Origin of the sequence: Metapseudomonas boanensis, assembly GCF_042232855.1 — a bacterium.
GTDB lineage: Bacteria > Pseudomonadota > Gammaproteobacteria > Pseudomonadales > Pseudomonadaceae > Metapseudomonas > Metapseudomonas boanensis.
The window spans coordinates 1828372-2055573 of sequence record NZ_CP113889.1; the positions used below are offsets into that span (position 1 = coordinate 1828372).

The window sequence follows — 227202 nt, forward strand, 5'->3', positions numbered from 1 at the left end:
AACCGCTAAGACCGGATTGTCATAATTCCTTAACGGTTATTCGTCCCTGTTATAACTGCACTTTGCCATCTAGATCAGGCGCTTGCCAGCCGTGGGCTTTAGGACAGGGCCTGCGGCGATTCAGACAATTTTCAGCTCGCGTTGCGCGCCCGAAGTCCCTGTCTATACTCCGACTCGAAAGGCAGTACCTGATGGAACCCGACTGTGCACCTGCGTGCCGAGGCCGGCGGTCCGAGTTGGTATATGGACAGCCGTCCCCAAGCCGTTGGCCCAGCCGGCGGGATAACAAGAACGAGAAGGGGAACCCGCAATGATGCGACATCCACGAGTCTGGATGGGACTCCTGCTGTGGTCGATTCTCAGCCAGGCTGAGGCTGCCTGGACCGTCAATATGACGCCCGGGGCCACCGAGGTCAGCCGTACCGTTTTCGATTTGCACATGACCATCTTCTGGATCTGCGTCGTCATTGGCGTCGTGGTCTTCGGTGCCATGTTCTGGTCGATGATCATCCACCGCCGCTCCACCGGCCAACAGCCCGCGCACTTCCATGAGAGCACGACGGTCGAGATTCTCTGGACCGTCGTGCCCTTCATCATCCTGGTGCTGATGGCCGTACCGGCGACCAAGACCCTGATCGACATATACGACTCCGCCGAGTCGGAGCTGGACGTCCAGGTGACCGGTTACCAATGGAAGTGGCACTACAAGTACCTGGGCCAGGATGTGGAGTTCTTCAGCAACCTGGCCACGCCCAGCGAGCAGATCCACAACCACGCCGAGAAGGACGAGCACTACCTGCTGGAGGTCGACCAACCGTTGGTGGTGCCGGTCGGAACCAAGGTGCGCTTCCTGATCACCGCCGCTGACGTCATCCACTCCTGGTGGGTACCGGCGCTGGCGGTGAAGAAGGACGCCATTCCCGGCTTCGTCAACGAGTCCTGGACGCGCATCGAGAAGCCCGGCATCTATCGCGGGCAGTGCACCGAGCTGTGCGGCAAGGACCATGGGTTCATGCCGATCGTGGTCGAGGCCAAGTCCAAGGAAGACTTCACCAAGTGGATGGCCGCGCGCAAGGAAGAGACCGCCAAGCTCAAAGAGCTGACCGACAAGGAGTGGACGCTGCAGGAGCTGGTGGAGCGTGGCGACAAGGTCTACCACACCACCTGCGCAGCCTGTCACCAGCCTGAAGGCCAGGGCATGCCGCCGATGTTCCCGGCGCTCAAGGGCTCGAAGATCGCCACCGGACCCAAGGCCGACCACCTCAACATCGTCTTCCACGGCAAGCCGGGCACTTCCATGGCCGCTTTCGGCAAACAGCTCTCGGAAGTGGACATCGCGGCCGTCATCACCTACGAGCGCAACGCCTGGGGTAACAACACCGGCGATATGGTGACGCCCAAGGAAGTACTGGCCCTGAAACAGGCCGAAAGCCAATGAAAAAGACACCGGCCTATATGGAGACTGACATGAGTGCAGTGATCGACCACGATCATGCCGGGCATGATCACCACCACGGTCCGGCCAAGGGCCTGATGCGCTGGGTGCTGACTACCAACCACAAGGACATCGGAACGCTCTATCTCTGGTTCAGCTTCGCCATGTTCCTGCTGGGCGGGTCCATGGCGATGGTGATCCGCGCCGAGCTGTTCCAGCCCGGCCTGCAGATCGTGCAGCCGGAGCTCTTCAACCAGATGACTACCATGCACGGCCTGATCATGGTCTTCGGTGCGGTCATGCCGGCTTTCGTCGGCCTGGCCAACTGGATGATCCCGCTGATGATCGGCGCACCGGACATGGCCTTGCCGAGGATGAACAACTTCAGCTTCTGGCTGCTGCCGGCGGCCTTCGGCCTGCTGGTGAGCACCTTGTTCAGCGCCAGCGGCGCGCCCAACTTCGGCTGGACCTTCTACGCACCGCTGTCCACCACCTACGCGCCGGAGAGCGTCACCTTTTTCATCTTCGCGGTCCACCTGATGGGCATCAGTTCGATCATGGGAGCGATCAACGTGATCGCCACCATTCTCAACCTGCGTGCCCCCGGCATGACGTTGATGAAGATGCCGCTGTTCGTCTGGACCTGGCTGATCACCGCGTTCCTGCTGATCGCGGTGATGCCGGTACTGGCTGGCTGCGTAACCATGATGCTGATGGACATCCACTTCGGTACCAGCTTCTTCAGCGCGGCTGGCGGTGGCGACCCGGTCCTGTTCCAGCACGTGTTCTGGTTCTTCGGCCACCCCGAGGTTTACATCATGATCCTGCCCGCCTTCGGCGCGGTCAGTGCAATCATTCCTGCCTTCGCGCGTAAGCCGCTGTTCGGCTACACCTCGATGGTCTACGCCACCGCGTCGATCGCCTTCCTCTCGTTCATCGTCTGGGCGCACCACATGTTCACCGTCGGTATCCCGCTGACCGGCGAACTGTTCTTCATGTATGCCACCATGCTGATCGCCGTGCCCACCGGGGTGAAGGTGTTCAACTGGGTGAGCACCATGTGGGAAGGCTCGATGACCTTCGAGACGCCGATGCTGTTCGCCGTGGCCTTCGTCATCCTGTTCACCATTGGCGGCTTCTCCGGATTGATGTTGGCCATCGCCCCGGCGGACTTCCAGTATCACGACACGTACTTCGTGGTGGCGCACTTCCACTATGTGCTAGTGCCGGGGGCGATTTTCGGGATCTTCGCCTCGGCCTACTACTGGCTGCCGAAGTGGACCGGCCACATGTACGACGAGACCCTCGGCAAGCTGCACTTCTGGATGAGCTTCATCGGCATGAACATGGCGTTCTTCCCCATGCACTTCGTGGGGTTGGCGGGCATGCCGCGGCGGATTCCGGACTACAACCTGCAGTTCGCCGACTTCAACATGATCTCGTCGATCGGCGCCTTCACCTTCGGCGCCACCCAGTTCCTCTTCTTGTTCATTGTCATCAAATGCATTCGCGGCGGCGCCAAGGCCCCGGCCAAGCCTTGGGACGGGGCCGAGGGGCTGGAGTGGACGGTGCCTTCTCCGGCGCCCTACCACACCTTCGCCACCCCGCCGGAAGTGAAGTGAGATGAGCCAGGAACTGGGCAACCGTCGCCTCATCGTTCGCCTGCTGGTGCTGGTGGTGGCGATGTTCGGCTTCGGTTTTGCCCTGGTGCCGATCTACGACGTGATGTGCCAGGCATTCGGCATCAATGGCAAGACCACGGCCTCGGCCTACGAAGGTGCACAGACTCGGGACGAGCAGCGCCAGGTGCGCGTGCAGTTCCTCGCCACCAACGCGGCGGGGATGTCCTGGGAGTTTCGTCCCAAGGCCGATGACCTGGTGGTGCACCCGGGGGCGAGCAACGAGATGCTGTTCGTTGCCTTCAACCCGACCGACAAACCGATGACTGCCCAGGCCATCCCCAGCGTGGCACCGTCCAAGGCGGCGGCTTTTTTCCACAAGACCGAATGCTTCTGCTTCACCCAGCAGGTCCTGCAGCCCGGTGAGCGCATCGAGATGCCGGTACGCTTCATCGTCGACCGCGACCTACCGGCCGATGTGCATCACCTGACACTCGCTTACACGCTGTTCGATATCACCGCCCGCAAGCCTCCAGTCGCCAGGAACGACGGCTGACGGGCCGATAAGGAGAACAACAACAATGGCAAGTCACGAGCACTATTACGTACCGGCCCAGAGCAAATGGCCGATCATCGCCTCCCTCGGCCTGCTGATCACGGTCTATGGGGTCGGCACCTGGTTCAACGACATGAAGGCCGGTCGCGCCGACTCCAACGGGCCGATCATCTTCTTCGTCGGCGGACTGTTCCTCGCCTATATGCTGTTCGGCTGGTTCGGCACCGTGATTCGCGAAAGCCGCTCGGGCCTCTACAGCGCCCAGATGGACCGCTCCTTTCGCTGGGGCATGAGCTGGTTCATCTTCTCCGAGGTGATGTTCTTCGCCGCCTTCTTCGGCGCCCTGTTCTATGTCCGCAACTTTGCCGGTCCCTGGCTGGGTGGCGAGGGCGACAAGGGCATCGCCAACATGCTCTGGCCAGCCTTCGAGTTCGCCTGGCCGGCGCTGAGCAACCCGGATGCCAAGCTGTTCCCGCCGCCAAAGGAAGTGATTGACCCCTGGCACCTGCCGCTGATCAACACCATTCTCCTGGTGAGTTCAAGCTTCACCGTTACCTTCGCCCACCACGCGCTGAAGAAGAACAAGCGTGGCCCGCTCAAGGCCTGGCTGGCGCTGACCATCCTGCTCGGCGTGACCTTCATTGGCTTCCAGGCGGAAGAATACATCCATGCCTATCAGGAGCTGGGCCTGACCCTGGGCTCGGGCATCTACGGTGCCACCTTCTTCATGCTTACCGGTTTCCACGGCGCCCATGTGACCCTGGGCGCCATCATCCTGACGGTGATGTTGGTGCGCATCCTGCGCGGGCATTTCGATGGTGATCACCACTTTGGCTTCGAGGCGGCGGCCTGGTATTGGCACTTCGTCGACGTAGTGTGGATCGGGCTGTTTACCTTCGTGTACGTGCTCTGAGCTCGGAACGCCCAGAGCAGCCGGCTGGAAGCGGGGGCTTGCAGCCGGGGTTCACCAGGTAACGTGGGAGGCCAGCTGGCCCGTATGGAGACCCCAGGCGATGAGCGCCACGGTCAGCGCGGTCAGGGTCACCCGAACAGTGAGCGCATTGACCACGCGGGAGCCGCGGCCCTCGTCCTTGACCAGAAAGAACAGGCCGCTGAACAGGCTGACCACTGTGGTCAGAAGCAACAGGACGATCGCAGCTTTGAGCATGCGTGACTCCGGGGGAAGGGGGATGTTGTGCAGTATAGCCAGCCCTGTTCTGCGTCGCGGACGGCAGCGATGAGTGCCTTTCGCCCAGGCCTGGTGCCGACCCTCGTGGTGTTGGCGCTCCTGCCTGTGCTGGTGGGGCTGGGCTTCTGGCAGCTGGCGCGCGGCGAGGAGAAACGCCAGCTGCTCGCTGCCGCCGAAGCGAAGCAGCTGGCAGTGCCGGTCAGCGTCGAAACCCTGCGTGAGCATCCCGATCCTGCTTTCCTGCGCGTGCAGCTCCGCGGCTATTTCGATGCCCGGCACAGTGTCCTGCTCGATAGCCGTATCCGCGACGGCAAGGCTGGTGTCGAGCTGCTGCAACCTTTCCTGGACGGTGCCAGCGGTCTCTGGCTGCTGGTCAATCGTGGCTGGCTGCCCTGGCCAGATCGGCGCGAGGCGCCTGCCTTCACCACTCCCGACGGCGAGCAGGTCCTGAGTGCCTGGACCTACGTACCGCCCGGCACCGGCTTCGAACTCAAACACACGGCGGACAACGCTTGGCCGCAGCTGGTCAATCAGGTCGACGCCGCGGCGCTCTGGCAACGCCTGGGCCGAGAAGGCCTGTCCCTGGAACTGCGTCTGGAGAGCGGCCCCACCGCCTACCGGGTCGACTGGCCGGTGGTGGTCATGGGACCGGATAAGCACATCGGTTACGCCGTGCAGTGGTTCGCCCTGGCGATCGCCCTGCTCGGCCTTTTCATTTTTCTGGGATTGCGCAAAGCACGGGAGAACAACAATGACTCAGAGCCTCGTCATGCCTGATGCCGCACCGCCGCGCCGACGTGGGCGCCTGCAGTTGCTGCTGATCCTGATGGTGGTCATCGGCCCGATGCTCCTCGCCTCGGCCATGTACCACTGGAGCTTCTGGGTGCCTGAGGGCCGCAGCTACCACGGCGCCTTGTTGGGTAACGGCCAGGGCCTGGCCGACCTGGGCGTGCAGGGCACGCAGCAGGAAGCAATCTGGCAATTGCTGGTCACCGTACCGGCTGAGTGCGGCGAGGAATGCCAGCAGATGGTTTATGTGGCCAGGCAGATCCATATCGGCCTCAACCGCGAAGCCGGACGTGCCAGCCATGCACTTGCCGCCAGTGCCTTGCCCGAGGGCTACGCGGCCAGGCTCGAGCGGGAATACCCTCAATTGCGTCGCTACGGCCTGGACCTCGATGCCTACGGCAAAGCCACCCAGGGCCTGGATGGCGTCCAGCTGTGGATCGTCGACCCGCACGGCAACCTGGTGCTGCGTTACGACGCCACCGCCAACGGCAAGCAGATCCTCAACGACCTGCGCCACCTGCTGAAGCTTTCCAACATAGGTTGAACGACCCCTTTCCTCGGAAAGGTGAGGAGCGGCTGCTGTGGACAAATACAAGAACCGGCCCGGATTCCACCTCGCCCTGATCGCCACCCTGCTGGCGTTGGTCGTCGTGCTGCTGGGCGCCTACACCCGCCTGACCCACGCCGGCCTCGGTTGCCCCGACTGGCCGGGCTGCTATGGTTTCATCGGCGTGCCGCAAAGCGAAGCGCAACTGGCCCACGCCGAGGCCACTTTCCCCCATGCCCCGGTCGAGGCGGAGAAAGGTTGGAACGAAATGGTCCATCGCTATTTCGCCGGCACCCTGGGCCTGCTGATCCTCGGCCTGGCTGTACATGCATTGCGCCAGCACAGACGTGATGGCCAGCCGCTGAAACTGCCGTTGCTGCTGCTCGGCGTGGTGATCGCCCAGGCTGCCTTTGGCATGTGGACGGTGACGCTCAAGCTCTGGCCGCAGGTGGTCACCGCTCATCTGCTCGGCGGCTTCACCACCCTGGCGTTGCTGCTGCTGCTCAGCCTGCGCCTGTCCAATGCCTTCCCGGCCCGGCAGTTGCCCGCACGCGTGCGAGGCTGGGCGGCCGTTGCCCTGGTGCTGGTGATCGCACAGATCGCCCTGGGCGGCTGGGTCAGCTCCAACTACGCGGCCGTGGCCTGCGTCGACCTGCCCACCTGCCACGGCCAATGGTGGCCGGCGATGGATTTCGCCAACGGCTTCCACCTCACCCAGCACATCGGGCCCAATTACCTGGGCGGCCAGCTGGACAGCGATGCGCGCACCGCCATCCACATGACTCATCGCCTCGGCGCCCTGGTGGTGACTCTCGCCCTGCTGGGCTTGGCCTGGCAGCTCTACCGCGCGGGCCTGAACAGGCTGGCGGGATTGCTGCTGGCCACCCTGCTGCTGCAGGTCAGCCTGGGCGTCAGCAATGTGCTCTTCCACCTGCCGCTGCCGGTCGCTGTCGCACATAACGGTGGCGGTGCCCTGTTGCTGCTGGTGCTGGTTTCAGTGAACTACCGGGTACGCAGCCCCGTTCCTTTTGTAGGAGCGAGCTCTACTCGCGAAAGAGGGAACACCGAGGGTTCGCGAGCAGAGCTCGCTCCTGCGGCGTTGACCTCACACGGCAAGTAATCGGATCGCTAAGGAGAAGACGCCATGGCCACTCTGCTCAGCCAAGGTCAAAGCCAGGCCCACGCCAGCTGGCGCGACTACCTGGAGCTGACCAAGCCCAAGGTGGTGGTGCTGATGTTAATCACCTCGCTGGTCGGCATGTTCCTCGCCACCCGCGCTGGTGTGCCCTGGACGGTGCTGTTGTTCGGCAACCTCGGCATCGGCCTGTGCGCCGGTGCGGCGGCGGCGGTCAACCATGTGGTGGACCGACGCATCGACTCGATCATGGCGCGCACGCTCAAGCGCCCGGTGGTGAACGGGCGCGTTTCACCGGCAGCAGCCCTGGCCTTCGCCTTCGTTCTCGCGGTGGCCGGGCAGGCCCTGCTGCTGACCTTCACCAACGAACTGACCGCCTGGCTTACCCTGGCGTCCTTGGTGGGCTACGCGGTGCTATACACCGGCTTTCTCAAGCGCGCCACGCCTCAGAACATCGTCATTGGCGGCCTCGCCGGCGCCGCGCCGCCGCTGCTTGGCTGGGTCGCGGTCACGGGCCATCTCTCGGCCGAGCCGCTGCTGCTGGTGCTGATCATCTTCGCGTGGACCCCGCCGCACTTCTGGGCACTGGCCATCCACCGCAAGGAGGAATATGCCAAGGCCGACATTCCCATGCTGCCGGTGACCCATGGCGAGCACTACACCAAGGTGCATATCCTGCTCTACACCCTGGTGATGTTCGCAGTCAGCCTGCTGCCCTACGCTATTCACATGAGCGGCCTGCTCTATCTGCTGTGCGCCGTCGGGCTGGGCGCGCGTTTCCTGCACTGGGCCTGGGTGCTGTACCGTGACGCCAAACCGCACGCGGCGATCAAGACCTTCAAGTACTCTATCGCCTACCTCTTCCTGCTGTTCATCGCCTTGCTGGTGGACCACTACCTGTTGTTGACCTTATGACCCGTATCCAGAAAACAGTCTTCGTCCTCGTTGCCCTCGTTGCCGTGGTACTCGGCCTTACCGTGCACAAGGTGCTGAACAACCAACGCCAGACCGACCCGACCAAGCTGCTCGATGCCGGTATCGTGCTGCTGCCGCAGAGCCGCAGCCTGCCGGCGCTGAGCATGACCGACCAGAACGGCGCTACGGTGGCGGTGGACCAGTTCAAGGACAAGTGGAGCCTGGTGTTCTTCGGCTACACCTTCTGCCCGGACATCTGCCCCACTACCCTGGCGCAAATGCGTGAGCTGAAGGGGCTGCTGCCACCGGAGGCGCGGAACAACGTGCGCTTCATCTTCGTCAGCGTCGACCCGCACCGCGATACGCCGCAGCAGATCAAGCAGTACCTGGGCTACTTCGATCCGGAGTTCGTCGGCATCACCGCCGATGTGTCGACCCTGCAGAAGTTTGCCAACGCCGTGAGCATTCCCTTCATTCCCGCCGATACCAGCAAGGAAAACTACACCGTGGACCACAGCGGCAACCTGGTGGTCCTCGGCCCGGACGGCACCCAGCGCGGCTTCATCCGCTCGCCGCTGAACAATCAGAAGCTCAAGGAGCAGCTGCCGGGATTGGTGGCGCCGAAGGGCTAAGCGGTTATTCGACTCCCTGCAATATCCCACTGCCCTCACCCCAACCCCGCCCTGCGCCCCGGCCAGAACGCTTCGCGTTCTGGCGCTCACAGGCACCGGAAGCTGTGCTTCCAAAGGCGTGCCTGGTTCGCCCCAAAGGGAGAGGGGGCGGGGGTGAGGGAAGTTTGACCGTGCAGGGACTCCCAATCACCCACAAAAAAAGCCCGCTCAATGAGCGGGCTTTTTCATTCAGCACGAAGCGGTCAGAACGCCGGAACGACGGCGCCCTTGTACTTCTCCTCGATGAATTTCTTCACCTCGGGGCTGTGCAGGGCCTTGGCCAGTTTCTGCATGTCGGCGCTGGCCTTGTTGTCCTCGCGGGCCACCAGGATGTTCACATAGGGCGAGTCGCTGCCTTCGATGGCCAGGGCGTCCTTGGTGGGGTTCAGCTTGGCTTCCAGGGCGTAGTTGGTGTTGATCAGCGCCAGGTCTACCTGGTTCAGCACGCGCGGCAGGGTCGCGGCTTCCAGTTCACGGATCTTGATGCCTTTCGGATTCTCAGCGATGTCCTTCGGCGTGGCGGTGATGCTGGTGTTGTCCTTCAGCTTGATCACACCGGCCTTGTCCAGCAGCAGCAGGGCGCGGCCGCCGTTGGTGGCGTCGTTGGGGATGACCACCTGGGCGCCCTCGGGCAGGTCGGCCAGGTTCTTGATCTTGCTGGAGTAGGCACCGAAGGGCTCGATGTGTACGCCGGTCACGGTTTCCAGCTTGACCTTGGTCTGGCGAGCCTTGTTGAACTCGTCGAGATAGGGCTGGTGCTGGAAGAAGTTGGCGTCGAGGCGGCCTTCGGCGACCTGGACGTTTGGCTGCACGTAGTCGGTGAAGACCTTCACTTGCAGGTCAACGCCTTCTTTGGCCAGCTGCGGCTTGATGAACTCAAGGATCTCCGCGTGCGGTACCGGCGTAGCGGCGACTTTCAGGGTGTCGGCCTGGGCGGAGAGGGCGGTCAGAGCGGCGAAGGCCACCAGCAGTTTTTTCATGTTCGGCTCCTGTGGGAAGTCATTCAGCGGCGCAGTTGGCGCCGGCTTGCGGTCATTTACGAGAGAAGTGCACCACCAGCTTGTCGCCGACGGTTTGCAGAATCTGTACGAGCACCAGCAGCAGGATCACGGTGACCACCATCACGTCAGTCTGGAAGCGCTGGTAGCCGAAGCGGATCGCCAGGTCGCCTAGGCCGCCTGCACCTACCACGCCGGCCATCGCGGTGTAGGACACCAAGGTGATGGCAGTGACGGTGATGGCGGCGAAGATGCCCGGCCGCGCTTCCGGCAGCAGCGCGTTGACGATGATCTGCCGGGTGGTGGCGCCCATCGCCTGGGTGGCTTCAAGGATGCCGCGGTCGACCTCGCGCAGGGCGGTTTCCACCAGGCGCGCGAAGAACGGCGTGGCCCCCACTACAAGCGGCGGGATGGCGCCGGCGACACCCAGCGAGGTCCCGGTGACGAGTACGGTGAACGGGATCATCACGATCAGCAGGATGATGAAGGGCAGCGAGCGCAGCACGTTGACCATCAGCGACAGCAGGCCGTAAATGGCCTTCTGCTCGAACAGCTGGCGCGGTCCGGTGAGGAACAGCAGCACGCCCAGCGGCAGGCCCAGGATGATGGTGAACAGCAGCGAGCCACCCAGCATCAGCAGCGTGTCGAGGGTGGCGAGCCAGATTTCGTACCAGTCGATATTGGCGAGCAGGGCGTCCATCAGCGGAGGACCTCCAAGTGTACGTCCGCCTCGCGGAAGCAGATCAGTGCGGCGTCAATGTCGCCGCCGGTCAGGGCCAGGGTCAGCTGGCCGTAGGGGGTATCCTTGATGCGGTCGATGCGCCCAGCCAGGATGCTGTAGTCCACGCCGGTCTGGCGCGCCACTGTGCCCAGTAGCGGTGCATAGGTGGCTTCGCCGCGGAAGGTCAGGCGCAGTATGCGACCGGTCACGTGGGCGAAGTCGTCATGCTGTTCGCCTTCGTCGACCTGTTCATCCTCCAGCACGAAGCGCTGGGTGGTCGGATGCTGCGGGTGCAGGAACACATCGGCCACCGGCCCCTGCTCGACGATGACGCCACCATCCATAACGGCGACGCGGTCGCAGACGCGGCGGATCACGTCCATCTCGTGGGTAATGAGCACGATGGTCAGGTTCAGCTCGCGGTTGATCTCGGCCAGCAGCTGCAGGACTTGCGCGGTGGTCTGCGGATCGAGGGCGCTGGTGGCCTCGTCGCAGAGCAGGATCTTCGGCTGGGTGGCCAGGGCGCGGGCGATTCCGACGCGCTGCTTCTGGCCGCCGGAGAGTTGCGCCGGGTACTTCCTGGCGTGGTCACTGAGGCCGACGCGGGCCAGCAGTTCAGCGACACGGCGGTCAATCTCACTGCGCGACAGTTCGCCGGCCAGCTTCAGCGGCAGGGCGACGTTGTCGGCGACGGTCTTGGACGACAGCAAGTTGAAGTGCTGGAAGATCATCCCGACGCGCTGGCGGAAGCGGCGCAGGCCTTCGCTGTCAAGGGCGGTGACGTCCTCGCCTTCGATGACGATGCGCCCGCCAGTGGGCTCCTCGAGGCGGTTGATCAGTCGCAGCAGGGTGCTCTTGCCGGCTCCCGAGTGGCCGATCAGGCCAAAGACTTCGCCGCTCTGGATGGCGAGGTCAGTCGGCTGCAAGGCCGGGATCTCCCGGCCCGCGACGCGGTACGCCTTGTGGACGTTATGGAATTCGATCACTGCAGAAACCTTGTGGGTTCGTCGTTCAGCCGGATCGGCTAAAAACCGGCAATTTTACCTGCTGCCGCATAGGCGCAGAAAATCTTTCTGGACCTATGGCTATAGCGTAATGGAATAAGCGACAGATGGACTCTGACCAGTCTAGCTCCCGCCGGGAATGGGCCTCAGGACTGTGGGGCTGGTTCCGGGAGAGGTGTTTCGTTGTCGGTCTGGCGGGCCTTATCGATAGCGCTCCCCAAGCCTCGGGTCAGGGCTGGTGCCTTGGGCATCAGACTGCGGGCATGGCTGAGGGCTGTGGCAGCGCCGTTCAGGTCGCCCTGCTGGAGGGCGACCTGGCTGCGCTTCAGCCAGGCGTCGGCCAACTGGCGCTGGTACTGTCCGAAGCGGGCATCGGCAGTGGCGCGACCTTCCAAGGCCTTGAGCTGGTTTTCGGCGTCAGCCAGTTGGCCGGCGGCGAGGGTCTGGTCGAGCTGCTGGAAGCTGCTGCGCAGTTCGTCCGCTGGCGAGGCGGTTTCCTGTTGTGCTGTCTGGCAGGCGGCCAGCAACAGGGAAAACGCGACAACGGGCAGGCAACGAGTGGCGAACAACTTCATTCCGACAGGCCTCTGATTGCTCAAAAAACGCGCGATTGTACATGGCTGAACCGGTCAGGACAAAAAGTAGGGGCATTCCGGCCGTTGGATTGGCGATTCTGTCATCTTGTTCCGAAGTGATCGTTGGCACTTCCAGGCTGTTTCCTGCCAAGTGCTTGGCTAGAGTGGTATGCGGTGGACGCGCCCTGGAAGGCGCCTGACAACAAGAAGAAAAGGCAGGTGGAGCCATGTATCCAGACATTCAGGATTTCGACTACGTCATCGTCGGCGCAGGGCCTGCCGGCTGCCTGCTGGCCAATCGGCTCTCGGCCAACCCGCGACTGCGCGTCCTGCTCCTGGAGGCCGGCGGGCAGGACAGCTATCCCTGGATCCACATCCCCGTCGGCTACCTATATTGCATCGGCAACCCGCGCACCGACTGGTGCTTTCGTACCGAAGCGGAGCCAGGCCTGCACGGGCGCAGCCTGAGCTACCCCCGAGGCAAGGTCCTGGGTGGCAGCTCCTCGATCAACGGGATGATCTACATGCGCGGTCAGGCGGCCGACTATGACCGCTGGGCCGAGCTGGGCAATCCGGGCTGGAGCTGGAAAGAGGTGCTGCCGCTGTTCCTGCGCAGCGAAAACCACTTTGCCGGTGAGTCCAGCTTCCATGGCGGCCGAGGCGAATGGCGGGTGGAGCGACAGCGCCTGTCCTGGGAAATCCTCGATGCTTTCCGGGCGGCGGCCGGCGAATGCGGCATTGCCCCGCTGGAGGATTTCAACACCGGTGACAACCAGGGCTGCGGCTACTTCCAGGTCAACCAGCGTTCCGGAGTTCGTTGGAACGCTTCCAAGGCATTTCTCCGGCCAGCCTTGCAGCGGCCCAATCTGGCGGTACGCACCGGCGTGGAGGTGCACCGGCTGCTGTTGGAGAACGGTCGTGCGGTTGGCCTGACGGGGCGCTGGGAGGGCTTGCAGCACGAATTTCGTGTGCGGCGTGAGGTCATCCTCTGCGCTGGCGCGGTGGGTTCGCCGATGCTGCTGCAGCGCTCAGGGATAGGCCCGCGCGCATTGCTCGAGCGCCTTGGGATTGGTGTTCGCCATGAACTGCCCGGCGTAGGCGGCAACCTGCAGGACCACCTGCAGCTACGCCTGGTCTACAAGGTCAGCGGCGTGAAGACCTTGAACCAGCTGGCAGGCAGCCTCTGGGGCCGCCTGGGCATGGGCCTGCGCTATCTCGTCAATCGCAGCGGCCCGCTGGCGATGGCACCAAGTCAACTGGGCGCTTTCGTCTGTTCGGGGCCCGAGCAGGCGCGGGCGAATCTGGAATACCACGTGCAGCCGCTGTCGCTGGAGCGTTTCGGCGAGCCCCTGCATTCGTTCCCGGCGTTCACCGCGTCCGTGTGCAACTTGCGGCCGCTGAGCCGTGGGCGGGTTGAGATCCGTTCCGTCGACACGGCCGCTCCGCCGCGGATCCAGCCCAACTACTTGAGCCATGTCGAAGACCTGAGGGTGGCCGCCGACGCTATCCGCCTGACCCGACGCATCGCCGCCGCGCCGGCCCTGGCGCGGTATCGACCTGCGGAGCATTTGCCCGGTCCGGCGCTGCAGTCTGAAGACGAATTGCAGGAGGCTGCCGGAAGGATCGGCACCACCATCTTCCATCCAGTCGGCACCTGCCGCATGGGCCAGGGCGCGGCGGCGGTGGTGGATGCCGAGTTGCGTGTGCACGGGGTTCCGGGGCTGCGGATCGCCGATGCCTCGGTCATGCCGGAGATCGTTTCCGGCAATACCTGCTCGCCGACGCTGATGATTGCGGAGAAGGCCGCCGACCTGATCCTCGACGGCCTGGGGCGTCCTGTGTGACAGCCGCGCCATTCAGGCGCGGCGTGGCAGGGCGAAGCTGAAGAGGAACAATGTGGCCGCAGAGACCACGATCGAGGGGCCGGCCGGGGTGTCCTTGAACCAGGACAGCGAGAGTCCGGCGCAGACCGCCAACAGCCCCAACACGCTGGCGCCCAGAGCCATCTGCTCCGGACTTCGGGCGTGGCGCTGGGCTGCTGCCGCCGGGATGATCAGCAGGGAGGTGATCAGCAGTACGCCGACGATCTTCATCGCCACGGCGATCACCACCGCAATCAGCAGCATCAGGCCGAGGCGGATGGCGGCAACCGGCAGACCTTCGACGCGCGCCAGCTCCTCGTGCACGGTGATCGCCAGCAAGGGGCGCCACATCAGTATCAGCGCCACCAGCACCAGCGCGCTGCCGCCGAGGATCCAGGCCAGGTCCATGTCGCTGACGGCGAGCAAGTCGCCGAACAGGTAGCCCATCAGGTCGATGCGCACCTCGCTCATGAAACTCAGCACGACCAGCCCAAGAGACAGCGTGCTGTGGGCGAGGATGCCGAGCAGTGTGTCCGAGGCCAGCGGCTGGCGCTGTTGCAAGGTCACCAGCAGCACCGCGAGCAGCACGCAGCCGACGGTTACCGCCAGGGTCGGGCTGACGTCCAGCATCAGCCCGAGGGCGACGCCGAGCAGCGCCGCGTGGGACAGGGTGTCGCCGAAATAGGCCATGCGCCGCCAGACCACGAAGGAGCCGAGCGGGCCAGCGACCAGGGCGAGGGCGAGGCCGGCGAGCAGAGCGTTGAGCAGGAAATCAGCCATGGTTGCAGTCGGGGCCGTGCTTGTGGACGGGAGTGAAACGGGTGCCGCTGGGGAAGGGGCCTTGTGAATCCTTCACCACCTCGCCATGCAGGTCGTGGGCATGATCATGATGGTGGTGGTAGACAGCCAGGCTCTTGGCGTCCTGGCCGAACAGCTCGACGAAGGCAGGATCACCGCTGACTTGCTCCGGGTGCCCGGAGCAGCAGACATGCCGGTTCAGGCAGACGACCTGGTCGGTAGTACTCATCACCAGGTGCAGGTCGTGGGACACCATCAGCACGCCGCAGCCGTGCCGGTCGCGCAGGCGGGTGATCAGCCGGTAGAGCTCGGCCTGCCCGGCGACGTCGACGCCTTGCACCGGCTCATCCAGAACGAGCAACTCGGGCTCGCGCAGCAGGGCGCGGGCGAGCAGCACGCGCTGCAACTCACCGCCGGAGATGGTCTGCAGTGGGCTGTCGATCACATGTGTTGCGCCCACCTCATCGAGGGCGGAAAGCGCTGTCGTGCGGTCCACACCAGGCACCAGTCGCAGGAAACGCACCACGGTCAGCGGCAAGGTTGCATCCACCTGGAGCTTCTGCGGCATGTAGCCTATGCACAGGCGCGGCTTGCGCCATACAGTGCCCCGGTGTGGCTTGAGCAGGCCGAGCACGGTGCGCACGAGTGTGGTCTTGCCCGCACCATTGGGGCCGATCAGTGTGACGATTTCGCCGGGCTTGACCGTCAGCCGGACGTCCTGCAGCACCGGCTGGCCGGCGAAGTTAACGCCTACGCCTTCAAGGCGGATCAGGGCATCGCTCATGCGGCCACCTGGCAGCTGGCGCACAGGCCGACGATCTCCACGGTTTGCCCTTCGACGCTGAAGCCGACGGCCTTGGCGCTTTCGACAATGGCCTGGCTGATGGACGGCTGCTCCAGTTCGATGGCGGTCTGGCAATTGCGGCAGATGAGGAACTGGCCCTGGTGCACGACGCCCGGATGGTTGCAGCCGACGAAGGCATTGAGCGATGCGATGCGATGGACCAGTCCGTTCTCCAGCAGGAAGTCGAGGGCGCGATAGACGGTCGGCGGTGCCGCGCGGCGGCCGTCTTCTTCAGTGAGGACGCCGAGGATGTCGTAGGCACCCAGAGGCTTATGGCTCTGCCAGACCAGCTCCAGCACGCGCTTGCGCAGGACCGTCAGGCGCAGCCCATGGCGGCTGCACAAGGCATCGGCTTCGGCCAGGGCATTGGCCACGCAATGGGAGTGGTCGTGAGGTCGGCAGGCCAGGGGGGGCTTGGCGGAAAGCGGCTTGAGCATGGCAGCGGCGACGTCCGATTAAAGAGACGTTATTCTATAACTCTTTTCTCGCAGAGTCTTCGCCGTGTTCCGTCTACTCGCCACCCTCCTCCTGGGCGCCTGTGCGCTATCGGCGCAGGCCGATGTCCGCCTGCTGACCAGCATCAAGCCGCTGCAACTGATCGCCGCCGCCGTGCAGGACGGTCATGGTCAGCCGGATGTCCTGCTACCCCCCGGCGCTTCGCCGCACCAGTACGCGCTGCGGCCGTCCGACGTGCGGCGGGTGCGCGAAGCAGACCTCTTCTACTGGATCGGCCCCGACCTGGAGGGTTTTCTGCCTCGGGTGCTGGAAGGACGCGACAAGCCGAACCTGGCCCTCCAGGACCTTCCTGGCCTGCAGCTGCGCCACTTCCAGGCCGCACACGACGAGCATGAAGAAGACCACGGCGTCGATGAGCACGACCACGCACACCGCCCTGGCTCGCTGGACGCCCACCTTTGGCTGCTGCCGGCCAACGCGCGGGTGATCGCCAAGCGCATGGTGGCTGACCTTGTAGCGGCCGATCCGGCCAATGCTGCGCGTTACCAGGCCAACCTTAGGGCTTTCGAAGGGCGCCTTGACCAGCTCGACACGCGCATCAAGACGCGCCTGGCGGGCGTGGGCAGCAAGCCTTTCTTCGTCTTCCATGAGGCCTTCGACTATTTCGAGGCAGCCTATGGTTTGCGCCATGCAGGCGTGTTCAGTGCCGGCAGCGAAGTGCAGCCCGGCGCGCGCCATGTGGCGGCGATGCGGGAGCGCTTGCAGAAGGCCGGGCCGAGTTGCGTGTTCAGTGAGCCACCGCTGCGTCCGCGCCTTGCCGAGACCCTGAGCGCCGGCCTGCCGGTGCGCATGGCCGAGCTTGATGCACTTGGCGTTGACCAGACTGTCGATGCCGATGGCTACGAGAAACTGATCGAAAAGCTGGCCAACGACCTGGCCGGATGCCTGGAAACTCTCTGACCCCGGGGTTGCGTTGCTGCCCATTCGCGAACGAATCCGCTCCTTCAGGGTTGAGCAGGCGCCGACGCGCGGGGCGGGGGGCCGGGGGAAAGAGGCGCCTGCTAAGGTGAAAGAGGGAGCGAGAGCCGTGTTGATGTGAATCAGCGGCCGGCCTCCAAGGTCAGACTAGTCTGGACTCTTCATCGACGGAGGGTGGAGGATGGCCAAGACAGGCGTTTCGGCACAGGTCCAGGGCCATCACGGGATTGCCCTGCAGGCGGCGTCCGAAGATATCTGGGACAGCAAGTACCGCCTCAAGCTCAAGGACGGGACGCCTGTTGACCTTACCCCCGACGGGACCTGGCAGCGCATTGCGCGCGCACTGGCCGATGTCGAGTCCGACGCCTCCACCCGCGAGCATTGGTACGAACGCTTCCTCTGGGCATTGCGCAATGGTGCCATCCCCGCCGGCAGGATCCTCTCCAACGCTGGTGCCCAGGATCTCAAGCCGGCCACCTCCACCATCAATTGCACCGTGTCCGGCACCATCCTGGACTCCATGGACGACATTCTCGGCAAACTCCACGAGGCGGGACTGACGCTCAAGGCCGGCTGCGGCATTGGTTATGAGTTCAGTACCCTGCGCCCTCGCGGCGCCTTCGTATCCGGGGCGGGTGCGCAAACCAGCGGGCCGCTGTCGTTCATGGATGTCTACGACAAGATGTGCTTCACCGTCAGCTCCGCCGGCGGGCGGCGTGGCGCGCAGATGGGCACCTTCGACGTCTGCCATCCAGACGTGCGCGAGTTCATCCGCGCCAAGCGCGAAGACGGCCGGCTGCGTCAGTTCAACCTGAGCCTGCTGGTCAGTGACGCCTTCATGCACGCGGTGGAGAACGATACCGAGTGGCCGCTGCTGTTCCCGGCGCACGCCAAGGAGCTCGACGAACTCGACTTCCATGATCCGACCCAGGTGCTTTGGCGCGATTGGCCGATCCACGAGGCTTACACCGTGCGCGAGGACGGCCTGGTGGCCTGCAGAGTCTACGGCTGGGTCAAGGCTCGGCACCTGTGGGACATGATCATGGTCTCCACCTACGATTTCGCCGAGCCGGGCTTCATTCTCATCGACCGGGTCAACGAGCTGAACAACAACTGGTGGTGCGAGACCATCCGTGCGACCAACCCTTGCGGCGAACAGCCTTTGCCGCCTTATGGCTCCTGCCTGCTCGGTTCGATCAACCTGACCGCCTTCGTCGAGTCTCCGTTCAGCGCCGACGCGCACTTCGACTGGGAGCGCTTCCGCGCCGTGGTGCGGGTGTTCACCCGCATGCTCGACAATGTGGTGGAGATCAATGGCCTGCCGTTGCCGCGCCAGCGTGACGAGATTCTCGGCAAGCGCCGGCATGGCATGGGCTTCCTTGGCTTGGGTTCGGCTCTGGCCCTGCTCGGGATGCGTTACGGCAGCTCGGAGGCTTGCGTATTCACCGAAGAGGTGGCACGGGAAATGGCTCTGGCAGGTTGGCAGATGGCGCTGGAGTTGGCCCGAGAGAAAGGCCCCGCGCCGCTCCTGACCCAGGACTTCGAGGTGACGGCTGCCATGCTGCGCAAGCGCCCGGAGATGGTCGACGACGGTTACAAGGTGGGCGACCGTGTACCTGGACGCATTCTCCACGCTCGCTATTCGCGTTACATGCAGCGCATCGCCGAGCATGCGCCGGAACTGGTGGCCGAGCTGGCCGAGGTGGGGGCGCGCTTCACCCACCACAGCTCCATCGCGCCGACCGGCACCATCAGCCTGAGTCTGGCCAACAACGCCTCCAATGGCATCGAGCCTAGCTACGCCCATCAGTATTCGCGCAACCTGATCCGCCCTGGCCGCAAAACCAAGGAGAAGATCGAGGTGTGCAGCTACGAGCTGCTGGCCTATCGTGCGCTGGTCAACAGCCAGGCACGGCCTGAGGCCGATCACCCCGCGCAGCGCCTACCGGACTTCTTTGTCAGCGCCGACGACATCGCCCCCGCCGAGCATGTGGACATGCAGGCGGCCGCGCAGAAGTGGATCGACTCGTCGATTTCCAAGACGGCCAACGTGCCCACCGACTTCCCCTTCGAGGCCTTCAAGGACATCTACCTCTACGCCTGGCGCCAGGGCCTCAAGGGCTGCACGACTTTCCGCTTCAATCCGGCAGCTTTCCAGGGCGTGCTGGTCAAGGACGCGGACCTGGAAAAGACCGTCTACCGCTTCGAGCTGGAGGACGGCAGCGTGGTCGAGCTGCGCGGTAATGAGGAAGTGGAGTACGACGGCGAAGTGCACACCGCCGCCAACCTGTTCGATGCCTTGAAGGAAGGCTATTACGGCAAATACTGAGCCGTGGGAGACGCTCATGAGCGTGAAGATCGAGAAGAAGATCAAGGGCTTCAGCCTAGTCGACCTGGACCAGGAAAAGGCTCGCAAGGCCGCCGAGGAAGCTGCGTCCGTTGTGCAGATGGACGAAACGCTGCAGCGACCGGAAACCCTGGTGGGCGCGACCTACAAGATCAAGTCGCCGCTGTTCGAGCATGCGCTGTACGTGACCATCAACGACATCGTGCTCAATGCCGGCACCGCCTTCGAGCAGCGCCGGCCCTTCGAGATATTCATCAACTCCAAGGGCATGGAGCACTTCCAGTGGATCGTCGCGCTCACGCGCATCATGTCGGCGGTATTTCGCAAGGGCGGTGACTGCACTTTCCTCGTGGAGGAACTGAAGGCCGTGTTCGATCCGCGCGGCGGCTACCTCAAGCGCGGCGGCGTCTACATGCCTTCACTGGTGGCCGAAATCGGCGCTGTACTGGAGCGTCACCTGGTAGCGATTGGCCTGATGGAAGGCCAGCAGCTCGACGAGGAACACAAACTCTACCTGGCGGAAAAGCGCGCTGCCTACGAGGCCAGCCTGGGAACCTCCAAGGCAGAGCCCGGCGAAGGGTTCCCCGCTGGCGCGCAACTCTGCGGCAAGTGCAGCACCCAGGCCGTCGTACAGATGGACGGCTGCGCCACCTGCCTCAACTGCGGTCACTCGAAGTGTGGGTGAGCCCGGACGATGTTGGGGGCGAATTGATTGGCTCTGTCTGCGTTAAGTGTTGCAAGTGGCTGCATTCCTTGTAGGAGCGAGCTTGCTCGCGAAAGGGGCCGCTTCGCGATTAAGGACTCGGCGTGCCCCCGCACCTACGAGGTTCTCAGCCCGGCCGTTGATTGCTAGCAACAGCTAACGCAGACAGAGCGAATTCATTCACCAAGCAGGCTGAAAGCCTGCCCCAGATACTGAGAGGGGCGGCTTCGCAGCCCATTCGCGAATGAGTTCGCTCCTGCAGGAACGTAGTGGTCGGGCCTAGAGGGCAAATGGTAGCGCCACAGCCACCTGTTGCCGCTGCGCCAGCCTGATCTCGAACACTCCCGGGTCGTGGATCAGCACGTCCTGCCCGGCAAAGGTATTGGCGGCGATCAGGCGCGATAGCCAGAAACGCACGCAGGCGATGCGCAATGCCGTCGGCCATAGCTCGGCCTCGGCGGCGGTGAAGGGGCGCAACGCTGCATAGGCGCCTAGCAGGGCGCGGGCGAGGTGCACGTCCAGGCGGCCTTCCTCATCCGAGCACCAATCGTTCAGGCAGATGGCCAAGTCATAGAGCATGGGGCCCGAGCAGGCGTTGTAGAAGTCGATCACGCCGGCCAGATGGGTGCCGTCGAACAGCACGTTGTCGCGGAACAGGTCCGCGTGCAGGTTGGCGCGCGGTAAGGCGAGGAAGCGCGCCTTGGTCTCGGCGATCTCCTTCAGTGCATTGCGCATCAACGGCAGCGCCTGTTCATCCAGTTGCAGCGCCAGCGAAGGGCCTTCGGTAAGCATCCAGTCCAGTCCACGGTCGCTTTTGCGCTCCAGTACATGATCGCGAGTCGCCAAGTGCAGGTGCGCCAGCAGCGAGCCGACTTCGGCGCAGTGGTGCGCATTGGGCTCGCGCACGTGCTTACCCGGTAGGCGCGGCTGCAGCAGCGCCGGCTTTTCGGCCAGCTCGCGCAGGGCCTCGCCGCTTTCCGTGCGCAGGGCATAGGGCACCGGCAGGCCGGCCTCGTGGAGCACGTCGAGCAGCTCGATGAAGTAAGGCAGGTCATGGCTAGGGCCGCGCTCCACCAGGGTCAACACGTATTCACCCTGCTCGAGGCTGACGAAGAAGTTGCTGTTCTCGGAGCCTTCGGCAATGCCTTGGAAATCCTTCAGCCGTCCCAGCCCGTAAGGGGCGAGGAAGGCTTCCAGTTCCGGGCGTTCGAGTGGAGTGAATACGGACATAGGACTACCTTGCTACGGTGATTCGGTTTGCACTACCAGCTGAAGATTTCCCAGGCTGGGATCAGCATGTCGGGGTTATCGGAGCGGATGTAGTTACTGTCGCCATCGGCCCGCACCAGGAAATACGGCTTGCCGTTTTTCGGGGTGACCTTGATAGCGTAGAGGAACCCGTTGACGCGGTATTCCTGGATGGTCTTGTCGCCTTCCTGGCGGATGGTGATGTCCGGCTCTGCAGATGGCTCGTCGGCGGCGAACGTGGCGACCGGGGCGAATGCCAGCAAGCTGGCCAGCAACAGGCGGTTCAGTGCGCGCATGGTAACCTTGTCCCTTCTCGTCAATGATCGGTCCATTCTACTTCGGGTCCGGTGAATAAAGGTTGATTTCACGCATGAGCCAAGCCCCTCTCGTCCTGGTGGACGGATCTTCCTACCTGTATCGTGCCTTCCATGCCCTGCCGCCGCTGACCACTTCAGCCGGCCTGCCCACGGGCGCGGTGAAGGGTGTGCTGAACATGCTCAAGAGCTTGCGCCGGCAGTACCCGGACAGTCCCTTCGCGGTGGTCTTCGATGCCAAGGGCGGTACCTTCCGCGACGAGATTTTCGCCGAGTACAAGGCCAACCGGCCATCGATGCCGGACGAGTTGCGGGTCCAGGTCGAACCATTGCACGCCAGCGTGCGGGCCTTGGGCTTGCCGTTGCTTTGCGTGGAGGGGGTGGAGGCCGACGACGTGATCGGCACCCTGGCCCGGCAAAGCGCTGCGGTCGGTCGTCCGGTGGTGATTTCCACCGGCGACAAGGATATGGCGCAGCTGGTCGACGGGCACATTACGCTGGTCAATACCATGACTGGTAGCACGCTAGACGTGGATGGCGTGAAGGAGAAATTCGGTGTCGGTCCTGAACTCATCATCGACTACCTGGCGCTGATGGGGGACAAGGTCGACAACATCCCCGGGGTTCCCGGTGTGGGCGAGAAGACCGCCCTCGGGTTGTTGGTGGGCATCGGTGGCGGCCTGGATATGCTCTACGCCAGCCTGGACAAAGTGCCGGAGTTGCCGATCCGTGGCGCCAAAAGCCTGCCGGCCAAGCTCGAAGAGCACCGGGATATGGCCTACCTCTCCTACAAACTGGCCACCATCAAGTGCGATGTGCCGCTGAACGTGGAAATCGATGCCCTGCATCCGGGCGAACCGGACCGCGAGGCCCTGGCCGAGCTGTATCGCACCCTGGAATTCAAGAGCTGGCTCGACGACCTGCAGCGCCAGGCCAAGTCCGCTGGCGAGGAGCTTGCTGCCCCGGAGCAGTCGGCGGCGACAACGGAGGCCCGTTATGAAACCGTCCTGGATCAGGCCCGGTTCGACGCCTGGCTGAAGAAGCTCAACGATGCGCCGCTGTTTGCCTTCGACACCGAAACTACCAGTCTCGACGCGCAGCAGGCGCAGGTGGTCGGAGTGTCGTTCGCCGTGCAGGCCTTCGATGCCGCCTACGTGCCGCTGGCCCACAGCTATATGGGCGTACCCGTCCAGCTGGATCGCGATGCCGTCCTGACGGCCCTCAAGCCACTGCTGGAAGATCCGAACAAAGCCAAGGTTGGCCAGCACGCCAAGTACGACATGAATGTCCTGGCCAATGCTTCCACCCCCATCGCCGTGCAGGGTATCGCCTTCGACACCATGCTCGAATCCTATGTACTGGACTCCACTGCCACCCGCCACGACATGGATAGCCTGGCCCTCAAGTACCTCGGCCATAGCACCATCCGATTCGAGGACATCGCCGGCAAGGGCGCCAAGCAGCTGACCTTCGACCAGATCGCCTTGGAACAGGCTGGCCCCTATGCCGCCGAAGACGCCGACGTGACCCTGCGCCTGCACCAGGCGTTGTGGCAGAAGCTGGAGGCCATCCCCTCCCTGGCCAAGGTCCTGCGCGAGATCGAGATGCCGCTGGTGCCGGTGCTCGCCCGCATCGAGCGCAATGGCGCCTATGTCGATGCCAGGCTGCTGGGTCAGCAGAGCCTCGAGCTGGGCGAGAAGATGGTCGCCCTGGAGCGCCAGGCCTTTGAGCAGGCCGGCCAGGAATTCAACCTCGGCTCGCCCAAGCAGCTCGGCGCCATCCTCTACGAGAAGCTCGGCCTGCCAGTGCTGGCCAAGACTGCCACCGGACAGCCATCCACGGCGGAAAACGTTCTTGCCGACCTCGCCGAACAGGATTACGAGCTGCCCAAGGTAATCATGCAGTACCGCTCCCTGAGCAAGCTCAAGAGCACCTATACCGACCGCCTGCCGGAACAGATCAACCCGCGCACCGGGCGCATCCACACCTCCTACCACCAGGCAGTGGCGGCCACCGGGCGCCTGTCGTCATCCGACCCGAACCTGCAGAACATCCCGATTCGCACTGCCGAGGGCCGGCGCATTCGCCAGGCCTTCATCGCGCCCAAGGGCTACAAATTGCTGGCGGCGGACTACTCGCAGATCGAGCTACGCATCATGGCTCACCTGGCCAAGGACGAAGGCCTGCTGGATGCCTTCCGCCATGACCGCGACGTGCACCGCGCCACCGCGGCTGAAGTCTTCGGCGTGCCGCTTGAAGACGTGAGCAGCGACCAGCGTCGCAGCGCCAAGGCGATCAACTTTGGTCTCATCTATGGCATGAGTGCGTTCGGCCTGGCCAAGCAGATCGACGTCGAACGCAAGGAAGCCCAGGCATACATCGACCGCTACTTCACCCGTTACCCCGGCGTGCTCGCCTATATGGAGCGCACGCGCGAACAGGCGGCGCAGCAAGGCTTCGTGGAAACCCTGTTCGGCCGTCGCCTGTATCTGCCAGAGATCCATTCCAAGAACCAGGCCATGCGCAGAGCCGCTGAGCGCACCGCGATCAACGCGCCGATGCAGGGCACGGCCGCAGACATCATGAAACGCGCCATGGTTGCCGTGGACAATTGGCTGCAGGAAAGCAGGCTGGATGCCAAGGTCATCCTCCAGGTGCACGACGAACTGGTTCTGGAAGTCCGTGAGGACCTGGTGGAGCAAGTGCGCGAGCAGATCCGGCCGCTGATGGGGGGCGCCGCTGAGCTCGAAGTACCGCTGGTGGTGGAAGTGGGGGTTGGCGACAACTGGGACGAGGCGCACTAAGCGCCCGCCTCGCCTCGCTTAGGTTATTTGGGCATAGATAACCAGCGACCGATAACGAAGTCGTTTTAGATAAAGGCTGAACTTTTGCGGTGGGATGGCGTCACAAAAACTGAACGGCACATGAAGCCTTCAAAGCTCCTTTTGCTGTGTTTAGTGTTGGCAGATATCTGAACCCCGCCCTAGCGGTTCAGACTTAGACCCCGAACTTCCCCCTCCCCATACGAAGTCCGGGGTTTTTTTTGCCTGGGATTCAGGCGTTGTCGTCTTCGCCCGAGGCTTCGTCTTCCAGCTGCAGCCAGCGCGCCAATACAGCTTGTGCTTCTTCGATGCCCTGCCGCTTGGGTGCCGAGAACAACTGGATTGTCACGCCCTCGCCCCAACCCTTGCGGATATCCTGGCGCACCTTGAGCAATGCATTCTTCGCCGCGCCAAAGGCCAGCTTGTCGGCCTTGGTCAGCAGGATGTGCAGCGGCATGTGGCTTGCGCTCGACCAGTCAAGCATCAGGCGGTCGAAGTCGGTGAGCGGATGGCGGATGTCCATCATCAGCACTAGGCCGGCCAGGCTTTCACGGCTGCTCAGGTAGGCCTCCAGGTGATGCTGCCAGTGCTGCTTCAGCGGAATGGGCACCTTGGCGTAGCCATAGCCGGGCAGATCCACCAGGCGTCGATGCTCATCGAGGGAGAAGAAGTTGAGCAGCTGCGTCCGCCCCGGTGTCTTCGAGGTCCGGGCCAGGCTGGCGTGGGTGAGGGTATTCAGCGCGCTCGACTTGCCAGCGTTGGAACGCCCGGCAAAGGCCACTTCCAGGCCCTCGTCGGGCGGGCACTGGTCGACCTTGGCGGCACTGATGAGGAAGCGGGCCTGTTGGCACAGGCCAATGATCGGATTCTTGAATGACATGCGGTGTCCAAGGGTGCGACGCGGTGTCGCAGGAGGCGGTTTCATTTCCGTTTAGGCGACGTGAGTATATAATGCCGCAGATTTAGTGTGCGCTTTATCCCCCAGGGTCTAGTGTCCACGGGACCGACTGGTGCACGAAAGAATGCCCGGCGAACCCCTCTAATGAGGTCAGATCATGAAGAAAATGCTGCTCGTCGCAAGCCTTGCGGCGCTGTCTTTCGGCGCGCAAGCAGCTCAGGATCCGGAAGCGGTGTTCAACCGCGCCTGTGGTGCCTGTCACAGTGGTCAGCTGCCTATGGCGCCGAAAAAGGGCGACAAGGCTGCGTGGGAACCTCGCCTGGCCAAGGGGATGGATACTCTGGTGCAGAGCGTCACCAACGGTTTCAACGCCATGCCACCGAAAGGCCTGTGCATGGACTGCAGTGCCGAGGACTATAAAGCGGTCATCCAGTGGATGAGCCAATAAACTGCCCCGGCGCATAACTCCTTTACCCTTTAGCCGTAGTTGGATTAGCTGATGAACAAAGTAATCGTGAGTCTGCTGTTGACCCTGGGCATCACCGGTCTGGCCCACGCCGCTGGCGACGCCAAGGCCGGCCAGGCGAAAGCCGCAGTGTGCGGTGCCTGCCATGGCCCCGATGGCAACAGCGTTGCCCCGAACTTCCCGAAACTGGCTGGCCAGGGCGAGCGTTACCTGCTCAAGCAACTCAATGACATCAAGGCCGGTAACCGCCAGGTGCTGGAAATGACTGGTCTGCTGAACAACATGAGCGACCAGGACCTGGCCGACATCGCCGCCTACTTCTCTAGCCAGAAGGGCAGCGTCGGCGCCGCCGATCCGAAGCTGGTCGCACGCGGCGAAGCCTTGTTCCGCGGCGGCAAGCTCGACCAGGGCATGCCTGCCTGCACCGGTTGCCACTCGCCTGATGGCTCCGGCAACGCCGCTGCCGGCTTCCCGCACCTGGGTGGCCAGCATGCCCAGTACGTGGCCAAGCAGCTGACCGATTTCCGCGAAGGCAACCGCACCAACGATGGCGATGCCCAGATGATGCGCGCCGTTGCTGCCAAGCTGAGCAACAAGGACATCGAAGCCGTTTCCAGTTACATCCAGGGCCTCCACTGAGGCATGTTGTCTGGAACTTGAACAAGGGTGGCCTAGGCCACCCTTTTTCGTTCTCAGGCTCGCTACAATGGCTGGAACCAGCCGCAACGCCACCGGTCAAATCTCGGCCTTCGCGGCGCCCTCTAAATCTCAAGGAGTGAAGCATGCGTAACCTGATCCTTTCCGCCGTCTTTGCCGGCGCCAGCCTGCTGGGCCTGGGCGCCCAGGCCGAGGACATCGAGGCCGGCAAGCAGTATGTCGAGCTGAGCAGCCCCGTCCCCGTGGCCGTGCCTGGCAAGATCGAGGTGGTGGAACTGTTTTGGTACGGTTGCCCGCACTGCTACCAGTTCGAGCCGACCCTCAATCCCTGGACCGAGAAGCTGCCGGAGGATGTCAATTTCGTGCGTATTCCCGCCATGTTCGGCGGCCTGTGGAACGTCCATGGCCAGCTGTTCATCGCCCTGGAAAGCATGAAGGTCGAGCAGCAGGTGCACAAAGCCGTGTTCGAGGCCATCCACAAGGACGGCAAGAAGCTGGCGACCCCCGAAGAAATGGCCGAGTTCCTCGCCACCCAGGGCGTGGACAAGGACGCCTTCCTCAAGGCCTACAACTCCTTTGGCGTGAAGAGCCAGATGGAAAAAGCCAAGAAACTGGCCATGGCCTACCAGATCACTGGCGTACCGACTCTGGTGGTGAACGGCAAGTACCGCTTCGACATCAGTTCCTCGGGTGGCCCGGAGCAGACCCTCAAGGTCGCCGAGCACCTGATCGATAAGGAGCGCGCCGCCAAGTAAGCGGTGCATTCTTCGATGCTGCGTCGCTGGGTGGGTGAGCGGACCGCAAGCCTGTGCGATGCACGGGTCAACCCCCATTGCGATAAGGGCAGGCTGCCGGCCGACGGTCGCCTGCGCCTGCTGAGCTTCAACATCCAGGTCGGCATCAACACCGAGCGCTATCACCATTACCTGACTCGTGGCTGGCAGCACCTGCTGCCGCACACCGGTCGCGCCACCAACCTGCAACGCATTGGCGACCTGCTCCGCGACTATGACCTGGTCGCCTTGCAGGAGGTCGATGGCGGTAGTCTCCGGACTGGCTATGTCAACCAGGTCGAGCGCCTTGCCCAGTTGGGTGACTTCCCCTACTGGTACCAGCAACTCAACCGCAACCTCGGTCGCCTAGCCCAGCACAGCAATGGTGTGCTCAGCCGGCTGCAGCCCAGCCTTATCGAAGATCACCCCCTTCCCGGCCCACCGGGACGCGGGGCGATCCTGATGCGTTTCGGCGAGGGACGTAACACCCTCGTCGTGGTGATGATGCACCTTTCCCTGGGCGCCCGGACCCGCACCCGGCAGCTGGCCTATATTCGCGAGCGCGTCGCCGGCTTCCGCCATCTGGTGCTGATGGGCGACATGAATACCCATGCCAATGACCTGCTCGAGCACTCGCCTCTGCGCGACCTCGGACTGCTGGCGCCTCAGGTCGAAGCAACCTTCCCTAGCTGGCGGCCGCAGCGCTGCCTCGACCACATCCTGCTCAGCTCCAGTCTCACCCTGGAGCGGGTGTCGGTACTCAGCGAGTCGATCTCCGACCACCTGCCGGTGGCAGTGGATATCCGCCTTCCTGACGAACTGTGTGCGGACCTGCCGCTCGCGCTGACCTGACCCTTCGCGGATTCCCCTGCATGAGCGATGACGCCCAACGCTGGAAAGCCAAGTACCTGCAAAGCCTCGAGCAGCAGGAGAAGCTGGAGAAGCGCTGGGAGTCCCGCCTCGACCTGTTACGTCGTGGCCTGGTGCGCAGTTCGCTGGCTGCCGAGGGCAGCGACAAGGCGGTGGACCAGTGCATGCGGGAACTGCGCGAGATCGTCCGCGGTGACCAGATGGATGCCGGGCTTGCCGCCTTGATCCCGCGTCTGGAGAGGGCCGTGCTGGATTCCGAGCACCACCGCCAGCGTGGCATTGAGCAGAACGTTGCTGCCCTGGGTAGCCTGGCGAACCGGTTGCTCGAGCTGGACCTGCCTCGCGAGGTGCGCAAGGACCTCAAGCAATTCGCCAAACGCATCGATGAGCGCGCCCGCCATCCGCGGGAAATGCCCGCCCTGCTGGCGGAGCTCAACCTGCTCCAGGGCCAGGCTCTGCTGGCCTCGCAGGCGGATCCAGCGCTGGCTCGGCCAGGGCTGCTGCAGCGCCTGTTCGGCGGCCGTGACGATGCGCCAGCCTGCGAAGAGGCGCCGGAAAATGCCCGGAAGGAACCGGTGCCTCCAGCAGCTTCTGAGCCTGCCATCGATGGGGTTATCCAGCCGTACCGTGGCGAGGCTCCCGTTGCACTCGGCGTAACTGCCGCGCCCAGGCCTGCGGGGACCCTCACTGCAGGCCTCGACAGCCTGCCTTTGCCCGCCACGCTCTTGACCGGCGAAGGCGACTCCGCCTACGCCTTGCCCAGCTTGCCGGAGCCCGGCTACAGCGCCGTGGCGCCGCATGTCGCCGACAGCCTTCGCTCGCTGCTGGACGAGCTGGAATTGCCCGAATACCACCAGCCCCAGGCCGAAGCCTTGCGTCAGCGTCTGCAGGGCGGGCTCAACTGGTACGAGCTGGTCCCGGTACTCGACGACCTCGGCGTGCTGGTGCTGGCGGTGACGGACAATGGCCAGCGCGAATTCGCCGGCTACCTCAAACAGCTCAACCAACGCCTGGCGCAGTTTCTCGACAACCTGAGTGTTGCCCAGGGTGGGCATGCCGAGTCGGAGCGCAGTGCGCGTGCACTGGATGACCAGCTGCGCGAGCAGGTCAGCGGGTTGCAGGCCAGCGTGCAGGGTGCTACTGACCTGGAACACCTGAAACAGAGCCTGGAGCAGCGCCTCGACGGCCTGCTCGACACCCTGGATCATCATCAGCAGCAACGTGCCGCGCATGAGCAGGCATTGGGCGAACGCCTGCAGGCCTTGATGGCGCGCGTGAGCAGCATGGAGGCCGAGGCCCAGGGCTTTCGCGACAACCTCGAAGCACAGCGCCAGAGGGCGTTGCGCGACCCGCTCACCGGGCTGCCAAACCGCGCAGCCTGGAACGAGCGCCTTGACCTGGAGGTGGCTCGCCAGCAGCGTTACGGCGGCGATCTGTTGCTGGCAGTGATCGACATCGACCACTTCAAGCGGATCAATGACAGCTTCGGCCATCTGGCCGGTGACAAGGTTCTCAAACTCATCGCCGCAGAGCTTGCCAGGCGCCTGCGCAAGACCGACTTCATCGCCCGCTTCGGCGGTGAAGAGTTCGTCCTTCTCCTGCCGGGCACACCGCTGGAGGGCGGCCAGCAACTGTTGGAAAACCTGCGAATAGCAGTAGAAGCTTGTCCGTTCCACTTCAAGGGCGAGCGGGTTGCGATCACCTTCTCCGCTGGATTGACCGCCCAGATTGCCGGCGAACGCAGCGATGAGACTTTCCAGCGCGCCGACCGAGCCCTCTACCGCGCCAAGCAACGCGGCCGGAATCGGGTCGAAATCAATGAGCCGAATTCAATGGTGCCAGCGCCCGACGCCTCCGGAGCGCTGCTGGCGGAGTGACCAGCTCAGGCGGCGCTGGGCAACCAGGGCTTCCAGTGTTCCGGGATGGTCTCGAGCCTCGGGTAGTCCAGCGCCGCCAACTGCACGGCGCTGAGGAGAAATGGCGTATGCCGGTGCCGCACGGGCAGCGATCTCAACTCCGGTAGCCAGAGGCTGACGTAGCTGGCCTCAGGGTCATAGCGGTGCGCCTGGCGCAGGGCGTTGAACGCCCTGCTGTGGCGAGGATCGCTTGCCGCGCCGGCGAGGTAGGCCCAGTTGCCCCAGTTGCTCGCCGGGTCGTAGTCCAGCAGGTGTTCCTCGAACCAGGCGGCGCCTGAGCACCATTGCTGTTGCAGGTCATTGACCAGGTAACTGGCCACCACCTGTCGTCCGCGGTTGGACATCCAGCCAGTCATCGCCAGCTCGCGCATATTCGCATCCACCAGCGGCATACCGGTGCGCCCCTGGCACCAGCGCAGGAAACGCTCATCGAGGTTTCGCGGAGCCCTGGCGGTGGCCTTCAGGCCGTCGACCCGGAACATGGCTCCACCGTGGCGCAGCAGGGTCCAGCGGAAGAACTCGCGCCAGAGCAGCTCGGTCCATAACCGCTGGGTCGACTCGTTGCGTCCATGCTGCGCTTCATGGCGATGCAGTTCGGCGGCGACGCGGCGGGGCGACAGGCTGCCATTGGCCAGCCATGGCGAGAGCTTCGAGGAATACTCGCTGCCAATCATCTCGTTGCGAGTGTCCTGGTGTTGGCGCACGCCCTGGGATTCCCACAGGTAATCGCGTAGCCGGGCCAGGGCAGCGGGCTCGCCGCCGGCAAAGGGGAACGCGGTGGCTGGAACCGACAGCGGATCGCCCAGGCCCAGGTGGGAAAGCGTCGGCAGTGGCTCCAGTAGCGGCAAAGCTTCCGTCGGTAACGAGGGCAGCAGATTCGGGACGAGGCGTGGCTGGAACACATTGGGACGTGCTTCGATCATGGCGCGGAATTGACTGAAGACCGAAGGCAGCTCCTCGATCAGGCACGGCAGTTGGTCTTCACTGAGCAAGGCATTGCCCGGCAGTTCGCGCAGCGGACACCTGCCCAGAGCCCTGCGCACTCGCTGCAGCTCCGTACGCTCGAAGGGGGCGACTTCCTCCAGCGTCAGCACTTCATCCAGCTTCAGTTGCGTCACCAGCGCCGGAATTACCGTGTCAGATTGTCCTTGCAGCACCAAAAGGCGTGAGCCGTGCTGGCGAAGGCCGGCGTCGAGCGCTGTGAGGCTTTCCAGCAGGAAGCGTGCGCGGTGCACACCCAAGCGCCGAGGTCCCAGCGGCGAGGGCAGCAACAGCGCAGGGTCGAAAACGAACAATGGAAGAACCCGCTCAGCCAAGAGTGCCGCCTGTAGCGCCGGGTGGTCATCGAGTCGCAGGTCTTGTTTCAACCAGAGCAGCGCACGGCTCATCATGGCTTCCTCGGGATGCGAATCCCTCCTCTCAACATTAATCTTCGCCGCTGAAAACAGCCGACCGTTCATCCTCGTCGTCTGCCCCCGTGTCCGGTCGGTACGCTGGCCCTGTGAGATCAGCTGCGTATAATCCGCGCCCTTTTTCGGCTGGGTCTTGGCAGTACGGCTGCCGTTGGGCGTGTGCACCAAGGCTGTCGAGACACGGCGTAACGGTCCGACGTGTTTACGCAAAGACGCAGCTGCTGCAGGCCATTAAACTTTGCCCATTGGTTGAGGAGCGCCCTCCATGGAAATCCTAGGCATCGCCGTCCTGATCTTTCTGGTCACCGACCCATTCGGCAATATCGCCATCTTCATCGCTGCCCTGAAGACGGTCGCGCCCGAGCGGCGCTTGCGCGTGGCCCTGCGCGAGCTGCTCTTCGCGCTGGGTTTGCTACTGGTGTTTCTGACCTTCGGCGACAAGATACTTAGCGGCCTTGGCCTGTCCCGCGAGGCCATTGCGATCGCCGGCGGCATCATCCTGTTCATCATTGCGCTACGCCTGATCTTCCCGAAGCCGGAGGGCGTGCTGGGCGACCTGCCTGGCGGCGAACCGATGCTGGTGCCCCTGGCGACGCCAGCCGTGGCCGGACCTTCGGCGCTGGCGGTGCTGATGACCCTGCGCAACACCCATCAGGGCGAGCTCTGGGAGCTTTATGCCGCTGTCGTCCTGGCCTGGAGTGCCACCGCGATGATCCTGCTCCAGGCGGCGTTCCTGCAACGTTTCCTCGGCGAGCGTGGCCTGATGGCGGTGGAACGCCTGACCGGTATGTTGCTGATCATGCTCAGCGTCGACATGCTGCTCGATAACCTGCAAAGCGTCCTTCATCTGAACCCATGAGAATCCTCTTCCTGAGCCTTGCGCTCGCTCTGCTCGGCGGCTGTGCCGGCGGACTGCGCATCGATACCAGTCACACCTCGGTCAGCCAGAGCAGCCGGGTGCAGTACGTCGTGCTGCATTACACCTCGGCTGACTTGCCCACCTCCTTGCGTGTGCTGACCCGCGATGGCGTGAGCAGCCACTACCTGATCGGCGACCACCCCGCGACCATCTACCGGCTGGTGGATGAAAGTCGTCGGGCCTGGCATGCCGGCGAGAGCGACTGGCAGGGTCGCACCTGGCTGAACGCCAGCACCCTGGGCATCGAGCTGGTCAACGATGGCTATGTGGAAACGCCGAACGGTCGGGTCTACCGGCCCTACAGTGATGAGCAGATCGATGCGCTGATCCTGCTGCTCAAGGACATCGTCGCGCGCCACAGCCTGCCCCTGGGCAGCATCATTGGCCACAGCGACATCGCGCCCCAGCGCAAAGTCGATCCGGGACCGCTGTTTCCGTGGAAACGCCTGGCCGATGCCGGTCTGGTGGCCTGGCCGGAAGCCGGCGCGGTTGCCCGCGCGCAGGCACGCTTCGCCTACAGCCTGCCGACGGTGGCGTGGTTCCAGCAGCAACTGGCACGACTGGGTTACACGACGCCGCAGACCGGAGTGCTGGATGAGGCGACGCGCAATGTCATCAGCGCATTCCAGATGAAATACCGGCAACGCCTCTATGACGGCCAGCCCGACGCGGAGACCGCCGCCCTGCTGCTGGTCCTCAACGGGATGCCGCGCTGAAGGACGGGGTACCCACCTTCCCGTTACAGGGCCCGTGTTTCTGTGGGGGCGAATGAATTCGTCCCTACAAGAGACGCACGGCTCGCGCGCGGACCGCAGCACGGGCATCTGCTGATGTAGGAACGGCAGAGCTGCCCCACTTCACACCGGCAATGCCAGGTAGAACCGCGCCCCCTGCCCCGGCCGTGAATACAGCCCGATACGGCCGCCGTGGAGTTGCACGATCTCCCTGCACAGCGCCAGGCCCAAGCCCGCACCGCCTTTGCGTGTCCCCACCTGGATGAAGGGCTCGAAGATGCGCTCCTGCTGACTGTAGGGCACGCCTTCGCCTTCGTCAGTGACGCTGAGAATGACCTGCTCACCATGCCGCCTGGCCTGCAAGCGGATCTGCCCGCCGTCCGGGCTGTGGCGAATGGCGTTGCCCATCAGGTTGTCCAGCACCTGTTCCATGCGCAGGGGATCGAGCTTGACCCGGGGAAGCGGTGGGTGCAGTTCCAATTCGATGCTGATCGAGTGCTCGCTGGCCTGGGCGCTGAAACGCTGGCGCAGGGCGCCGAGCAGCTCTTCGAGGTCACAGGGCTCGCGCTCCAGGGTCTGGGTGCCGCTCTGGTAGCGGGAGAAGTCCAGCAGGTCGTTGATCAGCCGCACCAGCCGCTGCATTTCTTCATCGAAGGTGCAGGCCAGCTCAGCTTCGCGGGTCCCGGGGAGGAAATGCATGCGTTCATGCAGCAGGCCGAATGCCATCTGCATACCGGTGACGGGGGTGCGCAACTCGTGGGAGGCGCGAAGAACGAACTCGTTGCGCACGCGCTCGAAGGCGCGGTCCTCGGTGACATCACGCAGCACCATCACCCCGGCGACGATCCGCTCGTCCTCCAGCGTCACCGGAGCCAGGCGCCAGCTCAGCAGGCGCAGTTCGCCGCTGGCCTGGACGCTCAGGTCGGGTGGCACTTCGTCCAGGGATTCGCCGCGCAGCACACGCTGGGCCGGCTCGTCCAGTTCGGGTAGCCCCAGCGCCCGTCCCAGGGGCTGGCCCCGTTGCTTTTCGCCGCATCCCAGTTGGCGTTGCGCGACGGGGTTGGCGTGCTCGATGCACCCTTGACGGTCCAGGATCAGTAATCCGTCGTCGATGCTGTCGAGGACGGCCTTGAGACGTTGTTGCCCGGCCATCAACTTTTCGATGTTGGTTGCCTTGAGCACGCGCAGGGCTTCGGCCATGAGGCCGAAACGGCGACTCAGGGCGGCGATTTCGTTGACCGGGGAGAGTGGCAGAGTGACCTGGAAGTCGCCCTGGCCAATCTGGTCGGCGGCCTTGGCCAGGGCATCCATCGGCTCGCCGAACCGTCGGGCAATGCCGTGGGCAGTCACGTAGCCGATCAGCAACACCGAAACACCGAGCAGGCCCAGCAGGCCGGCAATCAGCAACGCGCGTTCCCGGGCAGCGCCTTCCGCCTGGTGAACTTTGCCCAGGGCCTGGGTCTGTAGCGCCATCATGTGCTGGCGCACCTGGTTGAAGGCCTGGCTGAAGTCGTTGTCGTCCAGCAGTGTCCAGCGCATGCTCGCCGGCTGCGCCACCACCTCGAGGAAGTCCCGGTAGGCCGCGGCGATGCGTTCGAAGCCCGCGCGCGCCTGCGCATCCTGGGCGGAGCGCGAACCTTCTTCGAGGGCGGTGAGGAACTGTTGCTGCGATTGCTCCAGGGCTGGCAGATCAATCGGCTCGCCCATCAGGTTGACCATCTGATCGCCCAGGTGTTGGTACAGGCGCTGGCTGATGTTCAGGGTCGTGAAGTTATCGTTGATCAGCTGTTCCTGGGAGCGGGACATCTGCATCACACCGATCAGGCCGAGCAACAGACCGAGCAAGGCGACCGTGATCAGCGCCGAAATGCTCAGGAACAGTTGCGTCCGCAGCTTCATGGTCAGGCTCACAAGCCATAGAGCTTGCGCTTGCGGTAGAGGGTCGAGGAGTCGATGCCAAGCGTGCGGGCCGCCTGGTCCAGGGTCTCACTGACGGCCAGCACGCCGGCGATGTGCGCGCGTTCCAGCTCTTCGAGGCTCATCGGATCGCCGACCCGAGGTGCATTGGCCGCCGGCGATTCGCCGAGTCCAAGGTGGCTCACATCCACCAGTTCCTGATCGCAGATGATGCTGGCGCGCTCGATCACGTTGCGCAGCTCGCGCACGTTGCCTGGCCAGCGGTAGCCCTTCAGGGCTTCCAGCGCTTCCTGGCTGAAGCCTCGGGCCGGCCGCCCATAGTCGGTCACAAAGCGTGCGAGGAAGCGTTCGGCCAGCCCAAGGATGTCGTCATGACGTTCGCGCAGCGGTGGCAGGTTGAGGGTGATGACGTTCAGGCGATAGAGCAGGTCTTCGCGAAAGCGCCCCTCGCGCACCATCTCCTCCAGCACCAGGTTGGTGGCGGCCAGGATGCGCACGTCCGCGCGGCGCGTCACCGGGTCGCCGACCCGCTCGTATTCCTTGTCCTGGATGAAGCGCAGTAGCTTGGGTTGCAGGGTCAGCGGAAAGTCGCCGATCTCATCGAGGAACAGCGTGCCGCCGTCGGCCTGGCTGACCCGGCCCAGGGTGCTTTCATTGGCCCCGGTGAAGGCCCCGCGGTTGTGGCCGAACAGCTCGCTTTCCATCAAGTCGGCGGACAGCGACGGGCAACTGATGGTCACGCAGGCCTTCTTCGCCCGCTTGCTCCAGCCGTGGATGGCACGAGCCAGCTCGCCCTTGCCCGTCCCGGACTCGCCGAGGATCAGGATGTTGGCGTCGGTGGCCGCGACCTGGCGTGCGGTTTCCAGCACCGCCATCATTGCCGGGCTCTGGGAGTCGAGGTTGTCGCCGGCGCGCTGGCGCTCGCCTTCGAGCACTTCCAGGCGCGCGGTCAGCTGACCGACCTCCAATTGCTTGGCCGCTGCCATGCGCAACTGATCAGGGCTGCAGGGTTTGACCAGGTAATCGGCAGCACCTGCCTGGATGGCGTCTACGGCGGTATCGACCGCCGAGTGGGCAGTCACTATCACGACGCGCATCCAGGGAGCGTTGGCCCGCATATAGGCCAGCAAGTCGAGGCCATTCTCGTCGCCCAGGCGCAAGTCGAGGAAGCACAGGTCGAAGACCTGACGCGCCAGCGTCGCTTCTGCCTGGCCGCTGCTATTGGCGGTGGCGACACTGTAGCCCGTGTCCTCGAGGCAGTAGCGGAAGGTCCGCAAGATGGCCGCTTCGTCATCCACCAGAAGGATGCGACCTTGGTTCTCGGTAACTGGTCCCATGCATTGCTCCACTTGTCCGAGTCATAAGGTTTAGTCCGAGAAATATCGTGCAAGTTGCACTTCACTTTCAGACAAGCCTTGCAGCTTGCAATTGAACGGATTGTCGTTGGTTGACATAAGTGCATGATTTAAAAGATGAAATTAATTTGTTTCAGGCTGGCACAAGCCTTGCGAAAGTCTTGTTACCCAGCCTGGTGGAGCGGTCTTTCAACCTCTTGGGATCGTTTTCCAGACACGCCGGGTTAAGCCGCCAACAGGGAGGTTGCGGCTGTTTTGAGCGGGCCTTGAGCCCATTGACGACCACCCGAACGTGGAAGGAGAAGGCCCCATGTTGAGCTGGGCTCTGACATTTCTGGTAATTGCCATCATTGCCGCCGCCCTGGGGTTTGGAGGCATTGCCGGTACTGCTGCAGGAATTGCGAAGATTCTCTTCGTGCTCTTTCTGGTGCTGTTTGTGGTGTCTCTCATCATGGGGCGCCGACGAGGCTGATGGAGGAAATCGCAAGATTCGATGGATCGAGGGGTGGACCATGGGGCCGGGTTGCTCCGCGTTTTATGGGCGGCGCGACCTAGGGGTAGAGGGGTTACCTCCGCACGGCGGGCTGGGTCGGAAAAGGCCGAAACCGGGTACTGGTCCGAGACCAGCGCCCGGACGGCACATGTGTCACCTACTGCAGACGGCTTGCCAGCTTGGCGATGTGCTCGCCCTGGAGTCGGGCCAGGGCCAGTTGCTTATCGGCCACGGTAGTTGCGCCATAGGGCGAGCTGTCCCGCAATATCGCCGTTCTCCCCTTACCCACACCCACAAGCTAGCGACCACAAGCGGCCGGAATTAGCCAGGCTAGTGGCCTGTTTGGTTAATGCACTATCTATCGCGGTCTTTGCAGGCTGGTTGCACTTCCTTCACCCGAACGCGGCCCGTCCCCGCCCCTTTCTCTCCGGGAGAGGGGCGACCAGCGCTTGCTCGCTCGGATTTACGTCAACGAACTTAGCAACCAGGACACTAGCTGGCGCCCGTGAACTTTTCCTCCGCAAGCCTTCGTCCGCCATTGCGAATGAATTCGCCCCTCCATTTCCGTCCCGCTATCATCCACGTCACTGATTGGGGGAACTGCAAATGTTGAACGGCCTGTGGCTGGGCTTTTTCGTGGTAGCGGCGGTGGCCGCGTTCGGGCGCTGGATCGGTGGTGACCCGGGGGTTTGGGCGGCGATGGTGGAAAGCCTGTTCGCCATGGCCAAGCTGTCTGTCGAAGTGATGATCCTGTTGTTCGGCACCCTGACACTGTGGATGGGCTTTCTGCGGATCGCCGAGAAAGCCGGCCTGGTGGAGTGGCTGGGGCGCATCCTGGCGCCCTTGTTCCACCGACTTATGCCCGAGGTCCCGCCGGGGCATCCAGCGCTCGGCCTGATCACCCTCAACTTCGCCGCCAACGGCTTGGGCCTGGACAACGCTGCGACGCCGATCGGCCTCAGGGCCATGCGCGCCCTGCAGGAGCTGAACCCCAGCAGCACCACGGCGAGCAACGCGCAGATCCTGTTCCTGGTGCTCAATGCCTCGTCGCTGACCCTGCTGCCAGTGTCGATCTTCATGTACCGCGCGCAACAGGGCGCAGACGATCCGACCCTGGTGTTCCTGCCCATTCTCCTCGCAACCAGCTGCTCCACCCTGGTTGGCCTGCTGTCGGTGGCACTGGTGCAGCGCCTGCGCCTCTGGGATCCGGTGGTGCTCGCTTACCTGGTCCCCGGCGCGCTGTTGCTGGGCGGCTTCATGGCGCTGCTTGCCGGGCTCTCCGCTACGGCGCTGGCGGCGCTGTCTTCTCTGCTCGGCAACCTCACGCTGTTCAGCCTGATCCTGGTGTTCCTGCTGCTCGGTGCCCTGAAGCGAGTGCCAGTGTACGAATGCTTCGTCGAAGGGGCGAAAGAGGGCTTCGACGTGGCCAAGACGCTGTTGCCGTACCTGGTGGCCATGCTCTGCGCCGTAGGCGTGCTGCGGGCCTCCGGCGCGCTGGACTTTGGCCTCGACGGCATTCGCGCGATGGTCGAGTGGTTCGGCTGGGACACCCGCTTCGTCGATGCCTTGCCCACAGCGCTGGTGAAACCGTTCTCCGGCAGTGCGGCCCGCGCCATGCTGATCGAGACCATGCAGACCCAGGGTGTCGACAGCTTCCCCGCGCTGCTGGCGGCAACGGTGCAAGGCAGTACTGAGACCACCTTCTACGTGCTGGCCGTGTACTTCGGTTCAGTGGGCATCCAGCGTGCGCGGCATGCCGTGGGTTGTGCGCTGACCGCGGACCTGGCCGGGGTCCTGGCCTCCATCGGCGTCTGCTACTGGTTCTTCGGCTAAGGCCGGCGGTTCATTCGCCAAGTAGCCCCAGGCAAGGGGCGGCCTCCTTAACGCGGCTTGGGCGGCAGCTCCGACGGTGTTACGCGAAAGCGCAGGGTGCCGATCATCTGCCCGGCTTCGGTAATCACCTGCACCTGCCAGCGGCCCTCTGGATCCGACGGGAAGTTCTGCTTGTGGGTCCAGGCGCGGTAACCGGCTTCACGACCGCCGTTGATGTCGAGGGCAATGCGGTCCACGACTTGTCCGCGGAAGCGCCAGACGTGATAGATCCGCTCGTTCAGCCCACGCGGTGCGTTGATCGCGGTGTAGGCGTAAAGCCCCTTGCTGCGCAGCTCGCTGGAGGTGACTTCCTTCACCCCTTCGCCCGGCGTGCGGCGGTGGTTGTCCAGTTCGGGCGTCACGGCCACTTCGGTTAGCCATAGTGTTGCTGGCGGCACCCAGGTGCGGGTCATCCAGCCGACCCCGCCCATCGCCAGGGTCAGGCCGACCATGGCCAGGCCTCGCCACCAGCGCTGGACACGGATAGCACCGAACAGGCTGGCGAACGACAGCGCCACGGCACTGCCCAGGGCCCAGCGATAGCTTTGTGCGGTGGTCAGTTGAAGGATCAGCGGCAGCGCGGCCAGCAATACCGCAAACAGCGTCAGCGTGTGATAGGCGAGAAACAGCCATCGCCGTGGCGCGAGGAACTTGTTGTACACCGGATCGGTGATGGAGCAGAGCGCTGCTACGGCCAGCAGCCCGGTAAACAGCGCTTGGCTGCTGTTCCAACTGGTCGTTATGAGGAAGAACGGCAGCACGAAGAACAGGCTTTCCTGGTGGATCAACTGGGTCAGGAAGCGCATCAGCGGCGGCGGCATCTCGATGCCGAACAGCCGCTCGATGCTGCGCCGGAACAAGTGCTCCAACACCAGCCAGACCCAGCTCACCAACATCAGGATGGCGATCACCTTGGCCACCCGCGCCCCGCGATCCACCAGCAGGAAGCTCGCCACGCCCGAGCAGAAGCCATAGAGCGCGATCAGCCGGGGATGGCGCTGAATCAATGCGAGCAGCTTGAGTACGTGGGGCTTGTAGGTCGACAGCGGCATCAGTCGAGGGCAGGCGGTGATTGCTAAGTGGCGCAGGATACTGCCGCCCGGCGCTACTGAGAAGTCGCATGGCCTGCGCCCTGATGGGCGCAGCTGCTCGTGGATGTCGAGGACTGGTCAACCCGGTCCGCGCCTGCTGCTCCAGAATTGCTGGGCTAGCAAGCGCAGACCGCCGGCGAGATCGGCGACTTCTTGCGCGCTCTGCTGGCTCTTGATGCTGCTCAGGGTATTGCTGTCGGCGGCCATGCGGATGTTCGTCAGGCTGCGCTGAATTTCCTCGCTCGCAGCACTTTGCTGCTCGACTGCGCTGGCAATCTGCAGGCTCATGCCGCTGATGGCGTTGATCTGAAGATTCACCGATTCCAGCGAGCTGCTGGCACGTTGGGCCTGCTGCAGGCTATCGGTGGCCCGTTCGCTGCTGTGCTGCATGGCGGTCACTGCCTGTTCGGCGCCCTGCTGCAGGCTGTCGATGATGCGGTGGATCTGCGCGGTGGAGCTTTGCGTGCGCGACGCCAGGGCACGCACTTCATCGGCGACCACGGCGAAGCCTCGGCCTGCCTCCCCGGCCCGCGCCGCCTCGATAGCCGCGTTGAGGGCCAGCAGGTTGGTCTGTTCGGCAACGCCCTGGATCACTTCCAGCACTTGACTGATCGCATCGCTGTGCTTGCGCACGTCCTGCACCACTCCTGTCGCCAAGCGCACCTCTTCCTCCAGTTCGGTAATGCGCAGGCGGGTTGCTTCCACCTCCTGGCGGCCGAGATTGGCGGCCGCATCGGTCTGGTCCGCGGCCGTGGCGCTTTGCTGGGCGTTGCGCGCCACTTCCTGGACACTGCAGGCCATCTGTTCGACCGCACTGGCGACCTGGTCGGTCTCCTGCTGCTGCTGGCGCGTTGCATCGCTGGTGCTGGTCACGGATGTGGCCAGGTGCTCGGCGTGCTCGGCCAATTGCCGAGATGATTCGGCGATACGCCCAACCACCGCGCCCGCCTCCATTTCCAGCATGCGCAGGGCGAAGGCCAGCTCGCCGAACTCGTCATTGCGGCCGCAGTAGAGATGCTGGCTGAGCGGGTTGCTGGCAATGCTTCGGGCCTTGCCCAGCAGGGCCTGGAGCGGTCGTAGCTGCCAGTGCAGCCAGGCGCCGCAGAGCCCCAGGCTGGCCAGGATGGTTGGAATACTGGCAAACGGCAGAAGGTCCTCGAACTGGCTGGCCAGGCCAATGCCGCTGGCAATGGCCAGGCCACAGCCGGCGAGCAGGCGCCCGTGCAGCCCCAGGCGGGGGCGGCGCAATGCGCGTGGCTGGCGCCCGGCCCGCAGCTCGGCGTAGAGGCGTTCGGCGGCATCGGCCTGCCCTGCCTCGGGGCAGGTGCGTACCGACTGGTACTCCACGACTTGTCCGTCGCGCAGTACGGGTGTGACGTAGGCACTGACCCAGTAATGGTCGCCATTCTTGCAGCGGTTCTTCACCAGGCCCATCCAGCTGCGCCCGGATTTCAGGGTGGCCCACAGGTGGGCGAAAGCGGCGACGGGCATGTCCGGATGCCGCACGATGTTGTGGCTGCGGCCGAACAACTCCTCGCGATTGAAACCGCTGATGCTCAGGAAGTCCGGGTTCACGTGGGTGATCATGCCTTTCAGATCGGTCGTGGAGAGTATGTTGGCACTGGCGTCGAACTTGACCGCCCGGCCGGTCACCGGCAGGTTGAGCTTCATCGACTGGCTCCTTGGTTGAGTGCATCGTGCAGGTTGAACGGCCCGGTCTCTCCGAGCAGACAGCCATACCCCTCCAAATAGCCCTCGCCGTTGAACAGGCGCTCCAATACCTGCGGGGGTTGTGGCCGGCTGAACCAGAAGCCCTGGGCGTAGTAACAGTCCTCGTTGAGCAGGAAGTCCATGTGTTCGGGCTGCTCCACCCCTTCGGCCACTACTTCCAGGCCCAGGCTCCGGCCCAGCCCGATGATGGCGCGACAGATGGCGCGCAGCTCCGGGTCGTGCGGGGCACCGCCGATGAAGCTGCGGTCGACCTTGAGCAGGTGTAGCGGAAAACGCTTGAGGTAGCCGAGCGAGGAGTAGCCGGTACCGAAGTCGTCCAGCGCCAGGCGCACGCCGAGACTGGACAGCTCACGCAGACAGGCCAGGGTGTCGGCGCCGTCCTGCATCAACAGGCTTTCGGTGATTTCCAGCACCAGGCTGCTGGCGTCCAGGCCGGTTTCCCGCAGGATTTCGGAGAGCTGGCTGGCGAACCCCGGCTGCAGCAGCTGGCGGCTGGACAGGTTGACCGAGCAGCTCAGCGACGATTGTCCCGCCAGTTGCCAGTAGCGCGTCTGACGACAGGCCTCGCGTAGCACCCATTCCCCCACCGGGATGATTTCGCCGGACTCTTCCAGCGCCGGGATGAACTGCAGCGGCGATACCGGTTGGCCATCCTGGCGCCAGCGCAGCAGGGCTTCCACCGCGGTGACCACGGGCCGCTCGCCGTCAATCCGGCAGATGGGCTGGTAGTGCAGTTCGAACTCTTCGCGGGCCAGCGCCTGGGCCAGTGCGTTGTGCAGGTCCAGACGCTGCCGAGCTGTCTCCTGCAGCTCGACGCTGTAGCGGGCGAATTGCGCCTTACCGGCTTCCTTGGCGCGATACAGGGCTAAATCGGCGGCCTGCAGGGCATCCACGGCCTGGTCTGCGCCAAGCAGCCCGGCGATGCCGATGCTGGCGCTGACGGATAGCGTGCGGTCCTCCAGGGGAAGCGGCTTGTGCAGGCTTTCGAGCATACGGCGCGCAACCTGCTCGGCGTCCTCCAGACAGGCCAGGTCGTCGAGCAGCACGACGAATTCATCGCCACCGAAACGCGCCAGATGGTCGCCTGGACGCAGGCAGCGCGACAGCCGCTGGGCCACCTCCACCAGCACCCGGTCCCCGGTGGCATGGCCGAGGCTGTCGTTGATCAGCTTGAAGCGGTCCAGGTCGATGAACAGCAGGGCTGCCTCCCGCGCACCAGGCTTTTGCCGGCGCTGCAGGGCCAGCTGCATCAGCTCATCGAGCCGCAGGCGGTTGGCCAGGCCGGTCAGCGGGTCGTGGCGTGCGGCATGCTTGAGTTGCTGTTCGGTGGCCTTGCGCTGGCTGATGTCGGTTTGCGAACCGGCCATGCGGCCGCCCTCGGCGACGCCGCGTGCCAGCACCCAGAGATAGCCACCGTCACGTTGGCGAATACGGTACTCATGGTGCAGCGAGGGCGTGTCGCCGCGCAGATGCGCATCCACGGCCTGGCGCAGGCTGGGCAGGTCGTCCGGGTGGACCCGACCGAACCAGCTGGCACTGCCTTCGCCGAGGCTGTCACGGGTCAGTCCGAGCATGCTCGCCCAGCGCTCGGAGAGGTAAAGCCGGTCGTGCTCCAGGTCCCAGTCCCACAGGCCATCGTTGGCCCCACGCAAGGCTCGGGCGAAGCGTGCTTCGCTGTCCTCCAGGGCCTGCCGCTGGGCGGCGCTGTAAGTGTCGATGGCCAGCGCCATGTCGAAGAACACTGCCTTCAACAGGCTCGCATAGGTGGCACTGGCTTCGTGCTCGCCCAGCAAATCGGTGAGCATGTGGTCCAGGTAAAGGCGGTAGGCACCCAGGTACCATTTGAGTTCGACGCCTACGTGCTGGTGCACCAACCCCACGCGCAGCCGATGCAACACGTAGCTGTGGTCGTAGGGGCCGCGCCAGAGCTGCTGGTAATAGCCCAGCTGGCTGTGCTTGAGCCGCGCCAGGGTGGCCGGTTCATCGAGGATTCCGGCGATCGGCTCGTATTGACCAAGGTGTTTGTACAGGCGCTCGACGAAGGCCTGGTGGCAATTGTCCAGGCCCGCCGCGTGTTGGCCCAGGCGCGCGGCATCCGCGTCCTGCCAGTCGAGGTACTGGAAGCGCTGGAGGACCTCCGCGTGCGTCAGGCCGATTCGTCCGAGCATTGCTTGTAATTGTTGTTCTAAGCCCATGCATCCTCCTCGGGAGGTTTTCCCGGGAATAAAAAAAGCGCCGTGATCGGAAGCCTCGGAAGAAGCTCACGATCACGGCGCTCTGTCTTGCAGGCCCCTGTGTCCTGCCCGGCAAAGCCGGCTTCCGCTTTCGCGGAACCTTGCCCGGGCAGTTTTTACATCAGTTGGAGGGGTCCGACAACTCCTTCAGAGCCTGCTGCAGGCGCTTGCGTAATCGCCCCAGCTCTCGGGACTTGAAGGCGTGACGGGTGCTTTCCAGGGTCTCGATGGTCTCGCCCAGCAGCGCCTGAATGCGCCCGGCATGGTTGAGAGGTGCATCCTTGAGCCATCGGCAGAGGGGCATCTGTAGGCAGTCGCTACTGCGGGTGAGGAGGGTACAGGTCAACTCGCTGCGTTCGACCAGGGAGCCGGCTTGGATAGCGAGCGTCTGGTCGTCGCTGGCCAGCACGAGAAGGGGCACGCGATGTTTCATTTTTTTAGTGCGCTGGGTGATGGCAAAGGGCTACGACTTTAGGTGGCTGCTCGGTCATGAATATTGATCCAGGTCAAATTTCTGCGCTTGCCTACGGACAGTCGATCTGGACTGGGATGTCCATTCTAGAGAGGCTCTGTCGAAGAACATCGCATTGCTGCCCCTTGGCGTTTCTGGCCCCCTGGGGCGCGACAGTGACTCGGGCGAAGGTAAAACCGCCCGTTACCAGTACTGCGCCCCCTCTGCGGCTGTTTCTGGAGAGTCCGGCGTATCCTGCGCCACCCTGCCGGGGAGCCGGTCAGCGATGTGAGCTGATCTCCGGCTCGAAGTACCGGCGCGCGACCGATTCTTCTCGCTCCTCTTCGGCGGCATCTGGCGCGTCGGGGTTATCCAGCACCGCATAGGCGATTGCACAAAACAGCGAGTTGAGGCGTTTCATATCGCCCATCAGCCCCAGGTGCAGGGCGCTGGTCTCGATGCTCTGCACCACCTGTTGGTGCAGTCGCGCAACATGAGCATGGGCGTAACGCCGCTCGAGCATGCGGAAGCGGCGCTTGGCCCGGCGCAGACGCTTGGCGTTCTCCTGATCGCCATTGAGGAACACCGACAAGCTCAGGTGCAGGTTATCCACAAGCTGGTCGTAAAGGCTGATGATTTCCGCCAGGCCCTCGGCGGAAAAGGCCAGGCGCTGGCCGTCCTTCTTGCTGCGCACATCGTCGAGCATGCGCTCGATGATGTCGCCGGCCTGCTCGAGGTTGATGGTCAACTCGATGATTTCCGCCCAGCGCCGACTGTCGCGCTCGCCCAGATCCTCCCGGGGCATGCGTGCCAGGTACAGCTTGATCGCGGTGTAGAGGGCGTCGATGTCGTCGTCGAGCCGGTGGATATCCTTGCCCAACAACGGGTCGCCGCCGCGCAGCAGGTGTAGGAGGTTGTTCAGCATCTGCTCGACGATGTCGCCCATGCGCAGGGTTTCACGCACTGCGTTGGCCAGTGCCAGGCTGGGGGTGTCGAGGGCTGTGGCGTCGAGGTGCCGGGGTTTGGCCACATCGTCCGGCTGCGGACGATCCGGCAGCAGCCAATTGCAGAAGCGCGCCATTGGCACGATCAACAGGAGGCAGAGACCACAGCGCACGCTGTTGTAGAGCACGTGGAAGGCGATCACCAGCTCGGCGTTGGAGATTGGCCAGCTATCCATCCAGTTCGCCAGTGGGCCCACCAGCGGCAGCACCAGCACGCAGCCGGCCAGTTTGAAGAGCAGGCTGCCCAGGGCCACGCGCCGGCCGGCGGGGTTCTGCAGGCTACTGCTGAGCAGGGCAAGCACACCGCTGCCAAGGTTGGCGCCAATCACCAGGCACAGCGCCACCTTCAGCGAAATGACGTTGGACGCGGCCAGCGTCGCGGTGAGCAGGACGGCGGCGAGGCTTGAGTAGGACACCATGGCGAACAGTGCGCCGGTCAGCGCATCCAGCAATACATCGCCGGTGAGCGAGGAGAACAGCACCTTCACGCCCTTGGCCGTGGTAATGGGCTCGGCTGCGGCGACGATCAGCTGCAGGGCGAGGATGATCAGCCCGAGTCCGATGCCGACCCGGCCGAGCTGGCCCAGGCGCGTCTGCTTGCGTGAGAGGAACAGGATGACGCCGAAGAAGATCAGCAGCGGCGACAGCCAGGACAGGTCCAGGGTCAGCACCCGTGCCATCAGCGCCGTGCCGACATCGGCGCCAAGCATGATGGCCAGGGCCGGGGCCAGCAGCATCAGGCCCTGGGCGACGAAGGAGCTGACCAGCAGTGCGGTGGCATTGCTGCTCTGGACCAGCGCGGTGACGCCGATGCCGGCGGCGAAGGCCAGTGGTCGACGGCGCACGCTGATACTGAGCAGACGTCGCAGGTTGGCGCCGTAGACACGGAGGATGCCGCTACGCACGATGTGCGTGCCCCAGATGAGCAGGGCGACGGCGGAAAGCAAATTGAGCAGCGTCAGCATGGTGGCCCTCCTGGCGAACTCGAGAGCCGCTGTATCCACCCGCGGAGTGCAGCGGCGGCAGTCAGGCGAGTAGTAGCGCGTTTGTCTTTAATCGACCTTCAGGGGGCCCGAGGATTTCCACGGGTCCCTGACTTTTACGGCACCTGCTGACAAGTAAAGCGCGCAATGGAGGATTCTGCTCGTTATTCATCAAGGAGTTGGCGAAATAAGTTGAGGTGGTTTCCGCGAGTTCACCGCAAGGTGTGCTCGCGGGAGCGAATTCACTCGCGAAATGGCACGAGCCGTGGCAGGCCGCTAGTCCGCTTCGCGAATGAGTCCGCTCCTACAAAGCCTCCCCGCCTGACCGCCGTCGTGTCCAGAATGGCTCATGGGCGAAGCGCCGTTCCGCCTCGTAGTAACCGCGCTTCAGGGTGAGGTATTCGTCGATGTGTCGTCCTATGTCGTCGCCATAGGCTTGGCGTTGGAGCGCCTCCCCTGAGCCATCGGCGAAGTGCGCAGCGGCCAGGCGGGCGGCCTGGATGCCAGTGCTCAGGGCGTAGCCAATGCCCATGGACGACAACGGGTCGAAGGCCGCTGCCGCATCTCCTGCCGCTGCCCAGCCCGGGCCGCAGCACGGCACCAGCGATTGCGAGTGGGCCGGCCAGATCCGCAGTGGTTCTTCCGCTTCGCGCCCGCCGATGCGCGCTCGTGTCTGCGGTGCACGGTCCAGCGCGGCCTGCCAGAAAGCGAAGCGGCTGGCGTGGCTTTCCTGCAGCAGGTCGGAGTCGGTCATCAGCACCGACACCACCCTTCCGTCCGGTACCGGCGCGCTGTACCACCAGCCCTGGGGAACTGATTCGACCAGCGAGCAGGCCTCCACCGGCACCGTCGACGCCGCGTGATAGGTGGCGACGCCCACCAGTCGGTCATGCCGCAGCTTCTTCGCGCCGACCGCCCGTGCCAGCCAGGCGCTGCGTCCGGTCGCGTCGATCAGGTAGCCGCAGCGCAGCGGCACTTCGCCGTCCTCCAGGCTGGCCATGAGGCGCCAGCCCTCCTGCTCGCGGCAGATGTCCCGGAGTCGTGCCTTCAGCAGCAACTGGGCGCCGAAGGATCGGGCTGCGTTGGCCAGTCCGGCGTCGAAGCGACGTCGGTCCAGGTGCCAGCCATAGCCGCGACCGGTGAAGAGAAAATCGCGTGCGCGCACCTGGCCGTCGCCCCAGGCCGCGGTGAAGGCATAGGACGGGCTGAAACCGGCATCGCGGAAGGCCTCCCCCACGCCGAGGTAGTCCAGCAAGGGCAGTACGCCGGGAGACAGTGTTTCGCCAACCTTGCTGTGCTCATAGCCCGATTGTTCGACCAGCATCACCGAGAGGCCGGTGTAGCGGCGCAGGGTGAGGGCGACCGCGCATGCGGCCGGCCCTCCCCCTGCAATCACTACGTCTACGGCTCCCGGGCGCTCAGCGTACAAGGTGCCCCCGCAGCGGGACGGCCCGGCGGGTATCGATCTGCGGTCGTTGCGGGTCGGGTGCCAGGTACCAGGTATTGAAGAAGTTGGCGTCCGCACCGGTCACCGCGTTTCCGGCACTTGCGACTGCCACGCTGGCGGCGACGAAGCGCTCATTGTTGCGTTCAGTCTCCACGAAGTAGGGGAACAGGTCGCGGTAGGGGCCGGTCGCCTGGTTGGTGATGAAGCCCAGGTAATGCCACGCTTGGATCATCTCCGAGAAGCTGTTGATCCCACGGCTGTAGATCGACTGCAGGGCCGAGGGAATGCCGGACTGGTTCTGCGACTGTTCGGTGAGGTCGCCAGGCAATACGTTCCACGGGCTTTGCGGCGGCCACCAGTAGGCATAGTAAGTCGGCGCCTTGGGCACGCCGTCCTGCTTGTTCACTTCCGGGTCAGTGAAGTTGACGTACTGCACCGTGCACTGGAAGAAGTCCGCCTGCCAGGGAATGGCCATACGCTTGGTCAGGTCACCTGGTTCGCAGCCCTGGAAGGTTGGGTTCGGTGCGGTTTCATTCTCCTGCGGGTCCAGGCCGTAGTGGAAGTAGTAAGCCTCGTCATGTCGGTGGCGGATGCGGAAAGGCGATTCGTAGAGCTCGGGGCTATAGAGACTCCAGGTCACCTCTATGCCCGGGCAGAGTGGGCCGCCGACGCAGTTACCGACGCTGGCGCGGTCCAGTGCGGTGACGCTCGGCAGCGGTGCCGGCGGGTCCAGAGTGAACTTGCCGGCGGCCCATTGGCCCAGCAGGAAGTATTGGGTCCGGGTAAGCGTGAGGAACTTCGCCAGCACCGCGTTGCTGACCGAGTTGGAGCCCGAGTTCAGCGGCATGAGGGGGATGCCCGAGTCGCTGTCGAAGAGCTGGCCCTGCTGGCCGTCGGTGAAGCCGTTCTCACCCGGGTCGCGGAACAGGCGGAAGTAGGCCTGGCGGTACTCGGCGGCTTGAGGGCTGGCGTCGGTGGCGTCGAAGGGCGGCGGCGAGAAGCTGTTGAGTGCCGGCACCGAGGCCACCCAGCGGTAACCCCCGGGGCGTTTGAGGATGGGCTCGATGTCACGGCGGTAGTTGGCCACGTAGTCGGGGTTGTAGCGGCCGTTCTGATAGAGGGTCGGCAGTAGGCCGAGATCGCGCACCGAGACGTCGAAGATCAGGTCGTCGAGGGTGACGATGTTCTCCAGTTCCGGAGCGAACTTGGGTGAGCCGACGATGCACCAGGCGGTGAGGTTGAGCACCTGGCCATTCTTGAACGTCAGGGTGCAGCTGACCGGGCCGTCGGAGATGTCGTCATGCCAGCCATCGGCGCCGGCGAAGCTGGTGATCGGCTGGTTGCCGCCGGCATGGCCATAGCCGCCGAGCACCAGCAGGCGGCCCTGCTGGTCAGTGCGCATTTCGCCCAGGGTGTTCACCGGCAGGCCTTGCGACGGCGCTGGCGGAAAGGAGCCGTAGCGGTAGTCCGGCGGGATGCTGTCCCTGGAGAAGTCGCTGCTGCCGCCTCGTCCTTCAAGGGTGCGCGGGCCCGGGTCGATGATCAGCTGCTGACGCTGCTGCTCGTTGGTCACGCTCGCATTGCGCAGCGGCACGCCGACTTTCTCGTAACTATTGTCCGGGCCCAGCAGCAGGTTGCCCTGCAGCTCCTGGAAGTTGTACCAGGCGGCCTTCTTGTTCGCGAGGTGCACCGTCCATTGCAGGCTGGCCACCTGCGGGTCGTCGAGGGTGACTTCGCGAGTCGAGCCGTCGGCGGCCACCGCGAACACGCAGAAGCGTGCGGCCTGGCGCTTGATGCGGCCCTCGGGGTCCTTGTACTGGTCGACATAGATGGGCTGGCCATGGTCGAACAGTTGCTGACCCTGGGCATCGCAGGCAATCGGTCGGCCGCCGATGGTCTCCGGCGCCAGGTAGAAGGCGTCGGGGCTGTTGCCGACCCTGGCGATGCCGATGCTCGGGCCTATGACGAATTGGTCCATCTCCTTTCCTCCTCTGTATCGCGGTCTTCCATTTCCGCAACGGGCCGGGCCCGCCGCGGGGCTCGTACGACTAGTCGAAATAGCCGGAGGTGCCGGCGAAGAACTGGCTGGCGGGCATGGCGGGGCGCTGCTCCGGCGCCACGGTCTCGATCAGCAGCCCCTGTGGGCCGGGCGGCCCGCAGAGGACCACCGCGCCATCGGCCGTGAGGAGCAGACGGCCGGGTGTGCCGCGGTAGTCCCGAAGTGCTGGCGCAGCTTTGAGCAGCTCGATGCGCTGGCCGCGGAAATGGCTGAAGGCTCCGGGATAGGGCGGCGACTGGGCGCGGATCAGGTTGTGGATGTCCCGCGCTGGCCGGGACCAGTCGATGCGCATATCGCGTTCGTCGCGCTTGTGGAAGAAGGTCGCCTGGCGGCTGTCCTGAGGAGTGAAACTCGCGGTCCCACGCTCAAGCGCATCCACCGCGGCCAGCGCCAGGCTGGCAAACAGTGGCAGGGTGCGGTGAAAGATATCGGTGGCGGTGTCCTGAGGGTGGATGGGGACGATCTCCTGCAGGAGGATATCGCCTAGGTCCAGCTCGTCCTCGACCCGGTGCACGGTGACCCCGGTCAGGGTTTCGCCGTTGGCAATGGCCCAGTTGATTGGGGCGAAGCCACCATAACGCGGCAACAGCGCATCGTGCAGGTTGATGCCACCGTGGCGGGCTAGTGCGCAGATTTGCGGCGACAGCCAGGTTCGCCAGTTGGAAAGCACAAGCAGCTCGGCGTCCTGCACCTTCAGCTGCTCGGCAAGTTCCGGGGCGTTGGCATAGCGGCATTCGACTACGGGAATGCCCGCGGCAGTGGCCAGGTCGGTGACCGAATCTGACCAGAGGTTGTCCGCGGGGTTGTGGCTAGGCGGGTGGGTCACCACCAGAGGCACGTCATGGCCGCTGGCGAGCAGGGCTCTGAGGGTTTCGGTCCCCCAACGCTGAAAACCGAAGAATACGATGCGCATCCATTCGCCCATCCATGGCTCTTCCCTGGTGAATTGGACACTAGACTCGCGAAGGCAGAAGTCAAATGACGTTCATCGGCAAGGTGCCTGGCCGGCCAGCACCGCCTCTGAATGCCCGCGCTGGCGTAGAAGCCAGGCATCGCCGGCCTCCAGCGCCACCTCCGCCGGTGCAGGGTGGAGGCCGAAGCTCAGCAGGCTGTGGTGATAGGCGTAGGCGCCGCAATTGGGCAGTGCCAACAGGTCGCCCGGCTCGGGCATGGGCAGTGCTAGGTCCTCCACCAGCACGTCCTGCGGTGTTGGCAGGCAACCGGCGACGCACACCTGGTGTTCGCGTCGGCCTGTAGCGCCAACCAGCCGTAACAGCCGGTTGGCCTTGCCGTTGTAACCCCGGAGCAGGTTGTGAATGCCGCCGTCGACGATCACCCAGGTTCGCCCACGGGATTCGCGCACATCCAGCACGCGGGTGAGGTAGCAGCCGCTTTCGGCCACCAGGTAACGGCCGACTTCCAGCACCAGCCGCAGTGTCATTCCGGCGCTGGCCTGCAGCTGGTGCAGACCTTCGGTGAAGCGCTTCAGGTCCAGGGCGGGCTCGTCTTGCGCATAAGGCACTCCAAGACCACCGCCGATATCCAGGCTGTCCAGGTCCCGGTGGCCGGCGCGGCGCAATGTTTCCAGGCGTCCCAGCAGCCAGGTGGCCGGGCGCAGCAGTTGGGTCGGGTCCAGCACATTGCTGGCGACGTAGCATTGCAGGCCACGCAAGCGCAGTCCGGGCATGGCTTGCAGGCTGGGCAACGCCTCGGCCAAGTGCGCGTCGTCAATGCCGAACTTACTGCTCGCCTGTGCTACCTGGAAACCGTCGCGCGCTGCCTCCTCCAGCAGGGCGGCTGGCGGATGCACCCGCAGCAGCACGTCCTGGCAATAGCCCAGGTGCAGCGCGATGGCATCGAGCCGACGCGCCTCGATCAGGGACTCCAGCACGATCAGGCCCGGGCGGTGTGCGCAGAGGCGTTCGAGCAGTGCCGGGTGCTTGGCGGGGCCGGTGAACAGCAACTGGTCTGGCGTGAAGCCGGCCGCCAGGGCCGTCACCAGTTCGCCCTCGGAGCTGATGTCGGCGCCCAGGCCCGCTTCCCGCAGGAGTCGGCAGATGCCCAGCGAGGGGTTGGCCTTGAAGGCGTAATGCAGCGTCGCACCAGGCGGCAGCGCGCTGAGCAGGTTGGTGGCCTGGTGGCGGATGCGCGCCAGATCGTAGGTGAACAACGGGGTGCCGAAGCGTTCGGCGACCGCTGTCAGGGTGGCGTCGGTGGGATGGTCTAGCATGAGGTTCGTCCATGAGTTTTCACTGTTTTTAGCAGAAGGCAGTCCGGTATCCAGGGAAGGAGCAACCCATGAAAATCGTTCTGGCGTATTCCGGCGGTCTCGACACTTCGGTGGCCCTGCGCTGGCTGAAGGAAAACCATGACGCGGAGGTGATCGCCTTCTGCGCCAATCTCGGCCAGGCCGAGGACTTCCAGGCGATCCGCGAAAAGGCGCTGGCCAGTGGTGCCTGCAAGGTGATCATCGAGGATCTGCGCGAGGAATACCTGCGCGACTACGTCTTCCCGGCATTGCGTGCCGGCGCGTTGTACGAGCGGCGCTACACCATGGCCGCCCCCCTGGGACGCCCATTGATCGCCCGGCACCTGGTGCGCATTGCCCATGCCGAAGGCGCCGAAGCGGTGGCGCACGGCTCCACGGGCAAGGGCAACGACCAGGTGCGTTTCTATGCCGGAGTGGTCGCCCATGATCCGGCCCTGCGGGTGCTGGCGCCCTGTGCTGAATGGGAGCTGAAATCCCGCGACGAGGAGCTGGCTTATGCACAGCGCTTTGGCATCCCGGTAAGCGCCACCGCCGACAGCCCGTTCAGCATGGATGGCAGCCTCTGGGGTACCAGCACGGAATGTGGCGTAATCGACGACTTTCGCGCCAGGCTGCCGCGAACTGCCTACCAGTTGACCACTGACCCGCAAGAGGCGCCCGACGCCCCGGCACATGTCGCGATCGGTTTCGAGCGCGGTGTGCCGGTGAGTCTGGACAGCCAGCGCCTGGCGCCCATGGAACTGGTCCGGCGTCTCACCGAACTGGGCGGCCAGCATGGTGTCGGCCGCGTCGACATGGTGGAAAACAGCCTGATGGGCATCAAGAACCGTGCCCTCTACGAAAGCCCCGCCGGGGCCATCCTGCACTTCGCCCATCGCGAACTGGAGGATCTCACCATCGACTGCGACACCCTGCACTGCAAGGCCGAGCTGGCGCTGAAATACTCCGAACTGGTCTACCGCGGGCAATGGTGGTCGCCGCTACGCAAGGCCCTCGACGCTTTCGTGGAAGCCAGCCAGGCGCATGTCAACGGCAGCATCGCACTGCGCCTGTACAAGGGCGGGATCGTGGTCGAGGGACGCGAGACCGCTGACGCGCTGTTCGACTATGGCCTGACGGCCCATGACGGCGCCGACCGATTCGACCATCCGGCGGGTATCGGCTTCGCGTATGTCTGGTCCCTGCCCCAGCGGATTCGCGCCAAGCTCCGTGGGCCGGCCTCGGAGCTCTGAAGCGGCTGATCCGCAGCGTCGGGGGCGACCGCTGGGCGGGTCGGCTGCTAACCTGTGACGACCTTCCGGATGCGATGTCCCCGATGCTCAATCTCTACCACGCCAACGACCTGGAAAGCCTCGGCGAGCTAGCCTGCATGCTACTCGCGCAACCCCTGAAAGACCCCCTGGCACCCGCCCAGGTAGTGGTGCCGAGCCAGGGCATGGGGCGCTGGCTGACACTGCAGCTGGCACGCAAGCAGGGCATCGCCATGCATCTGGACATCCAGTTGCCGGCACGCTTCGTATGGGACGTCACTCGGCGGGTGCTGGGCGAGCTGCCGCCGCAGTCGGCCTTCAACCCGGTCACTCTCGGCTGGCGCCTATACGACTGGCTGTGCGAGCCGGAGAACCTTGCGCGCGCGCCGCGCCTGGCGCAATACCTCGACGGTGGCGACGAGCGCCGACGCCTGACCCTGGCCGCGCGCATCGCTGACGTTTTCGACCAATACCTGCTCTACCGCGATGACTGGCTGGATGCCTGGGAGCGCGGTGAAAGCTGCGGCCTCGGCCCGGACGAAGAATGGCAGGCGCTGCTCTGGCGCGAACTAACCGCCGAGGGCCACCCGCACCGCGCACGCCTGCTTGGCGATCTCCTGGCCCGGCTGCACAGCGGCGAACCCATTGCTGGCCTGCCCGAACGCCTAGTGGTGTTCGGCATCAGCAGCCTGCCGCCGCACCACATGCGTGTGCTGGATGGCCTGGCACAGCATTGCGAGGTCATCCTCTTTGCCCTCAACCCCTGCCGTGAGGCCTGGGGCGATATCCGCGACATTCGCGAACTGGCGAAGCTGCCTGAACCGGGAATCGATGACTGGTACCTGGACGTCGGTCACCCGCTGCTGGCCAGCCTTGGCAAGCAGGGGCGCGACTTCTTCGATGCGTTGTTCACCTTGGGCGGCCAGGAGGTCGGCGTCTACGCCGAGGACGAAGACCTCCAGGACAGCAGCCTGTTGAGCGCCGTGCAGAACGACATCCTGCGTCTGCGCACCCGCCGCTCCGAGGAACGCCTCGCCCTGCGCGAGGATGATCGCTCGCTGGAGGTGCACCTCTGCCACTCGCCGCTGCGCGAGGTGGAGGTGCTGCACGACCAACTGCTCGCCCGATTCAAGGCCGACCCCAGCCTCAGCCCCGACCAGGTGGTGGTGCTGACGCCGGATATCGAACGCTATGCGCCGTACATCGAAGCCGTATTCGCCCCGCGCGAGGGCGTGCCGCGCATCCCCTTCAGTCTCGCCGACCGCAGCCTGCGCGCCGAGCTGCCGCTGGTGGAAGCCTTCCTCGCCTTGCTGGAGCTGCCGCAGAGCCGCTTTGCCGCTGAGGAACTGCTGGCCTGGCTGGAGCAGCCGGCCCTGGCGGCTCGGGCGGGCATTGAGTCGGAAGACCTGCCGTTGCTGCGCGACTGGCTGCGCGACGCCGGTGTGCGCTGGGGCCGAGATGGCGGCCACCGCGCCCGCCTGGGATTGCCGGAGGAAGGTGCCTTCAGCTGGCGCCAAGGCCTCGATCGCCTGCTGCTTGGCTTCGCTGCGCCACCGCAGCTGGCCGGCGAGGCGCCGCCCCTGCTTGGGGATAACTGGCCGCTGGACGCGTTGGAAGGCGCGCGGGCGCAACTGCTCGGGCGCCTGGCCGGGTTCGTGCAGCGCCTCGGAAGCCTGGCCGACGACATGGCGCGGCCACGGCCGCTAGTGGAATGGGCCGACACCCTGCAGGGGCTGCTCGACCAGCTGTTCGACGAGCGCGAGGCCGGCGATACCCTGCTGCTGCTGTCCCAGGCCTGCGGCGCCCTGCGTGAGCAGGCCGAAGCCGCCGGCATCGAGCGCCCGCTGGAGCTGGCGCTGGTGCGCCAGCATCTGGTGGCGGCGCTGGATTCGGGCAGCGGTGCCTCGGGTTTCCTCACCGGCGCGGTGACCTTCTGCACCATGGTGCCGATGCGCAGCCTGCCGTTCCGTCACGTCTGCCTGCTGGGCCTGGACGATGGCGCCTTCCCCCGCCGTACACCGGCCGCCGGATTCGACTTGATCGCCCGCAAGCCACGTCGGGGCGACCGCGCCCGGCGCCTCGACGACCGCTATCTGTTGCTGGAAACCCTGCAGTCGGCGCGCGATGGCCTCTACCTCAGCTTCGTCGGCCGTGACCCGCGCGATAACGCCCACCTGCCGCCCTCAGTGCTGGTCAGCGAACTGCTGGAAACCATTGACCTCACAGCGACCGCCGGCGAGGGCAAAGCCAGCGAGCGCATTCTGCTGGCGCACCCGCTGCAACCCTTCGCCTCGGGCAACTTCACCGGCGCCGCTCACGCCGGGTTCGCCGCCCCCTGGTTCCGCGCCGCCCAGCGCCTGGCCGAGCCGCCACAAGCGGCCGCCGCGCCGTTCGCCCTGCCACTGCCGGAGCCGGATGCTGACTGGCTGACCCTGGAACCTTCGCAACTCATCCAGTGCTTCCGCCATCCGGCGCGCTTCCTGCTGGAACAACGGTTGGGCCTGCGTCTGGCCGAAGCTGAGGAAGCCTTGGCCAGCGACGAGCCCTTCGCCCTTGAAGGCCCGGCCTGGCGCGGCCTGCGCCAGTTGGCGCTGGATGCTGTCGAGCGTGGCTGGTCGGAGGACGACGAGCGACGCATCGCCCGTGCCGCCGGGTGGTTGCCCACTGGCGAGCTGGGCTATGCGCTCTGGGGGCAGTTGCGTGGACCGGTGCGCGCCTTTGCACCGCGCCTGTTCGAGGCACGGCCCGAGGAAGTCCCGCAGCCGCTGCTGGTGGATATCGAACTGGCCGGTGTGCGCATCCATGGCTGGCTGGATGGTGTCACGTCGCAGGGGTTGTTCGGCTGGCGCCTGAATCGCCTGGGCGAATGGGAGCTGGCGCCCTTCTGGCTGCGCCACCTGTTGCTCAACCTCGCTGCCGCGCCAGGCATTGCCCGCGAAAGCCGCCTGCTCTCGCCCGCCGGTGACTGGCAGGCCGGCCCGCTGGCCAACGCCAGGGAGCTGCTGGAGCCCTGGCTGCATACCTACCGCGAAGCCCTGTGCAGTCCCCTGCCCTTGCTCACCAAGGCGAGTCACGGGTTTGCCCACGGCCTGCGCAAACCCGGCCGCAAGGAACCCCTCGACGCCGCCCGCAGCAAGGCGCGAATGGCTTGGGAGGGCATCGATTTCGGACCAATAGGCGAATCGCAGGACCCTTGGTACGCCCTCGCCTTCCGCGACCGCGAGCCGCTGGGCGAACGCTTCGAAACGCTGGCGGAAACCCTGCTGGGGCCAGCGCTGGATGTCTTGACGGGAGGTGAAGATGAGGATTGATCCGATGCTCTGCCTGCCTTCGGCCGCCCTCTTTCGGGGGGAGAGGGAGCTTGCTTCCTGCCGAGCTGAATCAGGCGCTCTTCCTGTGGGGGCGAATTCATTCACGAAGCAGGCCGCAGGCCTGCGCTGCCGCTTGCTGACCGAGGGCCGCCCATGAGCCTCGACCTTCTCAACGACCCCTTCACCGGCCGCAGCCTGATCGAGGCCAGCGCCGGCACCGGCAAGACCTGGACCCTGACCGCGCTCTACGCGCGCCTGTTGCTCGAGCGCCAACTGGGTGTCGGGCAGATCCTCGTCGTCACCTACACCACTGCCGCCACCGCCGAGCTGCGTGAGCGCATCCGCGCGCGCCTGGCCGCACTGCTCGCTGTCTACGAAGGTGCACCGGCGCCGGACCCGGTGCTGGCCGGGCTGCATGCGCAGTACCCGGGTGAGGAACACCACCGCCGCCTGCTGCTGGCGGTGCATGGCTTCGACGAAGCGGCCATCTTCACCATCCACGGCTTCTGCCAGCGCGCCCTGCAGGACGCCGCGTTCGAGGCCGGTGGTGATTTCGACAGCGAATTGGCCACCGATGACCGCGAGGTGCTCGACGCCCTGCTCGCCGACCTCTGGCGTCGCGAGCTGTCCGAGGCCGAGCCGGCCTGGGCGCGTTTTCTCGCGCAGAAACGCATCACTCCGGTATGGCTGCGCCAGCGCCTGCGCGCGCATCTGGGCAAGCCGTACCTGCGCATCGAGCCGAGCGAGCTGGAGGCTGGCGACCTCTCCTCCGCCAGCGAGGCCTGGAGCCATGCCCAGGGCATCTGGCAGCGCCAGGGCGCGCAGTGGCTGGAGACGCTGACCCGGTTCGATGGCCTGAACAAACGCAGTTACGACGCCGCCAAGTTCGCCCTCTGGCAGGCGGAGTTGGACGCCTATTTCGCCGACCCGGCCGCCCTCTTCGCGGCGCCCACCGGTCTGGAGAAGCTCGCCAGGGAGGCATTGATCAAGGCCACCAAGAAGGGCTTCGACGCGCCACTGGATGCGGTGTCCGATGCCCTGCAAGGCGTGCTGGATGCCTTGGCCGAGGCCGAACCCGCCGGTGCGGCGCGATTGATCGCCCTGCAGGTGCGCCTGCTGGAAACCCTCAACCGTGAGCTGCCGGCGCGCAAGGCGGCGCAACGCCTGTTGGCTTTCGATGACCTGCTCAACCGTCTCGAGGACGCCTTGCATGGCCCCGTCGGCGAGGCCCTGGGCCAGGCCTTGCGTGAGCGCTACCCGGTGGCGCTGATCGACGAGTTCCAGGACACCGACCCGGTGCAGTATGCAATCTTCCGCCGGGTGTATGAGCACGAAGGTGACCTGTGCTTCGTCGGCGATCCCAAGCAGGCCATCTACGCCTTCAGGGGCGCGGACCTCGCCACCTACCTGAGGGCCCGTGAGGAGGCCGCCCGGCAGTACAGCCTGGATACCAATCACCGCTCCACCCCGGAGCTGATCGCCGCACTCAACCAGGTGTTTGCCCGGCCCCTGCCCTTTGCCGAACCCGGCCTCGACTACCCGCCCGTGGGCGCCAGCAACAAGTCGCGTGCGCATCTGGTGTTGCCCGAGGCCGACGCACCGCTGGAGCTGGTCTGGCTGGGTGACGAGCCCATCGGCAAGGGTGAGGCCGGCAGCGCCGTGGCTGTCGATACCGCCAGGCGCATCGCCGGGTTGCTGGCGGCCAGCACTCGCGGTGAGGCCTATTTCGAGGATAACGGACAGCGGATTCCGCTCAAGGGCGGTGATATCGCCGTGCTGGTGTCCAGTCACCGCCAGGCCGGCGATGTCGCCGCCGAACTGGCCGCTCGCGGTGTGCCCAGCGTGCGCCGTGGCCGCGACAGCGTCTGGCACAGCGAGGAAGCCGAAGAACTGGCCGCGGTGCTGGCCGCCTATGCCGAGCCGGGTCGCGAAGGCGTGTTGCGCTACGCCCTGGCCACCCGCCTGCTGGGCCGCGACGCACTGCAACTTGCGCGCTGCCAGGATGACGAGCACGCCTGGGACGAGGAGCGCGAGAATGCCGAACGCTACCACCAGCTCTGGCAGCAGCAGGGCTTCATGCGCGCCTTCCGCGCCTGGCTCGACGAACAGGGTGTGGCCGAACGCCTGATCGCCCTGCCCGACGGCGAACGTCGCTTGACCAACCTCCTCCACCTGGCCGAGCTGCTGCAGACCGAAAGCCTTCAGCGCCCCGGCCTGGAGCCGCTGCTGGCGTGGTTCAACGCCCAGCGCGGCGCCGAAAGCCATGGCGACGATGCCCTGCTGCGCCTGGAAAGCGATGCCGAGCGCGTGCAGATCGTTACCGTGCACACCAGCAAGGGCCTGGAATACCCGCTGGTGTTCTGCCCCTACTTGTGGGACGGCGCCCTGCTACGTCGCGATGAAGACATTACCTGCCACGCCGCCGACGGCACCCCGCTGCTGGACCTCGGCAGTGATGACTTCGACGCTCATCGCGCTGTGGCCCGTCGTGAGCGTTTCGCCGAGCGCCTGCGCCTGGCCTACGTCGCCCTCACCCGCGCCCGCGACCGGCTCTGGCTGCACTGGGGGCCGGTGGCGCTGCCCAAGGCGAAGAAGGACGGCGAGTTGCCGGAAGACGGCCTGCACAGCTGCGCCCTCGCCTGGTTGCTGCATGGCCGCTCGCTGGACCAGGAGGATGTGCTGGGCGCTCTGGCCAGCCACCTGGCGGCCCTCGATGGCGCCGGCTTGCGTCGGGAACTGGAAGCCCTGGCTGGTGCCAGCGCTGGTCAGATCGCCCTGGTTTATCCACAAGTGGATGAGGCCAACGCCCAGGGCGAATCCCGCGCCGAGGCGCCTGCCATCCTGGCTACCCTGTCGCGCACGCTCAGCAGTACCTGGCGTGTCGGCAGCTTCTCCGGCTTGGCGGCCGGCATGCACATGGAGGCGCCGGATCGCGACACCCTGGCCATGCCTTCCACCCAGGACCCGGGCACGGGCTTCTTCGCCTTCCCGCGTGGCGCCCGCGCCGGTACCTGCCTGCACGCCATCCTCGAAGACTGGATGCGTGACGAGGGCGAGTTGCCGGCGCTGGTGCAGAAGCACCTGCAAGGCCACGGTCTGCCGGACAGCTGGACGGAAATCGCCAGTGCCCACCTGCAGCAGGTGCTGGACACCGACCTCGACGGCCAGGGTATGACCCTGGCTGGCCTCGCCTCGGCGCGGCGTCTACCGGAACTCGGCTTCACCTTTCCGGTGGCCGAGCTGGACGTCGCACGCCTGCGCGCCCTCCTCGCCAACCCGGCCTTCGGACTGCCGGAACCGATGCGCCAGGCCGCCGAACGCCTGGAGTTCGACACCCTGAAGGGCTTCATGAAAGGTTTCATCGACCTGACCTTCGAGCACGCCGGGCGCTGGTACATCGCCGACTACAAGTCCAACTGGCTCGGCCCGGACGCCGGCTGGTACGACGGCGAACGCCTGGAGCAGGCCATCGCCGTCGAGCATTATCACCTGCAGTACCTCATCTACCTGGTGGCGCTGCGGCGCTTCCTGCGTCAGCGCCTGGATGGTTTTTCCAGTGACCGGCTCGGCGGTGCCTTTTACCTGTTCCTGCGCGGCATGCCGGACGCCGGGGTGTACTTCCACCGTCCTGCCGACAGCTTGCTCGACGCACTGGACCACCTGTTCGAGGAGGGCCGCGGATGAACCTGGCCGACTGGACCCTGGGCCCGCTGGAGCGGTATTTCACCGAGAGCTTGCAGCGCCTCGATCCTCAGGCGGATGCGTCGGTGCTGGCCGCTGCCGCGCTGTGCTGTCAGGCATTGGGGGCCGGCGATGTCTGTCTGCCGCTGGCGCGGGTGGCCGGCCAGCGCTTGTTCGCCGACGCCGGACCGGGCCTTCTGGCGCCATCGCTGGAGGCCTGGCTGGCGTCTTTGCGGGGCTCACGGCTGGTGGCCAGCCCAGGTGGCTATGCGCCGCTGACCCTGGATGGCGCCCGCCTCTACCTCAGCCGCTACCACGCGTACGAGGCGCAGCTGGCGGCCAACCTGCTGCAGCGCGCAGCGGCGCGGCCAGAAGTGGATGAAGTACAGCTCAGTGAGTCGCTGGCGCGCCTCTTCGCCCGTAACACCCAACAGCCGGATTGGCAACGCCTGGCGGCTGCGCAAGCGGTTCGGCGCAACCTGGCGGTGATTTCCGGCGGCCCCGGGACCGGCAAGACCACCACCGTGGTGCGCCTGCTCGCCGCCCTGCTGGAACAGCCTGGAGGTCAGCGGTTGGCTATCGGCCTGGCCGCGCCCACCGGCAAGGCGGCCGCGCGCATGGCCGAGGCTATCCGCAACGCCAAGGCCGAGCTGCCGGTGGGCGATTCGATCAAGGCGGCACTCCCCGAAGAGGCGCGCACCCTGCACCGCCTGCTCGGCAGCCGCGGCGACAGCCCGCGGGTGCGCCACCATGCCGATAACCCGCTGCCACTGGACGTGCTGGTGGTGGACGAGGCGTCCATGGTCGACCTTGCGCTGATGGCCAAGCTGCTCGACGCCCTGCCACCCAATGCACGGTTGATCCTGCTCGGTGACAAGGACCAGCTCGCTGCCGTGGAAGCGGGTGCGGTATTCGCCGAACTCTGCGAGGGGCGTGGCTTCGATGCCAAGGCGGCGGACGACCTGCAACGCCTGACCGGCCAGCCCGTGCCTGTGGATGACCCGCGCTCGCGGTTGGGCGACGCGGTGGTGCTGCTCACCCACAGCCACCGCTTCGCCGGCGACAGCGGGATCGGCGAGCTGGCGCGGCGGATCAACGGCGGTAATGCGCGCGGTACTCTCGATCTGCTGCGCGGCGCGCGCCCGGATCTGGCCTGGAATGCCGCGCCCAGCCCGGCGGCCCTGCTGGATCGGCTGGAAAGTGGCTATGCGCCCTACTTCGCTGTCGTGCGCAGTGGCGATCCGCAGACCGCCTTCACCGCTTTCAACGGCTTCCGCGCCCTCACTGCCCAGCGTGAAGGCCCGTGGGGCGTCGGCGGTATCAACGAGGCGCTGGAGGCCCGTATCCGCCGACGCCTGGGGGTTCCCAGCCGCGAGCGCTGGTACGTCGGGCGCGCGGTAATGGTGCGGCAGAACGACTATGCCCTGGGTCTGTTCAACGGTGACATCGGCCTGTGCCTTTCCACGCCCAACGGCCTGCGGGTGTTCTTCGAGGGTGACGAAGGCTATCGTCCCTTCGCCCCGGCGCGCCTGCCGAGCCACGACAGTGCCTTTGCCATGACGGTGCACAAGAGCCAGGGTTCGGAGTTCACTGAGGTGCTCCTGGCACTGCCGGAGCAGCCCAGCCCGCTATTGACCCGCGCGCTGTTCTATACCGGCATCACCCGCGCCAAGCAGAAGGTGGAAATCTGGGGATTGCCAGTGCGGCTCGCCGAGGCGGTCTCGACCAAGGCCGAGCGTGCGGCGGGGTTGGCTGAGCGGCTGGGGGTAGCGGCACTGGAACCCTCTCCTCCGTCTGCGCCAGCGCAAGAACAGGATCAGCTGAGCCTGTTCTAGGAGTGGAGCACAGGCCCTGTTGGGGCAAAGCATCAACCAATGAAGAACGGGGCCATCAGGCCCCGTTTTTCACTGCGTCGGCTTACTCGCCAGGAATGTCCTTGCGCAGTTTCACCGGCTCCACTTCCTTGCGCCCGCGAGCGATGCGCATGCGGATGTTGAGCGCTTCCACGGCCAGGGAGAAGGCCATGGCGAAGTAGACATAGCCCTTCGGCACATGCACTTCGAAGGATTCGGCGATCAGCACGGTACCGACTACGACCAGGAAGGACAGCGCCAGCATCTTCAGGCTCGGGTGCTTGTCGATGAACGAGCTGATGGTTCCGGCGGCCAGCATCATCACCAGCACGGCGACGATGATCGCGGCGACCATGACCGGCACGTTGGAGACCATGCCGACGGCGGTGATCACCGAGTCCAGCGAGAACACGATGTCGATGATGGCGATCTGGATGATGGTGCCGATGAAGCCGCCGGCCATGCTCTTGGGCTCGCCTTCGGTTTCGTCTTCGCCTTCCAGGCTGTGATACATCTCGGTGCTGCTCTTCCACAAGAGGAACAGGCCACCGAAGAACAGGATCAGGTCACGCCCCGAGATGCCCTGGCCGAATACCTCGAACAGGTCGGTGGTGAGCCGCATGATCCAGGTGATCGACAGCAGCAGCAAGATGCGGGTGACCATCGCCAGCGCCAGGCCGAAGAGTCGCGTGCGCGCCTGCAGGTGCGGCGGCATGCGTCCTACCAGGATGGCGATCATGATGATGTTGTCGATGCCGAGGACGATTTCCAGGGCCGTCAGAGTGAAGAAGGCGACCCAGATTTCCGGGCTGGTCAGCCATTCCATGATGCGTGATTCCTCGTGAGGTTCTAAGACTAGGGATGGGCACGAACGAGCCGGAAAGAGCTTACGCAGTTTCCGGCAGGTTCGGGGGTGTCATTCAGCGGCTGTCAGTGCGATCCGAACAGTGGAAAGACACCCAGCAACAAGGCGGCGAGGAGGATACACAGACAAATCATCACCGCCCACTTCAATGTGAAGCGCTGGTGGTCACCGAACTCCACCTTGGCCAGGCCCACCAGCAGGTAGGTCGAGGGTACCAGCGGGCTCAGCAGATGCACCGGCTGGCCTACGATAGACGCTCGCGCCATCTCCACCGGACTGATGCCGTAATGGCTCGCGGCCTCGGCCAGAACCGGTAACACGCCGTAATAAAAAGCGTCGTTGGACATGAAGAAGGTGAACGGCATGCTCACCAGCGCGGTAATCACCGCCATGTGTGGGCCGAGGGATGGCGGGATGACCGCCAGCAGGCTCTTGGACATGGCTTCCACCATGCCGGTGCCGGAGAGGATGCCGGTGAAAATGCCAGCGGCGAAGATCAGTCCCACCACCGCCAGGACGTTCCCGGCATGGGCTGCGACGCGCTCCTTCTGCTGTTGCAGGCAGGGGTAGTTGATGATCATTGCGACGCTGAAGGCGATCATGAACAGCACCGGCAGCGGCAGCAGTCCGGCGATCAGCGCCGCCATCAGGCAGGCGGTCAGGCCGCCGTTGACCCACAGCAGCTTCGGCCGACGTGCTTCCGGGTATTGCGACACGCTGATCTCGTCGTGGTTGATCTGCTCGTCCGGCAGGTGCAGCACGCCGAGCCGCGCACGCTCCCGCTTGCCGTAGACCCAGGCGAGACCGAACAGGGCGAGCGCGCCTGCAATCATGGCCGGGATCATCGGTACGAAGATGTCCGACGGATCCACGTGCAGGGCGCTGGCGGCGCGAGCCGTAGGGCCGCCCCAGGGGGTCATGTTCATGATGCCGCCGGCGAGGATGATCAGGCCGGCCATGATCAGCGGGCTCATCCCCAGGCGGCTGTACAGCGGCAGCAGGGCGGCGACGCAGATCATGTAGGTGGTGGCGCCGTCGCCGTCGAGGGAGACGATCAGCGCCAGCGCGGCGGTGCCCATCGAGACCTTCAGCGGGTCGCCCTTGACCAGTTTGAGGATCTTGCGCACGGCCGGGTCGAACAGGCCGGAGTCGATCATCAGGGCGAAGTAGAGGATGGCGAACATCAGCATGACGCCGGTGGGGGCGAGCTTGCCGATGCCTTCGAGCATCATCGGGCCGATGCCGGCGGCGAAGCCTCCGATCAGGGCGAAAACGATGGGCACGATGATCAGGGCGATCAGGGCGGACAGGCGTTTGGTCATGATCAGGTACATGAAGCAGATGACCATGGCGAAGCCGAGCAGAGTGAGCATGGCGGTTCTCCGGACGTGATTCGGGCGGGCGGAAGCGGATCAGCGCGAGGCCGAAGGCGTGCGGAGAACGGGCGGCGGGGTGCCGGGATGGCAGCAGGAACGGAACATGTCGATCACCAATCTTGTTGTTGTCGGAGTTACCGGTCGTTTGCCGGCAGTGGGGTGGATGCTAAGGCGTCAACCTTTCAGCGAGCTTTCGGCGGTGATCGGTGCCGAAAGCGTGGGGATTAAGCGACGAACTGCGGCCGGGCCGCCATGACGGTTCAGCTGGACACAACGCGCATGACCAGCAGCAGGCTGGCGGCGGCGAGCAAGGTCTGCAGGGTAATGATCCCGGCCATCAGGTGGCTGTCGCCGCCGAGTTGGCGGGTCAGCACATAGGCCGTGGGGGCGGTGGGCAGGGCGAAGAACAGTACCAGGATGTTGCTTTCCATGGCCGGTAGGCCGAGCACCTGGGTCACCGCGAAGGCCAGGGCCGGCATGGCAAGCAGGCGCAGGGCGCAATTCCAGGCCAGGGCCGGTACTTCGCCGGCCAGCTCCTGCGGGCGCAGTGCCGCGCCGACGCAGAGCAGGCCAAGCGGCAGGCTGGCCACCGCCAGCAGGTTGAGCAGGCGGTCGGTGCCGCCGGGCAGGCCGAAGCCGGCCAGGTTGACCAGGGCGCCGGCCAGGCAGGCAAGGATCAGAGGATTCTTTGCCACGGGCAGGAGCAGGCCGTGCAGGCTCACACCGCGTTCGGCGGTCAGTGCCCAGACCGACATCAGGTTCACCGTCGGCACCATCAGCGCCAGCATCAATGCGGCTATGGCCAGGCCCTCCTTGCCGTAAAGGCTGCCAATGGCGGCCAGACCCAGGTAGGTGTTGAAGCGCAAGATGCCCTGGGTGACCGCGCCGAAGCGCGCGGCTGGCCAGCCCAGCAGCCGGCGAGTCAGGAGCAGGGCGCTCCAGCCGATGCCGAGTCCAAGGAACACCGCTAGCGCCAGACGGGGCAACGCTGGGTTGTCCAATGGGGCCGTGGCCAGGCTGCTGAAGAGCAGGGCGGGGAACAGGATGAAGTAGTTGAGTCGCTCGGCTGCCGGCCAGAATGCCTCGCCGGGGAAGTCCCAGCGGCGCAGCAGGAAGCCGCCGACGATCAGCGCGAAGAGGGGCCAGAGGGCGTAGAGCAGGGTGGTCATGGTGACATCCGGTCAGGCATGCGCCGCACATCTTCGGCGGCTCGACGGACATTCGCAACCGGCCTGCTAGGGTAACAGTCAGTCTCGATACCGGAGGACACCATGGCCGAACTGCATTCCGGCGGCTGCCATTGCGGGCAGCTGCGCTACGCCGTCGACGCACCACTGAGCGACGTCGCCCACTGCCATTGCTCGATCTGCCGGCGCACCACAGGCGGCATCGTCACCACCTGGGTCACGGTACCGTTGGCGAGCTTCCGCTGGACTGCCGGTATGCCCGCCGAATATGCGTCCTCGGCGAGCTGCGTGCGCTACTTCTGCGCCCACTGCGGCTGCCACCTGGCGCTGTTCACCCAGCTCAGTCCAGACACCATGGACCTGACGATTGCCACCCTGGACCAGCCCGAGGCCGCTCCGGCGAACCGGCATATCTGGGTGAAGAACCGGCTGCCCTGGCTGAGCCTGGATCCGCAGCTGCCGGAGGACGAGGAGGAGAACCTCTGAGCTGGGCTTGGTGGGTATCGCGGATTCGTGGCTAAGAGGCTTCCTGCAGGTTGGGCATCGCTTCGCTCAGCGGCGCGATACCCATCAGCGGTATATCAAGGCAGGGCCAACCCGCCGGCGTCCTTGTGCAGTTGGCGCAGATGCGCGCCGATCTGCTTGAGGTTGGCTTCCGTGGCGTTGAGCTCGGCCATGCGCTGGGGCTCCAGCAGGCTGCGGACCTCGCGGTCGAGGTCGTCGCTGAGGGTGCGCATGGTTTGCTGGCGGCTGCTGCTCTCGGTTTCCAGACGTTGCCATTCGGCGCGTTGCGGCAGGCCGTAGCCGCCGTCCAGCATCTCAGCCGGCCGGCTCAGGTAACCGCTGTTGGCGAGCATTTTCTCGAGGGTACCGCCCGCCTTGGCGAAACGCGTCTGGCCAGCCTGTTCCCTTGAGCTCAGGTAGTTGCGCTTGAGTTCATCCTGGGCCAGTAGCAATTGCCGGCGCTGGGCGGCCTGTTCCAGCAGCAGCAGGGCGGCGCTCGCGCGCAGGTCGGCTTTAGCGAACCAGGGACGGCGTTGCTCGGCAGTCATCTCCAGCCAGTCTTCCACTTTTTCCTGAGGTACCCGCATACGCTCTCGAATGACAGTGAACATGGCTTGGTAGCGGTCTCGGAAGGAGTCGAAGCGGTAGCCCAGGCGCAAGGCCTCCTTTGGGTCCTGCAGTGGCGTTCGGTCGGCGATGCCACGAGCTTCCAGCACCTTCAACAGTCCATTGGGCATGATGCTGTCCAAGTCGCGCAGGGCTGGGTGGCCGGTGCCGCTGCGTAGCAGCTTGAGGGTCTCCACCGCACAGTTGTTGGACAGGAACCAGTAGTCGCCATCGTAGCTCCAGTGCATCTCGGTGGCATGCTCGACCAGAGTTTCGAGTTGGTCGCGTCTGAGCTTGAGCGGCACCGAGGCGAGGCCGCGCAGTTCCACCTTGGTGTATTCCTCGATCACCTGGTGCAGGGGCAGCACGAACAGCCGCGAGGGATAGGCGCCGGTGAGACCGTCCCAGCTGGACAGCTGCACGTCGCCGACAAAGGCGCGGTAGGAAAGCACCAGGTGCTGGTCCAGGTCGAGACGGCAGTCCGGCCCGCGCGGGCGGCCCGGGGCGCAGATCACCAGGCGCAGCATGCTGTGGCCCCAGCGGCTGACCCAGTTCTCGTTGGCTTCGGCGAACAGGTAATCCACCTCGTACACGCGCTCGGGGTCGAGGCGGCCAAGGGGCTGCTTGCCGAAGTCGCGGCCGGCATTGAGGTAGGCATAGCCGTCGGCGCACTCGGCTAGATTCCCCGGCGCCCAGGCGAAATGCGCCTGGTAGTAGCGGTGCAGTGCCGGGCGACGGCAGGCGTAGGCCGGGTCGAGGAGAAAGTACTCCATGTTCACCGCGACGAACTCGCGCGAGTTGCTCAGCTCGTAGATATCCGGGCTGCGCGCCACCTGGTGGTTTTGCAGCTCGCGCTGACCACGCCGGCCGACCTGCTGCTGCCAGCCGGCAAGGTCGAGCAGACGTGGGTCATCGCTGAAGGTGAAGCGGCGTTTGGTCTGTCCGCGGCAGTCCCCCGGCAGGCCTACCTGTCCGGTGCTGCCGGCTTGCAGGCGGCAGCGAAACAATTGCGTTTGGTCGGCAGCGGTCCAGAGTCGTGCGCGGTCATAGAGGTGGGTCAACTCATGGAGGACGGTAGCCAGCACTTCACGGCGAACGGTGCCGTGGGGCCGCCCGGTCTGCTCAAGGGCGGCGCTGCCATCGACCAGGCCGGGTAGCAGCCTGGCATTGAGCTGCAAAGTGTATGGGCTGGTGGCGCGACCGTAACCGTTCTCCGGCAGCTCGTCGCTCCAACTCACCGTGACCTCGCGGTCCAGGCGCTGGATGAATCTGGGGGGTAGGGCGGCGCGGGCCTCGATCAGCAACTGCTCGCTGGCCTGGCGCTGGGGCGGGGTGAGGTCCTCGCCATCGAGTACCAGACGCAATTCGGCCTGGGCCGTCGCTGCGGCCAGCAGGCCCGCCAGGCCAATCAGACGTAGCAGCGTGTTCAACTTCGGGCTCCGGGTCACAGGGCCAGGATGGCTTCCGCCAGGACCTGGTCGCTGGCGTCGCGGGCCTCTGGCAGGCGCGCACGCAGGGTGCTGAAGGCAGCCTCCAGTTGGGCACCACGAATGTCGCCAGCGCTGGCGACGAAGCTGGCAGCGTCGTCACGAGCTGCGAGAACCAGTTTCATGTCACGGACCGAGGTAGTGGTGTCGGAGGTGAAGTCGAGGGAACGGTCCAGCGCACGGACGATGATGTTGCTGGTGGCGACCAGGGTCTGGGCCTGGGCGGTACTGGCCAGCAGGGACAGGGCGGTGGCTGCGACGAACAACGAGCGACGCATGGCGGGTCTCCGTGTGAAGTTTTCAGGGTATTGGACGGTAGAACCCACCGGCAGTTCTCCACCGAGGGTTCAGGGCGCGCAAGGGTAGCGGATGGACCGGACAGGGCCAAGCACAGAGAAGCGGTCGGGCCACGGCTATTGCGAGGCCCGGAGGGTATTTCAGAGGGTCAGGATCGCCTGGGCCAGTTGCAGGTCGCTGGCTGCCAGTTGTGGTTGCAGCGTACGGATGTGCTTGAGCGCGGCTTCCAGGTGGGCGCCGCGGATCTCGCCGGCGCTGGCGACGAAGCTGGCGGCGTCGTCGCGGGCGGCGAGGACGATCTTGTCGTCGTCAAAGGATGAGCTGATGTCGGAGGTCGCCTCCGACGTGGCGGCGAAGGCACCGACCACGGCGTCGGTAGTGACCACGAAGCTGGTTGCCGAGGCGCTGGTGGCGAGTGCGAGCAATGCTGCAGCGCTGAGCAGGCGGAGAGAGGTCATGGTGTGCTCCTTTACTGACCAAGGCGGCGGCGCAGGCGTGCCTCCGCATGGTCTGAAAGACTAGTCAATTCGCGTGCTCGGGACCAGTGCTGGCTTAGCGCCAGAAGGGTTTTTCAAGCTCCATGCAGCGCTCGGCCGGGGTGATGCCAACGTCCGCAAGGGCGCGCCTGTCCAGTTGGGCAAGCTGCTGACGGGTGCGGACATTGCGCAGCCACAGGCTGATGGTGGCGAGAACGCGCAGAGGCCAGGCGCTGTGCTGGCGGTTCTGCTGTGGCAAGACGGTGGCAGTAAGTGTGCGTTCCATGGCGCAGTCCTTCCCGCACAGCTGCGGGGTTTGGTTATGGAGGACCATAATCGCGCCTTCGATCAGGACAGGTCAGTCACAGCAGCGAATAATTGTTCTGTATCAGATCTTGATTAACTAGAACTGTATTGGTCTGATTAGGCGCGGCTGTGTCGGGGGTATTCATGGGGAGGGTGGTCGGGTGCTGCTCCGATTCAGCCTGCATGGATGATTTCCAGGCCGGCATTGATGTTGGGCTTCGCTGCGTTCACCGAACTTCCCGTACGGTCCGCTGGTTCGATCTGCGCAGTTTTCTGGAGCCCAGAAACGACGAAACCCGTCGCTGATGGCGACGGGTTCTGTCGGGGTGTTGCGTTGGGCCTTCGGGCCCGGCCAGCGTCTTAGCGCCAGAAGGGCTTGTTCAGCTCGGCTTCGCGCTGGGCTTCGCTGATGCCGGCGTCGGCCAGCAGGCGGGTGTCCAGCATGGCCAGTTGGTGACGGCTGGCAATGCGACGTTGCCACAGCAGCAGGGTCGAGATGACGCGCAACGGCCAAGCGGTTTGCGAGGTGTGTTCAGCGCTTTCGAAAATCAGGTCGGAACTGAGGGTACGTTCCATGGCAGCAGTCCTTCCCGCTTGTGACGGGGGTTAGGTTTCGTTTCAACTGGTGCCTATGATCTACCCGGAACAGCCGCGACTGTAGTCACAGTTGTCCTAAATTGTGTTGGTCTTACTTAGGGGGCTTATCAACTGTTTTGCTGGAAAATTGCACAGCTGTATGGGTGTCCCGTTGAATAACTCGTTATTGAACGGGATGCCACAGTTTTTCCTGCTGATCTGTCGGATCGCAGGACTTTTGAGCAGTACAGTTCTTGATTTTCAGAAACTGTTTTTTGGCTTCGTTGGCAGAATCGATGGTTACAAGCCTATAACTGTTTCGGTCGGAACGGTTCAGTTGGTGAGCATTTGCCCGGTTTCTTCCAGATTGATATGCCAGGTCAGGGCCTCGCGCAGCAGGTGCGGGGTATGGCCGCCCTTGGCGCAGGCTGCGCTGAAGTAGTTCTGTAGCGGTTGGCGATAGTCCGGGTGCACACAGTTGTCGATGATCACGCGGGCGCGCTCGCGTGGGGCCAGGCCGCGAAGGTCGGCAAGGCCCTGTTCGGTGACGAGGATGTCGACGTCATGCTCGGTATGGTCCACGTGGCTGACCATGGGCACCACGCTGGAGATGGCGCCACCCTTGGCAACGGACTTGGTGACGAAGATCGCCAGGTGTGCGTTGCGGGCGAAGTCACCGGAGCCGCCAATGCCGTTCATCATCTTCGTGCCACCCACATGCGTAGAGTTGACGTTGCCGTACAGGTCGAACTCCAGGGCAGTGTTGATGCCGATGATCCCGAGGCGACGCACCACTTCCGGGTGGTTGGAGATTTCCTGTGGGCGAAGTACCAGCTTGTCCTTGTAGCGTTCGAGGTTGTCGAACACATCGGCGTTGCGACGGCTGGAGAGGGTGATGGAGCTACCCGAGGCGAAGCGCAGCTTGCCGGCATCGATCAGGTCGAAGGTGGAGTCCTGCAGCACCTCGGAGTACATGGTGAGATCTTCGAAGGGGGAGTCGATCAGCCCGCACATCACGGCGTTGGCGATGCTGCCGATACCCGCCTGCAGCGGCGCCAGGTTATTGCTCATGCGCCCAGCGGCCACTTCGCACTTGAAGAAGTCGATCAGGTGGTCGGCAATGGCCTGCGTGTCATCGTCTGGCGGCAGCACGGTGGACAATGAGTCCGGCTGGTTGGTGATAACGATGCCGACGATCTTCGCCGGGTCGATCGGAATGGCAGTGCTGCCGATGCGATCATCCACCTTGACTAGCGGGATCGGTGTGCGGGTCGGCCGGTAGGTCGGGATGTAGATGTCGTGCAGGCCTTCCAGGTTGGGCTTGTGCGCGAGGTTGATCTCGACAATCACGCGTTTGGCGAAGATCGCAAAACTGGCGGAGTTGCCCACTGAAGTAGTGGGCACGATGTGGCCCTGCTCGGTGATGGCCACGGCCTCAATCACCGCGATGTCCGGCAGCTTGAGCTGGTGGTTGCGCAGCAGTTCGACGGTTTCCGAGAGGTGCTGGTCAATGAACATCACCTCGCCTGCGTTGATTGCCTTGCGCAGGGTGCTGTCCACCTGGAAGGGCATGCGCCGTGCCAGTACGCCTGCTTCGGTGAGCTGCTTGTCGAGGTCGTTACCGAGGCTGGCGCCGGTCATCAAGCTGATCTGCAGCGGATGGGCCTTGGCGCGTTCGGCCAGGGCATGCGGCACGGCCTTGGCCTCGCCGGCGCGGGTGAAGCCGCTCATGCCGACGGTCATGCCGTCTTCGATCAGGGCAGCGGCGTCGGCCGCACTCATCACTTTGCCCAGCAGGGAGGGCAGGCGCACTCGATCACGGTACATGGGGGAAAACCTCGGACAACGGGACGAGGTGCGAAGTCTAGGGGGTAGGACGGCGGCCGACTTCTATACCAAGGTCGAAGAAATGGCTCTATTCAGGGCCTTCTGTCGGTTGTAGGGGCTCTCAGTCCGGCCATTGATTGCTAGTAACAGCTAACGCAGACATAGCCAATGAATTCACACCCACAGGAAAACCGGGTCGGCGAAATGGAAAACCCCGGCACAAGGCCGGGGTTTCGAGTGGAGCAGGGCAGGGGATCAGTCCACTGCCTTGACCATGTCCTCGATGACCTTCTTCGCGTCGCCGAACACCATCATGGTCTTGTCCATATAGAACAGTTCGTTATCCAGGCCGGCATATCCGCTGGCCATGGAGCGCTTGTTGACGATGATGGTCTTGGCCTTGAAGGCCTCAAGGATCGGCATGCCGGCGATGGGCGACTTGGGATCGTTCTTCGCCGCCGGGTTGACCACGTCGTTGGCGCCGAGTACCAGGACCACGTCGGCCTGGCCGAACTCGGAGTTGATGTCCTCCATCTCGAACACCTGCTCGTAAGGCACTTCGGCCTCGGCCAGCAGGACGTTCATGTGGCCCGGCATACGACCCGCCACCGGGTGGATCGCATATTTCACATTGACGCCACGATGGGTCAGCTTCTCGGACAGCTCCATCAGCGCGTGCTGGGCACGGGCCACTGCCAGGCCGTAGCCGGGAACGATGATCACGCTGTCGGCGTTGGTCAGCAGGAAGGCGGCGTCGTCGCTGGAACCAGACTTCACCGGACGCTGCTCCGTGCTCCCTGCAGCGGCTCCCGCATCGGCTTCGGCGCCGAAGCCACCGAGGATGACGTTGAAGAAGGAGCGGTTCATCGCCTTGCACATGATGTAGGAGAGGATCGCACCCGAGGAGCCGACCAGTGAGCCGGCGATGATCAGCATCGAGTTGTTCAGCGAGAAGCCGATACCAGCCGCCGCCCATCCCGAGTAGCTGTTCAGCATGGACACCACCACCGGCATGTCGGCACCGCCGATCGGGATGATGATCAGCACGCCAATGACGAAGGCCAGAGCTACCAGCAGGGCGAAGGCGCCGATATTGCCGGTGAGAGTGAAGTACAGGCCCAGGCCGACGATGCCCAGGCCAACCAGCAGGTTCAGCTTGTGCTGGCCGGCGAATTGCACCGGGGCACCCTGGAACAGGCGGAACTTGTACTTGCCGGACAGCTTGCCGAAGGCAATCACCGAGCCGGAGAAGGTGATGGCACCGATGGCCGCGCCAAGGAACAGTTCCAGGCGGTTACCGGCCGGGATGGCGTCGCCCAGGGCGGCGACGATGCCCAGGGATTGCGGCTCGACCACGGCGGCAATGGCAATGAATACCGCAGCCAGACCGATCATGCTGTGCATGAAGGCGACCAGCTCCGGCATCTTGGTCATTTCGACGCGCTTGGCCATGATCGAACCAGCCGTGCCGCCGACCAGCAGGCCGACGATCACGTAGCCGATGCCCTGGGTCGCCAGCTCGGCGCCCAGCTTATAGATGAGGCCAACGGTGGTGAGCACGGCGATGGCCATGCCGATCATGCCGAACAGGTTGCCGCGACGCGACGAGGTCGGGTGCGACAGGCCCTTCAGTGCCTGAATGAAGCACACCGAGGCGACGAGGTAGAGAACAGTGATCAGGTTCATGCTCATGGTCAGTGTTTCTCCGCAGCCGCTTTCGGCGCTTTCTTCTTGAACATTTCCAGCATGCGTCGGGTGACCAGGAAGCCACCGAAGACGTTGACCGCGGCCAGGGCCACGGCCAGGGTGCCCATGGTTTTGCCCAGCGGGGTCACGGTGAGGGCGGCGGCCAGCATGGCGCCGACGATCACGATGGCCGAGATGGCGTTGGTCACGGCCATCAGCGGAGTGTGCAGGGCGGGAGTTACGTTCCACACTACGTGGTAGCCGACGTAGATGGCCAGCACGAAGATGATCACGTTGTAGATGCCGTCAGAAATCAGATCCATGTCCGCTTCCCCTTAGCCGTTGGTACGAACGACTTGTCCGTCGCGGCACATCAGGCACGCGGCGACGATGTCGTCTTCGAGGTTGAGGTGGAACTGGCCGTCCTTGTCGATGACCAGCTTGAGGAAGTCCAGCAGGTTGCGCGCGTACAGGGCGGAAGCGTCTGCCGGCACCATAGCGGCCAGGTTGCTGTGGCCGACGATGGTCACGCCATGCTTGACCACCACCTGCTCGGCTTCGGTCAGCGGGCAGTTACCACCTTGCGCTGCCGCCAGGTCGATGACCACCGAGCCCGGCTTCATTTCTGTGACGGTGGCTTCGTGCAGCAGGGTCGGCGCCTTGCGGCCCGGAATCAGCGCGGTGGTGATGACGATATCGGCCTGCTTGGCCCGTTCGTGCACGGCCTTGGCCTGACGCTCCATCCAGGATGCCGGCATGGGGCGAGCATAGCCGCCAACGCCCTGGGCGCATTCGCGCTCTTCGTCGGTCTCGAAGGGCACGTCGACGAATTTGGCGCCGAGGGATTCGATCTGTTCCTTCACCGCCGGGCGCACATCGGAGGCCTCGATCACCGCACCCAGGCGCTTGGCCGTGGCGATGGCCTGCAGGCCGGCGACGCCAGCGCCGAGGATCAGCACGCGGGCAGCCTTGACGGTGCCGGCGGCGGTCATCAGCATCGGCATGAAGCGCGGATAGTGGTTAGCCGCGAGCATCACTGCCTTGTAGCCGGCGATGTTGGCCTGCGAGGACAGCACGTCGAGGCTCTGCGCACGGGAGGTGCGCGGTGCCGCTTCGAGGGCGAAGGCGGTGATGCCGCGTGCGTTCATGCGCGCAATGGTTTCGTTGCTGAAGGGGTTGAGCATGCCGACCAGCACGGCGCCAGCGCGCATGTGCTCCAGTTCGGCATCGGTCGGGGCAACTACTTTCAGCACGAGGTCGGCACCGAAGGCGGCGGCATCATTGCCGATGGTGGCGCCAACGGCGACATAGGCGCTGTCCGGGATGCAGGCGCTGACGCCTGCTCCGCTCTGGACCGTCACCTGATGGCCTTGGCCGACCAGCTTCTTGATGGTCTCGGGCGTCGCGGCAACCCGCGTCTCCCCAGCGTGGGTTTCGAGAGGAACACCGATGTGCACTTCAAATCTCCTGCGTGATCGATCTGGTGAACCAGCACACTACGGATGGTGCACTGGCAAGGGCGGATCAGCACTACCGCAAGGCCGCGAGCCTTGAGGCGCGGCATTTTGCAGGTGAACCGCGGGTGCTTCAAGAAGTTCTGAAGCCAAACGCGGTGTTAACTACAAGTCACGTTTAGACCGACTGTATCGAGCTTCCGGGCAAAGGCCCGTCCGCTCTGGTGTACACGCCTGTTTGCAGATCCAGCCCGAGGAGAATCTCATCCCCATCGTGAATAGGCCGCCATCAAAGCGGCCCCATGCGAGCTTGTAGCCCTGAGCATCCTGCCGCTAATGGCTCTGGCACTGTTAATCAGACTTTTTAATAGTTGCCATAAGGAGGCGGATTTCGGGCTTCTGTAGCTAAAAAAAATGCCTGACTACAGGGTCAAGAATTACTTGGAAGCCATTTCCGAAGCGAGTGGGGTGTTGGGTGAGCTTTTTTGTGGGGAGCGAGTTCATTCGCCAGGCAGGCCTGTGGACGGCCCTTCAGCTTACCAATGACCGCTTTGCGGTCATTGGTGAACCAGTTGTCACCCCTATCCGGTGGACTCAAATGCGCGCCCGGATTGGGTCAGGCTAGCAAGCCCAGACTCTTGGCGCGCATCACTGCCTGGGTGCGTCGTTTCACGCCGAGTTTACTGTTGATCTTCTTGGTGTGGGTTTTCACCGTATTCACCGAGATGAACAGGCAGGTGCCGATTTCCTGGTTGGAGAAGCCCTCGGCGAGTAGTTGCAGGACCGCGCGCTCGCGCTGGCTGAGCAGGCCGTCCGGATCGGTATTGCCAGGAGTCGGGATATCGCTGCCGACCGCGCAGTCCCGCAGCAAGCCCTGCATGCCCAGGCATTCCGCCTGTTCGCGGGCCTGACGTTCGAGATTGCCGGCATTGGCGCGTAGCAGGCTGCGTCCCGCCTCTGCCAAAGTCAGCTGCACCTCGCAGGCCAGGGGTATGAAGTGCAGGGCCTTGCAGCGTTCCAGCAAAGCCTGCAGTTCCGTCTCGGCCTGTTCCGCCTTGCCGGCCGCCAGATGCAGGCGAGCCAGCAGCAGCTGGTTGCGCAAAGGTAGGCTTGGATAGTCGAGCGGAGCCATCCAGGGTCGCTCGCCGATGAAGTAGCGCTGGATGCGCAATGCCACCGGCTCGATGCGTTCCCAGCGGCCCTGGCGCGCCAGGACTCGCATGCTCTGCAGGTTCAGCACACCGCTGTAGGAGTATCGCCAGACCTGGCGGCAGTGCATTTGCCGCTCCGCCTCGCGCAGGTGCTGGAAAGCCTGGTCGAACTCGCCTCGGCGAGCGTGCAGTTCGGCCAGGCCAAGATAGCCATGCAAGGCGAAAGGGTCAGCGCACCCCAGGGCCTGCTCCAGGCCCTGCAGCAGAATCTGCTCGGCCTCTGGCAGCTCGCCGCGGATTAAGTGCAGCTCGGCCCGCACGAGCTTGAGGCGCCCTAGCAGCAGGGCGTCGATGGCTTTGCGTTGGTTGATCAGGGCGAAGCTCTGTTCGATCAGCGCCTCGGTGCGATTGAATTCGCCGCGCAATAGCAGCAGGCGAATACGGTCGAGGTTGATCAGCACTTCGAACAGCAGACTGCCCTGGCGCCTGGCAATCTCCAGCGCCTTGTGCAGGTAGGCGGGTGCCTGGTCCGGCACGCCGCTGGCCATGGCGATGCGGGCCAGGACGGAGTAGCAGAGCAGGATCGGCATCCAGTCGCGCTCGGGCAAGTGCTCCAGCGCCTGGCGGCAATGCTGGGCTGCCATTTCAGGCCACTGGCCGCGCAGGGCAGTGAGCACGCCATGCAGGGCCTGCCAGTTGGCCAGCAGCCTGCGGTTACGCTCAGGGTCGAACTGGGGCAGGAAGTGCCCCAGCTTCTCGATGCAGGCTTCGGCCTCGTCCAGGCGCCACGCCAGCAACAGGGCCCAGGCATTGAGCGTGAGCAGGCGCGGGGTGCTCTCCAGAAGGACGCTGGGCAGTCGCGCACGCCAGGCCAGCAGATGGGCCAGGTGCTGCTCACCGGTCAGCCATTCCTGGCCAAGCCGCTCCAAGTAGTTGGCGGCGGCTTCCAACTGGCCGGCGCAGAGCGCTTGTTCGATTGCGTCCTCGACCTGGCCGGCGGCGATGAACATGCGGCAGGCGCGCAGGTGCAGCTGATTGGCGGCGGCTTCGCTGATGCGGCTGCGCAGGGCGCGTGCCACGGCGGGTAGTACGCGATACCAGGTGCCGTGTTCATCCAACGGCATGCAGAACGATTGCTGCGCCAGCAAACGTTCGAACAGGGCTGCGCCGTCGCCATCCTCCCAGAGGTGCTGGCAGAGTGCGGCTGAGACCTTCGGCAGGTGCGCAAGCGCGATCAGGCATTGGGCCTCGTCCGGCGCCAGGCGGCTGAGCAGTTCGTGGTCGAGGTATTCCTTCAGCCAGCAATGCGGGCTTGCCGAGCTGCCCGCCGGGAGCATGGCTGAGAGCTGGAGGCGCACGCCGGCGCACCAGCCTTCTGTCTCCTGCCAGAGCTCGTCACGCACAGCGGGGCTGCTGGACGGCGCCAGCAGTTCCATGAGTTGTTCGTGCTGTTCGCGGTCCAGGGCCAGGCCCGTGGTGTCGAGTTCGAGGAGTTCGCCGGCCAGCAGCAGGCGAGGGAGGTTCCAGGCTGGGCGCTGGCGGGCGCTGACCAGTAGCCGGAACTTGGGCTGTGCCCTCGCCAGCAGGTGGTCGATGCAGTCATCCAGGTCGGCCGGTGGCTGGCGCGGATAGTCGTCCAGGATCAGCCAGACCCGCTCGCCGCGTTGCCCCAGCAGCTCTTGCAAGGCTTGGGCGGGTGGTACCTGGGGAATGGATTCCTGCAGTTCAGCGGCCAGTTGCGCAAGGAGTTGTTCGGGAGAGAGGGGCAGCCCGGCGAGATTCAGCCAGACGATCCGTCCAGGCTCGGGTTGAGCGCGGAGGAATTCATTGAGCAGCACGCTTTTGCCAAACCCTGCGGGCGCGCAGAGCAGGCGTAGGCGGGCGTCCTGGGCTTGCAGGCACTGCACCAGTCGAGGGCGTGGAACGTGCGCCGGGGGCAGGCGTGGCAGGTTGGCCGCGGCGCTGCATGGGCCGAAGTTGCGGTCTGGCATGGCGGTTCTCACGACGTTGTTGTTATGGCTGAACCGAGCCAGGGCAGACTAGAACGGCGTATGGCCGTAAAGAAGCAGCATGGATATGACTGATGCCGCGTTATAAGGCAGCAGCGCGGACAAGGACGACGCCCCGTGTGCGGGGCGTCGTAGAGAGGGCTTAGCGGATGCCGGCGTTGCGCAGGGCGGCCGGGGTGTAGTCGGCGCCGTTGGCGGCGAAGCCGAACTCGATGCCGTGCTTCTCTTCGTTCTTCATCCCGAGGGCGATGTAGCGGCCGGCGATGAGGTCGTAAAGCGATTCGAGCGCATAGGAGCTGACCTGCCGCTGGAAGTGGTAGCTCGCATGGCCCTCGCCGACGCGCCACAGCTGGCCGCGGCCGTCGTAGTGGTCGGCGTAGGCGATCTGCCAGCTGTCTTCGTCAATGAAGTAGTGACGCTTGGCATAGATGTGCCGTTCGCCCGTCTTGAGGGTGGCGACCACTTCCCAGACGCGGTGCAGCTCGTAACGGGTCAGGTCCTGGTTGATGTGGCCCGGCTGGATGATGTCCTTGTACTTGAGCGCGGGCGATTCCAGCTTGTAGCTGTTGTAGGGGATATACATCTCCTTCTTGCCCACCAGCTTCCAGTCGTAGCGGTCGGGAGCGCCGGAGAACATGTCGAAGTTGTCGGAGGTGCGCATGCCGTCGGCGGCGGTGCCGGGGCCGTCATACGCCACTTGCGGAGCACGGCGCACACGGCGTTGGCCGGCGTTGTAGAGCCAGGCCAGGCGCGGCTCTTTCACCTGGTCGATGGTCTCATGGACCAGCAGCACGTTGCCGGCCAGACGCGAGGGGGCCAGTACGCGCTGCTTGAAGTAGAGCAGGACATTGCTGGCCTTGTCCTGATCCAGCGCCTGCATCTCGGAGGGGAAGGCGACTTCGTCCTGGAACTGTACCGGCGTGAAGGAGCCATTGGTTTGCGGAGTCGCTTGTACCACCAGGCGTCGTGCGTTGCCGCCCCGGTAGCGGGTGATGTGGTTCCAGAGCACCTGCACGCCATCCTTGGGAATCGGGAAAGCGTAGTAATGGCTCTCAGCAAAGTTGGACAGGCCATTGCCACCGTCCACCGCCTGGGTGTTCACCGCGCTCTGCTTGGCGGCGTCATAGATGGCTTGCGGCGCAGCCGTGGTGCGGTGGCTCGGATAGACCGGGATCTTGTAGGTACCGGCATAGCGCTTGAACATCGCCAGCTGGCCGGGGGACAACTTGTCCTTGTACTGCTCGACGTTGGCGGCGGTGATGGTGAACAGCGGCTGCTCGTTGGCGAACGGGTCGCCGATGAAGCCACGGGTGTCCACGGTGGCGGCATTGGTCGGCAGGCCGCCGGTCCAGGCCGGGATGCTGCCATCGGCGTTACCGGCCTTCTCGGCGCCCAGTGGCGTGAGGCTGGCGCCCAGTTCAGCCGCTTCCTCCTGGGATACGGCAGCCATGACGTTGGCGGCCAGCAGGCTCAGGGCCAGCACGCTGCTTTGCAGGAATCTTGTGCTTGTCATTGTGTGAGTCCTTGCGATCAGGTCAGAAGTTGAGGCCGAAACTGAGGGCGACGAAGTCGCGGTCAGTGGTGGGGTTGTAGTGGCCGCCGAAGAAGTCGGTGTAGCTGACGTTGGCGGTGTAGGTGTTCTGGTATTCGGCGTTCAGGCCGAGGCTGATGGCCTTGGAGCCCTCGTTGAAGTTCGGGCCGTAGCCGTCTACGTCGTGGGACCAGGCGATGCTCGGGGTAAGGTTGATGCCGGCGAAGACGTTGCTGTAGTCCAGGCTGGCGCGAGCGCGGTAGCCCCAGGAGCCGCTGGTGTAGAAGCCTTTGTCGTTGCACTCGCGCTGGGCTGGGCTGGCAGCGGTCAGTGCCAGGCAGACGGCCTGGGAGGACAATTGGCCGGGGCCGTAGATCGGGTCGCGGCCGAAACGCAGCTCGCCGATATCGTCATCGATGCCGCCGATGTGGTTGTAACCCACCTCGGCCACCAGGGTGAGGCGGCTGGCGCCCATGACCTGGTCAACGAACTGGGTTGCAGTGACCTGGGCTTGGGTGACGGGCTTGCGTTCGTAACCGTGCAGGTCGGCACCGGCCACGTTACGCGCGTGTCCGCTTTCGAACACTGGCGAGTTCGGTACGCCAAGGGCGGCGAAGGATAGGTCGGTGCTGTTGATCTGCAGTGGCATGTTCGGCCGGTAGCTGATCTCACCCGCCACTGAGGTGCCCTCGACGTTGGTCTGGAAGCTCAAGCCATAGAGACGGATGTCTTCCGGGTATTCGATGAAATAGCGCGCGCCGGGAGCGCCGGGGATGATCAGTGCGCTCGGTCGGGTGGTACGGATGGTGCTGAACACCGGGCCGCGGCTGTGGTAGTTCATCGCATAGGCGCCGAACTCGGTGTCGTTCAGCTCCGGGATGAACCAGCGCAGGGCCACGCCGAACTGGCCACTGTCACGGGCATCGCGGTCCCCCGCGCGTGGAATATAGAGCGTGCCGCCGGTGTTGGTGGAAACCCCCGGTGGCAGGTCCGGACCTGCAACGATCAGGCGATCCGTGCAACCATCGGCGACCACGTCGGAGGTGGAGAAGAAGGTGCCGCAGTTGTCGACGACGGTCTGGTCCCACTCCAGTTGGTAGAAAGCCTCGGCGGAGAGACTGTCGGTCAGGCTCTGCGACAGGTAGAGCATGTTGACCGGAATCAGACCTTCCTTGATCTCGGCGCCGGGGCGGCGGAAGGCGGCGACGTCGATCGGGTTGATCGAGTTGATGCTATTGCCGATGAAGGTGCTCTCGCCCCAGCTGACCACCTGCTTGCCGACGCGGAAGCTGCCCGGCAGGTCGGCTAGCTGATAGTTGTGATAGAAGAACGCGTCGAGGAGTTCGGCGCCGGAAGCCTGGGCGCCTGGCTTGCGGTCATGGTCGTCGATGTCATAGAAGAGGCGGCTTTCGTCCTTCAGCTCGAAGTCGTACCAGTACTTGCCTCGCAGGAACACGCCCGAATCGCCGTACTTCAGTTCCAGGTCGTGGATGCCTTTGAAGATCTTGGAGAAAGTTTCGCCTTTCTTGAAGTTCAGCCGGCCGTCGTCCGAGGTGCGCGACAGGGCTTCGCCGCCACTGGCGGTGGAGATGAATTCCGGGTCTGCCGAGCGGACAGCCCAGCTGGCGCCAACCGACAGCGAGGAGTCGAATTGCGCCTCGATTTCGCCGATGTTGAAGCTGATGGCTGAGGCCTGGGCGCTGCAGCCCAGGGCAATGGCGGCGGCCAGCGAGTGCGGCCGGAAGATTCCGCGCATTGTTCTTGTTGTCATGCGGCTCTCCAGAGAGGATTAAGGAGGCCTCATGCTAATCAGCCAAAAGTCTGCCCATAACTGCCTGAATGGGCGATTTCACCTATCACCCAAAGGGGTGAGAAAGCCAGCTTCCAAGGCTTTGGTCGAGCGCTGATTCGCTTTCGGTCGTCTGTCGGCGGTGGGCGCTGATACCTCGGGTTACAGGACGTGCTCCGCTTGCGCGACTGACTTTAATGCCGCGCCCGGCCCGGGGCGGTGACGTGCTCGACGCCACGCGCTCTCTCGACCAGGAGTGGCCGTCGCCAGTGATGCAGGTCTCTTGTGTGAGGCCTCAACGCATCGCGCAGCCCGAGCGCGACTGCAGCCCCTTTGCCCGGCCCGACGACCTGATGGAAAACATCAGGGTGCATTACGGTAACGTCGACCACGAACTGGGTGCTTATCCGCGCCTGGCTTTACCGGACGGCGGACTATCACGGCAATCACCGCGAGATGAATTGCACTACCCGGTGCGGTGAACATTCCTCGCGTTAGTCGAGGCCAGCTTCCTCCCGGTAGCGGCGAGCCGCCTCCACCAACCAGTCACGGAACGCGCCGAGCGCGGCTGACTCCAGCTTGCGTTCGGGAATGATCAGGTAATAGGCCTTGTCGCTACGGAAGCTGTGTTCGTGGGCCGTCACCAGCAGGCCATCGGCCAGTTCGCGCTGGATGAGGAAGGGCGGGATCAGTGCTACACCCATTTCGTGCATGGCCGCCTGCGCCAACATCGAGAAGAGCTCGTAGCGCGGGCCGCTGAGGTCGCGTGCGACGCTCAAGCCCAATGAGCTGAACCACTGACGCCAGGCATAGGGACGGGTGGTCTGCTGCAACAAGGGGAGGGTGGCGATGGCTTCGGCATCCAGCTGGCTGCGCCCTCCCAGCAAGGCGGGGCTGCAGACCGGCACGGAGTTCTCGTGCATGAGGAAATAGGAGCGGGTGCCAGACCATTCGGCATCACCGAAGTAGAGCGCTGCGTCGAAATCGGTGTCGGCGAAAAGAAAGGGACGGGTGCGGTTGGTCAGGTTCACCGTGACTTCCGGGTGCTGGCGCTGGAACTCCTTCAGTCGTGGCAGGAGCCATCGCGTGCCAAAGGTGGGAACCACCGCCAGCTCGATGGCCATCGCCCCTTGCTGGCCCATCACCGCCAGGGTATCGCGCTCTACCGCATCGAGCTGGATGGCGATCCGCCGTGAATAGGCCAGTCCGGCCTCGGTCAGTTTCACGCCGCGTCGGGAACGACGGAACAGCTCCTGGCCCAGGAAATCCTCGAGCCCGGCAATCTGTCGGCAGATGGCGCTCTGGGTCAGGGCCAGTTCTTCGGCCGCCTTGGTGAAACTCTGATGGCGCGCGGCGGACTCGAAAGCGATGAGTGCGGCGGTGCTGGGGATCTTTCGGCGCATGCTGTACCTCGGTCTCACAATTGAAAGGCATAGATTGGGCATATATGGCCTTTCGGAATGAGAAATTAGCACAACAGCTTGCAAAATCCTCGTTTGCCCGTTTCGTCCTACGCTGTCTAGGATGACTTCCACACAAGAAGGCGCGGACCGCGCGACGGCTCCGGCTCCCGAATCCTGTTCACCGAGGACACTCCCCATGGCTTCCAAAGCAAGCTTCAACTGGATCGATCCGCTGCTGCTGGACCAGCAGCTCACCGAAGAAGAGCGCATGGTGCGCGATAGCGCCCAGCAGTTCGCCCAGGACAAGCTGGCCCCGCGCGTACTGGAAGCCTTTCGCCACGAACAGACCGACCCGGCGATCTTCCGCGAGATGGGCGAAGTCGGCCTGCTCGGCGCCACGATCCCGGCCGAGTATGGCGGCAGTGGCCTCAACTATGTCTGCTACGGCCTGATCGCTCGCGAAGTCGAGCGTGTCGATTCTGGCTACCGTTCAATGATGAGCGTGCAGTCCTCCCTGGTCATGGTGCCCATCCACGAATTCGGCAACGAAGCCACCAAGCAGAAGTACCTACCCAAGCTGGCCAGCGGCGAGTGGATCGGCTGCTTCGGCCTGACCGAACCGAACCACGGTTCCGACCCAGGCTCGATGATCACCCGTGCGCGCAAGGTCGATGGTGGCTATCGCCTGACCGGCAGCAAGATGTGGATCACCAACAGCCCGATCGCCGACGTATTCGTGGTTTGGGCCAAGGACGATGCTGGTGAAATCCGCGGCTTCGTCCTGGAGAAGGGCTGGCAGGGCCTCAGCGCTCCGGTCATTCACGGTAAGGTAGGCCTGCGCGCCTCCATTACCGGCGAGATCGTGATGGACAACGTGTTCGTGCCGGAAGAGAACGCCTTCCCGGACGTACGTGGCCTGCGTGGCCCATTCACCTGCCTGAACTCTGCCCGCTACGGCATTTCGTGGGGTGCCCTGGGTGCCGCCGAAGCGTGCTGGCACACCGCGCGCCAGTACGTACTGGATCGCAACCAGTTCGGCCGTCCGTTGGCTGCCAACCAGCTGATCCAGAAAAAGCTGGCCGACATGCAGACCGAAATCACCCTGGCGCTGCAAGGCTGCCTGCGCCTCGGCCGGATGAAGGACGAAGGCACGGCGGCGGTGGAGATCACCTCCATCATGAAGCGCAATTCTTGCGGCAAGGCCCTGGATATCGCCCGCATGGCCCGCGACATGCTGGGTGGTAATGGCATCTCCGACGAGTTCGGCGTTGCCCGCCACCTGGTCAACCTGGAGGTGGTCAACACCTACGAGGGGACCCACGACGTGCACGCACTGATCCTCGGTCGTGCCCAGACCGGTATCCAGGCATTCTTCTGATCCGCGTCGCGCCTCTCTCTCTTCTTATATGGAAGAGAGAGAGGCAACGGTCTTCCCCCTGACTTCAGGTGATCCCATGGCTGGCGCTCTCTCCCATATCCGTGTTCTCGACCTCTCCCGCGTGCTAGCTGGCCCCTGGGCCGGACAGATAATGGCGGACCTGGGGGCCGAAGTGATCAAGGTCGAACGTCCGGGGGCCGGCGACGACACCCGCGCCTGGGGCCCCCCCTACCTCAAGGGAGCCGACGGCCGGGATACCAGCGAAGCGGCTTATTTCCTCTCCGCGAACCGCAACAAGCATTCGGTGACCATCGACTTTACCCGCCCTGAGGGCCAGCAGCTGGTCCGCGAGCTGGCGCAGAAGTCCGATATCGTCATCGAAAACTTCAAGGTGGGCGGCCTGGCGTCGTATGGGCTGGATTACCCGTCGCTAAAGGCGATCAATCCCCGCCTCATCTATTGCTCGATCACTGGCTTCGGGCAGTTCGGCCCCTATGCCAAGCGTGCCGGCTATGACTTCATGATCCAGGGGCTGGGTGGGCTGATGAGCATTACCGGCCGTACCGATCAGGAAGAGGGCTCTGGCCCGGTGAAGGTGGGCGTCGCCCTGACCGACATCCTGACTGGCCTTTATTCCTCGGTGGCGATCCTCGCCGCGCTGGCATCCCGCGAGATCACCGGGCAGGGCCAGCACATCGACATGGCGTTGCTGGATGTACAGGTCGCCTGCCTGGCTAACCAGGCCATGAACTACCTGACCACGGGCGTACCGCCCAAACGACTGGGTAATGCACACCCGAACATTGTGCCTTACCAGGATTTCCCTACAGCGGACGGCGACTTCATCCTCACCGTCGGCAATGACAACCAGTTTCGCAAGTTCTGCGAGGTCGCCGGCCATCGGGAGTGGGCCGACGACTCGCGTTTTTCTACCAACAAGGCGCGAGTGGCGAACCGGGCCGAGCTGATTCCGCTGATTCGCCAGGCCACGGTGTTCAAGACTACGGCCGAATGGGTATCAGCCCTCGAAGAGGTGGGGGTGCCCTGCGGCCCGATCAATGATCTGGCTGCGGTATTTGCCGACCCCCAAGTAAAGGCGCGCGGATTGCGCGTGGAACTTGCTCACCCGCTGGCTGGAATCGTCCCGCAAGTCGCCAGCCCTCTGCGCCTATCCGAGACTCCCGTCGAATACCGCATGCCCCCGCCATTGCTGGGTGAGCATACCGAGCAGGTTCTGGCACGGCTGCTTGGGCTCACGACAGAGCGCATTGCGGAGCTGCATAAAGAAGAGGTCATCTGAGACTCTCAAGTCGCTCGCCAAAGAAATTCCATTTGTTTTCACAGCAGGGGGTTTACAGCCCGCCTGGCTCATGTAGAATGCGCGCCTCGCTGAAGAGGACCTGGTCCTCCAAAGCGGCAAGTTGTTGAAATGAAAAGAGATTTTCGAAAAACAGCTTGACGGCAAGATGGGGTGATGTAGAATGCGCCCCTCGCTGAAGCGATCGAGTCGCCGAAGCAGCAAGTGGTTGAGTAGAAACGAAAAATTTCGAAAAACAGCTTGACAGAAAGAAAGGCTGCTGTAGAATGCGCGGCCTCGGTTGAGACGAAAGACTTGATCGAAACGCTCTTTAACAACTGAATCAAGCAATTCGTGTGGGTGCTTGTGGAGTAAGACTGATAGTCAACTGATTATCAGCAACACAAGTAACTCTTCGTGAATTCAAAGAGTTTATTTGCGATTGCTGAGCCAAGTTTAGGGTTTTCTCAAAACCCAAGCAGTATTGAACTGAAGAGTTTGATCATGGCTCAGATTGAACGCTGGCGGCAGGCCTAACACATGCAAGTCGAGCGGCAGCGGGTCCTTCGGGATGCCGGCGAGCGGCGGACGGGTGAGTAATGCCTAGGAATCTGCCTGGTAGTGGGGGATAACTCGGGGAAACTCGAGCTAATACCGCATACGTCCTACGGGAGAAAGCGGGGGATCTTCGGACCTCGCGCTATCAGATGAGCCTAGGTCGGATTAGCTAGTTGGTGGGGTAATGGCTCACCAAGGCGACGATCCGTAACTGGTCTGAGAGGATGATCAGTCACACTGGAACTGAGACACGGTCCAGACTCCTACGGGAGGCAGCAGTGGGGAATATTGGACAATGGGCGAAAGCCTGATCCAGCCATGCCGCGTGTGTGAAGAAGGTCTTCGGATTGTAAAGCACTTTAAGTTGGGAGGAAGGGCAGTAAGTTAATACCTTGCTGTTTTGACGTTACCGACAGAATAAGCACCGGCTAACTTCGTGCCAGCAGCCGCGGTAATACGAAGGGTGCAAGCGTTAATCGGAATTACTGGGCGTAAAGCGCGCGTAGGTGGTTCAGCAAGTTGGAGGTGAAATCCCCGGGCTCAACCTGGGAACTGCCTCCAAAACTACTGAGCTAGAGTACGGTAGAGGGTGGTGGAATTTCCTGTGTAGCGGTGAAATGCGTAGATATAGGAAGGAACACCAGTGGCGAAGGCGACCACCTGGACTGATACTGACACTGAGGTGCGAAAGCGTGGGGAGCAAACAGGATTAGATACCCTGGTAGTCCACGCCGTAAACGATGTCGACTAGCCGTTGGGATCCTTGAGATCTTAGTGGCGCAGCTAACGCGATAAGTCGACCGCCTGGGGAGTACGGCCGCAAGGTTAAAACTCAAATGAATTGACGGGGGCCCGCACAAGCGGTGGAGCATGTGGTTTAATTCGAAGCAACGCGAAGAACCTTACCTGGCCTTGACATGCTGAGAACTTTCCAGAGATGGATTGGTGCCTTCGGGAACTCAGACACAGGTGCTGCATGGCTGTCGTCAGCTCGTGTCGTGAGATGTTGGGTTAAGTCCCGTAACGAGCGCAACCCTTGTCCTTAGTTACCAGCACGTGATGGTGGGCACTCTAAGGAGACTGCCGGTGACAAACCGGAGGAAGGTGGGGATGACGTCAAGTCATCATGGCCCTTACGGCCAGGGCTACACACGTGCTACAATGGTCGGTACAAAGGGTTGCCAAGCCGCGAGGTGGAGCTAATCCCATAAAACCGATCGTAGTCCGGATCGCAGTCTGCAACTCGACTGCGTGAAGTCGGAATCGCTAGTAATCGTGAATCAGAATGTCACGGTGAATACGTTCCCGGGCCTTGTACACACCGCCCGTCACACCATGGGAGTGGGTTGCTCCAGAAGTAGCTAGTCTAACCGCAAGGGGGACGGTTACCACGGAGTGATTCATGACTGGGGTGAAGTCGTAACAAGGTAGCCGTAGGGGAACCTGCGGCTGGATCACCTCCTTAATCGAAGACTTCAGCTTCTTCATAAGTTCCCACACGAATTGCTTGATTCAATTGCGAAAAGCGATTGGGTAATTAAGACCCGAGAGTAAGACGATTGGGTCTGTAGCTCAGTTGGTTAGAGCGCACCCCTGATAAGGGTGAGGTCGGCAGTTCGAATCTGCCCAGACCCACCAATTGTCACGGGACGTGGCCGGTCATGCAGATGGGGCCATAGCTCAGCTGGGAGAGCGCCTGCTTTGCACGCAGGAGGTCAGGAGTTCGATCCTCCTTGGCTCCACCATTACTCGACAATCGCTGAAAGCTCAGAAATGAGTGCCTCGCGAAGGGCATTGATTTCTGGTCTTTGCGCCAGAACTGTTCTTTAAAAATTTGGGTATGTGATAGAAGTAGACTGATTAATCTCTTTCACTGGTGATTAGTCAAGTCAAGGTAAAATTTGCGAGTTCAAGCGCGAATTTTCGGCGAATGTCGTCTTCACGTTCGAGGCTTATAACCAGATTGCTTGGGGTTATATGGTCAAGTGAAGAAGCGCATACGGTGGATGCCTTGGCAGTCAGAGGCGATGAAAGACGTGGTAGCCTGCGAAAAGCTTCGGGGAGTCGGCAAACAGACTGTGATCCGGAGATATCTGAATGGGGGAACCCACCTAGGATAACCTAGGTATCTTGTACTGAATCCATAGGTGCAAGAGGCGAACCAGGGGAACTGAAACATCTAAGTACCCTGAGGAAAAGAAATCAACCGAGATTCCCTTAGTAGTGGCGAGCGAACGGGGATTAGCCCTTAAGCTTCTTGGATTTTAGCGGAACGCTCTGGAAAGTGCGGCCATAGTGGGTGATAGCCCCGTACGCGAAAGGGTCCAGGAAGTGAAATCGAGTAGGACGGAGCACGAGAAACTTTGTCTGAATATGGGGGGACCATCCTCCAAGGCTAAATACTACTGACTGACCGATAGTGAACCAGTACCGTGAGGGAAAGGCGAAAAGAACCCCGGAGAGGGGAGTGAAATAGAACCTGAAACCGTATGCGTACAAGCAGTGGGAGCCTACTTGTTAGGTGACTGCGTACCTTTTGTATAATGGGTCAGCGACTTATTTTCAGTGGCGAGCTTAACCGAATAGGGGAGGCGTAGCGAAAGCGAGTCTTAATAGGGCGTTTAGTCGCTGGGAATAGACCCGAAACCGGGCGATCTATCCATGGGCAGGTTGAAGGTTAGGTAACACTGACTGGAGGACCGAACCGACTACCGTTGAAAAGTTAGCGGATGACCTGTGGATCGGAGTGAAAGGCTAATCAAGCTCGGAGATAGCTGGTTCTCCTCGAAAGCTATTTAGGTAGCGCCTCACGTATCACTCCAGGGGGTAGAGCACTGTTTCGGCTAGGGGGTCATCCCGACTTACCAAACCGATGCAAACTCCGAATACCTGGAAGTGTCAGCGTGGGAGACACACGGCGGGTGCTAACGTCCGTCGTGAAAAGGGAAACAACCCAGACCGTCAGCTAAGGTCCCAAAGTTATGGTTAAGTGGGAAACGATGTGGGAAGGCTTAGACAGCTAGGAGGTTGGCTTAGAAGCAGCCACCCTTTAAAGAAAGCGTAATAGCTCACTAGTCGAGTCGGCCTGCGCGGAAGATGTAACGGGGCTCAAACCATACACCGAAGCTACGGGTTCGTCGTAAGACGAGCGGTAGAGGAGCGTTCTGTAAGCCTGTGAAGGTGAGTTGAGAAGCTTGCTGGAGGTATCAGAAGTGCGAATGCTGACATGAGTAACGACAATGGGTGTGAAAAACACCCACGCCGAAAGACCAAGGGTTCCTGCGCAACGTTAATCGACGCAGGGTGAGTCGGTCCCTAAGGCGAGGCAGAAATGCGTAGTCGATGGGAAACGGGTTAATATTCCCGTACTTCTAGTTACTGCGATGGAGGGACGGAGAAGGCTAGGCCAGCTTGGCGTTGGTTGTCCAAGTTTAAGGTGGTAGGCCGAACACTTAGGCAAATCCGGGTGTTCAAGGCCGAGAGCTGATGACGAGTGTTCTTTTAGGACACGAAGTGGTTGATGCCATGCTTCCAGGAAAAGCTTCTAAGCTTCAGGTAACTAGGAACCGTACCCCAAACCGACACAGGTGGTTGGGTAGAGAATACCAAGGCGCTTGAGAGAACTCGGGTGAAGGAACTAGGCAAAATGGCACCGTAACTTCGGGAGAAGGTGCGCCGGTGAGGGTGAAGCATTTACTGCGTAAGCCCATGCCGGTCGAAGATACCAGGCCGCTGCGACTGTTTATTAAAAACACAGCACTCTGCAAACACGAAAGTGGACGTATAGGGTGTGACGCCTGCCCGGTGCCGGAAGGTTAATTGATGGGGTTAGCGCAAGCGAAGCTCTTGATCGAAGCCCCGGTAAACGGCGGCCGTAACTATAACGGTCCTAAGGTAGCGAAATTCCTTGTCGGGTAAGTTCCGACCTGCACGAATGGCGTAACGATGGCGGCGCTGTCTCCACCCGAGACTCAGTGAAATTGAAATCGCTGTGAAGATGCAGTGTATCCGCGGCTAGACGGAAAGACCCCGTGAACCTTTACTGTAGCTTTGCACTGGACTTTGAGCCTGCTTGTGTAGGATAGGTGGGAGGCTTTGAAGCGAGGACGCCAGTTCTCGTGGAGCCATCCTTGAAATACCACCCTGGCATGCTTGAGGTTCTAACTCTGGTCCGTCATCCGGATCGAGGACAGTGTATGGTGGGCAGTTTGACTGGGGCGGTCTCCTCCTAAAGAGTAACGGAGGAGTACGAAGGTGCGCTCAGACCGGTCGGAAATCGGTCGTAGAGTATAAAGGCAAAAGCGCGCTTGACTGCGAGACAGACACGTCGAGCAGGTACGAAAGTAGGTCTTAGTGATCCGGTGGTTCTGTATGGAAGGGCCATCGCTCAACGGATAAAAGGTACTCCGGGGATAACAGGCTGATACCGCCCAAGAGTTCATATCGACGGCGGTGTTTGGCACCTCGATGTCGGCTCATCACATCCTGGGGCTGAAGCCGGTCCCAAGGGTATGGCTGTTCGCCATTTAAAGTGGTACGCGAGCTGGGTTTAGAACGTCGTGAGACAGTTCGGTCCCTATCTGCCGTGGACGTTTGAGATTTGAGAGGGGCTGCTCCTAGTACGAGAGGACCGGAGTGGACGAACCTCTGGTGTTCCGGTTGTCACGCCAGTGGCATTGCCGGGTAGCTATGTTCGGAAGAGATAACCGCTGAAAGCATCTAAGCGGGAAACTTGCCTCAAGATGAGATCTCACTGGGATCTTGAATCCCCTGAAGGGCCGTCGAAGACTACGACGTTGATAGGTGGGGTGTGTAAGCGCTGTGAGGCGTTGAGCTAACCCATACTAATTGCCCGTGAGGCTTGACCATATAACACCCAAACAATCTGCGGATTGTGGGTGCGGATGGTGAAGTCGACAGACCGAAAATTGGCCTGAACTTGCAAACCAGACTGTCACATACCTGATTCGGGGTCGCGCCAGCGGCGAGACCCCAACCGAATTGCTTGACGATCATAGAGCGTTGGAACCACCTGATCCCATCCCGAACTCAGTAGTGAAACGACGCATCGCCGATGGTAGTGTGGAGCTTCTCCATGTGAGAGTAGGTCATCGTCAAGCTCCTATCCCAAACCCCCGATACGCCCAGGCGTGTCGGGGGTTTGTCTTTGGGCGCGGGAAAACATCTGCGCCACGCGAGAGCTCTGGCCCCTAGTCAGAAGGAGTACCTGACAATCCACACGTGCCGCTATTCTGCTGGCTGGTTCACGACTCGTGCGATGAGATGGCTGACCTGCAGGCTTGAAAGTCAGTCTGGATGCCTTCCATCCTCGGCACACCAATCGGTAATCAGCCGACGATACAACCTTACGGCTTCCTCGATGCGGGGAACTTCGCAGTACTCATCTGCCTGGTGGGCCATCTCAGGGGTGCCCGGCCCGAGGATGACCATAGGCACGCCCGGATGGGCATGCTGCAATGCGCAGGCGTCGGTGAAGTAACTAGCGCCTCTGGGCTCAGGGCGTATTCCGGTTTCTTCCTCAACAATGCGGTACACCGTCGCTATCCAAGGAGCGTCGATGTTGGTGAATACACCTGGAAGGTCGAGTACCGGAGTTGCCTCGGCGATGTTGGGGCTCAGCTCGGCAACCAGCGCTGCAGCGGTGGCGGGGTGGGACATGCCCGGCAGGGTGCGGATATCGACGCACAGCTCTGCGTGGTCCGGTACCACGTTGATGCTGCTGCCTGCGTGGAGGGTACCCGCGCTGATGGTGGCGGCGCCCAGAATAGAGTGGCGTGGCGCCGGCACTTGATAGCCTTGGATCTTCTGCAGTGCGTGCCCAGCCTTGTAAAGCGCGTTGTCGCCCTTCTCTGGCATCGAGCCATGGGCACTTTTGCCGTAGGCGGTGAGCTTGAGCCAAAGCGCGCCTTTGTGGCCGATCAAGGGATAGTTGGCGGTCATCTCGCCTATGATAATCGCACCGGCATTGTGTTGATCGATGCCATCACGCACCAGGGCCGTAGCGCCCTGGCAGCCAGTTTCTTCGCTGGCCGTGAGGACCAGCACAACACCACTGCTGTTTACGATTGACTCTCGCTCTTCCAGTGCAGCGGTAATGAAGGCCGCGACACCGGCCTTCATGTCGCTGCTGCCCCGTCCGTACAACTTGCCGTCCCGGATCTCTCCGGCGAACGGATCGATCGACCAGGTTGCCTTGCCAAGAGGCACCGTATCCAGGTGGCCGGTGAAACAGAGCGGGCGACCGCGACCGTTGCCCAGATACGCTACCAGGCTCGCTCGATCTGGTTCCAGCTCATGCAGAGTGACGCTGAATCCCTCCCTCTCCAATAGCTCAGCCAGAAACTCGGCACAGCGCCCCTCATTTCCGGGTGGGTTCGTGGTGTCGAACCTGACCAGATCCCGGGTCAGGTCGATTGCGTGTTCGAGTAGGCTCATGATGATCTCCCGTCAATACGTCGGTGGCGTTTCAGGGCTGCAACTGTGTATGACAAGGTCGACGGCCACAGCGTCCACCTGAAGCGGAACGCCGCGCGGCAGTCCATTCACACGGACCAACGTGAAAGGTGGCAGCGACTCTCCACAGAGTCGCCTCAGCGCAGCAGCGAACAGTGACATGGCATGCTCGGGAACGTCGTTCGCCTCGTCATCGGCGATAAACACGTGCAGGTGGGCGAGGGCGGTCGGGCTGCTACCAACGGCTTCAAGCTTGAGCGCGAGCTGGTTCACCACGTCTTCACATGCCGGCTCGAGTGCCTTGTACCTGGCGCTCAAACTGGCAATCTGGATACGCGATCCGGTGCGCAGTACCTGATGTTCCGTTGCCCAATTGCAGTTGCTGGCCCGCGTCTGTAACGCCTTGCTGGCAAGGCCAACCTGGGCGGTTGCGTCGATCTCCAGCAATAGCCCTTCGTACAGCAAGCTGATGCCGAAGGCGGTGACTGGTGGCAGTGTCTCGCCGCAGATGTCGCGGATCACCTTCATGATCTCCTGCAGACGTTGCTCGGCAGCGTGCGCATCGCCGTCATGCAGGTAGCAGACCTTGAGCTGAGTCAGGTCGGCAAATCCTGCCCCGGCGTCCAGCAGCACGTGGCGGATGTGCTCCAGCACATTATGTGTCTGCCCAGGCAGATCGCCGATGCTGACCGCTTTCCCGGCCATGTCGGCCGAAACCTGTCCACCGACCCAGACCTGGCTGCCGATCTTCCAGCCCTGTGACAGCGGCACCGGAATGCTCCAGTCCCAGCTCCGGCTCGGCATGATCCGCTGTCGCTGCGCGGCTGGAGCGGCGAACGCCTCGGCTTCCAATTGTATCAGCGCCCCAGAGCGCCCCATTCCCCGCACGCGCACGGCTGTGGCGGCAGGCCCTGGGTTGGGGAGGTACTGTAGGCGGACCCGGGTCATTCTCTCCCAGTAGAGCGTGGCCTCGCTCTCGTCGCCCTCGAACACATAATAGGTATTGAGCCGAACCAGGTCGGACATTTCCAGGCCGGCACTTTTCAGTGCTACCTGGAGATTGCGGAATACCGCGTGAGTCTGGGCCTCGATGTCCCCGGCCCCCCGCAGGGTGCCCTCCGGGTTGATAGGCAGGACGCCGCCGATGAACAGCTGCTCGCCAAAGCGGCGAGATTGGAAAGGGTAAGGCGAAACCAGCGGGGCGCAGTCCGACATGTTTAGACTCCAGGGCGTGACGGGGTGGTCGAGAGGTCGACCATTGATTCGTCCCGACTCTAGAGAGCCTGACACGTTGGAAGAATATCCGGATCAAGAAGTTAACTTCGGTGCTAGGCGAATCAAGGGCCGCACCAGGCCTGTCACCCGTTGGCTGGGCCTACGAAGCTGCGTCCGGTCTGGGCACGGAGCTGCTGAGCAACTGCTTATGGAATGCAGTGACCGCGCGCGGAGTGCTGGCCCCGTGACGCATGATGATGTCGAAATCGAGGAAGGTGGCGTACACCTCTGGACGAAGCCTGCGCAGCTCACCCTTGTCTACCCAGGGCTGGGCATAGTGCAGGGGTAGAAATCCGATGTACTGGCCGGACAGGATCATCATGGCCCGCGCCTCCACATTATCCACGCTGCCTGCGGCTTGTTCGGCCCCCAGTTGGTCAAGATCGAAGCACCCCAGGAAGGCGCGCGCAGCGACCCTCGACTGGCTCAGCCGGGGCAAGGTGATCTCGGTATCATCTTGTGCGTACAGCGGGTCGGTACGGGAGCAGAAGAGGCCGTGGGTTTCGCGATAGAGCGGCGTGTAATCAAGCCCTGGCAGCCTGGCTGGAAAGGGTCCAACTGCAAGGTGCAGGCGGCCATCCATGACCCGTTGCTCCAGTGCGTTGGGGGTATCGATGTGGACCTGCAGGTGAACCTGCGGTGCAATTTCACCAAAGCGTCGAATGGCGAGGGTGAGGGGGCTGCCCGGATCGGTCAGGGTCGCGTCGATTACACCAAGGCGCAGTGTTCCGCGCAGTTGGCGGCGCAAGGTCTCAGCCTCCATGCGGAAGGTTTCGACAGCCGACAACATGCGTTGCGCGGCTTCATACAGGACCTCTCCCTCTTCGGTCAGTCGGAAGCCGGAGCGGCCACGCTCGCACAACCTGACGCCCAGCCGGGTTTCCAGCTGACTCATCTGCTCGCTGATAGCCGAAGCACTGATGTTCAGAACAGACTGGGCCGCCGAGAATCCGCCACATTGCACAATCGTCTCGAAGATCCGCAGCGACTTCAGATCTGCGTCCTGTATCTGCATCATCGTGGCTCCTTGCACTAGCTTGTTTTGGGGCTGTATGAGAACGCGTCGTGTGAAGTCTGGGCAAGGTGCGTGTCAGCGACGAGAGCTATCATTCGAAACCAGTCGAGTAACGTAGGCGACGCAATTGCCGCATCGGCGTGGTTGTGCAGAGCGGTGCGTGAGTGGATAGGGCCCGGGTTACTGCGGCCCGGAAATACTATCCGGTGTAGCTAGAGAGCTCACCTGGCCTGACCGGCATCTCTCCTGCGCCTCATCTCTGCTCAGCGGCGTTGGCAAACGGGAAAATCGATCAGATCAGAGCGCCGGTTGCCTTAATCCATCAACGACGCCTCTCGGAACCTGAATCTCATCCGGCCGGCGTCGGGTCGTTCGATCAAGTAACTGGAGCGTGAGCTGGCCATTTGGGGCGTAGGAAACCAAGGCCGGCTCGGGGACGAAGGAGGAGAGAGCCAGAAACAAGAAAGCCCGCACAGGGCGGGCTTTTCTGGGCGTTTCGTAGACTGCTGGAGACAGGCAGAAACTGCTATTTGGCGCATCCGGCGGGATTCGAACCCACGACCCCTGCCTTCGGAGGGCAGTACTCTATCCAGCTGAGCTACGGATGCTTGTGCGGGCGCAATCATACTCATCTCGAGGCCTGGCGTCCACGTTGGCGCGTTTGTTCGTAATGTTGAACGAACGTGCGTCGTTCGGTCATCTTTGATCAGGATTTCGACAAAGGGCATCCACTTTTTGTTGATTTTATCGAACGGGCTATTGCCCTTCACTTCCTCGCACCCTAGGATTCGTTTGAGATTTCAAACGCCCTTTTGGCCCCCCACATGAGCCGGGCCGCTTCAATCGACTCCGTCCTGGCCGATCGTGGATTGGCTGGAGAACAACCACCTACCCCCGACGCACGTTGCGACGGTGTGAAGGAGACAGAGATGCAACTGAAAGATGCCACGCTGTTCCGCCAGCAAGCCTATATCGATGGCGCTTGGGTGGATGCCGACAACGGACAGACCATCAAGGTCAACAACCCGGCTACCGGCGAGATCATCGGCACTGTACCGAAGATGGGCACCGCTGAGACCCGCCGCGCCATCGAGGCTGCCGATCGGGCTCTGCCGGCTTGGCGTGCGCTGACTGCCAAGGAGCGCGCCAACAAGCTGCGCCGCTGGTTCGAATTGCTGATGGAAAACCAGGACGACCTCGGCCGCCTGATGACCATCGAGCAGGGCAAGCCGCTGGCCGAAGCCAAGGGCGAGATTGCCTATGCTGCGTCTTTCATCGAGTGGTTCGCCGAAGAAGCCAAGCGCGTCTATGGTGACGTGATTCCTGGCCACCAGCCGGACAAGCGCCTGATCGTGATCAAACAGCCGATCGGCGTCACTGCGGCGATCACCCCGTGGAACTTCCCAGCGGCGATGATCACTCGCAAAGCCGGCCCCGCCTTGGCCGCTGGCTGCACGATGGTGATCAAGCCTGCGTCCCAGACCCCGTATTCCGCACTGGCCCTGGTCGACCTGGCCGAACGTGCCGGCATTCCGAAAGGCGTGCTGAGCGTGGTCACCGGTAGCGCCGGCGAAGTGGGCGGCGAGCTGACCAGCAACCCGATCGTGCGCAAGCTGTCCTTCACCGGCTCCACCGAGATCGGTCGCCAGCTGATGGCCGAATGCGCCAAGGACATCAAGAAGGTGTCCCTGGAACTGGGCGGTAACGCTCCGTTCATCGTCTTCGATGACGCCGATCTGGATGCCGCCGTTGAAGGTGCGCTGATCTCCAAGTACCGCAACAATGGCCAGACCTGCGTCTGCGCCAACCGCCTGTACGTGCAGGACGGTATCTACGACGCCTTCGCCGAGAAGCTGAAGGCCGCCGTGGCCAAGCTGAATATCGGTAACGGCCTGGAGGCTGGCGTCACCACCGGTCCGCTGATCGACGAGAAGGCCGTGGCCAAGGTCCAGGAGCACATCCAGGACGCGGTCAGCAAAGGCGCCAAGGTTGTCGCCGGCGGTAATCCGCATAGCCTGGGCGGCACTTTCTTCGAGCCGACCATCCTGATCGACGTGCCGAACAACGCTGCCGTGGCCAAGGAAGAAACCTTCGGCCCGCTGGCCCCGCTGTTCCGCTTCAAGGACGAGGCTGATGTGATCGCCATGGCCAACGACACCGAGTTCGGCCTGGCTTCCTACTTCTACGCCCGTGACCTGGGCCGCGTGTTCCGCGTGGCCGAGGCCCTGGAGTACGGCATGGTGGGCATCAACACCGGCCTGATCTCCAACGAAGTTGCGCCTTTCGGCGGCGTGAAGGCTTCTGGCCTTGGCCGCGAAGGCTCCAAATACGGCATCGAGGATTACCTGGAGATCAAGTATCTCTGCCTCGGCGGTATCTGATCCAAAGACGGGGCAAGGCGCGAAAGAGCGCGCGGCGCCCCAGTTACACCACAAAACCAAACGGGCCTCCGGCAAGCCTGCGCAGTCGATCATCGAATGCTGCGCTGGCCCCTACCGGGGGCATTCATCCTTGAGACTGCGCCGCCCGATGAGCGGCCGTGAGGAACTTATGAGCAAAACCAACGAATCCCTGCTGAAACGCCGTGCTGCCGCTGTTGCCCGTGGCGTTGGCCAGATCCACCCGGTTGTTGCCGAGCGCGCCGAAAACGCCACCGTATGGGACGTAGAAGGTCGCGAGTACATCGACTTCGCCGGTGGCATCGCCGTACTGAACACCGGCCATCTGCACCCGAAAGTGGTCGCCGCTGTTCAAGAGCAGCTGACCAAGCTGTCCCACACCTGCTTCCAGGTGCTGGCCTATGAGCCCTACATCGAGCTGTGCGAAGAAATCGCCAAACGCGTTCCGGGCGACTTCGCCAAGAAGACCCTGCTGGTGACTTCCGGCTCCGAAGCTGTCGAAAACGCTGTGAAGATCGCTCGTGCCGCCACCGGTCGTGCTGGCGTGATCGCCTTCACCGGCGCCTACCACGGCCGCACCATGATGACCCTGTCGCTGACCGGCAAGGTGGTTCCGTACTCCGCTGGCATGGGCCTGATGCCCGCTGGCGTGTACCGCGCTCAAGCACCGTGCGAGCTGCACGGCGTGAGCGAAGACGAGTCCATCGCCAGCATCGAGCGCATCTTCAAGAACGACGCTCAGCCCCAGGACATCGCCGCGATCATCATCGAGCCGGTTCAGGGCGAGGGTGGTTTCTACGTCAACTCCAAGCCGTTCATGCAGCGTCTGCGCGCCCTGTGCGACCAGCACGGCATCCTGCTGATCGCTGACGAAGTGCAGACTGGCGCTGGCCGTACCGGCACCTTCTTCGCCACCGAGCAACTGGGCATCGTTCCGGACCTGACCACCTTCGCTAAGTCCGTTGGCGGTGGTTTCCCGATCTCCGGCGTATGCGGCAAGGCCGAAATCATGGACGCCATTGCTCCCGGCGGCCTGGGCGGCACCTATGCCGGTAGCCCGATCGCCTGCGCCGCGGCCCTGGCCGTGCTGAAAGTGTTCGATGAAGAGAAGCTGCTGGAGCGTAGCCAGGCTGTAGGCGAGCGCCTGAAGGCCGGTCTGCGTGACATCCAGGCCAAGCACAAGGTCATCGGTGACGTTCGTGGCCTGGGTTCGATGGTTGCCATTGAGCTGTTCGAAGGCGGCGATGAGAGCAAGCCGGCTGCCGAACTGACTGGCAAGATCGTTGCCAAGGCGCGCGAGAAGGGCCTGATCCTGCTCTCCTGCGGCACCTACTACAACGTCATCCGCTTCCTGATGCCGATCACCATCCCGGACGCTCAGCTGGACAAAGGCCTGGCCATTGTTGCCGAGTGCTTCGACGAACTCGCCTGAGTCTCGCCCGTGATGTAAAAAAGAAACCCGCTTCGGCGGGTTTCTTTTTGCCCAGAGTTCCGCCGACACGGGCGAGTCCCTCTTCTACTGGTGCCGTGGCTCCAGGTTGTGCCTGGCTATGTTGCGCTTGATTCCGTAAACCCAGCCGACCAGGCTCAGCCTTCAATTCTATTTTGTTTGACTTGGGGCAAGGTCGCTCAGCAAGGCTTCACGAGAACCGCTCATCGCTCTGTTCAGTGAGTAAGGCGGCAGTTTAGACTCCGCGGCTGCCAGCACTTCCCGTCCGCACGATCTTTCCGCCAGTCGAGGTACCCATGCCTGCCCCCTCCAAGGTTCCGGAGATCTTGATCGCAGAGGCCGATCCATGGACAGCAGAGCTGATCGCCCAACTGGTGTTGGACCTGCATGCGAATGCCCGAGTGGTGTTGGTCAGCGATGGGCACGAAGCGCTCGGCCGCTGCAAGCGCCGCCTGCCGGAACTGGTCATCGCCGATGGTGAGTTGCCCGGTATCAATGGCGTCGAGTTGCTGCGCCAGTTGCGTCGCCACCCGCGCACCCCGGCGCTGCCCTTCGTGCTGATCAGTGCCCGGGTCGACGCCAATAGCGTGCGCGCCGTACGCCCGCTGGCCCCATCCGCCTATCTGGGCAAGCCGTTCAATGCCGCCAAGCTGCGCAAGCGTCTGTCTGCCTTGCTGCCGGCCCAGGATACGGGCGCAGGTAGCCCAGCCCCCGCGCTGCTGGTGGACAATCTCAATGAATACCTCGACGGCGTGCGTGAAGAAGGCTTCGGCGCACCGTTGCTGGGTGATGTGCGGGATGCCGTCAGCCAGTGCCTTCACGCCGACCAGATCGACTTGGGCGATCTTGAAGAAACCTTCTCCCGTGACCCGCAGATCACCGCGCGGCTGATCGCCGCTTCCAACAGCGCCGCCCAGCATCTGGGCGTACCCTGCCAGACGCTTCTCCAGGCGATTCAGCGTCTGGGCATCACCCACGCGTTGAACCTGGTGCTGGGGATGGCGCTGGAGCGCAATGCACGACTTCATGACCCGCGCTTGGCTGAGTTGGCCAATAGCACTTGGCGGTCAGCCCAGCGCAGTGCGGAGTTGGCTTACTGGCTTGCCAGCGAGTTGGATCTGGATGCCGAGCTCTGTTACACCGCAGGTCTGCTGCACAACATGGGCGAGCTGGCCTTGCTGCGTAGTCTGCAGGACTGGCAGGACCGCGGGGGCAGCCTGGGCGACCAGGCGCTGCAGGCTACCCTCACGCAACGCGCCGCCAGCTTCGGCTCAGCGCTGCGCATCCGCTGGCGTCTACCCTTTGGCCTGCGTGAGCTGGTGGCGGCCTACCACGTCCTGGGTGGCGGCGTATTTTCCCGCGAGGCGCTGGTGCTCAACCTCTGTGCTGCACTGCTGGAGCTGCCCGCCGGGCAGTCACCACTGAGCCTGATGGATGAACGCGTCACACGACTCTTGCGCATCGATCCAGAGGTACTGGAGCGACTGCCTGCCCGCTTGTTGGCCGGCTGATCAGCTGCCTGCAAGCGCCTCGACGACGAAGTCCAGGCGGTCCTGGCCGAAGAACATCTCATCACCGACGAAGCAGGTCGGCGCACCGAATACTCCACGCTTCACTGCTTCTTCGGTGGCAGCCTTGAGCGCGTCTTTCACCTCTTGATTCCCTACCAGGGCAAGCATCGTTTGCGGGTCGAAGCCCGCCGCGTCCAGCGTTTGCGCCAGGACAGCCGGGTCGCCGAGATTGCGCTTGTCCTGCCAGAGCGCCTTGAACATGGCGTCCAGATAGGCCTCGAAGCGCTCCGGCTGGCACAGTTGGACGCCGATGGCGCCGCGCATCAGTGTCAGGGTGTTGATCGGAAAGTACGGATTGAATACCAGAGGCACGTCATAGCGTGTAGCAAAGCGCTGCAGGTCGATCATCGAATAGCGCCCTTTGGCCGGGACGGCGATGGGCGAGGCGTTGCCGGTGGCCTGGAACACGCCGCCGAGCAGCATCGGGCGATAGCGCAGGGTTGCGTTGCTCCGGGCGCAGATCGCCGGGAGTTGGGTCCAGGCGAGGTAACTGGCTGGGCTGCCCAGGTCGAAGAAGAATTCGACGGTCTTGTTCATGGGGGGGTCTCGTTGTTGTTGGCGAAGGTTCACCAGCGTTCCATCCAGGGTCGCAGATCCAGCTCGAAGGTCCAGGCATCTCGCGGCTGACTGTGCAGGTACCAGTAGCTGTCGGCGATGTGTTCCGGGTTGAGTATGCCGTCCTGGTCCTTCAGTGCATAACGCTCGGGGAAGGACTCGCGAATGAACTCGGTGTCGATGGCGCCGTCCACCACCACATGGGCCACGTGGATATTCCGCGGCCCCAGCTCGCGAGCCATGCTCTGCGCCAGCGCGCGGATGCCGTGCTTGGCCCCGGCGAAGGCGGCGAACCCGGCGGCGCCGCGCAAGCCGGCAGTGGCGCCGGTGAAGAGAATGGTGCCGCGCTCGCGGGTCACCATGCGCTTGGCCACCGCCTGGCTGGTGAGGAAGCCGGCGAAGCAGGCCATTTCCCAGATCTTGAAGTACTTGCGTGCCGTTTCGTCGAGGATGCTGCACGGCACGTTGGCGCCGATGTTGAAGACAAAGGCCTCGATCGGGCCGATGTCGCGCTCGATGGTTTCCACCAGCGCCGCCACCTCTTCTTCCTTGCGCGCATCGGAGGCAAAGCCATGGGCCTCGCCACCTTCGGCGCGGATGCTCTCCACCAGCGGTTGCAGCTTGTCGGCATGGCGCCGGGTCACGCAGGCAACGTAGCCCTCGCGGGCAAACCGCCGGGCGATGGCACCGCCAGTGGCATCGCCAGCGCCTACAACCAGTACGACTTTCTTGTTGTTCGTATCGTGTGCCATGGTGTTCATCCTTTACTAAACGATCGTTAGTTGAACGGACGTTATGCTACGCTCGCCGAGGCGTCAAGCCGGTCAAAGCGGAGGTCGTTGTGCGCTACTCATCCACCCACAAGGAAGAAACCCGGCAGAAGCTGCTGGCAAGCAGCGGCGCCATCGCCAAGCGCGGTGGGTTCTCAACCACCGGCGTCGACGGCCTGATGAAAGCCATCGGCCTCACCGGTGGCGCCTTCTACAGCCATTTCCCCTCGAAGAACGACCTGTTCACCGCCATCGTCCAGCGCGAGCTGTCGCAGAGCCTGATCGGCAACGTTTCGCGTGAGCAGGGTTTCACGCGCGACAAGCTCGAGCGCTGTCTGGAGCGTTACCTGAGCATGGCTCATCTGCAGCATCCCGACAGTGGCTGCGCCATTCCGGCCCTGGGCGCGGAGATCGCTCGCGCCGACCTCGCCGTACGCGAAGAGGCCGAGCACTGGATGCGTCAGCTACAGCAGGCTTGGGCGGAGATCCTCAAAAGCGAGGAACTGGCCTGGGCGTTGATCGCCCAATGTGTCGGCGCGCTGGTGGTGGCACGCATGCTGGCTCGGGAAGGGACGCAGGAGCAGGTGCTGAGCGCCAGCCGCCACTTCCTCAACGAAGCACTGGACGGGCGGCTAGAGCAGTGACCGCTCCGCACAGACGCTGAGGATTTGCTCGCGCAGCCAGGCATTCGCCGGGTCCTGGTCGAAGGATTGGGCCCAGAGCAGTTCCAGGGAGAAGCTCGGCAGGCCATCCAGGGGGCTGCTGACTTCGGTTCGGGCATCGCCGAGCAGCGCATGTACCCGTGCCGGCAGTACCAGCAGAAGATCACTGTCTCGCACCAGTTGCAGCGCAGCCAGGTAGTTGTTGGTGCGGGCGGCAATCTGCCGGGCACGGCCTTGTTGCTGCAACCAGCCGTCGATCATGTTGCGGTCGGAGTCCCAGGGCGTCGGGAATACCTGGCGACGCGTACAGAAGCTGTCGAGGTCCTCCACCGGCGCAGTGCCGGCTGCCCTCACGCAGAGCAGATCGTCCTTAAGCAAGGCCAGGCTGACCAGGCCAGGATGGACGCGGTGCTGGTGCGGGCCAAAGCCGAGGGCAAGGTCCAGCTCACCGTTCTGCAAGGCATCGGCGGGAATCTCCTTGCCCAGGCGCTGCACGGTGAGGCTCACCGGGTAACCCGCCGCGCCGATTCGACGCAACAGCAGCGGCAGGATCAGCAGCTCGAAATACTCCGGGGCGCAGAGCCTGAAGGTGTGCGGAGCCTGTTTGGGGTCGAAACTGCTGGCCTCGCTGTAGCAGGTGTTGATCAGGTCCACCATCGACTTGGCGTGGGGGTGCATGGCCAGCGCCTTTCGCGTCGGTCGCATGCCGCTACGGGTGGCGATGAACAGCTCGTCGGCAAAGCATGAACGCAGCTTTTTCAGGCTGTAGCTGATGCTCGAGGCACTGAGATTGAGGGCCTCGGCCACCTCGCCCAGATGCTGGCGCTCACAGATTGCGAGGAAGACCAGGAGGTCCTGGATGTCGATTTTGCGCAGTCCATTGGCGAGCAGCATGGCGTCGTTCCGGGAAGATGAGGGCACCATCAGAACCCGAGGCTCCGCTGATCGCAAGGCAGATCGCGTGTGCCTGCCAATGACCTGATCAAACCTTGGCCACACGGGCCGGACTCAACCGCACCAGCCAGGCCATGCCGAACAGGATCAGCAGCGCACCAGCCCAGGCCAGCGGCGCTGGTGCACGGTCCAGCCAGGCGCTTTGCAGCAGCAGGGCGAATAGGCCGCTCAGGTAGCTGTAGGCAATCACCGTGGCCGGCGGCAGCGAGTGGATGGCGCGGTGCAATAGCCAGAAGGTCGCCAGGGTAGCGCTCAGGGCCAGGTAGAGCAGCCAGGCGAAGTCGCTGGTGGATACTCCCCGCAGCCCCTCCCAACGCTGTCCGAGGGTGCTGGCCAGCGCCAGCAGCAGCCCACCGGCCAGCAAGTTACCGCAGGCCAGCGAGGCCGCACTGCGCTGTTCGCCCAGCCAGGGCTTGAGGCGTTGGCTGAGCGGTGCGTAGAGCGCCATGGCCAGGCAACCGAGGCCATACAGGCCATAGGCGTAGGCATCGAAATGGGCGCGGTCGAGTCCGAGCAGGGCCAGCGCGCCGAGCGCGGCAACCAGGGTTGGCCAAAGGCGCTGAAGTACGGGCCTGCGCAGCATCAGGCGCTCGCCGGCCAGGGTCAGCAGCGGCACGCTGACATAGAGCAGCGCGGTATCCAGGGCCGTGGTGTGTTTGAGGGCCTCGAACAGGCTGCCGAAGTACAGCGCCAGGAGGAGGCCGAGAACAGCATGGGCTGTCAGCGCCCGCCCATTCGGTAGGCTGGGTCGTCGCAGCAGAAAGGGCAGGAACATGGCGGCCGAAAGCAGCAGGCGCAGGGCTGTCAGTGGTAGCGCATCCAGCGCCGGGTTGACCTCGGCGGCGGCGAAGAACGACAGCGCCACCAGCAGAGCCCAGAGCAGCATCGAGGCGTGGGCGTTCAGCATGTTGGGTCTCCGGCGAATGGTAGGGGGGCCATTGCGCCAGAGAGGCCAAGAGCGGGCAACTCAAAAACCGGAAGGGTGATGCAGGAAATTGGTGTCGCGCGAGCGCATTTGGGATGCCGTCGGACTAGAGTTATGCCCAGACCCTGACCGAGGTGAACCCCATGGCCCATGAAGCATCGGCGCGCCTCGCCCTGGCGAGCGCTTGCAGCTTGCTCGCCGCCTTCACCCCGGTTCAGGCCGACGAGCGATTCGCCGCCGCCCGAGCCACCTTGCTGGAGGACAGCCACTTCCTCCGTGATGCCACCTTCGAGCGAGTGCAGCAGGTGCGTTTCTCGTTCCGTGAACCGCCATTGGAGGAGGGGCAGACACCTGCCTGGGGCCGGGCCTTCGGCAGCCACGGTTCAGTGGATAGCGACCACCAGGCCGCGCGCCGTGAGCGGGACATCGGTGGCCTGTTCGCCGGCAGCGAGCGCAAGATCGGCAGTTGGCTGCTGGGGGCGGTGGCCGGGTACTCGGCGACCTCGGTCGAAGTCGAGAGTCGCGACCTGGATATCCACAGTCTTCACTTGGGCGGCTATGCCGGCACCAAGATCTACAACCAGATCGGGGTGAAGCTGGGAGCAGCCTGGAGCGGCGCTGATGCGGACGGGCAGGGTGGCGATTCCGACAGCGGGCAAGTGTTCGGCGAGCTGAGCTATTCGCTCGATTTCCGCGATTTCAGTCTGGAGGGGTTCAGCGAACTGGCGTACGTGCGACTGGATACCGATTCCCACAGGGCCGTGGACAGCCAACGCGATGAGATTGGCTACAGCACCTTTGGCCTGCGCGGGACGACTCGCATCAGCCTCGCCTCGGGCAAGCGCCTGACCGCACGCCTCAGCTCGGGTTGGCGGCATGCCTACAGCGACAGCCGACTCACCGATGAAAGCGGCGCCGAGGTCGCGCTTACCGAAGACAGCATCCGCCTCGACCTGGGGCTGGACTATGAACTCACCGAGCAGGCTTACGCTGGCCTGTTCTACAACGGTGCCTATGCCGAGGACGCGTCGGACAATGGATTGAGCGTCCGGCTCAGTTTGAGGTTGTAGGGTAAGCCGATTCCGACCTTAGATTGCCTGCATATCGAAATCGGCCTTGCCGACGCCGCAGTCCGGGCAGATCCAGTCCGGCGGGATATCCTCCCAGCGCGTGCCTGCGGGGATGCCCTCTTCAGGCCAGCCCTTGGTTTCGTCGTAGATCAGACCGCAGACCACACAGGTCCAGGTTTTCATATCGCTACCTCGCTTGCCGCTCATTCTCGGATAAGGCGCGCGTCCATAGACGCGCAGGAGCTCGGGTGCGGCCCCACGCATTGATTGGCCGTTAGCAGGCTGTTGAAAAACCACCTGCGTTGCCAATAGGGCATTGAAAGTGGGCTCAGAATACTCATGTACAGTTTGTAAACTCCGCTTCTTCGGCCGTTTGCCTCGCTTACTTTTTCATCAATCTGCTAGACGGCCTGTACCTTTGCCGCCGTCGTCCGCTCCTGCGCGTGCCAGCGGTTGGCGCGGGCGAAGGTGCCGAAATCGTTGAAGCGCACTCCCATCTCGCGCATCACCTTGTGCGCCACTGGCGCGGTCATCTGGCGGATGTAGAAGGGCTCCTTCACCACGAAATGGTGAATGGCGTGGGTGCTGCCGAAGTTGAAGCAGAACGCCTGCAGCGGCCACATCCACCAGGGGTTGAGGACCTGGGTCTGCTGGATCACGTTGCCCGGCTCGACGTCGCCGTAATAGTGCATGTTGGAGCTGACGAAGTGCAGGCAGAAGGTGCGCAGCACGTTGGGGCCGACCAGCACCACCACGGCGATGTCGACGATCTCCATAGCCTCCAGCGTGGCGCCCGACCAGTTGATCGGTGCACCCAGGGCACTGGCCAGTGCGTCCGCGGCATGGAAACCGAGGAAGACGTACCAGGTGCTCCAGTTGAGCAGGGCCAGGGGCGCGTAGACCTTGAGCGTACGCAGCAGGATACTTTTCTTGTGGACCCAGCTCTGGGCTCGCAGCATGCGGATCAGCGACGACATCACGTTGTCGCCTACCATCAGCAAGCGCGCGATGCCCCAGGGTTCGCCGTTGGTGATGGCGCGCTCTTCCATGTCGGTCTCGGTGCCCGACACTTTGTGGTGGTTGAGGTGCAGGTGACGGCGGATCCAGGGGTTGATGGTGCTTGGCCGAGCCAGCCAGACCATCGTCATCATCAGGTTGTGCGCGATTCGCTGCTTGCGGAAGTACATGCTGTGGATAAGGTCATGCTCCAGCTCGTGGGTCAGCGAGGCGAAGAAGGCATTGAGCAGCAGGCACGCCCACCAGGCAATAACACCTTCCAGGTAGAGCAGGGCCGAGCCGCACATGCCGGCCAGGGCGACGGTGAGGATACCGGCGCCGAGCAGGTCCTGATGCTTGAGGATCGGGTAACGCTTGCGCAGTTCGACGCCGTGGGCCATCACCACTTCACGAATATGCGCGGATCGCTGTTGGTCATTGACGAGCTGGGGGCTTGCGGTCGGGCGGGACATGCTTCCATCCTCTTGTTGGCGATGGGCCTACTCTGCCGTCGCAAGCCCGGGCCGCGCCCGACCGAGCACGCCAACCTGTTGACCGGAAACGCCAACCTGCATGAGTGCCGAACCTACCACCCTCGCCAGTTGGACCCGCGCGCTGCGCAAGCAGCTGGATGCGCTCGGCCTCGACAGCGCGGCCCTCTGCCGTCAAGCGCACCTCGACCCGGCGCTGATGGACGACCCCAACGCGCGCTATCCGCTGTCGGCCACCACCCGTCTTTGGGAGCTGGCCGTGGCGGCCAGCGCTGACCCGGCGCTGGGTCTGAAGGTTTCCTCCTACGTCAGCCCCACAACCTTCCATGCTCTGGGTTATGCGCTGGTCGCCAGTTCGAGCCTGCGCGAGGTGTTCGAGCGCATCGTTCGCTATCACCAAGTGGTCAGCGACGCGCTGGAGTTGGAGCTCTGCCGGCAAGACGACTGCTATGCGTTCCGTCTGTGGGTTCCCGACGACGGACCGGAGCCGGCGCCTGAGGCGCTGGATGCGTTCGCCGCCATCTACGTGCGCACCTGCCGCAATCGGCTGGGGCGTGACTATGCGCCGCTGGCCGTCTACTTGCGCAGGCCGTGTCCGGCCGATCCACAACCCTGGCACCAAGTGTTTCGCGCGCCACTGCATTTCGGCGCCGAGGAAAACCGCCTGGAATTCGCCATTGCTGACTTCGAGCAAGCCCTGGACGACGCCAATCCCGAGCTGGCCGAACACAACGAAGCGGTGCTCAAGCGCACCCTCGAGCAATTGCAGCAACCCACCTGGTCGCGCCGGGTGCGTGCCTGCCTTGAAGCGCAGCTGCCCAATGGCGAGCCTTCCGCCGAGCGCATCGCGCAGTCCCTCCACCTCAGTCTGCGCAGCCTGCAACGGCACCTGGCGGACGAAGGCTGCAGCTATGAACAACTGCTCGGTGATACGCGCCAGAATCTCGCGCTGGTGCACATGCGTGATCCGCGCTGTTCCATCAGCGAGATCGCCTACCTGCTCGGCTTTGCCGATACCAGCAGCTTCAGCCGCGCGTTCAAGCGCTGGACCGGGCAGAGCCCGAGCCAGTATCGCGGAAGTCTGCCCCGTTGAACCTGGGTGGGTTCAAGCCCACGCCAGGGGCCTGATCTTTGTGGGGGCTTAGCCAGGGTGGGGCAGGCGGCGCTCTACTGAGCGAAGCGATAGCCTCGGGCGAGATTGATGGGTATCGCTGCGCCGACCCATTCTACGAATCTACGGTCTCTGGGCCGCGTGGCGCAGGCGTTCGAGGTCGAGGATTTCGATTTCTCCGTAGGTCAGGCGCAGCACGCCCTGGGCCTCCAGTTCCTTGAGGATCTGGTTGGTCGTCTGCCGCGACACCGCCAGCATCAGCGCCAGCTGCTCCTGAGCGAGCTGGATCACTCGCCGTCGCTCGGCCGTTTCGCCGTAACCTTCGGCGATCATCAACAGACGCCGTGCCAAGCGCTGCGAGGCCGGTAGCAGGCTCATCTCCTCCAGGGCGATGAAGGCCAGACGCAGCTTCTGGCTCATCAGCAGGGCGAAATCTCGCCAGTACCTGGGCTCGCGCTGCAGCAATGCCAGCAGTGCTGCCTGGGGTACGTTGAGCAGCGTCGTCGCCGTCTCGGCAAAGGCGTCGTGGGTGCGCGGGAGTCCGTCGAAGAGGGAGATCTCACCGAACCAGGACGGTGTCTCCATCATCATCAACAGCGCTTCCTTGCCGCTTTCGCTGGTGCCGCCGACGCGGACCGTGCCATCCAGCACGGCGTACAGGCCGCAAGGCGGGTCGCCCCGGCGAAAGAGCCGCTGGCCCGGCGCCAGTCGGCGCAACTGTGCCAGGGCGAGCAATTCGTCCTGCAGGTTGCAGGGCAGGTGGCTGAACCAGTGGCCCGCGAGCAGTTGGGCGCGATAGGGTTGGAGATCGGTCGAGGACATGGGCTTTGTCGGCTACCTGACAGAAGTGGTCCGGGGGCTGAGGCCATTATCGACGCCACAGCGTGCCACCGGAGGACTACAACAATGAAAACGCTCATCGACCATCTTGGCCAATATGCCGAATATCACCGCGACCGTCGCAACATCGCCAGCCATTTCATTGGCATCCCGCTCATCGTGGTCGCTGTGGCGGTGTTGCTGTCGCGCCCGGGTTTCGAGGTGCTCGGCCTATGGCTGTCGCCCGCTGCATTCGTGGCTCTGGCATCGGCACTGTTCTACCTACGACTGGATCGGCGTTTCGGCCTGGTCATGGCTGCGTTGCTCGGGCTTAGTCTGTGGGCGGGCGCGGCGCTGGCAGTTCAAGGCACCGGCACCTGGCTCGGCGCCGGCCTGGGAATGTTCGTGGTGGGCTGGGTGATCCAGTTCGTCGGCCATTACTACGAAGGGCGCAAGCCGGCATTCGTCGATGACCTGATGGGGCTGGTCGTCGGGCCGCTGTTCGTGGTGGCGGAACTGGCGTTCATGCTGGGTCTGCGCAAAGAGGTGGAGCGTGCGGTGGAAGAGCGGGCGGGGCCGACCTGCATTCGGACGAACAAGGCTGCGTTTTGACTGCCGACATCCCACACCCCCGGCCCCTCTCCAGGGGGAGGGGAGTTGGTCCGTGCCGAGGTTGATGGCTGTACTCAGCCGCATTCCGACTCACCAGCCACTTGTGAGGTGTCAGGCGCGAGTCACCTCTCTCCTCTTCAGGGAGAGGAGCTGGGCGAGAGGGCGCCCAACGCCAACAACTGGCCACTCATCGATCGTGCATGGCGGTCCACCATGATCGGTGCATAGGGTCGGCCCGACGTGCTGACCAGGGCATTGCTCTGGCTGTTGAGGTCGCGCAGCGCCGCCCTCAGGAAACCCCAGCGTGTCTTCAGCTTGGCGACCGCCGGGTCGACCTTGCCGTCGAGCGGCTGCAGTTGGGCATCGATGGCCGGCAGCAGCGTCCGCTCATCCTGACCGATGTAGGTGTCGGAGTTCTCGCGGGCGATCTCGAAAGTGCCGATATAGGCTCGGCTGAGGTACTGTACGGCGAGGTACTCGACCTTGGCGGGCAGCTCGGCCCGCGCCGCGTCGCTGGACTGGGTGCGCGCGGCGATGAGGAAGTCACGCAGCGCCTTGCTCAGTTCCTGGGGGTAACGCCAGGGCACGTCCTCTTCCTTGTGGCCGAAGGAAACACCTCGCTGCAACTGGGTAACGAGTAGCTCGTGCGATTGGCGTAACCGGTCGCTGGGTTCGGCGATGCGCCGGTAGGCAGCAGCCAGCGACTTGAGATCCGCCTCCAGGCGGGCCGAATGACCCTGTTGAAATCCTTCGCCACGAAACAGCAGCAGGCTGCTGGTGGCACGGCAGGCGTGTATCTGCACCAGCTCCAGCGGCCCGATCGCCTCGGCCAGGGCCGGAGCGAAGCTGCCGCAAAGCCAGAGGGCGAAGCCGAACAGCAATCGGCCTACAGACATACGAATCATCTCGGGTGCTCCTGTTGTTTTTGTTGTGAGCAATTGCTGAGGTGCAGTCGGGCGCCATGGGTGGGCCCCCGACAAGCGTAAAGCGCCGGAGCCTGGAGACCATTACCCGAAAGAGTGATTTGTGCGTACGTCGAGGTTTAGGCACTCCACGGACCTCGTCAGAACCCCACCGTTGGCTGCTGCCACGCCTTGGGCTTGAAGTACAGCGTCTCGCCGCGCACCAGGCCGGTCAGGCTGTCGTGGTCTTTCACCACCTCGGCCTCGATCAGTTCGTCCTGGCCCTGTACCTTCAGCGTCACCCGGGTGATGGCGCCCAGTGGGCGGATGTCGCGCACTTCCGCTTCGCGGTGGTCTTCCACTTCCTGGCGCGACAGCGAGACCTCGTGCGGACGGAACAGCATGTGCTGGTCGTCGCCCAGATGCAGGCGGTTGGAGTCGCCGAGGAAGTGGTAGACGAAGTCGCTCGCCGGCTTTTCGTACACCTCGCCCGGCGCGCCGATCTGCTCGATCACGCCTTTGTTCATCACCACGATGCGATCGGCCACCTCCATGGCTTCTTCCTGGTCGTGCGTGACGAACACCGAGGTCAGGTTGATCTCTTCGTGTAGGCGCGCCAGCCAGCGGCGCAGCTCCTTGCGCACCTTGGCGTCGAGGGCGCCGAAGGGCTCGTCGAGCAGCAGAATCTTCGGCTCCACCGCCAAGGCGCGGGCCAGGGCGATGCGCTGGCGCTGGCCGCCGGAGAGTTGCTCCGGGTAGCGGTCGGCGAGCCAGTCGAGCTGCACCATGCTCAGCAGTTCGTGGACTTTCTCGGCGATCTGCTTCTCGCTCGGACGCTCGCGCTTGGGTTTCATGCGCAGGCCGAAGGCGACGTTGTCGAACACCGTCATGTGGCGGAACAGCGCGTAGTGCTGGAACACGAAGCCGACGTTGCGATCGCGCACATCGTGCTGCGAAACGTCCTCGCCGTGGAACACGATGCTGCCCACGTCCGGGGTTTCCAGGCCGGCGATGATCCGCAACAGGGTGGTCTTGCCGCAGCCCGACGGGCCGAGCAGCGCCACCAGTTCGCCGCTGTGGATATCCAGGTTGATCTCGTTCAGTGCCTTGAAAGCATTGAAGTTCTTGCTGACGTTACGGATTTCGATCGACATGAATTATTCCTCCGCGTCGCTGTGACGTAGGCGGGAAAGACGGGCTTCGCTCCACTGCTTGAGCAGCAGGATGAACAGCGCCAGCACCAGCAGCAGGCTGGCAACGCTGAAGGCGGCGACGTGGTTGTACTCGTTGTAGAGAATCTCGACGTGCAGTGGCAGGGTGTTGGTGACGCCACGGATATGGCCTGAAACCACCGACACCGCACCGAACTCGCCCATGGCTCGCGCGGTGCAGAGCACCACGCCGTAGATCAGGCCCCATTTGATGTTCGGCAGGGTCACGTGCCAGAACATCTGCCAGCCGCTGGCACCCAGCAGCCTCGCGGCTTCTTCTTCCTGGGTGCCCTGTTCTTGCATCAGCGGAATCAGTTCGCGGGCGACGAAGGGGAAGGTGACGAACAGGGTGGCCAGGACGATGCCAGGCACGGCGAAGACGATCTGGATGTCGCGGTCCTGCAGCCAGGAGCCAAAATAGCCCTGGGCGCCAAACAGCAGCACGTAGATCAGACCGGCGATCACCGGGGACACCGAGAAGGGCAGGTCGATCAGCGTGACCAGCAGGCTCTTGCCGCGGAACTCGTACTTGCTCACGCACCAGGCGGCGGCCACGCCGAATACCACGTTGAGCGGTACCGAGATGAACACGGCGAGCAACGTCAGCTCCAACGCGGCGAGGGCATCTGGCTCGAAGATGGCGGTGATGAAGGTGCCCAGGCCTTGCTTGAGCGCTTCGCTCAGCACCACGAACAGCGGCAGCAGGAGAAACAGGGCGAAGGCCAGCCAGGCGCCGGCGATCAGAATACGGCGACCCCAGGCGTTGCCTCGGCGGGCAGCGTTGGCGGAGGACGCAGTGGTCAGCGTTGCAGAACTCATGGCGCGCTCCTCAGGGGGTCTCGATGCGGCGTTGCAGCAGATTGATCAAGAGCAGCAGGACGAAGGAGACCACCAGCATCAGCACGCCGATTGCGGTGGCGCCGGTGTAGTCGTACTGGTCGAGCTTGACCATGATCAGCAGCGGCAGGATTTCGGTCTTCATCGGCATGTTGCCGGCAATGAAAATCACCGAGCCGTACTCGCCAACGCCGCGGGCGAAGGCCAGCGCGAAACCGGTCAGCCAGGCTGGCAGCAGGGCTGGCAGCAGCACGTGGCGAAACACCTGGAGTGGCTTGGCGCCGAGGCAGGCAGCGGCTTCTTCCACTTCACGCGGGATGTCGGCCAGCACCGGCTGCACCGTGCGCACCACAAAAGGCAGGGTGACGAAGGTCAGTGCCAAGGTGATACCGAGCGGGGTGTAGGCGATCTTGATACCGATGTCGGTGGCGAACTGACCTACCAGGCCGGCCGGTGCGTAGAGCGCGGTCAGGGCGATCCCCGCCACCGCAGTGGGCAGGGCGAAAGGCAGGTCGACCATGGCGTCGATGACCTTGCGACCGAAGAAGTCATAGCGCACCAGGACCCAGGCCAGCAGGGTGCCGATGATGCCGTTGAGCACGGCGGCGGCCAGGGCAGTGCCGAAACTGAGCTTGAGGGCAGCGATCACGCGGGGCGCGCTGATGATGGTCCAGAACTGTTCCCAGGTCAGCTCGGTGGTCTTGAGAAACAAGGCCCCCAGGGGAATCAGGACCAGCAGGCTGAGGTACACCAGGGTGTACCCCAGGGTCAGCCCGAAGCCGGGTATGACCGGTGAGATGCGTCGTGACATGTTCTGTCCTTACTCTGCGTTGGAACGCTTGGTTGCTCTGGAGCCAGCCCCGTCGAGCCGCTTCCAGCAAACAGGCCCGATCCGTGGATCAGGCCTGGTTTTGCTCCTTCCGTGGAGCACCTCGATGGGTATCGCTCCGCTCCACCCATCCTACGAGGAAGCCGTAGTTACGTAGGATGGGTGGAGCTTGCGATACCCATCAAAAGCCCGCCGGCATGGGGCGCTTATTGCGCCTGGTAGATCTGGTCGAAGATCCCGCCGTCGTTGAAGAATTTGGGTTGGGCGTCCTTCCAGCCGTTGAAGTCCTTGTCCACGGTCACCAGGTCGAGTTTCGGAAACTGCTTGGCGTATTCGGCCGCGACTTTTTCGTTACGTGGGCGGTAGAAGTTCTTCGCCGCAATGCGCTGGCCTTCCTCGCTGTACAGGTACTGCAGGTAGGCTTCGGCGACCTTTCGGGTGCCCTTCTTGTCGACGTTCTTGTCCACCACCGATACCGGCGGCTCGGCGAGGATCGACAAGCTTGGCGCGACGATCTCGAAGTTCTCGCCGCCCTGTTCCTTCAGGGCCAGGAAGGCTTCGTTCTCCCAGGCCAGCAGCACGTCGCCGATCTGGTTGTTGACGAAGGTGATGGTCGAACCGCGGGCGCCGGTGTCGAGAACCGGCACATGCTGGTACAGCGCCTTCACGTATTCCTGGGCCTTGGCTTCGCTACCGTACTCTTTCTTCGCCCAGGCCCAGGCGGCCAGGAAATTCCAGCGGGCGCCGCCGGAGGTCTTCGGGTTCGGGGTTATGACCTCTACGCCTGCTTTGGTCAGGTCGCCCCAGTCCTTGATGCCCTTAGGGTTGCCCTTGCGGACCAGGAATACGATGGTCGAGGTGTAGGGTGTACTGTTCTGCGGCAGGCGAGCCTGCCAGTTTTCCGGGATCAGCTTGCCGAGTTTCTGCAGTTCGTCGATGTCGCCGGCCAGCGCCAGGGTCACCACGTCGGCCTTCAGACCATCGATCACGGCGCGGGCCTGTTTGCCGGAGCCGCCGTGGGATTGCTGGACTTTCACGTCTTCGCCACCCTGGGCTTTCCAGTGCTTGGCGAAGGCAGCGTTGTATTCCTGGTAAAGCTCACGGGTCGGGTCGTAGGACACGTTGAGCAGTTCGGTGGCGGCGGCGGCCGGGCCGGCGATCAGGGCGCTGGCGAGGGCGGCGAGGGCGAAGCGGCGAATCGACATTATCTAGCTCCTGGAATCTGGACTTGTTCAGTGCTGGCTGGGGCTGGTTGTTCTTCGCAGGCGTGGTTGGCGCGAACTGCTTGTCGATACGCCCTCCGGTGGTCCGGTCGGGTCGTCGGGGATTCAGGTATTGCGGGTTGCGGGAGGCTGCAGGCGGAACTTCTCTTTGCGTTCGATCTGCACCACCTGGCCGTTGTGCACGGTGATTTCAACCGAGCCGAAACGCAGGCCATTCAGGGCACTCTGGATTTCTCGCAGGATGCTGGCTTCGTCCTGGCCTTCCAGGCTACGGAGGGTTGCGCTCATGGTCGTGCTCCTTGAGTGGGGCCCGCGGCTTAGGGCGTGGGACGTTCCGCGTGGCGTGAGCGCATCTTAAGCAGGTAACTTATATTCTTAAAAATACTATTTAAGAATTTTAATATAACCAAATTAACTCGTCGTTCAGGATCAGGCTTTGCGCCAGTTCCACTCGATGTCCTCGGGTGGCAGGGGGCGGCTGAACAGGTAACCCTGGCCGTAGTCACAGCCGATCTGCTGCAGGAAGTCCAGCTGCTGCGGGGTCTCGATGCCTTCGGCCAGCACCACGAGGCCGAGGTTGTGGCCCAGCGCATTGACCGCCCGGGCGATGGCTGCGTCGTCCTTGTCGGCAGGCAAGCCGCGAACGAAACTCTGGTCGATCTTCAGCTTCTGCACGGGCAGACGCTTGAGGCGCTGCAGCGACGAATAGCCCGTGCCGAAGTCGTCGATGGCCAGGCGAACGCCCAGTTCACGCAGGCGCTCGAGCAGTTCGCGGGCGCTATCCGGGTCGGCCATCACGGCGCTTTCGGTAATTTCCAGTTCCAGATGCGCTGGCGCTAGGCCGGTATCGGCCAGCACGCGGGCGATCTCCTGACTCAGACCTGCCCGGCTGAACAGTCGGCACGACAGGTTGACTGCGACGAACGTCAGCTCGCGGCCCTGCCCAAGCCAAGTCTGCATCTGCCGGCAGGTCTGTTCCAGCACCCAGAGATCGATGCTGGCGATGAGTCCGGTTTCCTCTGCAATCGGCAGGAACTCGCCGGGCGGAACCAGTCCGCGCTCCGGGTGCTGCCAGCGCACCAGGGCCTCCAAGCCGATCAGGCGGTTGTCGGTCAGGCGCTGGATCGGCTGGTAGTGCACGCGCAGCTCGCCCTGTTCCAGGGCATGTCGCAGTGCGGCGACCATCTCCACGCGCTGGCGCGCCTGGTTGGTCAGCTCCAGGCTATAGAAGGCGAAGGTCTCGCGGCCGTTGCTCTTGGCCTTGAACAGCGCCGAGTCGGCGTTGCGCATGATCTGCTCGACGTTCTCGGCGTCAGTCGGGAACAGGCTGATGCCCAAGCTGGCGCTGATGAACAACTCGTGGTCTTCGATCCGGAAAGGCTGTCGCAGGGCGAAAAGGACGCGCTGGGCAAAGTCGGCGGCCTGGTCCGCGCTGGGGCAGTCTTCCCAGATCACGCCGAACTCGTCGCCGCCCAGTCGAGCCAGCGTCATGCCACCTTCCAGCAGCCCCTGCAGGCGCAGGCCGGCCTCCTTGAGCAGCTGGTCGCCGCGAGAATGGCCAAAGCTTTCGTTGACGTGCTTGAAGTGGTCCAGGTCCATGAGCAGCACGGCGCCGGGCCGATCTTCCCGAGTCGACCGTTCCAGCGCATGCTCGACGCGCTCGGTAAAGAGCAGGCGGTTCGGCAGGTTCGTCAGGGGGTCATGGTGGGCCAGGAAGTCGAGTTCGTGCTGCGAGCGCTTGATCGCACTGATGTCGGAGAAGACGGCAACATAGTGTGTCAGCTCACCATCTTCATCGAAGATGGAACGGATGTTCTGCCAAAGCGGGTAAACCTCGCCGTTCTTGCGACGATTCCAGACCTCGCCACTCCACTCATTACGGTGGTGCAGTGCACTCCACATCGCCTGGTAGAAATCCAGCCCATGGCGTCCGGAGCTGAACATGCGCGGATTGCGCCCCATGACCTCTGCCTCGGTATAGCCGGTAATACGGGCAAAAGCGCGATTGACGTGGACGATCTCGCTCTGGGCGTTGGTGACCAGCACCCCCTCCAGGGTGCTGTCGAACACGGCAGCGGCCTGGCGCAGGCTGCTTTCCTGGGTGCGGCGGGTCTGCAGGTATTCGCGCAGGCGGCGCAAGTGCAGGCACAGCAGCAGGTAGAGCATCAGGCTGGTGACGAGGACGAAGCCCAGTCCCTTGAACGTCTGTAGCTCGGCGAGCTCGCGCGCGCCAATGTTGAGCGCCATGAGGGCATGGTCGCTGAACAGCACCCAGAGGCTGGCAATCATGAAATAGGGCAGCACCAGTTTCAGGGCGCTGAACTTGGAACGCATGGAGGTGCCTTCCTGGCTCGGGTGATGGGGCGGGGCGCGCATTATAGAGCAACTGCTGGCTATTTGATTTCTATCTAAAAGACAGGATGGTTTTCTTGTGGGCCTTGGTGATAATGCAAACAGGTTTGTCCGACAAACTGTGTTTTCCTACTACCGAGGCAATACCATCCATGTGGTACAACGGTTTTCTCGACCTGTCGCCATGGCAACTGGTGGCGGTCACTCTCGTGCTGACCCATATCACCATCGTCAGCGTTACCGTCTATCTGCACCGCTATTCCGCGCACCGTTCTCTGGAGCTGCATCCGGCGCTCAAGCATTTCTTCCGCTTCTGGCTGTGGATGACCACCTCCATGAATACCCGCGAGTGGACCGCCATCCACCGCAAGCACCACGCCAAGTGCGAAACCGCCGACGACCCGCACAGCCCGGTCGTCAAGGGGGTGTGGACCGTCCTGCGCAAGGGAGCCGAGCTCTATCAGATCGAGGCGAAGAACGAAGAAACCTTGCGCATCTATGGCAAGAACTGCCCGGATGACTGGATGGAGCGCAATGTCTACGCGCGCTTCCCCATCGCTGGCGTGACCCTTCTGGCGCTCATCGATCTCGCCCTGTTCGGCGCGCTCGGTCTGACCGTCTGGGCCGTGCAGATGGTCTGGATTCCGCTCTGGGCCGCCGGTGTCGTCAATGGCCTGGGCCATGCCATCGGCTACCGCAACTTCGAATGCCGCGACGCGGCCACCAACCTGGTGCCCTGGGGCATCCTCATCGGTGGTGAAGAACTGCACAACAACCACCATACCTACCCGAACTCCGCCAAGCTGTCCGTCAAGAAGTGGGAGTTCGACATGGGCTGGGCCTGGATCAAACTGTTCAGCCTGTTCGGCCTGGCCAAGGTGCAGCGTGTGGCGCCCATCGCCCACCGCGTGGAAGGAAAGGGCAACCTGGACATGGACACCGCCATGGCCATTCTCAACAATCGCTTCCAGATCATGGCGCAGTATCGCAAGCTGGTGATCGGTCCGCTGGTGAAACAGGAACTGGCCAAGGCTGACGCGTCGGTTCGCCACTCGTTCCGCCGCGCCAAGCGCCTGCTCTCCCGCGAGACCAGCCTGCTGGACGAACGCCATCAGGCGCGCATCGCCGCCATGCTGGAGCAGAGCCAGTCCCTGAAAGTGATCTACGAGAAGCGCCTGGCGCTGCAGCAGATCTGGGTGAAGACCAGCGCCAACGGCCACGACATGCTCGCTGCCATCAAGGACTGGGTGCAGGAGGCCGAGGCCAGCGGCATCCAGTCGCTGCGCGATTTCGCCGAGCAGCTCAAGACTTACTCGCTGCGCCCGGCTACCGCCTGATAACGCAGTAACCGTGAAAAAGGCCGGCAGATTTGCCGGCCTTTTTTATTTGCGCGCGGGGTCTTCTGCTCCTTGTGGGGGCGATTTCAATCGCTAAGGGCAGCGCAGCTGCCCCGGACATTGCAGGCCGAACCTGCGGCCCGGTCAGCGAATGAATTCGCCCCCACAAGAAGGCTCCCGCACTGGCTTCAGAACACCTCGATCGGGTAGTCGACGATCAGGCGCAGTTCGTCCACGTCGTTGTCCACGGCGTTATAGCCGTTACTACCGCGGTGGTTGGCCCAGCGGGCGCGCACGGCGAGGTCCTTGGCCGAGCCGTCCTGCACCACGTACTTGATGTCGAAGTCGCGCTCGTAGTGGCGCGCATCCTTGCCGTCGACGCTGTACCAACTGCTGTAGCCGGGGCTGTTCGGGTCGACTTTGGTCAGGTCCAGCTCGCCACGCGAGTAAGCGACCATGGCACTCAAACCGGGGACGCCAAGGCCGGCAAAGTCGTAGGCGTACTGCAGCTTCCAGGATTCCTCGTTGGGACCGTTGAAGTCGGAGTACTGCTGCGAGTTGTCCAGGTAGATGCTGTCGCCCTGGTTGATGTAGTCGAAGGGGGTGTTGCCGTTGACCTTCTGGTACACCGCCGTGACCTTGTGGTGGCCGACGCCGACTGCGAAGTGCGCGCTGTAGGTGTTGTTGGCGATGTCGCCAAGCAGCGCATCGCCGGTGTCCTGGGTTCTGTAGTAATGGATGCCCGGGTTGAGGCTGACCAGGTCGTTGAGCTGCCAAGTGTAGTCCAGGTCGGCGTAGTACTGGTTCCACACGTCCTGCAGTTCGGAAGCGTAGAGACTGCTGGTGAAGCCTTCGGGGCCCGTCCAGGTGCCGCCCAGCCAGCTGATGTGGTGGCTCTTGCGGTCGTCTGGGAAGCTGCCGTAGGAGCTGTCGATGCGACGATGCCCGCTCTGGTTGTAGAGCTTGGTGAAACTTACCTGGCCACCTTCCAGGCGCAGGTCTTTCACGCTCTGGTTGACCAGGCTCACGCCACGGAAGGTCTGCGGCAGCATGCGCGTGGTGCCGCCTGCGATCACCGGATTGTTGATGAACTGGTCGCCGAGCTTCAGCTCGCTGTCGAAGCCTCGCAGCTTGAGCGCTGCGCCGGCGCTGGAGAACTCGTCCGGTGCCTTGCCGTACTTGAGTCCGGGCTTGGTCGGCGAGGTGCTTGGCAGAATCGAGGAACCGCCCGTGCCGCCGCCGCCATCCAGCTTCAGGCCGAGCATGCCGTAGGCGTCGATGCCCACGCCGATCGGGCCCTGGGTGTAGCCGGAACTGAGCAGGCCGATGAAGCCCTGACCCCACTCCTGGCTGTTCTGGGTCTGACTGTCGCGACGGTCACGGTTGAAGTAGTAGTTACGGGTCTGGACCGTCAGGTGCGAACCCTCGATGAACCCTTCCTGGTTGGTGGCTTCATCGGCGTGCGCTTGGGTGGCGAGTAGCGCCAGGGCGAGGGGGGTGAGCAGATGCTTGGCGTTCACGGTGTGTGCTCCTTGTGGTTATGGCAGCTCAAAGCAATGCGGCACGCCTCTTTGTTGGATTGAGGCATGGCCAAAGAACGCCTGGCGTAGTCCGCGGACAGCAAAAAAAGGCCGCTCGAGAGGAGCGGCCTGAACAGGACGTCGATTAAGGAGCTGTCACGCATCAACGTCAGGAGGTGGAGAAACGGGGGTGGAACTCAGCTGTCCTGGGCGTTGCCAGCCTGAGACTGTTGTTCGGCAGCGTTCTGCTTGGCGACGGCTTCCTGGTGGGCAGCGTCGGCGGCGCGCTGCTCCAGCGCTGCATTGCGTGCAACAAAGGCGGAAGATTCTTCAGCAAGGCTCAGTTGCGAGAAAAACAGCGAAAAAGCAGCGAAAACGGCAGTAAAAATAAGGTTGCGTTGCATATCTTGACCCTCTCAGATGGTTTCTTGCGAAACATGGCGCCATCTTAGGGAGGGCAAGAAAGGGGAAAAATAGCGGATTCAGTGAATGACTGTTTCGCGCGATGCAACAGTTATCAGCAAGTGGCCCAATGGGTCGAGTCGTCCAGGATCGCCTCGTCCAGTGCCAGCAGCGGCGGCAGTTCCGCTTTCAGGAAATCGACCCAGGTCCTGATCTTGGCATCGAGGAAACGCCGCGACGGGTAGATCGCGTAGATATTGCGGGCGCGCAAGCGATACTCCGGCAGGACCCGTAGCAGGCTACCTTCACGCAGAAACGGGCAGGCGACGAAAGAGGGCAGCAGGCAGAAGCCCATTCCCGCCTGTGCGGCCTTGGCCAAGGACTCGGCGACGTTAACCTGGAGGCTCTCGGCTGGCAGCACGTCGAACTCACCGTCATCTCCATTGAGCACCCAGTTGTCGTGATAGAGCGGGTCCAGCAGGCGCAGGTAACGGTGCTGCTGCAGGTCCGCCGGGTCCTGAGGGACGCCGTGCTTGGCCAGGTAGCTGGGGGCTGCGCAGATCACGCTGTACATCGGGCCGAGCACCTGGGCCACCATCTGCGAGTCGGGCAGTTCGCGTGCGAAGGTGATGATCACATCCTGGCCGTCCTCCAGCAGGTCCGGCGTGCGCTGCGACAGGGTCAGTTCGATCACCACTTCGGGGTACAGCTCGCTATATCGCGCGACCAGGGTCGTCAGATGCTGCAGACCCAGCCCGGTCATGGTGTGTACGCGCAGTCTGCCGCTGGGCTTGAGGTGTGCTCCGCGCGCTTCGGCGGAGGCCTCCTCCACCTCGGCGAGGATCTGCCGGCAGCGTTGCAGGTAGCGCTCGCCAACCTCCGTCAACGCCAGGCGGCGGGTGGTGCGGTTCAGCAGGCGTGCTTCGAGCTGCTGCTCCAGATCGGACACCAGCCTGGACACCTGCGCAGTGGAGAGGTCCAGGGCCAGGGCCGCGGCGGTAAAGCTGCCGGTATCGATGACCCGGACGAACACCCGCATGCTGTGCAGTGTGTCCATTGTTACTCCTTGTGTAAGGCTGCTTCTCTAGATCGCCGGATTATCCACGATTCGCCGCTCAATATACTGCCGACCCATGAGCGGCTCGGGTCGAGGCCTGGCCGTTCCCTCCGTTTCTGCCCCCGCCTTCTGTTCGCGTTGTCTTGAGGTATGCATGACCCCGGATCAACGATTTGCCCGTCGGGTCCAAGTCGCCATCGCCCTGTTCGCCCTGCTGTTCGTCTACTTCCTTGCAGCCGACCTATGGATGCCCATCACGCCCCAGGCCCAGCTTACCCGCCCGGTGCTGCGCATTGCCCCACGTGTGAGCGGCCAGGTCCAGGACGTCGCCGTCGCCAACAACCGCCATGTGCAGGCTGGTGACCTGCTGTTTCGCCTGGACCCGGAACCCTTCCGCCTGGCCGTGCGAGCCGCGGAACTGGCGCTGGAGCAGGCCGCGCAGGACAACCGCCAGCTCGACGCGGCCGTGGCCGCCGCGCGCGCCGATCAAGCTGCCGCCCGGGCCAGCGCCAGCGAGCTGCAGCGCGAAACCGCGCGTCTGGGCCGCCTGGTGCAGAGCCAGCATGTCTCGCGGCAGCTCTTCGAGCAGACCGAGGCCCAGCGTCAGGCGGCCCAGGCCAAACTTGCCGCAGCGACCGCGCGCATCCGCGAACTGGCGGCCCAGCGCGGCGCCGAAGGTCACGACAACCTGCGTCTGCGCCAGGCCCGCAATGCCCTGGAACAGGCCCGATTGCAACTGCAATACAGCGAAGTCCGTGCCGAGCGCGCCGGCACCCTGAGCAACCTGCAACTGTCACCCGGGGCCTTCGTCAGTGCCGGCACGCCGGTGGCCGCACTGGTGGCTGACGAGGCGGACATCAGCGCCGACTTCCGCGAGAAGGCCCTGCGCTATGTGCGCCTGGACGACACTGCGTCCGTGGTCTTCGACGCCCTGCCCGGGCACATCTTCGACGCCCGCGTAAGTGCCATCGACGCCGGGGTGAAAGAGGGGCAGCTCGACGCCAATGGCGACCTTGCCGCCCCGGCCATCTCTGACCGCTGGGTGCGCGATGCCCAGCGCCAGCGCCTGCACGTGGAGCTCAGCGAGGCATTGCCATTCCCGCTGCCCAGCGGTGCCAAGGCCACGGTGCAGCTGTTTCCGCGCGACTCCGGCCTGGCGGACGCCTTCGGCCGCCTGCAGATCGCGCTAATCAGCCTGCTGCATTACATCTACTAAGGGCTGGGTGTACTGATGAGTCGCAAGGCGCTGACCGAAAACGACCTGCGCCAGTGTCTGCGCCTGGCCGGTGGCGGTACGCTGGGCCTGTTCCTGTGCAAGCTTATGGGCTGGGACAACGGCTCGTTCTTTTGCGTCTACCCGATGTTGCTGCTGGGGCTGACGCCGAGCATCAACGCCCACGTGGTGCGCCAGTTTCTGCTGCAGGCGGTGGTGGTCAGCCTCGAAGTGCTGATGATCTACGGGCTGTTCGGCGATCGCCCGCAGTTGATGGTTCCGCTGGCCTTTCTCGCCTTCTTCTGGCGATTTCGCCTGATGGCGCAGGGCTCGCTGTTCATGTTCGGCGCCCTGGGCAGTGTGTTCCTCTCCATGCAGCTGCACTTCGCCAGCTACCCGGACACCCACCTCTACGACCTGGTCACCAGCAACCTGGTGGCAGCGCTGCTGACGGTGTTGATCGCCTGGCTGATGTTCTACCTGTTTCCCGATGCAGACCCGCGCACGCCGCGCCAGCCAGCCACCAAGGACCTGCCCAGCCAGCGCCATGAAGCGGTGCTGGGCGCGACCATCGCGACACTTTCGTTCATCCTGTTCCAGAGCTTCGACCTGCGTGACTCGCTGTCGGCACAGGTGGCATCGATCCTCGTGCTGTTCCCAATGCACTGGAATGGCATCCGCTTCGCCGGTCGCATCCGCGCCCTCGGCACCCTGCTTGGGTGCCTGATAGGGTTGGGGCTCCAGTTGCTGCTCTACAGCCACTACGATGTGCTGCCGCTGGTCACGCTGTTGTACTGGACCGCTGCCATCTGCTGCGCCCGGCTGCATGTGCTCGAAGGCAACCAGGGCATCGGCTTCGGCGCTTTGACCACCCTGGCTATTGTCTTTGGCCAGTACCTCACGCCGCAGCACGACGTCGTGTATTCCATCGCCTATCGCTTCAGTTCCGTGTGTGCGGCGGTGTTCCTGACGCTGCTCGCCGTGTTCGTCCTGCACGGTTTGCTAAACCGCTTCGCCGCCACCCGTCATGCCAGCCACGCCTGACCGTCGGCCCGGTTTGCGGGCTGCACTTCTGCCTGCCTAATCTGTCGAAGCCTGGTCCCACTGAGGTACTGGCTTAATGGATCGCCCGGTCGAAGACTCCGCTGAACTGGAAAGACTGACGCTGGCCCTGCTGCATTGTCGTGGCGAGGTCGAGCGGCTGAGTGAGCGCGAGCGCATTTTCAGCAGCCTGCTGGGCGGCGTGAATGCTGTGCTTTGGGCCTTCGACTGGGATGCGCAGCGGGTGATCTACGTCAGCCCCGCCTACGAGCGCCTGTTCGGTCGCTCCGCCGCGTTGTTGCTGGCCGATTACGGCGAATGGCGCAACTGCATCTACCCGGACGATCTCGACTACGCCGCGCGAAGCTTCGCCGAGGTGCTGGAGAAAGGTGCCATTGAAGCGCGCGAGTACCGCATCATCCGCGCTGACGGCCAGCTGCGCTGGATCAGCGACAAGTGTTTCATCAGCCAGCAGGGCGGCGCGGGGCAGCCGACCATCGTGGTCGGGATTGCTGAAGACATCACCGAGAAGAAGCAGCTGGAAGGTGAGCTGCACTGTCTGGCCACCACTGACGTCCTGACCCAGAGCAGCAACCGCCGGCACTTCTTCGAATGCGCACAGAGTGCATTCGAGCATGCCGTGCAGTTCGGCAGCCCGCTGGCCTTCATCCTGCTCGACGTCGATGACTTCAAGCGAATCAACGACACCCACGGCCATCAGGTCGGCGACCAGGTGCTGCAGCGCATCGCCCAGTGCGGCGCCAACGCCCTGCGCCGTGGCGACCTGTTCGGCCGCATCGGCGGCGAGGAGTTCGCCGCCCTGCTGCCAGGCTGCCCGCCGGACCTGGCCAGGCAGATCGCCGAGCGCCTGCAGCGCGAGGTGCAGCGCCTGAGCTTCCAGGCAGGGGGCAAGCAGTTCAGCGTGACCGTCAGTCAGGGACTGGCCAACCTGCGCGACGATGGCAACCTGGACAGCCTCTATGCGCGGGCCGATGCGGCGATGTATCAGGCCAAGCGGGGCGGGAAGGATCAGATCATCCTGGCCGACTGAAAACCCGACGGCACCTGGTGGCGGGTGTCCAGTCCCACACGTTGCTTTGGTAGGTTGGTCCGAGCTGTGCGAGGCCCAACGCGCAAGCCCTGCCCGGCTCAACGCCGGCTGATGGACCGGTGAAGCGTGGTCCACCCTACGATGCCCTGTGTTATCCGCTGGATTGTTAACTTCTCCGTAACGATCCGTCCCCGACCTTGATTGATGCCCCATCGGCCTCGCTCCTAAGGTAGCTCCCACGACAGCGGAACCCGTGGAGCCACCATGACAACAATATCCTCCCCCCCGCCCCAGTGGTCGCGTCGGCGTGCTGAGAAGCAGCGCCGCCTCGATCGGGTACGTAGCCTTGCCGATGGCGTGGTGCTGCCCAGCGAGCGGATCGTCGCCGCCCTCGAAGCCTTGATCGCCCCCGGCGATCGCGTAGTGCTCGAAGGCAACAACCAGAAGCAGGCGGACTTCCTTTCCCGCTCCCTGGCCAAGGCCGACTCCGGGCGGCTGCACGACCTGCACATGATCATGCCCAGCGTCAGCCGTGCCGAGCACCTGGACCTGTTCGAGCGCGGCATCGCCCGCAAGCTCGACTTCTCCTTCGCCGGCCCGCAGAGCCTGCGCATCGGCCAACTGCTGGAGGACGGCCTGCTGGAAGTGGGCGCCATCCACACCTATATCGAACTCTATTCGCGCCTGCTGGTGGACCTGATCCCCAACGTCGCGCTGGTGGCCGGCTTCATGGCCGACCGCGAGGGCAACATCTACACCGGCCCGAGCACCGAAGACACCCCGGCCCTGGTGGAGCCCACCGCCTTCAGCGACGGCATCGTTATCGTCCAGGTCAACGAGCTGGTGGATGACGTACGTGACCTGCCGCGCGTGGATATCCCGGCCTCCTGGGTCGACTTCGTGGTGGTCGCCGACAAGCCTTTCTACATCGAGCCGCTGTTCACTCGCGACCCACGCCACATCAAGCCGGTGCACGTGCTGATGGCGATGATGGCGATCCGTGGCATCTACGAAAAACACCAGGTGCAGTCGCTGAACCACGGCATCGGCTTCAACACTGCCGCCATCGAGCTGATCCTGCCCACCTACGGCGAATCCCTGGGGCTCAAGGGCAAGATCTGCCGTAACTGGACCCTCAACCCGCACCCGACGCTGATCCCCGCCATCGAGACCGGCTGGGTGGAAAGCGTGCACTGCTTCGGCACCGAGCTGGGTATGGAGGGATACATCGCCCAGCGCCCGGACGTGTTCTTCACCGGACGCGACGGCTCGCTGCGTTCCAACCGCATGATGTGCCAACTGGCCGGGCAGTACGCGGTGGACCTGTTCATCGGCGCCACCCTGCAGGTGGATGGCGACGGCCACTCCTCCACCGTTACCCGTGGCCGCCTCGCTGGTTTCGGCGGTGCTCCGAACATGGGGCACGACCCGCGCGGCCGCCGCCACGCGACACCGGCCTGGCTTGCCATGTGTCAACAAAAGGGGGGCGAGCCGGTGACCATGCTCGAGCGCGGCAAAAAGCTGGTGGTGCAGATGGTGGAGACCTTCCAGGAGGGCGGCAAACCCACCTTCGTCGAGACACTCGATGCCGTCGACGTGGCGAAGAAGGCCGGCATGCCGCTGGCGCCGGTGATGATCTACGGCGACGACGTCACCCACCTGCTCACCGAGGAGGGCATTGCCTACCTCTACAAGGCCCGCAGCCTCGAAGAGCGCCGATTGATGATCGCCGCCGTCGCCGGGGTTACCACCATCGGGCTGCGCCACGACCCGAAAGACACCCTGCGCATGCGCCGCGAAGGGCTGATCGCATTGCCGGAAGACCTCGGCATCCGTCGTACCCAAGCCTCGCGGGAGCTGCTGGCGGCGAAAAGCATCGCCGAACTGGTGGAGTGGTCCGGCGGCCTTTACAACCCCCCGGCCAAGTTCAGGAGCTGGTGATGAGTGCACTGATCGCACGCAATCCCGATTTGCCGCTGGTGGAGCGGCTAGCAGATCTGGCCGTGGATGCCCTGATCGATGAAGCCGACCTTTCGCCCAAGCCGGCGCTGGTGGATCGCCGTGGCAGCGGTGCCCACAGCGACTTGCACCTGGGGCTGATGCACGCTTCGGCGCTGGCGCTCTGGCCGTGCTTCAAGGCCATGGCCGAAGCCGCCCAAGCCCATGGCGAAATCGGCCAGCCACTGCGCGAAGCCCTCGGTCGCATCGGCCGTGAAGGCGAAGCAGCGATGCTGGCGACTACCTGCGGGGTGAATACCCATCGCGGCGCTATCTGGGCACTGGGGTTGCTGGTGGCCGCTGCCGCGCTCGCACCGGACGACGACTCGGCCCCTGCCTTGGCCCTGCGTGCCGCGCGCATCGCCCTGTTCGACGACCGCGCCGCACCGCAAACCGACAGCCATGGCGCCCGGGTAGCCCGCCGCTTTGGCGTCCGAGGTGCCCGCGAGGAGGCGCAGCTGGGCTTCCCCGCGGTCCTTCAGCATGGGCTGCCGCAGCTGCAGCGCAGCCGTTCCGAGGGTGCGGGGGAGCAGAACGCTCGTCTCGACGCGCTGCTGGCAATCATGGCCACGCTTGCCGACACCTGCGTGCTCTGGCGCGCTGGCCTCGAAGGGCTCGCCGCCATGCAGCAGGGCGCCCGTGCCGTACTCGCCGCTGGCGGCAGTGCCAGCCTCGCCGGTCGCCGCCAACTGCGCGCGCTGGACGCACATTTGCTGCAACTCAACGCTTCGCCGGGCGGTGCTGCTGACCTGCTGGCCGCCTGCCTGTTCATCGATTCGCTTGGGAGCCTGTGACCATGGAAACCCTGACCTTCCAATTTCCCGCCGGTCAGCCGGCCCGTGGCCGCGCCCTGGTGGGCTGCGTCGGCTCCGGCGACCTCGAGGTGCTGCTGGAGCCCGGCCAGGCCGGTACGCTCGCGATCCAGGTGGTGACTTCGGTGAACGGCAGCGGCCCACGCTGGCAGCAGCTGTTCCAGCGCCTGTTCGACGGCCAGGCGCTACCGGCCCTGAACATCGATATCCACGACTTCGGCGCAACTCCCGGCGTGGTGCGCCTACGCCTGGAACAAGGGCTGGAGACCCTTTCTCTTCAAGGGGAGCGCGCCCATGACTGACATTGCACGTCTGCTCGAAGCTCGTAGCTTCGTCGAACTCAACGCCCGCCAGCGCGCCTGCGAATTGCTGGATGACGACACTTTCCGTGAACTGCTCGGTCCCTTCGATCGGGTCATGTCACCCTGGCTGGCGCAGCAGGGCATCGTGCCCCAGTCGGATGATGGCGTGGTGGTCGCCAAGGGGCATATCTCCGGTCAGCCAGTGGTGGTTGCCGCCATCGAAGGCGCCTTCCAGGGCGGCAGCATGGGCGAAGTGGGCGGCGCGAAGATCGCTGGGGCCCTGGAGCTGGCGGTGGAGGACAACCGCAGGGGCATCCCCACCTGCGCCGTGCTGCTGCTGGAGACCGGCGGCGTACGCCTGCAAGAGGCCAACCTGGGCCTGGCGGCCATCGCAGAGATCCAGGCGGCCATTGTCGAGTTGCGGCAGTTCCAGCCCGTGGTCGGCCTGATTGCCGGGTCGGTGGGCTGCTTCGGCGGCATGTCCATAGCTGCTGGCCTGTGCAGCCACCTGCTGGTGACCCGCGAGGCACGCCTGGGTCTCAACGGCCCGCAGGTGATCGAGCAGGAAGCCGGCATCGAGGAATACGACTCCCGCGATCGCCCCTTCATCTGGAGCCTGACCGGTGGCGAGCAACGCCACGCCTGCAACCTGGCGGATGCCTTCGTAGCCGACGATGTCGCGAGCATCCGTGACGCCGTCCGTGGCCTGTTGGCTGCAGGCAACCGCGACTTACCGCGCAGCCGCCGGCATGCCTGGTTTCTCGAGCGCCTGGCGCACCTCGGTACCGACTGTGAACAACTGGACGCTGCCGCCGTGCGCGCCCTCTACCAAGGAGAACGCCCATGAGCCGTGGACTGAATTGGCTGCGCGGCCTGGCTGGCGGCAACGAGCAGGCGGGTTTCCCCGCTTCGGTCAAAGTGATCGATGGCGAGTTGGGATGCCGCGCCGCACGCTTCATCGCCGTGGTCCCGGATGCCACGAACCCCTTCCCTCGAGCCCGTAATGGCGAGGTCGGCCTGCTCGAAGGTTGGGCTTTGGCCCAGGCTGTGGATGACGCCATCGAAGCCGACCGCGACGGCGACAAGCGCGTACTGGTCGCAGTGGTCGACGTGCCTAGCCAGGCTTACGGTCGTCGAGAGGAGGCCTTGGGGATTCACCAGGCCCTGGCCGGTGCGGTGGACGCGTACGCCCGTGCCCGCCTCGCCGGACATGCGGTGATCGGCCTGCTGGTGGGCAAGGCCATGTCCGGTGCCTTCCTCGCCCACGGCTACCAGGCCCAGCGCCTGATCGCCCTGGACGACGGCGGGGTGATGGTTCACGCCATGGGCAAGGACGCTGCCGCACGCATCACCCTGCGCAGCGTCGAAGACCTGGAGGTGCTGGCCGCCAAGGTGCCGCCCATGGCCTATGACCTGGAGAACTTCGCCTCCCTCGGGTTGCTTTGGGAGCGGGTGAAGGTAGACGCCGTGGAGCAGCCAGACGATGCGGACGTGGCAAGGGTGCGTGAGTGCCTGATGCGGGCGGTGGTGGACATCGGTTCGAGCACCGGTCTGGCTGGACGACTTGGTGCCCAGAACCGGGCGGCATCGTCGAAGGTCCGGGAGATGTTGCGGGCGCAGTGGTCGTCCTTGTTGGGCTGAGCTACGCGACGCCCAACGCCCCCCGAAGCACCGGAGCACCAAGGAGCAGCGAATGAACAAGACTCCAAAACCCCACGACCTGCTGTGGGGCTTCGCCCCAGACCAGTTGCCGGCCGACGCTCCGGCCTGGGCGCGCCTAGCGATGGCCAGTGGTCACCCGGTGGTGGTACGTCGTGCTCACTGCATTCCCGGTCAGGTAGCGGTAGGCATCCGTGGGACCACCCGCGACCAGCGCTATGGCACTTGCATGCCGCTCGCTGCCATCCAGCGCCGGATCACCCCTGAACAACTGACGACGCCGCCCGCGACCGGCACTTGGCCGGCCCTGTGCGCCCTCGCCGAGATCAAGCCCCTGCTGGACGCAACCGGCCAACCCTGGGGCCCCACTGGCGGCGTCGGCTTCCAGCTGGCCACCGGCATAGCCGTGCTGCACGCCGCCAGCGACCTCGACCTGCTGCTGCGCGCGCCCAACCCCTTCAGCCGCCAGCAGGCCCGTGAGCTGTTGGCGGCACTGGCCGCTGCTTCCTGCCGCGTCGACCTGCAACTGGAAACCCCGGCCGGTGCGGTGGCGCTGCGCGAGTGGGCCGGCCCCTCGGCCCGTGTGCTGCTGAAATGCGCTGAAGGCGCGCGCCTGGTGCTGGACCCCTGGCAAGCGCTGGAGCGGGCCGCGTGAGCAGCTTGTTTGCCTTCCCCGGCCAGGGTGCGCAGCAGGCGGGCATGCTCCACCAGCTGCCACCCGGAACCTCCGCCTGCCTGGAGGAAGCCAGCGATGTGCTGGGCGAGAACGTGCTGGCGCTGGACTCCGCCGAGGCGTTGCAGTCCACCCGCGCCGTGCAACTCTGCCTGCTGGTCGCGGGCGTGGCCTGTGCGCGGCTGCTGCTGCAACGTTGCCCGGCACCCGACTATGTGGCCGGGCTGTCCATCGGCGCCTACGCCGCCGCCGTGGTCTCAGGCTCCCTGGGCTTCGCCGATGCGGTGCGCCTTGTGGCCCTGCGTGGAGAGCTGATGCAGCGGGCTTACCCCGAGGGTTATGGCATGACCGCGATCACGGGCCTGGACCTGGGGACGGTGGAACACCTGATTGCGGAAGCTGAAGGCCCGGTGTTTCTCGCCAACATCAACGCCGACACCCAGCTGGTGATTGCCGGTAGCGACGCGGCCATGGCCAAGGTCGCTGCTCGTGCGCGGGCTATTGGTGCTGGTGCAGTGAAGCGTCTGGCCGTCAGCGTGCCGTCCCACTGCGCCTTGCTGGAGGTGCCGGCCTGCGAGCTTGCCGAAGCCTTTGCCAGTGTCGAGCTGTGTGCGCCCCAGCTGCGTTACCTCAGCGGCAGCAGTGCGCGGCCCATCGTGGACCCGCAGCGCCTGCGCGACGATCTCGCTTTCAACATGTGTCGCGTCATCGACTGGCATGGCACCTTGCGCACTGCCTATGAGCGCGGTGTCCGGTTGCATATCGAACTACCGCCCGGCGCCGTACTCAGCGGCCTGGCGCGGCGGGTGTTCGAACAAGGTACGGTGATTGCCTTCCAGGGCGCCCGTCTGGATACGCTGGACGCCGTGCTGCGTCAGGAGGTAAGCCGGACCCGCTGACCGCCGTGCACTTCGAAGGACAAGAACAAGCAACTTCGACCCCAATGCGAGGACAACAACAATGATTATCTACGGTGTGGCTTTTCTGGCCCTTTGCACCCTGGCAGGCCTGTTCATCGGCGAACTGCTGGGCAAACTCCTGGGCGTACCAGCCAACGTCGGTGGCGTCGGTATCGCCATGCTGCTGCTGATATTCGTCGGCAGCTACTTGCACAAGCGCGGCCTGATGGGCGCCAAGTCCGAACAGGGCGTGGAGTTCTGGAGCGCCATCTACATCCCCATCGTCGTCGCCATGGCGGCGCAGCAGAACGTGCTCGGTGCACTGTCCGGCGGGCCCATGGCAATCCTTGCCGGCATCGCCGCCGTGGTGCTGGGCTTTGCCATGGTCCCGGTGCTCGACCGCCTCGGGCAAAAGAAGCCTTCGGCGGCCACCGCTGAATCCCTGAATCCGGCTCAACGGTGACCGCCATGTACGAATCGATGATGAAAGTGATCAGTGGCTACGGCTTGATCAGCGGCTTCGCCGTGATTGGCGTGACCATGTGGTTGTCTTACTGGCTCTCCGACAAGCTCACTCGCGGTCGCCTGCACGGCTCGGCCATCGCCATTTTTCTCGGTCTGGTGCTGTCCTATGTCGGCGGGGTAATGACAGGCGGGCAGAAGGGCCTGGTGGACATCCCGCTGCTGTCCGGCATTGGCCTGCTCGGCGGCGCGATGCTGCGTGACTTCGCCATCGTCGCCACGGCCTTCGGGGTGAATATCGAAGAGCTCAAGCGCGCTGGTGTGTCGGGGGTGATCTCACTGTTCGTCGGCATTGGCACCTCGTTCATCGCCGGTGTCGGGGTGGCCATGGCCTTCGGTTATACCGATGCGGTGAGCCTCACGACCATCGGTGCCGGCGCAGTGACCTACATCGTCGGCCCGGTTACAGGCGCGGCGATTGGCGCCAGTTCCGAGGTGATGGCACTGTCCATCGCCGCCGGCCTGGTGAAGGCCATCCTGGTGATGGTGGTGACGCCCTTCGTGGCCCCGCTGGTGGGCCTGAACAACCCGCGCACGGCGGTGATCTTCGGTGGCCTGATGGGAACCTCCAGCGGCGTGGCGGGTGGCCTGGCGGCTACTGATCCTGCGCTGGTGCCGTACGGCTGTCTCACCGCGGCGTTCTACACCGCCCTGGGCTGCCTGCTCGGGCCATCCCTGCTGTTCTTCGCCATGCGCGGCCTGGTCGGCTGAAGCAGCCGCGCAATCCCTTCCTATCCTGTCCTAAGAAGCGCCCCGATATCCGGGGCGCACCGTTGACTGTTCGAGGTCAGCGCGTGTCTGCATCCTTCCTGTGGCGGCCACTGGGTTGGCTGTTACTGTGTATCTGCTGCTTGCCCGGTATCGCCTCGGCTGCCGAGTTCGACGGTGCCCGCCTGGGGCTGCTGTGGACGTTGCCGTTCGTCGGTATCCTGCTGACTATCGCGTTGCTGCCGCTGGTGTCGATCAGCGCCTGGCACCGTCATTACGGCAAGCTCACGCTGGGCTGGACCTTGCTGTTCCTGCTGCCATTCACCTGGCAGTTCGGCGCCGAGGCGACCCTCGACCTGGGTGTGCATGTGCTGTTGGCGGAATACCTGCCCTTCATCATCCTGCTGTTCGCGCTCTACACCATTTCCGGCGGAATCCTGCTGTGGGGCAACCTGCATGGCTCACCGCTCCTTAACACCGGATTGCTGGCCATCGGCACGCTGCTGGCATCGCTGATGGGCACCACGGGCTCAGCCATGCTGCTGATCCGCCCGCTGCTGCGCGCTAACGACAACCGACGGCACAACGCCCATGTGGTGATTTTCTTCATCCTCCTGGTGGCCAATGTCGGAGGTGGCCTGACGCCGTTGGGCGATCCGCCTTTGTTCCTCGGTTTTCTCAAGGGCGTGGACTTCTTCTGGACACTGCGGCACATGGCCTTGCCGGTAGGGCTGATGTCCTCGCTGCTACTGGCGTTGTTCTACGTCGTGGACCGGGCGCTCTATCGACGCGAGGGCGAGCTCATCGCCCGTGACCCCACACCCGATATGCCATTGCGGCTGTACGGCAAGCTCAACTTCCTGTTGCTGGGCGGGGTGCTGCTGGCGGTACTGATGTCAGGGCTGTGGAAACCTGGAATCGGCTTCGAGTTGCTTGGCTACCGCGTCGAGTTGCAGAACCTGCTGCGAGACGTGGCACTGATCGGCCTGGCTTTGCTGTCGTTGCGGCTGACGCCCAAGCCGGTACGCGCGGGCAATGACTTCGACTGGGAGCCGATGCTCGAAGTGGCGCGGCTGTTCGCTGGCATCTTCCTCTGCATCGCCCCAGCCATCGCCATCCTGCGCGCTGGCAGCGAAGGGCGCCTGGCCTGGTTGCTGGCCAGCGTCTCCGATGCCCAAGGTGTGCCGGTGGACAGCCTCTACCTGTGGATGACCGGGGCGCTGTCGAGCTTCCTCGACAATGCGCCGACCTATCTGGTGTTCTTCAACCTTGCGGCCGGGGACGCCCAGATATTGATGCACGAGATGCCGAGCACTCTCCTGGCGATTTCCGTGGGCTCGGTGTTCATGGGCTCGCTCACCTATGTCGGCAATGCGCCGAACTTCATGGTCAAGTCCATCGCCGAGCAGCGTGGGGTGCGAATGCCGAGCTTCTTCGGCTACATGCTCTGGTCATGCGGGGTGATGTTGCCGGCGATGGCGTTGCTGGACTGGCTGCTGTTCTAGAGGCGCACAGCGACCCGGTCGGAGTCTCGCACTGGACCTGGCGTTCCGGTTGGCGCATGAGTTGGCTCTATCGGCGTTCAGTGTTGCAAGTGGCGGCATTCCTTGTAGGAACGAGCTTGCTCGCGAAAGGGGCCAAGAACCCGGCCTCCCCCCGCTCCTATAAGGCTCTCAGCCCGCCCATTGATTGCTGGTAACAGCTAACGCAGACATAGCCAATGAATTCGCCCCTTGAAGGTTCCTGCGCTCAACCTGCGTTGCGCAGGCTATACATCCGGCACTCGGCGAGCAGCGCCAACAGGTTGGGGTCGCGTTCTTTGGCTTTAAGGAACACGACGCCGATGTGCTGCTGCAGGCGGTAGCGGGCTTGCAGGCGAATCAGCTTTACGCGGTTCTCGTACACCGCGGCGATGCGCCCCGGTAGCAGGGCATAGCCGACGCCGGAGCTGACCATGCTGAGCAGGGTGAAGATGTCGTTAACCTGCATCGCCACCTTCGGCTCGAAACCCGCTTGCTCGAACACTCGCGCGCCGTCGCGGTGAGTGGCGAAGCCCTGGGTGAGGGTGATGAACGTGGAGTCGGCGAGATCCGCCAGGTCCACCTCGTTCTGGTTGGCGAAGGGCGAATCGGTGGGCACGGCGAGGAAGATATCGTCGGAGAACAGCGGCAACTGCTCGCAGTCCGGGTCGCTGACGCTGTCGTCCAGCGACACCAGGATGGCGTCCAGTTCCATGTTCTTCAGGCGGTAGAGCAGGTCGACGTTGGAGCCCAGGGTCAGGTCGATGTTCAGCTCGCTGCGCCTCAGCTTCAGGCCCATCACCAACTGCGGCACGGTTTTCACCGTCAGCGAATAGAGCGCGCCGAGCTTGAAGCGCTCGGCGGAGAAGCCGGCCGCTTCGCGCGTCACCCGGACCATCTCGACGGCGTCCTGGATCAGCTTCTGGGCCTTTTCTTCCAGCACATAGGCGCTTTCCAGCGGCGTCAGGTTGCGCCCTTCGTGCTTGAACAGCGGGCAGCGCAGCGCGCTTTCCAGCGAGTGGATGGCGCGGTGCACGCTGACATTGCTGGTATTCAGGTCCGCCGCTGCGCGGGAGAGATTCCCACTGCGCATGAAGGCGAGGAAGGTCTCCAGCTTCTTCAGGGTCAGTTCTTCATCAATCTGCATGGCCCGGCTCTGGCACGTCCGTAGGATGGGTCGAGTGCAGCGATGCCCGCCGCTCGTGGTTAATGGCTATCGCGATGCTCGAGCCATCCTACAGGGCTGCCTGGCTTATCCGAATGGGACCTTTTACGAATAAACAAAAATGGAATAAATAAATAATTTCTTATTCCTTAACAGGCATATACGGGCCGCCTAGACTGCCACCCATTGAACATTCAGCCAGGAGGGCTTGCCATGCGCAGCCAAGCCATTCGCTACCTGATCCTGCCGGGATGGCAGGGGTCGCCAGATGACCACTGGCAGAGTCACTGGCAACGCAGTTTGCCGAATGCCAGCCGGGTCGAGCAGGCCGATTGGGACAATCCGAACCGCACCGCCTGGGTCGCGGCGCTGGAGCGCGCCATCGACGCCGAGCGTACGCCGGTTATCCTGGTCGCCCATAGTCTGGGCTGCGTGACCGTGGCCCATTGGGCGACGCAGTCCGACCCGGATGTGCTGCGCCGTGTGCGTGGTGCGCTGCTGGTGGCGCCCGCGGATGTCGAGCGCCCTGGCTGCCCCGAACCGCTCACTGGCTTCGCGCCAATCCCGCGTGAGCCGCTGCCGTTCCCCAGCCTGCTGGTGGGCTCGGACAACGATCACGCCGCCTCGCCAGTGCGCGTCATGGACATGGCACGTGATTGGAGTGCCGAAGCGGCCATCCTTACCGGCGCCGGACACATCAACGTGAAGTCCGGGCACCACCGCTGGGAACAGGGCTTCGCCTACCTCTATCGCTTGCAGGCGCGCATCGAGCAGCAGGCCCGTCGTCGCGCCTGATCCATCCCATTCGCCAGATCGCCCGGGCCGGTTATCCACAACGCGGCCCCGGCGGGAGATTTGCCTTGAGCCAGGAAAGCACACGTCAGCCGTTGCTGACCTTCGCCGACGCCGACCGCAGCCCGCTGAGCATTCGTGCGCGGGCCCTGGTCTTCGTCGATCCGCGTTCGCGCCGCTTGCGCGAGGAAATCGAGCAGCTTGCACCCCGCTCCCTGCCGGTGCTGGTGGAGGGTGAAACCGGCACCGGCAAGGAACTGCTGGCACGGCAGATTCACCGCGGCAGCGATCGGTCCGGATTGTTCGTGGCGGTGAGCTGCAGCGCGATCAGCAAGAACTTTGCCGAAGCCGAGTTGTTCGGGCATGCGGCCGGCGCCTATAGCGGCTCTGTCAGCAGCCGCGCCGGTTGGTTCGGCTCCGCTAATGGCGGAACCCTGTACCTGGACGAAATCGGTGACCTGCCGCTGCCCTTGCAGGTCAACCTGCTGGCCGCGCTGGAGAATCGCGAGGTGACGCGCGTCGGTGCCCAGCAGCCAACGCCGGTCGACGTGCGTCTGGTGGCCGCCACCAGTATCGATCTGGCCCAGGCCGTGGAGGCCGGTAAGTTCAATGCGCGGTTGTTCCAGTACCTGGATGAGGGACGCGTCGAGTTGCCACCACTGCGTGACCGCCCAGCCGACATCCTGCCGCTGGCCGAGTACTTCCTCGGTATCTACGCGCAGCGGCTGGACCTGCCATTGCCGCTGATCAGCCCTGATGCGCAAGCGGTGCTGGAGGCCTACGCCTGGCCAGGCAATACCCGCGAGCTGGAGAACAGCATCCACTTCGCCTTGCTGGTCAGCCAGGGCGACGAGGTGCTGCCGCAGCACCTCAACCTGCCGCCCGCGCCGGGCTACGCACAACTTGCCCAGCAGCTGCGCCGCCTGTCCGCCGATGATGCCGGACGCGAGCAATTGCACGCGCTTTTCACCGAGCTGCTGGCGGACGACCCGCTGTAGGCGCGAGCTTGCTCGCGAATGGTCGGCAATTTCGCGAGCAAGCTCGCGCCTACAAAGATAGTTGCGCTGGGCCTAGTGCAGCTGCCCAGTCGCCTTCAGGTGGTCCTTCACGGAACGCAGGCGTGGCAGTGGCAGGCACACCAGGATGGTCAGCGCCAGCACGCCAACGCCCATCAGCGGTAGGTTGTGAAGGCCCAGGCCGGTGCTCAGCCAGAGGCCGCCGACGAAGGCGCCGCTGGCGTTGCCCAGGTTGAACGCCGCGTGGCTGAGGGTGGCGGCGAGGCTGGCCGATTCGCCGGCCTGCTCCACCAGCAGCAGTTGCAGTGGCGAGGAGATGGCGAAGCTGGCCACGCCCCAGACGAACAGGCAGGCCAGGGCCAGCACCGGCAATTGGGAGAAGGCGAACATCCCCAGCAGGCACAAGGCGCTGGTGCCGAAAGCCAGCGGCAGGGCATGGCGGAAGCCCCGGTCAGCCAAGCGTCCGCCCAGCAGGTTGCCGATGGTGAGGCCGATGCCGAATAGCAGCAGCGCACCGTTGCTGTGCTCGGGTGTGAAGCCCGAGACATCGCGCAGCAGCGGGCTGATGTAGGTGAACACGCCGAACAGCGCCACCGACGACAGACTGCAGACGAACAGCGCATGTAGCACCGGGCGGCGGAGGATGCCGTCCCAGGCGCCGCTGGCGCTGCGCAGTGGCGTCGCTGCAGCAGGCAACCAGAGGAACTGGGCGACCAATGTCAGGAAGCCCAGGCCGGCCACCACCATGAAGGTCACACGCCAGCTGGTGGCCTGGCCTAGCCAGGCGCCCGCCGGTACGCCGAGGACGTTGGCGATGGTCAGGCCGCTCAGCACCAGTGCCATGGCCGAAGCGCGGCGATGCGGCGGCGCCAGTTCGGCAGCGAGCAGGGTCGCGCAGCCGAAGAAGCCGGCATGGCTGAAGGCGGTGAGCGTGCGCATGGCCAGCAGCCAGTTGTAGTCCGGCGCCAGGGCGCAGCCGAGGTTGCCCAGGGCGTAGGCGCCCATCAGCCAGAGGAGCGCCTTGCGCCGGGGCAGGCGGCCAAGCAGCGGGCCCAGCAGCGGTGCACCGATGACCACGCCCATGGCGTAGGCGCTGACCAGCAGGCCAGCGTCGGCCAGGCTGACGTGCAGGTCGGCCGCCACTTCGGGCAAGAGGCCCATGATGATGAATTCGCTGCTGCCGACGACAAAACCGCCGAGTGCCAGCGCCAGCAAGGGCAGGGAGAGGAGGGTGCTTGAATTCATTGGGGCGTTCCGGAGCCGGGGTATATCGCGAGGGGCGCGGATTTTACGCCCATTTCCTTGCATGAGGCTTGCCGAGTGGGCCGCCAGTGGGGATAGGCACCGTTGTGAGTGCGAATTCATTGGCTCTGTCGGCGTTAGCTGTTGCTAGCCATCAACGGTCGGGCTGAGAGCCCTGTAGGAGCGAGGGGGACGCCGAGTTCTTGCTCGCGAAATGCGCCCGTTCGCCAGCAAGCTGGCTCCTGCAAGGGAGCCAGCCAGTGACAACACTTAACTGGGACAGAGCCAATGAATGAGCCCCCACAAAGAGCAGCAGGAGCCTGCAAGGCGAGAATCAGTTACCCAGGAACTTGCTCAGGAACTGCCGCGTACGCTCTTCCTTCGGCGCTCTGAACAGCGCCTTGGCATCGCCCTGTTCGACGATCACGCCCTTGTCGATGAAAATCGCACGGTTGGCCACGTCGCGGGCGAAGCTCATTTCGTGGGTGACGATGACCATGGTGCGATTCTCTTCGGCCAGGCCGCGGATGGTGGCGAGCACTTCGCCTACCAGCTCCGGGTCCAGTGCCGAGGTGGGCTCGTCGAAGAGGATCACATCAGGTTCCATGGCCAGCGCGCGGGCGATGGCCACGCGTTGTTGCTGGCCGCCGGAAAGGCGCTTGGGATAGGCATCTTCCTTACCCGCCAGGCCGACCTTGGCCAGCAGCGCGCGGGCCCGTTCGGTAGCGCGCTCGCGGGGTTCCTTTTTTACCACCACCGGGCCTTCGATGACGTTCTCCAGCGCAGTGCGATGGGGGAAGAGGTTGAAGTTCTGGAACACGAAGCCGACGTGCTGGCGCAGTTTGCGGATCAGGCCTTGCTGATGCTTGAGCGGCTGGCTGGCATCGATCTCGATCTGGCCGACCTGGATGCGGCCACCGCTGGGCTCTTCCAGCAGGTTGAGGCAGCGCAGCAGGGTGGTCTTGCCCGAGCCGCTGGGGCCGATGATGGCGACCACTTCGCCAGGAGCGATATCCAGGTCGATGCCCTTGAGCACGGCCTGGCCCTTGAAGGATTTGGTGAGGTTACGGACGGTGATCATCAGCTGTCCTGCTCATGCTGGTTGACCCGCGCCTCGAGGCGACCCTGGAAGTGCGACAGCACGGTGGCCAGCACCCAGTAGATCAGCGCGGCGGCCAGGTACATGGTGAAGATCTCGAAGGTGCGCGCGGTGATCAGCTGCGCCTGGCGGAACAGTTCCGGCACCTGGATGGTGGCGGCCAGGGCGGTGTCCTTGACCAGCGAGATGAAACTGTTGCCGAGCGGCGGCAGAGCGGTGCGCGCGGCCTGAGGGAGGATGGCGCGATACAGCGTCTGGGTGCGGCTCATGCCGATGCTGGCGGCGGCTTCCCACTGGCCCCGGTCGATCGAAGCGATGGCAGCGCGAAGGATTTCCGAGGTGTAGGCGGCCATGTTCAGCGAGAAGCCGATCAGCGCGGCGGGCAGCGGTTCGAGCTGGATGCCCAGTTGCGGCAGGCCGTAATAGATCATGAACAGTTGGACCAGCAACGGCGTTCCGCGGAAGAACGACACGTAGATGCGCGACAGCCACCGCAGTGCAGTGAAGCCGTAGAGGCGCATCAACGCCAGAACGAAGCCGAGCAGCAGGCCGAAGAACATGCCGCCCAGGCTCAGTACCACCGTAAAGACCGCGCCCTTCAACAGGAAGGGCGCGGAGTCCAGCGCAAGTTGCAGGCTGGTTTCGATCATTGGGTCACGTCAGCCTTGAACCATTTCTCGGAGAGCTTCTTCAGGGTGCCGTCGGCCTTCAGCTTGGCCAGGGCCTTGTCGAGGGCGGCCAGCAGTTCCGGATTGCCCTTGCGCAGGGCGATGCCGGCTTCCTGGCGGGAGAACGGTTCGCCGGTCACGGCCAGGCGACCGCCGGTCTTCTCGACCATCTCGAAGGCGGCCAGGCGGTCCACCAGGATGGCGTCGATACGGCCCACGTTGAGGTCCTGGAACTTGGTGGGGTCGTCGTCGTAGGTACGGATGTCGGCCTGCGGGACGTTGTCCTTCAGCCACTGTTCGTAGTTGGTACCCAGGCCGACGCCGACCTTCTTGCCGGCCAGGTCGGCGGCGGTCTTGATGCCACCCTCGTTACCCTTGCGCACCAGCGCCTGGATGCCGGAAACGGTGTAGGGCGTGGAGAAGTCGTACTTCTTCTTGCGTTCGTCGGAGATGGTCACCTGGTTGATCACCACGTCCAGGCGCTTGGATTCCAAGGCCGCGAGAATGCCGTCCCACTTGGTCGGCTGGAACTCGGCCTTCACGCCTAGTTCCTTGGCCAGGGCCTCGGCCAGGTCGACTTCGAAGCCGGTCAGCTTGCCGTTCTCGTCCTGGAAGTTGAAGGGTGGGTAGGTGCCTTCGAGGCCGACCTTGATGGCGCCTTTCTGCTGGATGTCCTGCAGCAGGTCGGCGGCGGCGCTGTGGCCGACGAAACCGGCGCCGAGCACCAGGCTCAGGCTGCCGAGGATGAAGTGGCGACGCAGGGTTGCGAATGTCATTGGGACCTCACTGGGCAGATGGCTGAAAGTGCGGCAACTCTAGGGAGTTCTTTATATGCAATAAAATAATAAAAAATTATCTATTACTTCTCAAATTGCATAAGAAGCCGATCCGTCAGATCGGCCTCGCAGGATGATAGGCGAACAATGCCGGCGAGCCACCGGTGTGCAGGAACAGCACCGGACCCTCTCCCGCGAACGCGCCTGCGGCCACGCCATCGAGCAGCCCGGCGAACGCCTTGCCGGTATACACCGGGTCCAGCAGCAGGCCCTCATGGCTGGCCACCAGTCGCACAGCTTCCAGGGTGCCGGCGTTCGGCTCGCCATAGCGCGGAGCGAAATACTGGTCCCACAGCTCTACCCTGAGGCTGGCCGGCACGTCCACGCCGAGCAGGTCGGCGGTGCGTTGCAGCAGACCTTCCACCTTCGGCCGCTGGGTGGCGTCCGGGCGCGAGACGGTCACACCGACCACGCGGGTACCCGGCAGCGCATGTTCCAGCGCCAAGGCCAGGCCCGCGTGGGTGCCGGCGCTGCCCGAGGCCAGCACCACGGCGGAGAAGGTCTCGCCGCTGGCCTTGATCTGCTCGGCCAGCTCCAGGCCGGCGCGTACGTAACCCAGTGCGCCGAGGGCATTGGAGCCGCCGATGGGCACCAGGTAGGGGCGCTTGCCGGCGGCACGAAGGCGTTCGCCGGTGGCGGTCAGCAGCTCATCGGCGTTGTCCAGGTTGGCCACCAGCTCCACTTCCGTGCCGAACAGGTCGAGCAGCAGGCGGTTGCCGTTGCTCAGGTAGTTGCTGTCACGGGTGCCTATGGGGTTCTCCAGCAGGGCTACGCAGGACAGGCCCAGGCGTGCGGCAAGGGCGGCCGTCTGGCGTACGTGATTGGACTGGATGGCGCCGGCGGTGACCAGGGTATCGGCACCCGCGGCCAGGGCGTCGGCGGCAAGGAACTCGAGCTTGCGCACCTTGTTGCCGCCGAGGGCGAAGGGGGTGATGTCATCGCGTTTGACGTAGATCGCACGGCCCAGCTTTTGCGACAGCCGCTCCAGCTTCTCCAGCGGGGTGGGCGAGGGGACCAGTTCCAGACGGGGGAAACGGGCGAGGGCAGCGTTGAGCATGGTGGCGGCTCGGCAAGCAATTGCGAAGGCTGCCACTCTAGTGAGCCGTGGCCTTGCAGGCAATTCTCAGGTGCGACATGAAAGTACCGTACGGCCAGGGTGTGAGCGTTATCAGGCGCTCAAACTTTATATATAAAATGGAATATAAAAATAATAAAACAGTATTTTGTGGTTATAAAAAATCACCGTAGTGTCGCTCTCAACCCGGCTCACCCAGGCCAGGAACTCGGAGACCCGCTCGCGGCTGATGATCCAGCCGGGGCCACAGAATCGAAAGGACCATCATGAAGAAGACCTTGCTGTTGACCGCCTTGGCCACTGCCCTCTCGGTGACTTTCGCCCATGCCGGCGAGAAGCTCACCGTGGCCGCCACTCCCGTGCCCCACGCGGAAATCCTCGAGCTGGTCAAACCCCAGCTGGCCAAGCAGGGAGTGGACCTGGAGGTGAAGGTTTTCACTGACTACGTGCAGCCCAACCTGCAGGTGGACCAGAAACACCTGGACGCCAACTACTTCCAGACCAAGCCTTACCTGGACAACTTCAACAGTGGCAAGGGCACCCACCTGGTGATCGTCCAGGGCGTTCACGTCGAGCCCTTCGGCGGCTACTCCAGCAAGTACAAATCCCTGAAGGAGCTGCCGGACGGCGCCACCATCGCCATCCCCAACGAAGGCAGCAACAGTGGCCGCGCCCTGCTCCTGCTGCAGAAGTCTGGCCTGCTCAAGCTGAAGGACCCGAAGAACGCCCTGGCCACCCCCAAGGACATCGCCGAGAACCCGCACAACTTCAAGTTCAAGGAACTGGAAGCGGCCCTGCTGCCGCGCGTGCTGGACCAGGTCGACCTGGCCCTGATCAACACCAACTACGCGCTGGAAGCCAAGCTGAACCCGTCCAAGGACGCCCTGGTGCTGGAAGACCGCACCTCGCCCTACGTGAACTACCTGGTGGCCCGTCCGGACAACAAGGACAGCGACGCCATCAAGAAACTCTCCGCTGCGCTGACCAGCCCGGAAGTGAAAACCTTTATCGAGCAGAAGTACTCCGGCGCAGTCGTGCCGGCGTTCTGATCTTGCAGGCAGTTGGAAAAACGTAGCGAGCGATGACCAGGCTGATTTCAACGACGTCTGGCCGAGCGCAGTAGTTTTTCAACAGCCTGCACCTGCTAGCCACGGTGGTGTAGGTATGCCCTGCACCTCTCCTCACGCCGACGAGGCTGGACTATCGTCGGCGTTCTTTTTTCTGCGGCACTTGCCAGGACGATTCCTTGTGGGGGCGAATTCATTCGCTAAGGACCGCGCAGCGGTCCCCTTTGGCAGCTGAAAGGCAGGTCTGCGACCTGCATAGCGAATGAATTCGCCCCCACAGGAAACGCATCGGCCCTTTTCCTGGGCAGCCATATCCTTATTCGATAAAGGTATTTCCATCGCAGTTCTTATGCTCGCTATTCTCTCGCCACAACTTGTTATAACAAGTCAGGAATTCAAGCGAAGGACACCATGGCCGAATTGCTCCCCCTTTCCCCGATGCCGCTCTACAGCCAGCTCAAGGAGCTGCTGCGCGGGCGCATTCTCGACGGCACCTACCCGCCCCACAGCCGCATGCCCTCGGAAAGCGAGTTGGGCAAGGCGTTTGGCGTCAGCCGCATCACCGTGCGCCAGGCGCTGGGTGACCTGCAGAAGGAAGGGCTGATCTTCAAGATCCACGGCAAGGGCACCTTCGTTGCCAAGCCCAAGGCCTTCCAGAACGTCACCACCCTGCAGGGCCTGGCCGAGTCCATGACCCAGATGGGCTACGAGGTGCTCAACCGCCTGCGCAGCTTCAAGCACGTGCCCGCCAGTCCGCTGGTGGCGGCGCGCCTGCAAGTGGAGGAAGGCAGCCCGGTGACCGAAATCCGCCGCGTGCGCCTGATCAACCGCGAGCCGGTGTCGCTCGAAATCACCTGGTTGCCCAAGGCGGTGGGCGAGAAGTTGGAAAAGGCCGACCTCGCCACCCGCGACATCTTCCTGATCCTCGAGAACGACTGTGGCATTCCCCTCGGCCACGCCGACCTTGCCATCGACGCGGTGCTGGCCGACGGCGACCTGACCCAGGCGCTGGAGGTGGAGGAGGGCGCGCCGATCATGCGCATCGAGCGCCTGACCCACGCCGCCGACGGCACGCCGCTGGACTTCGAACACCTCTACTACCGCGGCGATGCCTTCCAGTACCGCCTGCGCATCGACCGCCATAAGGGACCCCAGGCATGAGCACCCAGCATCAGGACTACGACATCGTCGTCATCGGCGGCGGCACCGCCGGCCCGATGGCCGCTATCAAGGCCAAGGAAAAGAACCGCGAGCTGCGTGTGCTGCTGCTGGACAAGGCCAATGTGAAGCGCAGCGGCGCCATCAGCATGGGCATGGACGGCCTGAACAACGCCATCATTCCCGGCCACGCCACGCCCGAGCAGTACACCAAGGAAATCACCATCGCCAACGACGGCATCGTCAACCAGGCCACCGTTTACGCCTACGCCACCCACAGTTTCGAGACCATCCAGCAGCTCGACCGCTGGGGCGTGAAGTTCGAGAAGGACGAGACCGGTGACTACGCGGTGAAGAAGGTTCACCACATGGGCGCCTACGTGCTGCCGATGCCCGAGGGGCACGACATCAAGAAGGTGCTCTACCGCCAGCTCAAGCGTGCGCGGGTGGAGATCAGCAACCGCGTGGTCTGCACCCGTCTGCTGCTGGACAGCGAAGGTGCCGTCTCGGGGGTGATGGGTTTCGACTGCCGCACAGGCGAATTCCAGGTGATCCGCGCCAAGGCTGTGATCCTGGCTTGTGGTGCCGCAGGGCGCCTCGGCCTGCCGTCGTCGGGCTACCTGATGGGCACGTACGAAAACCCCACCAACGCGGGTGACGGCTACGCCATGGCGTTCCACGCCGGGGCGGAGCTGGCGAACCTGGAGTGCTTCCAGATCAACCCGCTGATCAAGGACTACAACGGCCCGGCCTGCGCCTACGTCACCGGCCCCCTGGGCGGCTACACCGCGAACAGCAAGGGTGAGCGCTTCATCGAGTGCGACTACTGGAGCGGCCAGATGATGTGGGAATTCCACCAGGAGCTGGAGGGCGGCAACGGCCCGGTGTTCCTCAAGCTGGACCACCTGGCCGAGGAGACCATCCAGACCATCGAGGACATCCTGCACAGCAACGAGCGCCCCAGCCGTGGCCAGTTCCACGCCAACCGTGGCACCGACTACCGCCAGCAGATGGTGGAGATGCACATCTCCGAGATCGGCTTCTGCTCCGGCCATTCGGCCTCGGGCGTGTGGGTCAACGAGAAGGCCGAGACCAGCGTGAAAGGCCTGTACGCGGCGGGCGACATGGCCGCCGTGCCACACAACTACATGCTCGGCGCCTTCACCTACGGCTGGTTCGCCGGGGTCAACGCGGCGGATTACATCGCCGGGCGTGACTTCGCCGAGATCGACGCCGACCAGGTGGCGCGCGAGCGGGCGCGGGTCTTCGCGCCGCTGCAACGCGAGCACGGCCTGCCGCCGGCCCAGGTGGAGTACAAGCTGCGGCGCATTGTCAACGACTACCTGCAACCGCCCAAGGTGACGAAGAAGATGGAGATCGGCCTTGCGCGCTTCGCCGAGATCGAGCGGGACCTGGCGCAGATGAAGGCCAGCAACCCCCACGAGCTGATGCGTGCGATGGAGGTGGCGGTGATCCGCGACTGCGCCGAAATGGCCGCCCGCGCCTCGCTGTACCGCGCCGAAAGCCGCTGGGGCTTGTACCACCACCGGGTGGACTTCCCCGAGCGCAACGACGCCGAGTGGTTCTTCCACTGCCACCTGAAGAAGGGTGAGGACGGCCGCATGACCAGCTTCAAGAAAGCGGTGGAGCCTTACCTGATTCCGCTGGATGCGGAAGAGCAGCAGGCCTACGACCGCCTGCGGGTGAAGACCGAAGCCGCCGCGTGAACGCGGAGGTTGGGTAGAGCGGAGCGAAACCCAACACGGAGCGCAACGCGCTCCTCGCCAGCCCCATAACGAGAGCCCCAGGCTCCCAGGAAATCGTGAAATGGCCCATCAGCCCCAGGAAATCTTCTTCCGCAGCAGTGCGCCGGTGACCATCGACGAAGACAAGTGCATCGCCCACAAGGGCTGCACCGTTTGCGTCGAGGTCTGCCCCATGGACCTGCTGGCCATCAACCCGGCCACGCAGAAGGCCTATATGGCCTTCGACGAATGCTGGTACTGCATGCCCTGCGAGAAGGACTGCCCGACCGGCGCGGTGAAGGTGGAGATTCCTTACCTGCTGCGCTGACCGGTTCCGCGTGGGTATCGCTCCGCTCCACCCACCCTACAAAAGCGCTCCGAAGTCAGGCCGTAGGATGAGTGGAGCGAAGCGATACCCACCAAAGCCAGACATCAGAAAGCAAACAGCCATCCGGCCCACCCCCGGACGCCTCACCTGAAAGCCCCTCGTTTCCCACCACCCAGCCATGTGGCGGAGACGATTCCAACACTCATGATTCGAGGGGAATTACCCATGCGCCTTCGTGCAACCGTCGCCGGCCTCGCGCTGGCCGTCTCCAGTCTGTCCGCCTCCGCCGAGACCATCCGCATCGCCATCGGCACCCAGGACACCACCATCAACTGCGCCACCGGCGGCCTGCTCATTCGCGAGCTGGGCCTGCTGGACAAGTACCTGCCCCATGACGGCAAGTACAAGGACGCCGACTACCAGGTGGAGTGGAAGAACTTCACCAGCGGCGCACCGCTGACCAACGAAATGGTCGCCGGCAAGCTGGACTTCGGCGCCATGGCCGACTTCCCCGGCTCCTTCAACGGCGTCGCCCACCTCGACGCCGGCAAGCGCAGCCTGTTCATCAGCGTGCTGTCGGGCAGCACCCAGGGCAGCGGCAACGGCATCGTGGTGCCGGCGTCGTCCAGCGTGCAGTCCCTGGCCGAGCTCAAGGGCAAGACCATCTCCGTGCCCTTCGCCTCCACCGCCCACGGCATGCTGCTGCGCGCTGTCGCCGCCCAGGGCTGGGACCCGGAGAAGGACGTGCGCATCATCGCCCAGCCGCCGGAGATCGCCGGCTCCGCCCTGCGCAGCAACCGTATCGAGGCCCACGCCGACTTCGTGCCCTTCGCCGAGCTGTTCCCCAGCCGTGGCTTCGCACGGAAGATCTACGACGGCTCCCAGGCCAAGTCGCCGACCTTCCACGGTGCCCTGGTGGATGCGGCCTATGCGAAGAAGTATCCGGAGATCGTCACTGCCTACCTGCGCGCCAGCCTGGAAGCCGACCGCCTGTTCGCCGAGTCGCCCGAGAAATACAGCGAGCTGATCGAGAAGGTCACCGGCATCGAGGCCGAGGTGAACTTCCTGTTCCACGGCCCCCTCGGCCTGCAGACCCGCGACCTCACCTGGAAGCCCGAGTACCGCAAGGCCGTGGCCACCTCCATCGACACCCTCAAGCTGCTGAAGAAAACCGACCGCGGCCTGGACACCGCGCAGTTCATCGACGACCAGTACATCCGCGCCGCCTTCAAGGCGTCCGGTCAGGACTACGACAAGGCGCTGAAGAACTACGCCCCGCTGCCGCTCAAGGCCAACGACGCGCTGACCGGCAAGCCGATCACCGACTTCAAGCGCCTGGCGCAGATCTGGGTGCGCGGCGAGGACAAGGTCCGTCACTACGCCTCGCCGGAAGCCGCACTGACCGCATTGGCCCAACTGGAGAAGGACGGCAAGGACATCCGCGCCATCTACGCCCAGGCCGCCGACAGCGGGATCAAGCTGCTCGCCAACCAGGCCTGGTATGTGCGGGGCGACAAGGGCGAGCTCTCTGCCTTCCTGCTCAAGGAGCAGGCCGAGCAATACGCCCAGCAGAACGGCGGCACTGCGCTGGATTTCGTCAGTGCCAATCAGGCGCAGGCCGTCGCCAGCCGCTGATTGCGAACACGTAGGGTGCGCCGTGCGCACCGAGGCCCCGCTGCGGCGTCTCCGGTGCGCGCAGCGCACCCTACGGTAGACCGAGGAAGTCATCCATGACGAACCTGTACCGCTGGCCCCTGCGCCTCGCCTCGCTGGCCGCCTGCCTGCTGTTCTGGCAGCTGGCTGCCACTGCGCGGCTGGACCTGGGCCTGTTCACCTTCACCTATGTGCCCACGCCCGCTGCCGTGCTCGACGCCGCCTGGCAGTTGGCGCACTCCAGCAAGCTCCTGCCGCACCTCGCCAGCAGCCTGGCGCGGGTCTTCGCCGGCTACCTCGCCGCCGCCCTGCTGGGCGTGTTGCTGGGGCTGGCCATCGGCCGTTCGAAATGGGCCGAGGACAGCCTGCTGCCACCACTCGAAGTGCTACGGCCGATTCCCGCGGTGGCCTGGATTCCCCTGGCCATCCTGATGTTCCCCTCGTCCGAGCTGTCCATGGTGTTCATCACCTTCACCGGCGCACTGTTCCCCATCCTGCTCAACACCGTGCACGGCGTCGAAGGCGTCGACCCGCGCCTGATCGCCTCGGCCCGCAGCCTCGGCGCCGGGCGCCTGGCGATCCTGCGCGAGGTGATCCTGCCGGGCGCGACGCCGAGCATCGTCACGGGGCTCGCCATCGGCATGGGCACCTCCTGGTTCTGCCTGGTCACCGCCGAAATGATCTCCGGCCAATTCGGCATCGGTTACTACACCTGGGAGTCCTACGTGGTGCAGAACTACCCCGACATAGTCGTCGGCATGCTGCTGATCGGCCTGCTCGGCATGGGCAGCAGCGGCCTGGTGAAACGCCTCGGCGCCGTGGCCACGCCCTGGTACCACGCGCGGAGGGCTGCCTGATGAGCGCCTTCGAGCAAGCCGTGGAACCCGGCCGCATCGAGGCCCGTGGCATCTCCATCCGCCTGGGCCAGGGCCGCGACGCCTTCGAGGCGGTGCAGTTCCTGGACTTCGCCATCGCACCGGGGGAATTCGTCTGCATCCTCGGCCCTTCGGGCTGCGGCAAGTCCACGCTGCTTGGCGCGCTTGCCGGCCACCTCAAACCCAGCGCCGGCCGCCTGGACGTGGATGGCCAACCGGTGGCGGGGCCTTCGCCCGAACGGGGCATGGTGTTCCAGCACCACACCTTGCTGCCCTGGCGCAGCGTGCTGGATAACGTCGCCTTCGGTCTGAAGATGCAGGGCCTGGGCAGGTCCGAACGCCGCCGCCAGGCCGCCGAGTTCCTGCACCTGGTGGGCCTGGAGGAATTCGCCGGCCGCTGGCCGAGTCAGTTGTCCGGCGGCATGCAGCAGCGCGCCGAAATCGCCCGCGTGCTGATCAACCGCCCGCGCCTGTTACTGATGGACGAGCCCTTCGGCGCCCTCGACGCACAGACCCGCTCGCGCATGCAGGAACTGCTGCTGGATATCTGGACGCGCATGCGCACCACCGTGGTGTTCGTCACCCATGACATCGATGAAGCGCTGTTCCTTGCCGACCGCATCCTGGTGATGAGTCCGCGTCCCGGCCGCTTCATCGAAGACCTGCGCCTGGACTTCCCGCGTCCGCGCCGCGCCAGCCTGCTCACCAGTCCCGGCTTCACCCACCTCAAGCGCCATTGCCTGGAACTGCTGCGCCATGAAGAAGGCCGCGAGCTGCCACGGCTGACCCCGCTGGGCTTGCCTACCGACCACCCGCCACTGCGAATCGCCCTATGACTGACCGTACAACCGACAACCCCGACATCCTCGACCTGCTTCCGCGCCTTGCCGCCGATGACGCTGGCGTGCGCCGCATCGCCCTGATCGAACTGGCCGACCTGGAAGACCCCGAAGGCTTGCCCTGGCTCACCGATGCCCTGGTGGTGGACCCGGCGGCCGAGGTGCGCGCCGAAGCCGCCCGCCTGCTGGAAGCCTGGGAAGAGCCCGAAGTGGTGCAGGCACTCTGCGCCGCCCTGGCCGATGGTGCCGAGCCCGTGCGCCTGGCCGCTGCCCAGAGCCTCAGCGAGCTGAAGACACTGGAGGCCGGGCGCGTGATCCTCCCCTGGGTGAGCCATGCCAACGCCTTCGTGCGCAGTAGCGCCCTGCGTGCGTTGCGCGAGCTGCGTCTGGAGGAAGCCGCCTGCCCGGCTCTGCTGGCGCTGGAAGATGTCGACGCCGTGGTGCGCCGCGAGGCGGTGGGCATCCTGGGCTGGCTGAAGCATGACTCTGCGTTGCCGGAATTGGCGCGACTGGCCAGTGATGACGCCGACACCGAAGTCCGCCGCGCCGCCACGGGTGCCCTCGGCCTGGCCCGCGACGCCAGCGTATTGGCCGCGCTGTATGCGGCCTTGCGTGATACCGCCTGGCCGGTACGCGAGGAAGCTGCGACCACCCTGGGCAAGGTCGGCCTGGCAGACGCCGGTCCCGCACTTGTGCAGGCCCTGACCGACGATTACTGGCAGGTGCGCCTGCGCGCCGCCCGTGCCCTGGGTCGCCTGCGTTATCGCGAAGCGCTTGGAGAATTGGCCGTACTGCTCGGCCACGGCATCGCCAACCTGCGCAAGGAAGCAGCGCTGGCCCTCGGTGAGTTGGGCGACGCCGCCGCACTACCCGCCCTGCGCCAGGCCGAGGCCGACGGCGACCCGGAAGTGCGCAAGGCGGTGCGTATCGCCTTGGCGCAACTGCAAGGGGCGGCCTGATGGACGCCCCCAGCGCACTGCGCAATCTCCGTAATCAGACCTGCCTGACGCTGGAGTGGGCGGATGGCGAACGCCAGACGATCAGCCACGCCCGCCTGCGCGGTGCCTGCCCCTGCTCGCAATGCAGGGCGGCGCGGCTGCGCGGGGTGATCGCGGTTGTGGATGAAGGCGTGCGTCTGGAGCGCATTGCCCTGCAGGGTTATGGCGTGCAGCTGGTGTTCAGCGATGGGCACGAGCGGGGGATATTTCCCTGGGGGTATTTGCGGGAGTTGGGTTGCGCAGGATCAGACCGGTAGGGTGCGCTGCGCGCACCAGAACCTCCGAGCGGGATTCCCGGTGCGCACGGCGTACCCTACAGGGGAGCTCGTAGGATGGGTGGAGCTTGCGATACCCATCGACCAGCGCTGATGGGTATCGCTTCGCTCCAGCGGAACGCCGCCCGCCACATCCTACGAGAGATGGCTATGGCGGTTCAGAACGGCCTGTCCCCCAGAATCGTCGCGCGGTGCATCACGCGGCGCTGCGGGCGGTAGTCATCCACGGCGAAATGCTGGGTGATGCGGTTGTCCCAGAAGGCCACGTCGTTGGCCTGCCAGCGCCAGCGGATGGTGAATTCCGGGCGGGTGGCGTGGGCGAACAGGAAGCGCAGCAGCGCGTCGCTTTCCGCTGCCGAGAGCTCGTTGATGCGGGTGGTGAAACCTTCGTTGACGAACAGCCCCTTGCGCCCGGTGACCGGGTGGGCGCGCACCACCGGGTGGCTACGGGGCGGGTGCCTGCGCTTGGCGTCTTCCAGGCGCTCGTGTTCTTCGGGCGTAAGGCTGAAGCGTTCTTCGGGGAAGGAGCGGCTGAGGTCGTGGGTGGCGGTGAGGCCTTCCAGCAACGATTGAATCGGTTTCGACAGGGCGTCGTAGGCCGCGCTGCTGCTGGCCCAGAGTGTGTCGCCGCCATAGGGCGGGAGTTGCTTGGCTGCCAGCACCGCACCCAATGCCGGGGTTTCCAGGAAGGTCACGTCGGTGTGCCACAGGGCATTGTCGCGCACGTCGGTGACGGCGGTGTCCAGTACCAGCACTTCCGGTTGCTCGGGGATGTTCGGGTAGATCGGATGGATATGCAGGTCGCCGAAGTTGCGGGCGAAGGCGGCCTGCTGTTGCGGGTTCAGCGGCTGGTCGCGGAAGAACAGCACCTGGTGGTCGAGCAGGGCGCGTTCCACCGCTTCGCGCTGCGCGGTGTCGAGGGGACGGTTGAGCTCGAGCCCTTCGACGACGGCGCCGAGGGCGGGGGAGAGCGGGGTGATGTGCAGGGTCATGGCAGTGAATCTCCAGAAAGCGTGGAGCGGGGATTCCCCTCACCCCGGCCCCGCTCTGCGCCCCGGCCTGATCGCTTCGCGTTCAGTCGCTCATAGACGCCGGAAGCGATGCTTCCAAACGCGCGCCTATTCGCCCCAGGGGGAGAGGGGGTCATGCGTGGATCAGTGGCTCTGCCCGTGCCAGGGCACGAGCTTGCGTTGCAGGGCGCGCAGACCGAGTTCGAGGGCGAAGGCGATCAGGGCGATGACGAGGATGCCGAGGATCACCACGTCGGTGACCAGGAACTGCGCCGCCGACTGCACCATGAAGCCCAGGCCGCGCGTGGCCGCCACCAGTTCGGCGGCCACCAGGGTGGACCAGCCGACGCCCAGGCCGATGCGCACGCCGGTGAGGATGTCCGGCAGGGCGCTGGGCAGGATCACATGGCGGATCAGCTGCGCCGGGGTGGCGCCCAGGGACTGCGCTGCGCGCAACCGAGCCGGGTCGACGGTGCGCACGCCGGTGGCGGTGGCAATGGCGATGGGCGCGAAGATCGCGAGGAAGATCAGCAGCACCTTGGACAGCTCGCCGATGCCGCACCAGATGACGATCAGGGGCAGGTAGGCCAGTGGCGGAATGGGCCGGTAGAACTCGATCAGCGGATCGAAAATGCCTCGGGCGATGCGGTTGCGGCCGATGGCGAGGCCCAGCGGAACGGCGGTCAGCACCGCTGCCAGCAGGGCCACGCCGATACGCCCGAGGCTGGCGCCCAGGTGCTGCCAGAGGCTGGCGTCCATGTAGCCCTGGGTCAGCAGCACCCAGCCCTTGCGGGCGATGGCCTGCGGGCTGGGCAGGAACAGCGGTTCGATCAGGCCGGCGGTGGTCACCGCCCACCAAGCCAGCAGCAGGCCGCCAAGGGTCAGCAGGCTGATGGACAGGGTGCTCAGCGGTCGACGCTGGCGCGCTTTCACGGTCGGGTTGGCCTTGCTGGCCAGCGGCAGTTCGAGGCTGCTCATGCGCTTCTCCTCTGGCGTTCGGCGAAGACCTGGGCGAGCACGTGCTCGCGGGTTTCGATGAAGTGCGGGTCGGACTTGAGCGCCCGCGCGCTTTCCCCGGCGGCGTAACGCTGGCCGAAGTCCAGGCGAAGGCGCTCGCTGATGCGGCCGGGATTGGGCGACAGCAGGATGAGTTCGGTGGCGAGGAACACGGCTTCCTCGATGTCGTGGGTGATCAGGAACACCGGTTTGGCGGCGCGACGCCAGACCTGCAACAGCAGTTCCTGCATCTGCTCGCGGGTGAAGGCGTCGAGGGCGCCGAAGGGCTCGTCCATCAGCAGCACCCGTGGGGCGGCGGCCAGCGCGCGGGCGATGCCGACGCGTTGTTTCTGTCCGCCGGAAAGCTCCCAGATGCGGCGTTGGTCGAAGCCCGCCAGGTCCACCAGAGCGAGCATGTCGCGGGCCCGCGCCTCGCGTTCGGTACGGGGTACGCCGGCCAGTTCCAGGCCGAAGGCGACGTTGCCCAGCACGTCCTGCCAGGGCAGCAGGGCGTCGTCCTGGAACACCACGCCGCGCTCGGCTCCAGGGCCGCTGACAGGCACGCCGTCGAGGCTGATGCGCCCGGCGCTGGGGCTGACGAAGCCAGCGATAAGGTTGAGCAGCGTGGTCTTGCCACTGCCGGAAGGGCCCAGGGCCACCAGCAGTTCGCCGGGCCCCAGGTCGAGGGAAATGTCGGTCAGTACCGGCTCGACCGTGCCGGGGTACTGTGCGCTGATGCGCTCCAGCTTGAGTAAGGCCATTTTCGAATGCTCTTGATAGACAGCGGCTCACGATCCGCTGCGCGTCGGCGGGGCGTTGTTGAAAACGACCTTGGACTGCTCACTTACAGACGTAAGCTCCGCGTCCTCGGTCGTTTTCGCCTAGCCCCGCTCTAGCTCGCTGGATCGGTTGCGTGCTGGATCAGTTGGTGACGTATTGGGCGCTGACGTAGGGCGCGTAGTCGGGCAGCACGGCGTCGACCTTGCCCTGTTCCTTCAGGAAGGAAGCGGTCTCGGTGAGCGCCTGGGTGGTGGGGGAGCCCAGGGCGGTGGCCTGGTCGGCCGCCAGCGGGAAGACGTTGCCCTGCAGCAGCAGCGGGATGTCCTCGGCCTTGGCGCCGGAGAGCTTCACCAGCTTGTCGATGTTGCCCTTGTCGGCCAGCCAGGCTTTCGGGTCCTTGCGGTAGTCGGCGTAGGCGTCGAGGGTCACCTTGGCGAAGGCACGGACGACTTCCGGGTGCTTCTCGGCGAAGTCCTTGCGCACGATCCAGGCGTCGAAGGTGGGCGCGCCCAGCTTGCCCAGTTCGGCGGAACTGATCAGCACCTTGCCGTTGGACTTGGCCACGCCCAGGGCCGGGTCCCAGACGTAGGTGGCATCGATGTCGCCGCGCTGCCACGCGGCGATGATGGCCGGTGGCGCGAGGTTGAGGATGGTCACTTTGGTGGGGTCGATCTGCCAGTGCTTGAGGGCCGCCAGCAGGCTGTAGTGGCCGGTGGAAACGAAGGGCACGGCGATCTTCTTGCCGATCAGGTCCTCGGGCTTGGCGATGCCAGCGCCGTTGCGCGCCACCAGGGCTTCGGCGTCGCCGATCTGGGTGGCGATGAGGAAGGTCTGGATCGGCAACTGGCGGGTAGCGGCCGCCGCCAGGGGGCTGGAGCCGACATAGCCGATCTGCACGTCGCCGGAGGCAACGGCGGTGATGACGTCGGCGCCGCTGTCGAACTTGCGCCAGTCGATCTCGGATTTGCTCGCCTTCTCGTAAGAGCCATCGGCCTGGGCCACCTTGGCCGGGTCGACGGTGGTCTGGTAGGCGACGGTGAAGTCCGCGGCCTGGGCGCTCAGGGCCAGGCTGCCAAGGGTCAGTGCCGCCAGCAGGCGACGGGGGAACAGGGACGGGATCATGGGGGGCTCCTCAACGGGCTTGGGCCGGTCTTGGAGGCCGGGCCACGGGACAGGGGGATGCTGCGATCGGGGTGTCCGGTGGTCCGGTGAGCAGAATTTAGATGATCTAAAAAACAGCGAATAAATAATTTTTTGGAATGAGCTTAGAGATCGCGAAAGGTCGAGGGCTGGAATCTTTTATTCCATATAGTTATTTACATCTGAAAAATAATTCTTTTTTGAAATTAGCAGCCGCCCCCTAGAGTGGCGGCCTGCCGAAAGCGGACCGCCGCATCGCACTTGCACCGGAGCCTGTGAAAACGACAGTGGCTTCGAAGGTCACGCAGCGGCGTAAAGCGTCTGCTCCTGCTCCGGGCACCCAACACCCATAAAAGATCGCAATGGAGCATCGAGCATGAACAAGTCGTCCCTCGCCCTGGCCGTCGCCTTCGGCGTGCTGGCCCAGCAGGCCGCCGCCGGCGGTTTCATCGAAGACAGCAAGGCCAGCCTGGCCCTGCGCAACTTCTACATCAACTCGGATAACCGCGAAGGCACGGCGGCGCCCTCCAAGCAGGAGGAGTGGGGCCAGGGCTTCCTGTTCAACTACGCCTCGGGCTACACCGAAGGCACCGTCGGCGTCGGTGTCGACGCCCTCGGCCTGTTGGGCGTGAAGCTGGATTCCGGCAAGGGCACCCACTTCAACCCCACCAGTGCCAACTATGGCGGCACCGTGTTCCCCACCGACGAGGACGGCCGCGCCAAGGACGACTTCGGCAGCCTGGGCGTGACCGGCAAGCTGCGCTTCTCCAAGACCGAAGCGCGCCTCGGCACCCTGCTGCCGAAGCTGCCGGTGGTGACCTACAACGACGGCCGCCTGCTGCCGCAGACCTTCGAGGGCGGGCAGGTGACCTCCAGCGAGATCGCCGGCCTGACCCTGGTGGGTGGCCAACTGGAACACGCCAAGGGGCGTAACTCCAGCGACGCCCGCGGCCTGTCCATCGCCGGGGCGAACAACGCCCGCACCGGCCAGTTCGTCAACAAATTCTATTTCGCCGGCGGCGACTACAAGGTCAGCGACAACCTGCTGGCGCAGTACTACTACGGCAACCTGGAGGACTTCTATCAGCAGCACTTCCTCGGCCTGACCCACAACTGGGCGCTGCCGGTGGGCGCGCTGAAGTCCGACCTGCGCTACTTCTACAGCGACTCCGACGGCAAGAACGCCAGCGCCGCCGGCCGCCGCGAAGGCTTCCGCAGCGCGGGCAACTGGGCGGCCAACGACCCGGACCGCTTTGAAGTGGACAACCGCGCCTGGAGTGCCCTGTTCACCTACACCCTGGCGGGCCATGCGGCGAGCCTGGGTTATCAGCAGCTCTCCGGTGACAGCGCCTTTCCCTTCCTCAACCAGGGCGACGGCGCCACCGCCTACCTGATCACCGATCGTCAGATCGGCAAGTTCGCCAGCGCTGGCGAGCGCACCTGGGTGGCGGAGTACGGATACGATTTCGCCAAGGTCGGATTACCGGGGCTAAAGGCAACCGCGACCTACCTGAAGGGCAGCCACCTCGAAACCCAGGGCAGCGACCAGGGCGAGTGGGAGCGCGACGTGCGCGTCGACTACGTGCTGCAGGGCGGCCCTCTCAAGGGGCTGGGTGCTTCCTGGCGCAATGCCTCTCTGCGCAGCGATGCAGTACGTGACCAGGATGAGAACCGGTTGATCCTCAGCTATACGCTGACCTTGCTGTAATAGGGGCCGGCACGCCTGCGGCCGGCTTGGCAAATGGATTCGCCCCTGCACGGGCTGCTCCCCCTCCCTCCGGGAGAGGGGGAGGGGGTGAGGGGACTGAGCCCCGCGCGGTGTCCCAATGCAGACCTGTGGTCTGCATGGCGAATGAATTCGCTCCCATGAGGGATAGTCTCTACACGGAGACGCCCGCGCAGCCCCGTCCGCATGGGTTTCGCAACCGTTGAGCAGCAGAAAGGCTGTACAACTCAACGGCTCTGTTATACTCCGGCTTCCGTCAGGCATACGCCCGGACGCTAGGCCTCCCCTCAGGCCAGCAGGACCGGTCGGGATCGCGCGCCATTGCCGTGATTCGAGCCAGATACGAACACCCCATCGGGCCAGCCCCTAGAACTACACAGGATTTCCCATGTCCTTTGCTTCCCTCGGTCTCTCCGAGGCCTTGGTCGGTGCCGTCGAGGCCGCCGGCTACGCCCAGCCTACTCCCGTGCAACAGCGGGCGATTCCCGCCGTGTTGCAAGGTCGCGATCTGATGGTCGCGGCCCAGACTGGCACTGGCAAGACCGCCGGTTTCGCCCTGCCGATCCTTGAGCGGCTGTTCCCCAACGGCCATCCGGACAAGTCCCACCGGCACGGTCCGCGCCAGGCGCGGGTGCTGGTCCTGACTCCGACTCGCGAGCTCGCAGCGCAGGTGCATGACAGCTTCAAGCTCTATGCCCGCGACCTCAGCCTGATCAGCACCTGCATCTTCGGTGGCGTCGGCATGAATCCGCAGGTACAGGCACTGTCCAAAGGCGTCGACCTGCTAGTGGCGTGCCCCGGCCGTCTGCTGGACCTGGCCGGCCAGGGCAGCGTCGACCTTTCCCATGTGGAGGTCCTGGTACTCGACGAAGCCGACCGCATGCTCGACATGGGTTTCATCCATGACGTCAAGAAGGTCCTCGCCAGGCTCCCTGCCAAGCGCCAGAACCTGCTGTTCTCGGCGACCTTCTCGAAAGACATCGTCGACCTTGCCAACAAGCTGCTGCACGATCCCGAACGCATCGAAGTGACGCCGCCGAACACCACGGTGGAGCGCATCGAACAGCGTGTGTTCCACCTGCCGGCCAGCCACAAGCGTGCCTTGCTGGCGCACCTGATCACCGTGGGCGCCTGGGAACAGGTGCTGGTGTTCACCCGCACCAAGCATGGCGCCAACCGCCTGGCCGAGTACCTGACCAAGCATGGCCTGCCGGCTATGGCGATCCATGGCAACAAGAGCCAGAACGCCCGCACCAAGGCACTGGCCGACTTCAAGGCCAACGATGTCCGCATCCTCGTGGCGACCGATATCGCTGCCCGTGGCCTGGACATTGACCAACTGCCGCATGTGGTCAACTTCGAGCTGCCGAACGTCGAGGAAGATTACGTGCACCGTATCGGCCGGACCGGCCGTGCCGGCCGCAGTGGCGAGGCGATCTCGCTGGTGGCGCCGGACGAAGAGAAGCTGCTGAAGTCCATCGAGCGCATGACCAAGCAGAAGATCCCGGATGGCGACACCCAGGGCTTCGATCCGTCGAGCGTCGAGGTCGAGCGCCCCGAAGCGCGTCCGCCGCGTCCTGAGCGCCAGCCGCGTGCCGACCGTCCCAAGCGTGAAGGCAAGGCGCCTGCCGCCGCTGCCGAAGCAAAGGGCGGCGAGGAAGGCGGCGAGGGTAAGCCGCGCCGCAGCCGCAATCGTCGCGGGAAAGGTAAAGGCAAGGAGCAGGACAAGGCCCAGCAGGTCGCCCAGCCAGCTCAGCCAGCCAAGGAGGCTCGTCCACAGCGTCCGCCGCAGCCTGGCCAGGATCGTGATCCGGAAGAGTTCCTGGATGACGAAGTCGACAACTTCGGTAACCGCGTCGACTACGTGAGCCCCTATGTCGGTAAGAATCAGGGCCGCGGACAACGCCGGGGTGGCCAGGGCCAGGGCCAGGGTCAAGGCCAAGGCCAGGGCGCACGCCAGGGTCAAGGCCAGGCGCAGCCGCAGGGCCGCGGTGGCCAGCCACGCGGCCAGTCCCAGGGCGGCGGTCAGAAGCAAGGCCAGAAGCCGGGCCAACAGCGCCAGGGTAAGCCCGCCAAGGGCCGTGGCCCGCGCCGTGAGGATCCGTTGGTCTCCCGTGGTCGTGACGAGCGCTCGGAGCCGGCCGTGCAGGATCCGCGCAGCAGCAAGCCGCAGCCGAAGATCATCCTCAAGGAATCGCGTGGTGATCGTTACCCGACGCCGGAGCAACTGGACGAACTGCAGCAGCAGACCCGTCCGCGCGGCGAAAAGCCGGCACTGCTGACCCGCAACCGCTGAGTTTTCCTCAGTAACAAGAACGCCGGCTGATGCCGGCGTTCTTGTTTGTGCGGTCTTGCAGAATGCAAAACGCCGGCAATCGCCGGCGTTCTGTCAGACGCGGCAAGCTTACGCGCGCACACCCTCGATGGAGATGATCAGCTCGGCTTCCTGGGAGGCCGGGCCGAGGTCCTTCTGGATCTCGAAGTCCTTCAGCTTGATCTTGGTGCTGCCTTCGAAACCGGCGCGGTAGCCGCCCCATGGGTCGTCGCCCTGGCCAACGAACTTGGCTTTGATCACGACTGGCTTGGTCACGCCGTTCAGCGTCAGGTTGCCGGTCACGTCAGCGGTGCCCTGGCCGGTCGATTTGACCGAGGTGGACTCGAAGGTAGCGGTCGGGTTCTTGCTGACGTTGAGGAAGTCGCCGCTGCGGATGTGCTTGTCACGTTCTGCGTGGTTGGTGTCGACGCTGGCGGTCTTGAGAGTCACCTTGACCTTGCTGGCTTCGGGATTCTTCTCGTCATAGCTGAAGGAACCGTCGAAGTCCTTGAAGGTGCCGTAGATGAAGCTGTAGCCGAGGTGGCCGATCTTGAAGTTGACGAAGGCGTGCTGGCCTTCCTTGTCGATCAGGTAATCAGCGGCCATGGCCTGGCCGGCTACCAGGGCTGCGCCCAGGGTCAGCGCGGCGAAGGTTTTCTTCAGCATTGATCAATCTCCTAATTGAGGTGCAGTGTTATTTGGCGGCGCGCCCGAGCATGCGTGTCAGGGTGGCGTCGCGGTCGATGAAATGATGTTTCAGGGCCGCCAGGGCGTGGATGCCGGCGAAGATCACCAAGCCCCAGGCCAGATACTCGTGGATGACACCGGCGACGTCTTCCTGGTCGGGAATCGCCGTCAGGGTGGCCGGTACTTCGAAGAGCCCGAATACGCTGATGCCGCGACCTTCCGCGGTAGAGATCAGGTAGCCGGAGATCATCACGGCGAAGAGACCAACGTAGAGGACCAGATGGCCCAGCTTCGAGCCCAGGCGGGTCATCGGGCCGTGGTTGGGCAGGGCCGGCGGCGGCGGGCTGGCGAAGCGCCAACCGAAACGTGCCAGCATGACCACGAAGAGCAGGATGCCGATGCCCTTGTGGATCTCCGGCGCGGTCTTGTACCAACTGCTGTAGTAGTTCAGCTCGACCATCCACAGCCCGAGGCCGAAGAGGCCGAAGAACACCAGAGCCACACCCCAGTGGAGGATGATGCTGACCAGGCCGAAACGAGACGGCGAGTTGCGCCACTGCATGAATGAGTCCTTCTAGATCGCAGAGGGTGAGAAGACGCGAGGGACAAGCCTAACGACAAATCTATCGAATTAAAGCGGAAAATTTCGCTTTGAAATATCGAGTAAAACGATACTTGTCGTCTGTAGGAACTAGCAGGGGCCGGCTGTAGGATGGACTTGAACAGCTGGGTGCGGAAGTTGGGAAGCCTCTGGGAATGGGCCGGCGGCGCAGACGTGCGCCGCCGGTTCCGGACTCAGTTGAACAGGCGCGAGAAGAAACCCTTCTGCTCTTCCTTGGTGGGCGCAGCCTTGGCTACCGCCTCAGGTTTAGTCTCGGCGGCGGTTTCGACAGGAGCAACGGCCTTGCCGGCTTTCAGGTCTTGTACCTGGGTGGCCGCGCGCAGGCCGCTGCGCAGTGCACCTTCCAGGGTGCCCGGATAGAGTGCGTCGGTATGCTCGCCGGCGAATACCACACGGCCCAGGGGCTTCTCCCACAGGCGCCAGTAGAGACTCATTTCACCCGGGCCATAGGCCAGGTAAGCGCCGCCGGCCAGGGAGTCCTTGCCGAAGCGACGCAGCTCCGAGCCCTTGAACTGCTCGCGAGCGCCCGGATACAGGCCGTCAAGGCGGATCAGGACTTGATCGACCAACTGTCGATCGCCGAAGGCCTGCATCAGGCGGGCATTGTCACCGGCCAGGTTGACCAGCAGGTTGGCGCCACCCTTGAGGGCCGGTTCGACCCAGATCATGCCCAGACCCTTGTCGCTGAAGACCTCGCCGGAAAGGCGGCTCTTGCCCCACACGGGCTTCTTGAACTTGAGCAGGATCTGATCACGCCAGCCGTAGTTGATGTCCTTCAGGGCGCGCACCTGCAAGGTCGACAGCGATGGCGTGAGGCTGATCTTGGTAAGGGCCGGCAGCGGCACGGCGAGCACCACATAATCGGCCTTGTAGCCAGTCGGGCCGACCTTGACGGTGACGCCGTCCTGCTCCTGCACAATGGCGGAGACGCGAGCATTGGTCTTGATGGTCTTCAGTGGCTTGGCCAGCGCCTGGGCAAGCAGTTGGCTGCCGCCGGGCAAGCGCGCGGCACGCATCTCGGTGTCCGGCAGGCCGCGGTAGACGCGGGCTTGCTGGGCCAGATACAGCAGCGATAGGCGCGAGGGCTCGTCGTAGCGGGCGCGGATGCGCTGGTCGACCAGGGCGCGCGCGGTCGGTGACAGGGCCAGCTTGTCCAGCCAGCGGGCAACGCTGATGGAGTCGAGGGTCTGCAGGGTGTGGTTGACCGTCGGCTTGAGTGGGTCGTCGATGGAGGCGGCCAGTTCATCCAGGCTCTTGTCGAAACGCTTCAAGCCTTCGACGGTGCTGGGCGCTTCCTTGAGCAGGTCGGCCTCGGTGAAGTAGCGGCCACCGACCAGGTAGCCCGGGGTGCGCACGTAGTCAGGTGCCGGAACGGCCTTCAGTTTGAAGGTGTCCAGGTAGCGGTAAAGGCTGGGTTGCAGCTTGGCGCTACCGACCCACTCGCTGGTGGCCAGGCCCGAGCGCCCGCCGATGTTCGGCTTGGCTTCCAGCACGGTGACCTGCCAACCTTTCTGTTGCAGCTCATAGGCCGATGTCAGGCCGGCCAGGCCGCCGCCAATGACGATGGCCGTCGGCTGTTTGTCCTTGCCCAGCGCGGTCACGCTGAACGCCCCCAAAACGATCAGCGCCAAGGCGCGCCACGTTGCAAACATTGGTATTTCCCCCGGAAAAGCACCGACTCTGGATAACGGCGCGCAGGATACGCCAGCCCTCGCGGCCCGGCCATACGTGTCCTGCAACGACCGGATCACGTCCAGCTTGTTCATGACGGAGGCATTGCATAGGCTTCCCCGATCATTACAGGAGAGCAGCACATGGGCCTCAATGCCGATTGGATGCAGCGCGACCTCGCCGTGCTTTGGCACCCTTGCACCCAGATGAAAGATCACGAGCGCCTGCCGGTCGTCCCCATCCGCCGGGGCGAGGGCGTCTGGCTGGAGGACTTCGAGGGCAAACGCTACCTGGACGCCGTCAGCTCCTGGTGGGTCAATGTGTTCGGCCATGCCAATCCACGCATCAACCAGCGCATCAAGGACCAGGTGGACCAGCTGGAGCACGTGATCCTTGCCGGCTTCAGCCATCAGCCGGTGATCGAGCTGTCCGAGCGCCTGGTGAAGATCACGCCCAAGGGCCTGGATCGGGTGTTCTACGCCGACAACGGTTCCTCCGGCATCGAAGTGGCGCTGAAGATGAGCTACCACTTCTGGCGCAACCAGGGGCTGGAGCGCAAGAAGCGCTTCGTCACCCTGACCAACAGCTACCACGGCGAAACCGTGGCTGCGATGTCGGTGGGCGACGTTGCCCTGTTCACCGAGACCTACAAGTCGCTGCTGCTGGACACCCTCAAGGTGCCGACCCCGGACTGCTTCCTGCGCCCTGAAGGCATGTGTTGGGAAGAACATTCGCGCAACATGTTCGCGCACATGGAGCGGACGCTGGCGGAGCATCACGAAGAGGTCGCGGCGGTGATCGTCGAGCCGCTGATCCAGGGCGCCGGCGGCATGCGCATGTACCACCCGGTGTACCTCAAGCTGCTGCGCGAAGCCTGCGACCGCTATGGCGTCCACCTGATCCATGACGAAATCGCCGTCGGCTTCGGCCGCACGGGCACCATGTTCGCCTGCGAGCAGGCCGGCATCGCCCCGGACTTCCTGGTGCTGTCCAAAGCCCTGACCGGCGGCTATCTGCCGATGGCCGCGGTACTGACCAGCGAGGCTGTCTACCAGGGCTTCTACGATGACTACCAGACGCTGCGCGCCTTCCTCCATTCGCATACCTACACCGGCAATCCGCTGGCCTGTGCGGCGGCGCTGGCGACCCTGGATATCTTCGAGGAAGACCGGGTAATCGAAGCCAATCGCAAGCTCTCCACGCGCATGGCCACCGCCACCGCCCATCTGGCCGACCATCCGCACGTGGCCGAGGTGCGCCAAACCGGCATGGTGCTGGCGGTGGAAATGGTCCAGGACAAGGCCAGCAAGACGCCGTTCCCGTGGCAGGAGCGCCGTGGCCTCAAGGTGTTCCAGCATGCCCTCGAGCGTGGCGCGTTGCTGCGGCCGCTGGGCAACGTGGTGTACTTCCTGCCGCCTTACGTGATCACCGAAGAGCAGATCGATTTCCTCGCGATCGTTGCGACCGAGGGCATCGACATTGCCACCCGCGACTCGGTGAGCGTCAGCGTGGCGACGGACCTGCACCCGAACCACCGCGATCCGGGCTAGCCCGCGCAGGTCGCGCCGAGTGGGGTTGCGCTGAGCGGGGCGAAGCCCAACGAGCCCCGCTCGGGGGCTTTCCCCGTTGGGCTTTGCTGCGCTCAGACCTGTGCCGCCCGCCCCAACCTACCCGGAGGCGCTGCCAGGCCTTAAACTGCGCGCCTGTCCTCTCCTTGCCCCGAATGCCCATGCGCCTTTCCCGCTTCTTCATCGACGCCCCTCTTTCCATCGGCCAGCACGAGCTGCCCGAAGCCCAGGCCCATTACATAGGCCGCGTGCTGCGTCTGGCGGCAGGCGACACCGTGCAGCTCTTCGATGGCTCCGGCCAGGAATACCTGGGCGAGTTGGCGGAGGTGGGCAAGAAGGTCGTGCGGGTTGAGTTGCGTGAAGCCTTTGCGGGCGTGGCCGAGTCTCCCCTGCAGGTGCATCTTGGCCAGGGCCTGTCCCGTGGCGAACGCATGGATTGGGCGATCCAGAAGGCCACCGAGCTGGGCGTGGCCCAAATCACCCCGCTGGTCAGCGAACGCTGTGAAGTGCGCCTGAAGGATGAGCGTGCCGACAAGCGCCTGGCCCATTGGCGCCAGGTGGCAATCAGTGCATGTGAGCAATGCGGACGCTCGGTGATACCGGAGATCCATGCTCCAGCCACCCTGGCGGACTGGCAGCGTCAGGTGGAGGCCGACCTCAAGCTGGTGCTGCACCCGGTGGCCGAACCTCTGGCCAGTCATGAGAAGCCGCAGAGCCTGGCGTTCCTGATCGGCCCTGAGGGTGGCTTGTCCGATGCCGAAGTGGAGGCCGCCAAGGCGGCGGGCTTTCACCCCGCGCGCCTGGGCCCGCGAGTACTGCGCACCGAGACGGCGCCGGTAGTAGCGCTGACGGTGGCGCAACAGCTGTGGGGCGATTTCTAAGGTTTTCGCGGATTTTCGGGAATGCGGGGGGCGAACCGAATTGGCAAGCCGGTGTGAGCCCCGGGCATCCCCCAAACATCCGCGAGGAACCATTTTTAAGGGGGGACGCAGTCGGCAGGCCTGCCCCGGCCCTCTCCCGAGAGAGAGGGGGCAGTCAGCGCTCAGGGCAGTCAGATCAGCCCGGCATCCGCCAGCAGCTGCTCCAGCGCCACCAGGTCGGGAATCTTCGCCACGTCAAGGCCGAGTTGTACCGCGTCCAGTTCCAGTGCGGCCAATGGCGCATTGGTACGGGGCAGGTCTTCCTCGAGCTTCAGTGAGCGCGGGATGCCTTGCAGCAGCAGGGCCAGGAATTTCACGTGAGGTCGCCCACCCAGGGCATTGAGAACGGCAACACGGGCGCCCGGGCCCACGGCTGCCTGGCCGCCAGCGGCCGCTTCGAACGACAGCAGCGGCAAGCGCAGGTCACGCCAGGCCACTTGTCCGAGCATCCAGGCCGGTAGGCCCGGGGTCGGCTGTGGGGCGCGGTAAGGAATGAGTTCGGCCAGCGCCACGTTGGGCACCAGGAGATTGCGGTCGGCCAGCGGTAGGATCAGGCCGGTGAGGCTATTGGTGCTGCTCTGCGAGGTGATGGCTTGGCTCATGATGGGTCCTTGGTCAGGCGCACTGCGCGGCCAGGTGGTTGACCAGTGCGGCGGCAAGTTCGCGCGGTGCTCCGCTCAGGCTGCTGTAGCCACCTTCGCGCAGGCTGTCGGGCATGCTCGAGCAGGCGCAGCTATCGGCGCTTTGGGTCCAGATCAGCCCGCCCTGGCGGCGCACGTAGGCGGCCGCGGCACTGCCGTCGCTGCCCATGCCACTGAAGGCGATGACCCCGCAGTGCGCGCCAAAGTGCTGGGCGAGGTTGAGCATTGCCTGGTCGATGGATGGGCTGTAGGGCTCCGGCCAGGGCTGCTCGCTCACCAGTATGCGGCCATCGTCGGCGAAGGCCAGTTCGCGACTGATCGGTACCACGATCACTTCACCGCAGCGCACCGGCTCGCCGGGTCGCACCGGGTTGACGTGCCATTGGCTGTGGCGGCCGACGGCCTGGGGCAGGACGCTTTCGAAGGCGGGATCGATGTGTTGGGCATAGAGGAAACCAACGGGCAGGCCGCCGGGCAGGGCATCCAGGAAGGCTTTCACAGCCTCCGGGCCACCCAGGGATGCCGCCAGCAGCCAGACCTCACGGGCCGGCGCGCCCGCCACCAGCGGTGTGTTGGCCAAGGCTTGCGGGAGTTCCAGGCGCGCTGGGCGCTGGGCATCGGCCATGAGGGTTTCCAGGCTGGGCCCCACGGCCACGGCGGGGTCGCCGACCAGTTGCTTGAGCTTGCCGAACAGGCGTCGCTCCCAGCGCGGGTAATGTTCAGAGTGGCGCTCGGGCGCATGCCCTTCGCCGAATAGAACCGGCACGCTAGTGCGTTCCAGCAGGCTGTCCACCAAGGGTGAGTCCTCGGACTGGGCGAGATCCACCAGCCAGAGTTCGGCGTCGCAGTTGTCCAGCGCCTCCTCGTCGAGGCGCGCCGGGTCGCTGTTGAGCACCACCTGGTAGCCATTGCCGACCAGTGCCTGTTGCAACACATGACGCTGCAACGAGGTGTCGGCGAGCACGGCGATCCGTGCGGAAGTCTTTTCCGTCATGTCCTTTTGACCAGTTGCTGGATGGTTTCGAGCAACAGGGATTCCTGATAGGGCTTGCCCAGATACTCGTTGACGCCGATGGCGATCGCGCGCTCACGGTGTTTTTCGCCGGTCCGTGAGGTGATCATGATGATCGGCAGGTCCTTGAGCCGCGAGTCGTGGCGAACCAGGGTGGCCACCTCGAAGCCGTCCATTCGCGGCATTTCGATGTCCAGCAGCATGATATCGGGATGGTGTTCCTGCAGTAGGGTGATGGCGTCCACCCCATCCTTGGCGGTTACCACGTTCATGCCGTTGCGCTCCAGCAGGCGGCTGGTGACCTTGCGCACGGTTACCGAGTCGTCCACGACCATCACCAGCGGCGGACGCTCCTGCTCGGTCTCGACGACCGCAGGGTTGGCACTGGCCAGGCGCAGTTGCGGCTGGGTCAGGTGCGCGTGGCGAACGCGGATGGTCGCCAGCAGGTCGAGGATCACCACCACCCGGCCATCGCCGAGGATGGTTGCGCCGGAGATGCCATGCACGCCAGCGAACTGCGGGCCGAGGCTCTTCACCACAATCTCGCGGGAACCGACCAGGGCGTCTACCTGCACGGCCACGGCGTGTTCGCTTGAACGCACCAGGATTACCGGCAGCGGCAGGCTGTGGCCCACCAGCTTGGGGTGCTGACCGTTGTTCAGCAGGTCGCCGAGGTAGCGCAGTTCGTAATCCTGCCCGGCGTATTCGAAGCGCGGTGCGTTGGGCTGGTAGTAGGTTTCCAGCTCGTACGGCGACACCCGGACGATACCCTCGATGGTGTTCAGCGGGATTGCATAGAGGTCTTCGCCGGAAAGGACCATCAGCGCACGGTTGACCGATACGGTGAAGGGCAGGCGGATGAGGAAGCGGGTGCCTTCGCCGAGGGTCGAGTCGATGCTCATGGAGCCACCGAGTTGCTTGACCTCCGAGTGCACCACGTCCATCCCGACGCCGCGTCCGGAAATCTGCGTGACCTTGTCCGCGGTGGAGAAGCCGGGTTCGAGGATGAACTGCAGGACCTCGTGGTCCGACAAGTCCGCATTCGGGTCCATCATGCCGCGTTCGACAGCCTTGCGGCGCACGGCTTCGAGGCGGATACCCGCGCCGTCGTCGGCCAGGGTCAGGACGATATCGCCACCCTCGCGGCTGAGGTTGAGGCGTATGTTGCCCGCTTGCGACTTGCCCGCAGCCTGGCGCTGCTCAGCGCTCTCGATGCCATGGTCGACGGCGTTTCGCAGCATGTGTTCCAGCGGCGCCACCATGCGTTCGAGCACAGTGCGGTCCATTTCACCTTCGGCGTTGCCGACGATGAACTCGACCTGCTTGCCCAGCTCGTTGGCCACTTGCCGGACGATCCGCCGCAGTCGTGGCACCAAGCGGTCGAAGGGCACCATGCGCGTACGCATCAGGCCTTCCTGGAGCTCAGTGTTGACCCGCGCCTGCTGCAGCAACAGGGTTTCGGCGTCGCGGTTACGCGCGGCCAGGGTTTCCTTGAGGTCGAGCAAGTCCGAGGCGGACTCGAACAGTGCGCGCGACAGTTGCTGCAGCTGCGAATGGCGGTCCATTTCCAATGGGTCGAATTCTTCGTAGCCGGCCCGTTCGGCCTCGGCCTGGTAGCGGCTGAGGATCTGCGCCTGGGTCTCGGTGTCGAGGCGTCGTAGCTGGTCGCGAACCCGCTCGATGGTGGCCTCCATCTCGGCGAGAGTGAAGCTGAAGTCGCTGACCTGCTGTTCGACCCGGCCACGGAAGATCGAGGTCTCGCCGGCCAGGTTGACCAGGCCTTCGAGGAGTTCTGCCGGCACCTTGACCAGTTCCTGGGGCGCACGCCGGGCGGCCGCGTCCTGGGCGGCCTCTTCGGCACGGCGGACGAAGGGCAGCACGCGCTCCGCGACAGCCTCGGTGGGCTGGACGCTGGCTGCGACGATCAGGCCGTTCTGCGGACGGATCTCGGGCTGGAACGATCTGGCGGGTGTCACATCCGCGGCGAGCGTGTAGTCGAGTTGCTGGCGCAACTGGTCCAGCTCCGCCTGCAGGCCTTCGTAGCCGGACTGCACGTCGAGGAACAGGCTGTCCGGCCAGGGGGCGCCTTGCTGTTGGGCTTCGACCAGGTGCTGTTCCAGGTCATGGGCGAGGTCGCCCAGGCGTTTCTGCCCGGCCAATCGCGCACCGCCTTTGAGGGTATGCAGGACACGCAGCACGTCATCGATGTGGTTGGCATCTTCGCGGGCTTCCTCCCAGCGGCCGATGGAGGTTTCCATGGCCTCCAGCAGGTCATCGGCCTCTTCGAGGAAGATGTCGAGAATGTCGGCTTCAGCGACCGTTTCGGGCGGCTCTGCGGTGAGCGGCTGCAGGTGCACGGTGCTGGGCACGCTGAGCTGCTCGTCCGGGTTAACGCGCCAGGCCTGGATGGCCTGGATCAGCGGCGTGCCATCCGGTTGCGGGCGACGGGCGCGCACGGCTTCCAGCATTTCGGCGAGACGGTCGTGGCAGCTTTGCAGCAGGTCGAAGAGGGCCGGGCTGGCGCGCAGGCGCCCATCGCACAGGCGTTCGTAGAGAAACTCCAGTTCGTGGGCGAGGTCGCCTATCGGGCCTATCTCTGCCATGCGCGCACCACCCTTGAGGGTGTGCAGGTCGCGTTGCAGGGCTTCGACTTCGAGGGTGTTGTCGGGCGCTTCCATCCAGCGCTGCAGAGCGGCGCCGGCGCTGTCGAGGATATCGAAGCCCTCTTCGAGGAAGATCTCTACCAGCTCGGGGTCGGGGTCGGGGTTGGGCTCGAGCGCGGTATGTGCCGGCGGGGCGTCATCCGGCTCAGGCGCACACGGGGGGGCGGGCTGCTCAGCGAGCGGTTCCCGGTCGATGGCTTGTTCCGGTGCTTCGTCGACGACAGGCTCGTCGTCGTCGTCGTCCTGGCGTGTCTCGCCCGGCGTCTCGTCAGCGTCCGCGAAGCTGTCCTCGAAATCCGGGAAGGATTGGACCACAGCGGCTGACAGGCTCTGCGCGCTGCCTTGGCGGAAGCTGCGAATGTCCTGGATCAGCGGCGCGGGGTTGGTCAGTGGCTGGTGGGCCTGCAATTGCTGGAGCTGGGTGGCCAGGCAGTCGTGGCTGCTTTGTAGCAGGCCGGCAAGCCGCGGCGAATAGGCGTAGCGGCGGTCCTGAAGCCCTTCGTAGAGGGATTCCAGCTCATGGGCGAGATCACCGATCGGGCCGATCTCGGCCATGCGCGCACCGCCCTTCAGGGTGTGCAGGTCGCGCTGCAATGCCAGCAGGGCCGTAGGATTCTCCGGGTTGTCCAGCCAGCGTTCCAGTGCCTTGCCGGCGCTGTCGAGGATGTCCACGGCCTCTTCAAGGAAGATGGAGACCATTTCCTCATCCAGCGTCGAGGGCATTTCCGCAAAGGCCGCCTGCGTGGGTTCTGGCTCGGTGGACTCTGGCGCTGCCCCCTCGACGTCAAGGTTGGCTGGCAGGTCCGACCCCAGTTGAGCGAGGGCGTACGGGTCTATCGTGTCTTGCAGCAAGGCATGCAGGGCCTGGACACGCTCGGGTTGGGCACTTACCTCCAGGGCGGCGGCGACCTGGTCCATCATGCTGATAAGCGCTTCATGGGCGCTTTCCGCTTCCCTGAAGAAGCGTTCGTTGACCGGCAGGCTGCCTTCGTCAACGGCGCCATAGCAGTCCAGCAGGGCCTCGCAGAGTTCTTCGATCTGCGGCAGTTCGGCCATTTCGGCTCCACGGCCGAGGGTGCTGAGCTCGTCCAGCAGCGCGCCGAGCTCCTGGCGCTCGCCGGGGTGCTCGCGCCAGCGGCGCAGCAGGTCTTCAGCATCCAGCAGGATGTCCATGCCTTCGGCGAGGAACAGCGAGATCATCTGCGGATCGCGGCTTTCACCCTTGTCATCGCGACGGGCGCTGACAACAGCGCCAAGGCGTTCCTGATGCAGTTGTGCAATGCGTTCGAGCAACGCCTGGGTACCGGCTATCGGCGCCAGAGGCGTACTGTCCAGCTGGGCAACGCCCTGGCGCAACAGGTGCAGGGCCTCGTGCAGCAGTTCGGCCTCGGACAGGTCGATGGCCAGCAGGTTGGCCTTGTACTCCTTGGCCAGCTTCTCCAGCGGTGTGGCAATCTCCGCGATCGGCAGGATACCGGCCATGTGTGCACTGCCCTTGAGGGTATGCAGGGCACGCTGGAGGTCATCATTGATCGTCCGGGGCAGCCATTGGTCGCAGCTGGCCAGGAAAGCGGCCAGGGTGTCCAGGTGGTTTTCCGCCTCGTTGCGGAAGATCTCCAGCAACTGCGGGTCGAGAGTTTCTTCGGCTGGGCTGTTAGCGAGGGCCTGCAGCGTGCCTGCAGGCTCGACGGCTGGCTCTGACCCCGGGGTGTCAGGTTTCGGGAGGCTTTGTCCCTTGGCCAGGGCATGGGCAATGGCGGCCAGACGATCGACATCTTCGCGCTGACGCTGGGCCTTGGCGGCATATTCTTCGACCAGTGCCGGGAGCAGGGTGACCACATCGTCGATCACTTGGAGCACTGGCTCGTCGGCCTGGATGCTGCGGTCGAGCACGCGGTTGAGCAGGTTCTCGATGGACCAGGACAGCTCGCCGATCACCAGCGCGCGGACCATACGGCCGCTGCCCTTGAGGGTATGGAACGCACGGCGTACTTCGCCCAGGGAGTCCCGGTCGTTGATGTCGGCATGCCAGCGCGGCAGGTACTCGCCGAGGGTCTCCAGCACTTCCCCGGCTTCTTCAATGAAGACTTCCTGCAGCTCATCGTCCACCGGTTCTTCGTCCGCAGGCGGCGGCAGCAGGCTGGGCGGCACCTCCTGGGCTGGCGGGTTGAAGGCCGGCATTGGCGTTGCCATCACTTCTGCCAGCGACAGCGGGCGTTCTTCGGCAGGGGCCGACGGCTCGGCTTCGAGAGGGGCCGTGGGCAGTTCGACTTCCGGCAGACCCAGCTCGGCTAACGCGGCTTCGTCCCACTCCAGTGGTGTGCTGAGCTCGTCGAGGCTGGGGGCATCCATGTCGACAGGGGGCTCGATGGCTGACAGTTCCTCCTGTTCGTCGAAGTCCAGACTCGGCAGCACCTCGCCACTCGCCGGCGGCAGGGACAGGTCGAGGACTTCGCCATCAGCCGGGAGAGCAGGGGGCAGTTCCTCGAGGTCGGCGAGATCGAAGCTGGGCAGCGTCTCGTGGTCGAACTCCAGCGGGTTGTCCAGGTTCAGCTCGAGCCGCTCGCCTTCGTCCGGTGTCAGGATGTCTCCTGCAGCGGACAGGTTTTCCAGTTCGTCGAGGTCCAGGCGTGGCAGCGTTTCGTCATCCGCTGGCGGCAGTAGCAGGCGGGTGGCTCCGGCATCAGCCGGTAGGGCAGGAGGTAGCTCTTCGAGGTCGGCGAGATCGAAGCTGGGCAGCGTCTCGTGGTCGAACTCCAGCGGGTTGTCCAGGTTCAGCTCGAGCCGCTCGCCTTCGTCCGGTGTCAGGATGTCTCCTGCAGCGGACAGGCTTTCCCGTTCGTCGACTTCCAGGCCTGGCAGCTCTTGCGCCGTACCCGGTAGTGCGGTGCTCAGTGCTGGTGTGTCTTCCCACTGCAGCGGTGCATCCAGGCTGAGGTCGATGCTCTGTTCGGTGGCATCAAGCGCTGCCTCGCCGAGGCTCCAGTTGTCATCGGAGACAAGCAACTCGCTGCCCCCGGACTGCGGGGCAGCGGCCGGGGCGACGATCGCTTCCGGTTGCTCTTGCAGGTCCGTCAGGTCGAGCTCGATGTCGTCCTCTGGGTCGAGATGCTGCTCAAGCTCCGCCTCCTCGACAGCCAGCACTTCGATGTCCTGCAGCGGGTCAGCCAGCGGCGCGAGTGGCTCGGCCTCTTCTTCGTTGTCGTGATCGAGGATCGAGGGTTTTTCCTGAATCGGGTAGCCGAGGCTCTCCAGGCTCTCTTCAGCGACATCCAGGATCAGGTCGCCCTGGGTGGCATGGTCTTCGGAGAGGCGTTCGAGGTAGTACTCGACGCTGGTGATGGCATCGGCCAGGGTGTCCAGGCTCTGCCAGTTGGGCACGGCCTTGCGTGCCAGAAGCTGTTCCTGAATGTAGCCGTTGCACGCCGCCAGCAGGGCGGCCGCACGTGGCAGCGGGATCATCGCCAGGCCTCCCCTGGCCTGGGTCAGCAGCTCAGGAACGCGCGCGAGGTGCTCGTGGTTCCACTGCGAGGCGATGAACTCGATGATGGCATCCTTCGCCTGTTCCAGCCCGTTGCGTGCTTCCTTGATCACCAACTGGTGGATCTGCGCGACGTCGGTGGTCGGCAGATGGCTGGCCTCGGTGGCGGCGTCTTCCGTTGGGCCGACCATGCCGGCCAGTGTGGCTTCGACATAGAGCAACGCGCCGGCTACATCCATCAGTACTGCGTCACTGGGTTCGCGCTGGCCGAGCGACAGGCTGTGGATAACGTCGAGCTGGTCGAGGATCACCTTGCGTGGCTGGCCGAAGCCTAGTACCGCCAGGGTGTCGGCGATCTGCTTGAGTGGTGCCAGCAGGCTGTCCAGTTCGGTGACCCCGTGGCGATCGCTGCGTACGAACAAGTCGAGGCTGTCCTTGACGCGAACCAGCTCTTCGCACAGGGCGGTCACTACCGAGCGCATGGCGCCGCGGTCGGGGCCGGCAAGGCGGGCACGCTCTTCGTCCACCAGCTCGCTGTCCGGGAGGGCTTCGTCGAGGCGGTATTGTTCTTGGATGGCGCGGATACGCGGCGACTGGGCGGGAGCCTTGGCAATATAGAACAGCAGGTTCTTCACCAGGTCTTCCGGCGCGGGCTGGTTGAAACCGTCGGCCCCTTGGTCCAGCAAGCGCTTGAGTTCCTTGTCCACCTCACGCAGCAGGTTGCGCACCGACGAGCCGTTGACCACGCTGCCGTTGGCCAGGCCTTCCACCAGGGCTGAGGCGATCTTCCACAGCGGCTCGAGCGGGGCGTCCTGGCATAGCGATTCGAGACGAGCAAAGACGCGCGCCATGTAACCGAGGTTGGTGGCCAGGTCCTGGCCGCGGATGATGCCGACCAGCGCGGCTTGCAGCATCTGCCGCATCTTGCGCAGCAGCACTGGCAGCTCGGCGGTGCGCAGGCGTGCGAGGGTCTCAACAGGCAGCGCAGGTCGTTGGCTGGAGAGGTCCGGGGCGAACAGGCTGGTTTCCGAAAGGAGCTTTTCGCCGCGCGCGGCGCGCAGGTCGTTGAGCAGGGGTAGCAGGGCCATCGGCAGGTCGCGTCGGGCGCTCTGAATGCGATCGAGGTAGAGCGGCAGTTGCAGGATGGCCTGCATCAGCACTTCCAGGGCCTCGCGCTGGTTGCTCGCGCGCCCATCGATGAGCGCCTGGGCCAACTGCTCCATTTCCTCGGCAAGCAGCGCCGCGCCATAGAACTCGACCATCTGCAGCGTGCCTTGGACCTGGTGCACGTAGGTCAGGCAGAAGCGCATGCGCGTCGGGTCCTGCGGGTTCTCGACGTAGGCCTCCAGGGCCTGTCGAGCCTGCTTCAGGGTTTCCGCGATCTCGCCCTTGACCCACTCGAGGGCGACGTAGTCGTGCCGATCAGTCATAGCCGTCTGCTATCCCTTCCGGGTGAATGCAAGAACCTGTTCATTGGCCACCGGCTCCAGGTCCGGATGGTGCCATCCCGCCACCTCACCCACCCCTAGCACCAGCAGGCCTCCCGGTGCCAGGCGCTCGGCCAGGCGATTGAGAATCTCCCGGCGTCGCCAGCGGCGGAAATAGATCAACAGGTTCTGACAGAAGATTACGTCCATGCCGGACATTGGCGCCTTGGCCAGGTCCAGCACATTGAGCCGGGCGCAGCACACGCGTGCGGCCAGGCTCGGCGATACCTTGTAGCGCCCATCTCCCAGCACCTGGAAATAGCGCTCGGCGAGGGTGCTTTCCAACTGTTCCAGGCGTCGGGCGCCATAAACGCCTTCGCGGGCCTTGGCCAGCGCATTGAGGCTGATGTCGGTGCCGGTCACACCGAAGTATTCCGGCCGCTCGCTGCCCGCCAGTACCTCGGCTGCCAGCATGGCGAGGGAATAAGGCTCCTCGCCGCTGGCGCAGCCGACACTCCAGATCGCCAGGGGCTGCGCCAGCCCTTGGGCCAGGCGCTCGCGCAGGTAGCTGCCCAGCAGTTGGAACGAAGGCTGGTGCCGGAAGAAGCGTGTCTCCTGAACGGTCAGGCGGTCCAGCAGGCTCGCCCATTCCACCGCGCCACGCGGACCGTCGGTCACCTGGCGGTAGTAGGTGGCGTAGTCCGGCACGCCCAGCTCGCGCATGCGCGCCGACAGGTTGGTTTGCAGGAAGGTGCGTCGCTGCTCGTTGACCACCACGCCAGTGCGCTCCTCGAGCAGCTTGCGCCAGTCGTCAAACTCCTCGGCCGTCATGTCGGCCATGGGTTTCAAGGCCCAGACGCCGCCTGGCTGCATGCTGTCGTGCCCTTGATTCATGGTCGTCGCGCCGCGGCCTCCGGCCGCGGCTTCTCCCTTGGTCAGGCCAGATCCTGGGCTTCCGGCAGTTTGAAACCGGAAACCGACTTGCGCATCTCGCTGGCCATCTTCGCCAGGTTGCCGATGCTCTTCGCGGTGGCGGTGGTACCGGCAGAGGTCTGCGAGGTGATCTCCTGGATCACGTTCATGGTGTTGGAGATATGGCCGGCCGAGGAAGCTTGCTGACGAGCGGCGTTGGAGATGTTCTGGATCAGCGCCGCGAGGGTCTTGGATACCTTTTCGATCTCCTCCAGGGCCACACCGGCGTCCTGTGCCAGGCGGGCACCGCGCACCACTTCGGAGGTAGTCTGCTCCATGGAGATAACCGCTTCGTTGGTGTCGGTCTGAATGGTCTTCACCAGCGCTTCGATCTGCTTGGTCGCGGCGGAGGAACGTTCCGCCAGGCGTTGTACTTCGTCCGCTACCACGGCGAAGCCGCGGCCGGCGTCACCGGCCATGGACGCCTGGATCGCGGCGTTCAGGGCGAGAATGTTGGTCTGGTCGGCAATGTCGTTGATCAGGCTGACGATGTCGCCGATCTCCTGGGACGATTCACCGAGGCGCTTGATTCGCTTCGAGGTGTCCTGGATCTGTTCGCGGATGTTGTCCATGCCGGTGATGGTGTTGTGTACGACCTCGTTGCCTTTGTTGGCGATGGCTACGGATCGCTCCGCTACCGCCGAGGACTCCGAGGCGTTCGCCGATACCTGGTCGATCGACACCGCCATCTCGTTGATGGCGGCGGATGCGCCGGCGATTTCCTGGGCCTGGTGCTCGGACGCTTCGGCCAGGTGCATGGCGGTGGCCTGGGTTTCCTGGGCGGCAGCGGCCACCTGTACGGCAGTCAGGTTGATGGTTTCGACCAGTTCGCGCAGTTGGTCGATCGAGTAGTTGATCGAGTCGGCGATGGCGCCGGTGAAGTCCTCTGTCACGGTCGCGGCTACGGTCAGGTCACCGTCGGCGAGGTCGGCGATTTCGTCGAGCAGACGCAGAATCGCAGCCTGGTTACGTTCGTTCTTCGCGGCGGTTTCGGCCAGGCGGCTACGTGCGCTCTGCACCATCACCAGGCCGATGAGGATGACTGCGCCCAGGGCCAGGGCGCCGAGCACATAACCGGCCAAGGTGTTCATGGCGCGGCCGGAGGCCAGGTTCTCGAAGCCGTCGGTCAGGGTCGAGGCCTTGTCCAGCAGGGTTTGCGAGCCGCTGAAGATGGTGTTGGCGGATTCACGGACCTGGAACAGCTCCGGCGAGGTTTCCAGGATTTCGTCCACCGAACCGGAGACGAACTCGAACAGTTCGGAGATCTCCTGTAGGCGCTCCAGGGCCTCGGGGTTGGTGACCTTGGAGATCTCCATCGCTGCATTGCCTTCGACCATCGCGCTGAGCACGCGGCCGAACAGGCTGGCGTCGCGACCGAACATGTCGGCGGCCTGTACGGAGTCTTCGTCGCCGGCCAGTACCTTGTTCACCGAGCCGAGGATACGTTCGGCCAGCAGCGACTGGCGCTGGGCCACCGACACCTGGCTGGCAGGCGCGCCGCTTTCCAGCAGGATGTCGACGACTTCCTCGTATTCCACCTGCAGTTGCGGGATGGTTTCGGCCAGGGTCGCGGCCACTTGGTGCAGGGAGAGGACGGTCTGCTCGCTGGCGAGGATCGCGTCGGCGTTCTGCCGCAGGCTGTCCCAATCCTTCTGCACGGCGTCCATTTCCGCCTTCACGGCGGTCGGCGCGGTCGGCAGGCCGGTGATCTCGTCACCTTGGACCAGAGTGTTCCAACGCTTCTCGAAGTCGTTGCGTGCGTCCTTGAGCAGGGCGAAGGCTTCGGCCTTGCCCGCTGCCGCCTCGCTGGCGTTCTTGGCGATACGCTGGGAAAGCACGCGCAGCTCACCAGAGTGGCTGATGTACTCCTTGTCGTAGTTCGCCTGGGTGTTGACGTACGCGAAGTTTGCGAACAACAGCACGATGGCGATGATCAGGACTACGAAGAGTCCAGCGATCAGCGGCGTGCTTCGCCCCGCCGAAAATAGATTGCCTGCGTTCAGTCTTTTCATTATCGGGCCCCCGCCTGGACCAACCACTCTACGATTCCCATCTAACGCCAAAGGGCCGGAACGACCGGCCCAACCTTGAAGCCATGGCGCCAGGAGCTGGGCTCCCGGGCCTGGTATGCGGCGGCCACTGCGGGCCGCCCGCAGCGAAACTAAACCGCCACCTCGAGAAACGCCTGGTGCTGCGCCAAGGCATGCGGGCTGAATACCAGCCAGGGTTGCTCCCGACGGAAGACACCGTGAATGAAAGGCTCGACGGCGGTTTCCAGCGGTGGCAATTCCTCGCTGAACGAGTCCACCAGGAAATGCTGCATGCCGAACACTTCATCGACGATGAGCCCGGCGAAGATTTCCTGGTGGTCCACCACCAGCACCCGGCGCTGCTTGCGCAGCGGTGATAATTCGGTACCGAAGAACGCGCACAGGTCCATGATTGGCAATAGCCGGCCGCGCACGTTGGCCACGCCCTTGACCCAGTTCTTCACGCCGGGCATCAGGGTATAGCGCGGTTCATGCAGGACTTCGGCGACTTCGCCCATGGGCGCGACGAACAAGCGCTCGCCCATGCGGAAGCCGATGCCGCTCCAGCTTTGTACGACCTGTTGTTGCGCAGGCAGGCCAGCGGCCAGCGCACGACAGCGTTGGTCGATCTCGAAGAGAAGCTGGAAAGGGGTCCGCGAATCCGACATGGCGACCAGCCTTGGCCTTGTTTCTAATAGTTATCGAACGGCACCCGGCTTAGTATCAGCCGGCCAGTACCGCATTCAGGGTCTTGAGCAGGGTGTCTTCGTCGATCGGTTTGGTCAGGTAGTCGCGCGCGCCCTGGCGCTTGCCCCAGACCTTGTCGGTTTCCTGGTCCTTGGTGGTGACGATGATGACCGGGATATGACTTGTATCGGCATCCTTGGTGAGCTGGCGGGTGGCCTGGAAGCCATTGAGGCCGGGCATCACGATGTCCATCAGCACTGCATCGGGCTTTTCCTGGCGGGCCAGCGCGACGCCATCGGCACCATTCTCGGCCTTGAGCACCTGGTGGCCATGCTTCTCGAGCATGGCGGTGAGCTTGTACATCTCGGTCGGCGAGTCATCAACAATCAGAATACGAGCCATGGTGTTCCCCATACGGAAAGGCTTCACCGGCCATCAGGCCGGACTTCAGGAGGCTTGCTCCACCGGGGTGAAATCGGGGACGTGAGTCTTGATCGCGCCGAGCAGCTCTTCCTTGCTGAAAGGCTTGGTGAGGTACTGGTCGGAACCGACGATGCGACCCTTGGCCTTGTCGAACAGGCCATCCTTGGAGGACAGCATGATCACCGGGGTGGATTTGAAAGCACTGTTGTTCTTGATCAGGGCACAGGTCTGGTAGCCATCCAGGCGCGGCATCATGATGTCGACGAAAATGATATTAGGGTGGGAATCGGCGATCTTGGCCAAGGCATCGAAACCATCCACCGCAGTGATGACCTCGCAGCCCACCTTTTTCAGCAGAGTCTCGGCGGTGCGGCGAATCGTTTTCGAATCGTCGATCACCATGACCTTCAAACCCTCGGAATGCTGTTCCATGTTCGCCCTACCATTGCCTCGGTGAGTCGTTATTCTGCGTTATTTTTGCGCCTGAGGCCCTATAGCCGACGGGCTGCAGCCCAATCGACGGGCCTTTTTAGCACAGTCTCCAGATGCAGGCTACAAACCCGCCGCATCCGCGATTCTTCCCTGTTCGGGGAAGGTTTTTCCTTGACCGGGAGCAATATCAGACGCCACCCTGAGCGTCTTACCCAACCGGCCCGCCATCTCTACTGGCGCCCCACTCAACACTTGTTGCGGAGACCCCCCATGAGCGTTCGCCTCGGGATCGTCATGGACCCCATTGCGCAAATCTCCTTCAAGAAGGACAGCTCCCTCGCGATGCTGCTGGCCGCCCAGACGCGCGGCTGGAACCTCTTCTATATGGAGCAGCAGGATCTATACCAGAAAACCGGTGAAGCTCGCGCGCGCATGCGTCCGATAAAAGTTTTCTACGACGCCGTGCACTGGTTCGAATTAGGTGAGGAACTCGACGTTCCGCTGACCGACCTGGACGTGATCCTGATGCGCAAGGACCCGCCCTTCGACAACGAGTTCGTCTACTCCACCTATCTGCTCGAACAGGCCGAACACGCTGGCGTGCTGGTGGTCAACCGCCCGCGAAGCCTGCGTGACTGCAACGAGAAGTACTTCGCCACCCAGTTTCCACAATGCACGCCGCCAACCGTGGTCAGTCGACGAGCGGACATTCTGCGCGAGTTTGCGGCCGAGCAGCGTGACATCATTCTCAAACCCCTGGATGGCATGGGTGGTTCGATGATCTTTCGTCACCGAGAAGGCGATCCGAACCTCTCGGTGATCCTCGAGACCCTCACGGCCCACGGCAAGCAGCAGATCATGGCGCAGCGCTACCTGCCGGCGATCAAGGACGGCGACAAGCGCATCCTGATGATCGATGGCGAGCCGGTGCCCTATTGCCTTGCGCGTATTCCCGCCGCTGGGGAGACCCGCGGCAACCTGGCCGCCGGCGGGCGTGGCGAAGCCCAGCCGCTGAGTGACCGTGATCGCGAGATCGCCGCTCTCGTCGGCCCGGTGCTGCGCGATAAAGGCCTGCTGTTCGTCGGCCTGGACGTGATCGGCGAACACCTCACCGAAATCAACGTGACCAGCCCGACCTGCATTCGAGAAATCGATGCGGCCTATGACACCCGCATTGGCGAGCGTCTCATGGAGGTGATCGCCGTCAAGCTCGAGGCGCGGAGTGCTTCATAGACTTTTCCCTGAGCCCTCGGCAGACTGCGCGGCATCCTGAAGCAAGCAGATTGGCGATGAGCGCAGCCGTGAACATCTCGAACCCTCCATCCGCCGGCGTCCGCTCGGCGGATCGGCTGGGTTTTACCCTGTTCCTCGCGGCTGTGTTGCACATCGTGTTGCTGCTCGGCGTCGGCTTCAGCTTTGGTGACCCGCAGCAGATCAGCAAGACGCTGGAGATCACCCTGGCTACCTTCAAGAGCGAGGAAAAGCCCAAAAAGGCCGACTTCCTCGCGCAGGCCAACCAGCAGGGCAGTGGCACCCTGGAGCACAAAGCGACGCCCAAGACCACTGAGGTGGCGCAGTTCCAGGACAAGCAGATCCGCAAGGTCACGCCGCCTGCAGCGCCGCCCCAGGCACCGCGCAAGGAGGCTCCCAGGGCAGCCATCGCCACGCGGTCGCCGCAGCCGCAGAAGACTCCGGTCAAGCGCGAGCAGACACGTCCCCAGCCTGAGACGAAGCCGGCCCCCAGCTTCGACAGCTCGCAACTCTCCGCGGAGATCGCCAGCCTCGAAGCCGAACTGGACAAGGAGCGCCAGCTCTATGCCAAGCGCCCTCGAATCCACCGCCTCAACGCCGCCTCGACCATGCGCGACAAGGGGGCCTGGTACAAGGAAGAGTGGCGCAAGAAGATCGAGCGTATCGGCAACCTGAACTACCCGGAAGAGGCCCGGCGCCAGCGCATCTACGGCAACCTGCGACTGCTGGTGTCGATCAATCGCGACGGCACCCTCTACGAAGTGCAGGTGCTGGAATCGTCCGGATTCCCCGTGCTGGACCAGGGCGCTATGCGTATCGTCCGGCTTGCTGCCCCGTATGCACCGTTCAGCGGTGACCTGGCCGACATCGACCGTCTGGAAATCATCCGGACCTGGCGCTTCGAGCGCGGCGATCGCCTGTCGAGCAACTAAGCTAAAGAGCATTGCTCACCGCACGTCGGTGAACCTGTCGCCTGAACGGAGTCCGCCCTTCCACCTGCTGCTTGAAGCCTGCCGCCTTAAGCCTGAAACTAACGGATATGAAAAGCGCACCGAGCTACTTGAAGCATCACTTCCTGATTGCCATGCCCCACATGGTCGATCCGAATTTTGCCCAGACCGTCACCTACCTGGTGGAGCACAACGATCAGGGCGCCATGGGGTTGGTCATCAACCGGCCCAACGGCCTCAGCCTGAGCGATGTGCTCGAGCAGCTGCGTCCGGAGGACACTCCGCCGGCGCGCTGCCAGGGCCAGCCGATCTTTGCTGGCGGCCCGGTCCAGACCGACCGCGGCTTCGTCCTGCACCCCAGCGGCCACAGCTACCAGGCCACGCTGGAGCTGGGCGAGCTGTCGTTGTCGACCTCCCAGGATGTGCTGTTCGCCATCGCTGATGGCAGCGGACCTGCGAAAAGCCTGGTGGCATTGGGTTATGCCGGTTGGGATGCCGGTCAGCTGGAGGCTGAACTCAGCGACAACGCCTGGCTGACCTGTCCTGCGGACCTCGCGATCCTGTTCGACACGCCATCCGACCAGCGCCTGGCTGCAGCCGCAGCCCGCCTGGGCATCAATCTCAGCCTGCTCACCGCCCAGGCCGGGCACGCCTGATGGTCGAAACCAAACCCCTGCGCCTGTTGCTCGGCTTCGATTACGGCACCAAACAGATCGGTGTGGCCGTCGGCCAGGCCGTTACCGGCCAGGCACGTGAGTTGCGCGTGCTCAAGGCCCAGAACGGCGTACCGGACTGGCAGCAGGTCGAAGCCCTGATCCGCGAATGGCAGCCGGACGCCATGGTCGTAGGTCTGCCGCTGAACATGGACGGCACACCCAGCGATATGAGCGTCCGCGCCGAGAAATTCGCCCGACGCCTGAACGGCCGGTTCAACCTGCCGGTGTTCACCCATGACGAACGCCTGACCACCTTCGAGGCCAAGGGCCAGCGCCTGGCCCAGGGCCAGCGCGAAGGATACCGAGACCGCCCGGTGGATGCCCTGGCTGCCGCCCTGCTGCTTGAAGGCTGGTTGGCCGAACACACTGGAAACTGATGCGAGGAATGCCGATGACCCTGCCCAACCCCGTCGAACTGCTGCCGAGGATGGCCGGCAATCTCACCGCGCATCTGCACGCGCGCGGCATTACCGAACCCAGGTTCGTCGGCATCCGCACCGGCGGCGTGTGGGTTGCCCAGGCGCTCCTCCAGGCTCTCGGCCAGGAGGTGCCGCTGGGCATCCTCGATGTGTCCTTCTATCGCGATGACTTCACCCAGACCGGACTGCACCCACAGGTTCGTCCGTCCGAGCTGCCGTTCGAGATCGACGGTCAGCACCTGGTGCTGATCGATGACGTGCTGATGAGTGGCCGTACCGTCCGCGCAGCACTCAACGAACTGTTCGACTATGGCCGGCCGGCGAGCGTGACCCTGGTCTGCCTGCTGGACCTCAATGCCCGCGAGCTGCCGATTCGTCCCGACGTCGTCGGCGCAACCCTGTCGCTGGGTGCCACGGAACGGGTAAAATTGCTCGGCCCCGCGCCGCTCACCCTTGAGCGCCAGGACCTTGCCTCGCCCGCCTGACCCCCCCCGAATCCTCGAACCTTTAGGGCCTGCCCCATGCCGACAGATGCCAAGCGCCCGCTGCAGCTCAACGATCAGGGCCAGCTGCGCCATTTCCTTTCGCTCGACGGCCTGCCCCGTGCGCTGCTGACCGAAATTCTCGACACCGCTGACTCCTTCCTCGAAGTCGGCGCTCGCGCGGTTAAGAAAGTCCCGTTGCTGCGCGGCAAGACCGTGTGCAACGTGTTCTTCGAAAACTCCACACGGACCCGGACCACCTTCGAGCTGGCCGCCCAGCGGCTTTCCGCTGACGTAATCACCCTGAACGTTTCTACCTCCTCCACCAGCAAGGGCGAGACGCTGTTCGACACCCTGCGCAACCTGGAGGCCATGGCGGCCGACATGTTCGTGGTGCGCCACGCCGATTCTGGTGCTGCCCACTTCATCGCCGAACACGTCTGCCCGGACGTGGCGGTGATCAACGGCGGCGACGGCCGCCATGCGCACCCGACCCAGGGCATGCTCGACATGCTGACCATCCGCCGTCACAAGGGCAGTTTCGAGAACCTCTCGGTGGCCATCGTCGGTGACGTCCTGCACTCGCGGGTGGCGCGCTCCAACATGCTGGCGCTCAAGACCCTGGGCTGCCCGGACATCCGCGTGATCGGACCCAAGACCCTGCTGCCGATCGGCGTCGAGCAGTACGGCGTGAAGGTCTACACCGACCTTGCCGAAGGCCTCAAGGATGTCGACGTGGTGATCATGCTGCGCCTGCAGCGCGAACGCATGCAGGGCGGTCTGCTGCCCAGCGAGGGGGAGTTCTACAAGCTTTACGGCCTGAGCACCCAACGCCTGGCACTGGCCAAGCCGGATGCCATCGTCATGCACCCCGGCCCGATCAACCGCGGCGTCGAGATCGAGTCGGCGGTGGCCGACGGCGCCCAGTCGGTGATTCTCAACCAGGTCACCTATGGCATTGCCATTCGCATGGCCGTTCTTTCCATGGCCATGAGTGGCCAGGCCGCGCAGCGTCAACTGAACCAGGAAGCCGAGGAGCTGAACTGATGCGAACCCACATCCTCGGAGCCCGCCTGATCGACCCGGCCAGCGGTCGTGACCAGGTCACCGACATCTTCCTCGAAGCCGGCAAGGTGGTTGCCTTCGACCAGGCGCCTGCCGCTTTCAAGGCCGACAAGCAGATCGATGCCCAGGGGCTGGTGGCAGCGCCAGGCCTGGTCGACCTCAGCGTCGCCCTGCGCGAGCCGGGCTACAGCCGCAAGGGTAACATCGCCAGCGAGACGCTCGCCGCCGTGACCGGAGGCGTTACCAGCCTCTGTTGTCCGCCGCTGACCAAACCAGTGCTCGACACCCCGGCCGTGGCCGAGCTGATCCTCGACCGCGCCCAGGAAGCCGGGCATGCCAAGGTGTTTCCCATCGGCGCCCTCAGCAAGGGCCTGGCCGGCGAACAGCTGGCCGAACTCGTGGCCCTGCGCGATGCCGGCTGCGTAGCCTTCGGCAATGGCCTTGCCAACTTCGCCAGCAATCGCATCCAGCGCCGTGCCCTGGAATACGCGGCGACCTTCGATCTCACCGTGGTCTTCCATTCCCAGGACGCCTCGCTGGCCGAAGGCGGCCTCGCTCATGAAGGCCCTATTGCCAGCTTCCTCGGCCTGGCGGGGATTCCGGAGAGCGCCGAAACGGTCGCCCTGGCCCGAGATCTGCTGCTGGTCGAGCAAAGCGGTGTGCGTGCTCACTTCAGCCAGCTGACCAGCGCCCGCGGCGCACAGATGATCGCCGAGGCTCAGGCCCGTGGCCTGCCGGTGACCGCCGATGTGGCGCTGTACCAGCTAATCCTCACCGACGAGGCGCTGACCGACTTCTCCAGCCTCTATCACGTACAACCGCCGCTGCGCACCCGCGCCGACCGTGACGGCCTGCGCGAAGCGGTGAAAAGTGGCGTGATTTCGGCCATCGCCAGCCATCACCAGCCCCACGAGCCGGATGCCAAGCTGGCGCCGTTCGGTGCGACCGAGCCGGGCATCAGCAGCGTCGAATTACTGCTGCCGCTGGCAATGACCCTGGTGCAGGAAGGCGTGCTCGACCTGTCGACCTTGCTGGCCCGCCTGACCGCTGGCCCGGCTCGTGCCCTGCGCCTGCCTGCCGGCCGCCTGGCGGTTGGTGCGCCCGCCGACCTGGTGCTGTTCGATCCTGAGGCCGCGACCCTGGCTGGGGAAGCCTGGTACTCGAAGGGCAACAACTGCCCCTTCATCGGCCACTGCCTGCCAGGCAAAGTGCGTTACACGTTGGTGGATGGCCGGATCATCTTCGAAGCCTGAACCCAGGAATGAAAAAGCCCGCCGATATTGGCGGGCTTTTTCATGGTGGGGCTCATAACTGCACTTCTCTGTAGTAGCGAGCTTGCTCGCGGAGATTCTGCATTCGCGCGTTCGCGAGGAAGCTCGCTCCTACAAAGATCTCGGCTGCCTGGCAGGCCTCGCCCCCATCCGCCTCAACGCGGCAGGTTGAGGTTCTTCCAGATCGCCAGGCTCGGCTCGGCCTGATTCAGGGTGTAGAAGTGCAGCCCTGGTGCGCCACCTTCCAGCAGGCGCTCGCACATCTCGGTGATCACCTGCTCGCCGAATGCCTGGATGCTCTGCACATCATCGCCATAGGCCTCCAGCTGCTTGCGGATCCAGCGCGGGATCTCCGCGCCGCAGGCGTCGGAGAAGCGTGCCAGTTTGCTGTAGTTGGTGATCGGCATGATGCCAGGCACCACTGGGACATCCACACCCAGCTTGCGTACGCGTTCGACGAAGTAGAAGTAGCTGTCGGCGTTGAAGAAGTACTGGGTGATGGCGCTGTCGGCGCCGGCGTTGACCTTGCGCACGAAGTTCTCCAGGTCCACCTCGAAATTGCGCGCCTGCGGGTGCACTTCGGGGTAGGCCGCCACTTCGATGTGGAAATGGTCGCCGGTTTCCTCGCGAATGAACTCCACCAGGTCGTTGGCATGGCGCATTTCGCCGCTGGCCATGCCCATGCCGGAAGGCAGGTCGCCGCGCAGGGCGACGATGCGCTGGATGCCGGCGTCCTTGTAGTGGGCCAGCAGGGCGCGCAGTTCGGCCTTGCTGTCACCGACGCAGGAGAGGTGCGGCGCGGTCGGTACCTGCACTTCGCCGTCCAGCTGCAGCACGGTCTGTAGGGTACGGTCGCGGGTGGAGCCGCCGGCCCCGTAGGTGCAGGAGAAGAAGTCCGGCTTGTAGCTGGCCAGGTTGCGGGCGGTGGCCAGGAGTTTTTCGTGCCCGGCTTCGGTCTTGGCGGGGAAGAATTCGAAGCTGTAACGGCGTTCTTGGGACATAGGTCTTTCCAGGCTCGAAAGCGTGGGGTGAATGGCGTTCGTCCATTCACCACGCGGTAATGGGCAGTGGACAAGCCGTGGGCTCATCCACTCTACGCATCAGTAACGGTAGGAGTCCGGCTTGAACGGGCCTTCCACGGTCACGCCGATGTAGTCGGCCTGCTGGCGGGTCAGCTGGGTGACCACGCCACCAAAGCCCTTGACCATCTCCAGCGCCACTTCTTCGTCCAGCTTCTTCGGCAGCACTTCAACCGAGAGACGGGCGGCCTTCTCGGCGGCCGGCAGCTCGGCGAACTTGGCTTCGAACAGGTGGATCTGTGCCAGCACCTGGTTGGCGAAGGAGCCGTCCATGATCCGGCTCGGGTGGCCGGTGGCGTTGCCCAGGTTCACCAGGCGGCCTTCGGCCAGCAGGATCAGGTAGTCATCGTTCAGCGGATCGAAGCCATCCTTGCCGGTGCGGTGGATCTTGTGCACCTGCGGCTTCACCTCTTCCCAGGCCCAGGTCTTGCGCATGAAGGCGGTGTCGATCTCGTTGTCGAAGTGGCCGATGTTGCACACAACGGCGCGCTTCTTCAGCGCCTTGAGCATGTTGGCGTCGCAGACGTTGACGTTGCCGGTGGTGGTGACGATCAGGTCGATCTTGCCCAGCAGTGCGGCGTCGATGCTGGCTTCAGTGCCGTCGTTGAGGCCGTTCTTGTAGGGAGATACCACTTCGAAGCCGTCCATGCAGGCCTGCATGGCGCAGATCGGGTCGACTTCAGCGACCTTCACGATCATGCCTTCCTGGCGCAGGGACTGGGCCGAGCCCTTACCCACGTCGCCATAGCCGATCACCAGCGCTTGCTTACCGGACAGCAGGTGGTCGGTGCCGCGCTTGATGGCGTCGTTCAGGCTGTGACGGCAGCCGTACTTGTTGTCGTTCTTGCTCTTGGTCACCGAGTCGTTGACGTTGATCGCCGGGACTTTCAGGGTGCCGGCCTTGAGCATGTCGAGCAGACGGTGCACACCGGTGGTGGTTTCTTCGGTGATGCCGTGGATCTTGTCCAGCATTTGCGGGTATTTCTTATGCAGGATCTCGGTCAGGTCACCACCGTCGTCCAGCACCATGTTGGCGTCCCACGGCTGGCCGTCCTTGAGGATGGTCTGCTCGATGCACCACTCGTACTCTTCTTCGGTTTCGCCCTTCCAGGCGAATACCGGGATGCCGGCGGCGGCGATGGCAGCCGCAGCCTGGTCCTGGGTGGAGAAGATGTTGCAGGAGGACCAGCGCACTTCGGCGCCCAGGGCGATCAAGGTCTCGATGAGGACGCCTGTCTGGATGGTCATGTGGATGCAGCCGAGGATTTTCGCGCCTTTGAGCGGCTGCTGGGCAGCGTACTTGCGGCGCAGCCCCATCAGGGCCGGCATTTCGGACTCGGCGATGATCAGCTCGCGGCGGCCCCAGGCGGCCAGGGAAATGTCGGCGACCTTGTAATCGGTGAAACCTGCAGGCGTCATGACAGCGCTCATGCGTAACTCTCCATTCGTAGTGTGCGAATGGGCGCCGTTGATGCGTTTTTCGGTCAGCGGGAGCCGGCCGGGTCGACGCCCCATCCGAGCCTGACAGGCTGAGCCTGCTGCAGCGCCCCTCGGACGGGTGGCGGGAGCGACCGGAGCGGAGCCGGCCGTTTGAAGCCTGCGGATTATAGCGATGGCAGTGGGTAAGCCCAAGGTCTTCCGTCGCCCTGGGCCGAGGCTGATGGTAGCCTTGCGGAATTTCGCGGTAATGGACCAGCCATGGGCAATCACAAGATTGAGATTCGTCGGCGTAACGTCGAGAAGATTCTCCTGGCGGCTGAGCAGGTTTTTGCCGAAAAAGGCTACGCCGGCACCTCCATGGGCGATATCGCCGAAAAAGCCGAACTGCCACGCTCAAACCTGCATTACTACTTCAGCACCAAGGACGAGCTTTACCGCGAGGTGCTGTTCGGCCTGCTGGGGGTCTGGAAACAGGACGCCCTGTGCTTCGAGATGTTTGACGACCCGCGGGTCGTGCTGACCAGCTACATCCGCGCCAAGATGAACCATTCGCGCACGCGGCCCCACGGCTCCAAGGTCTGGGCCAACGAGATCATGCACGGAGCTCCGCGACTCGGCGAGGCGCTCGACGAGCAGCTCTACGGCTGGGCGAAGATGAAGGAGGCGAAGATCCGCCAATGGGTCGAGGACAAGCGCATCCTACCGGTGGAACCGTCGAGCCTGCTGTACATGATCTGGGCCGCAACCCAGCATTACGCCGACTTCGATCATCAGGTGATGATCCTCAACGACCATCAGCCGCTCTCTGACATGCAGTTCGAGCGAGCGGTGCAGACCGTGACCAGCGTAATCCTGCGCGGCATCGGCCTGGAGCCCTGAGGTTTTTCAGGGTTGCGCCCCGGCATGCAGGCTGCCGGGGCGCAATCGGCCAGGGTCAGGACGCTTCGCGATAGGGGTTGCGCGGGTCGTGCAGCCAGTCCATGAACGGCTTGCCGTTCTCCTGGGGCACCATCTCGATGCAGTCCTGCACCGGGCAGGTGATCTGGCACAGGTTGCAGCCCACGCATTCTTCGTCGATCACTTGGTATTTATGGGTGCCGTCGGCCTGTTTGAGGCTGGCGATGGCCTGGTGTGATGTGTCTTCGCAGGCGATGTGGCAACGGCCGCAACCGATGCAGGCGTCCTGGTCGATCCTGGCAATGACCTGATAGTTCATGTCCAGGTACTTCCAGTCGGTGGTATTGCTCACCGCACGCCCCGAGAACTCCTGCAGGCTGGCGTAACCCTGGCTGTCCATCCAGCGCGACAGGCCGTCCTTCATCGCGTCGACAATCCGGAAGCCATGAAGCATCGCTGCCGTGCACACCTGCACCGCGCCGCAGCCCAGTGCGACGAACTCCGCTGCATCGCGCCAGTTGCCGATTCCGCCGATACCGCAGATGGGCAGGCCGTGGGTCTGCGGATCACGGGCGATCTCGGCCACCATGTTCAGGGCTATGGGTTTCACCGCCGAGCCGCAATAACCGCCGTGGGTGCTCCGGCTGCCGACCATCGGATGCGCGACCATGCGCTCCAGGTCGACGCTGGTGATGGAGTTGATGGTGTTGATCAGCGACACCGCATCAGCACCGCCACGATGGGCCGCGCGAGCCGCCATGCGGATATCGGTGATGTTCGGCGTGAGCTTGACGATCACCGGCAACGAGCAATAGGTCTTGCACCAGCGGGTGACCTGCTCGACGTACTCCGGCACCTGGCCGACGGCCGCGCCCATGCCGCGTTCCGGCATGCCGTGGGGGCAGCCGAAGTTCAGCTCGATGCCGTCTGCGCCTGTGGCTTCCACCAGAGGCAGGATGTTTTTCCACGACTCTTCAACGCAGGGCACCATCAGGGAGACGATCAGCGCTCGGTCCGGCCAGTCCTTCTTCACCTGCGTGATTTCTCGCAGGTTGATCTCCAGCGAGCGGTCGGTGATCAGTTCGATGTTGTTGATGCCCATGACCTCACGGTTGGCACCGTAGTGGGCCGAGTAGCGCGACGAGACGTTGACCGCTGCCGGGTCCTCGCCCAGGGTTTTCCAGACCACGCCACCCCAGCCAGCCTCGAAAGCACGGATCACGTTGTAGGCCTTGTCGGTGGGAGGGGCAGAGGCGAGCCAGAACGGGTTGGGGGCTTTGATGCCGGCGAAGACAATCGAGAGATCGGCCATTTATGCAGCCTCCTGGTTGAGCATGAGTCGGGCATGGATGGCCTCGGCGGCCAGCTTGCCGTGCTGGACCGCCTGGACTGTGAGGTCCTGCCCGAGGCTGGTGCAGTCGCCGCCGGCATACACGCCAGGAATGCTGGTTCGCAATTGTTCGTCGACCTGGATGCGCTCGCCCGAACGCTTCAGTTCCCGGGCCAGCGGATCGCTCAGGGCCGAACTGTCGAAGGCCTGGCCAATGGCCTTGAAGATGGCGTCCGCCGCCAGCTCGAAGGTCTCGCCGGTGGTCAGCAGGCAACCTTCTTCCAGCCGGGTGCGGACGAAGCGCATACCGCGTACCTGACCCTGTTCGTTGAGCAGCACTTCCTCCGGTGCGGCCCAGGTCAGCAGGCGTACCTGGTTGGCCTTCGCGATCTCCTGTTCGTGCTCGGTGGCGCCCATTTCTTCCACGCCACGGCGATACACCAGATTGACGTCGCGGGCGCCGAGACGGGCCATCTGCACTGCCATGTCGATAGCAGTATTGCCGGCGCCAAGGACGATGCAACGGTCGGCCAGGGGTAGCTGGCTCAGGTCATCGGCCTGGCGCAGTTCGCGAATGTAATCGGTGGCGGCGAGCAGGCCGGAGGCATCTTCGTGGGCCAGGCCCAGCTGTTTGCTGGCGGCGAGGCCCAGACCGAGGAATACCGAATCGAACTGCTGATGCAGCTCGGTGAGGCTCAGGTTGTCGCCGAGCTTCTGGCCGTGGCGAATCTCGATTCCGCCGATCTCCAGCAGGAACGCCAGCTCGCGCTGGGCGAAGTCGTCCACCAGCTTGTATTTTGCGATCCCGTATTCGTTGAGGCCGCCGGCTTTCTCCCGAGCTTCGAAAATTACCACCTCGTGGCCGTGCAGGGCACAACGGTGGGCGCAGGACAGGCCCGCCGGCCCGGCACCGACCACGGCGATGCGCTTGCCGGTAGGGGCGGCACGCTTGAATGGGTGCTCGGTGAAGTTCGCGTTGTCCAGGGCATAGCGCTGCAGCAGGCCGATCAGTACCGGCGCGCACTCCCGGGCGTTGTTGCGCACGCAGGCCTGCTGGCAAAGGATCTCCGTGGGGCAGACCCGGGCGCAGCTGCCACCGAGGATGTTGGCCGAGAGGATTTTCTGCGCCGCGCCCTGGACGTTTTCCTGATGGATGTTGCGGATGAAGGAGGGAATATCGATCTCGCTGGGGCAGGCGTTGACGCAGGGCGCGTCATAGCAATACAGGCAGCGCGAGGCTTCCAGCTGCGCCTGGCGGTCGTTGAGGGGTGGCGCCAGATCGCTGAAATGACCTGCGAGGGTGGCTCCGTCCTCGTGCGGGCGGGGCAAGTGGTCCAGGGTCTTGATCACGGTTATGGCCTCACAGTTATTGTGGTTTTGCAGCGCCGGTTCAGGAACCTGAGCCGGTGCTGAGGCAGTGAACAGTTCATTGGTAACCACCCAGCCTCTGGGGGCGGGTGCGGCAATGGAGGCGCGGTTTAGCGCTTGACCGCCACCGGCCGTTGCAACTCGGCGCGTTTGTTCAGCAGGTCGAACACCGCTGGGTAGGCCGGCCGCTCGACGTAGCGCCCGGCGCCGCGTTCGGCCCGCAGGTCGCCATCGGCCCAGACCAGCTTGCCCTGGCTGATGGTGTGGCTCGGCACGCCGCGCACGGTCTTGCCTTCGAAGATGTTGAAGTCCACCTGCTGGTGGTGGGTCTTGGCCGAAATGGTGCGGGTGCCTTGCGGGTCCCAGAGCACCAAGTCGGCATCGGCGCCAATGCGGATCGCGCCCTTGCGTGGATAGAGGTTGAAGATCTTTGCGGCGTTGGTGGAGGTCAGGGCGACGAAGTCGTGCATCGACAGGCGCCCCGTGTTGACCCCTTCATCCCAGAGTACGGCCATACGGTCTTCGATGCCGGCGGTGCCGTTGGGGATCTTGCTGAAGTCGTCGCGGCCGGCAGCTTTCTGCTCGGCGCAGAAGCAGCAGTGGTCAGTGGCGGTGGTGTGCAGGTTGCCCGATTGCAGGCCGTGCCACAGCGCATCCTGGTGGCCGCGCGGGCGGAAGGGCGGGCTCATCACGTAACCGGCGGCGGTCTGCCAGTCGGGGTTGCGGTAGACGCTGTCGTCCAGCAGCAGGTGGCCGGCCAGCACTTCGCCGTAGACCGGCTGGCCCTTGCCGCGGGCGTAGGTGATTTCGTCCAGGGCCTCCTTGGTCGAGACGTGCACCAGATACAGCGGCGTGCCGAGGGTTTCGGCAATGCGGATGGCGCGGCTGGCCGCTTCGCCTTCGACCTGCGACGGGCGCGACAGCGGGTGCGCTTCCGGCCCGGTGATGCCCTGGGCCAGCAGCTTGCGTTGCAGGTGATAGACCAGCTCGCCGTTTTCCGCATGCACCGTTGGCACCGCGCCCAGTTCCAGGCAGCGTTCGAAGCTGGCCACCAGAGTGTCGTCGGCGGCCATGATCGCGTTCTTGTAGGCCATGAAGTGCTTGAAGCTGTTGACCCCGTGATGGCTCACCAACTCGGCCATCTCCTCGCGGACCTGTTCGCTCCACCAGGTAATCGCGACATGAAAGCCGTAGTCGGATGCGGACTTCTCCGCCCAGCCACGCCACTGATGGAAGGCCTCCATCAGCGACTGCTGCGGATTGGGAATCACGAAGTCGATGATCGAGGTGGTGCCGCCGGCCAGGCCCGCTGCCGTACCGCTGAAGAAGTCTTCGCTGGCGACGGTGCCCATGAAGGGCAGTTGCATGTGGGTGTGCGGATCGATGCCGCCAGGCATCAGGTACTGGCCGCTGCCGTTCAGTACTTCACAGTCTGCGGGAATATCCAGGTTGCTGCCGATGGCCTGGATCAGGCCATCGGTGCAGAGAACGTCAGCGCGATAGCTATCTTCATGAGTGACAACGGTGGCGCCACGGATCAACAGAGACATGCCGATTTCCTCGCAGGCGGACCGGTCGTGCCGGTTCTTGGTGTTGTTCTGGGTCTGGCATGGGAATTTCACGATCCTGTCATACCTGACAGGAATAGAATCTAGTTGCCGACCGTGAATTGATCAAGGTTATTTGTTGATCAAATTTATCTTATATAACTTGTTGATTAATAAGATAAAAATCAACTAAAAGCCCAAGTGGCGAGGATGCTCAACGTTTTGACGCACTTGACAAGAACGGAAAATTGTCAAGATTTCCCATGGAAAATCAGCCGCTTGAACCCGGCATGGGAAGGGCGGGGAAGCCGCAAGAAGGCCCGTCTGCACCAGATTGACCCCGACTGGGCGGACAGGCTGGGCGTCCACCTGGCACTGATCGCGATGGAAGACATCTCCGTCGGGTTCATCGTTTGGCTAAATTTGTTTCAGATCAGTCAGTTGTCTCCAGGTGGCGGGGCTTTCCAGGGTGATTGCGAGCTTTTCGGCATGTTTATTGATTGCCCTCGCAACCGAACTGGCCGGACTGGAAGTGCTTTACTGGCGATGCACGTACTCCGGCCATCGCATTAGCCCGATGAGCTAACAATCAGAAAAATACTGGAGAGGCCTATGCAACAGAGCAGATCGGAAGTGATCGAGCGGGGTGGCCTGTACGAACTCACCGCAGGTGAAGATGTCCTCGACAGCCCCCGATACAACCACGACATAGCGCCGACCAAGGTGCAGGAGCGCACCTGGAACAAGTGGCACATCACTGCGCTGTGGGTCGGCATGGCCATCTGCGTGCCCACCTATACCCTTGGCGGGGTGCTCACCGCTTACTTCGGACTCACGGTAGGCGAGGCTCTACTGGCGATCCTGCTGGCCAATATCGTGGTACTCATCCCACTGACGCTTAACGCCTTTGCCGGCACCAAGTACGGCATTCCCTTCCCGGTGCTGTTGCGCTCGTCCTTCGGCATGGTTGGCTCCAACGTCCCCTGCCTGATTCGCGCCGTGGTCGCCTGCGGCTGGTTCGGCATCCAGACGATGTTCGGCGGCCTGGCCATCCACCTGCTCCTCGGCTCGCTGTTCGACGGCTGGAAGGCCCTGGGCGGGACCGGCGAGGTGATCGGCTTCATGATCTTCTGGGCCCTCAACCTGTGGGTGGTGCTGCGCGGTGCGGAATCGATCAAATGGCTGGAGACCCTCTCCGCCCCCCTGCTGGTGCTGGTCGGTATCGGGCTGCTGGTATGGGCGCTGCCCCATGTGTCGCTGACAGAGCTGATGGCACAGCCGCCGAAGCGCCCTGAAGGGGCTAGTGTCACCGGCTACTTCTTCGCCGGGCTGACGGCGATGGTCGGCTTCTGGGCCACCCTGTCGCTGAACATCCCGGATTTCAGCCGCTACGCGAAAAGCCAGAAGGACCAGATAGTCGGGCAGATCATCGGCCTGCCGCTGACCATGTTCCTGTTCGCCGCTCTCGGCGTGGTGATGACTGCCGCCTCGGCCTCTCTGGTGGGCGAAACCGTGGCCGACCCGGTGAACCTGATCGGCCATATCCAGAGCCCCATCTGGGTCGCCCTGGCTATGGCGCTGATTATCATCGCGACGCTCTCCACCAACACGGCGGCGAACATCGTGTCGCCGACCAACGATTTCCAGAACCTCGCGCCCAAGCGGATCGGGCGCACCAAGGCGGTGATGCTCACCGGACTGGTGGGGCTGGTGCTGATGGCTCATGAGCTGCTGAAGAAGCTTGGCCTGCTGGTTTCCGATGTCAGCCTGGAAACGGTGTATTCCAACTGGCTGCTGGGCTATTCCAGCCTGCTTGGGCCCATCGCCGGGATCATGGTCGTGGACTATTTCTTGATCAGGAAACAGCAACTCGATCTGCCTGGCTTATACCGCGACGGCGTCTACCCGGCCTGGAACCTGGCCGGCTTCATCGCCTTCGGCTTGCCTGTGGCGCTGACCCTGATGTCACTCGGCAGCGATATGTTCAGCTGGTTCTATGACTACGGGTGGTTTACCGGCTCGCTGCTGGGTGGGCTGCTCTACTACGGGGTCTGCAGCCTGCGCAGGAGCGTTGCGGTGGGAGTCGCCAAACCATCGGTATGAAAAAACGCTCGCCCCGGTACGCCGGGCGGGCCGATACGACCTGTCCTGCTTGAGGAAATCGCCATGACTGTCCTGCAAAGCGTCCTGCAGTCCGCCCATTTACATATCGACAGCCAGAGGCTCTGGCAGTCGCTGATGGAACTTGCCAGGCTCGGAGCCACGGCCAAGGGTGGTGTCTGTCGCCTGGCCCTGACCGATCTGGATCGTCAGGCCCGCGACCTGTTGGTGCAGTGGTGCGAAGCGGCAGGCTGCACGGTGAGCATCGATGCGGTTGGCAACATCTTCGCCCGTCGCGCCGGGCGCAACGCGCAGCTGCCACCGGTGATGACTGGCAGCCACATCGATACCCAGCCCACAGGCGGCAAGTTCGACGGCTGCTTCGGCGTGCTGGCAGGTTTGGAGGTGATTCGCACCCTCAACGACCTCGGAGTGGAAACCGAGGCGCCGTTGGAGGTCGTGGTCTGGACCAACGAAGAGGGCTCACGCTTCGCCCCTTGCATGATGGGGTCGGGTGTGTTCGCGGAAAAATTCACCCTTGAGGAAGCTCTGGCCAAGACCGATGCCAATGGCGTGACGGTTGGCGAGGCGCTCAACGCTATCGGCTACGCGGGCAGTCGCCAGGTCTGCGGGCATCCGGTGGGCGCCTACTTCGAAGCCCATATCGAACAGGGACCAATTCTAGAAGATCAACACAAGACCATTGGGGTAGTGCTCGGTGCGCTGGGGCAAAAATGGTTCGACCTCAAGCTGCGGGGCGTCGAAGCCCACGCTGGCCCGACGCCGATGCACCTGCGCAAGGATGCCCTGGTGGGCGCTGCGGCGGTGGTCGCTGCGGTCAATCGCACCGCTCTGGGCCATCAGCCCCATGCGTGCGGCACTGTCGGCTGCCTGCAAGCCTATCCGGGCTCGCGCAACGTGATTCCGGGGGAGGTGCGCATGACCCTGGACTTCCGTCACCTGGAGCCGGAACGCCTGGACTCGATGATCGCAGAGGTGCGTCAGGTGATCGACAGCACCTGCAAAGAACACGGTCTGAGCTACGAGCTGACCCCGACGGCCGACTTCCCGCCGCTGTACTTCGACAAGGGTTGCGTGGCTGCCGTGCGCGAAGCCGCTGAGGGACTCGGCCTGACGCACATGGACATCGTCAGCGGCGCCGGGCATGACGCCATCTTCCTCGCCGAACTCGGCCCGGCTGGGATGATCTTCGTGCCGTGCGAGGGTGGCATCAGCCACAACGAGATCGAGAATGCCGCTCCCGAGGACCTGGGGGCCGGTTGTGCGGTGCTGTTACGGGCGATGCTCAGCGCCTCAGTGGCGGTCGCCAAGGGTCGGTTGGCCGCCTGATTGGCCGATCTGCCAGAAGATAGCGTCGCGCGTTCAAGGACCGTTCCCTGGGATGGCAGAGGCTGGCGGGCCTCTTCTCATCCTCTTGGAACTTCCATGACCCTTGTCTACTGGTGCGTATTCATCGCCCTGTTCCTGCCTTACCTGTCCACGGCTACGGCCAAGTTCTCCGGGGGGCGATTTCGGCCTCCGGCAGAACCATGACCCGCGCACTTTCCTCGAGGACCTTTCGGGCTGGCGCAAGCGCACCCATTACGCCCAGCTCAATGCCTTCGAAGTGCCCCCGGCCTTTGCCGCGGCGGTGATCATCGTGCTGTTCGTGGTAGCGGTCTGAGCCTGCGACCATCTGTCGCGAGGGTTGGCATCTTTGCGCGAGGTGCGGATACTGGCGGCCCGCCGTCAGCCTGATCCGTGATTTACGCCGATGAACGTCAAGACGCTCCTGATCGTTGCCGCCACCTGCCTGAGCCTTGCCGCGTGTGGTGGCGTGGACCCTAATTCGCCGCTGGGCAAACGCCAGGCCATCTTCAAGGACATGCTGCGCACCAGTGAAGACCTCGGTGGCATGCTGCGTGGGCGCATCACGTTCGACGAGCAGCGCTTCGCCACCGGGGCGACCAAGCTCGACCAGCTTTCACGCCAACCCTGGCAGCACTTCCCGCAGGTCCAGGAGGGTGACTCCGACAGCGCCGCTCGCGACGAGGTCTGGCAGCGCCAGGAGCGCTTCCAGGAACTGGTGCGTGAGCTCGAGGCCAGCACTGGCCAGCTGGCCAGTGCGGTACAGGCCCGTCCGTTCACCCAGGCAGGCGTTGCGCCGCTGGTGCAGAAGGTCGAGGACAGCTGCGAAGCCTGTCACCAGGAATTCCGCGCTTACTGACGCGCGGCAAAGCCTGCCACTCCAGTCGCCTCGAGTTGAAGTCGCAGGCTCCGGACTTCCGGATGCCTGAAGAACGAGACCAGCTGCCTGGCGCGGGTCGGCCCGATGCCGGCCATCTCGCGCCACTGGCGTTCGTCACGCTGGCTCAGCAGATCCCAGTGTTCGCCCAGCCGGGCCTTGCCCGTGGGTGGCAGGCCCAGCGCCTTCAGCCAGACTGCAAACGACTTTTGACGGGCATCGCGGAAGCGCTGTGCCGTCGTCATTGCGCTGCGCTCGGCAAAGCCGGGAATTCCTGCCAGAGCGGATTCATCGAGGGCCAGCCAATCGAGCAGCCGCTCCAGTTTTCCGGCCGCCCGGAGCTTCGCCCAGGTGCCTGGCCCTACTCCGCGCAGGTCCAGCCCCTGTTTGCTGCTCAGCCATTGCAAGCGTGCGAGGAATTGCTCCTCGCAACCGGGAGTGGGGCGCCAGCAGCTCAGCGCGTGGTAATCCTGCGGGTCCGGAACGTCCAGCGGTTCACGCAGCGAGGCTCGGGTCACCACCGACTCTAAGCGCGGGATGGTCAGTCCGGCCAGGGCGATGGCGACCCGGTCGCCGGGGCGGATGTCCAGGCGCTGCCACTGCTGCAGCGAGCCCAGCCCGATCCGCTCGATGCGTCGGTCATCCAGTTCTACCGGGGTAAGGCGCAGCAGGGGGGTGATGCGGCCGGTGCGCCCGACCTTGAACTCCACTGCGCGGACTTCCGCCAGCGCCTTGGCGAAGGGGTATTTCCAGGCCATCGCCCAGTTCGGTGGTTCAGCTCGCCAGCGGCTCGGATCGGGGCGTGACCCTTGGCGAATCACGACACCATCGCTGGCGAATGGCAGGGCGGTGCGATACCAATGCTCGCGCCATTCGGCGACGTCGTCCGCGTGGGTGACCGGCTGGCTGAATGCGACGCTGTCACTGAAGCCCAGCGCTTTCAGGCCCTTGAGGCGGTCGCTCATGTTGGCCGGGCCGGTAGGCCAGTCCCAGACGAAGAGGCCAATTCCGGCCGCATCCATTTCACTCAGGCTATGCCGCGCCATGAGTCCGGCGACCCGGCCGCGTGCATCCTGGCTACCGGCACTGGCCTGTATGTGGCCCGGTAGCCGCCAATAAAGCTCACCTTGCAGGATCAGTTCGTCGCTGCTGGGGAGCTGTTGCGCGATAGCCGGGATGCGCCGTGCCTGGGCCGTCCAGTCCTGCCCTCGGCTGCCGTTGCCCCGGCTGATGGCCTGGGTAAGCCGGCCTCGTCGATAGACCAGGGTCACGGCGACGCCATCCACTTTGGGCTGCACCCAGAGGTCCTTGCGTTCGCCCACCCAGCGCCGCAGGTCGGCGAGGTCCTTCAGCTTGTCGAGGCCAGTCTGGGGTATCGGGTGGAGTATCTGGCCCTTGTTCGTGGCCAGTGGGTCATTGGCTGCCAGGGTGCTGGTAGAGAAGCAGTTGCGCAGTTGTTGCAGGCGGGTGCGGGCCTGGTCGTACAGCTCGTCGTCGATCGGTGAACGGCCCTGGCGGTGATACGCATCGTCCCACTCGGTGAGCTGGCGGCTCAGGGCGGTCAGTTCGGAATCGGCGCGAGCGATTGCCCAGTCGGGGCATTCTCCGGCCAGGGCAGTCAGGCAAGGGAGAAGGAAAAGAAGCGCAATCCGCTGCGTCATGGCGAGCCTCCGTGATCGTGTAGTCGGCGGCCAGTCTAGGGCGGGCCGGTGTGGGCGGAGGCTGGAGGGGCTGTCGGGAGCGGCTGGGTTTGGTTGCGGAAATGGCTTGGGGCGGGAGGGGCGCCAACGAAAAAGCCCCGCACGAGGCGGGGCTTTCGTCGACCGGTTGGGCTTACAGACCTGCGGCGATGCGCAGGGCTTCGGCCTTGTCGGTGCGTTCCCAGGTGAAGGTGGTGAAGGTGTCGTCACCATAGGTCGCTTCGTAGGGGGTACGGCCGAAGTGCCCGTAGGCGGCGGTGGCCTGGTACATCGGGTGCAGCAGGTCGAGCATCTTGGTGATGGCATACGGACGCAGGTCGAAGTGCTCGCGAACCAGTTGGACGATGCGCTCGTCGCTGATCTTGCCGGTGCCGAAGGTGTTGATCGAGATTGAGGTCGGCTGGGCCACGCCGATGGCGTAGGACACCTGGATTTCGCAACGGTCGGCCAGACCCGCGGCGACGATGTTCTTCGCCACGTAACGGCCGGCGTAGGCAGCGGAACGGTCAACCTTGGACGGATCCTTGCCGGAGAACGCGCCGCCACCGTGACGGGCCATGCCGCCGTAGGAGTCGACGATGATCTTGCGGCCGGTCAGGCCACAGTCGCCTACCGGGCCGCCGATGATGAACTGGCCGGTCGGGTTGATGTGGAACTGGGTGTCCTTGTGCAGCAGATCGGCCGGCAGGGTGTGCTTGATGATGAGTTCCATCACCGCTTCCTGCAGGTCATTGTGGCTGACGTCCGGGCTGTGCTGGGTAGACAGCACCACGGCGTCGATACCGACGACCTTGCCGTTCTCGTAGCGGCAGGTGACCTGGCTCTTGGCGTCCGGGCGCAGCCACGGCAGCAGGCCTGATTTGCGCGCTTCGGCCTGGCGCTCGACCAGGCGGTGGGAGAAGCAGATCGGCGCCGGCATCAGCACGTCGGTTTCGTTGCTGGCGTAGCCGAACATCAGGCCCTGGTCGCCAGCGCCCTGGTCTTCCGGCTTGGCGCGGTCAACGCCCTGGTTGATGTCGGGGGACTGCTTGCCAATGATGTTGATGATGCCGCAGGTGGCACCGTCGTAGCCGACGTCGGAGCTGTTGTAGCCGATGTCGATGATGACCTTGCGCACCAGCTCTTCCAGATCGATCCAGGCGCTGGTGGTGATTTCGCCGGCAACGATGGCCACACCGGTTTTCACCAGGGTTTCACAGGCGACTCGGGCGTGTTTGTCTTCAGCGATGATGGCGTCGAGGACGGCATCGGAAATCTGGTCGGCGATCTTGTCCGGATGGCCTTCGGACACGGATTCGGAGGTAAACAGGGAGTATTCGCTCATCTATCGGTTTTCCTATTTAGTTACCGGTGGGTGAGTTCGCTTCGTGAATCCGGTTTGGCGAATTGCCTCACCTGAATCTGAAAGCCATTTCGTAAGCCAATGTAGAGGCTCTCGCCGGGCGTGAGCCCCGCGGCATTGGCCCAACGGGCCAGATCGTCCTGTTCGAAGCCCAACCAGAGATCGCCGCAGGCCTCCCTGGCCCAACTCTGATTGTGGCTGCACAACTCGGTCACCAGCAGGCTGCCTCCCGGCTTTACCCGCTGTGCCAACAGCTTCATTGCGTCGGCTGGCGTGGCGAAATGATGCAAGACCATGTTCAGCACCACGCAGTCGGCTGCGATGTGTTCGTCATTCAGGGCGTCGGCGAGCTTGAGTTCGACGTTGCCCAGTCCTGCTGCGTTACAGCGCATCCGCGCCAGCTCCAGCATCGCCGGGCTGTTGTCCAGCGCGGTCACCTGGCTGAAGCGTCGGGCCAGGTCCGGCAGGAACCCGCCGTCGCCAGGGCCGACTTCCAATGCGGTGGCATCGCACGCAAAGGCCAGGGCATCCAGCACGGCCAATACGCTGTCACGGTATTGCGGCAATCCTGCGATCAGGTCTTGCTGCGCCTGGAATTTCTCCGCCGCGCGGGTGAAGAAGTCGCGGCTGACGGCTTCCCGATGCGCATGCACTTCCTTGATGCGTGCCCCGACCTCGGCTGGCAGGTCCAGTTCGTCGACCTCCGCCAGCAGGGCAGCGTGCAGGGTGCCGCCGAAGCGTTCGTTCTGCGGCAGCGCGCGGCGATAGAAAATCGCGTTGCCTTCGCGCCGTGTGGCCACCAGGCCGGCCTGGGCCAGCACCTTGAGATGGTGGCTCATGCCTGATTGACCGGTGGCGAAGATCTGCGCCAGCTCCAGTACGCCAAACGAGTCGTTGGCCAGGACGCGCAGTACAGTCAGGCGCAGCGGGTCACCGCCGGCTTTGCACAGGGCGGCCAGCTCATCGCTGTCGTCGTGGCGGATCTGGGGTACGCGCAGGCTCATAAGGCGCGCAGTCTAGCCCCCGAGTGCGGGTGTCGCAATGCCAATATCAAAAAGTTTTGATATTGGCTGATCAAAGGTCAGGCCGCGCCGCGCGCGAGCTTCGAGGAAGGCGGCTGGCGTCGGGCTCAGGGTTTGCCCTGGCCACCATGACACTGGGAGGAGTCGCCGGGCAGGCGTTTTCCACGTCCCTGGGCGTTGCTCTGGCGCTAATGCTGGCTGTGGTCTGGTTGCGGTGATGTGCCATACGCTGGCTGGTTTGTGGCGCGGCGAGCTGTTCCAGCCCCCCCTGTCTGACGGCCGTCGAGGGGGTTGTAATGCGCTGAATGCGCAAACAACGACCATCTGTCATTGCCCGCGACCTGCCGGCTGGGCGAAAATGGCCGCCTTTTTTCGATTAGCCGTCTATTCAGACCTGCAGGAGATAAGCGATGCCCAGCCGTCGTGAGCGTGCCAATGCCATTCGTGCCCTGAGCATGGATGCGGTGCAGAAAGCCAACAGCGGCCACCCCGGCGCACCCATGGGCATGGCCGATATCGCCGAAGTGCTCTGGCGGGATTACCTGCAGCACAACCCGAACAACCCGCTGTGGCCCAACCGCGACCGCTTCGTGATGTCCAACGGCCATGGCTCGATGCTGGTCTACTCGCTGCTGCACCTCAGCGGCTACGACCTCGGAATCGAAGACCTGAAGAACTTCCGCCAGCTGCACAGCCGCACTCCGGGCCACCCGGAATATGGCTACACCCCAGGCGTCGAGACCACTACTGGCCCGTTGGGCCAGGGCATCGCCAACGCCGTCGGCTTCGCCCTGGCGGAAAAAGTGCTGGCTGCGCAGTTCAACCGTGAAGGCCATGCCATCGTCGACCACAACACCTACGTGTTCCTCGGCGACGGTTGCATGATGGAAGGCATCTCCCATGAAGTCTGCGCCCTGGCCGGCACCCTGGGCCTGGGCAAGCTGATTGCCTTCTACGACGACAACGGCATCTCCATCGACGGCGAAGTCCATGGCTGGTTCACCGACGACACCCCAAAGCGCTTCGAAGCCTACGGCTGGCAGGTAATCCGCAATGTCGACGGTCATGACGCCGACGAGATCACGACCGCCATCGAGACCGCGCGCAAGAGCAGCGACCGTCCGACACTGATCTGCTGCAAGACCGTGATCGGCTTCGGTTCGCCCAACAAGCAGGGCAAGGAAGAGTGCCACGGCGCTCCGCTGGGTGCCGACGAGATCGCCCTAACCCGCGCAGCCCTGGGCTGGAATCACGCGCCCTTCGAAGTTCCGGCTGACATTTATGCGGACTGGGACGCCAAGGCTGCCGGCGCTGCCCGCGAAGCTGCCTGGAACGAGCGCTTTGCCGCTTATGCCGCTGCACACCCAGAGCTGGCCGCCGAGTTCCAGCGCCGCATCAAGGGTGAGCTGCCGGCTGACTTCTCCGCCAAGGCCGACGCCTACATTGCCGAAGTCGCTTCCAAGGGCGAGACCATTGCCAGCCGCAAGGCCAGCCAGAATGCACTGAACGCGTTCGGCCCGCTGCTGCCGGAATTTCTCGGCGGCTCCGCCGACCTGGCCGGCTCCAACCTGACCCTGTGGAAAGGTTGCAAGGGCGTCTCCGCTGAGGACGCTACCGGTAATTACATGTACTACGGCGTGCGTGAGTTCGGCATGAGCGCCATCATGAACGGCATCGCCCTGCATGGCGGCTTCATCCCCTATGGCGCCACCTTCCTGGTGTTCATGGAATACGCCTGCAACGCCGTGCGCATGGCTGCCCTGATGAACAAGCGTGTGCTGTTCGTCTACACCCACGACTCCATCGGCCTCGGCGAAGACGGCCCGACCCACCAGCCGGTCGAGCAGCTCGCCAGCCTGCGCTGCACGCCGAACCTGAACACCTGGCGTCCGGCCGACGCAGTGGAATCCGCAGTGGCCTGGAAGTCCGCCATCGAGCGCAATGACGGCCCGTCGGCACTGATCTTCTCGCGCCAGAACCTGCCGCACCAGCCACGTGATGCCGCCCAGGTGGCGAACATCGCCCGCGGCGGTTACGTGCTGAAGGACAGCGATGGCGAGCCGGAAGTGATCCTCATCGCCACCGGTTCCGAAGTCGGCCTGGCTGTTCAGGCCTGGGACGCACTCACTGCCCAGGGCCGCAAGGCTCGCGTGGTGTCCATGCCGTCCACCAACCTGTTCGACCAGCAGGACGCCGCCTACAAGCAGGCCGTGCTGCCAGTGCAGGTTGGCGCGCGCATCGCCATCGAGGCTGCGCACACCGACTTCTGGTACAAGTACGTCGGCCTGGAAGGCCGCGTCATCGGCATGTCCAGCTTCGGCGAGTCGGCTCCCGCGCCGGCGCTCTTCGAGCACTTCGGTTTCACCGTGGACAATATCGTCGCTACCGCCGAAGAACTGCTGGACGTCTGACCTACCCGTAGGAGCGAGCTCTGCTCGCGAAGCTTTTTGCGTCGCGCAGAGTTCGCGAGCGGAGCTCGCTCCTACAGGGATTCCTTCCCCCAGCCCTGCGAGCGCCCATGCCTAGCAATCGCCTCTTCAAAGTCGCCCTCAACGGATACGGCCGCATCGGTCGCTGCGTGCTGCGCGCGCTGTACGAGCGCAGTGGTGGGGCCAACTTCGAGATCGTCGCGTTGAACGATCTGGCCGATCAGGCCAGCGTCGAATACCTGACCCGCTTCGACTCCACCCACGGCCGGTTCCCCGGCGAAGTGCGGGTGGACGGCGACTGCCTGCACATCAACGGCGATTGCGTGAAAGTGCTGCGAAACGCCGATCCCGAGGGTATCGACTGGGCGAGTCTGGGCGTGGACCTGGTGCTGGAATGCTCTGGTCAGTACACCCATCGCGAGCAGGCCGAACGCTTCCTCGCGGCCGGCGCGCCTCGGGTGCTGTTCTCCCAGCCGATGGCCAGCGAGGCCGATGTCGACGCCACGATCGTCTTCGGTGTGAACCAGGCGAGCCTTACCGGCGGCGAAAGACTGGTGTCCAATGCCTCCTGTACGACCAACTGCGGGGTGCCGCTTTTGAAACTTCTCGACGAGGCTGTGGGTCTGGAATACATCTCCATTACCACCATCCACTCGGCGATGAACGACCAACCTGTCATCGATGCCTACCACCACGAAGACTTGCGCCGCACGCGCTCGGCTTTCCAGTCGGTGATTCCGGTCTCCACCGGCCTCGCCCGGGGCATCGAGCGCCTGCTGCCGGAACTGACCGGACGCATCCAGGCCAAAGCCATCCGCGTACCGACGGTCAATGTGTCCTGCCTCGACATCACCCTGCAGACCGCCCGTGACACCTCGGCCGCCGAGATCAACCGGGTGTTGCGCGAGGCCGCCGAAAGCGGTCCGTTGAAGGGGTTGCTGGCTTACACCGAGCTGCCCCACGCCAGCTGCGATTTCAACCACGATCCCCATTCCGCCATCGTCGACGGCAGCCAGACCCGCGTGTCCGGCCCGCGCCTGGTCAACCTGCTGGCCTGGTTCGACAACGAATGGGGCTTCGCCAACCGCATGCTCGACACTGCAGATCACTACCTGCAGGTTTCCGCTGTTTCTCGTTAACAACCAGCCCCGTGAAGGACTGACCCCCATGACCGTGTTGAAAATGACCGACCTCGACCTCCAGGGTAAGCGCGTGCTGATCCGTGAGGATCTCAACGTGCCGGTGAAGGACGGCGTCGTGAAGAGCGATGCGCGCATCCTTGCTTCCCTGCCGACCATCAAGCTGGCACTGGAGAAGGGCGCGGCGGTAATGGTCTGCTCGCACCTGGGTCGTCCGACCGAAGGCGAGTTCTCCGAAGAGAACAGCCTCAAGCCGGTCGCCGACTACCTGGCCAAGGCCCTGGGCCGCGACGTGCCGTTGGTCGCCGATTATCTGGATGGCGTCGACATACAGCCCGGCCAGGTCGTGCTGTTCGAGAACGTGCGCTTCAACAAAGGCGAGAAGAAGAACGCCGACGAGCTGGCGCAGAAGTATGCCGCTCTCTGTGATGTCTTTGTGATGGACGCATTCGGGACCGCCCACCGCGCCGAGGGCTCGACCCACGGCGTGGCCAAGTTTGCCAAGGTTGCCGCTGCCGGCCCGCTGCTGGCCGCCGAGCTCGACGCCCTGGGCAAGGCCCTGGGTAGCCCGGCCCGCCCGATGGCCGCGATCGTCGCCGGTTCCAAGGTCTCCACCAAGCTCGATGTACTGAACTCACTGAGCCAGATCTGCGACCAGTTGATCGTCGGTGGCGGCATCGCGAACACCTTCCTTGCCGCCGCGGGCTACAAGGTCGGCAAGTCCCTCTATGAGGCCGATCTGGTCGACACTGCCAAGGCCATCGCCGCCAAGGTCAGCGTGCCGCTGCCGGTCGACGTGGTGGTTGCCAAGGAGTTCGCCGAGACCGCCGAGGCGACCGTCAAGGCCGTCGCGGATGTTGCCGACGACGACATGATCCTCGACATCGGCCCGCAGACCGCTGCTCAGTTCGCCGAGCTCCTGAAGTCGTCCAGGACTATTCTGTGGAACGGCCCGGTTGGTGTCTTCGAGTTCGACCAGTTCGGCAACGGCACCAAGGCCCTGGCCCTGGCCATCGCCGAAAGCCCGGCCTTCTCCATCGCTGGTGGTGGCGACACTCTGGCCGCCATCGACAAGTACGGTGTGGCCGAGCAGATCTCCTACATTTCCACTGGCGGCGGCGCTTTCCTCGAGTTCGTTGAGGGCAAGGTGCTGCCTGCCGTGGAAGTGCTGGAGCAGCGTGCCAGGGCTTGAATCAACAGGGGCGCAGAGCCGCCCCTGACTCAGGGAAGGAGAATCGGATGAGAGCTGTGTTCGCTCTGGCGGCACTGGCCCTGATAGGCGGTTGTGGCAGCCAGCCGCCGTCGGACGACAATTGGACCCACTGGGTCTGCGACAGCCAGGTCGAGATGCTCTGGCGTTTCGCCGACAGCGACAAGGAGCGCGTCGACCTGCGTCTGGGGGGCAGCGATGTCGTCCATCGCCTGAAGCTGGAGCGCTCCGGCTCCGGCAGCTTGTTCACTGACGGTAACCTGGCCCTTCACACCAAGGGTGATGAAGGTCTGGTCTACTGGGCTGCTACGGATGATCTGATCGGGCGAGGCTGCAAAGCCCCCTGACGTTGTTTCTGCCGGGGCAGGATGCACGACCGTTCCTCCCGGAAACTTGAACCCGGCCTGCCCGTGCGGCAGGCTTTGCACTTTGACAGCCCACCCACTCGGGAGACTGAAACACCATGGCACTCATCAGCATGCGCCAGATGCTGGACCACGCAGCCGAATTCGGCTACGGCGTTCCGGCTTTCAACGTCAACAACCTGGAACAGATGCGCGCCATCATGGAAGCGGCCGACAAGACCGATTCCCCGGTGATCGTGCAGGCTTCCGCCGGTGCTCGCAAATACGCTGGCGCCCCCTTCCTGCGCCACCTGATCCTGGCCGCCATCGAAGAATTCCCGCATATCCCGGTGTGCATGCACCAGGATCACGGCACCAGTCCGGCTGTGTGCCAGCGTTCCATCCAGCTGGGTTTCAGCTCGGTGATGATGGACGGCTCCCTGCGTGAAGACGGCAAGACTCCAGCCGACTACGACTACAACGTGCGCGTTACCCAGGAAACCGTTGCCATGGCTCACGCCTGTGGCGTATCCGTGGAAGGCGAACTGGGCTGCCTGGGCTCCCTGGAAACCGGCCAGGCGGGCGAAGAAGATGGCGTGGGTGCCGAGGGTATCCTCGATCACAGCCAGATGCTGACCGATCCGGAAGAGGCTGCGGACTTCGTCAAGAAGACCCAGGTCGACGCCCTTGCCATCGCCATCGGCACCAGCCACGGCGCCTACAAATTCACCAAGCCACCGACCGGTGACATCCTCGCCATCGATCGCATCAAGGAAATCCACAAGCGCATCCCCAACACTCACCTGGTGATGCACGGTTCTTCCTCGGTCCCGCAGGACTGGCTGGCGATCATCAACGAGTTCGGTGGCGACATCAAAGAAACCTACGGCGTACCGGTCGAGGAAATCGTCGAGGGCATCAAGCACGGCGTGCGCAAGGTCAACATCGATACCGACCTGCGTCTGGCGTCCACCGGTGCTATCCGCCGCTTCCTGGCTCAGAACCCGGCAGAGTTCGATCCGCGCAAATACTTCGCCAAGACCGTCGAAGCCATGCGTGACATCTGCATCGCCCGTTACGAAGCCTTCGGCACCGCTGGCAATGCCTCCAGGATCAAGCCGATCTCCCTGGACGGCATGTACGCGCGCTATGCCAAGGGTGAGCTGGTCGCCAAGGTCAACTAAGGCGTCGAGCTGTTCCCTAGGAGCCCCGCATTGCGGGGCTCTTTTGTATTCGCCCTGAGGAATGCCGATGCGCCTACCGTTAACGACCGGTCTTGCCCTGCTTCTGGGTGGCTGCGCCGCCACGCCGACCTTGGCTCCGGCGCCTCCGCCCGGGCCATTGCCCGGTGATCCGCAACAGTGCCTCAGCCGTCCGGACTGCACCACCAAGACCTCGCGCACGTTGATGTTCGTCTTCGACTACGCCGAGGCGGGAGGTGCGCTGGTGCAGCGTAAGGGAAGTTGGTTGTTCACCCCGTCGGCGGCCAAGCCCACGGGCTGGCCCAGCCTGAAAATTCGTCTCGCCGATCCACCGACAGGGCGCTTCGAGTTTGGCAGCCAGTGTCCAGTCGGGGATTGCCGGATCGGCGAGGGCGACCTGCTGCGCGTCTATCGCAGCTATCTGGGTGGCCAGCCTTGCTCGTTGCTGGATTCCAAGGCCTTGGCGCGGTGCCTGGAGCCGGCTTCCCGATCCCCCTCTCCCTGAAGAAAGAGGGGGTAGGTCCGTCACAACCCCCGATGCTCAATCCTCAGGTCATAGAAGGTCGCCGCACCAGCCTCGGTCTCGTATCCCGTGTTGTCCTGCACATAGGTTCCGGCCTTGAAGTACAGCGACTTGGGCGCCCAGGCCGAGGACAGCTGCTGGCTCCAGAGGCTGCCGTTGACCAGGACGCTGAGCTGGCCATTGGGCGAGAGGTTGATCACGTAGCTGAAGCGCTGGTTGAGCGGTATCCCGCTTAGCAATGGGATCACTGTGCTGGTTTCGTCGTCCGGCGAGTTGCGCACCTTGGCGACAATGTTGCCGGTGCTGGTCTTGGTCTTGAACTGGTACTCCAGCTTGAGCAGCGGGCTGGTGCTGCCGAAGGCATGGATCTGGCCGATGACGATCTTTCCGGTCGAGGGCACCTGGCTCACGCGCAGGTTTGCGCTGAGGTAGTTGTCGGCGTTGGAGTATGCCCAGTTGCGCAGCTTGCCATCGGCGTAGGTTTCGCGCAGTTCGGTACGCGGATAGGTCGCGTTGTCGGTGGTCGTGCCGTTCACCGGCGCCCAGAAGAACAGGCTGTCGGACGTGGACTGAAAGTAGTGGTCCTGGTAGCCACCCACCAATAGCGGAGTTTCGATGGTGGTGGCGGGCACACCAACGGGGAGGGTCAGGTTCCAGGTGGCAAGGTCGATCATGACTGTGTTCTCGAAAGAACTTTCTGTCGGGCGCTGCGTATCCACGACGCTGCTTTCGCTCTGACGGCATTCCGGCCAACTGCGCACGAACTAAAAGTGGAGGTTGCTTGTGTGGCAGTTGCCTGCCGTATCGTCCGAAGGCGTGAATAATGGCCGTCTCGCGAGCGTTTTATAGGGCCTGCCCAGCGGTTTGTCAGGCACTAATCGTCACGATGTTGGCGTCAATAAACTGTTGTTTTTATCGTTTGCCAGTATTACGCCACTGGTTGGCGGGTGGACTTTTGTTGGGGAAGGAAATCGGCGGGCTTGATGGGCAAGGCATTTTCCCCGGAGCAGGCGTCATTTTTTGGACGGCTCGACGACAGCGGCATTTGAAATAAGTGCGAAACTTCCGACGAGCGGTAGCGTGATTCTTGGGTCGACCGCAAGTGGCATCCCGGAGGCGTCGCGTCCCGGGCAATTGTCCGACGACACGGCCCTCGTGGTGCGTTGACGTCGGGTAGACTGTCGCGCTTTCCCGTTACCGATAGCTGTTGCATGACGCCGCTCAAATACCTCCGAGGCTACCCCGTCCACCTTCAGGAACAGATTGCCCTGATGATCGAGGCGGGCCGCCTGGGCGATTACCTTGAGCGGCGCTACCCCGGTCGGCATGAGGTACAGAGCGACAAGGCGCTGTACAGCTATGCCATGGCCCTGAAGCAGGACCATCTGCGCAACGCCCCGGCACCAGACAAGGTGCTCTACGACAACAAGCTGGACGTGGTGCACAAGGCCCTGGGCCTGAATACGGCGATCTCGCGGGTGCAGGGCGGCAAGCTCAAGGCGAAGAAGGAGATTCGCGTGGCCTCGCTGTTCAAGGAGGCGGCACCGGAGTTCCTGCAGATGATCCTGGTGCATGAGCTGGCGCACCTGAAGGAACGCGACCATTCCAAGGCCTTCTACCAACTCTGCGAGTACATGCTGCCGGGCTACCAGCAACTGGAGTTCGACCTTCGCGTGTACCTCACCTGGCGCGAGCTGCCGCGCTGATAGGCCTCGGGGCTGCCTGCTAGGCTGAACAGAGTTCAGTAGCGGCCTGAGGTCCCTGGACATGTACCTTGGCAGACGCGCGTTCGGTGTTTCTTTCTGCCTGCTGTGCCTGATCCCCTTCGCGTGTGCGCGTGAGTGGATTGCCGTGGGCACGGACTTCCCCGGAATATTCCAGATGACCCCCTCCGGCGAGCCGCGTGGGTTGGGTGTCGATGTCCTGCGCGAAGTCGCTCGTGAGCTGGGGGATCAGGTGCGTTTCGAACTCTACCCTTGGGCGCGGGCGCAGAAGCGTGTGGAGGATGGGCTGGCCGACGTATTGATCGGCCCTTATCGGACGGCCGCTCGTGAGCGACGCTTCCAGTTCAGCGAACCAGGTTTCTACCGCGATCGCATCGCCTTCTATGCCCGCGCCGGCACCACCAATGCCTGGGACGGAAGCTTGGGCAGCGTCCGGGGTCAGCGTATCGCGATCATTCATGGCTGGGTCTATGGCGAGCACTTCGAGGCCATGCGTGGTGGGCTCGACCTGCAAATGGCGGCCTCGGTGGAGAACGCCTTGAAGATCCTGATGGCCGAACGGGCCGATCTGGTGGCCAGTAACGAGCGCGATACCCGGCCCCGCATCACCGCCCTCGGCCTGGATGGCGCAGTCATTCGACTGGAGCCGGCTATCGACACCCAGGTCGGCTATTTCGCCCTGCCCCGAGACTCGGGCCACAACGCCCTGCGCGAGGCGATCGGGGGGGTACTGCGCAAGATGCGCGAAGATGGCCGCTTGGCGACGATGGCCAAACCCTACGGCATTCCCTTGCCTTGAGGCGGATAGTTCATGCTGGGAAAAATGGCCATGGGCTGTCAGTGCTCGTCCGGCTACACTTGCCCGCAGCCGAGGGGGAGGGTTGGGGTGAGCACAGCAGAGTCGGATTATTCGGTCTATCGCCGGGTCGTCACCCAGTTCATGAATGGCGAGGAGCAGTTGCCCAGCCTGCCGACCATCACCCTGGATATTCGTCGGGCCCTGGTCAATCCGAACACCAGTGTCCTGGGGCTGACTCGGGTCATCAGCAAGGATCCGGCGCTGAGCGCCTTGTTGATGAAACATGCCTCCAGCATCGCGTTTCGCACCACCCAGGCGCCGAAGACCCTGGAACAGGTGATCCGCCTGCTGGGCATGCTGGAAGTTGACCGGGTAACGCTGGTGCACAGCCTGAAGAGCCTCTTCACGCTGCATGGCGCAGCGCACAGGAATCTGTTCATCAGTGTCTGGGGTCGCATGACCCAGCAGGCGAGCATCAGCGCGGTGCTGGCGCGTCCGCTGGGATTTCCCTCCGCCGATCACGCACTGCTCGCCAGCCTGCTCAGCGATGTGGGAGAGCTGGCGATACTCTCGGCCTTCAAGGACGCCAGCCAGGTGCCGTCACCTGAGGTCTACGCCCGTCTCTGCCGAGAGTACGGCAAGTCACTGGGCATCATCGTGTTGAAGAAGTGGGCGGTCGACGAATGCTACATCGACGTCGTGCGCAATGCGGGCGACTGGGCCTTCACCGAGGGGCGTGGCGTTTGCCTGATCGACCTGGTCAACCTTGGCCGCTACCACGCGTTGCACGATGAAGACGTGCATGGCCGGCTCCCGCCCCTGGGCGAACTGGCGGCGCACCGGAAGCTGGTGCCGCCACTGGACGCGCAGGATTCCACGGGTGCCTTGGCTCTGGTCGCCAGCCAGCAGGAAGCGATCCAGCGGATGACCAGTTCGCTGCGCTGAACCCGGTTGGGCTGGCACGCCTCTCAGAGCCGCCAGAATGGCTTCAGCGCTTCATCCAGGGCCTGTTCGCGAGTCAGGCCGACATCACGCAGGGCCCGGGCGTCGAGGTCGAGCAGGGCCTTGCGGGTGTGCAGTCGCAGCCAGAAGCGCGTCCAGCGGCTGCCCGCCATGCTCGTCGTTATGCAAATCGGCTGCTGCTGTGCTTCTTCCAGCTCATGTGTGTGTAGGGTCAGGCGTATATCGCTCAGGCCGTTCATAGTGCGTTCCTCTTGCCCTGTGACGGTGGGGTAGGACCATGATGGCGGCGTGGTGAAATTCGATACAGACTCACGATTTCGGTATTTTTCTAATACAGATTGCGTGATTAGCTGTCTGAATCGTAAATTTACTGACCATCTGTACTGGCTTCAGCGATCTATATGGCAAGACGAGGGTGCAGTCATGAAGCTCTACATCAAGCTGGCGGAAACCCTTGGCGAGCGCATCGAGCAAGGTTATTACCAACCGGGTGACCGATTGCCTTCGGTGCGCTCGCTGAGCGTGGAGCACGGCGTTAGCCTCAGCACCGTACAGCAGGCTTACCGGATGCTGGAGGACAGCGGCCTGGCCGAACCACGGCCGAAGTCGGGCTATTTCGTCCCGCAGCGTCGCCACGCCCCGGCACTGCCCGCCGTCAGCCGGGCCCCGCAGCGGCCCGTCGACATCTCCCAGTGGAATGACGTGCTGGATCTGGTCAAGCGCAGCGCGCAAGACAATGTGGTGCAACTGGGGCGCGGCATGCCGGACATCAGTACACCGACCTTGCGGCCCCTGCTGCGCAGCCTCGGGCAGATCAGCCGTCGACAGGACAGCAACGGCCTGTATTACGACAGCATCTACGGCACCCAGGCCCTGCGCGAGCAGGTGTCGCGGTTGATGCTCGATTCGGGCTGTCAGATCCCCGCCGGCGATATTGTGATCACCACGGGCTGCCACGAAGCGTTGTCGGTGTCGATCCGCTCCATCTGCGAGCCGGGCGACATCGTTGCCGTGGATTCGCCGAGCTTCCACGGCGCCATGCAGGCCTTGAAAGGCTTCGGTATGAAAGCCCTGGAGCTGCCGACCGACCCGGTCAATGGCATCAGCCTGGAGGCGTTGGAACTGGCCTTGGAACAGTGGCCGATCAAGCTGATCCAGCTCACGCCTAGCTGCAACAACCCGCTCGGCTACATCATGCCGGAGGACCGCAAAAAGGCGTTGGTGACCCTGGCGCAGCGCTATGACGTGGCGATCCTGGAAGACGATGTCTACGGCGACCTGGCCTACCGATACCCGCGCCCGCGCACGATCAAGTCCTTCGACGAGGATGGACGCGTATTGCTGTGCAGCTCCTTCTCCAAGACCGTGGCGCCGGGGATCCGCGTGGGCTGGGTCGCGCCGGGCCGCTACCTCGATCGGGTACTGCACATGAAGTACATCTCCACCGGCGCCACCGCCACTCAGCCGCAGATGGCGCTGGCCGAATTCATCGGCAAGGGTCATTACGAACCTCACCTGCGGCGAATGCGCAGCCAGTACCAGCACAGCCGCGACCAGATGATCGACTGGGTGATGCGTTACTTTCCCGAAGGCACCCGCGCCAGCCGTCCCCAGGGCAGTTTCATGCTATGGGTGGAGCTGAGTGAGGACTTCGACACTCTGCGTCTGAACCGCGCCCTGCTGCCCAAAGGTGTACAGATCGCCGCTGGCAGCATCTTCTCCGCCTCCGGCAAGTACCGGAACTGCTTGCGCATGAACTACGCGGCCAAGCCCTCGCCAGCGCTTGAGGCCGCGGTGCGGACGGTGGGGGAGACGGTGAAGGAGCTGATGGGGGAGTAACGGCTATGTGGGTGGGATCGACTTTTGTGGGGGCGAATTCATATGCAGGCCGCAGGCCTGCCCAAGTGTCCCATGGGGCCGCTTCGCGTCCCTTAACGAATGAATTCGCCCCCACAGGCGTAGCGTCGCCCCAACTCAAAGCCAGTGGGCATCCCAGAAGGGGTAGTCGCCTATCTGTTCCACCAGTCCGGCCCGCAGGGGATTAGCCACGATATAGCGGGCGACCTTGCGGATGTCTTCCTCCCTACGCAGGGCGTGATCGTGAAATCCCTTCTGCCAGATCGGTTGGGAACCCGGCAGAAAATGGCCCAACTGTCGGGAGGAGCGCCCCTTGAGCACCTTGACTGCAGTGGATATGGCAACCGGCCCGTTGAGTTGCAGCAGCCAGTGCAGGTGGTCAGGCATCAGTACCCAAGCGATGGAATGGAGCAGGTTCTGTTCTTGCAGGCGTCGCATCTCGGCGATGACCAGGCGGGCCATGGTGAAGTCCCTGAACAATGGCGCTCGTCCTTCGGTGGCAGTGGTGATGTGGTAGATCTGGCCGGCTCGGGATACATGGCCTTTCAGAAGATCGTCGCTCGGCATTTCCATTGCCCTCAGGGTGCAGAAGGCAATGACTCTATGGGGTGGGGAGTGGCGGCTGGGCTGGAGTTGCCTGGGAAACGGATGATCCAGGAAAGGGAAGATGCCGAAGACCGACAAGAACAGCAGGGCAAGGCCCTGCCAAGTGCTTTCACGCCACCTTCCTCTCACTCAACAGGTGCGCCGCCAGGGTCCGCAGCGGGCCGAGCTGGCGGCAGATCAGGCCGAGTTCGGTCTGCACCAGGCGGGGGCGGTCCTCCATGTCTTCCGGGAGCTGCTCCAGGGCCTTGGCCAGCGTCTCTTCTTCATCTCGATGGATGCTGATTGGGCGCCGGTCGGCGAGCCCCTGGGCGATGCAGTCGAGACTCTCGGCGATCTGTTCGGCGGCCTGTTCGGAGACTGGGGTGAGGGCTTCCCCTGGCTGTTCGCCACGATGCGCGCCAAGGGCTGAGAGGTAGCTGAGCAGGGTGTGGGAGAGCACCAGGAAGCGGAAACCGATATCCGCCTCCTTCCGGAAGTGGCCGGGCTCCATCAGCATGTTCGATAGCGTGGTGGACAGCGCAGCGTCGGCATTGTGTGCGTTGCGCCGGGCCAGGCGGTAGGCGAGGTCGTCGCGCTTGCCACTGGCGTACTGCTGCATGATCTGGCGCAGGTAGCGGCTGTTGCAGCTCAGAGTGTTGGCCACCACCTGGTTGAGGCGTCGGCCTTGCCAGTCGGGCAGGATGAAGATCACCGCGAGGCCGGCGATCAGGCTGCCCAGCAGGGTATCCACCAGGCGCGGGAGGAACAGCCCGTAGCTGTCGCCGATCTGGTTGAAGCAAAACAGCACCAGCAGGGTGATGGCTGCCGTGGCCAGCGTGTAGCGCGTGGCGCGAGTGGCGAAGAACACCACGCCGGCGATCACCGCAAAAACTGATTGCGCCAGGGCGTTGGGGAACAGGTCGAACAGTGCCCAGCCGAGGGCCAGGCCGATCAGGGTGCCCGCGATCCGTTGCACGAGCTTGCGCCGTGTCGCGCCGAAGTTGGGTTGGCAGACGAAGACTGTAGTCAGCAGGATCCAGTAGCCCTGGGTCGGGTGGATCAGGTGCAGGACGCCATAGCCGGCGGAGAGCGCCAGGGCCATGCGCAAGGCGTGACGAAACACCAGCGAGGTAGGCGTGAGGTTCTGTTTCAGACGTTCCCAGACATCCTTCAGCCCTTTCGGCGAGCGGTCCAGCAGGCTACTGTCCTGTGCCTCTGCGAGGGCATCGGGGTTGCTCGCGTCGGTCAGCAGTCGGTCAAGGGTGGCGAGGTTGCCGGCCAGCGCGCTGAGCGAGCGCAGCAGGCCGCGCCAGGCGGGGTTGCTCTGCAGTCGCAGGTGGTCGAGGGATTTCTTGAGGTCTTCCAGGGCCTGGGTGCCGTCCAGGTAATCGAACGGCTGGCGCATTTGGATGGCCCGGCCAAGGGCCTGGCAGGCGCCGCCTTGCTGGCGCAGCAGACGTTGGCAGCGGAACAGCACGTCGCTGTGGAAGAAGGTCTCGGCCAATTCGTTGTAGGGGTGGTGTGATGAGCTGGCGCGTTCGTGGATGTCCTGGGCCAGGAAATATAGCTTCAGGTAGCGGTTGACCTTGGGGCCGGGGCGGCCGTTGCCAACCCGGTGCAGGATGATTTCCTTGGCGGCATTGAGCGCGGCGACTACACGGCCGTTTTGCTGGGCCAGGGCCAGGCGGCGCGCTTCGACATCCAGGTGGCGCACTGGCTCGAGCAGGGCGGACTTGAGCTTGAGGTACTGCCCCAGTTCGCGGTACAGCCGGGCTAGGCTCTGTTGCACTGGCTGGTGGGTGAACAACGCTTGCCAGAGGACGGATAGCAGGCCGTACCAGGCGGCTCCGGCCACCAGCAACAGCGGCTCTTGCCAAAGATTGGTGAGTGCGCCGCCGCGCTGGTCGACGCCAATCATGGTGTAGATCGAGAGAATCAGCGTGGCCGAGGCGATGGTGGCGTAGCGCTCGCCGAGGGCACCGAGCATGGTCAGGCCGAAACTCGCCAGGGCCAGGGCGCTGACGAAAACCCAGGGATAGGGGAACAGCAGCTCCACCGATAGCGAGGCCAGGCTGAAACAGCCCAGGATCACCAGCAGTGCGGTCAGGCGGCCCTGCCAGTTGTCGTCGGTTTCGGCCAGGGCGCTGGCGATGATGCCGAGGAACAACGGGATCAGCAGGTCCATGCGGTCCTGCTGCCAGCACAGCGCCATGCTCCCGGTAAGGGCAACGAAGACGCGCAGGCTATAGCTGAATTTGTCCAGCGCCCAGAGGCGGCGAAGTGATTCTGTAAATCGAGTCGAGGGCATGGCGGCCTTGTGGGCTGATGTCCGGTTGCGGCTGTGTTGCCGGCTACAGCCTAAGGGCTTCGGCGCGTGCTGTCAGCCGCATCGTAGAGGGAGATCGATTTGTCTTCCTGCAGGCGCGTCGAGTCACATTCAGGGTTCGCGTTTTCTCGCACGGTCATACTGGCTTGACTGGCTGCGCCCCAGGATTTGGTGCAGGCTAAGCGGGCCGGCCGGTCAACAGCCATTCTGGATGCCATGGATGAGAAGACGCTGTGGTGTAGTCTTTTTCGCCCTGCTTTTCGCCTTGGGCGGTGCCCGGGCCGAGCAGCTGCGCATGGTGGCGAATGTCTGGCCGCCTTTTACCGATGCGCGCCTGGTCGGCAACGGCCTGGCGAGCGAGTTGGTCAGCACCGCGCTCAAGCGGGCCGGGCATACCACCGAATATGTCGAGGCGCCTTGGGCTCGCGCCCTGCGCGGGTTGCAGCAGGACGATTACGACCTGATCGTCAGCGCCTGGTACAGCGATGAGCGGGCCGGCTATGGCCTGTTCTCCGAACCCTACCTGACCAACCGGATCCTGTTCCTCAAGCGCAAGGCTACGCGTGTCGAGTATGCCAATAGGGCAGACCTTGGCTCGCACAGCATCGCCGTCGCGCGCGGCTACAGCTACTCCGCTTCCTTCGATAACGATGTGACGCTGAACAAGGTGCCGGTGCAGGACTTCCTGATGGCCGCAAGGATGCTGGCGGCCGGTCGCGTCGACTTGACCCTGGAGGACGAGTGGGTTGCGCGCTTCCACCTCAAGCGCGAGCTCAAGGCAGTCAGTGATCAACTGGAGTTCCTGCCCCGGCCACTGAGCGAGAACGGCCTGCACATCCTGGTCCGCCGCAGCCACCCGCGCCACCGCCAGTTGGTCGAGGACTTCAACCGCTCAGTGCGGGCGATGAGGGAGGACGGCAGCTACGCGGCGATCTTCAGGCGGCACGGTTTCGAGTGAAGACCGTGCGCCTCCCGATTGTTCAGAGGGTTCGCACCTTGTAGGAGCGGCCCTTGATCTTGCCATCGCTGAGGCGCTTGAGTGCCTGCTTGGCGATACCGCGTTCCACCGCGACGAAGGCCTGGAAGTCGAAGATAGCGATCTTGCCCACCTGGCTGCCGGGAATGCCTGCCTCGCCGGTCAGGGCGCCGAGAATGTCGCCAGGACGCAGCTTCTCCTTGCGGCCACCGTTGATGCACAGGGTTACCATGGGCGGCAGCAGTGGCTCTTTGTTCTTCACCACCAGCTCGTCCAGCCGCTGCCAGTTCAGCGGGGCCTTCTGCAGGTCTTCGATGGCCTGGGCGCGATTGGCCTCGGCGGGTGCTACCAGACTCAGGGCCAGGCCTTTCTCACCGGCGCGGCCACTGCGGCCGATGCGGTGAATGTGTACTTCCGGGTCGCGCGACAGTTCGACGTTGATCACTGCTTCCAGCCCGGCGATATCCAACCCGCGCGCAGCGACGTCGGTGGCCACCAGCACACTGCAACTCTGGTTGGCGAACAGGGCCAGCACCTGGTCTCGCTCGCGCTGTTCCAGATCGCCATGCAGCGACTGCGCCGATACGCCATGGGATTGCAGATGGGCCTCCAGCTCCTGGCACTGCTGGCGGGTGTGACAGAAGGCGACGCAGGATTGCGGGCGCACCTGCTGCAGCAGGCGCAGGACGGCGTCCATCCGCTGGCGTGGGTCGATTTCGTAGAAGCGCTGCTCGATCTGGTTGTCGTCGTGCAGGGCTTCGACCTTCACCTGTTGCGGGTTGCGCATGAAAGTCTTGGCCAGCTGTTCGATCCCGGCCGGGTAGGTCGCGGAGAACAGCAGAGTCTGCCGTTTTGCCGGTGTCTGCCCAATGATCTCGGCGATGCTGTCGTAGAAGCCCATATCGAGCATCCGGTCGGCTTCGTCCAGCACCAGTGTGTTCAGCCCGTCGAGGACCAGGGTGCCCTTGCGCAGGTGTTCCTGCACCCGGCCCGGGGTGCCGACGATGACGTGCGCGCCGTGCTCGAGGGAGCCGACCTGCGGGCCGAAGGGCACGCCTCCGCACAGCGTCAGCACCTTGATGTTGCCGTGGCCGCGGGCCAGGCGGCGAATTTCCTTGGCAACCTGGTCGGCCAGTTCGCGAGTGGGGCACAAGACCAGCGCCTGGCAGCCGAAGAAACGCGGATTGAGCGGCTCCAGCAGGCCGATGCCGAAGGCGGCAGTCTTGCCGCTGCCGGTCTTGGCCTGGGCGATCAGGTCGTGCCCTTTGAGGATCAGCGGCAAGCCCTGCGCCTGGATGGGCGTCATTTCCCGGTAGCCGAGGGTGTCGAGGTTGGCCAGGGTAACGGCGGACAAGGGCAGGGTGCTGAAGGCGGCGGTGGTCACGTTGATGGTCTGCTGGGGCGAATGGCTGCGCAGTTTAGCAGGAAGGCGCCTCGGCTCCCCGCTCGGCGACGGAATGAGCTCTCATCCCACTTCAAAGATGGATTGCGCTGGCCTGCTACCCTTGCGACAGTTCTTCTTCCTACCGTTGGCTGCCAAGGCGCTTGCGATGCGTGTGCTCTGCCTCTTCAGTTTGCTGCTGTTGCACTTGCCTCTGCGCGCGGCGGAATGGTTTCCGCTGGAGGTCCAGATCGATGGCCGTTCGGCCAGCTACCGGCCGTTGATGCAGTCGAGCAAGCCCTGGCGTATTTGCGCGTTGCTGCCCCATGGCATGGACCGCTATTGGTGGGGCGTAGCCTGGGGACTCCACGAGGAAGCGCGACGCCAGGGTGTGCAGCTTGGGGTCTATGAAGCGGGCGGCTACCAATACCCGGATATGCAGCGCGCGCAGCTGACTCGCTGCATCCAGCTCGCCGCCGATGCCTATGTGGTCGCCGCCATCAATACCCAGGGATTGTGTGACGAGATCGCCCTGCTGCACCGCGATGGCGTCCCGGTGATCGATCTGGTCAACCGCATCGACTGTCCCGGCATCAGTGCCCGCTCACAGGTGGACTTCGCCGATATGGCCAAGGCGGCGCTCACCTATATCCAGCATCACAGTGGCGGACGCGCGGTGCGCGTAGGCTGGCTGCCCGGGCCACAGGATGCCGGCTGGGTTGCGGACGCCGAGCGTGGTCTGCAGGCTGCACTCAAAGGTGGTTCGGTGACACTCGTGTCGGGTGGTTATGGCCCGGTGGATCGCTCGACCCAGGCGGTGCTGGTGCGCCAGCTGCTGGCGCGCGAGCCCGAGCTCGATTACATCCTGGGGAATGCCGAGGCCGCAGCCTTCGCGGCGCAACTGGTGCGCAGCGGTGGTTCGCGCTACCGCGCCCAGGTGGTGTCGCTCTACGCCACCGAGCGGATTCTGGAGTCCATCGGGGACGGCGGGATCCTCGCGGCGCCCACGGATTCACCAGTCATCCAGGCGCGGGTCGCGATCGACTTGGCAGTGCGGGCCCTGGAGGGAAAGCAATCGCCGGCGCGGGTCAGCCCGCTGATCGAGGTAATCGACCAGGCGAATCTGAAACGCTTTGATTTCGGTCGTCTGATGCCACCCTCGGGGCATTGGATGATTCGGCAGGAGTTGCCGGAGTAGGGGGGCGAACGGGGCAGGGCTACCCTCACGCCCAGCCCCGCTCCCAGAGAGAGAGGCGCGGTTCGTGCAGTCCATAGGCGCCGCGCGTGTCCCGTCGGGGCGAATTCATTCGCGATGCAGCCTGCAAGGCTGTCTGCCTCCATAACGAAACGGCCCCTGGCGCGGTGCGCCAGGGGCCGTTTCATTCAGGCGGCTACCTTACAGCTGGCGAGCGGGGGTGCCGCGCACCGGCTTTTCACCGGCAACGTAGTACTTCGCCTTGCTGCGAGGCAGGCCTTTGCGGCCGCGGATTTTGTCGGCGATCTTCTCGGCGATCATGATGGTGGTTGCGTTGAGGTTGCCGGTGATGATCTCCGGCATGATCGAGGCATCCACCACACGCAGGCCTTCCATGCCGTGTACGCGGCCCTGGCCATCCACTACCGCCATGTCGTCGGTGCCCATCTTGCAGGAGCAGGAGGGGTGGAAGGCGGTTTCCGCGTGGGTACGGATGAACTCGTCCAGTTCGGCATCGCTCTTGAGGTGTGCGCCCGGGCTAAGTTCGCGGCCACGGAACGGGTCCAGCGCAGGCTGGGCCATGATCTCGCGGGTGATGCGGATACCATCGCGGAATTCCTGCCAGTCCTGTTCGGCGGACATGTAGTTGAACAGGATGCTCGGGTGCTTGCGCGGGTCCTTGGACTTCAGGTGGATGCGACCGCGGCTCGGTGAGCGCATGGAGCCCATGTGGGCCTGGAAGCCGTGCTCCTTCACCGCGTTGCTGCCGTTGTAATTGATTGCGACTGGCAGGAAGTGGTACTGGATGTTCGGCCACTTGAATTCCGGACGGGTGCGGATGAATCCGCCCGCTTCGAAATGGTTGCTCGCGCCCTTGCCGCTGCCGAGGAACAGCCACTCGGCGCCGATCGCCGGCTGGTTCCACCATTGCAGGGCGGGATACATGGATACCGGCTCCTTGCAGGCATATTGCAAGTAGAGTTCCAGGTGGTCCTGCAGGTTGGCGCCGACGCCCGGCAGGTCATGCACTACGGGTACGTCGAGGTCGCGCAGCAGGGACGCCGGACCCACGCCGGAGCGTTGCAGCAGTTGCGGCGAGGCAATGGCTCCGCTGCACACCAGCACTTCGCGGCGGGCATGCACGGTCACCGGGTTGTTGTCGTCGCCCTTGAGGTAGGTGACGCCGATGGCACGCTTGCCGCTGAACAGCACGCGGTCAGCCTGGGCGTGGGTAACGATAGTCAGGTTGGGGCGGTTGCGCGCCTGGTCCAGGTAGCCGCGGGCGGTGCTGGAGCGGCGACCTTTCGGAGTCACGGTCCGGTCCATGGGACCGAAGCCTTCCTGTTGGTAGCCATTCAGGTCTTCGGTGCGCGGATAACCGGCTTGCACGCCGGCCTCGATCATGGCGTGGAACAGTGGGTTGTTGCCGGCCTTGGGCGTGGTCACGCTCACCGGGCCTTCGCCGCCGTGATAGTCGTTCGGGCCAATGTCGCGGGTTTCCGCCTTGCGGAAGTAAGGCAGGCAGTCCAGGTAGGTCCAGTCTTCCAGACCCGGCGCCTTGGCCCAGCTGTCGAAGTCCATGGCGTTGCCGCGGATGTAGCACATGCCGTTGATCAGCGAGGAACCGCCCAGGCCCTTGCCACGGCCACACTCCATGCGGCGGTTGTTCATGTAGGGCTCCGGATCCGTCTCGTAGGCCCAGTTGTAGCGGCGGCCCTGCAGTGGGTAGGCGAGGGCGGCAGGCATCTGGGTGCGGAAGTCCAGGCGATAGTCAGGGCCGCCAGCTTCGAGGAGCAGCACGCTGACGTCGGCGTCTTCGGTCAGGCGGGTGGCCAGGACGTTACCGGCAGAGCCGGCGCCAACAATGATGTAATCGAATTCTTGTGACATGTGACTTACCTGCTAAATGACCCGGAGTGGTTCCGGGGCGCGGCAAACTTCTTCCCGGATTACGCCGGGCTACCAGGGGCCACAACCCGGAGGAAGGTTGGAAGCATGGCGTTCACGCTTCCAGGACTTCCTCCAGGCTGGCATTGGTCAGAACACCGAGTAGTAGTCGCCCAGCTCGACTTGGACGGACTTGATGCGGGTGTAGTGAGCCAGGGTGGTCAGACCGTTCTCGCGACCAACGCCGGACTGCTTGTAGCCACCGACGGGCATCTCGGCAGGCGACTCGCCCCAGGTGTTGATCCAGCAGATGCCGGCTTCCAGCTTGTGGATCACTCGGTGGGCGCGGGCCAGGTCGCGGGTGACGACGCCGGCGGCGAGGCCGTATTCGGTGTCGTTGGCGCGGCGAATGACTTCTTCCTCGGTGTCGTAGGCGAGGATGCTCATCACCGGCCCGAAGATTTCTTCGCGAACGATGGTCATGTCATCGGTGCAGTCGGTGAATACAGTCGCGGCGACGTAGGCGCCTTTGGCGAATTCGCCGTCGGTGACGCGCTCGCCGCCGATCAGCAGGCGCGCGCCTTCCTTGCGGCCGGCTTCGATATAGCCGAGCACGCTTTCCATGTGGGCGAAGCTGGTCAGCGGGCCGAAGTTGGTGTTGGCGTCTTCCGGGTTGCCCAGGCGGATGCGCTTCACGCGCTCGACCACCTTGGCTTCAAAGTCGGCCTGCAGGGCGCGCGGGATGAATACGCGGGTGCCGTTGGTGCAGACCTGGCCAGAGCTGAAGAAGTTGGCCATGACGGCGATGTCGGCGGCGCGGTCGAGGTCGGCGTCGTCGAAGATGATCAGGGGCGACTTGCCGCCCAGCTCCATGGTCACTTCCTTCAGCGAGGAACTGGAGGCGCTGGCCATGACCTTCTTGCCGGTGGAGGTGCCGCCGGTGAAGGAGATCTTCTCGATCAGCGGGTGCTCGGTCAGCCACTGGCCGACTTCACGGCCGCTGCCGGTGAGGACGTTGAACACACCGTCCGGCACGCCGGCCTCGGTGTAGATTTCGGCCAGCTTCAGGGCGGTCAGCGGGGTGACTTCGCTGGGCTTGAAGATCATGGCGTTGCCGGCGGCCAGGGCCGGGGCGGATTTCCACATGGCGATCTGCACGGGGTAGTTCCAGGCGCCGATACCAGCGACCACGCCCAGGGGCTCACGACGGGTGTAGACGAAGCTGGTTTCGCGCAGCGGGATCTGCTCGCCTTCAATGGCAGGGATCAGGCCGGCGTAGTACTCGATCACGTCGGCGCCGGTCACGATGTCCACGGCGCGGGTTTCGGCCAGCGGCTTGCCGGTGTCCAGGGTCTCCAGCTCGGCCAGCTCGTCGTTGCGCTCACGGAGGATCTCCACTGCGCGGCGCAGGATGCGCGAGCGCTGCATGGCGGTCATCGCAGCCCAGACTTTCTGGCCTTCGACGGCGCTGGCGACGGCGCGCTCGACGTCGTCCTTGCCGGCACGCTGGACAGTGGCCAGCACTTCACCATTGGCCGGGTTCACGGTCTCGAAGCTGCTGCCGCTGGTGGAGTCGACGTAGCGGCCGCCAATGTAGAGCTTCTGTTCTTCGAATCGGGCCATGGTGGTTGTCCTCTCTAGGTCTTGTGGGCGCAAGGCGGCCGGGCGGTTCAAGCCGCCTGCTTGGCCAGTTGTTGATCAAGGAATTCGTAAGCGAGCCGGCGGGCCTGCTCGGTATCGAAGGCCTCTCCGGACAGCGCGCCGCGCAGCCACAGGCCGTCGATCAGCGCAGCCAGGCCGCGAGCGGCGGTACGGGCGCTTTCTACGTCGAGCTCGCGGCGGAACTGCCAGCAGAGATTCGAGTAGAGGCGGAGGTCGTTGATGCGTTGCAAACGGCGCAGCGATGGCTGGTGCATGCTGCTGGCCCAGAACGCCAGCCAGGTCTTCATGGCCGGGCCGTTGACCTGGGTTTCGTCGAAGTTGCCGTCGATGATCGAACGCAAATAGCCACGCGGGGATTCATCGCGCATGGCTTCGCGGCGCTTGCGCACCGCCTCCTGCAAGTCGTTCATGAGGAAGCGCATGGTGGCTTCCAGCAGGCCGTTCTTGTCCTGGAAGTAGTGGCTGATGATGCCGTTGGAAACCCCCGCCAGCCGGGCGATGTAGGAAATGCTGGCGTCACTCATCCCAACCTGGTCGACGGCCTCGAGGGTCGCGTGGATCAGCTGGGTACGGCGCAGTGGCTGCATTCCAATCTTGGGCATGGGGGTTCCTCCTCTCCGGCGTATCCGGGTGGGTTGAAATCCAGCCTACTTTATTTTTATTGAACGTTCAAACAACAAAGAATAAGCTGCGCACCATGGAACGGGATGCGGCAGTTCGCCGCACCTTTTTCAGGCCATCGACCTGACCTCGGACGGTGGTGTGGGACTGTCGTTGCGCCCAACAGGCGCCTGCTTTCACTGCCCCTGGAGCCAATCTCCAAATGAGTACTGCTTCTCCAACAACAAAAAACCACGGGAAGGTGCGCCTGAATCCGGTCGTGTTCTTCGGGTCCACTGCGCTGATCGTGCTTCTCACGGTTGCCTTGATCGCATTCCCCGATAGCGCCGGCGCCTGGCTCGGCCAGGCCCAGAGCTGGCTGTCGCGCAGCTTCGGCTGGTACTACATGCTGGCCATTGGCGCTTATCTGTTCTTCGTGCTTTACGTGGCGTTCTCCCGCTACGGCCATCTGCGCCTGGGTGCCGATGACGACAGACCCGACTTCAGTTACGGCGCCTGGGCCGGCATGCTGTTCTCCTCCGGGATCGGCATTTCGCTGCTTTATTTCGCCGCCTCCGAGCCCATCGACCACCTCTACAACCCGCCGGAAGGCGAGCCGGGCAGTCAGTCCGCTGCGCGCCAGGCGCTGCAGCTGACTTTCCTGCACTGGGGCGTACACGGCTGGGCGATCTATGCGCTGGTGGGCCTGGCGGTCGGCTATTTCGCCTATCGCCACAAACAGCCGCTGGCCCTGCGTTCGGCGCTCTATCCACTGTTCGGCGAGCGCCTGATGAAGGGCTCAGTGGGTAACGCGGTGGATTGCTTTGGCATCTTCGTGACCCTCCTGGGCCTGGTGACCAACCTCGGTATCGGTTCCCTGCAGGTCTCCTCCGGCCTTGAGTACCTGTTCGGCTTTCCGCACAGCCAGGGCGCGCTGTTGTCGGTGATCCTCGTGATGAGCGCGGTGGCCACCCTGGCTGCGGTGTCCGGCATCGAGAAGGGCATCCGTCGCCTGTCGAACCTGAACATCATTCTGTTCAGCGGTCTGCTGGTGTTCGTGCTGCTCGCGGGGGATACCCTGCACCTGCTCAACGGTTTCGTGCAGAACCTGGGCGACTACCTCAACGGCCTGGTGCTGAAGACCTTCGACCTCTACGTCTATACCGGCCAGTCCGGCAAGAGCGAAGAGTGGATGGGCCTGTGGACCCTGTTCTACTGGGCGTGGTGGATTTCCTGGGCCCCCTTCGTAGGCATGTTCGTGGCCCGTATCTCGCGTGGTCGTACCGTGCGCGAGCTGGTGTGTGGTGTACTGCTGATCCCGCTGGGCTTCACCCTGGCCTGGCTGTCGGTGTTCGGCAACAGCGCCCTGGAGCTGGTGATGAACCAGAACGCGGCAGATCTCGGCAAGGCGGCGCTGGAACAGCCGGCGATGTCGATCTACCTGCTTCTGGAGCATTACCCCTGGTCCAAGGTGGTGATCGGCCTCTCGATCTGCGTCGGCTTCGTGCTCTTCCTCACTCCGGCTGACTCCGGCTCGGTGATGCTGGCCAACCTCTCTCGCGAGGAGGGCGACCTCGACGAAGACGCGCCGAACTGGCTGCGGATCTTCTGGTCCGTGCTGGTGACCCTGGTGACCATCGGCCTGCTGTTCGCCGGTAACTTCACCGCCATGCAGACGGTGGTGGTGTTGGCGGGGCTGCCGTTCTCGGTTGTGCTGTTGCTGTATATGTTCGCCCTGCTCAAGGCGATGAAAGCCGACCTGGCGGCGAGCCAGCCGGCCGCGACGGCGCAGCCAGCACTGCGTGGCGAAGCGGCCTGATCCTTCGCCCTGCGTGTGTAACGAAAAAGCCCGGTCCAGTGACCGGGCTTTTTCGATTCGCATGGGCAGGACGGGTCAGGCAGCACTCCGGTGAGCGCAGTGATACTCATCGAAGAGAACCGGCAGTTGTTTGATGGGTATCGCAGCTGTCATGCCGGGATGGTCATGGGTAAACCGTCACCCCACGTGTCCCGACCCCCGCTATCTATCCATCCCGGTAGCAGACAGGCTCAACCCATCCTGCGGGGTGTCTTGGCCAGCTGCAGGTCGAGGTATTCGAAGGCGATGCGCAGGGCCTGCTCGGTTTGGAACGCATCGCCGGACAGCGCACTGCGCAGCCACAGACCGTCGATCAGCGCGGCCATGCCCCGCGCCGCGGCGCGGGCCTCGTCGAGCGGCAGCACACGGCGGAACTCGCAGCAGAGATTGGAGTAAAGCCGGTGGTCGTTGATCCGCTGCAAGCGGCGCAGCGACGGCTGGTGCATGCTGCTGGCCCAGAATGCCAGCCAGGTTTTCATGGCCGGGCCGCTGACCTGGCTGTCATCGAAGTTGCCTTCGACGATGGCCCGCAGCTGCGCGCGTGGGCTATCGTCTCGCAGCCTGGCGCGACGCTGGCGCACGGCAGTACTGAGGGCGGCCATCAGGTGACGCATTGTGGCTTCCAGCAGGCCGTTCTTGTCCCGGAAGTAGTGGCTGATGATGCCGTTGGAAACGCCGGCGAGACGGGCGATGTAGGCGATGCTGGCATCGCTCATGCCGACTTGGTCGACGGCCTCGAGGGTGGCCTGGATCAACTGCGAACGGCGGATCGGCTGCATTCCGACCTTGGGCATCAGGGATTTCCACCATGCTCTGCGGATTTGGGAGGGCGCAGTCTAGGGGGTATTCGATTGATCGATCAATCGATGGGATTGATCGATCCTGGTCGGGCCAATTTCCCCCCCGCGCTAACGAGGGGGGCTACCGTCAGCTTCGCTCAGCGCTGTTGCGGCGCCGGCTGCTGCTGGGTGATGCAGTGGATGTTGCCGCCGCCGAGGAGGATCTCCCGACCTGGCACCATGACCACTTCATGCTCCGGGAACACGCGCGCGAGGATCGCCTCGGCCGTGGCGTCCTTCGCATCGTCGAACTTCGGCGCGATGATGCCGCCATTGACGATCAGGAAGTTGACGTAGGAACCGGCCAGGCGAATCGACGGATCGCGCTCCTGGGTGCCTTCCACCAGATCGACGCCCGCGCATTCTTCCTCGGTGGCGTAGATCGGGCCTGGAATTGGCATCTTGTGCACGACCAGTTGGCGGCCCTTGGCGTCGCGGGCGCTTTCCAGCACTTTCATCGCGGCCTGGCAACGCGGGAAGTTCGGGTCCTGCGGGTCGTCAGTCCACGCCAGCAGCACTTCACCTGGGCGAACGTAGCAGCAGAAGTTGTCCACATGGCCGTCGGTCTCGTCATTATACAGACCGTCCGGCAGCCAGATGATGGTGTCCACCGCCAGGTGCTCGCGCAGCACCGCCTCGATCTGCTCGCGGTCGAGATGCGGGTTGCGGTTCTTGTTCAGCAGGCATTCTTCAGTGGTGATCAGCGTGCCTTCGCCATCCACATGGATGGAGCCGCCTTCCAGCACGAAGCCGTCGGTACGGTAGCGCTTGCTGTGCTCGATCTCGAGGACCTTGCGCGCCACCTGGTCATCGCGGTTCCAGGGGAAGTAGAGGCCGCCGTCGAATCCGCCCCAGGCGTTGAAGGTCCAGTCCACGCCACGTACGTCACCCTGGTCATTGACCACGAAGGTCGGGCCAGTGTCGCGCACCCAGGCGTCGTCGGTGCTGATTTCCACCACGCGGATGTTCGGCTCGTCCAAGCGGGCGCGGGCGTTCTCGTACTGGCCGGCGGAGACGCAAACGGTCACCGGCTCAAAGCGTGCGATGGCCTTGGCCACAGCGGTGAAGGCTTCCTGCGCGGGCTTGCCGCCCAGGCGCCAGTTGTCCGGACGCTCGGGCCAGACCATCCAGGTCTGGCTGTGCGTTTCCCACTCGGCAGGCATGCGGAAGCCGTCGTCGCGCGGGAGGCTGTTCAGTGTGTTCATCGGTCCACCTCTATCTGCGAACTGGGGCCAGGGCCAGGTCCCCTACGGCAGGCATCCTGCGGCAGCGGACCAGAGCCCCGAGGCTGGAATCAGGATGCCAGCGAGCCGTCCAGGGTCTTGATCGGGCCGTAGAGGTTTGGGCGGCGGTCACGGAACACACCCCAGGCGCTGCGTACGCGTTCGAGCTGGTCGAGGTCGAAGCTATGCACCAGGATCCCTTCCTCGGTCTGGTTCAGTTCCTCGACTTTTTCGCCAAACTGGTTAGCGATGAACGAGGACCCGTAGAAGGTGATGTCATAACCGTCCTGCTCTTCCTTGCCGATGCGGTTGGAAGCCACCAGTGGCATCAGGTTGGCGCCGGCATGGCCTTGCTGCACGCGCTGCCAATGCTCGCGAGAAATGATGTTGGGGTCATGCGGCTCGCTACCAATGGCCGTCGGGTAGAAGAGGATCTCGGCGCCGAGCAGTGCCATGCAGCGCGCGCTCTCCGGATACCACTGGTCCCAGCAGATACCGACGCCGATCTTGGCGTAGCGGGTGTTCCACACCTTGAAGCCGGTGTCGCCCGGGTTGAAGTAGTACTTCTCGTGGTAGCCCGGGCCATCCGGGATGTGGCTCTTGCGGTAGATGCCGAGGTTGCTGCCATCGGCGTCAATGATCGCGATGCTGTTGAAGCGTGCGCGGCCGGCCAACTCGAAGAAGCTGATGGGCAACACGACTTCCAGCTCTTTAGCGACCTTCTGGAAGTGCGCGATGGCTTCATTGACTTCAGTCGGGGTCGCCAGCAACAGGTAGTCCGCATTGGGCTTCTGACAGAAATAGGGGGTCTCGAAGAGCTCCTGGATCAGGATGATCTGCGCGCCCTTGGCGGCAGCCTGGCGGACCAGCTTCTCGGCGTTGGCGATATTCGCGGCGCGATCCCAGGAGCAGGCCATCTGGGTGGCGGCGACGGTAACGATATGGGACATGGAACACCTCGTAAGGACGATTACGAATAGGTCGTTAGAACCTAGCAGACGACCTGTGGCAATGCCGTGTCGGCGAGTCTGTGCTCGCCGTTCGGATGTTGACTTTATAATCGATAAAAAT

192 protein-coding genes, 3 tRNA genes, 3 rRNA genes, 2 pseudogenes and 1 riboswitch are annotated in these 227202 nt (G+C 64.0%); of the genes and pseudogenes, 99 read left to right on the plus strand and 101 right to left on the minus strand.

The genetic code is table 11. The annotated features are described in order from the left end of the window. The first annotated feature begins 310 nt into the window (after window positions 1–310). From coxB to OXH74_RS08405, 4 genes are read left to right on the plus strand one after another with little or no spacing between them, the layout of a single operon-like run. The gene (gene coxB, locus OXH74_RS08390) at window positions 311–1438 is read left to right on the plus strand and encodes a cytochrome c oxidase subunit II (protein WP_375740816.1); all 1128 of its coding nucleotides are present in this window, start codon (window positions 311–313) and stop codon (window positions 1436–1438) included. 29 nt (window positions 1439–1467) lie between these two features. Next, a complete protein-coding gene (gene ctaD / locus OXH74_RS08395) occupies window positions 1468–3057 on the plus strand; it encodes a cytochrome c oxidase subunit I (RefSeq protein ID WP_215375977.1) in 1590 nt (529 codons plus the stop codon). Window position 3058: 1 nt separating this feature from the next. Then, window positions 3059–3610: a cytochrome c oxidase assembly protein gene (locus OXH74_RS08400; protein ID WP_375740817.1), complete on the plus strand. Its 552-nt coding sequence runs from the start codon at window positions 3059–3061 to the stop codon at window positions 3608–3610. Between the two features lie 25 nt (window positions 3611–3635). Then, complete coding sequence (locus OXH74_RS08405) at window positions 3636–4523, plus strand: cytochrome c oxidase subunit 3 (RefSeq protein WP_375740818.1); 888 nt, start codon at window positions 3636–3638, stop codon at window positions 4521–4523. 51 nt (window positions 4524–4574) lie between these two features. Here OXH74_RS08405 and OXH74_RS08410 read toward each other — a convergent pair whose 3' ends face one another. Further along, a complete protein-coding gene (locus OXH74_RS08410) occupies window positions 4575–4778 on the minus strand; it encodes a twin transmembrane helix small protein (RefSeq protein WP_375740819.1) in 204 nt (67 codons plus the stop codon). A 69-nt stretch (window positions 4779–4847) separates the two neighbouring features. On the opposite strand from OXH74_RS08410, the gene OXH74_RS08415 reads away from it, so the two are divergent. Genes OXH74_RS08415 through OXH74_RS08435 form a run of 5 tightly spaced genes read left to right on the plus strand, consistent with a single transcriptional unit; the run spans window position 4848 to window position 8817 of the window. After that, on the plus strand, window positions 4848–5576 hold the full coding sequence (locus OXH74_RS08415; protein WP_375740820.1) for an SURF1 family protein: 729 nt from the start codon (window positions 4848–4850) through the stop codon (window positions 5574–5576). After that, entirely contained in the window at window positions 5551–6132 is a 582-nt protein-coding gene (locus OXH74_RS08420; protein WP_375740821.1) for a hypothetical protein, read from the plus strand. Before OXH74_RS08415 ends, OXH74_RS08420 begins: the two co-directional genes overlap by 26 nt. Before the next feature lie 37 nt (window positions 6133–6169). Then, on the plus strand, window positions 6170–7255 hold the full coding sequence (locus OXH74_RS08425; RefSeq protein WP_375740822.1) for a heme A synthase: 1086 nt from the start codon (window positions 6170–6172) through the stop codon (window positions 7253–7255). Between the two features lie 24 nt (window positions 7256–7279). Continuing rightward, window positions 7280–8185, plus strand: a complete 906-nt coding sequence (cyoE, locus tag OXH74_RS08430) for a heme o synthase (protein ID WP_215376003.1) — start codon at window positions 7280–7282, stop codon at window positions 8183–8185. Continuing rightward, window positions 8182–8817: an SCO family protein gene (locus tag OXH74_RS08435; protein ID WP_375740823.1), complete on the plus strand. Its 636-nt coding sequence runs from the start codon at window positions 8182–8184 to the stop codon at window positions 8815–8817. The genes cyoE and OXH74_RS08435 overlap by 4 nt, the downstream gene beginning before the upstream one ends. 242 nt (window positions 8818–9059) lie before the next feature. Here the strand turns inward: OXH74_RS08435 and OXH74_RS08440 are convergent, their stop codons facing one another. The 4 genes from OXH74_RS08440 to OXH74_RS08455 form a co-directional block, all read right to left on the minus strand. Then, the gene (locus tag OXH74_RS08440) at window positions 9060–9836 is read right to left on the minus strand and encodes a MetQ/NlpA family ABC transporter substrate-binding protein (RefSeq protein WP_375740824.1); all 777 of its coding nucleotides are present in this window, start codon (window positions 9834–9836) and stop codon (window positions 9060–9062) included. Window positions 9837–9888: 52 nt separating this feature from the next. Further along, window positions 9889–10554 (minus strand): methionine ABC transporter permease, encoded by a 666-nt coding sequence (locus OXH74_RS08445; RefSeq protein ID WP_375740825.1) that lies wholly within the window; start codon window positions 10552–10554, stop codon window positions 9889–9891. Beyond that, on the minus strand, window positions 10554–11561 hold the full coding sequence (locus tag OXH74_RS08450) for a methionine ABC transporter ATP-binding protein (protein ID WP_375740826.1): 1008 nt from the start codon (window positions 11559–11561) through the stop codon (window positions 10554–10556). The genes OXH74_RS08445 and OXH74_RS08450 overlap by 1 nt, the downstream gene beginning before the upstream one ends. Before the next feature lie 164 nt (window positions 11562–11725). Next, window positions 11726–12154: a hypothetical protein gene (locus OXH74_RS08455; RefSeq protein WP_375740827.1), complete on the minus strand. Its 429-nt coding sequence runs from the start codon at window positions 12152–12154 to the stop codon at window positions 11726–11728. Window positions 12155–12381: 227 nt separating this feature from the next. Here OXH74_RS08455 and OXH74_RS08460 point away from each other — a divergent pair, with 227 nt between their 5' ends. Then, entirely contained in the window at window positions 12382–13998 is a 1617-nt protein-coding gene (locus tag OXH74_RS08460) for a GMC family oxidoreductase (RefSeq protein WP_375740828.1), read from the plus strand. 12 nt (window positions 13999–14010) lie between these two features. Here OXH74_RS08460 and znuB read toward each other — a convergent pair whose 3' ends face one another. Genes znuB through OXH74_RS08475 form a run of 3 tightly spaced genes read right to left on the minus strand, consistent with a single transcriptional unit; the run spans window position 14011 to window position 16095 of the window. Next, entirely contained in the window at window positions 14011–14796 is a 786-nt protein-coding gene (gene znuB, locus OXH74_RS08465; RefSeq protein ID WP_375740829.1) for a zinc ABC transporter permease subunit ZnuB, read from the minus strand. Further along, complete coding sequence (znuC, locus tag OXH74_RS08470) at window positions 14789–15598, minus strand: zinc ABC transporter ATP-binding protein ZnuC (protein ID WP_375740830.1); 810 nt, start codon at window positions 15596–15598, stop codon at window positions 14789–14791. Before znuC ends, znuB begins: the two co-directional genes overlap by 8 nt. Continuing rightward, window positions 15595–16095, minus strand: coding sequence for a Fur family transcriptional regulator (locus tag OXH74_RS08475; protein WP_375740831.1), 501 nt, complete (start codon window positions 16093–16095; stop codon window positions 15595–15597). The genes znuC and OXH74_RS08475 overlap by 4 nt, the downstream gene beginning before the upstream one ends. A gap of 64 nt (window positions 16096–16159) precedes the next feature. On the opposite strand from OXH74_RS08475, the gene OXH74_RS08480 reads away from it, so the two are divergent. The 3 genes from OXH74_RS08480 to OXH74_RS08490 all read left to right on the plus strand — a co-directional run bounded on the left by OXH74_RS08480 (window position 16160) and on the right by OXH74_RS08490 (window position 20124). Continuing rightward, a complete protein-coding gene (locus OXH74_RS08480) occupies window positions 16160–17074 on the plus strand; it encodes a zinc ABC transporter substrate-binding protein (protein WP_375740832.1) in 915 nt (304 codons plus the stop codon). Between the two features lie 199 nt (window positions 17075–17273). Next, window positions 17274–19421 (plus strand): adenosylcobalamin-dependent ribonucleoside-diphosphate reductase, encoded by a 2148-nt coding sequence (locus OXH74_RS08485; protein ID WP_375740833.1) that lies wholly within the window; start codon window positions 17274–17276, stop codon window positions 19419–19421. Window positions 19422–19437: 16 nt separating this feature from the next. Next, entirely contained in the window at window positions 19438–20124 is a 687-nt protein-coding gene (locus tag OXH74_RS08490; protein WP_215376052.1) for an NrdJb, read from the plus strand. Window positions 20125–20421: 297 nt separating this feature from the next. Here the strand turns inward: OXH74_RS08490 and OXH74_RS08495 are convergent, their stop codons facing one another. Both OXH74_RS08495 and OXH74_RS08500 read right to left on the minus strand, forming a co-directional pair. Beyond that, window positions 20422–21372, minus strand: coding sequence for a homoserine kinase (locus OXH74_RS08495; protein ID WP_375740834.1), 951 nt, complete (start codon window positions 21370–21372; stop codon window positions 20422–20424). 32 nt (window positions 21373–21404) lie between these two features. Continuing rightward, complete coding sequence (locus tag OXH74_RS08500) at window positions 21405–21686, minus strand: DUF2782 domain-containing protein (protein WP_215376058.1); 282 nt, start codon at window positions 21684–21686, stop codon at window positions 21405–21407. Window positions 21687–21760: 74 nt separating this feature from the next. Here OXH74_RS08500 and polA point away from each other — a divergent pair, with 74 nt between their 5' ends. Next, window positions 21761–24508, plus strand: coding sequence for a DNA polymerase I (gene polA, locus OXH74_RS08505; RefSeq protein ID WP_375740835.1), 2748 nt, complete (start codon window positions 21761–21763; stop codon window positions 24506–24508). Between the two features lie 250 nt (window positions 24509–24758). On the opposite strand, the gene yihA is transcribed toward polA, so the two are convergent. Continuing rightward, entirely contained in the window at window positions 24759–25406 is a 648-nt protein-coding gene (yihA, locus tag OXH74_RS08510; protein ID WP_375740836.1) for a ribosome biogenesis GTP-binding protein YihA/YsxC, read from the minus strand. 175 nt (window positions 25407–25581) lie between these two features. Between yihA and OXH74_RS08515 the strand changes: the two genes are divergently transcribed. From OXH74_RS08515 to OXH74_RS08535, 5 genes are all read left to right on the plus strand, one after another. Then, window positions 25582–25872 carry a c-type cytochrome gene (locus tag OXH74_RS08515; RefSeq protein ID WP_375740837.1) on the plus strand — a complete coding sequence of 97 codons (291 nt, stop codon included), beginning with the start codon at window positions 25582–25584 and terminating at the stop codon, window positions 25870–25872. Between the two features lie 51 nt (window positions 25873–25923). Then, window positions 25924–26529, plus strand: a complete 606-nt coding sequence (locus tag OXH74_RS08520; RefSeq protein WP_215376071.1) for a cytochrome c — start codon at window positions 25924–25926, stop codon at window positions 26527–26529. A 143-nt stretch (window positions 26530–26672) separates the two neighbouring features. Continuing rightward, window positions 26673–27302 (plus strand): thiol:disulfide interchange protein DsbA/DsbL, encoded by a 630-nt coding sequence (locus tag OXH74_RS08525; RefSeq protein ID WP_215376076.1) that lies wholly within the window; start codon window positions 26673–26675, stop codon window positions 27300–27302. A gap of 15 nt (window positions 27303–27317) precedes the next feature. After that, window positions 27318–28172: an endonuclease/exonuclease/phosphatase family protein gene (locus OXH74_RS08530; protein WP_375740838.1), complete on the plus strand. Its 855-nt coding sequence runs from the start codon at window positions 27318–27320 to the stop codon at window positions 28170–28172. Window positions 28173–28192: 20 nt separating this feature from the next. After that, complete coding sequence (locus tag OXH74_RS08535; RefSeq protein ID WP_375740839.1) at window positions 28193–30067, plus strand: GGDEF domain-containing protein; 1875 nt, start codon at window positions 28193–28195, stop codon at window positions 30065–30067. Window positions 30068–30072: 5 nt separating this feature from the next. Here the strand turns inward: OXH74_RS08535 and OXH74_RS08540 are convergent, their stop codons facing one another. After that, window positions 30073–31494, minus strand: coding sequence for a DASH family cryptochrome (locus OXH74_RS08540; RefSeq protein WP_375740840.1), 1422 nt, complete (start codon window positions 31492–31494; stop codon window positions 30073–30075). Between the two features lie 289 nt (window positions 31495–31783). Between OXH74_RS08540 and OXH74_RS08545 the strand changes: the two genes are divergently transcribed. After that, complete coding sequence (locus OXH74_RS08545) at window positions 31784–32377, plus strand: MarC family protein (protein WP_215376089.1); 594 nt, start codon at window positions 31784–31786, stop codon at window positions 32375–32377. After that, window positions 32374–33153, plus strand: a complete 780-nt coding sequence (locus OXH74_RS08550; protein ID WP_375740841.1) for an N-acetylmuramoyl-L-alanine amidase — start codon at window positions 32374–32376, stop codon at window positions 33151–33153. The genes OXH74_RS08545 and OXH74_RS08550 overlap by 4 nt, the downstream gene beginning before the upstream one ends. A gap of 141 nt (window positions 33154–33294) precedes the next feature. On the opposite strand, the gene OXH74_RS08555 is transcribed toward OXH74_RS08550, so the two are convergent. Further along, entirely contained in the window at window positions 33295–35070 is a 1776-nt protein-coding gene (locus OXH74_RS08555) for a KinB sensor domain-containing domain (protein WP_375740842.1), read from the minus strand. Between the two features lie 8 nt (window positions 35071–35078). Continuing rightward, the gene (gene algB, locus OXH74_RS08560) at window positions 35079–36425 is read right to left on the minus strand and encodes a sigma-54-dependent response regulator transcription factor AlgB (RefSeq protein WP_375740843.1); all 1347 of its coding nucleotides are present in this window, start codon (window positions 36423–36425) and stop codon (window positions 35079–35081) included. A 328-nt stretch (window positions 36426–36753) separates the two neighbouring features. On the opposite strand from algB, the gene OXH74_RS08565 reads away from it, so the two are divergent. Then, entirely contained in the window at window positions 36754–36915 is a 162-nt protein-coding gene (locus OXH74_RS08565; protein ID WP_375740844.1) for a DUF1328 domain-containing protein, read from the plus strand. Window positions 36916–37542: 627 nt separating this feature from the next. Continuing rightward, the gene (locus tag OXH74_RS08570) at window positions 37543–38769 is read left to right on the plus strand and encodes a nucleoside recognition domain-containing protein (RefSeq protein ID WP_375740845.1); all 1227 of its coding nucleotides are present in this window, start codon (window positions 37543–37545) and stop codon (window positions 38767–38769) included. 47 nt (window positions 38770–38816) lie between these two features. On the opposite strand, the gene OXH74_RS08575 is transcribed toward OXH74_RS08570, so the two are convergent. The 10 genes and pseudogenes from OXH74_RS08575 to OXH74_RS08620 all read right to left on the minus strand — a co-directional run bounded on the left by OXH74_RS08575 (window position 38817) and on the right by OXH74_RS08620 (window position 52038). Beyond that, entirely contained in the window at window positions 38817–39860 is a 1044-nt protein-coding gene (locus OXH74_RS08575) for a DUF5924 family protein (RefSeq protein WP_375740846.1), read from the minus strand. A gap of 117 nt (window positions 39861–39977) precedes the next feature. After that, window positions 39978–40862: a methyl-accepting chemotaxis protein gene (locus OXH74_RS08580; protein WP_375741584.1), complete on the minus strand. Its 885-nt coding sequence runs from the start codon at window positions 40860–40862 to the stop codon at window positions 39978–39980. 12 nt (window positions 40863–40874) lie between these two features. Next, window positions 40875–41570 (minus strand): annotated as a pseudogene (locus tag OXH74_RS08585) (PAS domain-containing protein); the annotation flags it as partial. After that, window positions 41567–43825 (minus strand): putative bifunctional diguanylate cyclase/phosphodiesterase, encoded by a 2259-nt coding sequence (locus tag OXH74_RS08590; RefSeq protein WP_375740847.1) that lies wholly within the window; start codon window positions 43823–43825, stop codon window positions 41567–41569. The gene OXH74_RS08590 and the pseudogene OXH74_RS08585, both read right to left, overlap by 4 nt. Before the next feature lie 160 nt (window positions 43826–43985). Then, a complete protein-coding gene (locus tag OXH74_RS08595; protein ID WP_349814450.1) occupies window positions 43986–44285 on the minus strand; it encodes a hypothetical protein in 300 nt (99 codons plus the stop codon). Window positions 44286–44595: 310 nt separating this feature from the next. Beyond that, a complete protein-coding gene (locus OXH74_RS08600) occupies window positions 44596–46284 on the minus strand; it encodes a Na/Pi cotransporter family protein (protein WP_375740848.1) in 1689 nt (562 codons plus the stop codon). Window positions 46285–46606: 322 nt separating this feature from the next. Next, a complete protein-coding gene (locus OXH74_RS08605; protein ID WP_375740849.1) occupies window positions 46607–47731 on the minus strand; it encodes a tryptophan 7-halogenase in 1125 nt (374 codons plus the stop codon). Further along, window positions 47721–49727 carry a CTQ-dependent lysine 6-oxidase LodA gene (gene lodA / locus OXH74_RS08610; protein ID WP_375740850.1) on the minus strand — a complete coding sequence of 669 codons (2007 nt, stop codon included), beginning with the start codon at window positions 49725–49727 and terminating at the stop codon, window positions 47721–47723. The genes OXH74_RS08605 and lodA overlap by 11 nt, the downstream gene beginning before the upstream one ends. Window positions 49728–49797: 70 nt before the next feature. Beyond that, a complete protein-coding gene (locus OXH74_RS08615) occupies window positions 49798–50721 on the minus strand; it encodes a methionyl-tRNA formyltransferase (RefSeq protein ID WP_375740851.1) in 924 nt (307 codons plus the stop codon). Window positions 50722–50793: 72 nt separating this feature from the next. Beyond that, a complete protein-coding gene (locus tag OXH74_RS08620) occupies window positions 50794–52038 on the minus strand; it encodes a diaminopimelate decarboxylase family protein (protein WP_375740852.1) in 1245 nt (414 codons plus the stop codon). 68 nt (window positions 52039–52106) lie between these two features. On the opposite strand from OXH74_RS08620, the gene OXH74_RS08625 reads away from it, so the two are divergent. The 4 genes from OXH74_RS08625 to recD all read left to right on the plus strand — a co-directional run bounded on the left by OXH74_RS08625 (window position 52107) and on the right by recD (window position 62154). Further along, window positions 52107–53309, plus strand: coding sequence for an argininosuccinate synthase (locus OXH74_RS08625; protein WP_375740853.1), 1203 nt, complete (start codon window positions 52107–52109; stop codon window positions 53307–53309). A gap of 83 nt (window positions 53310–53392) precedes the next feature. Continuing rightward, window positions 53393–56638, plus strand: coding sequence for an exodeoxyribonuclease V subunit gamma (gene recC, locus OXH74_RS08630; protein ID WP_375741585.1), 3246 nt, complete (start codon window positions 53393–53395; stop codon window positions 56636–56638). Window positions 56639–56791: 153 nt separating this feature from the next. Further along, window positions 56792–60322 (plus strand): exodeoxyribonuclease V subunit beta, encoded by a 3531-nt coding sequence (gene recB, locus OXH74_RS08635; protein WP_375740854.1) that lies wholly within the window; start codon window positions 56792–56794, stop codon window positions 60320–60322. Further along, complete coding sequence (recD, locus tag OXH74_RS08640) at window positions 60319–62154, plus strand: exodeoxyribonuclease V subunit alpha (protein WP_375740855.1); 1836 nt, start codon at window positions 60319–60321, stop codon at window positions 62152–62154. The genes recB and recD overlap by 4 nt, the downstream gene beginning before the upstream one ends. 82 nt (window positions 62155–62236) lie before the next feature. Here recD and OXH74_RS08645 read toward each other — a convergent pair whose 3' ends face one another. Together OXH74_RS08645 and OXH74_RS08650 are read right to left on the minus strand one after the other, a co-directional pair. Next, complete coding sequence (locus OXH74_RS08645) at window positions 62237–62998, minus strand: TerC family protein (RefSeq protein ID WP_215376150.1); 762 nt, start codon at window positions 62996–62998, stop codon at window positions 62237–62239. Between the two features lie 104 nt (window positions 62999–63102). Further along, window positions 63103–64410, minus strand: a complete 1308-nt coding sequence (locus OXH74_RS08650) for a CitMHS family transporter (protein WP_375740856.1) — start codon at window positions 64408–64410, stop codon at window positions 63103–63105. 106 nt (window positions 64411–64516) lie between these two features. Here OXH74_RS08650 and OXH74_RS08655 point away from each other — a divergent pair, with 106 nt between their 5' ends. Next, entirely contained in the window at window positions 64517–64669 is a 153-nt protein-coding gene (locus OXH74_RS08655; protein ID WP_375740857.1) for a hypothetical protein, read from the plus strand. 4 nt (window positions 64670–64673) lie between these two features. On the opposite strand, the gene OXH74_RS08660 is transcribed toward OXH74_RS08655, so the two are convergent. Beyond that, window positions 64674–65582, minus strand: coding sequence for an AEC family transporter (locus OXH74_RS08660; protein ID WP_375740858.1), 909 nt, complete (start codon window positions 65580–65582; stop codon window positions 64674–64676). A gap of 102 nt (window positions 65583–65684) precedes the next feature. On the opposite strand from OXH74_RS08660, the gene OXH74_RS08665 reads away from it, so the two are divergent. Beyond that, a complete protein-coding gene (locus tag OXH74_RS08665) occupies window positions 65685–66086 on the plus strand; it encodes a GFA family protein (protein ID WP_375740859.1) in 402 nt (133 codons plus the stop codon). Between the two features lie 95 nt (window positions 66087–66181). On the opposite strand, the gene OXH74_RS08670 is transcribed toward OXH74_RS08665, so the two are convergent. From OXH74_RS08670 to OXH74_RS08725, 12 genes are all read right to left on the minus strand, one after another. Further along, window positions 66182–68140 (minus strand): DUF4105 domain-containing protein, encoded by a 1959-nt coding sequence (locus tag OXH74_RS08670; protein WP_375740860.1) that lies wholly within the window; start codon window positions 68138–68140, stop codon window positions 66182–66184. A gap of 14 nt (window positions 68141–68154) precedes the next feature. Beyond that, window positions 68155–68475 (minus strand): DUF2388 domain-containing protein, encoded by a 321-nt coding sequence (locus tag OXH74_RS08675; protein ID WP_375740861.1) that lies wholly within the window; start codon window positions 68473–68475, stop codon window positions 68155–68157. Between the two features lie 159 nt (window positions 68476–68634). Continuing rightward, a complete protein-coding gene (locus OXH74_RS08680) occupies window positions 68635–68952 on the minus strand; it encodes a DUF2388 domain-containing protein (RefSeq protein WP_215376173.1) in 318 nt (105 codons plus the stop codon). A 94-nt stretch (window positions 68953–69046) separates the two neighbouring features. Next, complete coding sequence (locus OXH74_RS08685) at window positions 69047–69256, minus strand: DUF1127 domain-containing protein (protein WP_375740862.1); 210 nt, start codon at window positions 69254–69256, stop codon at window positions 69047–69049. A gap of 380 nt (window positions 69257–69636) precedes the next feature. Further along, entirely contained in the window at window positions 69637–69852 is a 216-nt protein-coding gene (locus tag OXH74_RS08690) for a DUF1127 domain-containing protein (protein ID WP_375740863.1), read from the minus strand. A 333-nt stretch (window positions 69853–70185) separates the two neighbouring features. Then, on the minus strand, window positions 70186–71679 hold the full coding sequence (locus OXH74_RS08695) for an acetyl-CoA hydrolase/transferase family protein (protein WP_375740864.1): 1494 nt from the start codon (window positions 71677–71679) through the stop codon (window positions 70186–70188). Window positions 71680–71934: 255 nt separating this feature from the next. Continuing rightward, window positions 71935–73371: an NAD(P)(+) transhydrogenase (Re/Si-specific) subunit beta gene (locus OXH74_RS08700; RefSeq protein ID WP_375740865.1), complete on the minus strand. Its 1437-nt coding sequence runs from the start codon at window positions 73369–73371 to the stop codon at window positions 71935–71937. A 2-nt stretch (window positions 73372–73373) separates the two neighbouring features. Next, window positions 73374–73688: an NAD(P) transhydrogenase subunit alpha gene (locus OXH74_RS08705; RefSeq protein ID WP_215376190.1), complete on the minus strand. Its 315-nt coding sequence runs from the start codon at window positions 73686–73688 to the stop codon at window positions 73374–73376. Between the two features lie 12 nt (window positions 73689–73700). Continuing rightward, window positions 73701–74822: a Re/Si-specific NAD(P)(+) transhydrogenase subunit alpha gene (locus OXH74_RS08710; protein WP_375740866.1), complete on the minus strand. Its 1122-nt coding sequence runs from the start codon at window positions 74820–74822 to the stop codon at window positions 73701–73703. A gap of 613 nt (window positions 74823–75435) precedes the next feature. Next, entirely contained in the window at window positions 75436–77961 is a 2526-nt protein-coding gene (locus tag OXH74_RS08715; protein ID WP_375740867.1) for a LuxR C-terminal-related transcriptional regulator, read from the minus strand. A 160-nt stretch (window positions 77962–78121) separates the two neighbouring features. After that, window positions 78122–79492 (minus strand): DUF1329 domain-containing protein, encoded by a 1371-nt coding sequence (locus OXH74_RS08720; RefSeq protein ID WP_375740868.1) that lies wholly within the window; start codon window positions 79490–79492, stop codon window positions 78122–78124. A gap of 22 nt (window positions 79493–79514) precedes the next feature. Then, on the minus strand, window positions 79515–81281 hold the full coding sequence (locus OXH74_RS08725; protein WP_375740869.1) for a DUF1302 domain-containing protein: 1767 nt from the start codon (window positions 81279–81281) through the stop codon (window positions 79515–79517). Window positions 81282–81586: 305 nt separating this feature from the next. Between OXH74_RS08725 and OXH74_RS08730 the strand changes: the two genes are divergently transcribed. After that, window positions 81587–81781, plus strand: coding sequence for a hypothetical protein (locus OXH74_RS08730; protein ID WP_375740870.1), 195 nt, complete (start codon window positions 81587–81589; stop codon window positions 81779–81781). A 12-nt stretch (window positions 81782–81793) separates the two neighbouring features. Here the strand turns inward: OXH74_RS08730 and OXH74_RS08735 are convergent, their stop codons facing one another. Further along, window positions 81794–82702 (minus strand): LysR family transcriptional regulator, encoded by a 909-nt coding sequence (locus tag OXH74_RS08735; protein ID WP_375740871.1) that lies wholly within the window; start codon window positions 82700–82702, stop codon window positions 81794–81796. A gap of 196 nt (window positions 82703–82898) precedes the next feature. Between OXH74_RS08735 and OXH74_RS08740 the strand changes: the two genes are divergently transcribed. The 7 genes from OXH74_RS08740 to rrf all read left to right on the plus strand — a co-directional run bounded on the left by OXH74_RS08740 (window position 82899) and on the right by rrf (window position 91055). Next, window positions 82899–84080, plus strand: a complete 1182-nt coding sequence (locus OXH74_RS08740; protein ID WP_375740872.1) for an acyl-CoA dehydrogenase — start codon at window positions 82899–82901, stop codon at window positions 84078–84080. 76 nt (window positions 84081–84156) lie between these two features. Next, entirely contained in the window at window positions 84157–85380 is a 1224-nt protein-coding gene (locus tag OXH74_RS08745) for a CaiB/BaiF CoA transferase family protein (protein ID WP_375740873.1), read from the plus strand. A gap of 483 nt (window positions 85381–85863) precedes the next feature. Next, window positions 85864–87400, plus strand: a 16S ribosomal RNA gene (locus OXH74_RS08750). A gap of 96 nt (window positions 87401–87496) precedes the next feature. After that, window positions 87497–87573, plus strand: a tRNA-Ile gene (locus tag OXH74_RS08755). A 31-nt stretch (window positions 87574–87604) separates the two neighbouring features. Then, window positions 87605–87680: transfer RNA gene (locus OXH74_RS08760), tRNA-Ala, on the plus strand. Window positions 87681–87914: 234 nt separating this feature from the next. Next, a 23S ribosomal RNA gene (locus OXH74_RS08765) occupies window positions 87915–90804 on the plus strand. A 135-nt stretch (window positions 90805–90939) separates the two neighbouring features. Then, window positions 90940–91055 (plus strand): 5S ribosomal RNA (gene rrf / locus OXH74_RS08770). Together the 16S, 23S and 5S rRNA genes with 2 tRNA genes alongside form the textbook arrangement of a ribosomal RNA operon. 187 nt (window positions 91056–91242) lie before the next feature. Here rrf and OXH74_RS08775 read toward each other — a convergent pair. From OXH74_RS08775 to OXH74_RS08790, 4 genes are all read right to left on the minus strand, one after another. Then, the gene (locus tag OXH74_RS08775; protein WP_375740874.1) at window positions 91243–92391 is read right to left on the minus strand and encodes a M20 family metallopeptidase; all 1149 of its coding nucleotides are present in this window, start codon (window positions 92389–92391) and stop codon (window positions 91243–91245) included. A gap of 12 nt (window positions 92392–92403) precedes the next feature. Further along, window positions 92404–93624: a RidA family protein gene (locus OXH74_RS08780; RefSeq protein WP_375740875.1), complete on the minus strand. Its 1221-nt coding sequence runs from the start codon at window positions 93622–93624 to the stop codon at window positions 92404–92406. Between the two features lie 160 nt (window positions 93625–93784). Next, entirely contained in the window at window positions 93785–94702 is a 918-nt protein-coding gene (locus OXH74_RS08785) for a LysR family transcriptional regulator (protein ID WP_375740876.1), read from the minus strand. A 528-nt stretch (window positions 94703–95230) separates the two neighbouring features. Next, a tRNA-Arg gene (locus OXH74_RS08790) sits at window positions 95231–95307 on the minus strand. 321 nt (window positions 95308–95628) lie between these two features. Between OXH74_RS08790 and gabD the strand changes: the two genes are divergently transcribed. The 3 genes from gabD (at window position 95629) to OXH74_RS08805 (ending at window position 100059) form a co-directional block, all read left to right on the plus strand. Further along, window positions 95629–97080: an NADP-dependent succinate-semialdehyde dehydrogenase gene (gene gabD, locus OXH74_RS08795; protein ID WP_375740877.1), complete on the plus strand. Its 1452-nt coding sequence runs from the start codon at window positions 95629–95631 to the stop codon at window positions 97078–97080. Between the two features lie 169 nt (window positions 97081–97249). Next, window positions 97250–98530 carry a 4-aminobutyrate--2-oxoglutarate transaminase gene (gabT, locus tag OXH74_RS08800; RefSeq protein WP_215381143.1) on the plus strand — a complete coding sequence of 427 codons (1281 nt, stop codon included), beginning with the start codon at window positions 97250–97252 and terminating at the stop codon, window positions 98528–98530. A 314-nt stretch (window positions 98531–98844) separates the two neighbouring features. Then, window positions 98845–100059 (plus strand): HDOD domain-containing protein, encoded by a 1215-nt coding sequence (locus OXH74_RS08805; RefSeq protein ID WP_375740878.1) that lies wholly within the window; start codon window positions 98845–98847, stop codon window positions 100057–100059. Here the strand turns inward: OXH74_RS08805 and OXH74_RS08810 are convergent, their stop codons facing one another. Next, window positions 100060–100656 (minus strand): 2-hydroxychromene-2-carboxylate isomerase, encoded by a 597-nt coding sequence (locus OXH74_RS08810; RefSeq protein WP_375740879.1) that lies wholly within the window; start codon window positions 100654–100656, stop codon window positions 100060–100062. It lies immediately after the preceding gene. A gap of 29 nt (window positions 100657–100685) precedes the next feature. Beyond that, window positions 100686–101426, minus strand: coding sequence for an SDR family oxidoreductase (locus tag OXH74_RS08815; protein WP_375740880.1), 741 nt, complete (start codon window positions 101424–101426; stop codon window positions 100686–100688). Window positions 101427–101515: 89 nt separating this feature from the next. Here OXH74_RS08815 and OXH74_RS08820 point away from each other — a divergent pair, with 89 nt between their 5' ends. Next, window positions 101516–102088, plus strand: coding sequence for a TetR/AcrR family transcriptional regulator (locus OXH74_RS08820; RefSeq protein ID WP_375740881.1), 573 nt, complete (start codon window positions 101516–101518; stop codon window positions 102086–102088). On the opposite strand, the gene OXH74_RS08825 is transcribed toward OXH74_RS08820, so the two are convergent. After that, window positions 102077–103000, minus strand: a complete 924-nt coding sequence (locus tag OXH74_RS08825) for a LysR family transcriptional regulator (RefSeq protein WP_375740882.1) — start codon at window positions 102998–103000, stop codon at window positions 102077–102079. The two genes, OXH74_RS08820 and OXH74_RS08825, sit on opposite strands and share 12 nt — an antisense overlap. An 88-nt stretch (window positions 103001–103088) precedes the next feature. Next, a complete protein-coding gene (locus OXH74_RS08830) occupies window positions 103089–103967 on the minus strand; it encodes a DMT family transporter (protein WP_375740883.1) in 879 nt (292 codons plus the stop codon). A gap of 161 nt (window positions 103968–104128) precedes the next feature. Here OXH74_RS08830 and OXH74_RS08835 point away from each other — a divergent pair, with 161 nt between their 5' ends. Next, window positions 104129–105055: an autotransporter domain-containing protein gene (locus OXH74_RS08835; protein ID WP_375740884.1), complete on the plus strand. Its 927-nt coding sequence runs from the start codon at window positions 104129–104131 to the stop codon at window positions 105053–105055. Between the two features lie 18 nt (window positions 105056–105073). On the opposite strand, the gene OXH74_RS08840 is transcribed toward OXH74_RS08835, so the two are convergent. Then, window positions 105074–105238, minus strand: coding sequence for a rubredoxin (locus OXH74_RS08840; protein ID WP_375740885.1), 165 nt, complete (start codon window positions 105236–105238; stop codon window positions 105074–105076). Between the two features lie 218 nt (window positions 105239–105456). Beyond that, window positions 105457–106524: a fatty acid desaturase gene (locus OXH74_RS08845; protein ID WP_375740886.1), complete on the minus strand. Its 1068-nt coding sequence runs from the start codon at window positions 106522–106524 to the stop codon at window positions 105457–105459. Window positions 106525–106624: 100 nt separating this feature from the next. Between OXH74_RS08845 and OXH74_RS08850 the strand changes: the two genes are divergently transcribed. Beyond that, on the plus strand, window positions 106625–107635 hold the full coding sequence (locus OXH74_RS08850; protein WP_375740887.1) for an AraC family transcriptional regulator: 1011 nt from the start codon (window positions 106625–106627) through the stop codon (window positions 107633–107635). A gap of 141 nt (window positions 107636–107776) precedes the next feature. Here the strand turns inward: OXH74_RS08850 and OXH74_RS08855 are convergent, their stop codons facing one another. Continuing rightward, on the minus strand, window positions 107777–108475 hold the full coding sequence (locus tag OXH74_RS08855) for a Crp/Fnr family transcriptional regulator (protein ID WP_375740888.1): 699 nt from the start codon (window positions 108473–108475) through the stop codon (window positions 107777–107779). An 84-nt stretch (window positions 108476–108559) separates the two neighbouring features. On the opposite strand from OXH74_RS08855, the gene OXH74_RS08860 reads away from it, so the two are divergent. Then, on the plus strand, window positions 108560–109084 hold the full coding sequence (locus OXH74_RS08860) for a DUF962 domain-containing protein (RefSeq protein WP_375740889.1): 525 nt from the start codon (window positions 108560–108562) through the stop codon (window positions 109082–109084). Between the two features lie 137 nt (window positions 109085–109221). On the opposite strand, the gene OXH74_RS08865 is transcribed toward OXH74_RS08860, so the two are convergent. The 7 genes from OXH74_RS08865 to dibA form a co-directional block, all read right to left on the minus strand. Next, window positions 109222–109989, minus strand: a complete 768-nt coding sequence (locus OXH74_RS08865; RefSeq protein ID WP_375740890.1) for a hypothetical protein — start codon at window positions 109987–109989, stop codon at window positions 109222–109224. Window positions 109990–110147: 158 nt separating this feature from the next. Beyond that, on the minus strand, window positions 110148–111140 hold the full coding sequence (locus OXH74_RS08870) for a sulfate/molybdate ABC transporter ATP-binding protein (RefSeq protein ID WP_215381113.1): 993 nt from the start codon (window positions 111138–111140) through the stop codon (window positions 110148–110150). A gap of 3 nt (window positions 111141–111143) precedes the next feature. Further along, entirely contained in the window at window positions 111144–112016 is an 873-nt protein-coding gene (gene cysW, locus OXH74_RS08875) for a sulfate ABC transporter permease subunit CysW (RefSeq protein ID WP_375740891.1), read from the minus strand. 10 nt (window positions 112017–112026) lie between these two features. After that, window positions 112027–112845 (minus strand): sulfate ABC transporter permease subunit CysT, encoded by an 819-nt coding sequence (gene cysT, locus OXH74_RS08880; protein ID WP_375740892.1) that lies wholly within the window; start codon window positions 112843–112845, stop codon window positions 112027–112029. A 224-nt stretch (window positions 112846–113069) separates the two neighbouring features. After that, the gene (locus tag OXH74_RS08885) at window positions 113070–114068 is read right to left on the minus strand and encodes a sulfate ABC transporter substrate-binding protein (RefSeq protein ID WP_375740893.1); all 999 of its coding nucleotides are present in this window, start codon (window positions 114066–114068) and stop codon (window positions 113070–113072) included. Between the two features lie 123 nt (window positions 114069–114191). Further along, window positions 114192–114374: a sulfur starvation response protein OscA gene (gene oscA, locus OXH74_RS08890; protein ID WP_375740894.1), complete on the minus strand. Its 183-nt coding sequence runs from the start codon at window positions 114372–114374 to the stop codon at window positions 114192–114194. 141 nt (window positions 114375–114515) lie between these two features. Further along, on the minus strand, window positions 114516–116420 hold the full coding sequence (gene dibA / locus OXH74_RS08895; RefSeq protein WP_375740895.1) for a phosphodiesterase DibA: 1905 nt from the start codon (window positions 116418–116420) through the stop codon (window positions 114516–114518). A 170-nt stretch (window positions 116421–116590) separates the two neighbouring features. Between dibA and desA the strand changes: the two genes are divergently transcribed. Next, on the plus strand, window positions 116591–117775 hold the full coding sequence (gene desA, locus OXH74_RS08900) for a delta-9 fatty acid desaturase DesA (protein ID WP_375740896.1): 1185 nt from the start codon (window positions 116591–116593) through the stop codon (window positions 117773–117775). A gap of 188 nt (window positions 117776–117963) precedes the next feature. Here the strand turns inward: desA and OXH74_RS08905 are convergent, their stop codons facing one another. From OXH74_RS08905 to OXH74_RS08915, 3 genes are all read right to left on the minus strand, one after another. After that, complete coding sequence (locus tag OXH74_RS08905; protein ID WP_375740897.1) at window positions 117964–119295, minus strand: OprD family porin; 1332 nt, start codon at window positions 119293–119295, stop codon at window positions 117964–117966. Between the two features lie 197 nt (window positions 119296–119492). Beyond that, window positions 119493–119699, minus strand: a complete 207-nt coding sequence (locus OXH74_RS08910; protein WP_215381095.1) for a hypothetical protein — start codon at window positions 119697–119699, stop codon at window positions 119493–119495. A 113-nt stretch (window positions 119700–119812) separates the two neighbouring features. Further along, window positions 119813–120754 carry a LysR family transcriptional regulator gene (locus OXH74_RS08915; protein WP_375740898.1) on the minus strand — a complete coding sequence of 314 codons (942 nt, stop codon included), beginning with the start codon at window positions 120752–120754 and terminating at the stop codon, window positions 119813–119815. Between the two features lie 154 nt (window positions 120755–120908). Here OXH74_RS08915 and OXH74_RS08920 point away from each other — a divergent pair, with 154 nt between their 5' ends. The 13 genes from OXH74_RS08920 (at window position 120909) to OXH74_RS08980 (ending at window position 133137) form a co-directional block, all read left to right on the plus strand. Further along, the gene (locus tag OXH74_RS08920; RefSeq protein ID WP_375740899.1) at window positions 120909–121970 is read left to right on the plus strand and encodes an HlyD family secretion protein; all 1062 of its coding nucleotides are present in this window, start codon (window positions 120909–120911) and stop codon (window positions 121968–121970) included. Between the two features lie 15 nt (window positions 121971–121985). Continuing rightward, a complete protein-coding gene (locus OXH74_RS08925; RefSeq protein WP_375740900.1) occupies window positions 121986–123011 on the plus strand; it encodes a DUF2955 domain-containing protein in 1026 nt (341 codons plus the stop codon). Window positions 123012–123087: 76 nt separating this feature from the next. After that, the gene (locus tag OXH74_RS08930; RefSeq protein ID WP_375740901.1) at window positions 123088–124059 is read left to right on the plus strand and encodes a GGDEF domain-containing protein; all 972 of its coding nucleotides are present in this window, start codon (window positions 123088–123090) and stop codon (window positions 124057–124059) included. Between the two features lie 264 nt (window positions 124060–124323). Then, on the plus strand, window positions 124324–126000 hold the full coding sequence (mdcA, locus tag OXH74_RS08935; RefSeq protein ID WP_375740902.1) for a malonate decarboxylase subunit alpha: 1677 nt from the start codon (window positions 124324–124326) through the stop codon (window positions 125998–126000). Then, the gene (locus tag OXH74_RS08940; RefSeq protein ID WP_375740903.1) at window positions 126000–126851 is read left to right on the plus strand and encodes a triphosphoribosyl-dephospho-CoA synthase; all 852 of its coding nucleotides are present in this window, start codon (window positions 126000–126002) and stop codon (window positions 126849–126851) included. Before mdcA ends, OXH74_RS08940 begins: the two co-directional genes overlap by 1 nt. A 2-nt stretch (window positions 126852–126853) precedes the next feature. Then, window positions 126854–127171 carry a malonate decarboxylase subunit delta gene (locus OXH74_RS08945; RefSeq protein ID WP_375740904.1) on the plus strand — a complete coding sequence of 106 codons (318 nt, stop codon included), beginning with the start codon at window positions 126854–126856 and terminating at the stop codon, window positions 127169–127171. Further along, entirely contained in the window at window positions 127164–128018 is an 855-nt protein-coding gene (locus tag OXH74_RS08950; protein WP_375740905.1) for a biotin-independent malonate decarboxylase subunit beta, read from the plus strand. Before OXH74_RS08945 ends, OXH74_RS08950 begins: the two co-directional genes overlap by 8 nt. Next, complete coding sequence (mdcE, locus tag OXH74_RS08955; protein ID WP_375740906.1) at window positions 128015–128812, plus strand: biotin-independent malonate decarboxylase subunit gamma; 798 nt, start codon at window positions 128015–128017, stop codon at window positions 128810–128812. Before OXH74_RS08950 ends, mdcE begins: the two co-directional genes overlap by 4 nt. A 52-nt stretch (window positions 128813–128864) precedes the next feature. Beyond that, entirely contained in the window at window positions 128865–129485 is a 621-nt protein-coding gene (locus OXH74_RS08960) for a malonate decarboxylase holo-ACP synthase (RefSeq protein WP_375740907.1), read from the plus strand. Then, entirely contained in the window at window positions 129482–130402 is a 921-nt protein-coding gene (gene mdcH, locus OXH74_RS08965) for a malonate decarboxylase subunit epsilon (RefSeq protein WP_215377134.1), read from the plus strand. The genes OXH74_RS08960 and mdcH overlap by 4 nt, the downstream gene beginning before the upstream one ends. A 61-nt stretch (window positions 130403–130463) precedes the next feature. Next, window positions 130464–130865, plus strand: a complete 402-nt coding sequence (gene madL, locus OXH74_RS08970) for a malonate transporter subunit MadL (protein WP_215377136.1) — start codon at window positions 130464–130466, stop codon at window positions 130863–130865. Window positions 130866–130870: 5 nt separating this feature from the next. Beyond that, window positions 130871–131635, plus strand: coding sequence for a malonate transporter subunit MadM (gene madM, locus OXH74_RS08975; protein WP_375740908.1), 765 nt, complete (start codon window positions 130871–130873; stop codon window positions 131633–131635). An 83-nt stretch (window positions 131636–131718) separates the two neighbouring features. After that, complete coding sequence (locus tag OXH74_RS08980; protein ID WP_375740909.1) at window positions 131719–133137, plus strand: sodium:proton antiporter; 1419 nt, start codon at window positions 131719–131721, stop codon at window positions 133135–133137. Between the two features lie 244 nt (window positions 133138–133381). On the opposite strand, the gene OXH74_RS08985 is transcribed toward OXH74_RS08980, so the two are convergent. After that, a complete protein-coding gene (locus OXH74_RS08985) occupies window positions 133382–134299 on the minus strand; it encodes a LysR substrate-binding domain-containing protein (RefSeq protein WP_375740910.1) in 918 nt (305 codons plus the stop codon). A 231-nt stretch (window positions 134300–134530) separates the two neighbouring features. On the opposite strand from OXH74_RS08985, the gene OXH74_RS08990 reads away from it, so the two are divergent. Together OXH74_RS08990 and OXH74_RS08995 are read left to right on the plus strand one after the other, a co-directional pair. Further along, the gene (locus tag OXH74_RS08990; RefSeq protein ID WP_375740911.1) at window positions 134531–135112 is read left to right on the plus strand and encodes an RBBP9/YdeN family alpha/beta hydrolase; all 582 of its coding nucleotides are present in this window, start codon (window positions 134531–134533) and stop codon (window positions 135110–135112) included. A 65-nt stretch (window positions 135113–135177) separates the two neighbouring features. After that, window positions 135178–136107 carry a sigma 54-interacting transcriptional regulator gene (locus OXH74_RS08995; protein ID WP_375740912.1) on the plus strand — a complete coding sequence of 310 codons (930 nt, stop codon included), beginning with the start codon at window positions 135178–135180 and terminating at the stop codon, window positions 136105–136107. A gap of 72 nt (window positions 136108–136179) precedes the next feature. Here the strand turns inward: OXH74_RS08995 and OXH74_RS09000 are convergent, their stop codons facing one another. From OXH74_RS09000 to OXH74_RS09020, 5 genes are all read right to left on the minus strand, one after another. Next, the gene (locus OXH74_RS09000; RefSeq protein ID WP_375740913.1) at window positions 136180–137370 is read right to left on the minus strand and encodes an MFS transporter; all 1191 of its coding nucleotides are present in this window, start codon (window positions 137368–137370) and stop codon (window positions 136180–136182) included. 331 nt (window positions 137371–137701) lie between these two features. Continuing rightward, window positions 137702–138448: an L-cystine ABC transporter ATP-binding protein TcyN gene (tcyN, locus tag OXH74_RS09005; RefSeq protein WP_375740914.1), complete on the minus strand. Its 747-nt coding sequence runs from the start codon at window positions 138446–138448 to the stop codon at window positions 137702–137704. Further along, window positions 138448–139116 carry a cystine ABC transporter permease gene (gene tcyL, locus OXH74_RS09010; RefSeq protein ID WP_215377154.1) on the minus strand — a complete coding sequence of 223 codons (669 nt, stop codon included), beginning with the start codon at window positions 139114–139116 and terminating at the stop codon, window positions 138448–138450. Before tcyL ends, tcyN begins: the two co-directional genes overlap by 1 nt. Further along, window positions 139113–139910 carry a cystine ABC transporter substrate-binding protein gene (gene tcyJ, locus OXH74_RS09015; protein ID WP_375740915.1) on the minus strand — a complete coding sequence of 266 codons (798 nt, stop codon included), beginning with the start codon at window positions 139908–139910 and terminating at the stop codon, window positions 139113–139115. Before tcyJ ends, tcyL begins: the two co-directional genes overlap by 4 nt. 115 nt (window positions 139911–140025) lie before the next feature. Then, window positions 140026–141027: a D-cysteine desulfhydrase gene (locus OXH74_RS09020; protein WP_375740916.1), complete on the minus strand. Its 1002-nt coding sequence runs from the start codon at window positions 141025–141027 to the stop codon at window positions 140026–140028. Between the two features lie 284 nt (window positions 141028–141311). On the opposite strand from OXH74_RS09020, the gene OXH74_RS09025 reads away from it, so the two are divergent. The 9 genes from OXH74_RS09025 to OXH74_RS09065 all read left to right on the plus strand — a co-directional run bounded on the left by OXH74_RS09025 (window position 141312) and on the right by OXH74_RS09065 (window position 149965). Next, window positions 141312–142094 carry a MetQ/NlpA family ABC transporter substrate-binding protein gene (locus OXH74_RS09025; RefSeq protein ID WP_375740917.1) on the plus strand — a complete coding sequence of 261 codons (783 nt, stop codon included), beginning with the start codon at window positions 141312–141314 and terminating at the stop codon, window positions 142092–142094. Window positions 142095–142523: 429 nt separating this feature from the next. Beyond that, complete coding sequence (locus OXH74_RS09030; protein ID WP_375740918.1) at window positions 142524–143273, plus strand: GntR family transcriptional regulator; 750 nt, start codon at window positions 142524–142526, stop codon at window positions 143271–143273. After that, window positions 143270–144997: a fumarate reductase/succinate dehydrogenase flavoprotein subunit gene (locus OXH74_RS09035; protein WP_375740919.1), complete on the plus strand. Its 1728-nt coding sequence runs from the start codon at window positions 143270–143272 to the stop codon at window positions 144995–144997. The genes OXH74_RS09030 and OXH74_RS09035 overlap by 4 nt, the downstream gene beginning before the upstream one ends. A 100-nt stretch (window positions 144998–145097) precedes the next feature. Beyond that, a complete protein-coding gene (locus tag OXH74_RS09040) occupies window positions 145098–145343 on the plus strand; it encodes a ferredoxin family protein (RefSeq protein WP_280290944.1) in 246 nt (81 codons plus the stop codon). A 225-nt stretch (window positions 145344–145568) separates the two neighbouring features. Beyond that, the gene (locus OXH74_RS09045; RefSeq protein WP_375740920.1) at window positions 145569–146978 is read left to right on the plus strand and encodes an ABC transporter substrate-binding protein; all 1410 of its coding nucleotides are present in this window, start codon (window positions 145569–145571) and stop codon (window positions 146976–146978) included. Between the two features lie 95 nt (window positions 146979–147073). Continuing rightward, window positions 147074–147853 (plus strand): ABC transporter permease, encoded by a 780-nt coding sequence (locus OXH74_RS09050; RefSeq protein ID WP_375740921.1) that lies wholly within the window; start codon window positions 147074–147076, stop codon window positions 147851–147853. After that, a complete protein-coding gene (locus OXH74_RS09055) occupies window positions 147853–148707 on the plus strand; it encodes an ABC transporter ATP-binding protein (protein ID WP_375740922.1) in 855 nt (284 codons plus the stop codon). Before OXH74_RS09050 ends, OXH74_RS09055 begins: the two co-directional genes overlap by 1 nt. Next, a complete protein-coding gene (locus tag OXH74_RS09060; RefSeq protein WP_375740923.1) occupies window positions 148704–149669 on the plus strand; it encodes a HEAT repeat domain-containing protein in 966 nt (321 codons plus the stop codon). Before OXH74_RS09055 ends, OXH74_RS09060 begins: the two co-directional genes overlap by 4 nt. Continuing rightward, the gene (locus OXH74_RS09065) at window positions 149669–149965 is read left to right on the plus strand and encodes a DUF971 domain-containing protein (protein WP_375740924.1); all 297 of its coding nucleotides are present in this window, start codon (window positions 149669–149671) and stop codon (window positions 149963–149965) included. The genes OXH74_RS09060 and OXH74_RS09065 overlap by 1 nt, the downstream gene beginning before the upstream one ends. A gap of 176 nt (window positions 149966–150141) precedes the next feature. Here the strand turns inward: OXH74_RS09065 and tauD are convergent, their stop codons facing one another. The 4 genes from tauD to tauA all read right to left on the minus strand — a co-directional run bounded on the left by tauD (window position 150142) and on the right by tauA (window position 153891). Further along, window positions 150142–150975: a taurine dioxygenase gene (gene tauD, locus OXH74_RS09070; protein ID WP_375740925.1), complete on the minus strand. Its 834-nt coding sequence runs from the start codon at window positions 150973–150975 to the stop codon at window positions 150142–150144. Window positions 150976–151137: 162 nt separating this feature from the next. Then, window positions 151138–151971 carry a taurine ABC transporter permease TauC gene (tauC, locus tag OXH74_RS09075; protein ID WP_375740926.1) on the minus strand — a complete coding sequence of 278 codons (834 nt, stop codon included), beginning with the start codon at window positions 151969–151971 and terminating at the stop codon, window positions 151138–151140. Beyond that, window positions 151968–152750 (minus strand): taurine ABC transporter ATP-binding subunit, encoded by a 783-nt coding sequence (gene tauB, locus OXH74_RS09080; protein WP_375740927.1) that lies wholly within the window; start codon window positions 152748–152750, stop codon window positions 151968–151970. The genes tauC and tauB overlap by 4 nt, the downstream gene beginning before the upstream one ends. Before the next feature lie 160 nt (window positions 152751–152910). Then, entirely contained in the window at window positions 152911–153891 is a 981-nt protein-coding gene (gene tauA, locus OXH74_RS09085; RefSeq protein ID WP_375740928.1) for a taurine ABC transporter substrate-binding protein, read from the minus strand. A gap of 394 nt (window positions 153892–154285) precedes the next feature. On the opposite strand from tauA, the gene OXH74_RS09090 reads away from it, so the two are divergent. Further along, window positions 154286–155617, plus strand: a complete 1332-nt coding sequence (locus OXH74_RS09090; RefSeq protein ID WP_375740929.1) for an OprD family porin — start codon at window positions 154286–154288, stop codon at window positions 155615–155617. 406 nt (window positions 155618–156023) lie between these two features. Beyond that, a complete protein-coding gene (locus OXH74_RS09095) occupies window positions 156024–157931 on the plus strand; it encodes a DEAD/DEAH box helicase (RefSeq protein WP_375740930.1) in 1908 nt (635 codons plus the stop codon). A 108-nt stretch (window positions 157932–158039) separates the two neighbouring features. Here OXH74_RS09095 and OXH74_RS09100 read toward each other — a convergent pair whose 3' ends face one another. The 3 genes from OXH74_RS09100 to OXH74_RS09110 form a co-directional block, all read right to left on the minus strand. Continuing rightward, window positions 158040–158615 carry a YceI family protein gene (locus OXH74_RS09100; RefSeq protein ID WP_375740931.1) on the minus strand — a complete coding sequence of 192 codons (576 nt, stop codon included), beginning with the start codon at window positions 158613–158615 and terminating at the stop codon, window positions 158040–158042. 28 nt (window positions 158616–158643) lie between these two features. Beyond that, complete coding sequence (locus OXH74_RS09105) at window positions 158644–159198, minus strand: cytochrome b (protein ID WP_375740932.1); 555 nt, start codon at window positions 159196–159198, stop codon at window positions 158644–158646. Between the two features lie 233 nt (window positions 159199–159431). Further along, on the minus strand, window positions 159432–160910 hold the full coding sequence (locus OXH74_RS09110; protein WP_375740933.1) for a flavin monoamine oxidase family protein: 1479 nt from the start codon (window positions 160908–160910) through the stop codon (window positions 159432–159434). A gap of 162 nt (window positions 160911–161072) precedes the next feature. On the opposite strand from OXH74_RS09110, the gene OXH74_RS09115 reads away from it, so the two are divergent. After that, window positions 161073–162479: an adenosylmethionine--8-amino-7-oxononanoate transaminase gene (locus OXH74_RS09115; RefSeq protein ID WP_375740934.1), complete on the plus strand. Its 1407-nt coding sequence runs from the start codon at window positions 161073–161075 to the stop codon at window positions 162477–162479. 179 nt (window positions 162480–162658) lie between these two features. Next, window positions 162659–163378, plus strand: a complete 720-nt coding sequence (locus OXH74_RS09120) for a 16S rRNA (uracil(1498)-N(3))-methyltransferase (RefSeq protein WP_375740935.1) — start codon at window positions 162659–162661, stop codon at window positions 163376–163378. 170 nt (window positions 163379–163548) lie between these two features. Here OXH74_RS09120 and OXH74_RS09125 read toward each other — a convergent pair whose 3' ends face one another. From OXH74_RS09125 to pilG, 8 genes are all read right to left on the minus strand, one after another. Further along, entirely contained in the window at window positions 163549–164019 is a 471-nt protein-coding gene (locus OXH74_RS09125) for a chemotaxis protein CheW (RefSeq protein ID WP_375740936.1), read from the minus strand. A gap of 13 nt (window positions 164020–164032) precedes the next feature. After that, complete coding sequence (locus OXH74_RS09130; RefSeq protein WP_375740937.1) at window positions 164033–165052, minus strand: chemotaxis protein CheB; 1020 nt, start codon at window positions 165050–165052, stop codon at window positions 164033–164035. Next, entirely contained in the window at window positions 165049–172644 is a 7596-nt protein-coding gene (locus OXH74_RS09135; RefSeq protein WP_375740938.1) for an Hpt domain-containing protein, read from the minus strand. Before OXH74_RS09135 ends, OXH74_RS09130 begins: the two co-directional genes overlap by 4 nt. Before the next feature lie 9 nt (window positions 172645–172653). Next, on the minus strand, window positions 172654–173514 hold the full coding sequence (locus OXH74_RS09140) for a protein-glutamate O-methyltransferase CheR (RefSeq protein ID WP_215377526.1): 861 nt from the start codon (window positions 173512–173514) through the stop codon (window positions 172654–172656). Window positions 173515–173576: 62 nt separating this feature from the next. After that, a complete protein-coding gene (locus tag OXH74_RS09145) occupies window positions 173577–175625 on the minus strand; it encodes a methyl-accepting chemotaxis protein (protein ID WP_215377185.1) in 2049 nt (682 codons plus the stop codon). Between the two features lie 149 nt (window positions 175626–175774). Further along, window positions 175775–176311, minus strand: a complete 537-nt coding sequence (locus OXH74_RS09150) for a chemotaxis protein CheW (protein WP_375740939.1) — start codon at window positions 176309–176311, stop codon at window positions 175775–175777. A gap of 55 nt (window positions 176312–176366) precedes the next feature. Further along, the gene (gene pilH / locus OXH74_RS09155; RefSeq protein WP_215377189.1) at window positions 176367–176732 is read right to left on the minus strand and encodes a twitching motility response regulator PilH; all 366 of its coding nucleotides are present in this window, start codon (window positions 176730–176732) and stop codon (window positions 176367–176369) included. A gap of 45 nt (window positions 176733–176777) precedes the next feature. Then, complete coding sequence (pilG, locus tag OXH74_RS09160) at window positions 176778–177185, minus strand: twitching motility response regulator PilG (protein WP_003455569.1); 408 nt, start codon at window positions 177183–177185, stop codon at window positions 176778–176780. A gap of 270 nt (window positions 177186–177455) precedes the next feature. Here pilG and gshB point away from each other — a divergent pair, with 270 nt between their 5' ends. From gshB to OXH74_RS09195, 7 genes are all read left to right on the plus strand, one after another. Next, a complete protein-coding gene (gene gshB, locus OXH74_RS09165; RefSeq protein WP_375740940.1) occupies window positions 177456–178418 on the plus strand; it encodes a glutathione synthase in 963 nt (320 codons plus the stop codon). A gap of 56 nt (window positions 178419–178474) precedes the next feature. Continuing rightward, window positions 178475–179368: an energy transducer TonB gene (locus tag OXH74_RS09170; RefSeq protein WP_375740941.1), complete on the plus strand. Its 894-nt coding sequence runs from the start codon at window positions 178475–178477 to the stop codon at window positions 179366–179368. 107 nt (window positions 179369–179475) lie between these two features. Further along, window positions 179476–180042 (plus strand): YqgE/AlgH family protein, encoded by a 567-nt coding sequence (locus tag OXH74_RS09175; protein WP_375740942.1) that lies wholly within the window; start codon window positions 179476–179478, stop codon window positions 180040–180042. Further along, on the plus strand, window positions 180042–180479 hold the full coding sequence (gene ruvX / locus OXH74_RS09180) for a Holliday junction resolvase RuvX (protein WP_375740943.1): 438 nt from the start codon (window positions 180042–180044) through the stop codon (window positions 180477–180479). The genes OXH74_RS09175 and ruvX overlap by 1 nt, the downstream gene beginning before the upstream one ends. A gap of 14 nt (window positions 180480–180493) precedes the next feature. Further along, a complete protein-coding gene (gene pyrR / locus OXH74_RS09185) occupies window positions 180494–181006 on the plus strand; it encodes a bifunctional pyr operon transcriptional regulator/uracil phosphoribosyltransferase PyrR (protein ID WP_375740944.1) in 513 nt (170 codons plus the stop codon). A gap of 36 nt (window positions 181007–181042) precedes the next feature. After that, complete coding sequence (locus tag OXH74_RS09190; RefSeq protein WP_215377202.1) at window positions 181043–182050, plus strand: aspartate carbamoyltransferase catalytic subunit; 1008 nt, start codon at window positions 181043–181045, stop codon at window positions 182048–182050. Then, the gene (locus OXH74_RS09195) at window positions 182050–183321 is read left to right on the plus strand and encodes a dihydroorotase (protein ID WP_375740945.1); all 1272 of its coding nucleotides are present in this window, start codon (window positions 182050–182052) and stop codon (window positions 183319–183321) included. The genes OXH74_RS09190 and OXH74_RS09195 overlap by 1 nt, the downstream gene beginning before the upstream one ends. A gap of 173 nt (window positions 183322–183494) precedes the next feature. Here the strand turns inward: OXH74_RS09195 and metF are convergent, their stop codons facing one another. Together metF and ahcY are read right to left on the minus strand one after the other, a co-directional pair. Further along, window positions 183495–184340 (minus strand): methylenetetrahydrofolate reductase [NAD(P)H], encoded by an 846-nt coding sequence (metF, locus tag OXH74_RS09200; RefSeq protein ID WP_375740946.1) that lies wholly within the window; start codon window positions 184338–184340, stop codon window positions 183495–183497. Between the two features lie 99 nt (window positions 184341–184439). Beyond that, entirely contained in the window at window positions 184440–185849 is a 1410-nt protein-coding gene (ahcY, locus tag OXH74_RS09205; protein ID WP_375740947.1) for an adenosylhomocysteinase, read from the minus strand. A 22-nt stretch (window positions 185850–185871) separates the two neighbouring features. Next, window positions 185872–185976: riboswitch (S-adenosyl-L-homocysteine riboswitch) on the minus strand. Between the two features lie 140 nt (window positions 185977–186116). Between ahcY and OXH74_RS09210 the strand changes: the two genes are divergently transcribed. Next, window positions 186117–186737, plus strand: coding sequence for a TetR/AcrR family transcriptional regulator (locus OXH74_RS09210; RefSeq protein WP_375740948.1), 621 nt, complete (start codon window positions 186117–186119; stop codon window positions 186735–186737). Window positions 186738–186792: 55 nt separating this feature from the next. Here the strand turns inward: OXH74_RS09210 and preA are convergent, their stop codons facing one another. The 3 genes from preA to hydA all read right to left on the minus strand — a co-directional run bounded on the left by preA (window position 186793) and on the right by hydA (window position 191003). Beyond that, complete coding sequence (preA, locus tag OXH74_RS09215; protein ID WP_375740949.1) at window positions 186793–188067, minus strand: NAD-dependent dihydropyrimidine dehydrogenase subunit PreA; 1275 nt, start codon at window positions 188065–188067, stop codon at window positions 186793–186795. Continuing rightward, complete coding sequence (locus OXH74_RS09220; RefSeq protein ID WP_375740950.1) at window positions 188068–189435, minus strand: NAD(P)-dependent oxidoreductase; 1368 nt, start codon at window positions 189433–189435, stop codon at window positions 188068–188070. 128 nt (window positions 189436–189563) lie between these two features. Beyond that, on the minus strand, window positions 189564–191003 hold the full coding sequence (gene hydA, locus OXH74_RS09225) for a dihydropyrimidinase (RefSeq protein ID WP_375740951.1): 1440 nt from the start codon (window positions 191001–191003) through the stop codon (window positions 189564–189566). Window positions 191004–191210: 207 nt separating this feature from the next. Between hydA and OXH74_RS09230 the strand changes: the two genes are divergently transcribed. From OXH74_RS09230 to OXH74_RS09250, 5 genes and pseudogenes are all read left to right on the plus strand, one after another. Continuing rightward, window positions 191211–191573 carry a hypothetical protein gene (locus OXH74_RS09230; RefSeq protein WP_375740952.1) on the plus strand — a complete coding sequence of 121 codons (363 nt, stop codon included), beginning with the start codon at window positions 191211–191213 and terminating at the stop codon, window positions 191571–191573. A 39-nt stretch (window positions 191574–191612) separates the two neighbouring features. Beyond that, on the plus strand, window positions 191613–193103 hold the full coding sequence (locus tag OXH74_RS09235; protein ID WP_375740953.1) for an NCS1 family nucleobase:cation symporter-1: 1491 nt from the start codon (window positions 191613–191615) through the stop codon (window positions 193101–193103). Between the two features lie 63 nt (window positions 193104–193166). Then, on the plus strand, window positions 193167–194450 hold the full coding sequence (locus OXH74_RS09240) for a Zn-dependent hydrolase (RefSeq protein WP_375740954.1): 1284 nt from the start codon (window positions 193167–193169) through the stop codon (window positions 194448–194450). A gap of 96 nt (window positions 194451–194546) precedes the next feature. Beyond that, window positions 194547–194760, plus strand: a pseudogene (locus OXH74_RS09245) (MAPEG family protein); the annotation flags it as partial. Window positions 194761–194874: 114 nt separating this feature from the next. Continuing rightward, complete coding sequence (locus OXH74_RS09250) at window positions 194875–195327, plus strand: c-type cytochrome (RefSeq protein ID WP_375740955.1); 453 nt, start codon at window positions 194875–194877, stop codon at window positions 195325–195327. Here OXH74_RS09250 and ligB read toward each other — a convergent pair. The 3 genes from ligB to OXH74_RS09265 all read right to left on the minus strand — a co-directional run bounded on the left by ligB (window position 195321) and on the right by OXH74_RS09265 (window position 199391). Then, on the minus strand, window positions 195321–197006 hold the full coding sequence (gene ligB, locus OXH74_RS09255) for an NAD-dependent DNA ligase LigB (protein WP_375740956.1): 1686 nt from the start codon (window positions 197004–197006) through the stop codon (window positions 195321–195323). The genes OXH74_RS09250 and ligB overlap by 7 nt on opposite strands. A 172-nt stretch (window positions 197007–197178) precedes the next feature. Continuing rightward, a complete protein-coding gene (gene metK, locus OXH74_RS09260; RefSeq protein ID WP_375740957.1) occupies window positions 197179–198369 on the minus strand; it encodes a methionine adenosyltransferase in 1191 nt (396 codons plus the stop codon). Window positions 198370–198389: 20 nt separating this feature from the next. Further along, the gene (locus OXH74_RS09265) at window positions 198390–199391 is read right to left on the minus strand and encodes an ArsR/SmtB family transcription factor (RefSeq protein WP_375740958.1); all 1002 of its coding nucleotides are present in this window, start codon (window positions 199389–199391) and stop codon (window positions 198390–198392) included. A 428-nt stretch (window positions 199392–199819) separates the two neighbouring features. On the opposite strand from OXH74_RS09265, the gene tkt reads away from it, so the two are divergent. From tkt to OXH74_RS09295, 6 genes are all read left to right on the plus strand, one after another. Continuing rightward, a complete protein-coding gene (tkt, locus tag OXH74_RS09270) occupies window positions 199820–201820 on the plus strand; it encodes a transketolase (RefSeq protein WP_375740959.1) in 2001 nt (666 codons plus the stop codon). A gap of 107 nt (window positions 201821–201927) precedes the next feature. Then, the gene (epd, locus tag OXH74_RS09275; protein ID WP_215377238.1) at window positions 201928–202977 is read left to right on the plus strand and encodes an erythrose-4-phosphate dehydrogenase; all 1050 of its coding nucleotides are present in this window, start codon (window positions 201928–201930) and stop codon (window positions 202975–202977) included. Between the two features lie 28 nt (window positions 202978–203005). After that, a complete protein-coding gene (locus OXH74_RS09280; RefSeq protein WP_375740960.1) occupies window positions 203006–204169 on the plus strand; it encodes a phosphoglycerate kinase in 1164 nt (387 codons plus the stop codon). 47 nt (window positions 204170–204216) lie between these two features. After that, window positions 204217–204534 carry an MliC family protein gene (locus tag OXH74_RS09285; protein ID WP_375740961.1) on the plus strand — a complete coding sequence of 106 codons (318 nt, stop codon included), beginning with the start codon at window positions 204217–204219 and terminating at the stop codon, window positions 204532–204534. A 116-nt stretch (window positions 204535–204650) separates the two neighbouring features. Then, window positions 204651–205715 (plus strand): class II fructose-bisphosphate aldolase, encoded by a 1065-nt coding sequence (gene fba / locus OXH74_RS09290; protein ID WP_375740962.1) that lies wholly within the window; start codon window positions 204651–204653, stop codon window positions 205713–205715. Between the two features lie 67 nt (window positions 205716–205782). Further along, on the plus strand, window positions 205783–206238 hold the full coding sequence (locus OXH74_RS09295; protein WP_375740963.1) for a hypothetical protein: 456 nt from the start codon (window positions 205783–205785) through the stop codon (window positions 206236–206238). A 20-nt stretch (window positions 206239–206258) separates the two neighbouring features. On the opposite strand, the gene OXH74_RS09300 is transcribed toward OXH74_RS09295, so the two are convergent. Beyond that, a complete protein-coding gene (locus OXH74_RS09300) occupies window positions 206259–206930 on the minus strand; it encodes a polysaccharide lyase family 7 protein (protein ID WP_375740964.1) in 672 nt (223 codons plus the stop codon). A gap of 537 nt (window positions 206931–207467) precedes the next feature. On the opposite strand from OXH74_RS09300, the gene OXH74_RS09305 reads away from it, so the two are divergent. The 3 genes from OXH74_RS09305 (at window position 207468) to OXH74_RS09315 (ending at window position 209724) form a co-directional block, all read left to right on the plus strand. Continuing rightward, window positions 207468–207962 (plus strand): YgjP-like metallopeptidase domain-containing protein, encoded by a 495-nt coding sequence (locus OXH74_RS09305; protein ID WP_375740965.1) that lies wholly within the window; start codon window positions 207468–207470, stop codon window positions 207960–207962. Window positions 207963–208023: 61 nt separating this feature from the next. Then, complete coding sequence (locus OXH74_RS09310; protein WP_375740966.1) at window positions 208024–208779, plus strand: substrate-binding periplasmic protein; 756 nt, start codon at window positions 208024–208026, stop codon at window positions 208777–208779. A gap of 87 nt (window positions 208780–208866) precedes the next feature. Beyond that, the gene (locus tag OXH74_RS09315; RefSeq protein ID WP_375740967.1) at window positions 208867–209724 is read left to right on the plus strand and encodes an HDOD domain-containing protein; all 858 of its coding nucleotides are present in this window, start codon (window positions 208867–208869) and stop codon (window positions 209722–209724) included. Between the two features lie 23 nt (window positions 209725–209747). Here the strand turns inward: OXH74_RS09315 and OXH74_RS09320 are convergent, their stop codons facing one another. Next, entirely contained in the window at window positions 209748–209981 is a 234-nt protein-coding gene (locus OXH74_RS09320; protein WP_375740968.1) for a DUF1127 domain-containing protein, read from the minus strand. 184 nt (window positions 209982–210165) lie between these two features. Here OXH74_RS09320 and OXH74_RS09325 point away from each other — a divergent pair, with 184 nt between their 5' ends. After that, window positions 210166–211581, plus strand: coding sequence for a PLP-dependent aminotransferase family protein (locus OXH74_RS09325; RefSeq protein WP_375740969.1), 1416 nt, complete (start codon window positions 210166–210168; stop codon window positions 211579–211581). Window positions 211582–211716: 135 nt separating this feature from the next. Here OXH74_RS09325 and OXH74_RS09330 read toward each other — a convergent pair whose 3' ends face one another. Further along, on the minus strand, window positions 211717–212172 hold the full coding sequence (locus tag OXH74_RS09330) for a transposase (protein WP_375740970.1): 456 nt from the start codon (window positions 212170–212172) through the stop codon (window positions 211717–211719). Between the two features lie 142 nt (window positions 212173–212314). Continuing rightward, window positions 212315–214492 carry a YccS family putative transporter gene (gene yccS / locus OXH74_RS09335; RefSeq protein ID WP_375740971.1) on the minus strand — a complete coding sequence of 726 codons (2178 nt, stop codon included), beginning with the start codon at window positions 214490–214492 and terminating at the stop codon, window positions 212315–212317. Between the two features lie 229 nt (window positions 214493–214721). Here yccS and OXH74_RS09340 point away from each other — a divergent pair, with 229 nt between their 5' ends. Continuing rightward, window positions 214722–215468, plus strand: coding sequence for a substrate-binding periplasmic protein (locus OXH74_RS09340; protein ID WP_375740972.1), 747 nt, complete (start codon window positions 214722–214724; stop codon window positions 215466–215468). Between the two features lie 22 nt (window positions 215469–215490). Here OXH74_RS09340 and dbpA read toward each other — a convergent pair whose 3' ends face one another. Beyond that, a complete protein-coding gene (gene dbpA / locus OXH74_RS09345) occupies window positions 215491–216870 on the minus strand; it encodes an ATP-dependent RNA helicase DbpA (protein ID WP_375740973.1) in 1380 nt (459 codons plus the stop codon). A 73-nt stretch (window positions 216871–216943) separates the two neighbouring features. Here dbpA and torT point away from each other — a divergent pair, with 73 nt between their 5' ends. Continuing rightward, window positions 216944–218065, plus strand: coding sequence for a TMAO reductase system periplasmic protein TorT (gene torT, locus OXH74_RS09350; protein WP_375740974.1), 1122 nt, complete (start codon window positions 216944–216946; stop codon window positions 218063–218065). A 198-nt stretch (window positions 218066–218263) separates the two neighbouring features. On the opposite strand, the gene betA is transcribed toward torT, so the two are convergent. The 3 genes from betA to betI (OXH74_RS09365) form a co-directional block, all read right to left on the minus strand. Continuing rightward, window positions 218264–219952, minus strand: coding sequence for a choline dehydrogenase (gene betA / locus OXH74_RS09355; RefSeq protein ID WP_375740975.1), 1689 nt, complete (start codon window positions 219950–219952; stop codon window positions 218264–218266). Between the two features lie 147 nt (window positions 219953–220099). Beyond that, window positions 220100–221572, minus strand: coding sequence for a betaine-aldehyde dehydrogenase (betB, locus tag OXH74_RS09360; RefSeq protein ID WP_375740976.1), 1473 nt, complete (start codon window positions 221570–221572; stop codon window positions 220100–220102). A gap of 47 nt (window positions 221573–221619) precedes the next feature. After that, window positions 221620–222213, minus strand: a complete 594-nt coding sequence (betI, locus tag OXH74_RS09365) for a transcriptional regulator BetI (RefSeq protein ID WP_375740977.1) — start codon at window positions 222211–222213, stop codon at window positions 221620–221622. Window positions 222214–222491: 278 nt separating this feature from the next. On the opposite strand from betI (OXH74_RS09365), the gene OXH74_RS09370 reads away from it, so the two are divergent. Next, a complete protein-coding gene (locus tag OXH74_RS09370) occupies window positions 222492–224030 on the plus strand; it encodes a BCCT family transporter (RefSeq protein WP_375741586.1) in 1539 nt (512 codons plus the stop codon). Between the two features lie 230 nt (window positions 224031–224260). Here OXH74_RS09370 and betI (OXH74_RS09375) read toward each other — a convergent pair whose 3' ends face one another. The 3 genes from betI (OXH74_RS09375) to aguB all read right to left on the minus strand — a co-directional run bounded on the left by betI (OXH74_RS09375) (window position 224261) and on the right by aguB (window position 227081). Next, entirely contained in the window at window positions 224261–224863 is a 603-nt protein-coding gene (gene betI / locus OXH74_RS09375) for a transcriptional regulator BetI (RefSeq protein WP_375740978.1), read from the minus strand. 143 nt (window positions 224864–225006) lie between these two features. Then, on the minus strand, window positions 225007–226113 hold the full coding sequence (gene aguA / locus OXH74_RS09380) for an agmatine deiminase (RefSeq protein WP_375740979.1): 1107 nt from the start codon (window positions 226111–226113) through the stop codon (window positions 225007–225009). Between the two features lie 89 nt (window positions 226114–226202). Beyond that, window positions 226203–227081, minus strand: a complete 879-nt coding sequence (gene aguB / locus OXH74_RS09385; protein ID WP_375740980.1) for an N-carbamoylputrescine amidase — start codon at window positions 227079–227081, stop codon at window positions 226203–226205. Window positions 227082–227202: the final 121 nt, after the last annotated feature.

Coding starts and splice junctions, on each gene's coding strand:
- OXH74_RS08690 (WP_375740863.1), bottom strand. CDS start 69,852: ATGGAACGTACCCTCAGTTCCGACCTGATTTTCGAAAGCGCTGAACAC.
- betI (WP_375740978.1), bottom strand. CDS start 224,863: ATGCCCAAGGTCGGAATGCAGCCGATCCGCCGTTCGCAGTTGATCCAG.
- OXH74_RS08620 (WP_375740852.1), bottom strand. CDS start 52,038: ATGCTAGACCATCCCACCGACGCCACCCTGACAGCGGTCGCCGAACGC.
- OXH74_RS09000 (WP_375740913.1), bottom strand. CDS start 137,370: ATGAATTCAAGCACCCTCCTCTCCCTGCCCTTGCTGGCGCTGGCACTC.
- OXH74_RS09120 (WP_375740935.1), top strand. CDS start 162,659: ATGCGCCTTTCCCGCTTCTTCATCGACGCCCCTCTTTCCATCGGCCAG.
- OXH74_RS09210 (WP_375740948.1), top strand. CDS start 186,117: ATGGGCAATCACAAGATTGAGATTCGTCGGCGTAACGTCGAGAAGATT.
- yccS (WP_375740971.1), bottom strand. CDS start 214,492: ATGCCCTCGACTCGATTTACAGAATCACTTCGCCGCCTCTGGGCGCTG.
- epd (WP_215377238.1), top strand. CDS start 201,928: ATGCCTAGCAATCGCCTCTTCAAAGTCGCCCTCAACGGATACGGCCGC.
- OXH74_RS08495 (WP_375740834.1), bottom strand. CDS start 21,372: ATGTCCGTATTCACTCCACTCGAACGCCCGGAACTGGAAGCCTTCCTC.
- algB (WP_375740843.1), bottom strand. CDS start 36,425: ATGGGACCAGTTACCGAGAACCAAGGTCGCATCCTTCTGGTGGATGAC.
- OXH74_RS09280 (WP_375740960.1), top strand. CDS start 203,006: ATGACCGTGTTGAAAATGACCGACCTCGACCTCCAGGGTAAGCGCGTG.
- OXH74_RS09105 (WP_375740932.1), bottom strand. CDS start 159,198: ATGCAGTGGCGCAACTCGCCGTCTCGTTTCGGCCTGGTCAGCATCATC.
- OXH74_RS08600 (WP_375740848.1), bottom strand. CDS start 46,284: ATGCTGACGCTGCTCAATTTGCTTTCCGCCGTCGCCCTGCTCATCTGG.
- tauB (WP_375740927.1), bottom strand. CDS start 152,750: ATGGCCTTACTCAAGCTGGAGCGCATCAGCGCACAGTACCCCGGCACG.
- gshB (WP_375740940.1), top strand. CDS start 177,456: ATGAGCGTTCGCCTCGGGATCGTCATGGACCCCATTGCGCAAATCTCC.
- OXH74_RS08405 (WP_375740818.1), top strand. CDS start 3,636: ATGGCAAGTCACGAGCACTATTACGTACCGGCCCAGAGCAAATGGCCG.
- OXH74_RS08675 (WP_375740861.1), bottom strand. CDS start 68,475: ATGCGTCGCTCGTTGTTCGTCGCAGCCACCGCCCTGTCCCTGCTGGCC.
- gabT (WP_215381143.1), top strand. CDS start 97,250: ATGAGCAAAACCAACGAATCCCTGCTGAAACGCCGTGCTGCCGCTGTT.
- ctaD (WP_215375977.1), top strand. CDS start 1,468: ATGAGTGCAGTGATCGACCACGATCATGCCGGGCATGATCACCACCAC.
- OXH74_RS08920 (WP_375740899.1), top strand. CDS start 120,909: ATGACCCCGGATCAACGATTTGCCCGTCGGGTCCAAGTCGCCATCGCC.
- OXH74_RS08615 (WP_375740851.1), bottom strand. CDS start 50,721: ATGCGCATCGTATTCTTCGGTTTTCAGCGTTGGGGGACCGAAACCCTC.
- OXH74_RS09110 (WP_375740933.1), bottom strand. CDS start 160,910: ATGTTTGCAACGTGGCGCGCCTTGGCGCTGATCGTTTTGGGGGCGTTC.
- betB (WP_375740976.1), bottom strand. CDS start 221,572: ATGGCCCGATTCGAAGAACAGAAGCTCTACATTGGCGGCCGCTACGTC.
- OXH74_RS08580 (WP_375741584.1), bottom strand. CDS start 40,862: ATGCTGGAAATGGAGGCGGGCGCGGTGGTTGGGCGTATCGCCGAATCA.
- OXH74_RS09175 (WP_375740942.1), top strand. CDS start 179,476: ATGAAAAGCGCACCGAGCTACTTGAAGCATCACTTCCTGATTGCCATG.
- OXH74_RS08725 (WP_375740869.1), bottom strand. CDS start 81,281: ATGACAACAAGAACAATGCGCGGAATCTTCCGGCCGCACTCGCTGGCC.
- hydA (WP_375740951.1), bottom strand. CDS start 191,003: ATGTCTCTGTTGATCCGTGGCGCCACCGTTGTCACTCATGAAGATAGC.
- OXH74_RS08515 (WP_375740837.1), top strand. CDS start 25,582: ATGAAGAAAATGCTGCTCGTCGCAAGCCTTGCGGCGCTGTCTTTCGGC.
- OXH74_RS08455 (WP_375740827.1), bottom strand. CDS start 12,154: ATGAAGTTGTTCGCCACTCGTTGCCTGCCCGTTGTCGCGTTTTCCCTG.
- OXH74_RS09300 (WP_375740964.1), bottom strand. CDS start 206,930: ATGATCGACCTTGCCACCTGGAACCTGACCCTCCCCGTTGGTGTGCCC.
- OXH74_RS08705 (WP_215376190.1), bottom strand. CDS start 73,688: ATGGATCTGATTTCTGACGGCATCTACAACGTGATCATCTTCGTGCTG.
- tauC (WP_375740926.1), bottom strand. CDS start 151,971: ATGAGCAGCCTCGAACTGCCGCTGGCCAGCAAGGCCAACCCGACCGTG.
- OXH74_RS08685 (WP_375740862.1), bottom strand. CDS start 69,256: ATGGAACGCACACTTACTGCCACCGTCTTGCCACAGCAGAACCGCCAG.
- OXH74_RS08655 (WP_375740857.1), top strand. CDS start 64,517: ATGTCGATCACCAATCTTGTTGTTGTCGGAGTTACCGGTCGTTTGCCG.
- OXH74_RS09060 (WP_375740923.1), top strand. CDS start 148,704: ATGACTGACCGTACAACCGACAACCCCGACATCCTCGACCTGCTTCCG.
- OXH74_RS08735 (WP_375740871.1), bottom strand. CDS start 82,702: ATGCGCCGAAAGATCCCCAGCACCGCCGCACTCATCGCTTTCGAGTCC.
- cysW (WP_375740891.1), bottom strand. CDS start 112,016: ATGAGTTCTGCAACGCTGACCACTGCGTCCTCCGCCAACGCTGCCCGC.
- OXH74_RS09130 (WP_375740937.1), bottom strand. CDS start 165,052: ATGACGGAAAAGACTTCCGCACGGATCGCCGTGCTCGCCGACACCTCG.
- OXH74_RS08445 (WP_375740825.1), bottom strand. CDS start 10,554: ATGGACGCCCTGCTCGCCAATATCGACTGGTACGAAATCTGGCTCGCC.
- ligB (WP_375740956.1), bottom strand. CDS start 197,006: ATGACGCAGCGGATTGCGCTTCTTTTCCTTCTCCCTTGCCTGACTGCC.
- fba (WP_375740962.1), top strand. CDS start 204,651: ATGGCACTCATCAGCATGCGCCAGATGCTGGACCACGCAGCCGAATTC.
- OXH74_RS08490 (WP_215376052.1), top strand. CDS start 19,438: ATGAGCGTGAAGATCGAGAAGAAGATCAAGGGCTTCAGCCTAGTCGAC.
- pyrR (WP_375740944.1), top strand. CDS start 180,494: ATGACCCTGCCCAACCCCGTCGAACTGCTGCCGAGGATGGCCGGCAAT.
- OXH74_RS09235 (WP_375740953.1), top strand. CDS start 191,613: ATGCAACAGAGCAGATCGGAAGTGATCGAGCGGGGTGGCCTGTACGAA.
- tcyL (WP_215377154.1), bottom strand. CDS start 139,116: ATGATCGAAACCAGCCTGCAACTTGCGCTGGACTCCGCGCCCTTCCTG.
- OXH74_RS09140 (WP_215377526.1), bottom strand. CDS start 173,514: ATGCAGCCAGGCGGCGTCTGGGCCTTGAAACCCATGGCCGACATGACG.
- pilG (WP_003455569.1), bottom strand. CDS start 177,185: ATGGAACAGCATTCCGAGGGTTTGAAGGTCATGGTGATCGACGATTCG.
- OXH74_RS08525 (WP_215376076.1), top strand. CDS start 26,673: ATGCGTAACCTGATCCTTTCCGCCGTCTTTGCCGGCGCCAGCCTGCTG.
- OXH74_RS09170 (WP_375740941.1), top strand. CDS start 178,475: ATGAGCGCAGCCGTGAACATCTCGAACCCTCCATCCGCCGGCGTCCGC.
- oscA (WP_375740894.1), bottom strand. CDS start 114,374: ATGAGCGCAACCCTCCGTAGCCTGGAAGGCCAGGACGAAGCCAGCATC.
- OXH74_RS08910 (WP_215381095.1), bottom strand. CDS start 119,699: ATGCAACGCAACCTTATTTTTACTGCCGTTTTCGCTGCTTTTTCGCTG.
- OXH74_RS09305 (WP_375740965.1), top strand. CDS start 207,468: ATGACGCCGCTCAAATACCTCCGAGGCTACCCCGTCCACCTTCAGGAA.
- tkt (WP_375740959.1), top strand. CDS start 199,820: ATGCCCAGCCGTCGTGAGCGTGCCAATGCCATTCGTGCCCTGAGCATG.
- pilH (WP_215377189.1), bottom strand. CDS start 176,732: ATGGCTCGTATTCTGATTGTTGATGACTCGCCGACCGAGATGTACAAG.
- OXH74_RS09250 (WP_375740955.1), top strand. CDS start 194,875: ATGAACGTCAAGACGCTCCTGATCGTTGCCGCCACCTGCCTGAGCCTT.
- tcyJ (WP_375740915.1), bottom strand. CDS start 139,910: ATGACATTCGCAACCCTGCGTCGCCACTTCATCCTCGGCAGCCTGAGC.
- OXH74_RS09050 (WP_375740921.1), top strand. CDS start 147,074: ATGACGAACCTGTACCGCTGGCCCCTGCGCCTCGCCTCGCTGGCCGCC.
- OXH74_RS08985 (WP_375740910.1), bottom strand. CDS start 134,299: ATGCAGATTGATGAAGAACTGACCCTGAAGAAGCTGGAGACCTTCCTC.
- OXH74_RS08550 (WP_375740841.1), top strand. CDS start 32,374: ATGAGAATCCTCTTCCTGAGCCTTGCGCTCGCTCTGCTCGGCGGCTGT.
- preA (WP_375740949.1), bottom strand. CDS start 188,067: ATGGCCGATCTCTCGATTGTCTTCGCCGGCATCAAAGCCCCCAACCCG.
- OXH74_RS09045 (WP_375740920.1), top strand. CDS start 145,569: ATGCGCCTTCGTGCAACCGTCGCCGGCCTCGCGCTGGCCGTCTCCAGT.
- OXH74_RS08990 (WP_375740911.1), top strand. CDS start 134,531: ATGCGCAGCCAAGCCATTCGCTACCTGATCCTGCCGGGATGGCAGGGG.
- OXH74_RS08855 (WP_375740888.1), bottom strand. CDS start 108,475: ATGTCCTCGACCGATCTCCAACCCTATCGCGCCCAACTGCTCGCGGGC.
- OXH74_RS09295 (WP_375740963.1), top strand. CDS start 205,783: ATGCGCCTACCGTTAACGACCGGTCTTGCCCTGCTTCTGGGTGGCTGC.
- cysT (WP_375740892.1), bottom strand. CDS start 112,845: ATGTCACGACGCATCTCACCGGTCATACCCGGCTTCGGGCTGACCCTG.
- OXH74_RS08860 (WP_375740889.1), top strand. CDS start 108,560: ATGAAAACGCTCATCGACCATCTTGGCCAATATGCCGAATATCACCGC.
- OXH74_RS08740 (WP_375740872.1), top strand. CDS start 82,899: ATGGCTTCCAAAGCAAGCTTCAACTGGATCGATCCGCTGCTGCTGGAC.
- OXH74_RS08925 (WP_375740900.1), top strand. CDS start 121,986: ATGAGTCGCAAGGCGCTGACCGAAAACGACCTGCGCCAGTGTCTGCGC.
- madL (WP_215377136.1), top strand. CDS start 130,464: ATGATTATCTACGGTGTGGCTTTTCTGGCCCTTTGCACCCTGGCAGGC.
- dibA (WP_375740895.1), bottom strand. CDS start 116,420: ATGCGTTCCAAGTTCAGCGCCCTGAAACTGGTGCTGCCCTATTTCATG.
- OXH74_RS08885 (WP_375740893.1), bottom strand. CDS start 114,068: ATGTCGATTCGCCGCTTCGCCCTCGCCGCCCTCGCCAGCGCCCTGATC.
- OXH74_RS09320 (WP_375740968.1), bottom strand. CDS start 209,981: ATGAACGGCCTGAGCGATATACGCCTGACCCTACACACACATGAGCTG.
- OXH74_RS08520 (WP_215376071.1), top strand. CDS start 25,924: ATGAACAAAGTAATCGTGAGTCTGCTGTTGACCCTGGGCATCACCGGT.
- recC (WP_375741585.1), top strand. CDS start 53,393: ATGCTCAATCTCTACCACGCCAACGACCTGGAAAGCCTCGGCGAGCTA.
- OXH74_RS08915 (WP_375740898.1), bottom strand. CDS start 120,754: ATGGACACACTGCACAGCATGCGGGTGTTCGTCCGGGTCATCGATACC.
- OXH74_RS09285 (WP_375740961.1), top strand. CDS start 204,217: ATGAGAGCTGTGTTCGCTCTGGCGGCACTGGCCCTGATAGGCGGTTGT.
- OXH74_RS08845 (WP_375740886.1), bottom strand. CDS start 106,524: ATGTCCCGCCCGACCGCAAGCCCCCAGCTCGTCAATGACCAACAGCGA.
- OXH74_RS08940 (WP_375740903.1), top strand. CDS start 126,000: ATGAGTGCACTGATCGCACGCAATCCCGATTTGCCGCTGGTGGAGCGG.
- OXH74_RS08415 (WP_375740820.1), top strand. CDS start 4,848: ATGAGTGCCTTTCGCCCAGGCCTGGTGCCGACCCTCGTGGTGTTGGCG.
- OXH74_RS08810 (WP_375740879.1), bottom strand. CDS start 100,656: ATGAACAAGACCGTCGAATTCTTCTTCGACCTGGGCAGCCCAGCCAGT.
- OXH74_RS09065 (WP_375740924.1), top strand. CDS start 149,669: ATGGACGCCCCCAGCGCACTGCGCAATCTCCGTAATCAGACCTGCCTG.
- OXH74_RS08825 (WP_375740882.1), bottom strand. CDS start 103,000: ATGCTGCTCGCCAATGGACTGCGCAAAATCGACATCCAGGACCTCCTG.
- OXH74_RS08535 (WP_375740839.1), top strand. CDS start 28,193: ATGAGCGATGACGCCCAACGCTGGAAAGCCAAGTACCTGCAAAGCCTC.
- OXH74_RS08700 (WP_375740865.1), bottom strand. CDS start 73,371: ATGAGCATGAACCTGATCACTGTTCTCTACCTCGTCGCCTCGGTGTGC.
- OXH74_RS08485 (WP_375740833.1), top strand. CDS start 17,274: ATGGCCAAGACAGGCGTTTCGGCACAGGTCCAGGGCCATCACGGGATT.
- OXH74_RS09020 (WP_375740916.1), bottom strand. CDS start 141,027: ATGCTCAACGCTGCCCTCGCCCGTTTCCCCCGTCTGGAACTGGTCCCC.
- OXH74_RS09330 (WP_375740970.1), bottom strand. CDS start 212,172: ATGGAAATGCCGAGCGACGATCTTCTGAAAGGCCATGTATCCCGAGCC.
- OXH74_RS08870 (WP_215381113.1), bottom strand. CDS start 111,140: ATGTCGATCGAAATCCGTAACGTCAGCAAGAACTTCAATGCTTTCAAG.
- ahcY (WP_375740947.1), bottom strand. CDS start 185,849: ATGAGCGCTGTCATGACGCCTGCAGGTTTCACCGATTACAAGGTCGCC.
- OXH74_RS09115 (WP_375740934.1), top strand. CDS start 161,073: ATGGGCCTCAATGCCGATTGGATGCAGCGCGACCTCGCCGTGCTTTGG.
- znuC (WP_375740830.1), bottom strand. CDS start 15,598: ATGAGCGATGCCCTGATCCGCCTTGAAGGCGTAGGCGTTAACTTCGCC.
- recD (WP_375740855.1), top strand. CDS start 60,319: ATGAACCTGGCCGACTGGACCCTGGGCCCGCTGGAGCGGTATTTCACC.
- OXH74_RS08650 (WP_375740856.1), bottom strand. CDS start 64,410: ATGCTCACTCTGCTCGGCTTCGCCATGGTCATCTGCTTCATGTACCTG.
- OXH74_RS08950 (WP_375740905.1), top strand. CDS start 127,164: ATGACTGACATTGCACGTCTGCTCGAAGCTCGTAGCTTCGTCGAACTC.
- OXH74_RS08410 (WP_375740819.1), bottom strand. CDS start 4,778: ATGCTCAAAGCTGCGATCGTCCTGTTGCTTCTGACCACAGTGGTCAGC.
- OXH74_RS08530 (WP_375740838.1), top strand. CDS start 27,318: ATGCTGCGTCGCTGGGTGGGTGAGCGGACCGCAAGCCTGTGCGATGCA.
- OXH74_RS09035 (WP_375740919.1), top strand. CDS start 143,270: ATGAGCACCCAGCATCAGGACTACGACATCGTCGTCATCGGCGGCGGC.
- OXH74_RS09310 (WP_375740966.1), top strand. CDS start 208,024: ATGTACCTTGGCAGACGCGCGTTCGGTGTTTCTTTCTGCCTGCTGTGC.
- OXH74_RS08805 (WP_375740878.1), top strand. CDS start 98,845: ATGCCTGCCCCCTCCAAGGTTCCGGAGATCTTGATCGCAGAGGCCGAT.
- OXH74_RS08815 (WP_375740880.1), bottom strand. CDS start 101,426: ATGGCACACGATACGAACAACAAGAAAGTCGTACTGGTTGTAGGCGCT.
- OXH74_RS08715 (WP_375740867.1), bottom strand. CDS start 77,961: ATGCCAGACCGCAACTTCGGCCCATGCAGCGCCGCGGCCAACCTGCCA.
- mdcA (WP_375740902.1), top strand. CDS start 124,324: ATGACAACAATATCCTCCCCCCCGCCCCAGTGGTCGCGTCGGCGTGCT.
- OXH74_RS08420 (WP_375740821.1), top strand. CDS start 5,551: ATGACTCAGAGCCTCGTCATGCCTGATGCCGCACCGCCGCGCCGACGT.
- metK (WP_375740957.1), bottom strand. CDS start 198,369: ATGAGCGAATACTCCCTGTTTACCTCCGAATCCGTGTCCGAAGGCCAT.
- OXH74_RS08960 (WP_375740907.1), top strand. CDS start 128,865: ATGAACAAGACTCCAAAACCCCACGACCTGCTGTGGGGCTTCGCCCCA.
- ruvX (WP_375740943.1), top strand. CDS start 180,042: ATGGTCGAAACCAAACCCCTGCGCCTGTTGCTCGGCTTCGATTACGGC.
- desA (WP_375740896.1), top strand. CDS start 116,591: ATGTGGTACAACGGTTTTCTCGACCTGTCGCCATGGCAACTGGTGGCG.
- yihA (WP_375740836.1), bottom strand. CDS start 25,406: ATGTCATTCAAGAATCCGATCATTGGCCTGTGCCAACAGGCCCGCTTC.
- OXH74_RS08460 (WP_375740828.1), top strand. CDS start 12,382: ATGTATCCAGACATTCAGGATTTCGACTACGTCATCGTCGGCGCAGGG.
- aguA (WP_375740979.1), bottom strand. CDS start 226,113: ATGAACACACTGAACAGCCTCCCGCGCGACGACGGCTTCCGCATGCCT.
- coxB (WP_375740816.1), top strand. CDS start 311: ATGATGCGACATCCACGAGTCTGGATGGGACTCCTGCTGTGGTCGATT.
- aguB (WP_375740980.1), bottom strand. CDS start 227,081: ATGTCCCATATCGTTACCGTCGCCGCCACCCAGATGGCCTGCTCCTGG.
- OXH74_RS08665 (WP_375740859.1), top strand. CDS start 65,685: ATGGCCGAACTGCATTCCGGCGGCTGCCATTGCGGGCAGCTGCGCTAC.
- OXH74_RS09195 (WP_375740945.1), top strand. CDS start 182,050: ATGCGAACCCACATCCTCGGAGCCCGCCTGATCGACCCGGCCAGCGGT.
- betA (WP_375740975.1), bottom strand. CDS start 219,952: ATGTCACAAGAATTCGATTACATCATTGTTGGCGCCGGCTCTGCCGGT.
- OXH74_RS09030 (WP_375740918.1), top strand. CDS start 142,524: ATGGCCGAATTGCTCCCCCTTTCCCCGATGCCGCTCTACAGCCAGCTC.
- tcyN (WP_375740914.1), bottom strand. CDS start 138,448: ATGATCACCGTCCGTAACCTCACCAAATCCTTCAAGGGCCAGGCCGTG.
- OXH74_RS09100 (WP_375740931.1), bottom strand. CDS start 158,615: ATGCTGAAGAAAACCTTCGCCGCGCTGACCCTGGGCGCAGCCCTGGTA.
- OXH74_RS09265 (WP_375740958.1), bottom strand. CDS start 199,391: ATGAGCCTGCGCGTACCCCAGATCCGCCACGACGACAGCGATGAGCTG.
- metF (WP_375740946.1), bottom strand. CDS start 184,340: ATGTCCCAAGAACGCCGTTACAGCTTCGAATTCTTCCCCGCCAAGACC.
- recB (WP_375740854.1), top strand. CDS start 56,792: ATGAGCCTCGACCTTCTCAACGACCCCTTCACCGGCCGCAGCCTGATC.
- OXH74_RS08865 (WP_375740890.1), bottom strand. CDS start 109,989: ATGATTCGTATGTCTGTAGGCCGATTGCTGTTCGGCTTCGCCCTCTGG.
- OXH74_RS08475 (WP_375740831.1), bottom strand. CDS start 16,095: ATGCTCAAGCCGCTTTCCGCCAAGCCCCCCCTGGCCTGCCGACCTCAC.
- gabD (WP_375740877.1), top strand. CDS start 95,629: ATGCAACTGAAAGATGCCACGCTGTTCCGCCAGCAAGCCTATATCGAT.
- OXH74_RS08540 (WP_375740840.1), bottom strand. CDS start 31,494: ATGAGCCGTGCGCTGCTCTGGTTGAAACAAGACCTGCGACTCGATGAC.
- OXH74_RS09090 (WP_375740929.1), top strand. CDS start 154,286: ATGAACAAGTCGTCCCTCGCCCTGGCCGTCGCCTTCGGCGTGCTGGCC.
- OXH74_RS09150 (WP_375740939.1), bottom strand. CDS start 176,311: ATGTCGGATTCGCGGACCCCTTTCCAGCTTCTCTTCGAGATCGACCAA.
- OXH74_RS08545 (WP_215376089.1), top strand. CDS start 31,784: ATGGAAATCCTAGGCATCGCCGTCCTGATCTTTCTGGTCACCGACCCA.
- lodA (WP_375740850.1), bottom strand. CDS start 49,727: ATGGACCAATTCGTCATAGGCCCGAGCATCGGCATCGCCAGGGTCGGC.
- OXH74_RS09025 (WP_375740917.1), top strand. CDS start 141,312: ATGAAGAAGACCTTGCTGTTGACCGCCTTGGCCACTGCCCTCTCGGTG.
- OXH74_RS08435 (WP_375740823.1), top strand. CDS start 8,182: ATGACCCGTATCCAGAAAACAGTCTTCGTCCTCGTTGCCCTCGTTGCC.
- OXH74_RS08785 (WP_375740876.1), bottom strand. CDS start 94,702: ATGATGCAGATACAGGACGCAGATCTGAAGTCGCTGCGGATCTTCGAG.
- OXH74_RS08575 (WP_375740846.1), bottom strand. CDS start 39,860: ATGCCGCTGTCGACCTACAAGCCCCACGTACTCAAGCTGCTCGCATTG.
- OXH74_RS09135 (WP_375740938.1), bottom strand. CDS start 172,644: ATGACTGATCGGCACGACTACGTCGCCCTCGAGTGGGTCAAGGGCGAG.
- OXH74_RS08400 (WP_375740817.1), top strand. CDS start 3,059: ATGAGCCAGGAACTGGGCAACCGTCGCCTCATCGTTCGCCTGCTGGTG.
- OXH74_RS08660 (WP_375740858.1), bottom strand. CDS start 65,582: ATGACCACCCTGCTCTACGCCCTCTGGCCCCTCTTCGCGCTGATCGTC.
- OXH74_RS08555 (WP_375740842.1), bottom strand. CDS start 35,070: ATGAAGCTGCGGACGCAACTGTTCCTGAGCATTTCGGCGCTGATCACG.
- OXH74_RS08930 (WP_375740901.1), top strand. CDS start 123,088: ATGGATCGCCCGGTCGAAGACTCCGCTGAACTGGAAAGACTGACGCTG.
- OXH74_RS09055 (WP_375740922.1), top strand. CDS start 147,853: ATGAGCGCCTTCGAGCAAGCCGTGGAACCCGGCCGCATCGAGGCCCGT.
- OXH74_RS08850 (WP_375740887.1), top strand. CDS start 106,625: ATGAGTGCCGAACCTACCACCCTCGCCAGTTGGACCCGCGCGCTGCGC.
- OXH74_RS09325 (WP_375740969.1), top strand. CDS start 210,166: ATGAAGCTCTACATCAAGCTGGCGGAAACCCTTGGCGAGCGCATCGAG.
- OXH74_RS09125 (WP_375740936.1), bottom strand. CDS start 164,019: ATGAGCCAAGCCATCACCTCGCAGAGCAGCACCAATAGCCTCACCGGC.
- OXH74_RS09340 (WP_375740972.1), top strand. CDS start 214,722: ATGCCATGGATGAGAAGACGCTGTGGTGTAGTCTTTTTCGCCCTGCTT.
- OXH74_RS08745 (WP_375740873.1), top strand. CDS start 84,157: ATGGCTGGCGCTCTCTCCCATATCCGTGTTCTCGACCTCTCCCGCGTG.
- betI (WP_375740977.1), bottom strand. CDS start 222,213: ATGCCCAAGATTGGAATGCAGCCACTGCGCCGTACCCAGCTGATCCAC.
- OXH74_RS08565 (WP_375740844.1), top strand. CDS start 36,754: ATGTTGAGCTGGGCTCTGACATTTCTGGTAATTGCCATCATTGCCGCC.
- mdcE (WP_375740906.1), top strand. CDS start 128,015: ATGAGCCGTGGACTGAATTGGCTGCGCGGCCTGGCTGGCGGCAACGAG.
- znuB (WP_375740829.1), bottom strand. CDS start 14,796: ATGGCTGATTTCCTGCTCAACGCTCTGCTCGCCGGCCTCGCCCTCGCC.
- OXH74_RS08500 (WP_215376058.1), bottom strand. CDS start 21,686: ATGCGCGCACTGAACCGCCTGTTGCTGGCCAGCTTGCTGGCATTCGCC.
- OXH74_RS08680 (WP_215376173.1), bottom strand. CDS start 68,952: ATGACCTCTCTCCGCCTGCTCAGCGCTGCAGCATTGCTCGCACTCGCC.
- OXH74_RS08590 (WP_375740847.1), bottom strand. CDS start 43,825: ATGGGCTTAGAACAACAATTACAAGCAATGCTCGGACGAATCGGCCTG.
- OXH74_RS08780 (WP_375740875.1), bottom strand. CDS start 93,624: ATGTCGGACTGCGCCCCGCTGGTTTCGCCTTACCCTTTCCAATCTCGC.
- OXH74_RS08570 (WP_375740845.1), top strand. CDS start 37,543: ATGTTGAACGGCCTGTGGCTGGGCTTTTTCGTGGTAGCGGCGGTGGCC.
- OXH74_RS08775 (WP_375740874.1), bottom strand. CDS start 92,391: ATGAGCCTACTCGAACACGCAATCGACCTGACCCGGGATCTGGTCAGG.
- OXH74_RS09190 (WP_215377202.1), top strand. CDS start 181,043: ATGCCGACAGATGCCAAGCGCCCGCTGCAGCTCAACGATCAGGGCCAG.
- OXH74_RS08945 (WP_375740904.1), top strand. CDS start 126,854: ATGGAAACCCTGACCTTCCAATTTCCCGCCGGTCAGCCGGCCCGTGGC.
- OXH74_RS09040 (WP_280290944.1), top strand. CDS start 145,098: ATGGCCCATCAGCCCCAGGAAATCTTCTTCCGCAGCAGTGCGCCGGTG.
- madM (WP_375740908.1), top strand. CDS start 130,871: ATGTACGAATCGATGATGAAAGTGATCAGTGGCTACGGCTTGATCAGC.
- OXH74_RS09095 (WP_375740930.1), top strand. CDS start 156,024: ATGTCCTTTGCTTCCCTCGGTCTCTCCGAGGCCTTGGTCGGTGCCGTC.
- OXH74_RS08440 (WP_375740824.1), bottom strand. CDS start 9,836: ATGAAAAAACTGCTGGTGGCCTTCGCCGCTCTGACCGCCCTCTCCGCC.
- OXH74_RS08695 (WP_375740864.1), bottom strand. CDS start 71,679: ATGTACCGTGATCGAGTGCGCCTGCCCTCCCTGCTGGGCAAAGTGATG.
- OXH74_RS08840 (WP_375740885.1), bottom strand. CDS start 105,238: ATGAAAACCTGGACCTGTGTGGTCTGCGGTCTGATCTACGACGAAACC.
- OXH74_RS09145 (WP_215377185.1), bottom strand. CDS start 175,625: ATGAAAAGACTGAACGCAGGCAATCTATTTTCGGCGGGGCGAAGCACG.
- OXH74_RS09240 (WP_375740954.1), top strand. CDS start 193,167: ATGACTGTCCTGCAAAGCGTCCTGCAGTCCGCCCATTTACATATCGAC.
- cyoE (WP_215376003.1), top strand. CDS start 7,280: ATGGCCACTCTGCTCAGCCAAGGTCAAAGCCAGGCCCACGCCAGCTGG.
- polA (WP_375740835.1), top strand. CDS start 21,761: ATGAGCCAAGCCCCTCTCGTCCTGGTGGACGGATCTTCCTACCTGTAT.
- OXH74_RS08830 (WP_375740883.1), bottom strand. CDS start 103,967: ATGCTGAACGCCCACGCCTCGATGCTGCTCTGGGCTCTGCTGGTGGCG.
- tauA (WP_375740928.1), bottom strand. CDS start 153,891: ATGATCCCGTCCCTGTTCCCCCGTCGCCTGCTGGCGGCACTGACCCTT.
- OXH74_RS08625 (WP_375740853.1), top strand. CDS start 52,107: ATGAAAATCGTTCTGGCGTATTCCGGCGGTCTCGACACTTCGGTGGCC.
- OXH74_RS08720 (WP_375740868.1), bottom strand. CDS start 79,492: ATGACAAGCACAAGATTCCTGCAAAGCAGCGTGCTGGCCCTGAGCCTG.
- torT (WP_375740974.1), top strand. CDS start 216,944: ATGAGCTCTCATCCCACTTCAAAGATGGATTGCGCTGGCCTGCTACCC.
- tauD (WP_375740925.1), bottom strand. CDS start 150,975: ATGACCCTGCACATCACCCCGCTCTCCCCCGCCCTCGGCGCCGTCGTC.
- OXH74_RS08645 (WP_215376150.1), bottom strand. CDS start 62,998: ATGGAATGGCTGACCAGCCCGGAAATCTGGGTCGCCTTCTTCACTCTG.
- OXH74_RS08835 (WP_375740884.1), top strand. CDS start 104,129: ATGGCCCATGAAGCATCGGCGCGCCTCGCCCTGGCGAGCGCTTGCAGC.
- OXH74_RS09230 (WP_375740952.1), top strand. CDS start 191,211: ATGCTCAACGTTTTGACGCACTTGACAAGAACGGAAAATTGTCAAGAT.